This window comes from Odoribacter laneus YIT 12061, assembly GCF_000243215.1.
GTDB lineage: Bacteria > Bacteroidota > Bacteroidia > Bacteroidales > Marinifilaceae > Culturomica > Culturomica lanea.
Map to the genome: position 1 here is coordinate 2431734 of NZ_JH594596.1, position 230686 is coordinate 2662419.

Below are 230686 nucleotides of genomic sequence, written 5' to 3' on the forward strand. Positions count from 1 at the left end.
ATCTATGCCTAAAATAGAAGGACCCGCCAAGGGATTTGCAAAAAGAGTCTGTAACAATAAACCCGATACGGCCAGTGCAGCCCCGGCAAACAAAGCCGTAACAGCCTGTGGTAAACGGGTTTGCAATACGATAAAAGCCCAGGAGGTTTTCTCCGCCTCTTCTCCCATCAGGATACGAACGACTGCACGAAAAGGGATATCCACAGAACCGATAAAAAGACAGCTCGTGAATAAAATAGCTATTATCAATAGCGGAAGCCAGATCATCCTGCGTTTCACCATCTTATAACTGTTTAATTTTCCATGGCTTTGTAATATCTCAACTGATGTTCAGGCAATAATTCCGGATGAAAAATTGCAACCAAATCTTTCAATAAATAATCCGGATGGACCGGTACTTCTTCGTAATAGGAAACTTCAGCCGTATTACAAGTATAGATACGCCGATTTTTATAAGCTGCAAATTTTGAATAAGGTGCATATTCTTTTTTCAGATCTTCATAGCTCATATCCCGGGGACGGTTGTATTTAATCAACCAAAAATCAGCATCTCCGTATTTTTCAAAAACCGTTTCAAAAGGCCATCCCACACTGCCAACCTGCTGATCTATCTCTTTTCCGACAGTTGCGCCGGCATCTTCCAAAAAATGGGCCATATAACTTTTACCTCCCGGCAAATACCATACGGCACCGTACTTTTTTTCCGTTACGACAGAGGGACGTTCCTTCACCTGTTGCGTCAGTGCTTTGATTTCCTCATAGGCTTTTACCGTTTGCCAGAAAAGAGAATCTGCACTCTCTTCTTTACCAAAAAACAGAGCCTGAAAACGGATCCATTCCGCCCGGCCTAAAGGCGTTGGTTCCATATAATCGACACATTTTATCTGAGGAATACCCGTCTTTTCCACTCGTCCGTAAGGAGCATTACTCAAAGGAGAGGTGATCATAGCATCCGGAGCCAGCTCTATCAACCGCTCTACATCAGGCGCCCCCGCTTCCCCGATATCTACGATCTTCCCATTCGCTACTCCCTGTTTTACAAAATCCAGATCGATATAACGGGATTCACACACCCCCACCAACAGATCCCGCACCCCCAGTAATTCCAATACGCCACAATGCACAGAAGTAGCTACCACTACCCGTTGCAAGGGAGTACGAATAAGGATTCCTTCAGGCAACCGGACAGGCAAAGCTTTGTCTTTTCCGACAAGCACATACCTCTGCAAATAACGGGTCGTATCCCAAGGATCCCGGATTTTTATTTCCGTATAATCGGACGTACGGTTTACGGTATAACCGGTGGCATAATATACCTGATATTCTTGGACCGTAGTCGGCTCTTTGGACAGAGATTGGTTGTTTTGCCGGCAAGACGCCAGCAGAACAACCAGTCCCATTCCGAAATAGAGACAAGCCTTCATTAGAAGAACAATGCTTTACAGGGACTAATTCCCCCACTCCCGAACTTCTTGATCAAGGTTCCATTTCTGGAAAAACGATATATCTTACCTGTGTTGACATAATCAGAAGTCCCCACATAGAAATCCCCATTATGCGGATCTACAGCCATCATATATACACTTTCCGTTTCTAAAGTCTTCGCTTCCCCTTCCAGTTTCAAAAATGAAGTCTCGTTTAACTTTTGCTGCTTTGTATCATAAGAAAAAAAGGTATTCGTGGTAACATTAGGCTTCACATTCCAGTTTGTAACCGAATTAACCAGATAAATAATATCTTCATTTTCTACCATCTTCGTGGCAGGAGTAATGCTCTCTACAGCTCCTGTCTGTACATTTATTTTTTGCAGAGCATAGGGTATATCAGCATAATTTCCCCAAGAAAGTACATAAACATTATCCCCTGCTTCAAGTAAATCATTCGGATTGAGGGCTACGTCAAGGGTCTGAACTACTTTAAAAGTAGCAATATCAATGACAGAAACGGTTGTTCCGCTTCCCCAGCCAGAATTAGCCACGTATAATTTTCCATTCTCTTCTACAATCTGCTCCGGGTTGTTTCCCACAGAAACATAAGCTTCGATCTGTAGGGTAGCCGTATCAATACGTGCCACTTGCCCGCTATAAAGGGTTACATATAATTTTCCATCTTCAGCTTCGATATAACGGGGTTGTCCATCTGTAGAAACATCAAAAGATAAAGAAGCCCGTTCTACACCGTTTTTATCCATTTTAACCAAGCGACTGGATCCGTATACACTCACATACACTTTGTCGCCGTATACAATCATATCCTGTCCCGTATCTCCCAAATCTTTCCCATTTTGCGAACGATAAATATCCCGGGTAATTGCACCTGTCTCCGGATTATAAGCTGTAATACCGGCATTGTTTCCCTCAGAACCACCCTGATTTAAAATAAAAATCCCGGTAGTGATTTCTCCCTGTTCCGACTCATCATCACTGCAAGAAGCAAAAATAAAACCGATTCCAACCAAAAGAACAATAAATAAATTTCTGAATTTCATTTTAATAGTATTTAAATTAAACATTTTCTCTTTTAAAATCTTATTCTACCGGTAAATCGCCAAGAGCGTCCGGGCATAGGGTAATCTTTAATCACCGCATACTGTTTGTCTGTAAAATTGACACATTCTGCCTGAAGACGGAGTGCACAATTCTTCCATTCAAACTCCCGGGATACCGACAATCCGTGTTCCACATACCCCGGTATTAAATTTTGCTCAATATTTTGAGGCAGGCTGTAGCGTTCTCCGACAGCAATACAAGTATACGAAAGACTAACCCAAGGCATTTCCAGAGCAAATGCCCCATTCCCCGTATGCTGAGGAGTGTAGGGAATCTGATCTTTATAATTTTCTTTATCCGGATTGGTGACATCCACAGCTTTTTGCCAGGTATAATTCGCCGACAAACTCAACCGAATTCGGGCCGCCAGAGAAATGTCCCCGGTAAAATTAAGATCTACTCCGGTAATATCCACCTTCCCCATATTCATCATTTTCCAGACATAATTCGTCGGACGGGCTACGATTTTATCATCCACCCGATTATAATAAACATCAGCCGTAAAAGTGATAAAATCTGTAAACTGGAAAGGAGCCCCGCTCCAGGTGATACCCACATTATATTCCCGGGCTAACTCCGGACGCAAATTGGTGTTTCCCATACGTAAATAATACAAATCATTAAAAGTAGGTAAACGGAAAGTGTGTTTATATAAAAAACGGATATATAAGTTCTGAGTGTCCCAGGGGCGTAGAGATAAACCCACAGAAGGAGTACATTTGTAATGATCTGCCAACGAATTTCCTGCCTTTCCTTTATCTTTCATCCAAGTATGGAGGATAACGGCCGTTACTGTCAGAAAGCGATATTGATAACGGGCAGAAAATGCGGCAAGCGCAGAATACCGGACCGGATCAAGCGTATCCACAGTCGTCCGTAATGTGTTTACCGCCCCGTCTGTAGCCAAGGAAAATGCCCAATTTTCTATCGGCCGGAAAAGTGCAGTAGCTGAAACATAATATTCTTGTTGGCGATGCCGGTCTTCCAGCACCCCCTTATCCGGATAAGCCGGATTTATATCCCTATATTTATTCCACGAATAATTATACTTCAGGGCTGTTTTCAACGCCCATTTCCGGTCAAAATGTTTTTCATACCCTGATTGTATAAAAAAATTCTTATCCCATAAACGTTCCGCGGCATAAGGATTATATAATATAATATTCCCCGGTAATCCCCTTTTGGAATCAAAATAATAAGCTTTTGTATTCCAATGACTACTATCTTTTAGAACAGTATATAAATTTATCTCGGAATGCCAGGAAAGAATATCTGAATTATAGCGTTTCCCGTGAATCATAAAATTTCCATTTTTATGTCGGAAAGGATAAGTACCATCTGCTCGCATAAAATCTCCGTCCAGAACGATTTTTGTCCGGGGAGACAAACGTGCAAAATAGCGCATAGCAGGGTTAATCAAGCCGAAAGAGCCGCCCTTTATCTGAGCTTTTAAGCCATATAACCTATTCTCCCGGAAATCGGGAATTTCGCTCTGTATATTCAAAACGCCTGCCGAAGCAAACATCCGGGCCGATTGAAAAATATGACTTTCCTGTCCTACCGCCAGAGATACCCTGGCAACATTATCCAATGAAAAACGCCCGATATCGATTTGGCCGGCCTGACAATTGCTCACCACTATCCCATCATATACCACAGCCGTATGGTTAGCCCCCAAACTACGGACCGAAACGGTCTTTAAGCCACCGATACCACCGTAATCCTTGACAGCTACTCCGGCAAAACGCCTCACAACATCCGCCAGACTCTGGTATCCCAGCCGGGCGATCTCCTCCCCTTCCACGATTTGTACAGGCGTCAGAGACCGGACAACAGAAGGCCGCTTTTCAGCGGAAACGTCTACCTGCTGCAATTCGTAGATCTGAGTCGTATCAACCTGCTGAGCCTGCATTGGAAATGATATCCCCATTTCCCATACGACCCAAAAAAGTAAAAACCGGTAAAATTTCCGCTTTTCCAATTTTTATTAAAATAATCCGTTCGACAATCGGGCCAACTCATTCGTTTACCCCGCTTCAACGACTTCCAAACCGGTAAAATACACGATGTAACGGTGAATTCACCACACCTGATGTTTTCTACAGCTATATCCTCGAAAGCTATTGAAAAATGCATGTTTTGCAGGTCTTCTGACTACCCGGTTCAAGCGCCTTCCCATCTCCAAGAGACAGTGGCTAAAGTAATGCTTGACACATCATAGGATCACAGCAGCGGGACTGTTCAGGACTCTCACCTGATTCCCATTTAATCCATTCCGCCGAATGACAGTCTGGAACAAAACAATGCAAAGATAGGATTAAATGTGTAAATGCAAAAACGTTCAAGTATTTAAATGATTCAGACCGCAGGATAACTCTTTCTTTAGAGATTTGCCTCAGCGCTTTTGAAGGGGAATCATCGGATCGGATTCTTTTTGTAACAAAATTTTTCTAGATTTAATTTGCTTGTTTATTTTTTTCTTAGGTATTCCTCCGCCTTGTTTCGGGAAAGAGCTGGAGACTCCGTTCGCTATTTTGTATAGTCAGTCTCCCCTAAAACGCAGATGCTTCCTCCTTTTAGTCACACTTCGTGTGCCTAACGTCGGCGGACAACCCTGCGTTTTTTAACGGTACGACTTCCTGACAAAATTACGCTCTCTCCCGTCATATCTCTTTCCCGAAACAAGGCTCCGGCTTCAAACACAGGAACTTTGAGAAAACATTTAAAGAAGCGACGAGGGGAGGGTTTGGCGGGTATCGGAGGTTGTTTGTGTTTTTCAGTCATTGCGGGAAGGAGCGTCTTTCTGTTCGAAAGCGGAGTGTAAAAAACACCATTTGTCCGCCGACGTTAGGCAGGCAAAGCCTGGCTAAAAGGAGGAAGTTTTGGTGTTTTAACGGAGCTTGAGCTTACAGAAAAGCGAGTGAAGCACGACTGAAAAACGCAAACAACCGAAGAAGGAGAAGCAAATTAAATCTACTATAAAAACGGCACTCCAATCGCTTTGTCCCGCCCTTGGGGTACCGTTCTCTTTCGGGAAATATTGCAGACGTTCCCTCCTATTTTCACCTAATTCAATTCGTTATTTCCCCCTTCTCTCAGCAAGGTGCGAATACGCTGCCGGAGGTTAAGTTGGGCACTATCTACTTTCGCCTTCCGGGAAGGAATGAATAAATCCTTATATTTCGCTTTGGTAATCCGAAATTTCATCTTTTCCAACGATCCTGAAATATCCACTCCCGCCCGGAAAGGGATAGGAGATTTCAACAAAGAAACGTGATATTTGAAAGTCATGTCGATATTATGTTCCCCTCCCACCGCAACTTTATAACGATCCATTTCCAATAAAAACGGAAAGATTTCAATCACACCGTCTTTTACCAATAAATCAACCGAAATAGAATCGATCATATTTCGTTTTTTATTTTTAAACATCAGCATTTTAGAGATTTCAGCAAAAGTCTCCCCATCCATTAATACCAGATTATGTCCGTCCAAGTAAGCAGCTGCCCGCAGAGTAGGTAAATCAATCATAAATGTTGAATCCAGCCAGCTCTCTGCCGAAATATGAAAATCCACAACACCCTCAAAAGATTTCAACATAGGAAAGAGCGTATCCAGTGAAGGGATTACCCGAACCAAGCTATCAATCCGGATTTCGTGCATTTTTAAAGCAAAACCGGTGTAAGCCTGCAAAGTATCCGTCGCTTTATAAATTAAAGTAGCATCCATATTGGCAGCAGAAGAACGCAATTTCAAATCTGAAACTTCAATGCATTGGTTTTTCATTACCATTTCTCCGTGTATACTATCCATCAGCAGCTTACCGAATATCATCTGGTCGATATCGGTTCTAAACGTAAAATCAATACCCGATGGCACCACAAATACGGAGCTATTTCCCTCATACCCGACAGTATCACTAACAACAGCAAGCTTATCCATATCGTCCTCTTCTGTAGATATCGATTCCTGATATCCCCTCTCGACTTTATTCATATAAGCAGTTCCCATATCCAAGGCACGCATCAGCTGATTGCAATTAATCATTTTCGACTGAACCGTAAGTTCGGCTTTAAGCTCCTCCTTTTTAAAGAATGCTCGTGTCAAGTTTGTAATACTCCCCGTCAAGCGGATATCCGATCTCCCCAAACGCATCACAGCAGAATCCAATAAAATTTGCTTCCTGTCGAAACGGATACGGGTACCCGGCATACGGATACGCAACGGGAAATAAGGCGTATAAGCCCGTAAACCTTCAAAATCAACATATCCCGAAGGAAACCATACCCGTTCATGCCGACGGCTCCTGCTGGCAGACAACTGTAAATCGCCTTTCGTAATGTTCAACCGGTTATTAAGAGCCCTTAATCGTAAACTGTCGAATTGAAACTGCGCCTCTATCCGCGGAATATCTTTATTGCGTTTACTCGGCATCAGTTTCGCCTTCGCATCCATCTGCTTCACTCCCAACAATAAAGTATCCCGTACAATAAAAAGTGTTCGTCCAATATGTAATCCGGAATTTACGGTCGCAATAGCCGTAGTATCCCGTAAAGGAGTGGTCTTCAACGTCAAGTAAGTCGTATCCATCAACAACCTCACTTTATTCTTCACGTGAATATCCAAACCGGAATACCCCACAATGCCATTCAAGAAATCAACGCCCTGTATAACGTTCTCATTTTTCCGATTGGTAGCAAAACCGATTCCTGCGGATTTTATATTCATTACAATACTGTCCTTAGGAACAAAAACAGCGACATCCTGCATTTTACACCAACCTCCCACTTTCAACCGTCCGTAATTAGCAGCCATCATATCCGAAAGCAAGGCAGTTGCCTTTAAAGAAGTTCCGATTTTTCCCTTACAAATCACCCCATCCGTCAAAGGGAATATCCGAGTCAAGTCGTCAAAATCGACTTCAGCATCCAATTTCGCTCGAAACAGCGGGTCTCCTAAAACATTCTCCGCTACCCCCACCAAATCGATATCCGTTTTCCCACCTTTCATGCAAAAACGGTTCAATTTAACATAAGAAGGCTGCTCCTTTTGTAAATCGATATGAGCAAAGAAATCCATATCCAAATGTTCTATCTGGGAAGGCATTCCCTCGTACGCAATATAACCATCCTTAATTTTAAACTCAGAAGTCAACAGGGGAATATTTTCCTTTCCATACAAACCCTTCAAGGCACCCGTACAAAGCACGCTTCCTTTTACATCTACTTTCCTATTCTTATCCAAGACAGCGTCGGGTACCAAATCCAGCAAAGTCTTTAAAGAAGGAATATGAATTCCATATTTCACATCCACCCACACCGTCCGGTTTACGGTATCTGCCTGTAATCGTCCGCCTGCTCCAAACTTTATGCCGTTTACTGTAAATACAGCTTTTTCTAAGGTATATAAAAGAGAATCTCTATTCACATTCATGCGGGTTTCCATTCCCAAAGCCAATCGTCGGATCAATAACTGTCCTTCCTGCCACAGAAGCAGATTTTGAGTCGTAAATCCCAATTGAAGGTCAGCTGTACGACCTAAAAAATTTCCATCCACCTCTAAATTCAAGCCTTCCACCCGGGAATAAAGCTGCGTACTGCGATCATCAAACACCAACCAGCCGTTCCTTATTTTCACATTCTTTATATCCAGTAAAGTCTCCGTTTTTTCCTTTTCCTCGGGAACAACCGAATCTGCAACCACCGAACTGGATGTTTCTTCCACCATATTCCAGTTGGCCTCCCCCTCCTTATCTACAAAAGCATAGATACGCGGACTCTCCACAATAAAATCCTTTACTTTGATTTCATTTCTCCTCAGATAAGCTATTGGATTCACCGTCACCAGGCATTCTTTTATATACATCAAAGAATCGGTCTTAGCTGCCTGTACAGAAGTATCCCGCAAAACATTTGAAACAATACTGGCATCTGTTATTTTCAATCCGAAATCCGGGAAAGTAGAGAAAAATGTCAATTCGATTTCTCCGATATGCACATCTGCCTTTAAATATTGAGCAGCAGTTTTTTGGACAAAGGGGGTCAGTTTCGAAGGTGTGAATACAAAATTAATCACAATGCCTATCGCAACACCAATCAGGACAATGATTCCTAAAATTGTCAGGGAAATCCATTTCAGTATTCTTTTTCCCTTTGATTTTTTTACTTTTCCAGACATGACTCAATCGTTTTTCCACACCTTTCCTCGTCCCGCCTTATTCCTCAATAGATCAAATAACGAAGCCGCATTTTTTTGAAGTGTTCTAAATCCGTCTGCCAGGATTCCCGTATCTCTGCCTCCGTCTTCCCTGCCAATATCGCCTCCCTCAAATCAGACGTCCCCGCTAATTTATCAAAAAAAGGAATAAAAAACGAAGTTTTTCCTTTATAATTTCGATAAGCTTCCAATAACCAATCCAGGCGGAGCCTTTTTTCCTCTTTCACCACTTCATATTGATCTCTCAAATCTCTACCATAACACGTTTTTCCCAAACATTTCGGATTTTTACTCATTCCCTCTATAGCAACAGGAATATACACATAAGGCATATTCTCCAGCTCCGGATGTCCGAAAACTTGGAAAGGGATCCGAGTGCCCCTGCCTTCGTTGACCACCGTCCCTTCAAAAAAACAGACGGAAGGATACAGCATTACCGATATCCGGTCCGGCAAATTCGGAGAAGGTCTACGAGGTAACTCCACAATCATATCCCGCGACCAATTCCGACACGGAATAACAGTCAATTCACATACCACCCCTTCCCTCAACCAATGTTCGCCATTGATCATCTTTGCATATTCCCCTATAGTCATACCATATACCACCGGTACGGGATGCATACCGACGAAAGAAGTATAGCCGGATTTTAAAACCGGTCCGTCGATATAAAAAGCATTCGGATTAGGCCGGTCCATCACAATCAGCGGAAGCCGGTTTTCCGCACAAGCTTCCATAACATAATGCAAGGTGGAAAGGTAAGTATAAAAACGGACTCCTACATCCTGCATATCAAAAACAACGACCTCTATTCCCTCCAGATCCGACGGCAAAGGCTTCTTTTTCGAACCATATAAAGAAACGACAGGCAAACCGGTCTGTTGGTCCGTATAATCTCCCACCCTCTCTCCGGCATCTGCTGTCCCCCGGAAACCGTGTTCCGGACAAAAAATCTTCACCACTTCCACCCCCTTCTGTCTCAAAAAATCAACAGTATGTACGCCCTCCTCAGAACCTGCCGCAGGGACATTCTTTCCAATCCGTTCCATTTCACAAACCACAGAAGTCTGGTTGGCTACCAAAGCAACCTTTTTTCCGTTGAGTTGTTCCTGATAAAGCTCATACTGCAGAACACCCGGCCGGACCGCTTCGGCCGAAACGATTTGTCTCCCGAAAAGAAACAAACCGAGCAAACCCATAAAAAATTTCACATACATACAACCAAACAATACTCTTCCTTCTTAACGATTCCCTTCTTTATAATCCAACCCTGCCGTAAACAAGATTGCTTCTACCTGCCGGAGCATATTCCGTTTTTTATCATCCGGAGCATAAATATATCCCATCATATAAAGCACCCGGTTATTTTCTTGGTCCAATATCACATTGAGGACAAACGGGCCCCCCATATAATCGTTCACGACCATCCACAAGCCTCTTAGCAATACGGCATAATGTTTTCCTGCATAATTATACACATTTGACACAATAGGAGCTACAGTATCCAAAGTCATATAAGTTTTGGGAAGAGGACCCGGAATAAATTTTTCCAATGCTGCATTTACCGTATCCACAATGGCCTGCTCCCCAAATTGGGCCGCATCTTTATATTCTTTTTGGAAAAATATAATTCCCCGGCTATCTACGCGGGTTTCCCGGGATATCCAAACAAAATCAGTCGTATCTTTATTGATAAGATACCCGCTAGGGCAACTTAGATACAAATGATATTTATCTTTGAAAAGCCGATATATCTCCGAATCCGGTTTCTTTTTATAATTCGCCATTAACCGGTCCTGTTCTGCTTTCAGAAAAACATCCAGCATTTTTTGCTTATTCGCCTCAAATACTTTTAAAAAAGCGGCTTCACTGGGCGCATCTATTTCGAAATATTTTTGGGTCTGGGACCAGGGACTATCTTTAAAACGAATCGTCGCAGAATCAATCTCTGGAGAAATTTTAGCCATCAAAACATTGCGGTATGCTTTTACATTTTTATCGAAAAAAGCTACCGGTAGATTTATAATGTCAAATACAGGTTCCGGCTGCGGCAAGCCAATTTGTTCCTGGGTAAACCATTGTTTTACCGTATCTCCCACAGGACCTTGCCATTCTGCCTTATCCATGACAATTAAAATTTCATTCGAACTACCGGAAGGAACTGGCAATGCTTTTCCTTTCTCTTTACAGGCAGCTACTGCCATTAACAGGAACAAACTTATCGTTATTTTCATTAAAGATGCTGGTTTCATAGATTCGAGTTTTATTGGTTATATTTTCTCTAAAACAGACTCAGTATTTACTATCTGCAGGTTCCAGTATACCTTTGACGGAACCGACCAAAATTTTGGCTTCCACCATGAGTGGGATACGGTGTTCATCCTTACTTACCCATATTTTCATATTTTCGCCTCCCTTAAAGACATCCCCTTCTACCAGAAGAGGAGAAAATACATAACATTCTCTCTTTTTCCCTCCTACCCTCACTTTATCCAGTCCCTGATAACGGATATAAAGGTCATAAATCTTATTGTCAATCAATATCCGTATGGGTATAAGTTCTTTGGGACTTAACGTATCAAAATTGATTTCACGGGCCATCCAGGCAACAGACAACATATCATAAGTCAAAGGTTGCAAGGGAATGGTATCTTTTCGGAAATACTTCCCGATTTTATGTGTTTCTCCATATACTCTCATACTATCATAATCGACAGTATAATCAAATGTCTTATGGTAACTTCCTTCATGAGCTTTACGGGAAAACTCATAAGGCAAAAAATTATCCGGATTAAAATGAGACGTCAAGGTATCCCTCAACTTAAAAACCCAATCCCAGGAAGGCAAAGAAGTTCCAATAGCCTGCAATTCCACTGCTCCCGGATATTTTTCCGACGGAGACACAGTAAATTTCACTGTTCCGGCTCTCATCCAAAAGATTCCCCAATTGTAATACCCACTATACACTAATTCTTCCACAGCAGCCGGTTTTTGTTGAGCCCAGACGGACCCCACCGTGCATACCATGAGTGCTATAAAAATCAATTTTTTCATTTCCCGTTCTTTCTATTAATCTACAACCCGAGCAGATTGTGTGTTACGGCCCTTCTGTATATTTCTTTGGCCAGTATTTTCGTTCCCCGTTTGTATGGCCTTTTGGGGACCGCCGCCCGAACGGTCCTTCCGGCCTGGTTTTTTGTCTTCTTCTTTCGTTTTTCCTTCTCCTCCCCGATAAGGACTATTCAAATCAAATTCCTGTTCTACATCAAAATTTTGTTTTACATTAATTTCTATCGGCAGATATCGTATTTCTTCCGGTTGGATCCCTTTCATATAAAGTCCGGTATCCCATTCTCCATTTCCGTTCTCATCCAGAATAGCTCTCAGTTTGTATTTGCCTTCACGCAAATAGTCAAACGTGATTTTACTGTCCTTATCTACGATTTTCTGATCCAAAACGTTAAATATTTTCTGTCCTTTTTCGTCTTTCTTGCTGTCTGGTTTATACAATTGCAATATCACCTGTCCTTTTACACCTTTTAAAGTGACCATTAATTTTCCATAAGTTTCAAAAGCCCGGATTTTAAATTTCTTTTCTACCTGCTCATTAATATGACCATAAATATCCGAAATAGCTGCAGAATCAATCGTCAGTTCGTATTCTTTTTCCGGCTCCCATATCCTTTCTAAATAAAAACGCCGCATCTGTGTACTATCCTGTCTGAAAGCAAAATCTATAGGCTGATAAACCGTATCTACTTTTTCTGACAGATGAATATGTTCTTTCACCTCCTCCGTTACAGGCCGATCAAATTCCAACATAATCCCTTTGTTCAAATCATGATCCTGTTCTACGCCGACATTAATTTGTAAGAATTCAATCTTGGGTTTTTCTTCTTCTTTTTTCTTCCTTTTTCTGGAGTTCTTTTCTTTCTCTTTATCTGCATAAACCAAACGGACGGTATCCAGGTGATTCACCCACATTCCGGTACTATCCGATCTCAAATAAGATAATTTTAAATTCAACGTATCCCGCTTATAAATGGTCGAATCCTTTATCCAAAGCCGGACCGTATCGCCACCGGGAGAAACTTCCGGAAAATACCATTTATCCGTCACTACAGTATCCAGTAACTCTACCTCAAAATCATTTTTCCCCGGAATACTGAAAGTAAAATATAGCAATTCCCGTTGCTTCCTGTTATTATCTGTCATATACAATTGCGTCAGCTTCTCCTGAAACATCCTCAAAAACAAATTATTCGGTCCGAAGGCATTATAAGTCCGCATAACCAAAGAATCTCCTCCCAAGGTATCTATTCGTGTGACAGACATAATAAGCGGACGTACCAAAGTATCCAAAAAAGCAACCTGTTCCGCTTCAGGAGTGTACTTCATATCCCGGTTATCATCCATCACCGACAATACTTTATAATCCGCTTCCCTCAAATTGGTTACCCGGAAAAAACCGGAACTGTCGGTACGCGCAATATAATCAGGCAATTGTAAAAGAGGCACGGAATCCCTATGCTCCGAATAAAGAAAAACATAAGAACCGATGACAGGCTCATTCGTTTGCGCATCGACCACATTTCCGCTCAATTCCAACGAATCAAGCGTATTTCCGGTAGAAAAAACATAACGATAATAGCCCAAAGGATTCCCTTCATTATTATCCACAATCGCATCTGCAAAATCCAAACTATAGGTAGTATTCGGACGTAAGGTATCCTCAAATTCAACCATAATATATTTTGCCCTCAAACGTACCCGCGGTTTTTTGGCTTGAGGCGGAGAGATAATGAATTTTTCCTGAACATTTTTTAATTGTACAAATTCGTCAAAATATATATTAACGCTTTTCTTCTTAAAATTCGTATTAAAAGAAGCCGGGACCTCTGCAATCACTTTGGGAGGAGTAACATCTTTTGGCCCCCCCTCGGGATATCCTTTATTTGCACAAGCCTGCAACAATATACAGATAAGTACTGCACTCAAGCAAATCAAACAGATTGAACGATAACTGTTCCTATTCATATACCTTCTCCTTATTTCAGACAACTATTGAATCAACAAAGTTAAAAAAAATTGTCAGTATTAAAGGTTACGAAATTATAAAGTTATAGATTCAAAAAAACGAAGAAATAAAAAAGAAAAGAATCCCTTAAGCCCAGGTTCGCCCCAGACACCCTAAACTGAATCTTATATTTCCGGCCTGCGCCAATGTTTCTACACAAGAACGCATGGTAGCCCCTGTAGTAATGACGTCATCTACAATCAATAAATGTTTCCCCCGGACCGAATGACAATCCTGCAAATCAAAAATATTCCTTACATTCTGCTGTCGTTCCACAACACTCATCCCTGTTTGAGAAGCAGTATTCCGGGTTCGGGTAATCACTTTATCGTAAATAGGAATATTCAAAATCTCCGTAATTCCCAAAGCGATTTGCAAAGATTGATTATACCCTCTTTTTTTCTCTCTTTTCGGATGCAAGGGAATAGGGACAATTCCCTGAATACCGACTTGCCTACCGATTTTTTCCCCCAACATTTTTCCCAAATATATACCTAATTTTTTTCCAGAACGATATTTTAAAGCATATACTAATTTTCGGTAATCACTATATTTACTGTAATAAAAAAGAGAGTATAATTTTTCCGGACGACAGGCTTCTTCAAAAGTTTTCAATACAGTAGTTTCAGCTTGATACAAAGAATCGGTACAAGGGAAATCGGCCAGACAAGCCGAACAAATATAAACTTCCCCCCTCCTTAAACAACACTCACAGACCATACACAGGCGAGGGAAAAACAAATCGGCTAATGCCCTTCCAAAAGCCATTTTGATGTTCATTTTAACTCTTTCATCTTTCAGTATTTTCTTTTATAGCATTTTATCCATTCCACCTCCTCCGGAAAAGATATATCAGCAATTTGTTGTCTGTCATCCCCTCCAACTCCCAACACCAGATAAAGAGGTATAGCAGGGATATCTTTCACCACTTCCTTTACAAGGGCATCGTTTATCTTCCACACCATTCTTTCAGGAGTCCACTCCAACGAAAAAATATAATAATCTTCTGTATATTTCAATCCATTCAACAACTGCAATGTATTTTTTCTACTCCTCCCGGGAGCCACTATATTTCCCATATAAATACCATCTTTACTCCCTTTTAAAATTTCAATCCGGGGTATATCCGCTTCCCCTCTCAATCCAAAATACTGCTCAACAGAAGAATTTGTCAATTTTATTTTTGCTTCAAATTTTCCATAACATTGACGGAAAGACAAAGCCGTACTCAATTGAGTTCCACACCCCTGTCCCTCTCCCCCGATTTTTCCTTCCCTCCGACCCCATTTCAAAGGGACATTCCGGCCTTCTTCTTGAAGCAACAGCCATTTTTCCTGATCCGGTTTCCCGGCAGTAAACTTTTCTTCGAACACCAATTCCCAATGGCACATATCCAGAAAACACTCATCCGTACTCAATAAGAAATACCGGATAATATCCGGACGTTTTTTTAAAATCTCGTATTCGCACCACGACTTGTAATCTTCTGTAGTTTCATATCTATTTCTGTCTAATAGAAAACGCTTTTCCTGCCGAAACGTTTCTGATTCCACATAAGCTCTCAATTTTTCAAACTCCGTCGGCAATCCACTTTCTTTTACTTTTAAATAATAGACAAATTTTCGTTTGCCTTCCAAAGCTATCGCTTCTTTTAATGCCTCTTGTTTTTCTAATTGCTTGTACTCCGCATATTTTTCCGGGTACGCCCTCCTGTTTAACACCCCCCTTCGCACCTGGTCCCGCAACGCTGCATACCGGAGGTATAATTTAGATTCCCTGATTTTCAAATAATTCTTTAATTCCGAAGATTTTTCCATCAGATAGTAAGCTCTCAGTTGAGGCGATTTCAGCAAACTCTTATATTTTTTTTCCAGCCGATAACATTCACTTTCTCTATAGACCAAATGTTCTATCTTTTTCCGTTTCTCCCGAAAAGCTAAAGTATTGACGTATCCCTCCAGTTCGCAATAACGTTTTAAATCAGTACTCTCCTTTATCCGCGAATAAACACCATAATCATCCTGAAACACCATCCTCTGAATTTCAGCCTCCCGCGTACTACGGATTTTCTTATTATTTATACATATACTCATAATCCCGACTGCATAAACGCCACGCCTTCGGATAAACTTCATTTCCCCTACAGCCATATCACACCCTCCCCTTAGAAGCTAAACCTACGACAGCAGCTACTCTTTACTATCTGCAATTTTTATAACACACACAAAAAAGTTCGTCCAGAAAGACGTCAATCAATATAACAAAGTTAATACAATAATTTCATATGTAATATCTAAAATTTCATTATTTCTTACAAATTTAGCAAAAATTAAATGTTCTTATAAAAATATATTGTTAATTTAATACATATAAAACGATCAAATTTAGTAAAATAAATTAAATGTAAAATAATATTATATAAACTAAAAAGAATAAAGGGGAGAAATATTCTCCTCTTTAAAATTTATTTGTATGGGTTAAAACTTTCCGGCAAGTTGCTTTCCCTCTAAAACTATGGAGGAAAAGCGAAAAAACACGGGGATCAGCATTCCTGTTCCTGTCCCTCAGGGAGATGTCTCTTTTATAAAAAAGCTTTCTCCCTTATCGACTATTGCTTGACAAAATGGAAAGTAATGGTACCGACCTGTAGCAATTCAGCATCGGGCCGCGGATTAAACTTAGAACGCAAGGCAGCATCTACAGCCACCTCATACAAGCAATCATCCTGTTCCGACAAATTCCGGACTACTTCTGCCCGCTGTACTATTCCTTTGCGGTTCACTTCAATATTTACGACAACCGTTCCTCCGAATTCGCATTTAAATATTGGGATAGGCAAAAAAAGGGCGTACCGATTTTTCAAATTATAGGAGACACTACTTTTTCCCGAATAAAAAGTAGATTTTAAAGAGTCCAGCGTCTGTTCTTTTTTATCCCGCTGATGCAGGATACTGTCTTGGCGGTAATGTTCGTTTCTTTTCTTGCTATAACGACCGGAGTACTCTTCGTTTTCCAGCTCTTGTCTGATTTCATCGATGTATTCCTGAACAGGGGAAGTGTTATTTTCTTTTGGGATATTTTCATTTACAGCAATCGAGCGCAGCATCTGTTCCACCTGCTCGGTTGAAGTTTTTTTCCGTATTTCTTCCTGCCGTTGCTTTTCTTCCAGTATTTTTTTTACTTCTTCTTCCGGAGGAGAAATAAGCTCAATCTCTGTATTTTGCGGAACTTTCATCTGGGATATTCCCATGCTCAACAAGAAAATAGCCAATAGCAGGTGAAAAATGACAGTCCCCATAATACCTGTCTTATGAGCATAAAAATTATGTTTGATATAATCTTTAAATTTCATCTGCTTCTGTATGAAAATTATTTCTATTCAAAACGAATGGCCTTAATAGGTTTTATCTTTGAAATCAACATTGTCGGTACAATCAACATAAGAGTCGAGACGAATAAAACGCCTAAATTTAATAAAATCACGTATCCGATATTAAAATGAATAGGCACCGTATCCATATAATAATTGGCCGGATCCAAAGAAACGACATGCCAATATTTTTGTATGCCGGCTATCGCAAAGGCCAACCCGTTTCCCCAAAGCATTCCTTTCCCGATTAAACCAATGGATATATACAAAAACAACTTCCTTAGCTTCAAATCCCTATAACCCAATGCTTTCAGTATTCCGATCAAAGACGTTTTATCTAAAATCAGGATTAACAAACCGGAGACCATATTAAAACCAGCCACTACCACCAAAAGGATCAGAATTACCCATACATTGGTATTCAATAAATCCAGCCACTCAAACAGTTGAGGCATCATATCATAAATAGTCGTTACCTTGTAAAAAGTATCCGTATTCTCCCAAGGTATCAATTCATCTATTTTTTGCTCAGCCGACGAAAGCATATCCATATTTGTCAACTCAACGGCAATCCCGGATACCTCCCCCTCCTTCCATCCGTTTAAGCGCTGTAAATGTCGGATATCACACAACACAAACATTCCGTCGTATTCGTTAAAACCAGTATCGTATATTCCTTTCACTCTAAAAACTCTGGCCCGGGGAGGATCTTGTACAAAATGAGCCGTAACTTTATCCCCCACCTGTAAATTTAAATAATTAGCCACCAGAGAGGAAAGTAATATTTCATTCGACGGAGAAACCGTATGAAAATCCGGGAATTCCCCTTCTTTTAAATTCTCGATAAAAAAATCCCCTTTAAAAGTCGAATCCACTCCATGCAAAACAACCCCATGTATCTCCTGTTTACTTTTCAGAATTGCCGGTTTCGTTACATATACATAGAGCTCCTTTACTTCCGGCAAAGCATGGACTCCCTCCAATAAAGTATCGGAGGGCTGAATTTTATCCGATGCATAGGAATTGATATTCCCATAAGAACCTATATTCAAATGGGCAGAAAATCCTATTAATTTATTTGTAATTTCTTGCTTAAAACCCGTGATAATGAATATGGAAAACAACATAATACAAACTCCCAGAGCAACTCCTACCAAAGCGATCCGGATAATCGGAACGGATACTGCATTTTTCTCACGGCCACTCAAGAATCTCCGGGCTATATATAATTCCAAATTCACTGACTAATTTTTTTAATAATCTTCCGATGCTCAGAATCTTTTGTTTACAAATAGTACTTCTTATCGGTTTCCGTTCAATTTTTTTCACATCGTCTGTACAAAATTAAAGGAAAAACTAAGAAGTAAAAAATAAAACTTTATAAATCCCTGCGACAGGGTTTTATTTTATCCGTCCGTTTTAATTATTTAAAATTAAAATACACAAAAGACTATGTTTTTTCAAGAAATTTATCTAATATTGTTTCAAAATGTAAGTAATTACTCTTAATATCATGCAAAACAATATTATTGATCAGCAACTCTTAGAAAACAAACTGGCTGAGTCTGCTATATACGATATGCAGGAAGCTTCCATACGTGATGTAGTAAAAGTGGCCAACCTTTTGGAAAAAGCGAGTGGGTATCCGTTTATCCGAATGGAGATGGGTGTGCCGGGATTATCTCCTTCCCGTATCGGTACGGAAGCGGAAATTGAAGCATTAAAATTAGGTGTGGCACAATTTTACCCGATGCTGGAAGGTCACCCTTCTCTTTCAGAAGAAGCAGCCCGTTTTATTCAGAATTTCATGGATATCCGTATACAGCCGGCTCATATCATACCGACAGTAGGAGCGATGCAAGCTTCTTATACGGCCTTTATGGCCTTGACGGAATGTCAGGAAGGGAAAAATACGGTGCTCTTTATAGACCCTGGATTTTCTGTACAAAAAACACAACTGGAAGTGATCGGGAAACCGTATGAAACATTCGACATTTTTGAATTCCGGGGGAAAAAACTGCGTGCAAAATTAGAGGAATACCTGAAAAAAGGGAACATCTGTGCAATCGTTTACAGTAACCCCAATAATCCGGCCTGGATTTGCCTAAACGAAGAAGAATTACAAATCATCGGTGAATTAGCCAATCAATACGATATTATTATCTTAGAAGACCTGGCTTATTTTGCAATGGATTTCCGGAAAGACTTGTCTCATCCGGGTGTCCCTCCTTTTCAACCGACTGTTGCGAAATACACTGACAATTATATTCTGATGATATCGAGTTCGAAGCTTTTCAGCTATGCCGGTCAGCGATTAGGATTATTATGTGTATCCGATACTCTCTATCCTAAAAAGTATCCTCATTTAAAAGTCAGATACAAATCGGAAGAACTCGGGTATACTTTAGTATACAAATTAATATACACCCAAACTTCGGGTACTGCTCATTCTCCCCAATATGCTGTAGCAGCTATATTAAAAGCAGCCAATGACGGTCAGCTGGACATTTTAAAAGACGTCAAAGAATACGGGAGCAGAGCTCATATCATGAAAACACTTTTCCGGGAAGCCGGTTTTGAAATTGTGTACGATAAAGACGGAGAAGAGGAAATCGGAGATGGATTTTATTTTACCATCGGTTATCCGGGAATGAAAGGAGGAGAATTAGCCAAAGAATTATTATATTACGGCATTTCTTCCCTTCCGTTGAAAGGGTGTGGCAGCAAACGCGAAGGGCTCAGAGCTTGTGTATCCCAGGTGGGATTGGATAAAATGGAAGTATTAAGAGAGCGTCTGGAACGATTCAAAAAAGATCATTGAGACAGAATTTTTTTCCGCAGCGAAAAGAATTGAAATAGAAGATGAGCATTATATAAAAAGTGAAAGAAAAAATTGCACATCCCTTATTAGCTTGCGCAAATATTTATTTTTAGAATAAATAAAAGCTTTCATTTTTTGTACAATTAATTTAAAAATGTAATTTTATACCCTGTAAATAGTTACAATAACTAAGAAAAAGGGAAAAATATTATTATAATTTATAACTTTTTAAGATATGGCAAAATTCAGAGGAGCAATCGTTGTGGACAACGAAAAATGCAAAGGATGCGGCTTATGCGTCGTAGCGTGCCCGACGAAAGTAATTGATCTCAACCCCGATGTAAACGGCAAAGGCTATCACTATGCCTATATGAAAAATCCGGAAGCATGTATTGGTTGTGCCAGTTGCGGTCTGGTATGTCCCGACTCCGTCATCAGTGTATATAAAATGAATGTAGAATAAAAATAAAAACTACCGGAAATGGCAGAAGTAAAATTAATGAAAGGTAATGAAGTAATTGCCGAAGCAGCCATCAGATGTGGTTGTGACGGATATTTTGGTTACCCCATTACCCCGCAATCGGAAGTTATGGAAACACTTATGGCCCGGAAGCCATGGGAAGAGACCGGCATGGTCGTTTTACAAGCAGAAAGTGAATTAGCCGCTATAAATATGGTATATGGCGGAGCATGCTGCGGAAAAAAAGTAATGACCTCATCTTCCAGCCCTGGTATCAGCTTAAAGCAAGAAGGACTGACGTATATTGCAGGTGCCGAATTACCTTGTCTTGTCGTAGACGTGGTGAGAGGAGGCCCCGGTTTGGGGACGATACAACCTGCACAAAGTGACTATTTTCAAGCCACCAAAGGAGGAGGGCACGGAGATTATCATTTGATTGTATTGGCTCCGGCCTCTGTACAGGAAATGAATGATTTCGTGGATTTAGGTTTTGAACTCGCTTTTAAATACCGGAATCCGGCCATGATTTTAGCCGATGGCGTTATCGGGCAGATGATGGAAAAAGTACAGTTGTCTCCTTATAAACCGAGATGGACGGAAGAAGAAATCGAAAAGATTTCAGGCAGTTGGGCTTTGACCGGGAAAAAAGGCAGAGAACGGCATGTTATTACGTCTTTGGAACTCGACGCCCACCGTCAGGAAGATTTCAATAAAAAATTACAGGCTAAATACAGAAAAATCGAAGCTAATGAAGTGCGTTTCGAAAAAATATTGTGTGAGGATGCAGATTATCTGATTATCGCTTACGGATCAGCTGCCCGTATTTGCCAAAAATCCATTGAATTGGCCCGGGAAGCCGGTATAAAGATAGGATTATTACGTCCGATTACGCTTTATCCTTTCCCCACCCAGGCAATCGCCGAGATGTGCGGACAGATAAAAGGCATGTTGACAGTGGAAATGAGTGCCGGACAAATGGTAGAAGACGTCCGGCTGGCTGTAAATGGTCGCGTAAAAGTAGAACATTACGGTAGAATGGGGGGAGTCGTTCCTACCCCGGAAGAAATTGTTGAAGCGCTTAAAAACAATTTTGAATTGTAAATTACGGATTTTTAAATCTTTTCGGCAACAATTACAATTTGAAATTTAAAATCTTAATTCTATGATTGACATTCAAGACATCATAAAACCAGAGAACCTTGTCTATGAAAAGAGTTCTCTTCTTACCGACAATGTGATGCACTACTGTCCGGGATGTACACACGGAGTAGTTCATAAATTGGTCGCAGAAGTTATTGAAGAGCTGGGTATACAGGAACAGACTATCGGTGTATCCCCTGTAGGTTGTAGTGTATTTGCCTACAATTATATCGATATCGACTGGGCAGAAGCGGCTCACGGACGCGCTCCGGCTGTAGCAACCGGCATCAGCCGTTTACATCCGGAGAAATATGTTTTCACCTATCAGGGAGACGGTGACCTGGCTTCCATCGGATGCGGTGAAATTATGCACGCTTGTAACCGGGGAGAAAACATTGTAGTCATTTTCATCAACAACGCCATTTACGGTATGACGGGCGGACAGATGGCACCAACGACCTTATTGGGACAGGTTACAGCCACCACTCCTTACGGTAGGGATGCAAAACTGAACGGTTTCCCCATGAAAATCACCGAGCTTATCGCTCAACTCGATGGAACTTGCTATGTGACCCGTCAAAGTGCAGATACTCCGGGAGCTGTAAGGAAGACTAAAAATGCTCTTAAAAAAGCATTCCAGAATACCCGCTTACAGAAAGGAACTTCTTTCGTAGAAGTAGTAAGTACCTGTAACTCCGGTTGGAAAGTAACTCCCGTAGAAGCCAACAACTGGATGCGGGAAAATATGTTTAAAAAATATCCGTTAGGAGATATCAAAGATATCTGATAGTTTATAAAGGGTAAAGGCTGAAAGTAGTCAACTACTTTCTCCCTTTAACCATTTTATCAACTTCAAAAACCTCATAAATTTAAGTATATGACAGAAGAAATTATTATAGCAGGCTTCGGAGGACAAGGAGTTCTATCTATGGGAAAAATTCTTGCCTATTCCGGAATTATGCAAGATCAGGAAGTCTCCTGGATGCCTTCCTACGGACCGGAAATGCGTGGAGGTACAGCCAATGTCACCGTAATTATCAGTGACGAACGCATCAGTTCTCCTGTATTAACCCGTTTTGATACCGCTATTATCCTGAATCAACAATCTATGGATAAATTCGAATCACAAGTCAAACCGGGGGGAACATTGATCTATGATCCCAATGGTATCACTCATCATCCAACCCGCCAAGACATTAACATCTACCGGATAGAAGGTGCGCGTCTGGCAGCAGAAAGCGGTAATCCCAAAATTTTCAATATGATCATCTTGGGCGGATTTTTAAAAGTGAAACCTATCGTTAAGATCGAAAACGTAGAAAAAGGTTTGCAGAAATCATTACCGCCGCGGCATCATAATTTAATCCCTATGAACATCGAAGCCATACAAACGGGAATGAATCATATAGAAACAGCTAATCAATTATAAACTTCTCTCACCTTACCTAAAAAGACTGTACGGAGTCAATCCATACAGTCTTTTTTATTTTGAATTCTCCCTCAATTAAAACGATAAGCCGCTCTGCGCATATCCCGCTGAGATTTAAAAGGATGGGAAGGCTTCAGGTATTTTTCCAAATATTTATATATCGAATATCGAATTTCCGTCGCTTCTTTGGTATCTATCCGGTCAAAAGAATGTCCCCCGGGAGCTTCCTGAAAAATCTGATAATCAAATTTTTTTCCGTAGGCTTTCAGAGCCCGTATCATATGTTCTACTTCCACGACATTGACGTCGTCATCCGAAGTATTCGTATGGATTAATACCGGATCTTTCAGTTTCTCAGCATTCCAAACCGGAGAACGCCTTTTATATTCAGCAATATTATTCCGGGCTGTCTTTCCGATATGATCAGAAAATATTTTCCGGTAATTATCTGTTGCATATCCCATACGGGCAATGACATCACATACCGGAACGCCAGCAAAACCGCATTTGTATTCTCCCGGATAAGTACATAAATTCATCAAAGTAATCATACCGCCATGACTCCAGCCCATAATACCGATCCGGTCTTTATCCACACAACTGTAATTTTCAACCATATAATTCCGGCTGGCATATACATCCTGATTTTCCAATCCCCCATAATCAATGTTCTGATAATAACTACTTCCATAGCCGGTACTTCCTCTGTATTCTGCTGCCACCACAATATATTCCTGAGCCATTAATTCCCGGATAATATGAGCATAGTAGGTCGTAAAATCGGAATGTACTCCACTATGGGCAAATACAATTAAAGGATATTTTTTGGAAGGATCTATGCTTTTAGGAATAAATACGTAAGACCAAAATTTTAAGGGATTATCGGCACCCATTGCTGTCGGATTAGGTTTATTCGCTTTAGGAGGTCCGCATAAATATACTTTGTCGATAAAAGCCACATCCCCTACTCGTTCATACCACAGCACATCATCTACTTTTTTCATAACCTCATCAAAAGAATGTTTCACAGCCTCACCGGACTTTTGCAATTCTTTCAATTGCCCCAAGATTTCACTTTCCTGCTGAGCAGAAACCGGTAGCACACCTATACACAGGAAAAGGCAAAATCCCCAGATACACCCTACATAGTTCATATTTATAAATTTTTAATAAGACAATTTACAAATATAGAAATTAAATCTTTTTAAAGAAGTAGAATGACAAATCCTCTTTTCTATAAAAAAATTTCCGGTTCTCTGTCCCGTTATAGCTGACAGAGAACCGGAAACGAATTTCCCGTATTTACTTATTAATTTATCATCACTACCAGATACTTCGTCTGTTTCCAGAAAGAATTCTCGTCTTTTACCGTCAAACTTAACATACCGTCTTCTCCTGCTTCCAAAGCGTAAGAATCTTGCGGATGAACAGACAGAACTTTTGCTTTCTTGGAATTCAAAGGAATAGATTTTACTTCCCTGATATCAATATCTTCAAAAGGAGCCTTTTCCACTTGAGAAGAAACAATCGGCGGACAGAATAGGCCCTGACGTGTAATGACTTCCGCTTCTTTCAACAATTTCCGGGTCCCCACCAGATAATGGCCCTGATGCATAGCCATATCCTGTTCTGTAATGGTCATCTTCTGATTGGCTTTTTCCTGATTCAGATCCTCTACATTCTTATTCAAGGCTGTAATCTGTTGTTCTTTCACAGCTAATTGTTTCTGAGATTCTGCCAGTTGAGAACTGATCTCATTAATTTTCTGAGTTCTTTCTTCCAGCTCTCCCTTCAAATTTTCTATCAGTTTTTTAAATTCAGCAGACTGGCGTTTATTTTTACCCTCTAATTTTTGAATCTGAGTTTTATAATTCTCTATTGCCTCAGAAACAGCCTGTATATCACTTTTCAACTGTGCCACCTGCTTTTTGGTCTTATTATTGGTCTTTTCTCCGGATTCGATTGTCAACAATTTTTCAGCTTCCCGAATCGACTGCATACCTGCTGAAATATCATTCAAGTCTGCAAACAAACCTTCCATTTCAGTAGTCTGAGCATTATAAGCCACTTGTAAAGAATCCATTTGCGATTGTAAAGACTTATATTTCTGTGAACTTTCCACGCAACTTCCAAATAAGAATAGTGCACTGATACCACCTATCCAAAAAATACTCTTTTTCATAATTGTCAATTTTAAGTGTTAATTAAAAAATGCGAACCTGTTATTTGTTTTTAATTAATCAATTTATGTACCGAATTATATATAAATACTAATAGACTATAAATCAATTTTTTATAAAATATCACATTTTTTAAACTGGGGAAATTGGGGAATTCCGCCTCTCTTTACTGGGGAATAAATCTACAAAAAAACTGCTCCTTTTCTGCTGAGGAAATAAAATCTAACACAACCGGCAGATTTTATTTCTCCCCGAAAAAGAGCAGGAATATTTACTTCTGAACAGCTTTTATTTCCGATAATCATAAAAGCCTATACCCGTCTTCCGGCCCAATAAGTTAGCCCGTACCATCTTGCGTAAAAGAGGATGCGGACGGTATTTGGAATCGCCGAATTCATGATAGAGCACTTCCATAATCGCCAGACAAACATCCAAACCGATTAAATCAGCCAATGCCAAGGGGCCCATCGGATGATTCGCTCCTAATTTCATCGCCTCATCAATTTCTTCCTTACTAGCCACCCCATCAGCCAAAATACCGACTCCTTCGTTAATCATCGGGATTAAAATCCGGTTGACGACAAATCCCGGAGCCTCATTTACACTTACGGGAACCTTATCCAATTTCCGAGCGATTTCAACAACCTGGTCGTGTACTGCCGGCGAAGTCAATTGCCCCCGTATCACTTCTACCAATTTCATGGCAGGTACAGGATTAAAGAAATGCATTCCGATCACCCGATCCGGACGGGAAGTCACAGCAGCCACCTGAGTGACAGACAAAGAAGAAGTATTGGTTGCCAGAATAGCTTCCGGTTTGCATATCCCATCCAGCATTTTGAATATCTCGCATTTCACTTCCATATCCTCAGCAATAGCCTCTACAATCAGATCGGCATCCCGACAATCTTCATAAGACATCGTATCGGTAATCGCAGCCAAGGCTCTCTCTTTTTCAGCTGCTTCCATTTTTCCCTTCTCAACCATACGGGAAAGATTCTTTTCCATCGTTTTATGAGCCTTTGCTAAAGAAGCTTCAGAACGCCCTTTCAGCAAAACCTCAAAACCTGCCTGAGCAAAAACCTGGGCAACTCCGTTCCCCATAGTACCTGTACCAATTACACATATTTTCATAAGCTTTCGGTTTAAAAGTGGTTTACCACTAAATGTTCCAATTATCGAACTTGATTATTTTTTCTTTTCTAAAAAGGCCTGCATCTGTACCTTTTGTTCTGTTGTACCAAAACAAAGTCCAAAATACCCATTTTCAAAAGCAATTCCCGTGTCTATATCGGTTTCAATACCCCGGTTAATAGCCTCCTTAGCGTACTTTAAAGCCAAAGGCGAACGGGAAGCAATCGTCAACGCCATCGCCTTTGCCTCCTGCATCAATTGATCGGGCTCGGTCACTTTATTCACTAGCCCTATCCGGAAAGCCTCCGTTCCATCGATAGGAGTACCCGTATAAATTAATTCTTTCGCTTTTCCTACTCCTACAAGACGAGGCAAACGCTGGGTCCCCGAGAAGCCGGGAATAATACCCAAACCCACTTCCGGTTGCGCAAACTTTGCCTTTACAGAAGCAATTCTTATATCACAAGCCATTGCCAATTCACACCCGCCCCCTAAAGCATAGCCGTTTACAGCTGCGATAACAATTTTTTCAGATAATTCTATTTTACGAAATACAGCAGTCCCCAAACGCCCGAAAGCTCTCCCTGCTTCCGCATCCAAACGACTCATTTCAGCGATATCAGCCCCTGCGACAAAAGAGCGTCCCGCACCTGTAAGAATAACGACGTAGATCTCTTTGTCAGCCTCCAATTCATCAAAAACGTTCCCCAACTCTTCCAAAACGGCTGAGCTCAACGCATTCAATGTCTCCGGATGATTGAGTGTCAACAGACCGATATGATCCTGTTTTTCTCGTAAGATATACTTATAATCCATTTTAGTTTTGTTTCGGTCAACGACGTAATTTTTCTGTCAATAAGGGGATAATTTTGTTCACATCCCCTACAATTCCCAGATCAGCAGCATTAAAAATAGGAGCATACTTATCTTTGTTAACGGCAATTATGAAATCTGATTCTTCCATTCCTGCCAAATGCTGTATCGCCCCGGAAATACCCAATGCGAAATAAACGTCCGGACGTACCGTTTTACCGGTTTGTCCCACTTGTCTGTTATGAGGCATCACGCCGGCATCCACCATAGCCCGGGAAGAAGAAACTTCGGCTCCGATTACCTCGGCCAATTTTTCCAGCATCTTAAAGCCTTCTGAATTTCCCACTCCACGACCACCGGAAACAAGTATTTTAGCTTCTGTAATATCAATCAGGTTTTTCTGCTCCTTTACGGTCTCCAACAGACGTACTTTAAATTTAGAACGATCAAAAGTTACTTTGAAATTTTCCACCTTTCCGGTACGCGTATCATCCTTTTTCCCCATTCGCATCACTCCCGAACGCACAGTAGACATCTGCGGACGATGTTCTTTACAAAGAATAGTCGCCATTAAATTTCCTCCGAAAGCCGGACGGGTCATCATGAGATCCCCTTCCTCCGAAATATCCAAACCTGTACAGTCGGCCGTCAATCCGGTCTCCAACCGGGCTGATAAACGGGGTCCTAAATCCCGGCCAATGGTCGTGGCTCCAATTAATAAAATCGATGGTTTACGCTCTTCTACCACTTTGGTCACCGCTTGGGCATAGGGTTCTGTAATATAATATACCAATTCCGGAGCATCTATACACAAGACAGAATCCGCTCCATAAGCAATTAGTTCCGAAGCCTTTTCCGCAATTCCATAACCTGCTAAAATAGCCACCACGTTTTGGCTTAACTGATCGGCAAGCTCCCTCGCTTTACCCAAAAGTTCAAAAGCCACCGGTTGTATGACTCCTTCCCGTTGTTCTACAAAAACGTAGACATCTTTATATTGAGATTTATCCATATTCATTAAAAATTAAAGATCATAAACGATAGGTAGTGGAAAACATCTTATTTTTTCCAGCCGTTTCTCATTAAATAATAAACTTTTCTTTCAACTTACTTACAATAATATCCGCAGCTTCTTCCGGCTCTACCTCGTATATTTTCCCGGCAGCTTTTACTCCTTTTGTAAAAGATTTAAACACCCGGGTAGGAGAACCATTCAAACCCAGTTTCTTTTCGTCTACGCGGACATTGCTGAAATTCCAGATTTCCACTTCCTTCAAGTAAGCCTCTACAATCCCCCGGACAGACATATAACGGGCTTTGTTAGCTGTGGCTAAAACCGTTATCACGCAAGGTGCTTCCACTTCCACCATCTGGTAGCCTTCTTCTGTCGATTTTTTAATGGTAAATGTTTTTTCTCCATCGTATTTCAAATCTTCGACATAGGTGACTTGCGGCAAATCCAAATGCTCGGCAATCTGCGGTCCGACCTGAGCCGTATCTCCGTCAATGGCCTGACGACCGGTAATGATCAAATCGTAATCCAGCATACGCAATGCCCCGGCAATCGCATTAGACGTCGCCAGTGTATCTGCTCCGGCAAATTTCCGGTCGCTCAGATGAATCGCCCGGTCTACCCCCATAGCAAAAGCTTCCCGCAAAATATCGTCGGCCTGAGGTGGTCCCATTGTAATGACAGTCACTTCTGCCCCATATTTATCTTTCAATTGCAAGGCCATTTCCAAACCACCTTTATCATCCGGATTCATAATACTGGGGACACCATCCCGAATCAATGTACCCGTAACAGGATCCAGCTTAATTTCCGTTGTATCCGGTACTTGCTTGATGCAAACTACTATTTTCATTTTTATCTGTATTTTCTGTTTATTCAAAATATCTTCATTTCTCTGCTGAAAGAAGTAAATGATTTCTTTTCCTTACTTCAATAAAGCGGCTGCTATAACCATCCGTTGTACCTCAGAAGTTCCTTCGTATATTTCCGTGATCTTCGCATCCCGCATCATCCGCTCTACCGGATATTCCCGGGTATATCCATAACCACCGTGGAATTGGACGGCTTTCGTCGTCGTCTCCATAGCCGTCTCTGCAGCAAACAATTTCGCCTGAGCAGCCTCGACAGAATAGGGTTGTTTCTGGTCTTTTTTATAAGCAGCCATACGTACCAACAAACGGGAGGCCTGAATTTTCGCCTGTAAATCAGCTAACTGAAATTGCGTATTCTGAAATTGCCCGATGGCTTTCCCAAACTGTTTACGTTCTTTTACATACTTCACCGTTTCATCCATAGCTCCCTGAGCAATACCCAAAGCTTGAGAAGCAATACCGATTCGTCCTCCGTCCAACGTCTTCATGGCAATTTTGAAACCTTCTCCAATTTTTCCTAATAAATTCTGCTTAGGCACGATACAGTTCTCAAAAATCAATTCGCAGGTAGCAGAACCTCGTATTCCCATCTTTTTCTCTTTCTTTCCAATAGAAAAACCCGGGAAATCCCGTTCTACGATAAAAGCTGAAATTCCTTTTGTACCTTTCGATTTATCGGTCATCGCCATGACAATATATACATGAGCATAAGCGGCATTCGTAATAAAAATTTTAGAGCCGTTTAAGATATAATGATCCCCTTCTTCAAAAGCCATTGTCTGTTGAGCCGAAGCATCCGTTCCCGCATTCGGTTCCGTTAATCCGAAAGCTCCAATCCACTCCCCTGTACAAAGTTTCGGCAGATATTTTTTCCGCTGCTCTTCTGTACCAAATTCATAAATGGGAGCAGCACACAAAGAAGTATGAGCCGACACGATAACCCCCGTCGTAGCACACACTCTTGACAGTTCCTCCACGGCCATGGTATAAAGTATATTATTACCTCCTGCTCCCCCGTACTCTACGGGGAAAGGGATTCCCATAATCCCCAGTTTCGCCATTTTCTCTACGGTCTCTATCGGGAAACGTTCCTCTTCGTCTACTTCCGCAGCTAAAGGCTTTACTTCCTTTTCGGCAAAATCCCGAATCATCTGCCGGAATAATATTTCTGTCTTCGATAATGAAAAATCCATATTAGATTTATTTAAAAATTTAAAAATCCTGGAATCCAATAAATATATAGCTATATTTTTCTCCTTATACAGCCATTGGTTTTAAGTCGTCCGCAATAATTAAAGCAGCTTCCGTAGCCGCCTTTACTTGTTCTACAGTAAATTCGGGGTGTATTTCCTTTAACACCAAGCCCTGAGGAGTCACTTCTATTACTCCCATTTCCGTAATGATCATATCTACCTGTCCAGCAGCTGTCAAAGGCAAGGTACATTTTTTCATTATTTTCGGATTTCCTTTAGCCGTATGTTCCATCGCCAGAATCACTTTCTTCGCTCCTACCAACAAATCCATAGCCCCTCCCATGCCCGGGGTCTTTTTACCTGGAATCATCCAGTTGGCCAAATCTCCTTTTTCATCCACTTGCAAAGCTCCCAAAATACTGACATCGACATGTCCTCCGCGAATTATACCAAAAGAAGTGGCACTATCAAAACTGGAAGCTCCAGCTAATGCAGTAATATATCCCCCGCCAGCATTAGTCAATTCCGGATTTTCTTTACCTTCTTCAGGCGCCGGTCCCATACCCAACATACCATTTTCAGTCTGTAAAATAACTTCTACACCCTTTTTTAGATAATTAGGAACCAATGTCGGAATTCCAATTCCCAGATTTACCACATCCCCATCCTTCAATTCCATAGCCACTCTTTTGGCAATGACTTGTTTTATCTGATCTTTTTCCATAACTTGTATATTTTAAGTTGCTATTTTTTTAATTATTCTCTTTCTGTCCTGACTTCATGCAGGTTCATTTTTCATTCTCCTTTCCATTTCCTGAGCAATAAACGAAGCCACATCATCAGCATAAGTATTCATACCGAAACCGGCATCATACCCCAGTTCCTTAGCTAACTCATGAGAAATCCGAGGCCCTCCGCAAGTAAGGATGACTTTATCCCGCAAACCTTCAGCTTCTAACATTTCTACCAGCTCCGTCAGATTTTTAATATGAATCTCTTTTTGCGTCACAGTTTGCGACACCAATAATGCATCTGCCTTGAATTCTATAGCTTTAGCGATGAATTCTTCATTGGGCACCTGACTTCCCAAGTTTACAGCCTCGAACATGTCGTATCTTTCCAATCCGTAATGTCCTGCAAACCCCTTCATATTCATGATGGCATCAATCCCTACCGTATGTGCATCCGTCCCTGTACTAGCTCCCAGCACTCTGATTTTACGTCCGATATGGGTCCGCACAAACTCATCGGTTTCTGCCATTCCCCAACGGGTCGATTCTACTTTAGGCACATAAATATTGGTGTAATCTATCGTATGTGAACAACTGCCATAACAATTGAAAAAAGTAAATCCTTCTGTCAATTCTTTATGATATACCACCAAAGGATTCTCAAATCCCATTTTTTTCATCAGCAATTTAGCTGCTTCTATTGCTTCTTCTCCGGCAGGAACCGGTAAGGTAAAACTGATCTGGGTTTTACCGTCATTCATGGTATCCCCGTATGGTTTTATTTTTTTCAGATCCAGGGTCTGATCAAAATCATTTACTTCCGTTGAGTACAATCCTCCACTCATAATAAAGAAAATTATATATAGAAATTTGTTTTACTCGTATATTCTAAAAAAACGGTTAACAACGACGCATTAGCGAAATAAAAGGATTGTAATAATTGGCTCCTTTTGCTTTCACTCCATCCAAACCTTTCCCGCCGTTTTTCGGTCGTTTTATATCGGCAAAAATTCCTTTTTCCAAAGCAGTAAACAATCCTTCAGCCTCCATATCTTCCAATAATACTATCGCTTTTTCCAAGACTTCTGCAGCACGTCTCCGGATTATACCGCCTTTTTTATATTCCACTTCATCGCCTATATTCTTCATATTTCCGAAAATATATTTGGCATTTTCAATGGAAAGGTAACGATCTGACATAAAAGGGGTGTGAATGGCCTCCGTCGGCATTCCCAATAATTGTATCCCCTGGGAAGTCCAGATTCCAATCATATTGAATAAGGCATCTTGTATATGTCCCCGGAAAATATTTCCAGTCATAAATTTTGTGGGAGGCATGTATTTTAAAGTCGCTTTCGGAAATATCTCCCGTATCATCTGTGCCTGAGCCAGCTCAAAAAGAAATCCGTTTTCCAGTTCCGGATCCATTTCAAAAGCATGTCCTAACCCCATTTGTTCTTCCGGCAAACCAGCAAATAAAGCCAACTGTTCGTTAATCAAGTCGGAAGCCAAAACCGTATGCGCCTGCTCCACAGCATCTGCTGTCGTCAAATAATTATCTTCTCCCGTATTGATAATAACCCCGGCGAATCCGTTAATTATCCGGGACATATACTGGTCTATCAGCGTACGCTGCATATTGATATCCCGGAAGAGAATACCATACAAAGCATCATTGAGCATCACGTCTAATCCCTCCAAAGCTCCCATTGCCGCAATCTCCGGCATACACAAACCGGAACAATAATTACACAATCGAATATACCTTCCCACCTCTTCTCCGACTTCGTCCAAAGCTTTCCGCATAATCCGGAAATTTTCCTGAGTGGCAAAAGTCCCCCCAAAACCTTCCGTCGTAGCGCCATAAGGGACATAGTCCAATAAACTCTGGCCAGTGGTACGAATAACCGCAATGATATCCGCCCCCTGCCGGGCTGCCGCCTGCGCTTGCACGACATCTTCATAAATATTTCCTGTCGCTACAATGACATATAAATAAGGTTTTCTGCCTTCACCCAGCGTTTCTATATACTGTTCCCGTTTCTGCCGCCTCTTTTGTATCCGTTCTACACTCTCCCGGATATACGGCTCCAAAACTTTTTCGATCTCAGCATGTGGATGAGCGGCAAGCCGGCTAATATCCACTTCTCCTCTTGCTACTTTTTCGGCAATTTGCTGCGGACTATCCCCGAACTCCAACATCGCATTGCCTAAAAAAAATAAAATTCCCTGTCCCAATAATTCTTTTTCTTTGATCTCATTTACCAGCACATTGGGTAAGGGTACCGTATTTTCATCCACCCCATCGATACCTAACAAACGACAAAGTGTCCTTTCCACAGCAACAGTGGTGTATTGTTCCACAAAATCCTGAACTCCGGCAGCGATTCTTTTCGCTAACTCTTTAGCATATTCTACTCTACCAAAATCGAGTCCTAATTTACTTTCCTGCATATTCCATTTTTCAATTTAACTGATTCAAAACCGGTTTTTTATTTCCGCTACACACCCTTCCATCTTCCAAAAATAAAATTTCAACTTTTCGCTACCTCCCTCATGACTTATCCAGAAATTTTTTCGCATTATCTGTCAATTCCCGGCTTACACCTATAATTTCCGCAATCCGTATGGCTTCCTGCGACACTTCTCCCGACGCATCCTCGAGTAACGAATAATCGATATAATCTGTTATATTTTGTAATGTCAATTTTCCTTGTATTTTTTCTTCCCGGAATCCCCTTACCCGAAGCTTCCGACAAGGAGCAATAATTCCTCCATAATGTGTAGTCACCAAAGCTCTTATCTGATAAGCTGCCAAAAATTCAATCACTCCGTTTACAATAGCCCTTCCCTCTGTAGGATTAGTTGTACGGGCCAGTTCGTCAATCAACACCAATACTTTTTCTCCCCTCTTCACCCGAAGTAATATCTCGTTGACACATAACATCTCAGCAGCAAAAGAAGATAAACCACTCAGCTCGTCCTGCCCATCCCCCATACAAGTTAAAATATCCGAAACCGGAACGATTTCCGCCCGCTCTGCCGGTACATAAAACCCGAACTGGGCCAACCCCTGAGCTAAAGCTATGCTCTTCAATAATACACTTTTTCCTGCCATATTAGCTCCGGTGAGTAAAGTCACCCCCCTTTCCAACCCCACATCCACCGGCTGAAATTTTCGGCCTTCCTGCAACAGTATCTCCCTTAACTGAGGATGAAATAATTTTTGAAAACTCAGCCGCTCATTCTTCTTTCCGTCCTTCACTTCCGGCAGGACCAAACCCATATTTTCTACCTGTATCGCCTTGGCCAACAATATATCCAAATACGCCACGGCCCGAAGAGTTTCTGCAATTTCTTCCCGCAACATCCGGATCTGAAGCGTCAATTCCGCCCGAACCCGATCCTCTTCCTCTAAACTTTGGAAGTATAGATTTTCAATCTCCCTTTCCTCCCTCCCTTCTCTCTTCTTCTGCTTAATCTCAGCCCTCAAAGCAGACAGTTTTTCAGAATAACTGTCGTATATATAAAAATGAGGGATACGATTCTGCTCCGGATCCAGCAAATCCACTAAATTCCCTAAACAAGGAATATCCACCACCGGATAATCCTTTATAATCTCCCGTATATCTTCTGCAACAAAAGCCAGATTCTTCAACTCAAAAAGTTCCAGATCGTCCAGGACAACAGGCTCTTTCAATCGTTTAACCGTCCCCCGGATATCTTTCACTTGGCTCAGTTTTACTTTCAAACGCTCCAATACTAACTGATTACGGCTATCCCGCACGACCCGAACCATTTTCTCTACCCGCTCCAGTTCCGCCTTGATTTGTTTGGCATCTTCCAGCCAAACCCTATCCAACAGAGAACTCCTTCCCAAGCCGGAATGAATTTCCAAATGATCGATCATATACCGAAAACCGGCAATTTTTGCTATTGCTTCTCTTAGATACATATCTTCTAATTACCCATCCGTCGTACATCGTACACCGGAATCCTCAAACTCTCTTCCAATGCCGCTTTCAATTGATCGGAATGCAGACAATAGCCCGCAGGAGACTGCGGATTAATACATACCGCCAACAAACGGCTCTGCTTTAACACATTTATTTTACCTCCCCTTTTTAAGAAGGCATAAAATGTCTCCGGCAGAGCAAAAATTTTAGTAAAATCCTGCACCACTAATTCCGTCACTTCTTTCTGCATTCGCAAAAAATTGAGCAGTTTATCACTCACCGCTCCGGAAACATACAACGTATGTCCGTATTTAAAAATATCTCCTTCGTACTTCTCCAGCATAAAAACGGATGGAAGCTGCAAATCATGAATTTCACCCTCCGCATCTATGGCCCATATACCTTTCTTTATCCCCTGTAACAAATCCTGCCGACCAGGGCCGACTTCTTTCAAACCGATCAGATCGTATACATATTTCGTCTTCCTTACCAATTCCCTGACATTCCCTGACAATGCCGCCCCTGTCGTCAAAACCAACGCATCCGATACCGTAGGCGAACCATGGCTCAAACGCGACAACGCTCCATCCACAAGCGTTAAATCCACCCCTCTCTTTTCCAACTGAACGATCAATTCTTTCATGCCCACAGTATCTGGAGGACCTGATAACAATACCTTACCCGACCACAAAGCCTTAGCTGTCACCAAACGCCCCAATGCCGTCTGCCGCTCACTGATATCCAAAATCTCCGCCAGAAACCGTTTCTCCCGATAATACCGTTCAGAAGTGACAAACAACATGTCTTCAAAGACCTCTATCTCCGGCTTGGCAGTCTGACATACCTGATCCCGCTTTTCCCCGTCCGTACCGATAGAGGTGAGTGCAATCGTCTTTCCCGAATCTTTTACTTGTCTTAAGATGTAATTCAGGCATTCCGTCTTCCCCGTATTCTTTTCCAGACCTACGATAGACAAACTTTTACACTTCAGTATTTCTTCTATAAAAAACAAAACTGCTTTCAATAAATTTCCAGTCTACGACCTTTACCGAACTTCCGGGAAATTTCTGTCTTTTCGACGAATGAGTTTCCCTATTCCTTCGTCAAATGGTCCGTTGATTAATAAACCTTCCGCCCGAACAAATAAAATTTTACCCGGAACTTCCGTTCTGTTAATCAACGAAACATTCACTCGCTCTTTCAAAAGCGGACGTTAAAATTCACCCTTCCTCTTTACCTTTTAGACAGTAGGTTCCGGTTTTTACGATCCAGGTCATTCGGCTCTATGGATAATTTCCGTCCATTTAATAACTCGGCTACACCTTCCGTTTTACGGGCTTTTTCGCATTCCTCACAATAACACTCATCTCTATAATCCGAAGGCTCCGTATAAGTTGTTACAACCCCTTCAAAGTTACGCAATACAACCCGGTTCGGACTCTGAGAAATCATATAAGTCGGCATTACCGGAATTTTTCCACCTCCGCCCGGAGCGTCCACGACAAAAGTCGGAACAGCATAACCGGAAGTATGTCCCCGCAGATTTTCTATAATTTCAATTCCTTTTGCAACCGGCGTACGGAAATGCCCGATACCCATAGACAGATCACAGATATAAATATAATAAGGTCTTACCCGGATCCGCACCAACTGTTGCACCAGTTTTTTCATCACATGGGTACAATCATTGATGCCCCTTAATAATACCGACTGATTTCCCAAAGGAATTCCGGCATCGGCCAAACGGGCACATGCAGCAGAAGATTCCAGAGTAATCTCATTCGGATGATTAAAGTGAGTATTCAACCAAATCGGATGGTATTTTTTCAGCATATTCACCAGATTTTCCGTAATACGCTGCGGCAATACGACAGGAGTACGGCTTCCGATACGAATGATTTCCACATGCGGAATAGCCCTCAACCGACGAATAATATCTTCCAGTTTCTCATCACTTACTAAAAGAGCATCTCCTCCGGACAACAAAACATCCCTTACTTCCGGATGGGCGGCGATATATTCAATCCCTTTATCAATCCGTTCGGAAGGAGCACTACAGTCATTTTGACCTGCAAAACGACGACGGGTACAATGCCTGCAATACATGGCACATTGATCGGTAATCAAAAACAATACCCGGTCCGGATAACGGTGTGTCAAACCCGGTACAGGCGAATCTCCGTCTTCGTGCAAGGGATCCACTAAATCTGCCGGAGACTTATGCAATTCTTCTATCGTAGGAATCGACTGCTTCCGGATGGGACAATGCGGATTGTCCGGGTCTATCAAACTCAGATAATAAGGAGTAATCGCCATTCTCAAGGTCTTTAAAGACTCCCTTACCCCCTCTTCTTCCTCTTTTGTCAGGCATATATACTTCTTTAACTGTTCCAGCGTCTCAATACGGTTTTTTACCTGCCAATGCCAATCGTTCCATTGTTCATCAGTAACTTCAGGAAAAAACTCTTTTCGTCTGCTTGCCATAAATTTTGTTTTAATTAAAAAGTCTAAACGATCCAGACAGGTCCTCCAATGTCTTTATTTGCAGTCAAGAGTTTTTAGGGAACCTCTTTTCTAGCCTTTTAGACTTTTCCATTCTACTATTAAGCGTACAATTCCGTAAATATTTTACGTAGTTCTTCGCTTTCGCGCAGTTCTTGTAACGTAATTTCAGCATGTCCCCGGGTGTATCCGTTTCCGATCAACATCGTTACATCACTTCCAACTCCCTCTGCCCCCAAAGCAGCTTTAGTAAAACTGGTAGCCATAGAGAAGAAATATACCAAACCTGTATCTTTCGTACACAAAATACTGGTCATTTCAGTATCCGTAATATTCACATTATTAATAGTAATATCACACATTTCGCCATTTGTCAATTCTGCAATTTTCTCCATAACCGGCACAGGTTGAGTGGCATCTGCCGAGAATACATAATCGCAAAAACCTAGTTTTTGTAATCTCTCCGTACTCTTCTGACTGTGGCACAAACCGATTACTTTACCGGTGACACCTGCCCGTTTTTTAGCCTCATAGCAACACAACATACCGGATTTACCGCCTGCACCAATAATCAACACCGTATCTCCCGGTTTTACTAATTTTGCCGTCTGTGCTGGAGCACCTGCTACATCTAAAGCGGACAATGCCAATTTCTCGGGCAGATCGGCCGGAATTTTTGCATAGATACCGCTTTCAAACAAAATCGCTTTTCCGTCTATGTCCACCTGGTCTACATCGGCCCGTATCTCTTTGATTTTATCTATTCTCAACGGAGTCAAAGAAAGAGATACCAATGTCGCAATCTTATCCCCTACCTTCAAATCTGTTTTTCCAATCAAAGCATCCCCAATTTTTTCTACGGTTCCCAATAACATTCCTCCAGAACCCGTTACCGGATTCCGGTGCTTTCCCTGTTTAGCTACAATATCCAGCATAATTTCGGCAATTTTTGCCTCATCTCCCTTAGCTTGCTCATGGATCTGTGTGAAACTGGCTGAGTCAATATTCAATGTTTGTACATCGATTAAAATCTCATTGTCATATATTTCATCCATATTGTTATCCAGTTTGTTGGCTGGCTGAGGTAATACGCCTTTGGGTTCAATTACTCTGTGAGTTCCGTATTTATTTCCTTTTTTCATGATATTATAATTTTATTTCGTTTTATGTTTGTGTTTGTTTCAAAACTACTTTTCCCTATTTCAACCCTAAAATTCTCCGGGCTTCTTCGGGAGTAGCAATTTCCCTACCCAATTCTTTTGCCAGACGGACTACTTTTTCCACTAACTCCCCATTGGATTTTGCCAACACCCCTTTAGAGAGATAAACGTTATCTTCAAATCCCACTCTGACATGACCGCCGTCTACAATCGCACAAGCAGCCAGAGGAAATTCGTAACGTCCTATCCCGGCTACCGTATAAGTTGCATCAGCAGGTATGCTATGACGCAAAAAGACAAAATCCCGCATATCGCCGCCAATTCCTCCGTTTACTCCCATAACAAAATCAAAATGCATCGGAGCTTTGATAAAACCCTTTTTGTACATTCTCAAAGCCATATCGATCATACTCTTGTCGAATACCTCCAATTCGGGTTTAATACCCAGTTCGATCATCCGTTGTCCAAAATATTTAATCGTATTCTCCGTATTCGTAAACACCTCATCCCCCCCGAAATTCAAGGTTCCACAATCCAGAGTAGCCATCTCCGGATGTAATTCCGTAGGCTGTAAACGCTCATCATCGGTCATTCCCACAGCACCTCCCGTAGAGGGCTGAATGATAACGTCGGGACAAGCAGCTTTTATAGCATCTATGATCACCTTAAAACGGGCTTTGTCTTGCGTAGGCGTCCCATCGTCATATCTCACATGTAAGTGAATAATACTGGCCCCTGCTTCGTATGCAGAACGAGCCTCTCTCACACATTCCTCTACCGTATACGGTACGGCCGGATTGTGTTCTTTCAATACTTCCGCACCGCAAATCGCTGCTGTTATAATCAGTTTTTCCATAATACAGACTTCTAAAATTCAAAAACTTATCCTTTTCTCTGACATTTTTTCGGAACGACACAGGTTCCACTGGCCCGGCAAACAACAATCGGCTCTTCTAAAAAGTCAGCAGCCGATTCCGAAATATCCGTCCGGGGACGAATCACTTTCTTCGCTTCAAATACCATCTTCCGGGAAGAATTTCCAACTTTCACAATTTCTCCGGTAGCCTCAATATAATCTCCGGCAAAAACAGGTGCCAAGAATTCGATATTATCATATCCCGCAAATAAACCTTCATCTCCATCATGCTGGATAAGCAATTCTGTCGCGACATCCCCAAACAATTGCAACATTCTGGCTCCATCGACTAAATTACCTCCGTAATGAGCATCATGAGCACTCATTCTCAATCTTATCATTGACTTTTCCATACCAGTATTATCTTAAATTACGTTACACCTTTTACTTTTCTACGATATAATCTACAAATATGGCCGGAGTCCTCACAGCTTCCGGAGCCAATTCTCCCACTTCAACCAATTCTGAAATTTCAGCAATAACCAAATCCGCAGCACTTGCCATCAAAGGGTTGAAATTTTGAGAAGTCCCTTTGTAAATTAAATTTCCACTCTTATCCCCTACACTGGCTCCCACTAAAGCGATATCAGCCCGCAAAGGTTTTTCCAACAGATATTCTTTCCCCTCTACACAAACAACCGGTTTTCCCTCCGCCACGATGGTCCCCATCCCGGTTGTTGTCAGAAAACCTCCCAATCCCGCACCCCCTGAACGAATACGTTCTGCCAATGTGCCCTGAGGCACAAACTCAATATCTAATTCTCCACTGTTCATCTGCTCACTGGTACAAGGATTCGTACCAATATGAGAAACAATTAATTTTTTTACTTGTTTATTTGCAATCAACTGGCCTACTCCCTTATCCGGATAAGCAGTATCATTACAAATAAGCGTCAAATTTTTTACCCCGCTTTGGGCCAGAGCGTCAACGATTGCGTTAGGAGTTCCATTTGCTAAAAAACCTCCTACCATCACCGTCATCCCCTCTTTTACTTGTGACACAGCCTTTTCGATTGATATAAATTTGTTCATGGCTATTTTATATAAGGTTTGTTGTTAAATATTACACAGATTAAAAGATTTTTGTCAAATTTACGAATTGCAATATTAAATATGAATTATTTTGAACATTTTTTTACTATTTAAAATGATTCCAATTTACGTTATTCTGATCGTTAAAACACCTAAGCGTCCGGATGTTCCCGAGAAATAAATGCACAAAAATCCAAAAGTAAGAAAGTAGTCCCTCCTTCTGTATATAGCCGATTCTTGAAACACCTGAACAATTATCCATCCGAACCCTAAAGTAAAAAAATCATTAGAAACTATAATTAACGTATTCGGTTCAACATTTTATCGAACTTATCGTACCAAATGAAAATAAATTTAAAGAATATGAAACCGTTTGTCACTATTTTAAAAGTTTACCCTCTTTGTTTTGTGTTGAATTTACGGACGTTTTTTCTTTTATCACTTATTTCAGTGGGACTAGAAACGGGGTTTGCCCAACCAGGACAAAATCCGTACTGGGAGAGAAAAGGGCTCACAGCGATTAATTTATCTCAAGCCAGTTTAAGCAGCTGGTCGGCAGGAGGTGAATCCGCTTTGGGCTTGGATGCCTTATTAACGTATACGGCCGATTTTAAAAAAGACCGGCATCTTTTGAACAATCGTTTGGAACTGGCTTACGGACTCAATAAAACGGATGGGAACGGCACCCGGAAAACAAACGACAAGATTTACCTTTCTTCCACTTATGGTTATCAACTGAGAAAAAATTTTTACCTGAGTGCACTGCTCACTTTTCAGACTCAATTTGCCAAAGGGTATAATTACGATGTATCCCAGGATATTTTCATTTCTAAATTTATGGCACCCGGTTATCTCATCCTTGGGGCAGGCGTCACCTGGACCCCTAAAGCTTATTTTACATTAACCTTTACTCCGGCAGCCTGGAGAGGAACGTTTGTCACCAATAAACGCCTTTCGGATGCAGGAGATTTTGGCGTCAAAAAAGGGAAACACCTGTTTTCCGAATTCGGTGCAGATCTGAAAGCAGAAGTAAAATACGAATTTCTGAAAAATATGACGATTTATTCCCGTCTGGAATTTTATACCAATTACCTGGAACAGCCGCAAAACATTGATATCCGCTGGGATGTTCTCCTCAATATGAAAATCAATAATTGGTTTTCTACCAATTTAACGACCAACTTAATATACGACAACGACGTTAAAATCGTACAGAAAGACGGAACTGCCGGTCCCCGCGTTCAATTTAAAGAAATCTTAGGAGTAGGACTACAATTCAATTTTTAAATACCCTCCTTTTTACAGAAAAAAGAGAGAAACTCCTCCTACACTGACAATAGCCCCAATGACTTCGGCCCAGGTTATTTTTTGTTTTAACCAAAATGCAGCCGGTAAAAGAATAATGACCGGAGTCAGGGCCATTAAAGTAGAAGCGATTCCGCTCTCTGTATATTGTACAGCCATCAAAGAAAACGAAACGCCTAGAAAAGGCCCGAACACGGTACCCCAGAAGAGTGCTTTCATGGCCCTTCCGTCCTTTACCGCCGGAAGTAAGAGACCCAAACGCCTGCTTACCCCTAAAATAAGTACAAAACCCACTATTCCTGTAATAATCCGGATCTGAGAAGCCGCAAAAGGAATCATATGGACGACATCAACCGACTGATTGGCAGCATTCCGCCCATAGTATTCCATTCCCAACTTACTAAATACTAATCCGACACCCTGGCCCACACCCCCACCTATCCCCATCCACAACCCCTTCAGGGGTAATTTGATGTGCATTCTTTCCCCACTCTTTTCTCCCCGGCTAATCACGGAAATCGCAATCCCACACAATGTGACAACCATCCCTACGATAGCCAAGAGGTGCAAAGATTCGTGCAAAATCAACGCTCCGCAAATGGCCGCAGTAGGAGGAGCCAATGTCATCAATAACTGGCCAAAACGAGAACCGATTAATACATAAGAATAAAAAAGACAAAAATCTCCGAAGACAAAACCGACAAGTCCCGACACAGACAACCATACCCATGTTTTTCCATCCGCTCCGACAGGCCAAAAGCTACCGGTAAAAACGTACAATAAAGCTCCCAACAGTAGAAAAGCCAATATCAAACGCAAAAGATTTAATGCCAAAGCCCCTACCCGCTTGCTTGCATACTCAAAGCAAAGCGCTGTAATGGCCCAAGAAAAGGCGACACCTAATGAAATAAATTCCCCTAAATAAGCCATGCCGTTCTTCAATCCGTCCATTTTCCCTTCAGCCTCTCGTTGATCAGGTCCCTGTATTCCCAATACACCTCTTCTAATAATATCATTTTCTGAGTGAAAAAAGCATATATCTTTTCCCAATCTTCCTGCCGATATATGTTTACTCCTTCCAACTCAAAATAAATAGCACTGACGACACAATCCTCTATTCCCCGGTAATCTTCTTCCCATTTCAAATCCACGCCACAGCTCTCTGTTATCAATTTCCGATAGCTTAAAAATATCTCGTAAATTTCGTAACGACGTAAATCATTTTTATGATCAATCTGAAACAAAGCCAAGGCTTTCCGGGTATCTGCATAAAATTTCAATTGTACAGATTTTATTTTTACTCCCGTCAATACCCATTTCCGATAAATCCGATGCTTCGCACAATACCGCTTTAAGCCCTTCCAAAAATTCACACGGATTTCTTTAGCTTCTTCCTTACCCAACATAATAATAAGATAATTGAATATAAAAATTGAAAAAGATTACCTTTGCAAAGGTATAAAAAGAAAGAAAAGGCTATGTTAAAATTAAAATATAAAGAATGTATCTGGGAAGCAGGTTGTGATGAAGCCGGACGCGGATGTCTGGCGGGACCGGTATTTGCGGCTGCAGTTATTTTACCCGATAATTTTCACAATGAATTATTAAACGATTCAAAGCAGCTCACGGAAAAACAACGGGATTATTTACGGCCGATCATCGAACAACAAGCGCTAGCCTGGGCCGTAGCCAGTATGGATAATCAGGAAATCGATCAGATAAATATTCTGAATGCTTCCATAGCAGCCATGCACAAGGCTTTGGACGGGCTCAGCCTTCTCCCGCAACATATTATCATTGATGGGAACCGCTTCAAAGCGTATAAAAATATTCCTCATCTTTGCATTGTCAAAGGGGATGCCAAATATATGTCCATTGCCGCCGCCTCCGTCCTGGCCAAAACCCATCGGGACGAATATATGGAAACTTTAGACAAGCTTTTTCCCGTTTATAATTGGAAACAAAACAAAGGGTATCCGACTCAGGAGCATCGTGATAAAATTAAACAATACGGAATAACCGATTTTCACCGAAAAAGTTTTAACTTAGCAGACGCTCAATTAAAATTAAATTTTGAGGAATAAGCAAATTCCTTTTTCATTTTTTATTTTATATGGCTTTCATTAATTCGATCATTAGCATTTTTACTCAAAAACGTTTGGGGCAAATCGATAATTTCAAAGCGAATCCTATCGAAACCCAAAGGGATACCCTGAAAGAATTATTACGTACAGCGCAAAATACCGAATACGGACAACAATACGATTTTCACTCCCTTACGACACCGGAACAATACAGAGAAAGGTTACCGATTGTCCACTACGAAGATATCAACGAACTGATCCGGCAAACCATGAACGGCAAACAAAATATCCTCTGGCCGGAAGAAATCAAATGGTTTGCCAAATCGTCCGGAACGACGGATGCCAAGAGCAAGTTTATTCCGGTTTCTCCCTCTTCTCTCGAAAATTGTCATTTCCGGGGAGGTAAAGACGTTGTTTCTATCTTCAATCGCCTTTATCCGGAAGCTCAGGTATTCAGTGGCAAGACCTTGGCCTTGGGAGGAAGCAGCGAAGTCAATAAGATAAATACCAATTGCCAATACGGAGATCTCTCGGCTATCCTCATATCGAATACCCCCTTCTGGGCTAATTTTATGAAAACGCCCGATTCTTCCATTATGCTTATGAGTAATTGGGAAGAAAAACTGGAAAAAATTTGCGAAATCACCATCAAAGAGGATGTACGTTGTCTGGCGGGAGTTCCTTCCTGGTTTTTGACCCTTATTCATAAGATACTGGAAAAAACCGGAAAAAGTAATCTCTATGAGGTATGGCCGAATCTCGAATTATTCATTCACGGCGGTATCAGTTTTGTCCCTTATCGCCAGCAATACCAAGAGCTATTGCCCGATGCAAAGATGAAATATATGGAAACGTATAATGCCTCGGAAGGTTTCTTCGGAATTCAGGACGACCCCAGCGATTCTTCGATGTTACTGATGTTGGATTACGGCGTGTATTACGAATTTATGCCGATGAGTGAGACCGGGAAAACCAATCCCCGCACCCTTCTTTTATCCGAGGTGGAAACCGGTGTAAATTATGCTTTGATTATTTCAACAAACGGAGGACTATGGCGCTATATGATCGGAGATACGATTCTCTTTACTTCTTTGAATCCTTATAAATTTAAAATTACCGGACGCACGAAATTGTTTATCAACGCCTTTGGGGAAGAGCTGATTATCGATAATGCAACCGAAGCCTTACGCATCGCCTGTGCTAAAACCCATAGTACTCTATTTGAATACACCGCAGCCCCTATCTTTATGCAGGAAGGCCAAAAAGGAGCACACGAATGGCTGATTGAATTTGAAGTTCCTCCGGCCGACCTTGAAACTTTTGCCGAAATTCTGGATAAGGAATTACAAAAGCTCAATTCCGACTATGAAGCAAAACGCCTTTTATCTTTGGAAAGATTAAAAATTCATCAAGCCCGCCCCCATTTGTTTACCGACTGGCTAAAAGAAAAAGGGAAATTGGGAGGGCAAAATAAAGTGCCCCGGTTATGGAATGACCGGACCCACATCGACCAATTACTCGAAATGAATGTTAAATAACCGACTCCCCCATTTTCTATGAATATAAAATTGATAAGTCCAACCCAGTGGAAAGATTACGAACTAATCGACAGTGGTCATTTTGAAAAATTAGAACGTTTCGGTCCCTACCTTATTGCCCGTCCCGAACCGCAAGCGCTATGGAACAAATCACTTTCTGAAGCGGAATGGACAAAACGGGCCGATGCCTATTTCCGAAAAGACAAACGAAATGAAGAAAAAGGGGAATGGCAATGTAAACCACTTATGCCCCAGCAATGGTTCGTCACCTATCAATATCAGGAGATGCACCTCCGTATGCGCCTCGGCTTAACCTCTTTTAAGCATGTCGGTCTGTTTCCAGAACAAGCCGAAAATTGGAATTTTATCTATTCCCAAATCAAGAGTATGCCGGTTGGAGCGAAAGTACTCAACCTTTTTGCCTATACGGGAGGAGCCACCCTTGCAGCCCGGAGTGCCGGTGCCGAGGTAACTCATGTCGATTCCGTCAAACCGGTCGTCAGCTGGTCCCGTGAAAACATGGAAGCCTCCGGCCTCAACGACGTCCGCTGGATTGTGGACGATGCCCTCAAATTTGTCCGCCGGGAAGTAAAACGAGGAAAAAAATACAACGGCATTCTTTTAGACCCTCCCGCTTACGGACGCGGTCCCGATGGTGAAAAATGGATTTTAGAAGAAAACCTCAATGAACTTCTCTCGTTATGTAAACAACTTTTAACCCCCGAACAAAGTTTTCTGGTTTTAAACCTTTATTCCATGGGTTTATCCGCCCTTCTGGCCCGTACGACGGTACAACAACTGATCGGAGAGGGTAAGGGGGAGCAATTCGGGGAACTTTATTTCACGGATTCCTTCGGTAAATCCCTGCCTTTAGGAGTTTATTACCGATTTTGGAGATAAAAAGATGGAAGGAATAGAACTATAAATTTGTCCGTTCGCTTAAAAGCATACAAGTAAAACATTCTACCGCTCCACAGTACTCCCTGTCGGATGAAGGAATTTTCGGTTCAGACTTAAAACCCTAGTCCGAAACATTTGTGTCCTTGCTTGGGGAAGCGTCAAGCTGAGCTTTTGAACCTTTTTACTTCCCAACAGACAAACGGGTCTATCTGGAAAACAACAACTCCCTGTATTTAGGCAGCGGCCAGATTTCATCATCGACAAGCAATTCCAGTTTATCGATATGGTAACGGATTTTTTCCAGATACGGCCTTACGGTGACAGAATAAGCCTCCGCCCTTTCTACTTCATTCGGGAAATTGTTATTCGCTACTTTACGGGCTTCCGTCATTTCATTCACCATGGTTTTGATCTCTTTGATGTGACGGGAAATCTCCTTAATAGATTCCAATTGTACATTCCCCACTTCTGCATACACATCCGGCAAAATCTCCTTCAAGCCTTTTACATTTTCAATTAAGGTATTCTGATAAGAGATGGCAGTAGGAATAATATGATTCAAGGCCAAATCCCCCAATACCCGGGATTCAATCTGTAATTTTTTCAAATACGTCTCGTTTTTAATCTCAAAACGGGCCTCCAGCTCCCGTTCGGTAAAAACACCGTTCTCTACAAACAATTTTTTCGCTTTCGGCGCCAGATAGGCTTTTAATGCTGTAATACAGTCATTATCGACAGATAAACCCCTCTTTTGCGCTTCCTCCTGCCATTCCTTGCTATATCCGTTTCCTTCAAAACGGATTTTCTTACAAGCAATAATGTATTTTCTCAAAACCTGAAAAATAGCTTCATCTTTTTTCACACCTTTGTCTATCAGTGCATCGGTTTCTTTTTTGAAAGCTATTAATTGTTGGGCTACAGCAGCATTTAATACGATCATTGCAGCCCCGCAATTGGCAGAAGCTCCTACTGCCCGGAATTCAAAACGATTCCCGGTAAATGCAAAAGGTGAAGTCCGGTTCCGATCCGTATTGTCCCGCATAATTTCCGGAATTCTTCCCACATTTAATTTTAATTCGGTTTTCTCGTCCGGGCTCATTTTCTTACTGCTTACTTTCTGTTCTATTTCATCCAGAATAGCAGCCAATTGCCGGCCTAAGAAAACAGACATAATAACGGGAGGGGCTTCATCTCCCCCCAAACGATGTTCATTTCCCAACGAAACAATACAAGCCTTAAATAAAGCTTCCTGTTCCAATACAGCCCGAGTCGTAGCCGTCAGAAAAATCAAGAACTGCATATTGGACTTCGGATTTTTTCCGGGCGATAAAAGGTTTACTCCCGTATCTGTAAGTAACGACCAATTATTATGCTTTCCGGAACCGTTGATCCCCTTAAAAGGTTTTTCATGCAACAAAACCCTGAAACGATGATGCCGGGCCACCCGTTTCATCGTAGACATCAGCAATTGATTATGATCCACAGCCAAATTCGCTTCCTCAAAAATAGGGGCCAACTCAAACTGATTGGGGGCACATTCATTATGCCGGGTCTTTGCCGGAATCCCCAGCCGGTAGCATTCGTTTTCCAATTCGTTCATAAAAGCATTTACCCGTTCAGGGATAGCCCCAAAATAGTGATCTTCCAATTGCTGATCCTTAGCAGCCGAATGCCCCATCAATGTTCTTCCGCATAATTTCAAATCCGGCCGGGCATTGTACAAAGCTTCGTCTATTAAAAAATATTCCTGTTCCCACCCTAAAGTCGCCGTTACCTTCCGTACATCTTTATCAAAATACTGACAAATATCCACCGCTGCTTTGTCGATTAAAGCCAACGCCTTTAACATCGGAGTTTTGTAATCCAATGCTTCTCCCGTATAAGCGACAAATACCGTAGGTATACACAGGGTATTATTATTAATAAAAGCCGGAGAACCCGGATCCCAAGCCGTATATCCCCTTGCTTCAAACGTATTTCGTATGCCTCCGTTCGGAAAACTCGAAGCATCCGGTTCTTGTTGTACCAATAATTTCCCGTCAAAAGACTCGATAATGTTCCCGTCTTTTAATACATCTATAAAACTATCGTGCTTCTCAGCCGTAGCTCCGTTTAAAGGATGAAACCAATGCGTGTAATGAGTGGCTCCCTTTTCTACCGCCCAGGCCTTCATCGCAGCAGCCACTTGGTCGGCCAATGTCCGGTCGATTGTCCCGCCTTGAAACATTATCTTTTCCAATTTTTTAAATGCCTCCACAGACAGATAATGCCTCATCTTTTCCAAAGTCAATACATCCGCTCCATAGATATCGGACACTCTTTGTTTCTTTCCTCTTTCAACAGCCGTTCTCCCGGACATTTGCTCCAATGCTGAAAACCTGATTCTTGCCATAAATATTATTTTTCGATATATACCCACCTTTATATCGGGTACAAAAGTATAAAATATTATTCTTTTAACGACATACCCCTACTTTTAAACAGGAAAATTCCCCAAAAAGCAAAATTAAAATATTCCGGTTCGTCTGTAAGGAACCCCTTCCGTCCACACTTTATTTTCGGTTATTTCTTATATCTTTGTCACAAAGCTCTACATATGAAAAAAATTGCCGCCATACACGATCTGTCCGGCTACGGAAGAGCTTCCCTTACCGTAGCGATTCCCGTTCTCTCTCATATGGGTTATCAGGTGTGTCCCCTGCCGACAGCCATCCTCTCTGCCCATAGTGAATACAAGGATTTCCGAAGCCTGGACCTGACTTTTTACATGCAGGACATCATCGATCACTGGAAAGAATTGAATTTAAAATTTGATGCCATCTATTCCGGCTATCTGGCTTCTGCCCGCCAAATGGATATTGTCGCCGACTTTTTTGAAACTTTCGGGCGAAAAGATAACTTTATTTTAGTCGATCCCGTATTGGGAGATCACAACCAATTGTATCCCGGTATGACAACGGAAATGGTAGAAGGAATGCGAAAGTTATGCTCAAAAGCAAAGGTCATCACCCCCAATCTTACAGAAGCCTGCTTTTTATTGGCAGAAAAAGAAATACATCGTGTCGGCCTGGAAGAAACTATAAAATGGTGTAAGCAATTGAGCTCTCTGGGACCCGAATATGTCATCATTACTTCAGCTCCTTCCGGAAATCACCAAAATATTGCCACCATCGCTTATAACAAAACCGATCAACGGACCTGGCGTGTTATTTCCGATTATATTCCGGCCTCTTATCCCGGCACAGGAGATGCCTTTGCCAGCGTAATTACCGGTTGCTTGCTGAACGGGGACAGTCTTCCGGAAGCAATCGACCGAGCCGTATATTTTATCAATATGGGAATAAAAGCAACTTTCGGTTATGATCAGAATCCCCTCGACGGCATGAATCAAGAAAAAGTACTCCATTACTTGAATGGACCTTTACCCTACTACCGTTATGAATTAATCGGTTAAAATCTATTTTTTGTATGCATTTCTTTTAATACAGTTATGAAAGCGATTATCACGGATTTGGACGGTACTATATTACCTTCCGGCGGAACGATCAGCCCGCAAACACTTCATGCACTTCAAACGGTAGGAAATCGTTCAATCGTCCGGATCGTAGCTACCGGCAGGACCCTATTCGCTGCCCGCAAATTCTTAACCGATGACTTTCCCATCGATTATCTGGTTTTTTCCTCCGGAGCCGGGATTATGGAATGGAAAAACAAAAAAATTTTACAAGCTCATCACCTCAGTAAGGAAGAAACCCAAGAACTGGCTACCTATTTATGGGAATACAACATCAATTTTATCGTACAACAGGAAATTCCGGATAATCACTATTTTTACTATACCGATATTTATCCCGCTCACAGGGATTATCTCCGGCGCCTCGAAAAGTTCCGGGATTATGGTACCCTTATCTCGAATCCCGAAGAAATACGAACTCCAGCAACCCAGCTGATTATGATTCTCAATGACCGGCAATTAGCTCTGGTCGAAAAAATAAAACAGGATCTTCCCCGCTATTCCGTCATTCGCTCTACCTCTCCTTTAGATAATCAAGCAGTATGGCTGGAAATTTATCCGTCTTGCGTGAACAAAGGTTATAGCTGTCAGTATTTACTGAATTTTTTAAAGATTGCAACGACCGACTGTGCCGGTATCGGAAACGATTATAACGATACCGACTTTCTGGATATTTGCGGAAAAGCATACCTTGTAAAAAACGCCCCTTCCCCCTTGCTTCCTCATTATCGTACTGTCGCATCCGACATCCAGGAAGGCTTTAGCGAATTTATTGCCCAGATTTTGTAAAGTTTCCGTTTTACTTATCAACCCCTGAAGACTGCCGACCAAAAGTTTGACCGCCTGCGTCCGTCACGTTTGCAATGCCGCTATCAGAATCGATGGGGTGCTTAAAATATTATAAGATTCCTTTTTCTTTTAAAAGAATTTCCATTTCTCCCTGTAACTTACGGGCTTCTTCTCCGGCCCGTACAGCAAATTGCTCGGTTTTATCGGCAAATATAATTCCTCGCGAAGAATTGACAATCAATCCGCAATGTGAATTCATACCGTATTTAGCCACCTCTTGCAGGCTCCCCCCCTGCGCACCGACACCGGGGACTAATAAGAAATGATCCGGAACAATGTCCCGTATACCCCCCAGCATTTCCGCTTTAGTTGCCCCCACGACATACATCATATTCTGTTTATCTCCCCATTCCTGAGATTTACGCAAAACGGCTTCATACAATTTTACACCCTTATCTTCCCGGAACTGAAAATCGAAAGCTCCTTTGTTGGAGGTCAATGCCAGCAGGATGACCCATTTTTCCGGATACTGCAAAAAGGGTGTAACGGAATCTTCTCCCATATAAGGAGCCACTGTAATGGCATCGAAATTTAAAGTCTCCAAAAAAGCTTTGGCATACATCTGCGACGTATTCCCGATATCTCCTCGCTTTGCATCTGCTATGAGAAAAATTTCCGGATATTGCTGCCGTATATAAGTTACTGTTTTCTCTAAACTCTGCCAGCCTTCCACGCCCCTGCTTTCATAAAAAGCGATATTCGGTTTATAAGCGATGGTCACTCCTGCTGTCGCATCGATGACAGCCTTGTTAAATTCAAATACCGGATCCGCTACTTGCTGCAAATGAGCCGGAATTTTCGCTATATCGGAATCTAGACCTACACAAAGAAATGATTTCTTCTTTTTAATTTGCTCAAATAAAGCTGTATAATTCATAACTGTATCTCTTTTTATTCATTTACATCTTCCCCTCATTTATAGTCCCGTTTCTTTCAGTCTCTCTGTATTCTCTTCAATCTGCAATTTCTCGATGATCTCGTCAATTTCTCCGTCCATAACAGCAGCAAGATTATACAGGGTAAAATTGATCCGATGATCTGTCACCCGTCCTTGCGGATAATTATAAGTCCGTATTTTTGCAGAACGGTCGCCCGTCGATACCATCGTCCTTCGTTTTGCAGCAATCTCATCCATATGCTTTTGGTATTCCACTGCATAAATGCGGGAACGCAATTCATTCATTGCTTTAGCGAGATTTTTAATCTGAGATTTCTCATCCTGACAGGTTACCACAATACCTGTCGGAAGGTGTGTCAACCGAATAGCCGAATAGGTGGTATTTACGGATTGACCTCCGGGACCGGATGAACAATAAGTATCCTTACGGATATCTCCCGGATTCAGCTGTACGTCAACTTCTTCCGCTTCCGGCAACACAGCTACCGTAGCAGCAGAAGTATGAATACGTCCCTGAGTCTCGGTAGCCGGAACCCGCTGTACACGATGAACCCCCGACTCATATTTCAATATTCCATACACCCCATTGCCGGAAACATTGGCTACGATTTCCTTGTATCCTCCTGCCGTTCCCTCATTGGCATTCGTCACCTCCATTTTCCAACCTTTTCTTTCACAAAATTTTGTATACATCCGAAACAAGTCCCCAGCAAACAAACAAGCTTCATCTCCCCCGGTCCCTCCCCGGATTTCCAGAATTACATTTTTGGAATCTTCCGGATCTGCCGGCACCAACAATAATTTGATATGCTGTTCCATTTCCGGTAACTTTTCCGACAACTCCTCCAATTCCAATTGAGCCATTTCTTTCAGTTCTGCATCCTCTTCGGAATCTAAAATAGATTGAGATTCTTCCCCGGTCGCTAAGGCTTTTTTGTACTGATCCGCCGCCGATGTAATAGCCTCTAATTCCTTATACTCCTTGGTTAATTTCACATAACGCTCCATATCCCCGATCACCTCGGGATCTGTAATTAACTGTCCAATCTCTTTAAACCGGATATAATAAGTTTCTAATTTTTCTAGCAGCGGATTCTCCATGTATTCTCCTTTTTCTATTTCCGACACAAAAATAATATTTTTACCACAGAGGGAGGCCTCTTTCAGGCAATATTTTAGCAGAAGTCCCTGCCTCCTGCCCGAAAAGGTCAACTCTTATACCGGGAGATGTGCCGAACCGTCTCCTCCAAAGAACAAAAAGAAAAATCGGGATAGCGGGCTAAAAACTTCGCTGAAGAATAATAAGATTTATGATGAGAAGAACGCGCAGTCTCCTTCGTAAATGCAGGCTGTCTCCCCGTAATTTTTCCCCAAACGGCTAAAGAACGCCATGCCAGCGAAGTCATCCAGGGTTTCATCTCTAGAAAAGGAGGCCTGTGTCCACTCACCCGGGCAATACTGGTAAACAATTCTTTATAACTATAATTTCCTCCATTGATAACAAAACGTTCTCCCTCTATATGTTTATCCTCGGCTAAGATTATCATTGCTTTACAAACATCCCGGACATCTACATATCCACATACACCATCCGTATAAAAAGGCATTCCTTTAGAAACAGTCAAAAACAACTGAGAACTGCTCCTTCCCCAATGCCCTGCCCCCAATATAATGGAAGGATTTACAATAACAACCTCCAAACCTTTCCTTACCTGTTGCCATACAATATTTTCTGCAGCAATTTTACTTTGTGAATACACCGAACGAATCGTCTCCAGGATAATGGGAGTGTCTTCATTTACAATTTCCTTTTCATGCCGGGCATCCCCTAAAGCGGCTATCGAACTGACATAACACAAACGAACTTTATATTTACGGCATAATTGCGCCACATTTTCCGTCCCTTTTAAGTTGATATCCAATAATCCGTTTTTATCCTGTCCGGCAAAAGAGACAACTGCAGCACAATGATATACACACTCCACCCGCTGCACAACCGATGCCAGCGTTTCTTTTTCCAGTACATTCCCTGTCACCCAGTTTACTTTTTTCCAAGCCTGCTCGCCCTCCGGATATTGTAAAAATACATGATGTGCGCCGTCCAAACGACTAGTCTCCCGTCTTAAAGCACACACCTGCTGCCCGCCTTCTACCAAATGATACAATAAATGGCTACCTAATAAACCTGTAGCACCTGTGACAAATACCATATATAATTCGTTTTTAGCCAAACCGAGTTTTCCGATGACCCGTAAAATAGAGGCAGGCGAGTATACGCCCTATTTTTTATCTCTACCAAAACATTTATTCCGGGAGAACTTCTCTTCCCTTTTTATTTTAATTAAAACGATTTTTCCCAAAAATAGTTTCGTAACTTTAAATATGAAAATGCAACGGACGTTTTATTTTTTCCAGATAAACTCAACATGCTGGATCACTTTCTCACTCAAACTCCGATGAACAGCACAAGCCCGAGCCGCTCTTTCCATAGCGATCTTATGTTTATCCGAATACTCCCGATCCGGCATAAGAAAGACCAAATCGATAGCACCGATACGACGCAAAGGGTCCGCTTCCATTTTCTTGACCACCTCTATTTCCGTACCGGAAATATCTTCCCCTATGGTCTTTGCCAATAATCCCATTGCGGTCATCATACAAGCCGCTAAAGAAGTTACACATAAATCAGTAGGAGAAAAAGATTCCCCTTTTCCCTGATTATCGGTAGGTGCATCCGTGTACAGCTTCGTTCCGCTTTGCACATGTTCACACTCCACCCGTAAATCTCCCCGGTATTTTATTTTTACAGTCGCCATCATTTCGCTTTTTCTCCGAATACGCAAGTGAATAAAAAAAGTTCTGTCTTTCATAAAAAAACCGTGTAAAATATACCTGATCACCTATATTTTACACGGCAAAAACACTGTCAGCAATCTACCACTCAAAAATAATGGTTTGCTTTACATTTTCTCCCAGACTGTAATGCACCGGACAGGTATGAGCAGCCCGTTCGAGAGATTTTTTGTCTTTTTCTGTATAAGCCCGGGCAGGCATACGAAAAATAACAATAACTTCTCCTATACGCCTCGGGTCTGCAGCCATTACTTTCGTAATCTCTATTTCCGTTCCCGTCACATCAATACCGGCATTCTGGGCATATAATCCCATAATCGTCATCATACAGGCAGCCAAAGAAGAAGCACACAAGTCTGTCGGAGAAAAAGATTCCCCTTTTCCGTGGTTATCGGTGGGGGCATCTGTAATCATTTTCGTTCCACTCTGCAGATGTTCGCACTCCACCCGCAAATTCCCTAAATACTTAGCTTTTACTGTTGTCATAACTTCAATTTTTATACGTTATTTATCCTTTCCTTTCAATCGAATATTTGTATGGCTTCCTGGAAATGCTGTATCTCCAGATCAGGCCCACTTACCACTATCAAATCAAAACGAATTTCTTTTTCTAATTTTTTACATCGTATGTAAGCTGCCCCTGCATTCAACAAATTCTTTCTCTTGTGATAATCCATTAACTCCGAAGGATATTCAATCGCTTTTTGACGGGTCTTTACTTCTACGACGACGACGACCTTTCCATCCGTACAAATTACGTCAATCTCCCAATGCCGATAACGCCAATTCCGCTCCAGTACGACATAGCCCAGAGCCCGTAAATAAGCAACAACCTTATCTTCTCCTTTATGCCCTAAACAGACGGATTCAGTCACGACGAAAGTTTTAATCAAATGTAGAGAAAAATTTGAAAAATAAAAAAAATAGATATAGGTTTGCTTGTTTAATTGCAGTTTTCCAAACTTTAACTTTTTGATATCTAAACTTTATTGTATATCTTTGTATGGTTTTTTGGGAGAATGCAATTATGGCGAAGAAAAGAGTTTTATTTATATCCTCGGAAATTATGCCTTACCTGCCCGAGTCGGAAATGTCGCATATCGGCAGATATTTACCTCAGGGAATACAGGAAAAGGGAAAAGAAATCAGAACATTCATGCCTCGGTTCGGTTGTATCAATGAACGCCGTAACCAACTTCACGAAGTGATCCGATTATCCGGTATGAATCTGATAATCAACGACACGGATCATCCCCTGATTATAAAAGTCGCTTCCATACAGTCTGCTCGTATGCAAGTGTATTTTATAGATAACGAAGATTATTTCCAGAGGAAACATATTATTACTGACGAAAAAGGTCAGTTTTTCGAAGATAACGACGAAAGAGCAATCTTCTTTGCAAGAGGAGTTTTTGAAACGGTAAAAAAACTCAGATGGGCACCGGATCTGATTTATTGTCAAGGCTGGTTCACTTCACTCGTTCCCCTTTATCTGAAAAAAGAATATGCGGACGATCCTATTTTCGCCCATTCTAAAGTTGTTTTTTCCACCTCTAACGACGTCTTTGAAGGGAATTTGCAAAAAGATTTTCATAAAAAAATCCTTACTGAAAATATCAGTACGAAAGATGTAAGTCTGGTAAAGGAACCGACCCATACCAATGTCAATAAATTGGCTTTCCATTATTCGGATGGTATTATCTTTAACAATAAAGATATAGAACAGGAGCTAAAAGAATATGCAAAGAAATTAGAGAAACCTATTTTGGAATATACCAATAAAGAAGAGTATATCGATAATTACTCGGAATTTTTTGATCAGATCATGGAAACAAAAAAATAAGCAGAAGGCTGTATAAGATAAAAACTTATACAGCTTTTTTTTATTATAGAACTTACTTCAACATTTTTTTTATTTACTAACAACTAACTTTTATGTGTGGAATTGTAGCTTATATTGGGGAAAGAGAAGCTTGCCCTATTCTTTTATCCGGACTAAAACGCTTGGAATACAGAGGATATGATTCAGCCGGCATCGCCTTGATCAACAATCACCAGATTCATGTATACAAAACAAAAGGAAGAGTACAAGATCTGGAAAAAAAACTCCAGGAAATAAATACCCATGCCCATAGCGGCATGGGACATACGCGCTGGGCAACCCACGGAGAACCCAATGATGTAAACGCCCATCCTCATACCTCTATGAATGGAAAATTCTGTTTAATACACAACGGAATTATTGAAAATTACATGGTATTAAAAGAAAAATTGACCCGAAGAGGGTATTCTTTTAAAAGTGAAACAGATTCGGAAGTATTGGTCAATTTGATCGAATATATTTACTTAAAAGGAGGAATAGATGCAGAAACCGCTGTACGTTTGGCTTTAACAAAAGTAGTAGGAGCCTATGGACTGGTCATTATGTGCAGTGATGAGCAGGATAAATTAATTACAACCCGTAAAGGAAGTCCTTTGGTGATAGGAGTCGGGAACAGAGAATATTTTGCGGCCTCGGATGCCACTCCGATTATCGAATATACAAAAAACGTCATTTATCTGAACGATGATGACATGGCTGTACTGAGAAAAGACGGTCTCACGTTGAAAACCCGCAATAATGATATGCTGGCTCCCGACATTCAGCAGGTCGACCTGGATATCGAAAAGATCGAAAAGGGCGGTTTCCCCCATTTTATGCTGAAAGAAATATTCGAACAGGTATACTCCATTCGGGATACAATACGAGGACGGGTAAATCTGGAAGCTTCAGAAATATTTCTGGGAGGAATCAGTGAAATGCTCCCCAAGCTTCTTCAAGCCGACAGAATTATAATTGTAGGATGCGGCACTTCCTGGCATGCCGGTCTGGTAGGAGAATACCTGTTAGAAGAACTAGCCGGAATCCCGGTAGAAGTGGAATATGCCTCCGAATTTCGTTACCGGAATCCCATTATACGGGAAAAAGACATCGTACTTGCTATTTCGCAAAGCGGAGAAACGGCCGATACATTAGCTGCTGTCCGCTTAGCTAAAGAAAAAGGCGCTACCGTCTTAGGGATCTGCAATGTCGTCGGTTCCGGTATCGCCCGGGAAACAGACGCAGGCGTATATACCCATGCGGGACCAGAAATCGGCGTTGCCTCTACAAAAGCATTTACAGCACAAATTGCCGTCCTCACCATGTTAGCTCTTTCAATCGGGCATAAAAAAGGTTTGCTTTCCGATGAAAAATACCGGAACTATATTCAGGAGCTCTATCACTTGCCAAACAAAATTAATGAGATATTGAAAAAAGACGAAGAGATTCAGCAATTGACACTCCTCCTCAAAGATTGTCCGAATGCCATTTATCTCGGCCGGGGATGTCAGTATCCCGTAGCCCTGGAAGGAGCCCTAAAGCTGAAAGAAATTTCTTATATACATGCCGAAGGATATCCCGCCGCAGAGATGAAACACGGCCCCATCGCTCTGATAGATGAAAAAATGCCGGTATTTGTGATTGCCACCCGGGACACCTATTACGAAAAAATCGTCTCCAATATCAAAGAAGTCGAATCCCGCAAGGGAAACGTAATCGCTCTGATCAACCCCGGAGACGAAATTGTAAAAGATATCGCCCAACAGACGATTGAAATTCCCGATACACTGGAATCCCTATCTCCTTTACTCACCGTTATCCCTTTGCAACTCATTTCATACCATATTGCGGTATTACGCGGCTGCAACGTAGACATGCCCCGTAATCTGGCAAAATCAGTAACGGTGGAATAATACTTATAAAAATGGGAAAGCCAACTCATTTGTGATAAATGAGTTGGCTCCCATTCTTCTATTAAATTTACGTTGTCTTTCCGAACGTTTTCATTTTAAAATAACAAACTATTTTCTATCCAATTTTTCCTGCCATCTCCATGTATTGGTCAGGGTTTCAACTAAAGGTATCTGCGCTTTCCAACCCAATTCCTGATTCGCTAAGGAAGTATCTGCCCAAACTTTTTCAATATCTCCAGCACGACGGCCTGTAATTTTATAATTCACTTTCTTTCCTGTGGCTTTTTCAAAAGTATGGATTAACTCCAATACGGAAACTCCCTTTCCGGTACCAATGTTAAAATATTCGTAATTCGCTTTGTTTTTACCTTCAATCAGTCGCCGTATAGCAATCACATGAGCTTTCGCTAAATCCACTACGTCAATATAATCCCTCACCGGAGTACCATCCGGAGTATTGTAGTCATCTCCGAAAACACTGAGCTGTTCCCGTATACCGGCTACCGTCTGAGTCAGATAAGGAATTAAATTATTGGGCACTCCATTGGGCAACTCCCCTATATTAGCAGAAGGATGAGCTCCTATCGGATTAAAATAACGCAAAGCGATCAGGTTCATTTCCTTTTCTACCTTTGCCAAATCCCGCATAATATCTTCACACATCGCTTTGGTATTCCCATAAGGAGATTCCGCTTGCTTCCGCGGCGTCTGTTCCGTCACCGGCAATACATCTGCTTGTCCGTATACAGTACAAGAGGAAGAAAAAACCAGATTTTTCACTCCGAATTCTCGCATAGATGCCAAAACATTCATCATAGAATTCAGGTTATTTCTATAATATTCCAACGGTTTTTCTACCGATTCTCCCACAGCCTTTAAAGCTGCAAAATGGATAACTGCACGGATATCCTTGTGACGGGCAAAAAAATCCCGGGTAGCCTCCGCATCCGTCAAATCAAATTGTTCAAATTCGGGGCGAATACCTGTAATTTTTTCGATTCCATCCAAAACCTGAATATTGGAATTACAAAGATTATCTACAATTACCACTTCAAAACCGCTTTGTTGGAGCTCAACCACGGTGTGAGATCCGATATAACCGGTACCTCCTGTAACAAATATTTTCATCGTACAAAAATTTATAAGATTAACATTCTCACTGTAAATCACTGCAAAGTAAATAATAAAATATGAAAATCTCTAAAAACCCCACCGATAAGTATGGACATTCTACTTCTTTTTCCTACTTTTGCAATATGCATAGATATATAGAATACATATCGGATTTGCTCTTTTTGCACGATTGCGTAATCATCCCCGATTTCGGCGGATTTATCTGTAATTACCAAAGTGCCTATGTAGATGAAAAGAACGGATTGATTTATCCGCCTTCCAAGACGATATTGTTCAATCGCAACCTTACCCTCAACGACGGCTTACTCGCAAATTGGATTGTTTGCAAGGAAAATATTCCTTACGATAAAGCCATTAAACAAATCGAATTTTTCTGTGAAGACTTAAAAATTCGTTTAAATCAGCGAGAAAAAGTCGATTTTGGAGATATCGGCAGCTTTTATACAGACCGACGCTTCCATATTTTATTTGAACCGGCCGGAAAAAACTTTTTAGCGGCCGCCTTAGGTATGGAAAAAATAGAAGCCCTCCGTTTTCCTGCCCGTACAAAGAAAATTCGTCAAGTCGAACTTTCTCCCGTACCGGTTTCTACTACTTATATCAATGCAAACTCCGGCAACTGGTTGCAACGTTCCCTGAAATATGGTGCCGCCGCCGCAGTTCTTGCCGGTGTCGTCGTAACGACTCAAATAGGATGGGTTCAATTCAAAAAAGTAAAAGACAGCACATTTATTACCAGCACTTCTACACTACAACCTTTACCCGCTTCTTCCGAATCGGAAACCTCCTTTATGCAGGCTCAAAGCATCAAAATCTCTCCCGACTACGATTACGTCTCCTACGATCCGCTAATTGACGCCGATATTTGATTCTTTTACAAAAACACCAGACGGCCCCAATAACTTTTAAGTCGTTCCCCGACCTTATCTGTCCATCCATCTTTTAAATGCCGTTACCCGTTCACGACTCACTACGATCTCCTCTCTTCCTTCCCAGTTATATAAAATAATCTTCAGCCTCTTTGATGAATAAGCAATGACATCCTGAATAGCATAAAAATAAACAATAAAATTCCGGTTTACCCGAAAAAATAAATGGGAATCTATCATTTGCTCAATTTTATCAAGAGAATAATCAAGAGGATAATTTTTTCCCGTATCCGTAAAAATAAATACATTTCTTTCTAAAATATAAAAAGCACATATTGCAGTGGTCGCGACAGACTTGTAATGTTCTCCGATCTTAATCAGGAACCGTTCTTTTACTATCGGCTGAAATTGTCTGATGATTGTTTTCAGCCCAGCATAATCTATTTTTTGAGCATGAAAGAGATAAAACTTATCCATTGCTTTTCTCAATTCCTCCCCCGAAACCGGTTTTAAAAGATAATCTACACTGTTCACCTTAAAAGCTTTCAAAGTATATTCGTCATAAGCCGTCGTGAAAATTACAGGAATTTGAATTTCACAATTTTCAAAAATTTCAAAACTTATCCCATCTTCAAGTTGAATATCCATAAATATTAAATCCGGGTTGGGATTCCGGTGAAACCAAACCGTCGTCTCTTCTACCGACGCCAAAACAGCTATAACCTGAATATGCGGATCCACTTCCTTCAGTAAGCGGATCAGTTTTTGAGCGGCAGATCGTTCGTCTTCTACAATTAGTACCTTCATGAGCAAGTCCGAATAATAGGTAATTGAATTAAAAACTGATTATTGGCCTGATCGATAAACAAATTTTCTCCCATAATCAGTTTGACCCTTTCTTTTAAATTAGCCAACCCTGTTCCTCGGGCATCTTTTAATATATTCTTTTTCTGTATTCTGTTAGAAACAATTATATATTTACCCTCAACCGTACAAATTTTTATTTTCAACGGATTTTCCTCTGAGGCAACATTGTGTTTTAATGCATTTTCTACAAGAATTTGTAAAGATATAGGGATTACTTTAAATTTATCTGCATTTTCACACGCTATTTCCAATTCTATTTTATTGCCAAGTCTTTCCTGTTGCAAACTAAAATATTGCTTCACGAAATCAATCTCTTCGCTCAAAGAAATCAAATCAGTCTCCTCATTATCCAAAATATACCGGTATATCCCTGCCAATTTTTGAATATAATGGTCCGCTTTTTTCACATCTTCGTAGATGACTTCCGACAATGTATTTAAACTATTGAACAGGAAATGCGGGTTGACCTGAGTTTTAAGGGTTCTGTATTTATATTTTAACTTCTCTTCCTGTAAGCGTTGTTCTCTTTCTATAGCCTGCCGCCAGGTCGTATAAAAAAATACGATAGAAGCAAAAAATAAACCGATGGCTAAAGGGACATAAGTATTCGGAATATCACGTTGAAACAAGATTTTCAAATAGTTATCTATCCTCCACCCCTCTGTCAAATACAGGATATAGACCCCTAAACTATAGAGTAGCAAAGATAAAAAGACAGTGACGACTAAAAAGAAAACAAACGAAGGAAGCATTTGTTTTTTTAACTGCCGCACAGATTTATGTGCATTATCCACCAAGATTTTATGAAAGAGAATAACAACACACAGGACCGTCAGAAAATTCGTTGCCGTAAAAATCCAGACAGAAGTACTCAGAAGAGCTCCCCCCTGTCCCATCCGGATAGAAAGAGTAAATGCAAGGCTGAAAAGGAAGGCCCCACCAAAAACTTTTAGTTTTTTACGATTTTTCATTGATATAAATTTACGACAAAAAATTTCATGTATTTACACTTGTAGCATATTTTTGAAACCCATAATCCCCATAGTAATAATCAATATAACCCCCATAACGGAAATCCAGGCCATATATTTCTTTTCCCACCTATACCAAAATGCCAATATTCCCGTAAACAAAAAGATATATAAAAGTGTTTCCGGCATACCTAATAAGTGATAGTAGACAGGTAAAACTGTATAAATAAACCCATCAAAAGAACCCGGAGTAGGACCGATTGTAGAAACAGAACAAAAACCAAATATAAGCCACATCAGCTTTATATATCCGTACTTTGTAAAAATAAAACTCCGGATCGGTAACAACACCAAAGCAATGATTACTCCTCTGAAAATTTGCAATGCAGGTCCTATACCCACCCAAGGGGAACTAAGAGGACGCATGAATAACGAAAGCGCCTCAGAAGAATAATGAACTTTGTAATTCATAAAAACGAGAGCAAACACACCTGCAATAAAGTAAGCAATCACATGGGCCGAACTGACTCTCCATATAAAAGTCCCTCTTCCTTTGTCTTTTTGATTCATAGTTTTTTAATTTAAATGAATAACACCCAAAGGAACAGAATAAAAATAACTCTTCTAAATCAGAATTGCAGAACCGTACTTTTACACGACTGAAAGGGTCTTCTCAACAGACAAACGGTAATTTTCTCTTCCCTCCCTTTTTCTTTTCTGACTGTTTTCTCACCCCTTCTTTGCCGGCAAATTTATCTTTTTACCACATTGATCAAAGCATTTACGACACAGAAAAGGATATAAAGAGGAATAATAAAGAGAATGACAGATAAGCCGCCGATCAGAGCGATTCCAATTAAAGTCAGGAAATAAAGATACTGGATTTTGTTTTCTTTCCATCCCCAACCGGAAATCTTCAATGAAAACATCGGTAATTCACTAATTAATAATAAGGACAAAATAATTATACAAGCGACGAGTACCCATGCGTTTCCGAAAAATGCAGCATAAATTTCCGGTAAATAACGGGCTGCAAAAATCAACGCTACCCAAAACAAAGCATGGGCCGGAACAGGCATTCCAATAAAAGAATGGCTCTGCCGGACATCTAAATTAAACTTAGCTAAACGAAAGGCAGAAAAAAAAGGAATAAGTACAGGAGAAAAAAGCAGGAACTGCTGTCCTATCCCGACATCTAAAATATTTCCTTCCCCACCCATAAAGACAATATCTCGTAAAAGCAAATGCGCTAAAAAAGCAGGAGCTACTCCAAAGCTGATAATATCCGCTAAAGAATCCAATTCTTTACCCATTTCCGATTTCACATGCAACAAACGAGCTGTCAGCCCATCAAAAAAATCAAAAAACATTCCTAACAAAATAAAAACAGCAGCTAGTTCAGCATAGCCGTACATTGCTATAAACAGGGCTACGCTACCGGATAGAGCATTCAAACCGGTAATCAGATTGGGAATATGTTTTTTCATTTTCTTTGCATCTAGTATTTTTCTGTTCTAATTCTTCACTCCTATGCTACGACTCCGCCCGGGCGGCAAGTAAATCAATCTTCTTTTGTTTTCTACGTAAAAACTATTTCTAACACTTATAGAAAGTAACTTTTTTTACTCATTTTCCGGCATATTTTTATTCCTCCTGTTTCAGGTCCCCCTGCTCATTCTTCTGCATCTTACTTTTCAAACGTGATTTTCTCTTCTTCAAGGTATCGGGCGTAATAAATAAAACTTTAGCAATCGCTTTATTACTCACACCCGATTTCATTAAAATCAATAACAAAATTTCTTGGGTAGAAATATCCGAACGATTATTCAATAAGTTATCAATATACTCTTTTTTATCTTTCCGCAGAACATCCAATAAATTTTGGAAGTAAGCTTCTCTATTTTTCTTGTTTAATTCCTGATAATTCTGATAAAAAACAGGCATTCGGTTGGCTACATCCGATTCTTTTATCAAAGTATCCAACTGCTCCATATATGCTGCATTGGCCAGTTTTATCAAATCTTCTGCCGTCAAACGTAAAAAAGGTACAAAACTTTCAACGGCAACGGTTTTTTCCGGTACCGAAGGCGCATGTACTCTCCGATATAACCACCACCCAACGATTAAAGCAGTCAGAACAATTACCCCTATAATAATAAACTGAAATAACATAACCGCTTTCCTGTGATACAATTAATATTTTCTTATTGCTTTGATGTTGTTTGTTATTTCAATTCTACACAATACAATGTATATCTCCCTATTTGACAACCTTACAAATATATAAAATTAGTTTCAATTCTATACAGTTAATCAATATCTGTAAAAGCATAGAGCTAAATTTTCCTATCGAAATATTTCCCTCCCACCGGATACAATGCCTATCCATTTAACCAGAGGGACGGACCTTTTTTGCTATTTTATAGATTCATTCATCCCACTCCTGAATTAAAAGTTTCGGGATCAAACCGCCAATAAAATAAGAACTAAATACCTTATGAAATAAACCGCCCGGTCTTTATTTAAATCCAAGTTTATTTTGCTTTTCTCTTTTTTCTTAGGTATTCCTCTGCCTTATTTCGGGAAAGTGTGTTGGAGTGGCAACGAGCGAAGGGAAGAAGAGGATTTAGCGGGCATCGGAGGCCGTTGGTGTTTTTCAATCATAGCAGGAACGTACGTCTCTCTGTGCGAAGACGAAGTGTGAAAAAATACCCTTTGTCTACCGACCTTAGCCAAGCTTTGCCCGGCTAAAAGGAAAAAGTTTTGGTATTTTAACAAAGCCTGAGCTGACAGAAAAGCGAGAGGAACGTCCGACTGAAAAACACAAACGACCGGAGAAAAGAGAATAAATTAAACCTATTGCTTTAGAAACAATACTTTCCGCCATCCCCAAGTGTTACTATTTTATTCTTACGGCTTCTAAGGTGATTATAAATTCCGTACCTACGTCCAGACTTTTGAATTCAATCGTCCCCTCCATACTTTCCATAATTCGCCGGGAAATCGCCAATCCCAATCCCATTCCACTGGTTTTTGTCGTAAAGTTCGGTTCAAAGATCTTATTTTTTAATTCGGCCGGGATACCGCAACCATTGTCTTTTACACGGATGATCACCTTGCTTTCTACCCGGGAAACACTTACTTCAACTTTCCCCTCTCTCTCTTCCGGAATACTCTGCACAGCATTTTTCAATACATTAATGACTACCCGATAGACTTGTTCTTTATCCGCCCATACTTTTATATCGGGTTCTATAGTATAGATTAAGCGGTCTACATTTTTTTCAAACAACACTACTGCATTACTTACCATTTCACTGATATCAAACACCTCCTTCTGAGATACAGGCATTTTTGCAAAATCCGAAAAGGCAGATGCAATCGAAGCCATATTATCGATCTGCTCTATCAATACAGTCGAAATATCTTTAAATCGTTGTTTAAACTCCTGCGGATCCTCCACTTGTAAAGAACGTTGCATAAACTGAATATTCAACTTCATCGGAGTGAGAGGATTTTTAATTTCGTGGGCAATCTGCCGGGCCATCTCACGCCAGGCACTCTCTCTTTCAGACCTCGCTAACTGATTTATATTTTCTTCCAGCTTTTCTACCATATTGTTGTATTCTCTTACAAGCCTTCCGACCTCATCCTGTTGGTCGTAATCAATCTTTTCATTTTTCCCTCCGACACGCATTTGTTTCAGCTTATCGTTTACCAACTGCAAAGGTTTCGTCACTCTCTCCGCAACAATTCCCGAAAGAATAAAAGCCAATACCATCACAACAATGGCTATATTGATGGCAATGATTACCATAATCACAATATCCGTATTTAACTCATCATTTTGAGTAAAATAAGGTACATTGATAATATACGACTTCCCGTTCTCTAAAACCAACGGCATATAAGCAGACATATAATCCAACTCTCCTATATGTCCTTTATTCACATAACTCATGGCTCCCTGTCCCGCAATTCGTTCCAAAGCTTTGGCATTCACCAGATAGCCATTAAAACCAGTGCTGAAAATTTCAGGACGGGAAGTAGCCACTAACATCCCCTGCTGAGAATATATGTTTATATCAATCTTGAGTACTTCTGACAATTCCACCAATACATTCAAAATGTCCGGACACTCCAGGTATTCAACACAATCCAAACGCTCCAGCTCTTTATTGATGAATTTCAAAAATTCCATGGCCTTAGCATTGTGTCGTTTTTCAAAACTTTTTGTATTCAAAGTAATCGATAAAGCCGTCAAAATCACGAACAAACTGAATATTAAAGATACGATGCTATTTTTGATTTTAGCTTTTAATGTGCCCCGTCTGAAATTTATCGTGTAATTCCGACTGAAAAACAAACCATAGGAAGAAAGAAGGATACAAATAAAAAAAGCGTATAATACATTGACATAATACAACGAAAATATACTATCAGAAAGACTCATTACTAATGTAGAATCTTCATCTACAGGGATAAGCATATGAGAATAATCGTCTTTTTCAATAATATCGATGTTTCCATTGTATTTCCCGAAAAAGTCTAAAGATTTATAATAATTAAAGTCCCCCGAAGAATAAATCAATTGGCCGTTTCTATATTTAGCATAAGAATAAGGATAAATTATATTTTCGCCTTCAATCGATTTGCGGGATAAAATCTGGGGATAACCTGCTCCCTCACTATCTTTTGTTGAATCAAACCGCAAATATAAAACTACATCCCCAAATTCAAAACGACCGATATAAGATACAAAACCGTCAAATTCCGTGATAGCATAAAAATCCGAATGCTCGATTTGAATGCAATGGTTTCCAATCAACTCATTGAAATACTCCTGACAACCGTATAAGACATTATCCGGTTCTACCCATAAACTATCGTTCCCCCGGCATAAAGTAATTTCTGAAACATAATTATAACCTTTTAGGTCCAATAAATCGTCAGTCAAGCACATTTTTAAAAATTCCTCATTATAATTGGCAACAAAATCTGCAATTATTTCTGAATCATTTATTTGCGCACTAATCTCAATTAATTTGTTTTCAAAATTATAATCCCTTTCTTCAATCAATTCCGTCGCATAACCCGCTCTTTGTGTCAACTCTCTATATTGCTCATATTTTTTAGCTACTAATACCAGATAGATAGACAGCAAGGCCATAATCAACATATAAACACTCCGCTGCACATCCCGTTTCACCCAATACCGATTCAATATAAGCAAAATGTATAAAAACAACACAAACACACAGCCCCACCCATTCATGTCAGCATCTAAGACAAAACAACACAAAGCTAAGAATCCCAAAATAAACACGCTTATATACAAAACAACTCTTATCGGGAGCAGAACTTTTACAATACCGACAGCCCCGTCGACAATAATAATCAGCCCCAAGCCCCCCATAATAATAGACACAAAAGCCAATATAGAAGTAAGTCCTACATTCACCACCCGGGCAATATTCATATGTACATCTGTCGACTCTATCAAAGAACCAATAGAATAGTTCAAAAAAGAAACATATAAAAAAGTAAAAAGCAAAAAGCCACATAGAATTACATAGCGGAAACGCTTTAATTTTGCACTCTGATAATTGATTTTTAAATTGGCAAAAGTGATATATAAAACCTGAACAATAGAAAAAGCTGACAGCATCAAATCTCCAATAGAAAAAACCAATCCTCCCTGCACAATACTTTTATCAAAAATAGGTAACCGATAAATAGAAGCCGGGACCTCATTCATCAGCATAACGTACCGTAATCCCCACAAAAAAAGAACAAAACCTACAATATACAGCAATTGAATCCGCAAAGAAGCGGCAGCAGATAATAGCTGGTCATAAATATAAAAAAGACTCAAAAAAACCAAAAAATAGCAGAATACAAAAACATAATTTACAGAACGGTCTTTAAAATCTTCATTATGTTCGATATAAAAAAGTTTTTCTCCTTCTTTATTGACAATGACCGGTTCATCGTCAGCAGCAAAACGCTTTACACTAATATTATCAGCATTCTCCCGACCTACTCCTAAAAACTGACCAAATTGGTTTTTTACATATTTATTTTTATAAGGATAACTATCTTTAATATGCAAAAGTGCAAAATACTCCGTATCCTCATAAGCCTTTTTTCTTACCTCATAAAAAGCATTGTTGATTTTTAAAAATTTTTCATTCGTAGTCAACTCCTCATACAAACCGTCCATCCCTACAATCTCATTTGTCCAGAAAAAAATTTTCTTATTTTTGAATCCTACAAATATTAAATCTTCATCCCAGTCGTACCCGTTAATATCTACTGTATCTTTAAACTGCAAAAGCATTTCATCCGCTTCTATCTCTTTTTGGTGCAAGCGTTTCTCAAAATGTCCCGCCCAACTATCCAGCTGCTGACGATCAAAGATATATTCCCACGAGACCACTCCCAGCAGAAGAAAAATCCCGGCAGTAAAAACGAATAATGCTCTTTTCATTTATTTTTTACTTACAATTTTGCTCTTCTTCAAAGATGATGATAGGGTTCGCCTTTCCAGATGGTCATTGCCCGATACAATTGTTCTATAAATATCATTCTTACCATCTGATGTGAAAATGTCATTTTAGACAAAGAGATTTTATCATTTCCCCTTTCGTAGACCTTTCCCGTAAATCCATAAGGTCCTCCTATAATAAAAACCATCCGTTTTATCCCCAACTGCATTTTCTGTGCCACATAAGTGGAAAATTCTACTGAATTCAATTGTTTTCCTTTTTCATCCAATAAGACAACAAAATCCCCCGTCTGCAATTGCTCCAACAATAATTCCCCCTCTTTTTCTTTCTGTACCTCCTCGCTCATATGTTTGCTGTTTTTCACATCCGACAGCACTTTCATTTCATAATTTACATACTTTCCCATCCGTTTCTCATATTCCTCTATGCCCGCTCTTATATAAGCCGCATCCGTCTTACCGATTACCAATAAACAAATCTTCATTCTTATTCCGTTAATCCCTATTCAACATTCCTCCTGCCTGAAACCTATTCATTTTCTATTCATTGCGAACGAAAGTAACATTTTTTTCTTACATCCTTTGCAAAAAACCGGATTTTATCCCTATATTTGCACCCGTTAAAGAGTGAAATCCTTAACACACGCGAGTGTAGGTCCCATAGCTCAGTTGGTTAGAGCACCTGACTCATAATCAGGGCGTCCTTGGTTCAAGCCCAAGTGGGACCACGATTCCAAAACCCAACTATCTGTAAATAAGATAGTTGGGTTTTATAGTTTAACAAATTGCAAAACATTTGCAAAACGTAAAGTAAAAAATAAGCGGCTCTAACCAGCCGCTTATACACACAATCAAGGTAAATGATTAGTTTTCGGAGAGCTGCTTTGTGGATTTTTTGTTTCCCTCCTCTTCTAACCTTTTTTTGCGCTTTTGGATGTGAGAGATTCCCAGCGTCAGGATGGTCAGAATGATGTCCCACAATGTCGTTTTCCAATTGGTTGCCATTGTTGCCTCCTTTCTTTATAAAAATTCAGTTATTTAATTTGTCAGTTTCCTGCTACTTCTCCGCTGAGTCCGGAAATAGAAGTGACAAAAAGCTGACGGTTGGATGCGTGACCGCTCCGGGTATTGATTGCATATACCTGAACTTGTATTTTGTCTCCCTGGGAAGGGGTGCCCATTTGAAAGTCTCCAGTTTATCTAAGAGGATAAGGATTACACAATCGTAAAAATCCACATGTCCTACATCGGGGACAACATACAATTCTTTCGGTTCGGCAGCAAACCAGTAGGCATCTTCCCTGAATTCGTACGAATGAGCATCTTCACCTGTAATAAAAAGCCTCAAACGTGATGTGATCGTTTCAATATCAGCAAACGGATAGAAGTCCATAAACTTTATACTTCTACTAAATGTAGGATACGTAGTATTTATCGGGTCCACACCTTTGGGCCTGACTCCTCCCCCAATCATACCTGTTCCTCTGAATCTAATGCCGGGGCATTTTGTAGTATAAGAAGAAAGCGGAAAGAAAAATATTTTCGATTCCCCTTTTATCGCTAAAAAGGGGAATTGGATACTCATATATCTGATAAGCTTCTCATTTATTTACGCAAAATAAGTAAGTTTAATTAGCAAGCACTCAACCTGTTCCTTACCGGATACGTTAAAATAATAGAGGAGAATAACACCCGTACAGCGATCGACAAATATGTCCAACAGTCAGGAATATGAAAATTCATTATTTAGATGACGATGAAATTGCCTTATTGAAGCAAGCAGGCAAAAAGTTAGCCGAGTATCAGCTGACTGTAGGGACAGCGGAAAGTTGTACCGGAGGACGTATTGCCAATATGCTTGCTTCAGAGCCTGAGAGTTCGGAACATTTTATCGGAGGGATCATCTCTTATTCCGAGGAAGTTAAAAAGAAGATATTGGGAGTCGAAAGCCAGGATTTGGAAAAATATGGAGTAGTCAGCCAACCTATCGCAGAGCAAATGGTCTATGGAGCCTGTCAAGTATTGAAGTGCCCCTGTTCCATTGCCACTACCGGGTATGCAGGTCCGGAGGGAGGTTCGGACGAGAATCCCGTTGGTACAATATGGATTGCCGTTAAGATGAAAGGGGAAATACATGCCAAACGTTTTCTGTTTAGCGGAGACCGTCAGGAAATAATACGGCAAGCCTCTAATCGGGCATTACAGATGTTTTTGAAAATATTAGATTAATTAATTCATTAAAAAGAGAAAACGATGGAAACAAAAAGTAAAAACCAAAAAGAAACTGCTCCCCAGATGGAGAATCGTAAATTCAGAGAATTCTTCGTAGACCAATTGAAGGATATCTATTGGGCAGAACAAGCTTTATACAAAGCATTACCTAAAATGATGAAAGCCGCAACAAGTAAAAAACTGGCAAGTGCTTTCGAAAAGCATACAAAGGAAACGGAAGGCCAAATCCGGATGCTGGAACAAGTATTTGAACTGATGGGAGAGAAAGCCAAAGCCAAAAAATGTGAAGCGATGGACGGTCTGATAAAAGAAGCAGAAGCGATAATCGAAGATACGGACAAAGACTCTTATACCCGTGATGCAGGTCTGGTGTTGGCAGGACAAAAAACCGAACACTATGAAATAGCTTCCTATGGAACTCTGGTAGAATTCGCCAAGCAGATGGGTGAGACAAAGGTTGCGGAATTGCTGCAGAAGATTCTGGACCAAGAGAAAAATACAGATATATCGCTTACAATGGTGGCAGAAGACCAGGTAAACGAGGAAGCAGTTAAGGAATAAAATCTACAGATGGATAGCAAGATCGTGATATATCAGTCGGTAAAGAAAGCCATCCTCATAACTTTCCTGAGCCCGATACTTGCTATTGCCGGCTGGTTATTCCTGCAATATACGGATAATACAACTGCAGGGTGGAGTTTTATTATCTTAGCAGGTTTGTGCCTGATATTCGGTATCGGTACTTGGTTTGACCGGAAACCTTATCTCATTCTAACAGAAAATGGGATCACAGAATTGTCCGTTATCCGGGAAGAAATAGAATGGAAAGCTATTCGTCAGGTTAGCGATTTCTATTACAGAGGACAATTCTTTGTTTGCCTTTTGATTGACAGAGATTATAAACCCACCTTGATTTATCCTACTTGGTTTCACCGCTTTGATAGGTGGTACGAATTACAAAATGTAAAAGCCATATACATACGAACCGGGATCCTGGAAATCAATTCTGCTCAATTGATCCGGATGATAAATAGCTTGAGAAAAGCTGATTTTATTACCAGGACAAAATTATTACAAACACCGTTTAAGGATTGGTAGAAACCCACAAGCTAAAGTTTATTCAGCATAGCTTCTCATCGAATTTTTTAAATCACGAGGGTAGGTGGCAGGCTTACGGACAAAAAGCAAGAAAAAAACGACAAATCATCAGAAATTTGACAATAAAATCTGCCCTTGTTGATTCTATTCTACTGTTTCTATCCAAAATGTTTATTTTTCAAACTGGACAATGAGATTAGGCCCGTTACAGGGAAGACGAAGGCTGAAGGTGTTTGTATAAATTTCAGGTAACTACTCTCTTTTCCTCTGTCGCTTGTTCCCACTTTTGCCATACAATGGCATCTTTCCCACCATCCTTTCTAACTTTTCTCTTGCCATTTTTCTAATCTACCCCCCAATAGGGAGAAACAACCGTTAAACAAAAATGAAAATTTCAAATTATTCCGTACCTATTACCGATTTATAGCTTCCTACCAAAAAGTCAATGAAAAAATAGAGTATTTTATTCCGAATCAAAAGATCGGATTCCCAAGGTCTCCGAAACTTATCTGAAAAATTTATTCATCCTTCTCTCAGCCGGATCTTTCCAGAGAATATGTTCCCCAATTATAACGCAAAACAAAAAGTCGTATATTTGTATGATAAACGGATCAGACTCCGGCACAAAAGCAAAATAAGAGCAGTGTCTATTGGGATACAAGGGACATATTTTTATCAATTAAAATCGGATATTATTATGAAACAAAAGCTACAATCTCCAGCTAAATGCCAACTCACCCCCGATGAAGAAAGGATAAAAAATACGGAAGAAAACATTATCCGTTATAAACAAAAGATCACTAAAAGACCCAATACTTATCTGCCGAAATTAGCAGAATCCTACTATTATTTGGCTTCCCTCTACTGGGAAAAAAGTGAAGAATACGATAAAATAGAAAAATTGCTTTTAAAAGCACTAGAATATTACGAAAACTACAGCGGCCGTAAACAAAATATACCGCTCGACAAAATCAGCGTACTGGGAAAATTATTGGAGCTTTATAATCGCACCAATCGCTTAGAGTGTTCCGAACAAATGTTATTCCGAATGTTGGAAATATACAAAATGCTAGCCCAAACGAATTGGCTGATTTTCAGTGAAGATGTATCCGTTATGGAGTGGAGACTGGGTAATTTGTACTTCGATATGAAACGCCCCGTCCAAGCAGAACAAATGTATTTGGCAGCACTTAAGACAAGAGCAGAATTCGACCGAGAGGACATCTATAGATATCGTTCCGGAACAGCCCAATTTCAAAGAAACCTGGGAGAACTTTACGAATCGCATTTACACGATTACTCTAAAGCTGAAAAGTGTTATCTGAAATCAGTCGAGATTTTACAAGAGTTGTGCGAAAATATATACGAACGGTGTAATTATATTCGTCCGTTGATATATTCATTTTATCTTTTAGCAGATTTATATAAAAACAAAGGCGAACAGGCCAAGGCAGACCAGTGCAACGCTAAAGCAGAAATACTAAAAAAAGAATTAGAATAATCGTTCAAAATATAAAAGGAGATAGAGCGAAATTTCTACTTTTCGCCCGGTCTCCTATCTCTTCTAAAGCACAAAAAGGGAGGGACTTTTTTTGTCTTTTTTAATTGTCACTCACATAAACCTCTACCATCCGAAGTTCAGTTTCCTTTTAGTTTAATCCCCTGTTCTTTAACAAAGGCTCTACTCCCGGTTCTGCTCCACGAAAATTGGTATACATTACCATGGCATCCTCTATCCCTCCCGGCGTAAGTACATATTTCCGGAATTTAGCTGCAGTTTCAGAGTCAAAAATATTCCCTGTTTCGATAAAAGCCTGATAAGCATCAGCATCGAGTACTTCTGCCCACATATAACTATAGTACCCTGCCGTATATCCTCCTCCCATTGTATGATTAAAATAGGTCGTCCGGTAACGGGGTGGGATCTGACTTAAAGCACCCAAACGTTTTATAACAGATTCCTCAAATTTTATGATATCAAAATCAGCCGGAATTTCTTTTATTACATGATAAGCCATATCCAACATAGAGGCCTGTATGCGCTCGGCCGTAGCAAATCCTTGTCCGTATTTCCCACTTTCTCTTAATTTCCCTATCAACTCTTTTGGCATTGTGTCTCCCGTTTGATAATGTTTCGCATATACATTCAAAACTTCCGGTTCAAATACCCAATGCTCCATAAGTTGAGAAGGTAATTCCACAAAATCGCGGGGCACTCCGGAAACGCCGGAATATCGGACGTCTTTAAACAGATTGTGCAGAGCATGTCCAAATTCGTGAAACAAAGTGGAAGCTTCATCAGGACTTAACAAAGCCGGCACATCTCCGGAAGGTTTGGTAAAATTACAAACAATCGTCACCACCGGGGCCACCCGGACAGAACCTTTATAAGTCTGGGAACGATAAGTACTACACCAAGCTCCTCCCCGCTTACCGGCACGCGGGAAATAATCCATATACAACACCCCCAAATGCGTTCCGTCGACCTCTTTACATTCAAAGGCAATCGCTTCTTCATGAGGTTTGGGGATATCTTTCAATTCAGTAAATGTAATACCGTAAAGCCGGTTTGCGACATAAAACATGCCTTCCCGAACATTCTCCAGCTTAAAATAAGGACGAAGCTGATTTTCATCAATATCGAATTTTGCCTTCATTACCTTTTCGTTGTAATAACGCCAATCCCAACTTTGCAACTTCCCTTTGATACCATCCTTTTTCATCGCAGCTTGTAAATCAGTCGCCTCTTCTTTTGCTTTACGCAACGCAGGCTTCCATATCTGATCCAACAATTGATAAACATTTGCCTCATTCCGAGCCATACGATCTTCCAAAACAAAAGCAGCATAATTATTATATCCCATTAATTGCGCTTTCTGCAAACGTAAAGCGACCAGCTTTTTCACCACTTCTTTGTTATCGGCTTCATTTTCATTATTCCCCCGGTTAAGATAAGCCTCAAGCATTTTCTCCCTCAGATCACGACGCTCGGAAAACTGCAGAAAAGGCATAATGCTCGGATTGTGTAAGGTAAACATCCATTTCCCTTCCTTTCCCGCCGCCTTTGCCGATTCTGCTGCTGTAGTAATCAATGATACCGGTAAACCTGCCAAATCCGCTTGCTTTTCCAGCACCAACTGAAAGGCATTGGTTTCTTTCAGCATATTTTGTCCGAAGGTAAGCTGCAACAAAGCAATCTCACTGTTTATAGCTCTTAATTTTTCTTGTTTTCCTGGAGCAAGATCCGCTCCACCCCGTACAAACTCCTTATAAGTTTCTTCCAATAAAGCCGTTTGCTCCTTATCTAAACGAAATTCTTTCTGTCGATTATATATTTCTTTAACTCTTGCAAACAAACGCGGATTCAACTTGATATCATCTCGGTGTTTGGATAATAAAGGAGCTAATTCTTTACTCAAAGCTTGCATCTCCTCTGAAGTATGAGCACTATTTAATCCATAAAACACAGAACTGACTTTTTTCAATAACTGACCACTCCGATCTAAGGCCACAATTGTATTTTCAAAATCAGGCATTGAACGCTGGTTCAAAATTGTTTCAATTTCTTGTTTCTGTTCTTCCATTCCTTTCAAAAAAGCCGGCTTATAATGCTCTATTTTGATTTTGTCAAAAGGAGGTACTCCAAAAGGTGTAGAATACTCTGTAAAAAAAGGATTTTCTGAAGAAGTTGCATCTTTTTCTGAACCATTACAAGCGTTTAACACTGCAATAAGTCCTGCCATAATAAATATTCTTTTCATATATTATAAAATTAAACCAATATTCACCGGGCTTAAAGATAATAAATCAAACCATATCAGATCCTAATCATTTGTTTTTTTAATTGGCTTTTTGTTATTTTGTTCCCCCAGAGGGACGGACCTTTTTGGGGCTTCTATGCATATCGGAATAATCTTTGTCCCCTCAGGAAGAGAAAAGTAAAATTATCATCAATTATTTATAGACATTAAGCTAATATGGGTATTTTCAAATCTCTTTTCGGTCAGACATCAGAACAGGCAGAAGAGAATAAAGACAAAGAAAAACAACGGAATTTCGATATTTTCAAGTATGATGGCTTGAAAGCGATGAAAATCGGTAAAATTGGTTATGCTGTTCGTTGTTTTAACGAAGCCCTCGCAATTGAAGAAGAATTTGAGACCCTGAATTATCTGGCCTTAGCCTATATACAGCAAGGCGATGTTTCTGAAGCGATCGAAGCATATAGCCGTATGACTCTTTTGGACTCTGAAGAGACAGACACATTTTTAAACCGAGCACAGTTATACTTACAGGAAAATCAAGCAGAAGCAGCAATTGCAGATTGTGAATATATACTCACTAAAAAGAGCACCGATTATAGAGCTCATTTCTTAATCGGACAGGCATATAAGATGCTAAATCGACCGGAAGCAGCTATCGATTCTCTCAGCAAAGCAATAGAAATTAAAAACGATATGGCAGATATATTTCTGTTACGTTCCGGACTTTTAACCGAGCTGAAACAATACGATCAAGCCTTGCAAGATGTAAATACAGCTATTCGCCTAGCGCCTGAAGAAGAAAATGCTTATATGCAAAGGGGAGCAATTTACGAAGCTTTGAAGGATACCCCATCCGCCCGACAAGATTATACGACAGTTGTAGAATTAAATCCTTTTCACGAGCAGGCCTATTTAGAAACAGGGCGTCTTTTATTGGAACAGCATTTGATAGAAGAAGCTATTCGTCACTTCGACGAAGCCATTGAAAATAAACCCGATTTCGGACGTGCTTACACCGCCAGAGGAAAGGCGAAAGAATTGAAAGGAGACACAATCGGTGCACTGGATGACTTAAAAAGGGGAGCAGAACTGACAGAAGAAATCGACGAAACTTCCAAACAGCCGGTCAACTTCAATGAGATGTATGCCAATCGCCCTTTATAAAATAGCATCTAAAGATAAAGCAAAACCTTACAAAAGGCCTAAAAATGTCCATAAAGTAAAGAAGAAAGGGATAAATAAATTTCTAAAATATATATTACCAGATCTTAACTCAGCAATATCAGGTTCATTTTAAGGGACGTTTAGCCAAAAAGGTCCGTCCCGGTGGGGCGTAATTCAGGAGCGTTTTTTGAAAGGGTCTATTCGGTCCAAATGGAATTCCAGCGCTTTGACGGAAATTAATAATTCTCTGATAGATAGTCCTAAAGAGATGACCAATAAAAATAGAGCTATACCAAAAATATATATGGCAGTTAGTTGCCATCCCAAATATATAAACAGCGTACAGATCACACAAAGGAGAAGGCTACTGACCCCAAATATTTGCATGGAACGAGTGATATACAACCGCTTTCGCAAATTCTCTATTTGTTTACGCGTAATCGGAGTAGGATTGGTCTCGTGTTCGACAGTTAAGTTACGGATTACGGTAGCATAAGCCAGGAATCGATTCGTATAGGCCAGCATAATTAAAGAAATCGCCGAAAATAATATCGAAGGGGTCGTTAAATCTAGTTCTTCCATTTTCTCTCTTTTTTCTTTCATACGTGTGTGCTAAAAAGCTGTTTTAATTTTTTCGATCTTAATTTATATACAACGTAGAAATCCCTGGCTTTTCTGTATCATACAGAAATCTGGAGGAGACGTCTACGTTGTACAACAATTAAATCACTCGGCTGTTATTTCATTATTTGCCGAAATCAGAATAAATCATTCTTTTACACATCTTACAGCCCGCCCGGTTGAAGTATTACACTCATTGTCGGGATGAATGTACCAATTAGCAAATCCGAAACACACGACGTAAGGGCTGATTTCATCAAAAGGACCACTCATCCAATAATGCCCGTATTCACCGGCATCGGAAAGTCCTCCCGCACTACTCCTGCAACCTTGTGCCGGATAAAAAGTCGTATTCGTTCCGTCATAAATAACCGTATAACCGCCAGTAAAACTCCCTTTTACGCTCCACTGCTCAGGAACAGGAGTAAAATGACCGTCATAGGTTACGAACGACCAGGCAAAATTACCGGGAACCCGGTAGCCGACAGGACAAGGATCGTAAATTGTCTTTAGCGTTTCCGACAGCTCTCTGTATACATATCCTTCGGGATTCCCCCATAAATAGAAATTACGGTTCACTCTACCTGCACCACCTCCGTAATACCAGTCAGCGGAAGTTTCCTGATCCTTGGCCAGCAAAAAATGAGTAGGGTTAGCCAATGTATACGCTATAGTTCCTTTGTCAGAGGAAGTCCAAAGTTCGGCAAACCGATCTGTCAAAACTTTACCCTCTATATCATATAAAATCGGCTGGACAACCTCAGTGGCACTTGCCGAATTAAGGAATGGATCTTTACGGCCCCATTGGTACAACAATCCCAACGATCCGGCATCCCCTATCGTTTTGTTTACTGCTCCCAAATTCCGATCCATAAAAGTGAATTTATGTCCTTCCAGATTGATATGAGTCTCCAAGGCGGGTTTATCAGTCATCCAAATATGCCAACTCCAAAGTATTTCACCCGTTCCATCACTACCCGCATAAGCAGCGATAAGTGCGTTACCCGGCGTGAATGTTTCAGCAGTAGAAAAAATAATTTTTCCGTTGCTGAAAGCGACTTTCTTTATCAATCCCGGTTTATCCTGCCATACCAAAGCCGCCGATTTCGGTGTAATAGAAGCCGTAGAGGTATGAAACTTTCCATTAGCCATAATTCCTCCCGGACCATTACCGATAACGGTAGCATCAAAAGTATAATTACCGGCCTCGCTTATCAAATAGCTATTAGCATACACTGGATCTGTTGCCCCTATTCCATAGAATACCGGATCATTGAGATTTGTATATTCGGATATATCGCTTATCGTCCTAGCATATTCCCCTTCTCCCGGTTCCCCCGAGACTAACGTAAAGCGGTTCACATCGAGAATTACTGGCACCATCTTCCCGGATAAAAACGCCTCAGCCGGTTTATGACAAAAAGTAAAAACTCCGTTTGTCGTGGTAATGATATACTTTACCTGCCGAACCTCACTCAAATCGCAGGGAAGCGTAAGTATATAGGCCGTCACTTGTTTGCCTGCCGAAGGAGTAGAGGTTAAATTGACCTTTATCCTGTCCGTCCCGTTAGTCATTTGCAGGGAAGCTGCCGGATTAGCAGATGAAATCGGGAATGTTCCCGACAAAAACCGATCCGGTACAACGACCTCTATTGAATTTATACTTTCCATCGCATCGTCCGTTCCCAAAATGATATCCAGTTTTAAAGCACATAAAAGACTGGACATCTGAATATTCACTTCATCGGACACAAGCTGAGCGGAACCGAAACGTATATCGTAGGCATTTATATCGGTTTCAGCCGCATAGTTTTGTTCATTTTGCAAGGTAAGGAAACCTTCATTTCCTGTCACTTTCGGATAAATGGCAGTGACCTCCTGCCCTAGCCCGAAAGATAATTCGCCGGCAAAAGTACCTACAGAAGTACCTGCTCCGGCCGAAAGCGTCAGTTGGCAAGCAGGTAATCCAGCCCTGAGGACAGTCATTACATCCCCTTGGTTCCAATATGCCCTTAACGACATATCATCACCTGTAAACGGTTGGACAGTAGCGGTAATCTGATCGGCAACGATCCCTTTCATTTCTTCGTCATCCTTCGAGCAGGCTGTAATTATTACAGCAAACAGCACGATACTTAATAATTTTTTCATTTGTGTTCGGGTTTAAATGAGTAGATTAATAATAGGGTTTTGTAAAAATATCCTGAATCTTGATTATTCTTTCTTACCGCCATAATGACGATAAATAATCAACACAAAAGAGATAAAAAACAAACATCCCTTCCTTCTTTAAATGATTACTCTATGTAAAACAAACCTTCAGCACCACCATTCGGATAAGATATAACTATTTCCTATCCACTTTTGGACTTCCCTCTTTCGCTCTATCTACAGGACAGTTTTTTTAACATTTTGGGTGACGTCTATTTTTTATAATTTCAATTTTTAACATTTTTTATTAAATCTGCTTGTTCGGAATAAAGACTTAAAAAGACCCTTCTCTTTCCTGTTTTTCTTAAAGTTAAGCGTTATAAAGATTCTTCACTCCTTCATTTTATCTCTTAACAATTTATTTACCAGCATGCAACAGAAATGTCATATAATAAAAGCTATTTTGTTAGGAGAAAAAGAATAAATTATGAAAAATAGATTACAAGTTTCTACCGTTATTATTTCTGATGTACATCTGGGTTCCGAACACTCCAAAGTGGAAGAACTGACAGCTTTCTTAAAAAGTATAGATTGCCAGAAATTAATATTGAACGGGGACATTATTGATGGCTGGAAATTACAGAGAAATCCGTTCGGGCGTTGGAAAAAAAGTTATACCGATCTGGTAAAAGTCATTATGAAAATGATGGAAAATCATTCCACTCAAGTAATCTATGTCCGTGGAAATCATGACGATTTCCTGGACAAACTGATTCCGTTCAAATTACCGAACATGTTTATTGTCAATGATTACGTACACCTGTCTCACGGTAAACGCTATTATGTGGCACACGGAGACATTTTTGATACTATCACTTCTCATATGATCTGGCTGGCAAAGCTTGGAGATTACGGTTATAGTTTTCTCTTGTGGCTGAATAAAATTCTGAACAATTACCGCCGCCGGAAAGGCATGCCTTATTATTCTTTTTCTCAAAACATAAAGCATAAAGTCAAATCGGCCGTATCCTATATCTCGGATTTTGAAAGAGAATTATCAAAAATTGCAGCTACCCGTCATTTTGATGGGATTATTTGCGGACACATTCATCAACCGGCGAATACCTGGTATGGGAACATTCACTACCTGAATTCCGGGGACTGGGTGGAATCCTTGACCGCGCTCATCGAATATCCCGATGGCGGATGGGAAATATACCATCATCATCAAGATGAAAAGATAGATACAAAAGAATTAAAATTAGCTGTATAATGCGATTTTTGTTTATTATTCAGGGAGAAGGACGAGGACATTTCACACAAGCTTTAGCCTTACAACAAATTCTGCAACAGAAAGGAGATACCCTCTGTGCCGTCCTCGTAGGAAAAAGTTCACACCGGCAATTGCCAGCCTTCTTTACCACCAAAATAGACGCTCCAGTCTACACTTTTGAAAGCCCGAATTTTCTTCCCACTCCGCAGAATAAGCGTCCGCCTTTACTTAAAAGTCTGTTTTTTAATTTAGGAAAACTGCCGGAATTTCAAAAAAGCATAAAATTTATACATCGAAAGATCTGTGATCTTCAACCGGACCTGGTCATTAATTTTTACGAATTGCTTACCGGTCTGACCTATTTATTCAAAAGTCCTCCTTATCCTCTTATTTGTATCGGTCATCAATACCTGTTTTTACACAAGGACTTTCAATTCCCTCCGGCATCCCGTTTAGAATTATTTTTTCTTCGCTTTTTTTCCAGGATAACAGCAATAGGTGCCGTTCAGAAATTTGCTTTATCCTTCTATGATTTCCCACAGGATCCCCGGCACCAAATTACAGTGATTCCCCCTTTACTACGAAAAGAAATCTTTGATTTCGCTCCCGTCTCTCGGGATTTTTTACTGGGCTATTTACTCAATAGCGGATATGTTTCAGAAATTACACAATGGCAAGCCCAACATCCGGTAACTCCCTTACATTTTTTCTGGGATCAAAAAGAAGCTCCGCGACAATTAGAAATAAATTCCCATTTTCATCTTCATAAAATCGACGATACTTTATTTCTTCAATACATGGTCAATTGCAAAGCGTATGCAACCACAGCCGGCTTCGAATCAGTATGTGAAGCTCTTTATTTACAAAAGCCGGTATTAATGGTACCTGTCCATATCGAACAAAAATGTAATGCCTGGGATGCGCAAAATGTCGGAGCCGGAATATCCGCAAGCCGTTTCGATTTAGACAGCCTTTTGAATTTTATCCCTCTTTATCGTCCCAACCCGGTTTTTAAAAGATGGGCACAATCCGCTCCTTCACGGATCTATCCCCTTCTTGAAGCCAATCGGCTCAAACCGAAATCCTCTCCTATAAAGTTTGCTTCTGTTTTAGCAAAATTCAGCGCTTATTCTCTAAAATGATTCTCCCTCATTTTCATATAAAGAGGAAAGACCAACTTCTATTCGTTTAAAAATTCCAAGGATAAATGACTATTCGTATCCCTTCCCTGCACTTCCCGTTTCAATCTATCTTCTAATCTACCCCTATTTTTCCTTCGTCTCTAAACTTTATCAGAGGTTTTACGTTAAAATACCATAAACGTAAGGCATATGATTATTTTTTATCCCATTACCCCAGCTGATAAATCTCTTATCACGTCCTATACTCTTCTTGGAGAATACAGGGACAACAACTTATCTATCTGTAACCTCTGTAGTTGGCATTTTTTAAGCGAAAGCAGTTATGCCATTTTAAATCATCAATTATTAATACGTTTCCGGGACCGGGAAGGGAATCCGATTTATACCCTACCTTTCGGCGAAGGGGATACAACGTTGACATTGGACTTACTTCATCAAGACGCTGTTGCGAATAACCAGCCTTTGTTATTCTTCGGACCGACTCCCTTCCTACGGGAAGAATTGGAGAAATATTTCCAAGGTCGTTTTGAATACACTTGTCCAAGAGATCATTTTGACTATCTTTATTTAAGAGAAGCATTAGCAGAGTTAAAAGGGAAAGACTATCAGCCGAAACGAAATCATGCCAACCGTTTCCGTAAAAAATATTCATATACCTATACGCCTTTATCTCCGGAAATCCTTCCGCATTGTCTGGAATTAGCACAAAAATGGTGTGAGAGACACAACTGTGAGGAAGACCGGAATTTACAATTAGAACAACAGGCCATGCAATTTGCAATGGAACATTTTGAAACACTCGGGCTTTCAGGAGGAGCTTTATGGGTAGATCATGAAATAGTCGCTTTCACCTATGGTGCTCCCATCAATTATGATACATTTTGTGTACACATTGAAAAAGCAAATACAGATTTTGACGGTGCTTACACTGTCATCAATCAGGAATTTGCTTCACGCATTCCGCACTCTTTTACCTATATTAACCGGGAGGAAGATTTAGGAATTCCCGGTTTAAGAAAAGCCAAACTCTCTTATTCTCCTGCCCTCCTACTGGAAAAATGCCGGGCTTTTTTTTCTGGAAGAATAATATTTACATGATTTTTCAAAAAAACGAATGACTCGTCTTCCCGATTTCAAAATCTTTTATCCTTATCCTGCATAGATACTCTTAAAATCATATTAAGGCAGGAGTAAATCTTGGTATTCTTTATGCCGGATCAGGTAAGTTTCTACAAAAGCACAAGAAGGAACAACATTTAAGTGATTCTCCCGTGCATACTCCAAGGCTTGCTTTACTAATGCAGTTCCTATCCCTTTTCCTTCCAATTCCGGAGGTACAATCGTATGGAGAATATCCATTACGCCTTCTGCAATCACATATTCTAAAAAAGCAGTTTTTCCGCTGCATTCCACTTCAAAACGGCTCTCTTTTTGACTATGTCCTACCGAATATTTCATAACTGACTATTTAATAATTAACGTATCCTCTTTTACTGTATTTTACAACAAAATGGTAGCGAAATATAGACAATAAATGTGAAAAATAAAATGAATCCCTATAATTTAAGTATAGGACTGAAAATAAAACCGATTTCCGTTGAATATTCTCCTCTTCTCTAAACTCCTGTTAAAATAAAAAGGACAGCCACCTCTCTTAACCCTGTCTTTCAAAAATTATATTTCTATCGAATCCTGGTTTTATCATTCCCCTTCCAAATAATAAAGATTTTAGCAGTTATATATACCTATTCCTTGATCCTGAATTTATAGCAAAGCGGAAAAGCTTAATAAGGAATATTTTAAATATCAAACATTTAGACATAGAATTTCTTTTGTATAAACTTTATTTAATTTATAAAGTAAAGAATAAAAAGGAATACTTATTATTGTATTCCAAAATAAAGCAGATCAAAGGCTGTTTTTCATCATAACGATTCTGAATTAAACAATGAAATTATTCCTATGTATTGCTTATTGCATTCTATTAGGAGGATGCGGTAAAAATGTAGACACAGAGCGATCAAGTACGGATTTATTCAATGACGGCTGGCTGTTTGTACGTTCTGACAGTCAGCCGGCAGCCATCCGGCCGGATAAAATGGAAAAAGTAATCCTACCTCACACTCCTCGCCTAGAGCCGTTGACGGTAAACAATCAATGGCAGGGAATCTGTTATTACGCAAAAAAATTCATGCTGCCTGAAGCATTAAAAGGGAAGTTACTTTTTATCCGTTTCGACGGAGCCATGAATGTAGCAGATGTATGGTTGAACGGGAAACATCTGTTGACACATACAGGCGGATATTTACCCTTTACTGTTCCGCTTAACAGCGCCTTAGAAACTGAAGCCGAAAATACCCTCCTCGTCCGTCTTGACAACCGGGACAATAAAATCACGGGACCAAAGCCTCTTCGTTTACTTGATTTTTGTACTTACGGGGGACTTTATCGCAACGTCTGGCTGATAAGTAAAGATTCCCTCTATATTACAGATCCGGTTTCCCGGAAGGAAGGCGGAATTTTCGTACATGCCTCTGCTCTATCCGAAGAGAAAGCAGACCTTCATATCCGCACAAATATCGCCAATTTTTTCACGGGAAACAAAAGGGCAGATATTGAATATGAAATCCACGACCCTTCCGGCCGAATCGTATCCAGCTACAGGGAAATGCTATCAATCCGAAGTAAGGAGGATACAACTCTGAATGTTGTGTGTCAGCTAAAACGCCCGGTTTTATGGAGCCCGGAATCACCTTCTCTCTACACGCTAAATATAAACGTCCGCCAAAGAAACCGACTGATGGACTCCGAAAAAGTACGTTTTGGAATCCGGGATTTGAAAATCACCCCCGAAGGGTTGTGGCTAAACGGGAAAAAGCGATTTTTACGAGGTGTAAACCGTCACCAGGAATACCCTTATATCGGTTACGCACTTTCAGACGAAGCTCAATACCGGGACGCCCGGAAAATAAAAGAAGCCGGATTCGACTATGTGCGCCTGAGCCATTATCCGCAATCACCGGCATTTTTAGAAGCATGTGACGAAATGGGTGTTCTGGTGCTCGATGCTATTCTCGGATGGCAATATTTCGGTGATTCCCTCTTCATTGAACATGCCCTTCATTCTGCCCGCGAATTGATCCGGCGCGACCGCAATCATCCTTCCCTCTTAGCCTGGGAACTTTCAATCAATGAAACGCCTATGCCATCCACTTTCACAAAAGCAGTAAATCAAATTGCCCGGGAAGAATTTCCTTATCCGGACTGTTATACTGCCGGCTGGATACGCAATGCCTATTCTATCTATATAGAAGCACGGCAACACCGCCATGATTTATATCCTTCACAACCCCTGCTCGTATCGGAATACGGGGATTGGGAATATTATGCCCAAAATGCCGGATTTCACCAAAACAACTGGAAGGATTTATTACCGGAAGAACGCAGCTCCCGCCAACCCCGTTTTTCTGGAGAAAAACGACTGCTTCAGCAAGCCCGCAATATACAAGAAGCCCATAACGATAATTTGAAAACTCCTGCTTTCGCCGATGGCTACTGGGCTATGTTTGATTATAATCGGGGTTATGCAGATGATATTGAATATTCCGGTATTATGGATATTACCCGTATTCCGAAATTTTCCTATTATTTTTTCCGGAGTCAACGCACTACTCCCGATGTACTGTTTATTGCCTCCTATTGGCAACCGGGAGAGAGTCAGCAAGTAAGGGTATTTGGAAATTGCGAAGAAGTAGAACTTTATGTAGACGACCTGCTCGTGGAACGGCGAAAACCAGATACCGATATTTTCTCCTCTCAATTGACCCATCCTCCTTTTACATTTAATGTAAGTTGTAAAAAACCGGGAACAGTAAAAGCTGTAGGCTTCCGTAAAGGAAAAGTTGTATCAGAACATAAAGTTACAACAGCAGGCAAGCCCACTCACCTAAAACTAGTAGTAGATGAAAGTGGCATAGCCCCGGCACGGAATGATGTGGTATTTGTCTATGCTTTGATTTGCGATAAGCAAGGCAGCCTGGTCCACTCTGCTTCCGACAGTATTATTTTTCATATAGAGGGAGCGCAGCTTTGTAGTCCCGCTTTCCTCCAAGCAGAAGCCGGCATCGCAACAGCTCTTATCCGGACGGGCAATATGCCGGGACATATCAGAATTTCCGCAGAAGCCAAAGGTATGCCACAAGCAGATAAAGAAATTATTATCGAATAAAAGCTACTCCTTTACCACCAAACAAAAAGAGCTTGTCCGAAAATATTATCCCGAATCCGGAAATGACAACAGGCATTTCCAAATTCAGGATAAAAAATTTAATCGGTATTAAAAAATCATTTGGTCCATCCTTGTGTCCAATCAGCACCTTTTTTTACAGCCCCTCTATAAGTAGCCTTTGTAAAGAAAGAATCGGCAGAAAGATCGGCTCCTCCCTCTACAGTTCCAACGTAAACATTTTCAAAAGAAAGGGTTTGGTTGATCTCATTATGATTTTCTGCTGTCCTAAATAACTCGCTGGAGTAAATGCCTTCATTACATTTAATATCGGAAGATAATGTCATATATTTCAATACAGAAGCGTCAGAAGCCGAGGACACCAAAGCGTTTTCTGTTTGTTCGGTCTCTGTCGTTAAACATTCAGGTTTTCCGGTTACCAGAGCATTGTATATTTTTACTTTGGTTCCCGCCCGTAAACGAATTCCCCTCTTTCCTTCTGTAGAATTATTGCCAATTAAAGTCAAATTAGATAATGTAGGAAAAGCGACCGGAGTAGCTGTAGCATCATCTCCGTTATTATCAGCTTCTATCAGGCAATCTCCCATATCCTTTGCGCCACTGGTACCCAACTGGGTAGCAACTAAAAACTGGGCCTTTCCGTTCCAACCTTCTGTCCAGTCGAAAGAATCATCCTCATTATCTGTAGCAAGCAAATATTTCACATTTACCGAACCACCGAAAAATTCAAAACCATCGTCAGCTCCCTTATAGGATTGCAGATATTCAACAGTAGTCCCATTCCCGACCCCATAGAAAGATACTCCGTTTGATTCGTGTTCATCATCGAAAGAAAAACCTGTATATTCCAAGCGAATGTATCTCAGTATACCAGAATTATCATCCTCTTTATTTCCACCGTAAGGAGCATTCCCAATCTCGGATTTAGTACCTGCACCCTTATTTGTATGTGCATATCCGCAGATATGGATCCCGCCCCAACCGCCGGGAGTCTGGTCCTCTGCAGTCATTATAATCGGATCGTCGGCCGTTCCCTGTGCATCGATATACCCTCCTTGTTCCACTAAAATATAATCGGCAATATCATCTTTAACTGCTGTAAGAATAACACCCTTTTCAATTTTCAGTTTAGCTCCATTTTTAACAGCATATCCTCCGGACAGTTTAAACCGATAGCCCGACGAAAGTATCACGGTTTTACCAGAAGCAATTTCTCCCGACAAAGTCGTACCATTTTCCATTACAATCTCATCTTCATTGCCATCACCGCTACCCCCATTATCGTCATCATCGCTACAGGAAGTAAACGTAAAACTACCGATCAAAGCAATTACAGCCCATGACCTTAACTTTAAAAAATTCCTTTTCATACATTTCCCATTTTAAAATTAAAACTTATTGATTAAAACTAAAACTTATAGGTAAATCCAATTTCGGCATTCGTACCTGGCCGAAAGGCCTCTACTTCCAATTTATCGTTAATTTGCGGTACATCCTGCCGAAAACGTACCTTACTGTTGAGCAAATCTTTAACCGTCAATTTGAAACTCCAATGACGGCCTAAACTATAACTTCCCACCCAATCGAGCGTATGTAAGGTAAGTTGTTTGTTATCACCTAAGCCGAATATTCCAACCGAATGAATACGAGGCCCTTGCACATTGTATACCAAAGCCAGAATCATACGGTCGTCCCCCCCACGTAAATAAGGAGCATAACTTATATCGGCATTGATCAGATAAGGCGAAGCTCCCTGAAGAGCCCGTTGATTGTCTGTATATATCCCGCCATCTTTCGGCAATTTGACATCGGTATACATATACGAACCATTGAGGCCCAATCGAAAGTTTTTAAAAACTTCCTTACGCATTTCCACTTCTACCCCCATAGCAATTCCATTTTTTGAATTCCGGAAAGTATGTACAGCCGATCCCCCTTCTGCTTCCTGTACCCGCTCAATCGGATCGTTCAATTGCTTGAAATACAAAGTAGCCGAAAACATATCGTTATTTTTTTTCGAAAAAAGATCATAACGCAAATCCACATTAATGTTATAGCCGTTCTGAATAGCAGCATTTCCCCGGATAGCAGCACTTCCATACGACTCACGGTACAAAAAAGGAGCCATCTCCACAAAAGCCGGACGGGTCACAGTACGCGATACAGCAAAGCGAAGACTGTTTCGTTCCCCTATCGTATATTTTATATTTAAAGCCGGAAAAATATCCCCGTTTTTTAGTTCAGATTTTCGTTTTATACTCCCGTCATCAAAATAATCCACACTCTGATTGACTTGCTCATAACGCACACCTATATTTATCAACAATGTGGGGAAAGGGAAAAAATCTACCTCTGCAAAAGCAGCATACGCCTTACTCTCTGCCTTATACCGATTCCGCGGTTGATAACTCCTTTTGATCAGAATATTTCCATTCGCCACATTTTCAAAATTCAGGTAACTATCTGTATCGTAAATATTAAATATCTCAGGAGAAGGTAAATTATCCAGATTGTAATAGAAACTGGCACACCGGAAATCACGCGTCTTCCGCTTATATGTAGCTCCAAAATGTAAACGATTCTTTTCCCCAAACCGATAAGCAACTTTTACATCTCCCACCATTTCATTTTCGTCCAATTCTCCGAAATAACGCATTGTCTCCTGTTGATTCAGCAAGAAAAGACTCAATTTACCTGTCTCTTCATTTTTACGAAACATTACCTGCCGCCGATCTGGTTCATCACTCCCAGTCATTCCATAAGAACCAGCCCAATTTAATTCCCATCTCTCTCCCCATTCATGATGCCCGCTTAGCTGATTATTTAATAAACTGTATGCATGATAAACGCTATTGCTTCCCCTCAAGGTGACCCCTTCGGAATCAAAACCGTCCCGTTCCATAAATTCATCAATAGCATTGCGGGCATAAAATAATGAATAATTGAGATAGTCTGAATGACGAAAAGTATAGCTTAAGCCGGCTAAAGCCGCTATTTTGAATTTTGTTATATAACTGTTATAACGGAACATATTCAGTACACGTCCCTGAGCGGTAAATTGCTTGACAAAAGCATCTTTGAGGATTTGTTTTTCGTTACCCGCTCCCATCGATAAAAGTACATTGAGTTTTCCAAAACTCTTCCCCCAACCTACATTACCGCTGAAATCAGGCAAAGCCGTCTTCTTCTCTATAACAAAAGAAGTTCCGAAAATATCCTTTTCCTTTACCTTCTCTTCAAAAGAAGAATAAGGCATATCCAGATATTTGGAATCAATATTTCCAGTTTTTAACAGAGACCCTTCCCGGTCACTATAATAAAAATCTTTACCCAGAGTATTAAATACCCCACCGACATTCATGCCGACAGAAAAGAAATCCTCTCCTGTATGCACTTTCGTTCCAATATCTATATGTGCACCCGAATAGTCTGCAAAAGATTGTACGGCATATACTTTACTTACTGTAATATTTTTCACCGTAGCCGATGGAAATAAATCCAAAGGTATTAATTTATTATCCGGATTGGGAGAAGCAATCGGCAATCCATTTAAAGTCGTCGTACTGTAACGGTCCCCTAAGCCCCGAACAATCAACTGTCCGGCATTTGCCACAGAAATTCCAGTGATCTTTTTTACTCCTTCCTCTACATTGGAAATTCCCTTCAAACTCATTTCTTTTGCTCCCATATTTTCTATCGCTATGGTCGCATTCTGTCTTTCAACCTGTAATACCCGTTCGTTTTCTAAATTTTTACGGGCTGTCACTTTTACCTCATCCAACGTTTCGGTATCCGGTTCAAGCTCAAAATGAATTTCCTGGTTTTCCGCTACCTTTACCCCTTCCCGTATTAAATCTTGATAGCCCACAAATTTCACTATCAATGTATAAGTACCCGTGTCTACGTTTAAGGTATATCTCCCCTCCCTATCAGCAACTGTTCCGAATGCCGTACCCGCTACTTGAATAGTCGCCCCGAACAAAGGCTCTCTAGTTTTCTTGTCAACAATAGTTCCTTTGATAACTCCGCAAAATGCCTGAAAAGACAAAAGAGAGAAAAAGAAAAGAAAAAGAAAATGTCTGAGAAAATTCTGTTGTTTATACATCTTTACTTGTTTTACAGCGCAAAGATTAGCTATAAACATTACATTATGATCTCATTTTTATTTCCATTTCATTACATTTTATCACACAAAAGTCCTCTACCTCTTTCAAAACAAAGATAAAATATCGGATTTTAATATAAAGTCAGAAATTTAGCTCCTTTTCTTTTGTCCCCATTTATTATCGTTACAGCCACGCTATCAGTTATTTCTCTGATCCTGAATTTCTTTCATGTGAACGACACCTCTATATACAATAATATAATTGAGAAGTAACAATAAAATTAAGCCAGCCAAAAAGTAAGGCCAACCTCCCGTATCAAGCAAAATACCGGTAGCCCAACCCAATAAACTGGATCCCAGATAATACACCAACAAATAAATGGATATTGTAACGGAACGTTTTGCCGGATTATATTCACTGACAATCCGGTTACAGAGGACATGCACAACAAAAAAATTAAACGTAAAAACAGCTAATCCTAAGGTAACAAGCCAGAAATTGGCAATATAAAGCAATACTATACTGACAGCAGAAATTAATAATATTTTCTTCAATACCTGAAAAGAAGTATGCCGGCGGGTTAAACGCACAGTAGCTACTGATCCAAAAATTCCAAAAATATACATCAAATAAATGTAATGAATTGAATACTCGGGGAAAGAAAAAGGCTCCTCCACTAAATAAAAACCCATATAATTATACAAGCTGACAAATACGCCTAAAATCAAGCCTCCGGTAAGATAAAAGGGGATCAAAGCCTTGGAAGTAATCAGATGAAGATTCGTAACCACCAGTGAATGTAAACTTTCCCTACAAGGAATAAAATGTGTGGAACGAGGACTGAAAATCAAAAATAAAAGAGCAAAAAAAGCACAAATCAGCCCAATACTTACGGAAGCAATCCTCCACGACCAAATTGCCCCGATCCAGGAAGAAATAAAACGTCCACTCATCCCTCCCAATGCATTCCCAGCAATATAAAGAGCCATAATTTTTCCTTTATTACGCTCCGACACCTCTTCGGCAATATAAGCCATAGATACAGAAGTAGCCCCGGAAAGCAAATAGCCCTTAGCTGCACTCAATAAGATCAATAAACCAAAAAACGGAGCAAAAGAAGCTGCAACAGAAAATACAGAAGAAGCCAAAAGTCCTACGCTGATTAACTGTTTTCGCGATATGCGATCGGCAATAAACATCGTCGTTATTAAACCAAACACCATACCCAAGGTCGAGAATGACACCGCCAGACTGCTGTCACTGGCTGTCAAATGAAAATCCCGGGCTAAATCGGGCAAAAGCGGCTGAAAATAATACAACTGCGCAAAACAAGAAAAACCCGATAAGAATACACATACGGAAATAATCGTATCCCTCCGGCTGACTTTTTTTTCTAATTCAGAAGCATCCATCTCTTTAGGCAAAATCATGCGAAGGTAATGACTATCCCCTAAATTTCCTAACAGGAAAAGCAGCAGATTAACAAAAAATGAATTTCTGTTACCAGATATAAAAAAGACTACCGATTGATTTCGATAGTCTCTTTTTATAAACGTATGAAGGATTTACAATTTTTTTAATCCTTTTATTTCTTCCGGATTTGTCACTTCTATGACACTAATGGCGTATCCACCTCCAGGAGCCGCTGCTAATGTCAATTTAGATTTATTGGTTAAGATCCCCTTCCGGATGGTATAAGCTTGGGGATTATGTTCATAATGAGCATCTTTAGCATCCGCATACACGGTTGCAATGTATTTTTTCCCCGGCTCTAAATATTCAAAAGTCAAATTTGAACGATGCCCATTCTCATCGGCAGTACATCCGATAAACCAATTGTTCGTTCCCTTTGCTTTCCGGGCTACCGTGATATAGTCCCCCGGTTCTGCTTCCAGATAACGGCTATCCTCCCAATCCACAGCTACATCTTTGATAAACTGGAAAGCATCCATATAAGGTTCGTAATTCTCTATCATATCAGCAGCCATTTGTAAAGGACTGTACATCGTCACATACAAAGCCAACTGACGGGCCAATGTAGAATGCACAAACGAATGATTATCCGGATTGGCTTTACTTACCCGCATCTCAAAAATACCGGGCGTATAATCCATCGGACCTCCCATCAAACGGGTAAAAGGTAATATAGTCGTATGATCCGGATTACTTCCCCCGAAAGCTTCGTATTCCGTTCCCCGAGCCGATTCATTTCCAATCAGATTAGGATAAGTACGGCACAATCCGGTCGGTCGTACTGCCTCATGCGCATTTACCATAATCTTGTAATCAGCGGCTTTTTTCACTGCATATAAGTAATGGTTTACCAGCCATTGCCCGTAATGGTATTCCCCTCTTGGAATAATATTTCCCACATATCCGCTCTTCACAGCATTATAGCCATTCTCTACCATAAATTTGTAAGCTGTATCCAAATGACGTTCGTAATTGCGAACCGAAGCCGATGTCTCATGATGCATCATCAGTTTTACTCCTTTAGAAGCAGCATACTGATTTAATTCCTGTACATCGAAATCCGGATAAGGAGTTACAAAATCAAATACATAATCTTTGGTTTTACCAAACCAATCCTCCCAGCCGATATTCCATCCTTCCACCAACACTTGGTCAAAACCATGCTCCGCCGCAAAATCAATATATTTTTTCACATGTTCCGTATGGGCAGCATGCTTTCCGTTAGGCTTTACCTGAGTATAATCAGTTTCTCCCAACTTTACGGCAGGCAGATCCGTATAGGCCCAACTACTTTTTCCGGTAATCATTTCCCACCATACCCCGATGTATTTTACCGGTTTGATCCAACTGACATCTTCATAAACACAAGGATCATTCAAATTGAGGATCAATTTAGAAGCCAATATTTCACGGGCATCATCACTCACCATCACCGTCCGCCAGGGAGAATGACAGGGAGCCTGCATATATCCTTTATCCCCTATAGCATCCGGAGTCAACCACGATTCAAATACCATATTCTTGTCATCCAGATTCAGATGCATACAGGCATAATCGACCAAAGCTGCTTCGTGAATATTGATATATAAACCGTCGTCACTTTTCATCATCAGCGACGTCTGTACCCCAGTCGGTGAAAATGGCGTCTGGGAAGAATTAGGAGTAATAGCAGCTTCCATTTTACCGCGTATCTCCGATAATTTAGAAGTTACCGTACTGTATTCCTGGGTATCATAGTCCCCCGGAATCCAAAAAGCCTTATGATCTCCGGCCATTGCAAACTGAGTATGCTCTTCTTTGATTACAAAATAATTCAAATTCGGTTGCTGCGGGAATTCATAACGGAAACCAACTCCATCATCGTATAAACGGAAACGGATGATCATCGTTCGCCCGGTTTCTTCCTGTTCTAATGTTAATGCCAACTCATTATAGTGATTACGGATATCCTTTACTTCTCCCCACACCGGTTGCCAGGTCTCGTCGAAAGCAGACGTATGTACCTCTGCAATCCTAAAGTCACTCCTCAAATCTTTCTCATTCTTTACTTCCAACCCCAACCGACTTTCTTTGATTACCGGACGATTCTTATAGTCTAAACGGTACACCGGACACCCGTCTTTTACATCCGCCTGCAACACCAGGTTTCCATTGGGAGATTTCAGCTCCGCCGCCTTCAGACCAGCAGCAGCAAGTAAACAGACTAATAAAATTTGTAATCTTCTCATATTCTATGGATTTAGTTCATTTTTATAACGTTTGCAATTTAAATCTAGCCACATTTGTACTGCCATACAAAAATATACCGAAAAAGACCTTAATCCAGAGAAGGGAGAAAAAAAGGAGTAAATAGGAAGAACCGTTAAATGTTAATTTACTGACAACAAGGACATTATCCAATAGATAGATTGTTAAAAAAGGAGTGAAACTTCAGTTTATAAGCAAGAGGATCTTTTAGATCTATCGGGAAATAAATAAAGTAAGGACATTATAATATATAATTTTACATTAAAACGTTACCTTTGTCTGTAATTCTTATCAAATCGTATGGAAAACATGAAAAAACTGAATGATCTGGTTACTTGGAAAATAGGAGATTATGCATTACAATTATCCGTAGTTATTTTGGGAGTCTTGATTACTTTCGGCGGAGGGAATATGTTAAACAAACGGGCGAAGGCGAAAGAGATCACCAATGCGATGGAGTTAATCAAAATTGAATTAGAGACGAACAGAAAAAGCATTCAGGAAATCGGTAAAACTTTAGCCATTGAGCAAAAAGCAAGCCGATATGCACTTCGCTTTGAAAATAACCTCAGCAAAGCTTCGAATGATTCGTTAGAAATATATCTCTCCTATCCTTTTCTGATAAATAATTTCAGAGCTAAAACAGATGCTTTGGAAATGTTCAAAATGTCTTCTTTAGCCCCACAAGTACACGATAAAAAACTTATTCTCCAAATCATAAAAACCTATAATGAAATTATCATCGTTGAAGACATTGTCAAATGGTACTACGATTTAAAAACTCAATATATGAATGATATGAAAACGGAACGGGATTTTCTTTATAAAGAAGACAAACTTCTTCGGGAAGGTGTCAAAAAAAATATTCAGCAAATCTGGCAATTCCGATTAACCAGTTTTCCCGTCCATAATGTCCTTACCTTCATATCAGGTGCGCGGGATTTTAAAAAAGGCTTTCCTGAAGTCGAAACCTTACTCAACGAAACCATCCAAATGATCGAAGAAAGACAGGGTCCCAGAGGAAATTAAAGAAAAATCTTCTTTTCCCCCAGAGGGACGGACCTTTTGGGGCATTTTTGCCCAAAATACTCTTTTTCCCATTTTTCATTTAAACGAATAAAACCGGAAAATATTCACTCAACAAACTGAAAGAAAGATACTTAATAACAGGAGTTTTCTCCTCTAGGATATTAAAAATTTCTACAAAATACTTTTAACAAAGAAGTTTATTGCTAAAAATCCCCCAAAAGGTCCGTCCCCGTTTATTAAAAAGTACCGATACGCATCACTTCCTGTTCAAAATCCTCCCGAGCTCCCCGGGCTTTATTGCGCATTTTTGTACGATAGTTGTAAATGGTTTTCAAAGAATAACGCAGGAATTGGGCAATTTTGTTGCTATCCGTAATGCCCAAACGGATGAGGGCAAAAATCCGCAATTCCGTATTCAGTAGTTCTCCCGGCTTCAATATAATCTCCTCTCCTTCTGCCAGCAAAGCATTGAATTCTTTTACAAAATCAGGAAACAACTGTAAAAAAGCAGTGTCGAAATTAGTATAAAATTCCTCCAGTTCCTCCTCTACAAATTGAGTCGATTTTAAATCCCGGAACAATTCCTCTGTCTGCCCGTTCATCGCCTTTTTATTCAAGGAACGCCGATAAGTATCTAATTTTCCGATATAGGTTGAACAAAGATCCAAGAAACGACCAATATAAGCTTCTTTAATATAATTTACTTCTGCCAAACTTTTATTTGTAAGTTGCAAACGGGTGTTAGAATCCGATAAGCGAACATTCAGAAGTTGTAATTCTCCATTCAACAATTTCAATTGTTCATTCGCTTTTCCCACCTCTTTTTTAGCCAATGCCAGTTTTTTCATTTGCCGTCTCAAATAAAGAGCCAGAAGGATTAAAAATAAAGCCAATACACTTATGCACAAGAGATAAATAAACATTTGCCGCTGCTGACGCTCTCTTTGCAAACGATAAGCTTCATTGATAATCGGCAAAACCTGTGACACCTCTATCGTACGCAAACGGGCATTGCAAAAAGCAGCGTCTTCCATCGCCCGTTTCATATAAGCATACGCCCTTGCGATATCTCCTTCCTCATACAATAAAGCCGCCAATTCCCTAAGCGAAATATATTCTTTAACCCCACATTTTAAATCCGATAAAGCCGATATAATCAAATATTCTTTCTCCTTTTCCTGTTCCCCCATCTGCCGATAGACATTAGCAACAGCATAAGCCGTATACCCCATTTCCCGGCTATCCGGATTTAAGGTCTCATAATAAGGCAACAATAGGTTCAATGCTTTCCGATACTCCCCTTGATGTACCCACTGATTCGCTTTTATCATTACACGACCATCGCTTTTTCTGGAGGCTAAGCTCAACAAAGAATCCTGATATAAAGCTACTTTCTGTTCATATTCCTGCTGCAGTTCCTCTCCGATAGCATAATCCCGCATTGCCCCGTATAAGGTCTGATACAAATGATAATAAGATTCCAACATTTCTTCCGACAATTCCCTTTGATCTATATTTGCTAATAAATCCAAAGATTCCCAGTACATCCCGGTAATAATTCTCACTTCAGCCAATAACATACGGCTTTTCTCTATAATTTCCCTCTTCCCTGATTTTTCTGCCAATTGTAATTGTTCCCGTGCATAATACAAAGCCGAATCAGCAGTATATATTTTGTACTCGTTAGCCAAATACGCATCTGCTTCCATCCGCTGTTCATCTGTCTGCGCCTGTTGGCGTTTTAATTTTCCCTCTGCAATCCGTTGCTCCTTCCGCTGTATATATTCTTCAGGATATTTTACAATCTTATCCAATTCCTTTAATCCGTTCTCTTTTCCTCCGGATTTTCCAAATAATAATAACGGCAACAACAAACTGACCCAAAGATATAATTTCATCCTTTTACTTTTTTCCAATAACCTTTTACAAAGATAACTACAACTCTTCTAATTCCTTATCTTCCTTTTACTTTTTTCCCTCAAAACGTTCAATCTCCTAAAACGAACGAAGCCACTCTTCGAAAATTATATAGCTTGAGATTTTTTATAAAGACATTAATAAATCTCAAAATTCCGGGAAGGAAGGTATTTTCTTTTTCTCCACAGTTTTTTTCAAACGGAAAGGGACCTAATTTTGTCCAAAAAATTTGCAGCATGAAAGGTTTAAATTCCCTATCCATTCCTCTCCAGGGGAACGAACGCCTGGATGATATTTCAAAGCCGGATCTCAATCTTTGTTTTCAAGATCCGGATCCGAACGTGTTGAGTCCCTATCACAGGCAATATTTTGGTTACTCCTAATAAAAGAGTGTCCTCGCTTTTACCCATATCAATAATATCCGGGATCACGATCTGGACGGACACAACAAGCCGAACCGATACTGTTGCGAAGTAGACAAAAATATAAAGAGATTCAAGCCGCAATTTAATATTCCTTTACGAACGGCTTTGTATATTATCAAAGACGTCGATGAGAATATCAAAACAGATCTTCTGGTAAAAAGCAATATAAATTCCCCCCCTTTCTTTTATAAGAAAATTATCTTCAAGCCCTTGACCAATCTTCTGGTGAAGGAGGCTGTATCTCCTTTCAATTTTCTAATTAATTTTCTGGGACAGGCTCTCACAATCCGAAAGATATCCCTTTTGACATCTACCGGACAGATTTCACACTGAAACAATTTTTGTTGATCCATCCATTGACCACTGTTAGGAAAGCAAAACTGGAAATGACTCTTAAATTGCAACCACCTTACACTCCTATATCAACTAAAAAATGAAATAAGCAAACGAAAATACTTACTGATTCCCGTAATCAAAAATCGAAAGACCATTTATTCCCTCAAGTTCTTAAAGAAAAAAGTACGAATAAATATTTACGCCAACCGATTCGTCGGTAACTTATAAAGATAAAAGCTGCTATTCATTCCGACTTTCCCTCAAAGACGAAAAACCTTTATCCGAATAGAAAAAGTAATAAAAAGAATGAAAGAAAGAGTTTGCCATACAGCAAAACTTTCTCAACTAAGTTTAAAAAGCCACTTATTTATCCTAAAAGAACTTTTTAAACCTCTCCACAAATCTTAAAAGCTACATCTCTTTCACTTATTTAAATTTACCTCACCACTTATTAAGGGGAATTAAAAACTATATTATACTAATTTACTGATTATTAAAAAACATATCCCTTTTAAATTCGTTTGAATAGTAGAGTAATCATAAAAATTAGAAACGATGAATAACGAAAACACAAACTCAAAAAGCAGTGGCAGCCACACACAAGGTGGTAGCCATGAACAACATGTTGAAGCAGGACGTAAAGGCGGTGAAGCTTCTCATGGAGGTGGACGCAGTTCTCAAAGCAGTAACAGAGAAAACAGTAATTCCGGTACCCAAGGCGGAAGCCGCGAGCAACATGCTGAAGCAGGACGTAAAGGCGGCGAAGCTTCTCACGGAGGTGGACGCAGCTCTCAGAGCAGCAGTCGTGAAAGCAGCAATTCCGGCAAACAAGGCGGAAGTCGCGAACAACACGCTGAAGCAGGACGTAAAGGTGGCGAATCCTCCCACAGAGGTGATTGTCAATAAAACACTTTACAAAATAGGACAATTTTCCTATTGAAATTTTTAATCCAAAGAGTATACCAGACTGTCCACGGACAAAACAATCACTGGTATACTCTTTTTAGGTAACGACCAAGGTTTGTGTCAATGAGAAAGCAAGACTCAGATAACAGTACTTCTAGCTGGAATCTGTTTCTAAATACAATCATAAATGGATTCCTGATCCCTCTCGATCCTCAAACAGATATCGTTCCTTCCTTTTGATTTCCGTCAAAGCGAGATAAACAATCTTTTGACAACCTCTTCCGATAGAAAGTTTATATCCGTGTCCTTTCCGATTTTTCCATTCCCCTCTTCAATGAGATGGGAAAAAGTAAGGAAAGATTCCGAAACAGTACCCCCCTTCCAGGAAAAACGATGCTTACCCGATACCCTTTTTTACCCTGTTGATTTAAAACAGTATACTTCCTTCTACTAGTAGACTTTAAGCAAAGGGGACTTGCAGAAAATTTTATCCTTGCGAATACTTTCGATGTACTTACTACAAACGTCATCTGCTTATAATAAAACACGGAGCTTAAAAAGGGAAAGCTCCGTGTCGCAATGCGATATACTCACCGAAAGTAAGTGAAATAAAAGTAGAAATTTATTAGTAATAACCATCCTTTAAATTACTCATATACTGTTTTATTTTTTATTGCTTTTTATTTGTAAGTATCTTATAGCGTTCTTTCTAAGCAAAATTGATAATAGTCAATGTCTGTCCTATCACGATAAATGCATTCCGTCTACTGATTGTATAAAAATAAAGAATTTAATCCTTATAGCAAGTATTAATGGATTTAGAAGAGTATTGAAATAATCGACAAAACTAAATATATAATCAGAAAATTGTTTTTTATGTTCGATACAGAAACATAAAATTATACAGTTTTATACTTCTCAATTTTACCCTTCCCTTTAAGTGATGTCTATATTCATTTGATTTATAATCTATTTTGTCATCTTTTTATTTTACTATACATGATTCTTTGAAATAATTTTATAAAAATTATGTTTCGTAATTCATTTAAGCCAGTTTTAGGAGATTATAAAAACTTCTAAAATTTTAGGTTATGAATAAAGAAATTATGAAAAGTTATTATCCTTACGATTTAAGAGTAATTAATCCATCTACCTCTAGTACAATTTATCGAATTAAAATGTTTGACACTGAAACTTACTTTCTCGAAGATTCTTGGCATAGAGAAATTGAAATTTCTTATAAAGACACGAATTACAAACCTGTTCTTTATTCTTTGAATCAACTGGATTCCTATATAAAAGTAAAAGGAGGTATATCTATAAATTTCTTAGATATTATCAGTAAATTGTTGACAGATTATTTTTCTCTTATACAAGTCGATCCAGGAAATAAATGGATAAAAGAAATTCTATTCAACTACTTTCAAAATAAAAGTACCGTTCCCTTTACCCACAAAATTATGAAGGCGATATACAATCTCCTTTATCGTTTCCATTTCGACCTTGATCATCTTATCGAATCCGGTGAAGCCATAGATGCTATTACCCTTAGAGTGAATCCTTATGATTTTTATCCGATAAATTGGTAAGTTAAAAAGTACAGGGTATTAGAAATACCTTGTACTTTTCCCATTTTCTGAAAAAATATCCATTTCATTTCAGAGATGGATATAATTTACTAAAAATATTTAACAGATTCAATAAATATCAATTAAATGAGAATAGTATTAAAGTATTCTATTTTAAACATTTAACAGTTCAAAGAGCGTTTATTAATTGAACTAAGTTAAATGAATAAATTATTTTCCTACTTCTAGAAAGATCTCATCAAAGGCTGCTGAGCCTTTATCAGAGAAACACTCACCAACAAAATTATTCCTGGCAATAATTTTATCTCAAAAGATTTATATAAATAATTTTTTATCTTAAAACTTTTCAACTCGATAGTGAAGAAGGCAACAAACGAAAATCCATAAAAAAGATATATATTTTTCTTCTTTTCCTAAATATTAATTGCTCTTGGCTATAATTCAAAAAAATATACTTCATTTATTATTTTAAAATTATCTCCCTGCTTTTCACTAGAAATTTTTATTTTACAATAGTACAATTAATGTTGTTCGGAGATAGAGTAATAGGGATTAAAAAACATGGAAAAATTTTAATGCATGCATGAATAGATGGCACATAAGAGAAGTATAGAGTTCCATACATCGCAAATTTGTAAGAAATATGAAATTGAATAAATAATATATTTACGTAATATATTATGAAAAAGCTGAATAATAAAAATTATTATTCAGCTCGTTCATCATTAATTAATCGCCATTTGTTCCACACCATTCTCCGCAATCATCTTCGCATTCACATTTAGGAGCAAAAGATGCCATTAAATCATCTCTCACAAATAATAATTCCCCAACAAAAAAAGTTTGTTCATCATAATTTGACTTGTCCATAATTAACCTCCTTTTTTAATAGTTTATTCTCTAAAAAAGATATTAGCATAGATTTGATAAATCGACAATAAAACATCTGTTGTTCTGATGACAATGTTTTTCGAATAGATATACATCCTCCAGCACAATGCCATTTTGCAAAACAAGTCTCACAATCATTAAATCTATTTTGTCTAACAGTTATTGCATTATGAAAACTTGTTTGATTGATGCAAACAGAACCATCTTCTACCCGTCCATACTGAAAAGATGAAAATGCTATATCCTTTTCAGTTGAGTGCCTATGACAAGAAACAATATCCCCCGTTGGTGTTACACAAAATTCACCAACACAGAACTGTTTTCTAATACGAAAAAATGAGTTTAAAATAGAATTATATACAAATATATTATTTTCTCTGGCAACATTATAAGCTTCGATAAATTTTTTTACAAATTTTTCATAATACAAATTGCTATTTTCTATTGTGTCTGAAACAGGTTCGAAATGAAGTTGATTAATATTAGGATAATTTTTAACTGTAAATTGTACCATATCTACCATTAATTCAACATTCTTATTCGTAATTGTAGAACGTAATCTAAAAGGGATCTCATGTTTCAATAATAGGTGAATATTCTTATCTACAACATCAAATGAATTCAATGTACTCATGGAAAAATTACGTTGCGAATTTTGAATTTCTGGAAGGATGTCATAAGAGACACAGAGCTTAACATTCATTTTTTTTAACCATAAGATTCGCTCTTCGTTCAACAATGTTGCATTTGTAGTAATCCCGATACTCTTTTTTATTTTCTTCTTATTAGTTTCTTCTGTTATATAGTTGATAGCCCATACGAGCAGACCCCACGTAAGCATCGGTTCACCTCCCCCTATAAAAGAAAATGTCTTAGAGTGATCTTCATTAGAGGATAATATATAATCAACAACAGCTTTTATCTTTTCTTTACTGAGCACTTCTTTTGATCGAGACTCTTGAGCATAGCAATAACTACAAGCAAGATTACACATTTGAGAAAGAATAAACATTACTTTATCTGAAGTATCAATAACACATTTTGTATCAGATTCTTTAATTTCTATTCTTTCTAATTGTTGAAAACGTCTGAATAGTGTTGTATTTTTAACTTCATATGGAAAAAGACCATTCTCCAAATAACTATTAATTGCTGTAATAGTCTTATTATTTGCATAAAAAGCTACACCTCTTAAAGGTAAATATACTATATATTTATTTCCTGAAGGAATAATAAAAATATCTTTCTTTATATCATTCATGCTCAAATTTGTTAAAAATAAAAAAACAATAATTTTATCTTACTATATATATACATTACACAATACGCGAAACAAACTCCGGTTCGGGCATTCGTTCAAGGGTTGAAATTTCAAACATAACCCTTGACTTCCGGTCGCCAATTTCTATCCGCCGATTCCGGAATAAACCGATTACAAAAGCATCGATTGCTTCAATGGGATAAAACGATACGATTAACCGGATAGCATGTGCCAGAATCCGCAACCGATCCCCCTCAATTTGAAAACGAGGTATGTATAAATTAGAAAAGGTAAAAAGTTTAAACGTCTTTTTCCCTTTGCAAAAACCACTGTCGTGCAACCAGGAAGTAAATTCCGGATTTCCTTCGTTCAGAATTTTATATAAACAACTGGACAACTCGTACATATAATTACAAGGCAGAGTGGTCCCTTCTACTAATTTTAATTCTAATTTCAGACGCATATAAAATCATTATGTTCTAAAAATAAGAAAATATAATGACAACTCCATCTTGATTCTAAAGAAATATTTACATTTATAAAGAATTATGTTTCTATTTGTTATCATTGATTTCTTAAATTGATATGGTGTTATTCCCTTCCCCCCTAGTGATTTTTGGAACAATCAGAAAAAATTCGTATTTATCTGTCAGGAAAGAGCGTTTATATATTTTCAGAAAAGAGAAACAGCTAGTAATTTTGTAAAAACAGGCGCAACCCCGACAAACAGGAATACTACTGAAGATTTTACAAAAGACAGGGCAACAGCTACGGGACGGAAAAATTCCCTTTCTTCCTTGCTAAATTGTTGCTTGCCCATCGACAATACAAACTCCTATCGGCTCAGAATAAGTAAGAAGCAGCACTGGGTAGGGATAATAATTCCGCTCTACGATTTTTCCTATAGACGAAAGTCAGCTTATATTTGAATTATTCCTATGTTTCTGAAGGGTTCCCGGCATTTTTTATACCTTTGTACCATCCATGGCAACGGATAATATTTTCACAAAACAATATGTATTGGGTGCTTTTTCTCACATTTGTCAAGATCGGTATGTTCACTATCGGAGGAGGTTATGCAATGATTCCCCTGATTGAACGGGAAGTGGTAAACCGGGGATGGCTGAATAAACAGGATTTTATCGATTTATTTGCGGTAACCCAATCTTTACCCGGTATTTTTGCCGTGAATATTTCCATTTTTGTGGGATATAAATTGAAAAAAATAACAGGCAGTATTATTTGTGCTTTAGGAACGATATTACCTTCCTTTTTTATTATCTTAGCTATCGCCTTATTTTTTAATCATTTTCAGGATAATGTATGGGTAGTAAAGGTCTTTAACGGTATACGCCCCGCCGTAGTAGCTCTTATCTTAGTCCCCTGTCTTTCCGCTGCGCAAGCGCTGAAATTAAAACGCATGGAATTGATCTTTCCCTTGATCGGGGCTGTTTTAATCTGGAAAGCCGGTATTTCCCCCGCTTATATCGTATTGGCTGGAATTGTGGGCGGCCTCGTATATACGTTTTGGATAAAAGATAAAATAAAGAAAAAAGGAATATAAATTAAGACAAGTAAACCATGATCTATTGGCAGTTGTGGTGGGTATATTTGAAAATCGGGATTTTCGGTTTTGGTGGAGGATATGCGATGCTTTCCCTGATTCAATACGAAGTAGTGGACAAACATCAATGGCTTTCTTTGCAAGAATTCACTGATGTCGTGGCTATCTCCCAAATGACTCCCGGACCTATCGGGATTAATAGTGCTACTTATATCGGTTATACCGTCACTGGAAATGTCTGGGGCTCTATCATTGCAACCATTGCCGTCTGTTTGCCCTCTTTTTTGTTGGTCTTACTTATTTCTTATTTTTTTGCCAAATTCAAAAACAACAAATATGTAGCCGCAGCCTTTACCGGTCTGCGTCCGATGACTGTCGGACTGATTGCTGCGGCCGCGTTATTGCTTATGAACAATGAAAATTTTATCGATTATAAAAGTGTTTTGATTTTTCTGGGAGCCTTTTTCCTGACCTGGAAATATAAAATTCATCCGATACTGATGATCTGTTTGTCCGGAATACTAGGATTAGTTCTCTACTGGTAATTTATACCTTTCCTTATATTAATTTACCGCTTATTAAATAACCTTCTCTCCCGGATTACGTTCCTAAAAAAGGAAATAAAAAAGTAAGATGAGAAGTAATTTCGATTATTCAGAAAATATCCGGGAGGTGAACGATGAAACACCGGATAATTTTACCCGGATGGGAAACGGGCATAAAGAAAAACTGGAACCCAAATACACAGACGGAGAACCGCCCGACGAAGATGAAACGGAAGTAATAGATGCAGAAAAAGAAGATACGTCCGATTAAATATCCGGGAAGTTTTTATTGACGGCAACTCCTTTCCAATAATTACGCTGCTGAAGAGATCCGCGCTTTGATATATAAAGATCATTCAAAAATGCTGGTTTCTTTTTTAGCAGAGTGTCCATTCATTCCTGACGGGAAGGTATTTATCCCTTGTTTTAAAAATAAATTTTCCGGATGCTTATCCCTGCTCCCCATCCGAACAACTTATTCGCTCGTTTTATTTTTGAATAGTAATTTCTGCAAAGACCGGATTATGATCGGACAAAAAGCCTGTATTCGGGATATCGGTAATATTTCGGAATTTATTTACCTGTATGTCCGGTGAAATAAAAATATAATCAATCCACGTTCTCTCTGTCTGAGGAAGTCTTCCGAAATCATGGAAAGTCCATTCCGGCCCATACACCAAGGCTGCTTCCAACTTGGCATTTTTTACTTTTCCTCCCTCTGTCAACAACATTATAATATCCGAATCCGGGATCGTATTAAAGTCCCCAGTCATAACAAACGGACGACCTTCTGCCAAAGCCGTTATTTGTTTTACTAATAAACGGGCACTTTCCTGACGAGCCACTTCTCCTTTATGATCCAAGTGAGTGTTTAAAGCCATAAATTCTACACCACTCTCCTTATCCTTAAAAATAGCCCAAGTTGCTATACGCTTACAAACCGCATCCCAGCCTTTTATTCCCACTTTCTCAGGAGTTTCACTCAAACTGAAATTCCCACTCTTCAAAACTTCAAAACGACCGGTTTTGAAAAATAAAGGATTGTATTCCCCTCCTTCCTTACCATCTTCCCGGCCTACACCTATAGCTGTATATTGTGGCAAACGGGACTTCATATCCTCCAACTGATTATGCAGCACTTCCTGCATCCCCACTATATCCGGAGCATAATAATTCAGCATTTTTCCTGCTTCCTCTTTCCGGTATTGCCAATTATTCATACTGTCCCGGGGTGTATCATAACGAACATTAAAACTCATAATTTTTAAGTCGGTTTGATGCGTTTTATGGCAACAAGCTCCTAACAAGAAAAATAAACCGAAAATAAATAAAGTATTTTTCATATTCTTTCCATTGAAATAATACGTATAGAATGCCTCAAAAACTATTTATTCAATTGAGGAATTCAAATGTAAACACTTTTTCCGGGAAAAGAGAAAGAAAAAGTTAGTAATTTTCAGCTGCTCCTAACCGTTCATTTTTAGGTTCCGTTCCTTCTCTGTATTTTTGGGGACTAATTCCGACATACCGCTTAAAATATTTTCCGAAAAATGAAGTATTGCGAAATCCTAATGAATAGGCGATTTCTTGTATCGAAAATTCAGTAGACCGAAGTTGTGCCTTAGCATCGGTAATGACTATTCCGGCAAGGATATCAGAAAAAGTATAACCGGATACCCGCCGGACAGTAGCTCCCAAATGTTGGGGAGAAATACTCAACAGATTGGCATAAAAAATTACGGAATGCTCCTTACAATAGTGCTGTCTTACGGCCCTGAGTACATCTCTGTATATCTCTTCTCCCCGGCTCAATATTTGCTTACTCCACGAATGACTTGTATATAAAAAATCTACTCCACACAAAAGAGATTGTAATATATTTTTTACAATTTCCAGAGGTAAATTGTCCTTTACCAAACCGTTTGCCCGGGCAAGTAAATGAAAATAATCCTTAAACCAAGTTGCTGTTTTTTCTTCTAAACTTAAAACCGGATTTTCCTGCATCACAGATACAAAATCTATTGTCAATTGCTGAAAATTCATGCTTTCCATAACAGAAGAAGAAAAAGCGACAAAACAAATTCGCAAATCGGCAGACTGCTGATAATACTGAATAACACTTCCCGGCATTATCCCAATAAAATCATTTTTCCGAATTTCCCATAAATTTCCATGAATTGCCGCTTTTAATTCCCCTTGCAAACAAAGGACAAATATCCCAGCTTTTAAACGACAAGGATTTTTATACATTTCTAAAAGACTCCCCTTTATTTCGGGCCCTACGATAAAATTCCGTTTTAAATCGGCATAAGGCATACGCCGCCTCTGAAAATTTTCCTCTATAATGAAAGTTTGCCATAAATCCTCGGAAAGGAACAATTCATTCATAAATACCTGTTTATAGTCAATCCACCCTACTATCGGAATCGATAAAGAAATGATAACAAAAACTTTGCCACCTTACCCGAGACAGGAAAGAGAATAAAAGATAAAGAAATAATAACAAAAGAGAGGTACAGAAAATACCTCAATGGAAAGGAAAGTTTTCCTTAAAAACGGAAACTTCCCTGACAAAAAAAGAAACTTCTAACAATTACAAACTTATTTTTTCTTTTCCAATTTCACAATTTCTCCTAAAGCCGGCAAGGTGATAGGAATATTCCTCCTTCGGGCTTCTTCAGCAAACACTTTGGGAGGATCACTCAAAGGTTCATCGGAAAGGTCAAAAGTTCCATAATGCATGGGAATTGTAATAGAAGCCTGCATTTCTGTAGAAGCTGTCAACGAATCGTAAGGAGAAATATGATTAGGTTGCATAAACCAACGGGGTTTATAAGCTCCTATACCCAACAATGCATAGTCCGGCGCCCCAAAAAGTTCAGGTATTTCCATAAAATGCTTGGAATAACCCGTATCGCCACTATAATAGAGAGAAAGTCCATTTCCCTGTAACATAAAAGCTCCCCACAACCGCTGACCGCTGTCGTGTACCGATCGTTTACTCCAATGCTGGGCAGGCAAAAAAGTAATCTTCAAGCCATTATCTTCTATTTGCTGATACCATCCCGCCTCTATCACCGCCAAATCCGGAAACCATCCTTTTAGCAGTTCTTCCATTCCCAGTCCGCAAAAAACCTTCATATGAGGATTATTCTTATACAGACAAGCTATACTCTTTTTATCCAAATGGTCAAAATGATCATGACTTAATAAGAGATAATCTATATTTTTAAATATAGCAGGATCTACAGGTAATTTACTCCGTCGCTTTACAAAAGGAATATTACCAAAAACCGGGTCAAACATCAGCCGTTTCCCGGCAATCTGCATAAAAAAGGAATTATGCCCGAGCCATACCAGAGAATCCCCCGGAAGATTCTCCAAAGAATGTAAATATTTTAATGAAGGTTCCCACTTTTCACGTTTTTTTTCTTTCCGCTGCGGATTAGGAGAAAAACGCCATTTTAAAATATTTCCGATACCATGAGTCGTATGAGGCTGGCGGTTTACAAATCGTCCCTTCACCACTGGATTCCCTTTCCAATACGGTTTTACTGTAATCAAACCCTCATTTCTCCGAAAAGAAATATGTTCTCCCATGCTTCTATTCAATACATTTATACGCAATTATTCTGCATACAAAAATACACTTTCCTATTCTGAAGAGGTGGAGAATTATCATAAAAATAATTAACGCCCCCACGGGGACGGACCTTTTGGGGCATTTCAAGAATTAAAATTCAATATATCCAAAATCTATCATCTATGTAAAACACTGGAAAAGAGGGAGGAAGAATAATTTATTTTATTCCTTTTTTATATTCTACACCTCAAAATGCTCCAAAAGGTCCGTCCCCGTGGGGGAAAGGAAAAGAAAAAACGTTTCTCGAAGGGGAAATTTACTCTTGGGGTTCCCAGCCGCCACCCAGTACCTTATAAAGGTTTACAATCGCGATTAATTCATCTCTCACGGCATTGTTCAAACCGATTTGAGCATCAAAGTAACCCCGCTGAGCATCCAATACATCGATATAACCAATTACCCCGTTGATATACTGCAAATTTGCCAATTCCAGATAAGAACGAGCCGCCTCTTCTAAACTATCCCTGGATTCCCGGATAGCCTCAATTTTCCGCGAAGAGACCAAGGCATCGTTTACTTCTTTAAATGCTGTCAGAACAACTTTTTCATAAGCATATCCTTCCCGTTCAGCTACAGCCCGCGCCGCCTTTAGTTGAGCCCGGTTCTTTCCCATATTGAACAAAGGAGCCAATATCTGTCCTCCCAAGAAAAAGAAAGGTGACTGAAAAAATCCTTCCCACTGGTTATTTTCCAAACCATACTGAGCCGACAACGGAATCTTAGGAAATAAACTGGTATATTGTAAACCTGCTTTTGCATGAGCAGCCCTCAATTTAAACTCCGCTTCCCGAATATCCGGCCGGCGTTCCAATAAAGTAGATGGCAAACCCGTAGGGAGAGTACGGGGCAAATTTTGTTTCAAAATGCCTTCTCCCCTGCCGATCTGTCCCGGATATTGCCCCGTCAACAAGGAAATATCATTTTCTTTTAAATGAATTTTTCTCTCTAAATCCGGCACTAAAGTAGCTGTTCTGGCCAATTCTACCTGAGCCTGCCGCAGAGATGTTTCGGAAGTCATTCCCCCCTCATACCGCAATTTTGCCAAATGAACGCCTTCTTTACGAGCTTCCAACGTCTGACGTACGATTTTCAATTCTTCATCCAGAGCACTCAATTCAAAATAAGCTTGAGCGACCTGAGCAACAATCGTCATTTGTAAAGCCCGTTGTCCTTCTACAGACTGCAAATACTCCGCTATAGCCGCCTGATTTCCCCAACGTAATTTTCCCCAAAGATCAATTTCCCAAGACAATAAACCTTTGGCCTCAAATATATTTTCAGGCGTATAATCATAATCCCGTTGCCCACTCACTTTAATGTCTACTTTCGGAAATAAATCCGCCTTCGCAATCCGTTTAGACGCTTCCGTTTCTTTAATACGGGCAACAGCCATTTGCATATCTTTATTATATAACAAAGCTTTACGAATTAACCCTTGTAAAACAGTATCCGTATATAAATCCCACCATTTTAACTCGCTTACCGAAACCGAATCTATCGTTTGTCCTTTTTCAAAGTCTGCAGGCAGATTTAATTCCGGCCGGACATACTCTTTCCCCAATTTACAGGAAGAAAGAAGTATTCCGAGTAAAATACAACTAATTCCGATTAGATATATTTGTTTCATATCGTTACAATTTTCCTTTAAGCCATCCCATAAAACCCTTATCTTTTCCCGAAGATTATATGGAAAAGTTTTACAGATTTATCTTGTTTTATTTTTTATGTCCTTCATCCATTCTATCATTCGGGCTCCACACTTTTCCTTTAAGTGTAATGCCTGCAATTTATGTTTCATCTTGCTTTTCGTCCGGTTAATCATCACAAAGAAGAAGGGAACCATCACAATTCCTACCGTAATAGCAGCCAACATACCGAAGAATACTCCCGTACCGATAGAATGCCGGCTAGCGGACCCCGGACCGGAGGCCATAACCAAAGGTAACATACCTAAGACAAAAGCTAAAGAAGTCATCAAAATCGGCCGGAAACGCAAACTGGCAGCTGTAAGAGCAGCCTTTAACGCATCTACTCCCCTCTCCATTTCTACCTGTGCAAATTCGACGATTAAGATTGCATTCTTTGCAGCCAACCCGACTAAAGTCACCAACCCGATCTGAAAATACACATCGTTCTCCAAGCCAAACACCCATATTCCCAAATAAGCGCCTAACGCAGCCACCGGCAAAGACAATAAAACAGCTATCGGAACCAACCAACTTTCATATAAAGCCGCCAAGAAAAGGAATACAAACACAAATACCAGCAACATAATAATTCCCATCTGACCTTCAGCCTTTTTTTCCTGATAAGAAAGTCCACTCCATTCCACCCCGATATTATCGGATAAATGTTCCTCTGCAATATTTTCCACCACTCTCATTGCTTCCCCCGAACTATAACCGGAAGCAGCCGCTCCTCGGATGACAGCGGTACTAAACATATTAAACCGACGAATATTTCCGGGCCCTGTCGTATACTCAGCATCCCCCAAAGCCGTCAAAGGCACCATTTCTCCGGACGAAGCCCTTACAAAAAACAAATTGATGTCATCTTTATGCATACGATAAGGTGCTTCTGCCTGAATATATACCCGATATACCCGGTTGAACATATTGAAATCATTTACATATACAGAGCCCGTATAAGCTTTCATGGTAGAAAAAATGTCGGCCATGGGAATTCCTAAAAATTTAGCTTTATCCCTATCTACGTCAAAATACAATTGTGGTATCTCAGGTTGCAAAGAAGAAGAAAGTCCGGTCAATGCCTTTTCTTTTACCGCATATTTCATAAAAGTATCTACTGCACTGACTAAATTTTCAAAAGAGGCTCCGTTCCTTGCTTCTATCTGTAGTTCAAATCCGCCTGAAGTTCCTAAGCCCGGAATTACAGGAGGTTTCGACAAATATACTTTGGCTTCCGGATAATGATAAAATTCTTCCCGTACATCCGCCATTACCTCTTCTACCGACATCTTATTTCCTTTCCTTTTCTCCCAAGACTGAAGGATAACCGTCAATTCTGTACGAGCCTGATTCGTTCCTACTCTAGGACTACTGCCGGTTACATTCTGTACATAAGCTACTGCCGGATGATTTTTGATATAATCCACAGCCCGGTTGGTTACCTCCCGCGTTCTCTCCAAAGTTGCCCCTTCCGGCAATTCCAATTCCACCTTAAAATACCCCTGATCTTCTTCAGGAATAAAACTTCCCGGTACAATCCGGTTCAAAACAAATATAGCAATCAGCACCATTCCAAAACCGGCTAAAATACGTCTGGAATTCCGACTCGCTTTTTCGACCAAACCCGTATATTTGTGATTTCCCGTAGCCAGCCATCGGTTGATTTTTTGAAATACTCTATTCTTTTGTCCCGAAGAAGGACGCAATAGAAGAGCACACATCGCCGGACTTAAAGTCAAAGCGACGACTAAGGAAATCAAAACAGATACAACAATTGTCACCGCAAACTGACGATAAAGCATTCCCGTTATTCCTCCCAAGAAACTTACCGGTACGAAAACAGCGGCCAAAACTAAAGAAGTGGCGACCAAAGCTCCTGTTAATCCATGCATTGCTTTTTTAGTAGCCTCATAAGGGGATAACCCCTCTTTTTCCATATAACTCTCTACAGCCTCTACCACTACGATAGCATCATCCACAACAATCCCGATGGCCAATACCAATCCCAAGAGAGTAAGCATATTTAAAGAGAAACCCAAGATCAACATCACCCCGAAAGTTCCCACTAAAGAGATAGGAACGGCAACCAAAGGAACAAGCGAGGCCCGCCAGTTCTGCAAAGACAGGAACACCACTAAAATAACCAATACGAGAGCTTCAAATAAGGTTTTATATACTTCATGTATAGATTCTGAAATATAAGTAGTGATATCAAAAGGTATATCATAACTTAATCCTTCGGGAAAATCACGGCTAATTTCCTTCATTGCCGCTTTTACATCTTCGGCAACCTGCATAGCATTGGCCCCCGGGAGCATATAAATTCCCAGCACTGCTGCATTTTCCCCATTAATACCACTTTCAGTAGCATAGGAAGAAGCTTCCAAAGAAACTCTTGCCACATCCCGAAGACGAATCAGTGAGCCGTCGGCATTGGCACGAACTACAATTTCCTCAAATTCCTGGACTGTAGACAAACGCCCCTGAGTTGTAATCGGAATAGTGATATCGGCACCTTCCATAGGCTGCATTCCCAACACTCCCGCTGCAGATTCCCGGTTCTGATCTTTCAAGGCATTTTGCAAATCCTGGACAGTGAGTCCGAAATTCGCCAAACGATCGGGCATTACCCAAATACACATTCCGTAATAACGGCTTCCGATATTCGATACCCGCCCTACTCCGGGAATACGTCTCAAAATATCTAAAACGTTGATTGTAGCAAAATTACTGAGGTAAATCTCATCAAAACGGGAATCAGAAGAACGCAAACAAATCGTCATCAACTGACTGGCAGATTGTTTTTCTACTTTAATACCATTTTGCACGACCTCCGCCGGCAAACGGGATTCTGCCAATTTCACCCGATTTTGTACCTCTACCGCGGACAATTCCGGATTGGCAGAAATATCAAAGGTAATATCAATGGTCAATCCGCCCGAGTTGCTGCTGCTCGATTCCATATATAACATACCGGGTGTTCCATTCAATTCCTGTTCGATCGGCGTAGCTACAGCCTGAGAAACAGTTATGGCACTGGCTCCCGGATAAGAAGCAGAAACTTTTACAACTGGAGGGGTAATTTGCGGATACTGATCCACAGGCAACATAAATAAGCCGATAAACCCTACAATCACAATTAAGATAGACAATACAGCCGAAAATATCGGCCGATCAATAAAGAACGTCGGTTTCATGCTTCCCCTCCTTCTCTTCTTCTCAACATACCAACGATTGAATCTTTTCCGGTTTCTGTTGCCGGCTCCGGTTCCTGAATAACCAGCACCCCAGGAGTAATTTTATGATATCCTTCTGTCACAACCGTCTCCCCCCGTCCTAAACCTCTTTCCACTACAACCTGGTTACCGACTTCAGGTCCTATTTCTATAAAGCGCTTTTCGGCTGTACTGTCCCTACGGACGACGTAGACATAAGCCCCTCCTTTTTCAATAACTACTGCTTTCGCCGGAACGACCACAGCATTCTCCCGGACATCCAATAATAACTTCACTTTTGTAAACTGTCCGGGTAACAATTTCCGCTCCGGATTCGCTAATTCAGCCCGTACACTGAAAGTACCGGTTTTCGGATCTACCTGAGGCTCGGCAAAATCTACCAATCCCCGGATAGGGTATATTGAATTATCTGCCAACGTCACAGTAATGTTAGGCTGCCAGGAACGACTGGTATCTTTTTCTCCCAATTTAACATTTCGCTGTAAACTCCGGAGATAATCCTGAGCCGTAAGACTGAAATCGACCAAAACGACATCACTTTCCACAACTGTCGCCAATAAAGATTTTGCCCCCGGACCCACTAAAGTCCCTATATCTACATAACGTTCACTTATATATCCGGAGATCGGCGACCGCACCGTAGTATAACCTAATTCCAGGTTCGCCTGCGCCAAATCCGCCCGGCTCATAGCAACACTCGCCCGGGCACTTTCATAAGCTGCTATGGCATTATCCAAATCCAACTGACTGGCTGCTTTCTGTACATAAAGCGGACGTAAACGCTGTACATCTCGCTCCGCCTTAGCTTCCTGTGCCAAATCCTTTTTCAACTGAGCATCAGCTTTATCTGCTCTCGCCTTATACTGAGCCCGGTTTATTATAAATAAAGGCTGATTCCGTTCTACCCGTTTTCCTTCTTCAAAAAGCATGTTTTCCAAATATCCCTCCACTCTCGCCCGCACTTCTACAAACTGTCTAGCCCGGATTCGACCGACATACTCCCCGTATATCTCCACATTGTCCGTCCCCGCCTTTTCCATTTTCACCACAACCTTCTCCGGTTCCTTTTCTTTTTTACATCCACCTATTAAAGCAGCCATGAATACTGCTCCCAAAATTACATAATTTCTCCTCATAATCCTGTTTTATTATTATCCTGCTAAATTCAGTATTGAAAATAATATGCCACATTGAACAAAAAGGAATAATACACTAAAAATCAACATATTATCCATTTAAAAATCTTACTTCATCCCAATAAACTGTAGAAAAATTCTACGAAAGTGTAGAAAATTCCCCTTCTCGCTCAAAAAAGTAACAAAAATAGCTTTTTTACCGCTTAAAGTTTTTTGAGGAACAAAAATCATCTCCTTGTTCGACAGTATAACAAAAATTTTATTATCTCTATAAATAGTAAAATACAAAACGTCAGGAAAACCGGAAAGAAAGCCAAAATGCAATACCATTACAATCCGATCGTTTTTTTCTCCTTTTGCCTTTTCGCCAGCAGTTTGTATAAATTCCGCCTTATTTTTCAGTTTTTTCCCTATCTTTGCCCCCTCGTAAAAGGAAAGGAGAGAAGATTATTCAAAATTTCCCATACAGATAAACCTTCGGACAGTTTAAATCATGATTTCAGTAGACGGATTAACAGTAGACTTTGGCGACCGCATTCTTTTTAAAGATGTGTCGTTTCAAATTAACGAAAAAGACAGAATTGCCCTTATGGGAAAAAATGGAGCCGGTAAATCGACCTTACTTAAAATACTGGCAGGAGCAAAAAAGCCTACCCGAGGTAGTGTCACGATTCCCAAGGATATAACAGTTGCTTATCTTCCCCAACATTTGATGACAGCCGACGGGAGAACAGTATTCGAGGAAGCTTCCCAAGCTTTTGCCCATCTGTTTGACATGGAAAAAAGAATCGAAAATTTGAACCGCCAACTCACAGAACGTACAGACTACGATTCCCCGGAATACTATAAATTAATCGAAGAAGTCGCTGCTCTAAGTGAAAAATTTTACAGCATAGACCTCACCCATTTCGAAGCCGATGTAGAAAAGACGTTAAAGGGATTAGGGTTTCAACGTACAGATTTCAACCGGCCTACCAGTGATTTCAGCGGAGGATGGCGCATGCGGATTGAACTGGCCAAAATGTTACTGAAAAATCCGGATGTATTACTTCTAGATGAACCGACCAACCATCTGGACATCGATTCGATACAATGGTTAGAGGATTTTCTGATTACAAACGGAAAAGCTGTCATCCTCATTTCTCACGACCGTACTTTTGTAGACAATATCACCACCCGTACCATAGAAGTTACCATGGGCCGGATTTACGATTACAAAGTGAATTACTCCCAATACCTGATTTTACGGCAGGAAAGGCGTGCCCAGCAACAAAAAGCTTACGACGAACAGCAGAAAATGATTGCCGAGACCAAAGAATTCATAGAAAGATTCAAAGGAACCTATTCCAAAACACTGCAGGTGCAATCCCGGGTAAGAATGCTTGAAAAACTGGACCTGGTAGAAGTAGATGAAGAAGATACTTCTGCTTTGCGATTAAAATTCCCTCCTTCTCCCCGTTCCGGAAGTTATCCGGTAATTGCCCAGGAAGTTTCTAAACATTACGGAACACATGAGGTATTTAATAAGGCTACTTTTACCATCGAAAGAGGAGAAAAAGTTGCTTTTGTAGGCCGTAATGGGGAAGGAAAATCCACTCTTGTCAAGTGCATCATGGGTGAAATCACGGATTATTCCGGTACACTCACGTTAGGACATAACATACAGATTGGCTATTTCGCCCAGAATCAAGCTTCTCTACTGGACGAAGAATTAACAGTATTTCAAACGGTTGACGACGTAACACCCCTGGAATTGAAAAGCAATACAAAAAATCTGTTGGGGGCTTTTATGTTCAGCGGAGACGATATCGATAAAAAAGTAAAAGTATTATCAGGGGGAGAACGTACCCGTTTAGCCATGATAAAACTTTTATTACAACCTGTAAACCTCCTGATTTTAGATGAACCGACCAATCACCTGGATCTCAAAACCAAAGATATACTTAAAAATGCCCTTCTGGACTTTGACGGTACTTTAATTGTCGTGTCCCACGACCGGGATTTTCTGAATGGTTTAGTAAAAAAAGTATATGAATTCGGGAACAAGAAAGTAACAGAGCATCTGGAAGATATAAACGGTTTTCTTCGAAAAAAGAAAATGGAAAATTTAAAAGAAATCGAAAGTAAAAAAGGCAAAAATGAAAAATGAAAAGAAGGAGAGGTATAAAAAAACGATATTAAAGTTAAACTTACTCTTCCTTTTTCTTTCTTTTTAAACTTTCTTTCACTTTCTCCCGTATAGTTGTCTGTATAAATTTAATATTTAGCACATGACAACCGTCTTTGTATTACGCCTATTCAGGATTTTTTTTCTTTGTTTATCCTGTTGTTATGTCTCCGAAATTGCTGCTCAGACGGATACAACAGCCCGATTGGTGAATTTACAGCAACAATTACCCAGTAACGATACCTGGTGGCAATTGTTTGGCGACAAGATGTTGGATTCACTTATTCCACAAGCCATAAACAACAATTACAATTTACTCAATGCCATTAAAAACATTGAATTAGCAAAAGCCCGGATGCGTATTCAACAAAGTGCCTGGTATCCGGAGCTTAGTTTTTCGAGTTCTTATACTCCCGAAAAAAATAGTTTAGGGATTGAACACATCAACGAACGAAATTACATCGGTCAGGCTGCTTTAAACATGAGTTGGGAGATCGATGTCTTCGGAAGCATACGCAAAAATGTCAAATCGCAAAGAGAATATTACTATGCTTCCCAAGAAGATTACCGGGGTGTCATGGTCTCTTTAATTGCTCAGTTAGCCTCTACGTATATCAATTTACGCACCTATCAAACCCAGTTGGAAGTAGCCCGGCAGAATCTGGCTTCTCAAAAACAAATAGTAGACCTCACCACTACCCGGTTCAATACCGGTTTAGCTTCCCGCTTAGACGTTTCTCAAGCTCAAAGTTTATATTTACAAACCCAAGCCGCTATCCCCGGAATAGAAGCTGCCATTTACAGTCAAATCAATAGCCTTTGCGTACTGACAGGGGAATATTCCGACAGCTTGAAGCGGCAATTGTTCCGAATACGCCCTTTACCTACGAATGCGAATATAAGAGTCGCCGGCATTCCGGCAGAACTCATCCGCCGCCGGCCCGATATTCGTTCGGCAGAAAGAACCATGGACGCTTTGGCTGCCGCTGTCGGAGCCTCCCGTTCCGACTGGTATCCTAAATTTTACCTTACAGGATCATTCGGCTTCGGGTCCGACAAATTTGAACATTTCTTTCGCAAAGAAAATATGGACTGGCAGATCAGCCCGGCCATCAAATGGACATTTTTTAGCGGCAGACGACTTGTAGAGACAACACGTACAGCACAGTTACAACTGGAAGAAGGAATAAACGACTACAACAATACCGTCCTTTCTGCCTTACAGGAAATAGACGACGCCCTGATGTCCTATAATAAATCCCAACAGCAATTGCAAGCAGACCGGGAGGCTTACCAACAAGCCCAGGAGACACTTTCTCTCGCCGTAGAACTTTACCGGCAAGGACTTTCCGATTATCAAAATGTCCTGAATTCCCAAAGAGATGTTTTCAATTACCAAAATGCACTTGTCACTGCAGAAAGCAATACTTTACTCTATCTGATACAATTATACAAAGCCCTGGGAGGAGGATGGGAAGAGAACAATTAAAAAAGAACATATGAAAAAAAGCATTTATACGAAAAAAGGAATATATTTATTTCTTCTCCTGGCATTTCTGGCAGGAGGATGTCGGAAAGAACAGGGGAAGAAAGAACAAGCTCAAAAAGCGGCCCCTGTTCCTGAAATTCTGGTAAATACGCCGGAAGAAGAAAATGTGACCTATACTTATGAGTATCCGGCCTACCTGGAAGCAGAACAAACCGTTAACTTAGTAGCCCGGGTTTCCGGCTTTTTGGAAAAAATCCTCTATACGCCCGGACAATTGGTCAAAGCCGGCCAATTATTATTTGTCATTGAACCCAAACCTTATATCGATCAGGTAAAAGCGGCGGAATCTCAGGTAAAAAGTGCAGAAGCCCAATTAGCTTATGCAAAAGCTTCCTACGAAAGGATGAAAGAAGCCGTACAAACAAAAGCAATCAGTGAAATCGATTATCTGCAGGCCCAGTCCACCTATAATTCGGCACTGGCCAGCCTGGATAATGCCAGGGCCCAGTTGAATACGGCCCGTATCAATTTAAATTATTGTTATATTAAAGCTCCTTTTGACGGACGCGTCAGCCGCAATTTGGTCGATCAGGCAAATTTTGTTGCAGGATCCGTACAACCGACCACATTGGCCACAACCTATAAAGACAAACGCATGTATGTTTACTTCAATATGGCCTATGCTGAATACCAGAACTTGCCTCCGGTAAAGGCAAATTTATCCCCCAACGACCCGCTTCGTTTTCTGACGGTCACAGATGCCGCTGACCCGCATCGGCAATGGAAAGGCGAACTCGATTACACTTCGCCCAATGTGGATTTACAAACGGGAACTGTCAATATAAGAGCAATTATCGAAAATCCACACGAAGAACTACTCAGCGGCATGTACGTCACCATTTCCGTTCCTTACCGAAATGTCAAAGATGCTCTCTTAATTCCGGAATCCTCCATCGGGACGAATCAAACCGGACGTTTTGTTTACATTATAGACCGGGATAACCGCGTTGAACTAAAACCGGTGACAGTCGGGGTACTCGAATCCGATGGAATGCGGCAAATCATCAGTGGCATACGCCGGGACGACCGCTATGTAGTAGAAGCCCTCATGAGCGTCCGCCCCGGTATGTCTGTCAAACCCGTTACCCGGAAATAAATTACTCCATATAAATTTTTCCGTCTGTACGGATTAATTTGCCGTCAGCGGTAACCCCCTCTATCACTACAGAGTAAGTGGAATAACCATCCGCCGTATAAAAATCGATGTCGGCCCGTCCTTTATCCGAAAGTTTTACGTCCGGCTTCCAGAATAAAGTCGTACGCAAATCCGGTTTTCCATTTTCTTTTTCTTTCGCCAATTCATATTTGGGGGAGTAAAATTCCACAGGTTTTTGATACCCTAAAGGGGTAATCTGTTTTACATTATATTGTACTTTATCATCTACCATTTCATCTATTTTTTTCCGTGTAATTACAATCATCCCTGATTTCCCCAAACGATAAGCTCCCTTTCCCCCGCCTACTTTGATAACTTCGATCCGGGCGATATCCTGCATATTCACACTCTCAAACGGATTATAATAAGGATCCGCATAGCTTTGATCATCTATTTCCATTCCATCGATAACCACCAGCGGAGGTATATAACTATCGTAAATGGAAGTAGGAGTACGAATATAGATTTTCCCATCCACGCCGACCCGAACTCCTGGTACCCGCATTAATACCTCTTCTACCCGCGTAGCTCCCATTTCTTCTATGTCTTTCGCATTAAAAGTAGAGGTAGCCAAAATTTCGTTGATCTGAATTTCCTGCTTTTCCTTGTATACACCCCTCACCGTTACCTCATCCAGATAAATCATCCGCATTCCATTCTCATAAGTATACTTTCGATCTGCTTTTTCTACAGCTCCCGGCATTACTTCTTCTTTCATTTCGGTATAGGTCGGAACAGGCATTACCACAGCTGGAAAAGAATCGGGGTATACGATCAATTCGACCCCAGGTTTCCCTTTTGTCGTCAGAGCCTGAAGGATTATCTCAGTGCTATCCGGAAATTCAAATCCATTGATCTGAAATTTTCCATTTTCATCGGTCTCCACCAGATTCAAATAATTTGCTTGCATGGACATAGCCGATACTTTCCCTTTTTTCATAGGTTTACTCTTAAACAAACCGATTGTACGAACTTCTCCTGTAATCTCCTGACCTATTTCCAAAGAAGAAGAAGGCAGTTGGAATTTTCCCCGAATCACTTCCGGGATCCGGTAACGTCTCCATCCCTGCGTCAACATCAACACGTCGAGGGCAGCTCTGGCCTTTCGGTTATCTTTTTGCAGATAAAAAGCCGGATCCTCTATATTTCCCTTCAACTCAGAAGTAAGTAAGAGGTTACTCAATAGGGTGTAATTCGTATCTACAATTACATCCCTGTCATCCGTAACTGCTATTGAAAAATTACCCGTTAAAGGACGTTTTTCCGAATCTGTTGCCCGAATATGAGCTTTTACATGTTCCCGGCTTCCATAAGAAGGGGAATCCGTTTTATAGGTAACCACCGCCTGATCATCATTCAAACAAAAAATCAAGCGTTCGCTCAAAGGATTCATTTCAGTATCCAATAAGACAAATTGCACAATTCCGGAAGGAAAACTCTTTTCATCGAATGAGATAAAATCATCCGAAAAATCCCAAGGCTTTGCATATTTTACCTCTCCTCTCGAATGGGCAAGCAAAAAAAGGGATTTCGTATCCTTTATATCTGCCGATTTTAAAACAGAAACCAAGAATTTTCCTTTTTTCCAACGGTTTATTCTGAGAGAATACATCTCCTTTCGGGCTTGCGGAAGCTCAAATCGTTTGGATTGGCCCCGCTTGTCTTTACAAACCGCATAATAGCTTTTCCCCGATTCCGGAGAAAACAAAAACGATCCCATGCCTTTGTGAAATGTATGAGCGGAAACGACTAAATTATCGTCCTGATCGAAAACATCCACCGAAACTTCTTCTGATATTCCCTCATTATTCAAAGCTTTAAATCCAACCTGGCAGGCAGTCCCTTCCAGCAAATATCCCCCTTCCGGAAAAAAAGACACGTCAAAATCCTGTTGTCCGCGGGGAATAACGATAAACTGATGATAATTCCCGGCCTCAATATAGAAGTGATTACTCTTTTCTTCCCCGGGCAATCTGAAATTAATTTTAGCCACACTATCCCGAGCAACCCAAGTATAATCCAATTTTTCCCGATTCAGCCATATAGAGAGCTGGGTGGGAGACAATTTACATTTTTTCCGCAAATCCACAAGTGAAATCCGGGCTTCCCGCTTCCCTTTAGCGTCCGGAGGTAAAAATTCCGCATTCGCCCGCATTTGTAACTCCAAAGGATTACTGATATAAATATTCTTTCTAAAAAAATATTCCTCTCCCAAACTACACATATAATTCGTATAAGCCCGGACGACATAATTTCCTCCTGCTAAATTTTCCGGCAAACTCATACTCCCATAATATAAACTATCCACCGGCCGGATTTTGATCCGGGAAACCACTGAATCCACAGGATTAATGAGTTCTACATACACATAACGACTGGCTGTCTCCGGCAAATGAGAAAAAGCATCTACCAAATAAATACGGAACCAAATTTTCTCCCCGGATACATAATGGGATTTATCCATATGAAGATGGATTTTTTCCTGAGGGTATGTCATACGTTGCCGATAAAAATTACCGGCAATGGAATCTACCGAAAGAAACGGCTTCCCTTGTGCGAAAACTGCCATTCCGCTTAATAAGCACATCCCTATAATGCCTATTCTGATTAATTTTTGAAAATTCCTGGTCATATTTCTACGTTTTAATGCGAATATATTATGCTTCCGACCACGTTCCCTCTTATTTTTAATTCATCAAAAAAGATGCCATGATCTGGAAAAACTTTTAAATTTAAAACATTATAAAGGATATAAACGTGAAATTCAAGAGTGAAACCCGACAGCACAGGTCTACGTATAGGTATTGAATTAACGTGGGGAGCGTTAATGCTGAATTGTTAACCTCTAATCATTCACCATGATCAGTACCTTCTTTATCAACCGTCCGATATTTGCCACCGTTTTATCTATCTTAATTGTTATTGCCGGCTTTGTATCCCTGCAAAACCTGCCTGTAGAAGAATATCCGACCATCACTCCGCCTACCGTAGTTGTTCGGGCCAGTTATCCGGGAGCAAACGCTACGACCATTGCCGACATGATTGCCACTCCTATTGAGCAGCAAGTCAACGGTGTGGAAGGAATGCTCTATATGTCGTCTACCTCTTCCAGTACAGGGACTTATCAACTCACCATTACTTTTGAAGTCGGCACCGATCTGGATATGGCCACCGTTTTAGTCGAAAACCGGGTGAATGCAGCTCTCCCGACTCTTCCGCAGGAAGTGACGAAAATAGGGGTTACCACTACGAAAGAATCGACCAATGTAGTCATGTTTCTCTCTTTAACGTCCGATTCTCCGGACTACGATGCCCTTTATCTTTCCAACTATGCCTCTTTGAATATTACTAACGAACTGAGCCGGGTAAAAGGGGTCGGAAATGTAGGTTTGTTCGGTATGGGCGACTACAGTATGCGTATTTGGCTCGAACCGGACATATTGACGATACGGGGCATCACCCCAGCAGACGTCATCTCAGCAATCGAAAGTCAGAACATACAAGTAGCGGCAGGAAGCGTGGGAGCAGAACCGCTCGCCCGCAAAGAAGCCTATCAATATACCTTGGAAACACAAGGGTTACTGGTCAACGAAAAAGAATTCGGGAATATCATTATTAAAGCCCTTCCGGATGGAAAATACCTTCGCATCCGGGACGTCGCAAAAGTCGAAATCGGACGGGAAAGTTACAGTACGACCGCTACCTTAAAAGGAGGACCTGTCGCCGCCATAGCCGTCTATCAATTACCGGGTGCAAATGCCCTGGACGTTTCCCAACGGATAAAAAAAGAAATGAACAAGCTGGCCTCTTATTTTCCCCAAGGAGTCCATTATAATATAACACTGGATACGACAGAATTTATACGGGCGTCTATCTCCGGTATTTACAGTACTCTGATCACTGCTTTTATACTGGTATTACTAGTCATCCTTATTTTCTTACAAAACTGGAGAGCGATGCTTATTCCACTGGTCACGATTCCGGTATCCTTAATTGGAACTTTCACTTTTATGGACTTACTTGGTTTTTCTATCAATACGCTGACCTTATTTGGCCTAGTACTTGCTATCGGATTGGTCGTGGACGATGCAATTGTCATCGTAGAAAATAGTTACCGACTTATCGAAACCGGCAAATACAAAACCGTAAAAGAAGCTGTTATACAAGCAATGAATGAAGTTTCCGGTGCCATTATCGGAATTGTGTTGGTTTTATTAGCTGTGTTTATCCCGACCGCGTTTATCGGAGGAATTACCGGACAATTATACAAGCAATTCGCCCTCACCATAGCCGTTGCTACAGTTATCAGTGGTTTTAATGCCCTCACCCTCAGTCCTGCGCTTTGTGCTCTCTTTTTAAAACCCAAACAACCGACCCGGTTCTTTTTATTCAAAGCATTCAATCGATTTTTCGACAAAACGACAAAGGGATATACCTGGGTAATTACTGGTTTTATGCGTAAATCCATACTTACCCTCCTCGTATTTGTTGCAATTTCTTTTTTCGCTTTTTGGGGATTTCTGAAATGGCCCCGGACGTTCCTGCCGCAGGAAGACCAAGGTTATTTTATGGCATTTATGCAATTGACGAATGGAGCTTCTTCTTCCCAAACTGAAACGGCCATTCAAAAAGCCACAGCTATTTTAAATCATATCGAAGGGATAGAAACTTATATTACGATCAATGGTTTCTCTGTCATGAGCGGAGCCAATACCTCTAATGCCGCCACATTATTCGTGATGCTAAAAAACTGGGACGAACGCAAAGCTCCCGGTCTCAGTGCACAAGCTATCGTCGACAAATTCAACGAAATGGCGTATTTTGAAATCCCGGAAGCCCAGGCTTTTGCCGTCCTTCCCCCAGCCATTCCCGGTTTGGGCGAAAGCAGCGGTTTCGAAGTAATGTTGGAAGACATTAATAATTACGGTCCTCAAGAACTGGAAAAGATGACCGACGAATTAATGATGGCGGGAAATCAAACCCCCGGACTTTCCACTGTTCAATCGATGTTCAGTGCAAGCGTACCTCAATATTTTCTCAATATCGACCGGAATAAAGTAGAAATGATGCAAGTGTCATTGGGAGAAGTTTTCAACACACTGACCGTTTTTCTAGGTTCTTCTTATGTCAATAACTTTGTTAAATTCGGTCGTACCTATCAGGTCAATGTAGAAGGCGACCCCAACAGCCGAGCCGTCATCGAAGATGTAAGCCGGCTGAATGTTCGGAATGCGAAGGGAGATATGATCCCTTTTTCAGCTTTTACAACTATCGAAAGCCAGTTGGGACCAGAAAACCTTACCAAATACAACACTTACCTTTCAGCTCTTATTTCTGGATCGGCAGCTCCCGGTTACAGCTCCGGACAAGCCTTGGAAATTATGGGTAAATTAATTAAAGAAAAAACGGGCCGTTCTTTTGGTTACGAGTGGACTTCCATGGCTTATCAGGAAGAAAACTCTTCTTCTGCGACCTCTTTGGTTTTTATTTTAGCCATCCTTGTCGCTTATCTTATCTTAGCCGCTCAATATGAAAGCTGGACCAATCCGGTTGCTGTGATCATGGGATTACCTATCGCTTTATTAGGAGTAGTCATCGGAGTTATGGTTATGAATTTGCCTGTCAGCGTTTACACTCAAATCGGAATTGTTCTCTTAATAGCCCTGGCAGCTAAAAATGCCATTCTAATTGTAGAATTTGCCCGGGATTATCATGCTTCCGGCAAATCCATTACAGAAGCTGCTCTCGAAGGGGGACGGGTACGTTTACGTCCTATTTTGATGACCTCTTTTGCTTTTATCTTGGGAACATTACCGCTGGTCATCTCCACCGGAGCAGGAGCCGCCAGCAGAATTTCCCTGGGAATCGCTGTTTTCGCAGGAATGTTGATGAGTTCTTTAGTAGGCACACTTTTCATTCCTAATTTCTACAAACTCATGCAAGAAATTCAAGAAAAATTTAGCCGGAAAAAGAAAGATACAACAGAAAACTTACCGGTTATCTACGAAGAAAATCTACCTGCTGAGATCAAATAATTTTCCCGTCAATGGCGGATCCGGACTTTCCCAAATCCTGTTTCGTTTCGCAAGGAGAGGAGTATATTTTGCGGAAAAACAATCTTCCCTCTCCTCCCCTTACATTATCCTTGTTTTTTTCTCTAAATTTCGGTAAGCGCGCCCTGAAGAAACCGGAAAACAAAAAACTTCGGAAAACCAGCTTGAAAACAAAAAGTAAATTTTTAAAGTAAACCAATGTTTTTTTATTTTTGGTGTAATAAAATTCCTCTTCATTCGTCTTTAAAGAAACGAACATTCACAACAGATCCGAAATTGGTAATTCTACAGGCTGAAAAGAATGACTGAACACGAGTTTAACGAATCTATTCTGCCGCTGGCCCAGCATATTTACGACTTTGCGGCAAACCTGACGGGTAACCGTACAGATGCGGCAGATATCACTCAAGATGTCCTGTTCAAATTATGGAATAGCCGGAATGAGCTATCCAAAATTAAAAATCTTCGGGCCTGGGCATTGAAAATTACCCGGAATTTGTATTACGACACGGTAAAAAAATACAAACCTCTCTACAATGAAGCACAAATGTTTCTGCACGAACAAGGCGCTTCCGATTTGATGACGACAATCGACAATCAGGAAACAGCAGCACTTGTCAGGCAAATTATTGAAACCTTACCGGACACGCAAAGAGAAGTTATCCTGCTCCGGGAAGTGGAAGAACTGGAATACGACGAAATCGCCCAAATCACCGGTTTAGGTTTAAACAATATCCGGACCATTCTCTCCAGAGCCCGCAGCAGAGTAAAAGAACTACTGGTCAAAAAATACAAAATTTCGAAATACGACTGATTAAAAATTTATCCAAATAGTGGAAAGATGGAGAAAACAGAAGAAATTATAAAACGCTATTACCGGGGAGAAACCAGCATTGAAGAGGAGAAATTTCTCAGAGCACAATACCGATCCGGACATTTAAAAGAAGATCCTTTTTTGTCCCTTTCGTATCCCTCCCTTCCTCTGCCTTCCGAATTAAATGAAAAAATCCGGCAGGCTATACGGCAGCAAAAGAAATGCGCCCTTCGCCGGATATACATTACCGTAGGGAGTATTGCTGCCATCGCAATCTTATTGCTTTCTCTCAAAGGAATATTTCCTGCCTACAAAGGGAAAACGTTGCAACTTTCCGATAATATGAAACGGGAACGTTTCGAAGATGCGCTCCGGGTGATCGGTAATGTATTGGAAAAGCCGGCTCCTTCTCAAGAAAAGGTCTTATACGAAGACAAAAATCTAATTATTGCCATTGAATAAAATAACAATTTCAAGTATAATTTATATAAATCAGAAGGGTTATGAATAAGTTAATTATTTTGTTGGTAACAAGTTTGCTCCTCCCATTTTGTACAAAAGCACAATTAGGGAAATTAATGGCGAAATACCATGGGAAAGAATGTGTGACAGTCACTCAGCTGGATAAAAATTTATATGGGCTTTATAAGAAGAAAAACATTTCTCCGGAGGCCGAAAATTTATTAAAACGGCTAAGAGAAGTAAATATCCTGACGTTAGATTTAAACCACTGTAATGAAAATGTAGCGGAAGAGATTGACGCCAAATTCAAATCTGTATTGGATAACCCGGACAAATACAAACTGATTAAAAGCCACAGCGAAAATTCCGGGAAACAATGGATATATGCCCATTCGGATCAGGATAAAGTCAGCGATCTGGTGGTATGGAACCAGACACCGCAACGCATGGATATCATTGAACTAAAAGGAGATATCGACACAGAAAATATAGCTCTCCTTTCAAAAGCTTTGAATATCAAGGGACTGAATTCCCTTTCATCTCTGAATTCTGAAAACGAAAATTACAATAACTACCTTCGTTCTTTTGACTACGATAATATGGCCGACATGTCCCGGCAAATGCAGGAAATGGCTCAAAGAATGCGGGAAAATTTCAGAGAAATGTTTGGAGATCAGGAAGAGGATAGGTTTTTCAGTCCTTTCAACTATTTTAGATTCGACGGGAGGGATTCTCTTTTCCGCTTCAGTGATGTCGATTCCTTATTCGGTTCTATGGGCATGAGATTCAATAGGATGAGTGACATTTTCGACCGTTTAAATCCTTTACCCAATGGAATAGACATCCGTGGAAATTCCGTACAAATTACAGAAGAGAACGGGAAAACAAAAATCAAAATCAATACCCAAAATTCAGATATGATCTACATCGTAGACGGAGTGAAATTCGAAGGGGAAGAAGTTTCCATGCCGGAAAAAATAAGAGATGTACGAATCGTAGGGGATACGAAAAATCCCCGCAAATCCTATCTGATTGTCATCTCTAACAGTCAACTGGGACAATTCGTTTCCTACAAAAACCATACCCTGACCTTTCAATACGGCGATCAGGAATACAAATACAATCTGGAAAAAGCCACTCAACCGCTTCTTGTCATCAACGGGGAAGTGACAAACGATTTTACAGACATACACCCGAATGAAATCCAGCAAATTCGTCCGTTAACGCCTATGGAAAAAGAAATCGGAGAATACGGTTCTGCCGAAGTCTTTATTCTCACCCAAGAATAGAAAACGTCCGGAAAGTACCGAAACAAGGCGGGAATAATCTGAACAGAAAAAGATTTGCAAAGATCAAAATTTTGCCTTTTAGGAAGGGGAAGTCGTTCTCTCTGTTTGAAAAACTTTGGGAACACTTCCTTTCTCTATGCCGGGAATTCAATGACCTTTTTGGGTAGTAATCAACAAAACTTCTCTTTCCTTTGCTTTCTCTCCATAGAGGGCAACTGCTTTTTCTCCTTTCAGAACAGTGATGGATTCCACCTCGTCCAGAGAGAGGGTGGCGACATTAAAATCCTCCGGCATTAGCTTTCCATCCACCACGATAATTCCTTTCCCCTGTTTTACCGGAATAGAAAAATCCAGCGGGAGCAAAAAACTCGTTTCAACCGATTTACCATTTTGTTGGGCAGGCTTCCAATCCGGCATCAGCTTTACAATCCGCAAAGCTTCCTGGTCCAATAGAGGATCAACCCCTTTGACAATCTGAGGCTGCATGACCTTGCCCTGTTCATCTACCACGAATTGAACCCATACTTTCCCCTGGATATTTTTCTCCCGGGCTTCTGCAGGATATTGGATATGTTGTGCCAAAAAATGCTTTAAAGCTTCCCTACCTCCGGGAAATTCCGGGTTCACTTCGGCCAGCTGTCGGGTAACCGACTTTTTCTCCCCAGTCAATCCGATAATTTCCACTCCTTCCATCTCCTGTGGAGAAGATTTCAAAACGACGGTGACCTGTATTTCCTTGCCCGACTTTCCTTTCACCGGAATCTCTTCTATTTCTTTTCCGATATAAGAAACACACAATACCGCTTCGGGATCCGCATTCAAAGCAAATTCTCCCTCAGCATTCGTAACAGTACCCATCGTAGAATTCTTTATGACAACAGTAGCTCCCGGAATCGGATTACTCTCTTCATCCGTCACTTTACCCTTTACCATCATCTTTTCTCCCACCTTCCCCTCAGAAACAGAAACGACCGATGCCATTCCAGCCAATGTCTGCCTATTCGCTACCAATACTAAGCCCAGGGTTACCGGCAACAACAAAGCATATTTAAAAAGTCCCACACGGGGAGTTTTCCTTTTATTCATCATGATAATCCGTTTTTTTAACTGTGATACATTAAAGTTATTTATAAATTGAGCTGCAGCCGATTGATGTGATAAACGCAATAAATGATACTGGTAATTTTTTCGGTCATAACCGGATTCAACAACTTTTCTATCAGCCAGGAATTCCAGATTCTGCCGGATATCCCGCCTCAATAACCAAACAAAAGGATTGAACCAAAATAAAATACACAATACTTCTCCCAAAAGCATATCGACAGAATGCCATTGTTCTACATGCGTTTTTTCATGCGTCAAAATTTCCTTCCTCTCTCTATCGGAATAATCTTCGGGATTCAGGAAAACCCAGTGAAAAAAAGAAAAGGGCGCCATTCCCCTCTCCAAAGAAACAACACGTACTCCTGCATCAACAAATACCTTCCCTTTCCGGATAAAACGATAGATCTGATAAGATTGAACGCCGAAGCGAATCCCTAAAATAACAACCCCTATACCATAAATAAATCCTAAAATATGGTCCCCACTTATTCCTTCTTCTATAGGAATTACAGGTACAATTCCTACTTCTTCCCAAATCGGTATATAATTTATCCAAAAAAGTTGACGCTCCTGGAATACCCAAAGGGAAAAATCAATAAAAGGATAGCTAAAAGATAAAAACAAAACCGTAAGTAAACAAACACGCTTTAATACGATAAAACTATCCCGGAGAAAAATAAAATGATAAAAAAGCCAGAATATCCCCAAAGCGATATTTACCTTTGCCACATATGTATAAAATGCTTCCATAATTCGATACCGGACTTTTCCAATTACTTTTCTTCAATTAAATCTATAATTTCTTTCAATTCGGTAGCAGAAATCTTCTGCTTCTGAGCAAAAAAAGCAACCAAATCTTTATAAGAATTAGCAAAATAATTCCGGACGAATCCCGACATAAATTATGCTTTATAATCATTTTCATCTATAAGCGGTCGGTAAACATAGGTATTTCCATAACGTTTACCCGCTATATATCCCTTTTTTTCCAAATTCTTTACCACAGAAGCAGCTGTAGTATAAGGAGGATGCGGTTCCTGCATCTGCAATAAAAAATCTTTCACTACCCCTTCTTTGAGCCGCCAAATAATAAGCATTATTTCTTCTTCCTGAAACGTCAATTTTTCCATAATCTTCCGTAATTACGATTATATCGCAAATCTACGAATTTTTCGTAATAAACACAAGGATCTGCCGATTTTTTTACAAAAAAAATGTCCAAAAGTATTTTGGACATTTTCTCTTGTTTTATTCTTCTGGTTTTACTCTACGATTGTAATCCAGCCAAATTTATCCGGTTCATCCCCATATTGGATAGCCCGTAAACGATTATACAATTTCGTACACCATTCTCCGGGTTCTCCGGGTTTACCGAAATGAATACTTTTATTATTTTCCAGGTCATCGATCTGCCCTACAGGACTGATCACTGCAGCTGTACCGCAAGCTCCAGCTTCTTCAAATGTTTCCAATTCTTCTACCGGAATATGCCGGCGTTCCACTTTCAATCCCATATCTTCCGCCAACATCATCAAACTTGCATTTGTAATAGAGGGAAGAATGGTATGAGAATAAGGAGTTACATAGGTATTATTCTTAATGCCGAAGAAATTAGCTGGTCCGCATTCGTCTATATATTTCTTTTCCTTGGAATCCAGGAATATAGCCGTAGAGTATCCTTTTTGATGGGCTACTTCTCCCGAACGCATACCTGCTGCATAATTACCACCTACTTTGATATGCCCGGTCCCATTAGGCGCTGCCCGGTCGTATTTCCGTTCCAGCATTACTTTTGTCGGTTTAAAACCGGCTTTAAAATAAGGACCTACCGGAGCGACAAATACAACAAACAAAAATTCTTTTGCCGGAGCGACTCCCATCTGAGGTCCCACGCCAATCAATAAAGGCCGGATGTACAAGCTGGCTCCCGATTCGTAGGGCGGTACATATTCTTCATTCAATTTTACCGCTTTGATTACGGCTTCCGTGAACAATTCCACAGAAGGAGCCTTCATCATAACGTAATCGGCAGAATTCTGCATCCGTTTGGCATTTTCTTCACAACGGAACAAACGGATTTTATTATCTTTCCCCCGAAAAGCCTTCATGCCTTCAAAAGCTTCTTGTCCGTAATGCAGACAAGTAGAAGCCATATGAATACTGAGCATTTCCGAATCACTTACTTCCGGAGCGCTCCATTTACCATCTTTATAATAGCAACGTACATTATAATCTGTCTTCGTATAGCCGAACGACAACTGACTCCAATCCAGATTTTTCATAACTGTATTTATTTAAATATTATATTTATAGGATTCATTCTCTCCTATTTCACTATTGTCATCTCATCAATTAAATTTTTAGCGCCTGCATATTTATCAATAATGAATAAGACATACCGCATATCCACATTAATACACCTCTGCAGGTTTTCTTCAAAATCAATATCACCGGACATGGCTTCCGAGTTTCCGTCAAAAGCTGCTCCGATCAATTCCCCGTTAGCATTGATTACCGGAGAACCGGAATTACCTCCCGTAATATCGTTGTCTGTGATAAAACAGGTTACTACATTGTCTTTTCCATATTGTCCGAAATCTTTATTCTTATAAAGTTCTTTTAAGCGTGCCGGCACTTCAAATTCTCCTCCTTTCGGACCTTCTTTTTCCATAACCCCCGTTAAGGTGGTATAATAATCATAAAATACGGCATCTCTGGGTTTGTAGCTTTTCACTTTTCCATAAGTCAGGCGTAAAGTAGAATTGGCATTCGGAGCCATTCTTTGCTGAGGATCCATTTCCATCAATCCCCGTACAAATAAACGATTATTTTTAACGATGTTCTCTTTCATCTCAGCAGAATAAGCCGCTATTTTCATCAGCATTTCATAAAATGCCTCTCCAGCTAAGTAAGCTACATCCTTGTTCAGTTTTTTACAATTCGGATGTGCTATAAATTCCTCAAAAGCCTCTTTACTCCTAAAAATAGAAGTACGGTAGAATTCATCGGCTAGCTTCTGGTAGTCTCCTTTATACTTTTTATTAACCCGATCTATAAAATCAGGGTATAAATCCGGGGAAACATTATCGCTGTACATTTTAAAAAGCACAGCAAACAGACGTGCATCCACTTCCGGATTGAAATCTTTATAGAAAGCTTCTCCCTGTTCTTTCAATGCTTTGACGAGCTTCTCTTTCGTAGCTACATCCGTCGCTTTATCACAAAGATCCTCCAGCTCTCCGGCCACTCCGTAAGCAAATAAATGCGCTTCAGGGCCTCCTAAAGCTTCTCTTAAATAATTCAAGGCAACCTCATACTCCTGAATATCCTGATAAGCCGTCTTTAAAGCAGGAAGCACTTCTGCATAGCGGGCAGCGCGGGCAGGATCAGCCTTTACCCAAGCCGTAAAACGATCTTCTATAGCCTTTTTGTTCTCAGCCGTTTTCAATTGTTTCAATGCTTTATTCTGCTCAAAGGAATATTTCCAGTAGTTCGCACAGCTTGCATATTTAGAAGCATATTGGATACGGGTTTTCGGACTCTTATCCATTTCTTCTTTCATAATCTTCAATTTTTCCGTCCGTACTCTGTAGCGGATATCATTTACAATATCCATCGTATTTTGCAAGCTAAAGCTGGTTGCAAAACGATCGGTAGAACCCGGAAAACCCATAATCATCGCAAAATCCCCATCTTCTACCCCTTTAATGGATACAGGTAAATGATGTTTGGGTTTTAAAGGAATATTATCCTTGGAATATTCGGCCGGTCGTCCATCAGGACCTGTATAAATCCGGAACATGGAGAAATCACAAGTATGACGCGGCCAAATCCAGTTATCCGTATCCCCTCCGAATTTTCCAAGACTCTGAGGCGGGGCTCCGACCAAACGTACATCTTTATAAATGGTATAGAGGAAAAGGAAATATTGATTTCCCTCAAACATCGAAATGACCTGTCCGCTTAAATCCGTATTTTCAGTAGCTTCTTTTACGATCAGGCTACTGATACTATCCAAGGCAATTTCTCTTTCCATGGTACTCATATCATCGTTCAATACGGCATTTACCCGTTCTGTCACATCTTCCATACGTTCCAAAATAGAAGCTGTAATTCCGGGATTGGTCAACTCATCTTCCATCTTATAAGCCCAGAAACCATCCGACAGGTAATCGTGTTCTACAGAAGAATGTTCCTGTATAGCACTAAAACCACAATGGTGATTAGTAATCATTAATCCCTGAGGAGATACCAGTTCCCCGGAACAAAAATGGCGAAAAGGACGTTCAGCATACCCCAATCCCACGATAGCATCTTTAATGCCTGGTTTATTGACAGAATAAATATCTTCCGCACTTAATTTAAATCCCATCTGCTGCATCTCGTCAATATTCTGTTGCTTTAATAAGGATAACAACCACATCCCTTCATCTGCCTTCAAGGTTGAAAAAGAAAGCAGGGCAAAAACAATAATCAGTAATCTTCTCATTTTTTCTTTTTTCACTTTATTTTATATCAATTTATAACTTTAACAAGATTATAAATGCAAATATATAATTAAATCGTTTGAAATCTAAGTAAGCTTCCACAATTTTAATTTAACTTTTTTACCTTCCGCTCTTTATTCAGGCAACAACTTCCACAAAGACCTTTTTTATTGGTGATTTTTCTTATTTTTGTATAGGCAAATAAATCAAAACAAGTGGAAAAGAAAAATATTCGGGAAGTCTCCCCGGAAGAAATGGCTGCCTTTCTTTCGGTAAACGGAGAAAAAGTATTCCGGGCAAAACAAATAGAAGAATGGATTTGGCAAAAAGGGGTACAGGATTTTGAAGAAATGACAAATTTACCCAAAAGTAGCCGGGAACTTTTGAAGGCAACTTACTACTTTGACAAGCTTCTACCGGATTGTATTCAAACCGCCAGTGACGGTACGACCAAAACAGCCTGGCTTTTGAATGACGGAAACCGCATAGAGAGTGTGTTGATCCCAGGAAATGAGAAATACACAGTCTGTGTATCTTCCCAAGCAGGTTGTCAATTGGGATGTCGTTTTTGCGCCACCGGAACATTAGGTTTTAAGCGAAATCTTACTGTAGGGGAAATAGTTGATCAGGTTTTTCATGCCCGAAAAGAAGCGGAATGCAGCAGCAGCAGCCTCTCCAATATCGTCTTTATGGGAATGGGAGAACCTCTTTTAAATTATGATCATGTTCTCTCAGCAATTCAACGGATTACCTCGGAAAAAGGATTAGGAATGTCCCCCTCCCGTATTACGGTTTCTACAGCAGGCATACCCGCCAAAATCCGGCAATTAGCCGATGACCGCGTCCGGTTCAACCTGGCGGTCTCTCTTCATTCTGCCAAAGAAAACGTAAGAAGTCAGCTCATGCCGGTAAACCGGGCATATCCTTTAGCAGAACTGGCAGCTAGTTTAATTTATTTTGTCGAAAAAACAGGAACGCGTCCTACTTTTGAGTATTTATTGCTGCACCATATCAACGATTCCCTGGAAGATGCCCGGGCATTGGCAGATTATTGCAAACAATTTCCCGTAAAAATAAATATTATTGAATACAATCCGGTAGAAGGTTCTGAATTCCGGCATTCCCCAGACAAACAACGGGATGCTTTTGTACAATTTCTGGAAAACCGGAATATGGTAGTTCATATTCGGAAAAGCAAAGGCAAAGATATAGATGCTGCTTGCGGACAATTGGCAAATAAACGAAAAGACTAACAAAAAAGAACAGGACTATGGATATCTGGATCATACTGGTGCTTTTGCTAAATATAATTATTCTCTTTTTATTACTAAGGAAAAAAAAGGATACAGTTTCCCTATCTTTTGAGCAGGTAAAAAACGAATTGGAGCGTTTAGAAAAAATGCTGAAAGAAGAATGTCGTTATTTAGTGGACAATCATTCAAAAGCTGCCCGGGAAAACCGCGAAGAGCTGAACAAGTCATTGGGAGAATTCCGTACCGAAAACAGCCGTAATTTGCAACACATCACAGAACAGAATCTTCAGGCCCTGGAAGCCATTCACAAAACATTGGAGAATGCTTTTAAAGAATTTCAAAAAATATTCACGGAAAATATTCGTTCTTTCAATGAAATCCAACGGGAAAAATTCGGGGAATTGGATAAAAAACAGAGTGAGTTGTTGCAATCAACAGAAAAACGCCTGGAAGAAATGCGGGCGACTGTAGATGAAAAACTTCAAAAAACACTGAACGAACGAATTGGCCAGTCTTTCGAATTAGTAAGCAAACAATTGGAACATGTGCAAAAAGGGTTGGGAGAGATGCAAAACCTGGCCCAGGATGTAGGAGGACTGAAAAAAGTGCTCAGTAATGTAAAAATGCGGGGATGTATAGGAGAAGTCCAATTGGAAATGCTTTTGGAACAGATTTTAGCTCCCGAACAATACGAAGCCAATGTGAAAACCCGTAAAGGTTCCGATGCATTAGTCGAATTTGCCATAAAATTACCGGGGAAAGACGATAGCGGAAAATGTGTTTATTTACCTCTGGATGCTAAATTTCCGAAAGATGCCTATGAGCAACTGTTGGAAGCCTATGATAAAGGGGATACCAAAGAAGTAGAAAATGCGTCCAAAAATATGGAACAGACCATCAAAAATATGGCCAAAGATATTCACGATAAGTACCTGGATCCGCCTTATACAACTGATTTTGGAATTATGTTTTTACCGTTTGAAGCTATTTACGGGGAAGTTGTGCGCCGTGCCAGCCTTTTAGAACAACTTCAGAAAGAATATAAGGTAATTGTAACCGGCCCGACTACTCTAGCTGCCATTCTCAATAGTCTGCAAATGGGGTTTCGTACACTGGCTATCCAAAAACGCAGCAGCGAAGTATGGAAAGTGTTGGGAGCCGTAAAAACCGAATTCGAAAAATTCGGCGGTATGCTTGAAAAAGCCCAAAAAAATATCCAGTCCGCCAACAATCAAATCGAAGAAGTCATGGGAAGACGGACAAGAGCCATCCAACGGCATTTAAGAAATATAGAAGTTCTGCCCCAAAGCGAATCCGAATTACTCCTACCGGAGATCGATTTTTCAGAAGAAGAAACAAACAATAATCCTAATATCAACGAATCTGTCGACAACTGATCCCTTTCCCCACCCCTTAAACTTTCGAACATTCAATACACCCAATACCCTATTACCCCTGCGATTACAATCAGGAGAATAGGGTCTATTTTTTTTAATGAAGCAATAAATACAGCTGCAAAAATAAGCCAGCTCTTATAATCAATAAAATTCCGTTCATTCATTAACAAAACAGCGGCGGCGGCGATCAGACCGATTACAACGGGCTTTAACCCTTTCAAAACGGCCGCCACATAACCGTTATTCCGGAAGGCAAAAAAGAAGCGGGCTACCAGAGTCATCAAAATAATCGACGGTAAACTGACGGCCAGCGTACACACGACAGCCCCCCATACATTTCCCGTGGCTGTATAGCCGATATAAGTAGCTGTATTGAAAGCAATCGGACCGGGAGTCGTTTGAGAAATGGCGACAATATCCGTAAAATCCGAAACACTGATCCATTGATGAGTTTCCACCACTTCGTGTTGTATCAGGGATAACATGGCATATCCTCCGCCAAATCCGAACAGGCCAATCTTAAAAAAAGAAAAGAATAAACTCAAATATAAATTCCATTCATCCATTATTTTTCCGGTTTCTCTTTAACGTATACCTATAATAAACGATTCCGACTGCAATAGTTACCATAACGACATAAACAGGAGAAACCCCCAAAAGCCAGATGACGAATAAGGCCGCTACAGAAAACCACAAAGTTTTCCAAGTCATACCTGCTTTTTTCCCCATCCCCCACAAAGGAGCTGCAATCAAGGCGACAACAGCCGGACGAATCCCTTTAAATACCCGTTCCACATCAGGATTATCCTTAAATTCCGTAAACACTAAGGCGATCAATAAAATAACAATAAAAGAAGGTAAGATAATCCCTAAACTGGTCATCAGACAACCTTTACATCCCCGCATTTTATTCCCGACAAAGACAGCCGTATTGAGAGAAATCGGTCCCGGTACCGATTGTGCAATAGCCAGCATATCCATAAATTCCTCGTCTTCCAGCCATTTCTTCCGGTTCACCACTTCTTTCTGAATCAAAGGGATCATGGCATATCCTCCTCCGAACGTAAAAGCTCCGATTTTAAAAAAAGACCAAAATAATTGGAAATAAAATCTCATAATACCCCATTGATTTCTCTTATATACGCTAATCCGCTCCGGGAGGATTCGAAGAAATATTTTACTTTGCCGAAGCCATCAATTTTCCGCACATATCCTCTCATTTTTCACCGGAACACTCTCTCATTTACGGAAAAGCCAAGCCCCGATTTCAGAAACAATAACGTTTACAAAATTAGAATATTTTTATCTCTTTCTGAGAAAAATAGTAAATTGCAACATTAAATTTTCTGTCAGATGAAAAAACGACTTTTCCTTTATTTCTTTTGCCTCTGCATTGTACTATTGGCCATATGGTACGGAATATTCCGTCCCTCCGGCCGTTATTCTATCGATATGGCTATACCTTCGGATGCAATTGTCACCATCCGGACTCCTTCTTTTCAGGAAATTTACAACAATTTAAGTCCCAATACCATTTGGAAATCTTTAAAAAAATATCCTTCTTTTAAGGAGTATCACCAAAATATCGAGCGTATAGATTCTTTGGGAAAAACGCATTCCAACTTGAGAAAACTTATTTTAGACCGTCCCTTCGCCATTTCTGTACACCTCACGCCCACTACGACTTGTGATTTATTATACGTCTGTGATCTGCAAAAATTAAATATGATTCAAAATTTTGAAGCCCTTCTTCCGGGACTGTTAAAAGACTACGGTATTCAGATCATTCCCCAAGAAAACCACATACAACATCTTCTTTACGGACAAAATATTTTTTATTACTCGTTTAAAGACAATCTGCTGATCGGTTCATTCAACGAAGCTCTTGTTCAAAAGGCACTCAAAAGCTGTGAACAACATAAAGGGGAAAAAAAGAAAAAGCATCCGGACGATATTTCAGTAAACATTAATCATAAAGAATTGGATAAATGGCTGAGTACGCTGGTTATTTTCGATTCTTCTTTCACAGGTCCTTCCTTTTTGGACAGCACTTCTTTGGATTTTCAATTGAAAAAAGAGGAAATCTCCCTCAGCGGAACCACTCACTTTTTAAAGGCCAATTCTCTTTGGCCGGAAATTCTGCAACATACCACAGGAAACGCTTCCGAAATAAAAAGAATTATCCCGGACAATACTGCTGCCTATTTTTCTTTTTGTTTCCCTTCCTTCCGGGATTTAAAAGACAGTCTGACCTATCATTCCCGGCAACATTATCCGGAAACTTATCAGCTCTACGAAACATCCTTGCAAAAATTAAATAAATATCTGAAAATAGACTTACTCGATTTATTTACTTCCTGGATCGGAAGTGAAATTACCTTGGTTAAACCTGCATACGACTCAGAGCAACAGCTGCAAACCGTTGTATTAGCCGTGCAATGCAAAGATAAAAACCTGGCTAAAGACCAACTCGACTATCTGGGAGAACAAATCCGGATCAGAACGCCGGTTAAATTCAAGACGATCAATTATAACGGATATGAAATCAATTACCTCAGTCTAAAAGGTTTTTTCCGCCTATTCGCCGGAGGCCTGTTCGACCGACTTGAAAAACCTTATTACACGATTATCGACAATTATGTGTTATTCAGTAATTCCCCGACAGCTTTAACCCAAATCATTAAAAAATACATCCTGGGACAAACACTCGAAAACAATGAGAAATATAAACAGTTGATCTCTCAACTGAACAATCATTCGAATCTATATGCTTATTTAAATGCTGCCAATGTATATCGCTATCTGTATTTGTCTTTACCGGAACAATCCAAGCCCTCTTTATTGCAAAACAAAGGAGCTGTCCTGAGTTTTGAAAACCTGGCATTGGAATTTGTCCAGGAAAACGGACATTTAAAAACGAACATCATTGCCACTCACGACGCAAACGCACCGGAAGAATTCGAAATCCAAGAATTGAACGAAGCATTCGAAAATCTAGCCGACGAAGTGGAATCCGGACGCTATCATCCGGTGCTTCCCGATAGTATTGTAGTCAGTACACTCACAGACTTTACCTATGAAACGGCAGACCTTACGATGAAAGGCCGGCTTCTGGATGGAGAACCAAACGGTTTCTGGAATTTTTATGACAAACAGGCTGCCTTTATCGGACAATTTCCCTACAAAAACGGGAAACCGGATGGAACAGCCCGTCTGTTTTATACGAATCAAAAAATAAGAGCGGAAATCACCTATGAAAACGGAGAAATCCGGACTTTTCGGGAGTTTTTCCCCGACGGAACACCCCGTACCGAACTGGAATACCGCAAAGGGAAGCGACAAGGAGAAGCAAAATTTTATTATTCCACCGGTCATCTGCTTTGCGAAGGGAAATATAAAAAAGGGAAACGTACAGGTAACTGGCAGTATTATAAAGTGACAGGAGAAATCGAAAAGAAAATTAAATTTTAAAATTACAATCTTTTCAACTGATTCATTATCGTATCTCTTAACACATTGAATTGAACCAAATTTTCCGATTTAACAGGTTCTTTAGGCTGCGATTTAATAGTAAGCGGATTGACAGGACGTCCGTTTTCAAATACCCTGAAATCCAAATGAGGACCTGTCGCTAAGCCAGTACTTCCCACATACCCGATCACTTCTTTCTGAGCGACTTTAGACCCCACTTTTATCCCTTTTTCAAAACGGGACAAATGCATATAAGTAGTCGTATAAGTACCGTTGTGCTTGATCTTTAAATAATTTCCACCCCCATTCGCCTGATATCCCTTGGCTATGACAGTACCCGCTCCGATAGCATAGACGGGAGTCCCTACCGGCGCAGCATAATCTACCCCATGATGCGCCCTGTATTTTTTCAAAACGGGATGAAAACGACTGTTGGAAAAACGGGAGGAAATCCGGAAATAATCCAACGGAGCTTTTAAAAAAGCACCTTCCAGACTTTTCCCATGCTCGTTGAAAAAGAGAACTTCCCCATTTTGCAAAAAAGGGATCGCATAATAAGCACTGTCCGCATGGCGGAAAACCGCTCCTATAATTTTAAAATTAGGCAAATCCTGTCCCTCTACACATTCCTGTTCATAAATTACACGGAATTCATCCTCCCGCTGCAAGCCGAAGAAATCGATCGACCAGCCAAATATACGGGAAAGTTCCACCGCCAAGAGAGGATCCGTATCGCAACTGACCATAGCATTCCACAAAGACGATTGCACGGCGCCCTTCACTTCCTTCCGTTTCCATGAAACCGGATATTGCCCTATGGTTACCTCATAATTTTCTTTTAAACGAAAAACTACATACGCACGGGGATCCGCTTCATAGACAAAATATTCCGGGGTCGCCAGACTATCTTTACGGGAAAAAAATGCATAAGCTTGCCCTCCCCGGATTTTCCGAACATCGAACACACCTTTTGCACGCTGCCCCAGATCGTGAATTTGGCGGCTGCTCAGACCGTGCGTACCTAAAATAGTAGAAAGACTTTGATTCCGTTTAACCACCCCATAATCGACATCATAATCATTGACCGGAATCCCATATTTATATACAATTTCCTGTACTTCCGTAGAATCCGTTACCTCTACTTCATCCAACGACTCTACCTCCCCTTCCCGCTTCGGCATAAAAATAACAATCAACAAGGCAATACCCAACAAGGAGGAAAAAATAATCTGCTTCTTTTTCGTCATCACTAATTTCTGTTATCCTTCATTTTTATCCTTCATTTTCCCGGCTTTTAGTTTCCAGCCTGCAAACCAAATAATCGCAATTAATACACAGACAAGTCCCACGCAATAAGAAATAAAATGGGATTGCCCCAAGCCTTCCGGAGCAATACAAATGTATGTAGAACAGACACTCGTCATAAACAAAGCCGGAATAAAAGTCACCCAATAATTTTTATCGGCTTTCACCAAATAAACAGTAACTGCCCATAACGTGAAAACAGCCAAAGTCTGGTTTCCCCAGGCAAAATATCGCCAGATTTTGTCAAATCCTTCGGCATCACTCAAACTATACAGCAACAAACCTACTGCAATAATAAACATTGGAATGCAAATATACAAACGGCGACGGACACTTTTTTGCTCCATCCCCATAAAATCGGCCACAATCAGACGGGCCGAACGGAATGCCGTATCCCCGGAAGTAATCGGAGCCGCCACTACGCCCAAAATTGCCAATATTCCTCCTGCAGTGCCCAGCCAATTTCGGGTGATCGCATCTACGATAACCGAGGCGTTACTTTCTGCCGTTCCATTCTCCTGATAGAAATAAGTAGCGGCAGCAGCCCAGATTAAGGCTACAATCCCTTCTGTAATCATCGCTCCATAAAACACCGGACGTCCATACTTTTCGCTGGTCATACACCGCGCCATTAACGGAGACTGAGTGGCATGAAAACCGGAAATAGCCCCGCAAGCGATACTTATAAACATGACCGGGAAAATAGGCAATACTGCCGCATTCGGATGAGTATTCCGTACCCCTTCCCACACTTCAGGCAAAGCCGGAGCATTTACATACAACATCACCAAAATCCCTACCGCCATAAATAAAAGAGCCACTGCAAAAACCGGATAGATCTTTCCGATAATCTTATCAATAGGTAATAGCGTAGCTACAATATAATAGATAAAGACAACAATAATCCAAAAAGTCACATCCAATGAATCCGGAGTCAGTTTTGCCAAAAGCCCGGCAGGTCCCGCCACAAATACTGCACCGACCAACACCATCAGAATAACCGTAAACCCACGCATTACCTGTTTTGTCGTCACCCCCAAATAACGTCCGATAATTTCAGGCAAACTCTCTCCTCCCTGCCGCAAAGAAAGCATACCGGCTAAATAATCGTGAGTAGCTCCCGCAAGAACACTCCCCAAAACGATCCATAAATAAGAAGCAGCCCCGAACTTAGCCCCCATAATAGCCCCGAAAATAGGTCCCAAGCCTGCAATATTCAAGAACTGAATCATAAATATTTTCCAAGCAGGCAAAGGGATATAATCCACACCATCGGCTTTGGTAAGGGCCGGAGTAAGACGCTTGACATCCGGTCCGAAAATCCGTTCTATATACCGCCCGTATGTAAAATATCCCCCAACGAGAATCAGTAAACAAATCGTAAACGTCAACATCTATATGAAAATTAAAGAATTACTTTAAAAATCAATTTATTTTCTTTTTCCCGAGCGTGCACTTCCTTTCCGCTTATTTCCTTTTTTGTCATTTTTCACTGTCCGGTTCAATTGTAAGGAAGATTCTTTCTCTTTACACACCAATTCGTAATCCAACTGCCGGGCTATCAGATTCGCTTTTGCCACTTTTATCCTGACCTTATCTCCCAATTGGTACTTTCGTCCGTGATGCCTTCCTACAATACAATAGTTTTTTTCATCGAATTCGTAATAATCATCCTCCAGCTGATTCACAGATACCAATCCTTCGCATTTCGATTCATCCAGCTCTACATAAAAACCCCATTGAGAAACGCCGGAAATTGTCCCCTCAAAATCCTGTCCGATTTTATCGGACATAAACTCAACCTGCTTGTACTTAATGGAAGCCCGTTCCGCATTCGCAGCCAATTGCTCCATATCGGAAGAATGTTTACACCACTCTTCATATTTTTCCTGATTTACCGAACGCCCTCCGTCCAAATAGCGCTGCAACAAACGATGTACCATAACGTCCGGATAACGCCGGATGGGGGAAGTAAAATGGGTGTAATAATCAAACGCCAACCCATAATGTCCGATATTTACTGTAGAATAAACAGCTTTAGCCATCGTACGGACAGCCAAAGTTTCTATCATATTTTGCTCCGGCCGGTTTTTCACTTCCTGCATTAACTTATTCATCGAAGTCGTCAAACTCTTGCGACTTGTCAGTTTCAAACCATATCCGAATTTAGCCACAAAATTATTAAATTCTTCCAATTTGTCATCCATCGGTTTATCGTGTATCCGGTAAACAAATGTTTTTGGTTTCTGTCCCCGCTTTATTTTTCCCACACATTCCGCCACTTTTTTATTGGCCAGCAGCATAAACTCTTCGATCAATTTATTGGCTTCCTTCGATTGTTTAAAATAAACCCCCAAAGGTTTTCCCTGTTCATCCAATTCAAATTTTACTTCCACCCGGTCAAAATCAATCGCCCCATTTTTAAACCGCTCTTCTCTTAACTTCCGGGCCAAACCATTTAATTGCAAAATTTCTTTCCGATAGTCTCCCTCAGCGCCCTCTATCATGACCTGCGCTTCTTCATAAGTAAACCGGCGATTTGACAAGATCACGGTTTTCCCAAACCATTGATCCAAGACCTGTGCGTTACCATCCAATTTGAATACAGCAGAAAAACAAAGTTTTTCCTCATTCGGACGCAAAGAACATACTCCATTCGACAACTTTTCCGGCAACATCGGCACCGTCCGGTCTACCAAATATACAGAAGTCGCCCGCAAATAAGCCTCCTTATCCAATACCGAGTCCTGGGCCACATAATAACTGACATCCGCAATGTGCACTCCTACTTCGTAACATCCCCCCTCCAGTTCCCGGATAGAAAGAGCATCGTCAAAATCTTTAGCATCTTTCGGATCGATTGTAAAAGTAACTACATCCCGAAAATCCCGCCTCCGGGCTACCTCTTCTTCCGGTAATTCCAATTTTATACGGTCAGCCGCTTTCAGTACTTTAGAGGGGAAAGCCACCGGTAATTCATATTCCGCCATAATTGCATTCATCTCCGTATCATTATTCCCGGGACGCCCCAAAACCTGAATGACAGTACCTACGGGATTTTTTTGATTTTCCGGCCATTCTGTAATTTGTACCACGACTTTATCTCCGTTTTTAGCTCCCCCTAAGTGGCTCAAAGGGATAAAGACATCATAAGGCAATTGTTTCCCACTTGGCATCAGAAAGGCGTAATTCTCCGAACGCTGGATAATCCCCACAAAAGTATTCTTTTTCCGCTCCAGGATTTCCACAACTTCCCCCTCCGGACGCCTTGATTTACTCCGGGCATACACCAACACTTTCACCTTATCCCCATTCAAAGCATGTTTTAAATTGGGAAATGCCACAAAAATATCCTCCTGGCATTCTTCCGAAAGAATATAAGCAGCCCCCTTAGCCGTCAAATCAACTATCCCCGTGACATAAGAACCTATCGCCTTACTCTTATAACGTCCTCTTGCTTCTTCTATTAATTCTCCATGTTCCGCCATCTCTTCCAACATCTCTACAATCAACCGCTTCGTCTCCATATTCTTTACTTCCAATTGCTTGGCTACTTGTTTGTAATTGTAACTCAAGCCCGGATGTTTGGCAAACAATTCACCCAAACATTTTTTCAATTCGGACTTCCCGATGATAGGTTCGCCCCTTTTCTTATTTTTAGACATAATGCAGTATAATAATGTGACCCCTAAAATTAATCACAATAAAATAAAAAAAGCGGCTTTCGCCGCTTTTTATTTAAAAACTTTGTATTCCACCTATCAACTAGGCTTTACAAATGTTTTCTATTTTACTAAACCTGCCTCAAATTTTTCTTTCACCTTCACCAACATATCCGTTGTCATATTCTGAAGATTATATTCTGCTTTCCAGCCCCATTCTTCATGTGCGCAGGAATCGTCCATACTATTCGGCCAGCTGTCTGCAATAGCTTGCTTTACCGGATCGATCTGGTAATCCATCGTGAAACCCGGAATATGTTTTCGGATTTCTGCAGCAATCTGCTCCGGTTCAAAACTCATAGCGGCAATATTAAAACTGTTCCGGTGTTTCAATTTCGTCGGATCAGCTTCCATCAATTCTACGACGGCACGTAAAGCATCGGGCATATACATCATATCCATATAAGTACCGGCTTTTACATTACAAGTAAAAGTTCCTTTACGAATAGCATCGTAATAAATTTCCACAGCATAATCTGTCGTTCCGCCTCCAGGTAAAGTTACATAAGAAATAAGACCCGGGAAACGCACACTACGGGTATCCACCCCGAAGCGATTGAAATAGTAATCGCTCAATAATTCTCCGGTCACTTTGCAAACTCCGTAAATAGTCGTATTAGAGCGCTGTAACGTATCCTGAGGAGTTTTATCCTTAGGCGTATCTTTGCCAAAAGCTCCGATAGAACTCGGTGTAAATACGGCACAATTGTTGTCCTTTGCGATATTCAGCGAATTGGTCAATGCCCCGATATTGATATTCCAAGCAAGTTCCGGATTCTTTTCTCCAGTGGCCGACAAAAGGGCAACCAAATTAAAGATGCTATCGATTCCGTATTTTCTGACAATACTGATATACTTATCCTTATCCAGCACGTTCAGTTCTTCGAAAGGTCCATCTTCTGCCAGATGTTTGCATTTTTCAACACTGATATCAGCAGCAACAACATTGTTGTTTCCGTAAAGAGACCTCAGATGCGGCACTAATTCCGATCCGATTTGTCCACCTGCACCGACGATTAATATCTTTTTCATTATGATTGGGAGTTTAAAAATTCGACACAAAAATACATATTTAAATATTTCACAAAGCTAAAAATTGAAATATTTTTTCCCCATTAAGTAAAAATTTTTAATTACGCCCCTCTAAAAAGCATCAAACTGGTAATCAATCCCTTTCTATCTCTATTTTCATTCAGCTTTGCTGCGTATATAGCTCTCTTTTAAAACCTGGTTATAAAAATCAAAACCGCATTGTCCATTGTATAGAAGGGATGACAGGCATTATACTCAATTGTTTCCACTTATTTTCGTCATAAAATAATAAATAAGGATTCTTACGATTAAATATATTATACACTCCTATTATCAACTCCCGATAGTGATGCTTTCCCTGTTTTTGAAAAGTATAACTGTGTCAAATAATCATAGTCCATTTCAATTCCCCACCCTCGTTTAAAATTAATCAATGAACTAACATGAACATCAGTATTAAAAAAATTCCGGTCATCTCCTAAAAAAAGTGCTTCCCTTATACCCAACTTAAGTTGTAATATCTTATACGTTACCGTATCATTTTCCATTACATAAGGCTTTAGACCGTACCTCCAAAATAAAATCTGCAGCATATTGCAATTCCAGACAGGCTTCTATCTCCTTTATTCCTACTTCTACACTCTAAGTTTTGTTTAATTTGAAAACGAAGAGCCAGATTTACTGATTCTTCAAAATTTTATTCATGACAATTCTCAAAAGTGACCGGCAGAACAATTAACAAATATACTCTTTTTTATATTTTTTATTTTAATTATAATTATTTTTACTGTACTAAAATTCCTTCTAAAAAAGAATCCAATTCCTTAAGTATTTTAAAAACTTATTCGAAATTCCTCTAAATTATTATTTATCAAATTTCAATTCGGATAAAAATATGACATTATATTAATTAATTCACTATAAAACAAATATTTAAAATATATAAATATGACATTTTTCTGACTTTTTTTACATTACTACTATACATTCATTTCTTTACATAAAAATGAATATATTATTTTATAATTTATATAATTTGAATATTTTTACGTCAGCATATAAAAAATTATAATATAAAAATTCAAGAAATATGAAACTATTATTTAAATCAAGAAATAATCATAAAAACAAAATGGAAAATGAAGAACGAACTTCGGAGATAAAAAATAGTTTTCCGGAGAAAAGTCATAAACATTCTACACCGGAAAATACATTAAAAAAATATAACTCTTTACAAGAAGAAAAAAACATTCTGTTAAAAGAGAACGAAAAATTAATATCAGAAAATAGAAGGAAAGAAGGAATCGCAGAAATAGCTCAATTTTTATTCGAATATCATATATATACCTTAAATACCCTGCAATCAAATTTTGCTGAAGAACAGGGAAAAAACATTTCTAAACAATTAAAAAAAGATTTACAATCCAAAATATTGAAGATTCTTTTAAAACTTGATCACAATTTTACGGAACAAATCCGCAAACAATACCCTACTCTTTCTCAAAATAACTTGGTCTTGGCTTTACTTTTAAAATTAAATTGTAAGATCGACCATATTGCTTTTATTTATTCAGCGACTCCGGCCACCATCCGGAAGAGAAAATCCCGCTTAGCAAAGTTATTTTGTCCTCAAAATCCTAAAAATTTATATGAATTTTTGACCTCATTCTAATTCACTTTACTCTCTATTTTCATGCTCATAATAAAAATCCACTTGTAAGTGCTGACTTTTATAAGCCTGGACAGCCAACTGATCGCAACGTTCGTTCTCGGGAATTTCTGCATGCCCTTTCACCCAAATAAAACGAATATGATGTTTACGATATACCGCTAAAAAACGCTGCCATAAGTCCGGATTCTTTTTCCCCTTAAATCCTTTTTTTTCCCAACCAAATACCCAGCCTTTTTCAACAGCATCTACCACATAACGGGAATCCGAATAAACAGTCACTTCCTCTCCTGCATTTTTCAATGCTTCTAAACCGATAATGACAGCCAATAATTCCATTCGGTTGTTCGTCGTCAACCGGAATCCGGCCATTAATTCCTTACGGTAAGGACCCGCCAATAAAACAACACCCAGTCCTCCCGGACCGGGATTTCCGCTTGCCGCACCATCTGTATATATCGTAATCTGATTTCCCATATTTTTTTATGAATCCTCTTCTTCAAAATAATTTTTCAAAGATAAAGATAAAAATCAAAAAACATTCGGGGATGAGGAAAAGTGCGATTTATGAGCAAAGCTACACCTTTCTGCGTTTGTTTTTAAAGAATTAAAATCGTATCGTCCATTGTATCGAAGGAACAATAGGCATTATACTCAACTGTTTCCATTTATTATCATCATAAAATAAAAGGTAGGGATTGCGACGATTGAAAATATTATACAATCCAATAGTCAATTCCCGAAAATGATGTTTTCCCTGCTTTTGAAAACTATAGCCAATATCCATACGAAAATAATCGGTCATTTGATAGGCATTTACATCTCCCATCAACTCCCGGGAGTAAGCCAGATCCTGCATTTTCTGGGGGACCCATCCTACTAAACCCTGCTCCCAATAAGGAGGTAATACCCCTTTATACATACCTTGAGGAACGGTAAGATAATGTCCGGAAGCATACGCCAAACCCAGATTTAAATATTGTTGCTTCTTTTCTTTCGTTTTTATCAATATCCGGCCAGTCAAATTCAACACATGACGACGGTCAAACCGAAACGGAAACTTCCTTCCTCCATTTATCTCATCGAACTGCCGATCGGTTTTTGACAAAGTATAGGATAAAGCAGCATTCCAATAGGCCCCTCTTTTTTCAGCCCGAGCTTCCATGCCATAACTTTCGCCTTCTCCTTCACACACTTCATCTTCCCAACTGGAATTCTTTACGCCGAATACATTCGATGCATTTTTATAACTAGCCAGATGCTTCATCTTTTTATAATACCCTCCTGCAGAGACATAAAAAAATCCATGATGATAAAAACTTCCCAAATAAATCTGATGCGCTTTTTCAGGAGGCAAAAGCCGATTGGCCGGGACAATCATATCCAACGACCAGCCGACAGGCAACCCCTCCATGATATGCTGGTGTTGAGATAAACAGTCGTAATCCAATTCCAAACCCCATCCTCTTATAAAGTTGACTATCGAACTAAAATGCAAATCCGTAGTAAAAAACTTTTGGCCATCTGTCAGAAAAACCGCTTCCCGTACTCCTAATTTAAGTTGCAGTAATTTATAATTGTATTTTGCCTCCCCAAATAAAGCAAATGTCCCCGCATTCGGCTTATCCCCTATTTTCATTTCCCCCCTTTCTATAGTAGTTTGCACACTTTTTACAGCCGGTTCAAAATACTGATATTTCCCTTCTATACCGGCTTCAATGGCCCATCTTTTTTTAGCATATTGCACCTTTTTTTGAAAAGCAATTTCATATATAGTTGTCCTGATTCGGTCATTTTTCATCAGAAGGTCTTCAGGAAGATCAATATCTCTTTGAGAAGTCCATTTCTGTTCAGCATAAAAATGATTACCATAAATCATCGTTTTCACCCAACAATAATCAGAAACCTGATGCTCCCATCCCAGACGTATCACCTCATTTCCCCAGGAAAGTCGGATAGAATTGGTGATCCATTCACCCTTGGGCCATCGATATTTGAAATAATCATTACTGACATACCCGCTGAGGGTAAAGCTTTTTCTTTCATGCGGATGGTAATACAATTTGAAATACCAATCTGTTACCCAAGGTTTTACATCCCCTTTAAAATCCAAATCAGAATCTAAATTTTCATTCAATATCTTATGCAATGTTTTATGCAATATTTTATATTCTGCTGCCAATAGAGAAACCCGTCCGGCAAACTGAAAAGAAAGCTTTTTATTTATCGGGCCTTCTACACTCGTGCTTAACATATAAGGAGAAAGAGCAAAACTACCTTGATATTTTTGTGTATCCGGTTGTATAGTCGTTATTAGAGATAAGGCCGACAACAAATTTCCGGAAGAAGCAGATAGTCCCCCACTTCTGAACTCCACGTCCCGAACAATATCCGGATGAAAAGAAGAAAAAAGACCGAATAAATGTGTCGCTCCATAGACGGGAACTCCGTCCAACTCTAATCGATTGTTGCCATTATTTCCGCCCCGTATAAAAAAGCCCATTGTGCCCTCTATTCCTTGGGTTACTCCGGGTAAAGTTCCCACATACCGCATCACATCCGGCTCTCCCAATACAGTCACTAAAGAACGAACCTGTACAGGTGTATACTGATACAAACTATTTCTACGAGTCAGATCCCTCCCATATACATTTACATTCTCCAACTGAATCTGTTGTATAGAATCTCTCTCTGTATTATTCTGGGCCATACAGGATTCCGCTTTTAGCAGTAATATGCAGAAAAATAAAAATTTACCTAAATAGAGGCAGCCATTCATTGCGAGTAAAATATTTGTCTGAATAAGCAGCAAATATGCCTATTCCGTTTTCTATATTTGAAAAAATTCTCATCTCATCAAACCAAGTGGTAAAATCATCCTCTTTGTTAAATTGCATCTTTTCAAAACTACTTTTCATATATTTATCATATTCCTCAGAGGCTGTGCGAAAAACAACAATTGAAAGCTCCCCATACAAAGCTTCAATACGAAAATAAACTCCTCCTTTCGGCACCTCCGGTTGGGCAGGAATCCGTAAATAATAATCGTATTTAGGCGTTGCTAAAGGAGCTGAAGGATATTCCGTAAAACTTCCGTTTTGATTAAACTGATCTACCCAAGGATGATCCGTTCCAATAGCTCTTTCCAAAATCGCCTCTTCCGAAGGAGGAGCACCCGGTTGTAGAACTTTATCAACACCTGATTCTGTAAGCACACTTATCCATAAAGGATATTGGGCCGTATATTGCGTAAAATATTTGATGTAATGCTTTAATTCTTTGCTGTCTCGGAAAATATAAGTATTGGCCGGCATTGTAGTCCTAGCCGTCAAGGTGGGTTCGCTGGGAATTTCTACCACTAAGCGATAAGAGGCCCCAGGAGAAGGGGTATATTTAAGCTGACGCAGATCATAAGCCACCCGTTTAAAAGTATCTATTTTATAGCCGTTTACATATAAAGTCGCCCGGGCATTCTCAATCTCCTCATAAATATACTTATCTTTCAAACCGATACTCCTGGTAATGCTCAGTGTTTGCACCGTATCATTTTTCAATATACAATTTACAACAGGGATTCCCCGAACATCCAAATCCATGTTCAGATTTTCCACACAAGCATTCAATAAAAATGCAACACTCAGCAATAATAACTTAAATCTCATATTCCTTATTTAACGAACAATATGAATTACCTCAGAAGTATCCCTTAAAACTTTTTTATTCGTTTCCATCGTAACGACAAAACGTGTAGAAACAGGCAATTCCGGAGGCGTAGAACTAAAACGCAGAAAAATTCCCGGAGAAGCCAAGGGGGAATAATACAACCATTCCCGTATCGTTTTCGGTTTATCTTCAAAACGGTCGAATACCAATCCCTGTGTCAAAGAAGAAGCGATAAAATCCGGCTGATACATGTCTATTTCAAAATAATCATTCAAAGGAGTGCCTGCCGGACAACCGAAAAGTGTTGCATCCAAAGAAGAAATAGTCAGATTACGTACCGCATCCGTACGATATTCCATTAGGATCACCCCTAATGAAGACGGCAGATCTATGCTTCTTGTCTTTTCAGGAGGAAGAATCGTTTTTCCAAAACTTTCTGTAAGCTGATTTTCCAATATAGGCAAATGAGGAGCGGTAAAATCATTCTCCTTATCCTCTGAAAATACCATAAAAATGCTATACAACACCGCATTAAACAACGAATCCCGACTCCGATCTGTAGTATAAACAAGGAGCAAAACCCGGTCGGCCGAATAGACAGAGTCCTTTTGGATATCTGCTCTATAGCCGTCATTATAAATATTTGCTTCATCGTAAGCCTGAACTTGCTCCTTGGTCAGAGTACAACCCAATAAACTATATACATAATTGCATTCCCGGGGATGAAATTCCACAAAATTTCCACTCCTCATCTCATCTTCCGTTTCCTCGCAAGAAAAAAGAAACAGCGCGCAAAACAAAATCAATAAAAATTTTTTTCCCATAGATTTACAATTTTATTTCAGAAACATAAGAACACTATCAACCCTAATCAAATTTATACATAATAAAACGATACTTATTCAAATCAATTCTTTTTAGAAAAACCGATAATCATTGTCTCTCCACTTTCAAAAACATAATCACTTGTCCATTTCTCTAGAAGTGCATAACGTTCATCTTTATATCTTCCATCCCATCCCCAATTCATAATCAAAAAATTTTTATAAGTTGTTGTTTCCCAAGTCTTTCTAGTAGTTGAACTACCCATAAGTATAGGTAAAACTCCACTTACATTAAGAGCACTATCCCGTGTATAACCACCTTCTCCAAACCCTCCATCATCTTTTACGGAATCTTTCTCTACTTGTCCCTGATCAGGTTCCATATATTCATCCAAAAAATTACCTCTTTCATCAGCCAATCCATAGGTATAAATCACCTTATAACGTTTTACCTCATAACCATCTATAATCCAACTATGCCTCTTGGGAGGTTTGGCAGAAGTAGCAACAGCCGTTACGATAACCGGCATTTCATTATTCAGACTATTTATCACCTGATCACTATTATAGTCTTCATAACGACAAGATATATTATTGTCATTCATATACTTAACCAAATTCGAATTCAGTGCTGAAGAACCCTCGGGTGTATAAATTGTTTTTATGGAATGTCCGACATGAGCCATTAAAATATTAACTAAATTGACATTTTGGGTAAAAGGATACCCTTTCTCTAAAGGCATCCAATCCCATGATTTTTCATCCGGATTACTGAATTGGAAGGTATAGGACTGGTCCTGTTCGGAAGAAGCCCAACCTTTACAAGAACCTTGCTTATAAGTGTATTGGGGCACCCCAATTTTATAATGCAAATAGTATAACATCTGCGATCCGGCAACAGCCAAACAACCGGCTGGACACTTAAGGCTCAAGGTCGGAGAATTATCAGGGAGCATACGATTCCAAGGATCATATTGTCCCCAACGGGTGCATGTAAACGGTCCATGTAAAGTAGACCCGATCTCTACTTCTGAAATACTCATTAATTCCCAATGATATTCTCCCGTACGGGTAGAAAAAGCTTCCTCAGCCTTTTTTTGCTTAGCCATCGTTCCTTCTACGTAAGCAGCCACATGTTGCCACAATTCCCCATCTCCTCCAGCCGTTTCGATTTGAGGAATATTTTTCAAAGCAATGATGCGTTTCCCTATACTCTCCAACCAGACGACAATTCCCGGATGCAAAGTATTCACATCTAACTGCCCATCCGCAGCACTGGCCAATACTGCAGTTGTCCGCTTATCCCCTGAAATAATTTTCCAACCTTTATCTTCTTTATAATTCACAATATACATAACAGTATCATTCTCTATTATATAAGGCGTAATCGATTCTACCTCTAAAGTAGAATCAGCAGCATGCAGCAATTCCATATAAGCGTTTACCTCCTGGATTCCCACTTCCACTCCTGATTTTTGTTTGATTTCAAAACCGGAAGTTGTTACAGGATTTACCGCTTCGTCAAAATTCTGCTCATAACAACTCCAAAAAGTAATCAACAACATGATTAACAAATATACTCTTTTTTTCATAGTTTTTTTGTTTTTTACAATTAATTTAAAAATTAAATTTTTTTCTTACAAAATGAAGTAGTTTAATTATTTTATTCTAATTTAAAAATATTTTTTATATTTATCAAATTTTGACTCTGACAATAAAAAGACATTAAATTTATTAATTTACTATAAATAAGGTAATTAAAATATATTAATATGACTTTTTAAAAACTATCTTTCTCTATTATTATCCTATACCAATTTACTTACATAAAAATGAACGTGCTATTTTACATTTGATATAATATCAATACTTTTACTAAAAAGTTAAAAATATTTGAAAATAGTCGTTAGAAATCTATAATATAAAAATTCAGGAATTATGAAATTATCATTCCATATTAAAAATATACCTAAAATCAAAATGGAAAATAAAAAACGGTCTCTTGAAGAAAAGTCTAAAAGTTCCACCTAGGAAAACATCCGGAGACGGGGAAAGGCGTCATTCACATAAAAATGAAGCCAAATAGGGAATCCTTCTTGCAACATTCTCAGAAACAAACGGAATACTTTGTTAACACCTTCCTCCTCTTCTTCAAGCGCTAAAAAATAGAATACAGAACTACAATTAGCTAAAAAGTAGTCCCGTATTCTTCGTCACTTTTATAAAAAAACTATGTCACTTCTATTCCTTCTTTATAAAAGAGGAATAATCGAAGTAAAAACACCGGCAATAATAGCTGAAGTAATAACCCCCGAGATATTAGCACCTAATGCTTCACTTAAAATAAAAGAATCTGCATTTTCTTTGCTTACGATTTTCTGTGCCACTTTTGCAGTAGTAGGCACACAACTGACAGCGGCAATACCGATAACGGGATTATAATTCCCCTTTTTAATAAAATACATAATGTATCCTCCAATAATACCGCCGACACCTGACAACAATAATGCGATAATACTCAAAATCAAGAGTTTTAAAATTTTAGCATCTAATAACAAATGCGCATCGCACAAAACGCCTAATAACAAACCCAGCATAAAAGTAGAACCATACAGTAAAGGCCCACTTATAAAATCATACACATGTTTCATGCTGTCTTTTGATTCCCTGACAGCCACTCCAATAAACAAAGAAAAAAACAAGGGGGATGCTACCGGAAATAAAAAACACAATAAAGCACATAAAATAACGGCAAAAGCCAACTTTACTTTAGAGTCGTAATTTTTAGGAGCCTTTTTAGCCGTCATTTTTATTGCCCGCAAACGCTTAGGTACCAACATTTTTACTAAATAAGGATAACCTCCATAGGTCAACCCTAAATAGAGATAGGCTACCACGGTTATCGGCACAAATAAATGCTTTGCCAACACTAAGGAAGTAAATAAAACCATCGGCCCGTCAGCTCCTCCGACCATAGCAACAGAAGCACTTTCTTCCAAAGTCAACCCCATAGAAGAAGCAATGGGCAATGTCAAAAAAGTACCTAGCTCTGCACATAAAGCTAAAAAAATACTCACAAAAGGACGTTGAAGCAAATATCCGACATCCAATAAAGTTCCTATTCCCATAAAGACGAAACAAGCAATCAACCCATTACTAAAAGTAAGCGTATATACAGGTTGTAAAAAATCAATCTGCATGACATTCATTAATTCGTCCGTATCCGTGATCATAGGATCTAAAAAAAGATTTCCCATTCCTCCCCCAGGCATTATCAAGGTACCACAGTTAATTGCAATCATCCCCAACCCCATCGGTATCATAATCATCGGTTCTAATACCCCTTTTCTGCCCAAATAGATTAAAAGAAATCCAAGCATGATCAACACTACACGGACAGTAGCCAAAAACCAACCGCTGGCTACCATAGTTCCAACCCCCTGAAACAGACTATAAAAATCAATATTTTCCATATTTTATTCTATTAATAAGTCCGAAGCAAAACAGCATTCCCCCTGTAAACTCTTTTAAACACAGGGAATTCGCTTCTCATCAAGCAGTAATTCTTCTACGAGGTTTTAGACTATGGAAAGTTTCGTTTAAAAAGTGGCTTACTTTTCGATGCTTTTCTTTATATATATCATTTTTCGGCATCGCTACAAATCCCGGCACGGTTTTCTCCAATGGCCGAGAGGTTTTCTTCAAACTCAAAATTTCCAGCTGATGCAATTTATAGAAAGCGAACAAATCCGCCCAGTTTGCAATAGCTTTAATAATACCTGCAACAAAAAAACCGATGGCAAACGTCAAGCCCATCATCCCCAATGTAGATAATAATAAATTTAACATGATTATTTTTTTTTAATACAACAATATGATTATATATTCTTCACTTATTTACAAATCCTTTATTCAAAGACGATATACTTATTGTAGTAGGAATAGAAAAAACAGAATATTCCGATCCATTCTGGCTTTCGAGCTACAATAATCAATAGAAAGGAACTCAGTATAAAAATCCGGAGGATACCTATTTTGCCCAATGAATAAGACACAAACAAATATCTCACAGATAATAAATTATTAACTGCACCTTTTTTAAAAAGAAAAGAAAATTTAAATCAGAAGCCGCCTTAGCGTATAGATAAAATATTGATTAGAAGATTTTATAAAACAATATTGAAAATACAAATTCTTTGCATCCCTTGCGACCAAAGGAGTGTCCATTGCAGAAAGGCGCTGAATTACAGCAACAGATTTCAAATTTTTAGGGAAATTAATGCTCCTGGGAGAAGAAGAAATTAGAAGAGGAACATCAGAACTTTTAAAACAGAAAAAATCAAATGAAAAGGAATGAGTCGTAGCCAATGCCTGCTCCTTTTCCAGAGAATTGACAGTACTCTGTTCTATTTCAGAACTTTGTAGCAAAGATTCCTGAAAAAACATCCCCTTTATTCCACTAATACTGAATAAAAAAGCTGTATAAATCAATATGTTGACAATATACCTTTTCATTTTCGCCGCAAAGGTACAACATTATTCACAAATTTGATAGCAAAAAATCACTTTTATATTTTCTAAAAAATTTATGTGTCCTTTGTTTTGAAAACATCCGGGGACGGGGGAAAGCGTCATTTACATAAGAATAAAGCGAAATAGGAAAATATTTCTCATACTATTCTCATAGACAAACGGAATATGTTGTTAACACCATCCCCGAGCCCGGATACTCACTGCTGATCGGCACTCCATTGGATTTGATTAACAGTCCCTTTGTTCCTAATAAAAATTTAATCGTGAACATCAACAGTACATATTATCCATACCGAACACCAATTAACCAAAAGCTCATTAAGAGAGGAAGGGAACGCTTATCATTTTATGGTAAAGTCAGAAAAATCTACCAATAATTTCGTAACAGCAGCCGTATTTAAAGCCCACTGCATTGTATATACTTCATCAGCTCTTGCATCATCTGTCAATTGCATATTTTGAGCTTTTGCTTTTAATGACAACAAACGACCTATGGTTATTTTACTGTTCAGTTTGTCTAACAAAGCCTTCAGAACTGCTGCATCCATATTGCAAATCTGTTGGCCTCCAAAAGGCATTTCAAGCCAAATGATTTCTCTGGATGGTACATCGATCACTCCAAACACAAGCCCTTTGGTTAAGCTCTGTGATACTCGGACCTGATGCTGTACGCATGAAGGATCGTAAGCCACTCCCGTCTTTTCGGAAATCTCCATGGGATATGCCGAATTCATCCAACCCACTACCAGTTCAGGCGAAAGAGTTCCGTTGCTATACGCATTACAAGTGCAAGCCACATATTTTGCACCAGCTTTTGTTAGTTCAGACATATCCAATTCAATGTATTCAGCAGTACCAATCTTGTCGGGAATACTACGAATATCCCCACTATGTTTGGCTCCTGTAGCCACTAAACTATAATACGCACATATTTCTATCCGTTGTTCAAAAGCAATACAGCAGCTTAAATCCATATCCAACGGTTGTGCCGGCAGACCTTTTCCCCATTGCATAAATAACCGGATGGTATTACCTTCAAGCGGGAAACGTGTACCCATTAATGCACAGGAGGTATCCTGAATGGTTTCGTTCCGGTCTCCGATCGACAAAGGAACATTGAACAACATCGGATCAATATACATCGTTTTGCTTTCAGTAGGTATATGGGCAAATCGGTCGGAAATCACTTTCAGGCAAAATTCTTCCACTTTACCAACCATCTCTTTCAATTGCTCATCCGTATATAAAGCCAGCATTTTATTGGCATCAATGGCTCTGACAACGCCACCAAGCGGCTTAACATTCCTTCTTTGATTACGGTCGAAATAGTTCAAAGCATACATATTCAACGTTAACACCAACCGGACTGGCAATTGGTCGGCTACTTCGGAAAATGTAGCCAGCGTTTGATCAGCTCCGAACCAAAGCATATTAGCAAACAAAGAGCGAGCAAATAATCCGGGGCGTTGTTTCAGTAGGCTAAATGTCTTCTCAGCGTCCATCTTCAATTTATTCCGATCCACTTTCCCCTGCCATACTTCGTAAGTCTGGTTATGGAATACATCTATCAATTCTTTCAGGTATTCGAATCCTTTTTTATCAGCATATTCAACCAAACGTAATGCTCGGATAAAACGCACCCACATTGCCCGTTTGGGATGCATCACTTCGCAAGCCTTTGCCGGATCCATATTCAAATGATTGAGCCATCCGGCAACCATTCGACATTGTGAACGATTATACTTCAATTTTAAGGTATTTTTCTGCTTTACACTTGCTTTCAAAGAATAATCCAAAAACTGATTGATATGGGTATTATTTTTCGCAACACGTCTAATGATTGTTTTAGGCTCTATAATTTGTAAGAAACCGGTTTTCTTATACCACAAATAACGTAATATGTCGTTGGGCGTTGAAAAAAGGGATCTGGCCTTCTCCGGCTTTCCCTTTTCTACCAAAACGTCCAAGACCAACATCATCGTCTCCTTCATCGTTATCACAACTTCCGGCAAAGGCAAAGCCTCTATCAATATTTTCAAACTATCCACCTGAGTTGCATCCAAAGCCGTACGCGATTCCAACAAATCTTTAAAAAACCGGTTCAAATCATCCTCAGTCCACAATTCCAATATTTTTAGCTTACTACCTTGTCTGCAATCTCCTATTTTTCCAAACAGGAAAGGGACTCCACAAAAAGGACAACCATTGTATCTTTCTAAAGGAAAGGTGTTTTCCGGAATCCAATGACCACAGGGCAGAAAGATACCCACATTTACATTCCATGCATTGATATAAAAAGTAACGGCATGATCCTCTCGAGATTCACCGGTCGGAATATCCCATCCTTTTACCAATGGAGTCCAGTTTAATTTCATGCCGGTAACTTCATTCAAGAAATCATAAATTTGCAACTTATCACTCGGCGTCACCAAATCTAATACATGGAGTAATTCTTCCGAAACCGTATAACCCAATTTCTTTATATTCATCAAAAAACCGAGCGTATGTTCCGATATGCTTTTATTTGTACATACAATTCGTTCCTTAGGGATATAAACCGCCCTCTGTCGAAGAGACACTTTCAATAAATCAAGGTTCATGACTAAGTTTTTAAAGATTTATTTAATAGGGTAATGAAGAGACTGGCGTTGTATAAATATTGTTGAAGTAAGTCTCTTTTGACCCTTATTTTGCGGAGTAGATTGGATTCGAACCAATAACCTCATCATCATAATATCGTTAGAAGTAAGCCTTTATTGACCTTCAGCAGATAATTTAAAAGCTACTTATAATGCGCTCTATCCTTTGAGCTACTACTCCCCCAATTTCGTCGGGCAGGTCGGAATTGACACGGCGACACAGGAATGAAAAATCCCCGAAGCAAATCCTATTGACCGAATAACCAGTAATTTCGGAATTAACTTTGCTCCGCTAACTGAACAACTGCCCTTCTGTAAGAAGCAGGTAATTACGAAAGCTGTCCCATTAAAAGACAGAAGTAATCTTTACGTCACCTGTTTCTATTTATCTATCAAAGAACATTTCTTGATGCAAAGAAAAGTTAAGGATACGCAATCTTTTTGCGTAATGAAAAACATTATGCTTTTGCTTTAATATTTAATATTGGTTTTACAGTATCCTGTATCAATGCTGTATCCCCAATGGCATTTATAATTATATCCTTATCTTTATAAGCCATCGGCGACTCGTCAAGAGTTGACGGGCAAACAGAAGTAGAATAAATACCTTTCATCTCCTTTTCAAATTCTTCCATTTTCAACGTCTTAAAGGCCTGGCTCCGTGCCAGAATTCTTCCAGCTCCATGCGGAGCCGAACAATTCCAGCCGACATTGCTTTTTCCTTCACAGATCAACAACCCATCCCGCATATTAAAAGGGATCACCATTTTCTCTCCTCTATAGGCCCGGATTGCTCCTTTCCGGATAATCCAATCGCGGGTATCGATAAAATTGTGCATGGAATGAATACTTTCAATAACCTCCACATCACGCAATTCGACAAAAATGTCATGAGCCATTACCCGATGATTAAATTGTGCATACGTCTGAGCAATCACCATATCTACCAAATACTCATACATATCCTCCCCTTGCAAAAAATACTCTTTTTTATTCTCTTCATAACGTGCGTTCAATTCAGCAAGTTTAGCTGGAATATCACTTCTGGGAGTCGTATTTTTGGTGATACACTCAAACTCATCTTGATATTCCTGCGGAAAAAAATTCCGGACTTTCATTTTATTTGCGTGATAATTGCACACTTTCAATCCAAAATTCCGTGAACCGGAATGCAAGGTCAGGTAATGCGCCCCTTCTTGAAGGGATTCTCCGACTTCTATAAAATGATTTCCTCCTCCAAGTGTACCGACCGAATTGTAGAAAACACTCTCTTTAATATCCACTTTTTCACACAATTCAGATATATATCCCCGATCAATACAGATGTCTTCTTTCTGATCTCCGAAACGTTTATTCCATTCACTTTGAAAATGATTCACATTTTGAGTCGCCGATGCCAGATAATCTTCCACCCACCAATGATCGAAATGAGAATCTTTATGTATATCACACCCCATTGGAACGACTTTTCGGATCAGACAATCCACCCGCGGAAGATCCGACGGCCCAAAATGTTTATTCAATTTATAGCTGGTTACCGAACAACCAATATCCACTCCTATATAATTAGGATTTACCGATCTAGTCAGCGGCATCGTAAAACCAATCACAATTCCTTTTCCGGCATGGGTGTCGGGCATAATGCGCACAGGAACTCCCGCGGATATTTCATTATCCAATATTCCGCAAACCAAAGTTATGACTTCTGCTTCTACCTCATTTACAAATATTTTACAATCTGTATTGTATTTTCCACTTAATTCTATCATATTTCTTCTTTTTTGACAATGCAAAGTAAAATAAGGATTACGTAATGTTTCTGCGCAATAAAAATATTTTTTATACCTTTGAAAAAATAATCAGATTTATCTCTATGCCTGTCAACCGTAATGCCTTAATACGTTATAAGACAATCGACAGCTGTTTGCGGAATAAATACCGTAAATGGACCCTCGAAGATTTGATCGATGCCTGTTCGGAAGCCCTTTACGAATACGAAGGAATAGATAAAGGTATCAGCAAACGAACTGTACAAATAGACATCCAAATGATGCGTAGTGAAAAATTGGGTTACAATGCTCCCATTGTCGTTTACGACAACAAATATTACAAATACGAAGATGAAAATTATAGCATTACTAACACTCCTTTATCAAAACAGGATCTGAAAACGATGTCTGAAGCTGTAGAAGTATTGCGCCAATTTAAAGAATTCTCTTATTTTTCAGGGTTGGGTGAAATTGTCAACCGCTTAGAAGACCATATCACTTCAACACGACAAAAAACACTACCAGTCATTGATTTTGAGAAAAATGAAAGCTTGAAAGGATTAGATCATTTGGACACTATTTACAAGGGCATTGTAAACAAACAGGTATTGGAAATAAAATATCGTTCATTTAAAGCCTGTTCAGCAAAAACCTTTCTGTTCCATCCCTATCTTTTAAAAGAATATCGCAATCGTTGGTTTGTATTCGGGAAGAAAAAAAACAATCTGGCCAACCTGGCATTAGACCGGATACACGAAATAGTAATTGCCCCTAAAGAAAAATTCAGTGAGAACAACTTATTCGATCCCGAGATCTTTTTCAATAATCTGATAGGAGTGACCAAAAATATCGGGGAACAAGCTGAAACAATCCGTTTTTGGGTTAATGCACAAAATGTTCCTTATGTAGAAACCAAACCTTTTCACAAAAGCCAGCAAATAATAGAAGAACGTGAAGATGGTTCCAAAATCTTTGAAATCCAAGTAGTCATCAATCCAGAATTACAACAAGAATTTTTGGGCTATGCCGATGCTCTCAAAGTACTTTCACCCCCATCTCTGATTGATTTCATGAGACAGAAATTTAGTTCAGCCAAGGAATTATATTACAGAGAAGAGGTATCTGTGCACACAAGCATCCCGTCCCCGGAACTCTCTCCTGAACAATAATATCAGGATTACTATAACTAAAATCTTCCGTTCAATAGGGAGAAGTTAAAAGTTACAGAATTACGATCTAAACCATTGGAACCAGCTATAAGAACAGGCTTATGAAAAAGAATCACTCCTTGCTAAAGTTCATCTTATATTCCTTACCCTATTTGTCCCCCTGTTTATAAATACAATTTCTGAGGTCTTCAAAAAACGTCCTATGCATCTTCTCTGATCTTTACTTAGCTCCATCTGTAACTTTTACCATTCGTATTTTCAAGCAGTACCTCCCGATTGATTACACAATAAGAATTCATTTCTCATTCAGACACTGCATAAAACTAAAAAACAAAGATTAATATAAAAATCAAGGTATTTTGGGAAAAATACACCGATCTCTAATAATCAAATATTCACAGCAAAATGACCTAATAATACTCAAAAAAGAAGAATTCCGAAATTGTTATCTTTCAAAGACCTATAATATTTGGTAACAGAATCTCTACAATTGTATTATAATCCGGCTCTCGTTTAACACTTTTCTCAAATATAGAAACGGCATAAAAATAAATATATCTTGTATTGGAATTTCCGAATTAATTAACTAAAGAATAAGATATTTTACAATATATTTGTACAAGAAATTTATGTGTCTTATAAAAAAACATATTAACTTGAAAAGAATCGGGCAGACCAAGGTATTACTTCGTCTGTTATTTTTTATACTATCTTCTTTTTGGGTGATATATCCGACAAAGGCAGCTCCCCGTTACAAAATAGCGATTATACATTCTTACGAGAAAAATTACCACGATGCCAAACGATATCGGTCGCTTCTGGAAAAAGAACTGGCAACCCAAGGGTTGAAATTTGAAATCAAAGAATTCTTTTTAAATTGCGACGAATTAAGATATGACGCTGAAATGGCCCGTTCTTCCTTTTTCATTGATGAAATCACAAAATGGGGAGGCGACGCAATCGCCATCTTCAACAATCAGGCCACCTTCTCTCTTTTGAAATGTAACAATCCCAAATTACGTGATATTCCCGTCGTTTTCAGCGGTGTATACCACCCTGATGTGGATTTGATCCGTAGTTACCCCAACGTTACCGGTTATGTTGATATTCCCGATTATGCTGCAACAGTCCGTATGATAGAACGCATCATGAGCAAATCACGCATCATCGTCATGAGTGGCACCGGCATGATTGATAATCAAATGTGGCTGAATTTGGAACAACAATGTCGAAAAGAAGGTATCAAAACATTCGAGGGGGATGTGTTCAAAGATATTTTATTCCACCGTATTATCAAGAATCCTTACGAAGAAGGCAAAACAGAAACCATCAACGAGAAAATTGATACAACTGTCGTAATGCGTTTATTGAGCGAAGAAATGCCTCTTCGTACGATTCAACAGACAGCGAGGGGATCTGAGACTTATCTGATGCTGACATCACGTACTTACAATTCTATGGATGCTCAGGAATTTTTTATCAATCCTTCCTTTGCTACAATTAACGAAGGATTTGGAGCAAACGATAAAATGCTGGGAGGTTATTTTACTCCTCTTGAAACACAATTAAAAGAAATGGCCGAAGGCATAGCGCTGCGTCTTAGAAAAGAAATGCCGAAACAACAAATCACTCCATCTTCCAAACAATATGTTTTAAACTGGAAAGTTCTACAAGCTAATAACATCTCAACCAAAGATTTGCCCGAGGAATACCAGATCATGTATATCCCCTTTTCCGTAAGCCATCGGTATTACTTGCTCGCAGGTTACATATCAGGAGGAGTTTTGTTATTTACCATATTTGCTTTATTGATATACAAAGTTATAGATGAACGCAAACGAAAATTGGAAGCCCTTCGTAATTTACTTTATGAGCATGAAACCTTAAAACTTGCCATCGAAGGGGGGACTACCTATGCTTGGCGCCAGACAGAAGATAAACTCAGTTTTGACTCCCACTTCTATAAATTGATCGCTCATACGGGCCCATTCATTACCCTGGAACAAATTCTTCCTTTTATTTATCCTGATGATCAAGAACCTTTCTCTGTAAACTTTTTGCAAAATAGTCCCACAAAACGTTACAAAGGAGAATACCGTTGTAAATTCAACGGGAAATATCAATGGTGGGAATTTCGCTATAATGTTATTTGCCATGACGAAAAATTACCTGTAGTGACCGGTTTATTGCAAAATATACAGGAATTTAAAGATCGGGAAGAGGAATTAATACAGGCTCGTGAAATTGCAGAGAAGGCTGAGTTAAAACAGTCGTTCCTCAATAATATGAGCCATGAAATACGGACTCCACTGAACGCCATTGCCGGCTTTGCAAACTTACTGACCAATACTCCAGAATTGGAAGAAGAAGATAAACAGAATTATGTCGATATAATCAATACTAACACCGAATTATTGCTAAGATTAATAAACGACATATTGGAATTATCGCGTCTTGATTCGGGTTCTGCAAATTTCAACCTACGGAGAGAAGATGTGCGGACTTTACTCAGTTCTTATTACCAGACCTTCGGGGTACAAGTGAAGCCGGACCTCAAATTCTTGCAGGATTTTCCAAACGAAGATTGTACTGTCTATGTCGATGCCTCACGGCTGCAACAGGTAATCACCAATTTCCTGACAAATGCTAACAAATTTACCCAGACGGGTTATATTAAGCTCGGTTATCGCTACTCAGCCAAGGAACATGCAGTAGGCATTTTTGTGGAAGACACCGGAAAAGGAATTCCTCACAACGAATTAAAAATAATTTTCTCCCGTTTTTACAAACACGATGAATTTGCCCAAGGTACAGGCCTGGGGCTAGCTATTTGCAATAGTATTGCAGAGCAACTACAGGGATACATTGAAGTCGAATCTGAAGAAGGCAAAGGCAGTCGGTTCACAATTGTACTTCCTGTCGCCTAACTATTAAATATTTTCTTAATAGATCTGAAGGGCCTGAAATAAAAAATATTCAAACCACCATCCACGACCATCTTTCTTCACTCACTTTCCAGTATCCGTTATAGCACCATCTCAAACGTGGACGGGCAATATACAATTCAAAGAATGCGTATAGGGAACTCTATAAAATTACCATTTCGCACCTCGGCATGCCCCCTTCTGAAGCGAATGGAATCTTGCTGCAACTGGACGAATCCGTAAACATTTCAAGTGAATAATAATCACCTAAAAAGTAAAGGAATTCCTTTTTTAGAATATTCTGACCGCGTCAGACTATAAAACAATGACGCTACCTCCTCTTTATTCGCTTAGTATCTGAAGCCTCGTAACGAGTATCTCCACAATTTTCTGATGTAGTAAATCAGGATTGATGGGCTTGGCAATATATCCATCAAATCCCGAACTCAGAATTTTTTGTTCGTCTGAAGCAAAAGCGTATGCTGTTACGGCAATTATCGGCACATGAGGGGAGTATTGACGGATACCGTCCTTTGCCCCATATCCATCTAAAATTGGCATATTGATATCCATTAGAATGAGATGTGGGGTATGCACTTTGTAGAGCTCTATAGCTTCTTGTCCATCCCAAGCGTGCAAAATATTGTATTTCTTTTTCAGGATGGCTTCCATAAACTTGAAATTACTGGGATTGTCCTCTGCGACAAGAATTGTGACATCGCTTTTATGCACACGAGTGCGATCGAGCTCGGAAGTCATTTTACAGATTTTCTCCATCTGCCGATATGGAACCGTAAACCAAAAGGTCGATCCTTTACCCACCTCAGATTCTACACCCATCTTACCGCCCATCCGTTGCACAATCGTCTGACAAATAGGTAGCCCCAATCCTGTTCCCTGTACGAAACGGTTGAGCTTGACAAAACGGTTGAAAATGTCTTTCTGTAGTTTTTCAGGAATACCGCAACCGGTATCGAAAACGTAAAACCTGAGCATATTATCAGACTGCAATCTATAGCCGATCGTAATTGAGCCCCCGTCGGTAAATTTGAGCGCGTTAGTCATTAGGTTGGTAATCACCTGATGCAGGCGATTACGGTCAGTGAGAATATTGCATTCAGGCAAACAGTCTTCAAACTGCACCGCTAATCCCTTGGCTTCAGCCCGTAATGACATAGCACGGACAATTTCATCCATCATTTCGTTGACATCCACCGGTGCCTCTACGAATTCCATCGTCCCGGTCTCAATCTTTGACAGATCGAGAATATCGCTGATCAATTGGAGAAGCAAATCGTTATTGTTTTCAATGATTTGAATGTATTCCTCTTTCTCACTTTCCTCATCTACTGTTGCAAGCAGTTTTGAAAAACCCACAATAGCGTTCAGTGGAGTACGGATCTCATGGCTCATATTAGCCAGAAACACGGACTTGAGACGGTTAGATTCCTCAGCCTGTTCCTTCGTGTCAATTAATTCCTGTTCCATCTGCTTGCGTTTGGTAATAATATGCAGGGAACCGACCAAAGTCGACGGAACTCCATTTTCGTCCCGACCTTCCACAGTAGCTTGTACTTCCACCCAGTTGATCTGGGGATCTGAAACATCCAGGCCCACAACCCGGTATTCTTCGTGAATTTTCTGGATATTACCGTTTAGAAGATCATCGACCCTCTGTTGTATCCGCTTCAAATCTTCTTTATGTATTCTTTCGAAACATTCCTTCAAAGGTATCGCAACCCTTACTTTCTCTGGAGTCGTTATCGTACCGCTCAGGTTCACCGGAGGAGCGGCATCCCAATAAACCATTTCTTCACGCATATTCATATGCCAAGGAATAATATTGGCTACACCGAGAACCAATTCTAGCTTACGGCTGGTTTCGACTTGCTGTTGCTGAGCTTTATTGAGTGCTTTAAGAGAACGGATATATTTACGTACAAAGAAAGTGATCAATAATGCCGCCACGGCTATCCCGCCGAACAGTAGCAAGTATTTATTCTGCTGCCAGAAATTCTGCGGACGGCCCAAAAACGTACTACCGACAGGGCAGTCACCTACCGAGAAATTACGTTGCAACAATGACGGGTAGTTGAACGTAGGAATCGATTTTTCGGGAATGTAAAAAGGAATATCGCGCGGCTGTATACCCATGCGAATCTGGTCGAAAGTTTGTTGTAACCGGGCCAGCAATTCTGGCTCATCGTAGATGCAACCTCCGACCATACCGCTATTCTCCATGACGGCTTGCTTGAAAGCGAAGATCGGAATAGGAATATTGGCAATCACGCGGAATGAATAGGTCTCCAGTACAGTCGCACCGCCCACATTCGAGACACAGGACCAGGAAGAAAAAAGAACACCTGTAGTTTTTGTATCGATAGTGTTGAGCCTTGCGAGCAACTCTTCTGTAGTAATGTCAGCTGCCGAGATAAATTCATATTCCAGACCGGGATATTGTTTCGCCATCATGTGCTTCATGTCGTAATGAAGTTGCTGGTTTACGTAACAACCGTCACCGAGCAACAGCACTTTTTTAAGTCCCGGAACCATGCGCTTCAACAATTCGACATTGTCCTGCGGAAACAATCTGCTTTGAAGAAAGGTGAGGTTATATTTGTCAGCCAGCTTCGATATAGGAACGCGTTGCTCTTCAGGAATCGCCGTAGTCTGAAGGCTTGTCGTATCAGGAGACACGAAATCCATTTCAGCAGTTGCGACAATTGGTACGTCACCCCAATGAGCCCGGATATCGTCTTTGAGAATCAATACGGGGTTACCGATCAGCAATACAGCCTTGGGGATTCGCGCCGCATACTTGGCAAAGATATCCCGCTTAACCTTTTGGAATTCTTCCTGATTATCAATCAGTAACGTATTGAGGTGCTCCACATAGACGGCAATTGTATTGTCTGTTGTCAATCGGTTCTGAACCGAATTGATGATGGCATTACTACAAGGAGCATTGGACGAATAAGTATTGATAATTAACAGATAATCGTTTTTAAAACCGGGAGAACTCTCTTGCTGAGCACAAACTATAGTGCCGGATAATAGCCCGGAAAGTAGTATAATACAATTTCTCCAATATATAAAAAAGGCGTGTACACAATACTGTTTCGTCATAAAATTACGGTCCAATGTTGGTGCGTAAAGTTAGATATTTTTAAATGAGTTCGAATAAAAAAGATAAAATTTAACGGATCATAAATGATATTACAGAACTCAACATGGAGGAAGATTCTCTCTTCTGCAAATTTGCAGATAAAGTTCCGAAAACTGTACTATTTATAGGAACATAAAAACTTTAGGGCATCAACCGTCCATTCCCATGAAGCAGTATCAAATTTAGATTACAACTAAATTCTCAATAAATTCTGTTTTCTTCCTTATAAAGATCACAGTAAATGAACATACACACATTTTCCAATTGATCCCCAAAATAGTCATGCAAAAAATAGCTTTTTTAATAAAATAAAAATAGCAATCATTTGGAAATCAAATAATTGCTATTTTGAAATGGAGGTCGGTAGCAGATTTGAACTGCTGTACGCGGTTTTGCAGACCGCTGCCTAACCGCTCGGCCAACCGACCTTGTTGCGATTTTGCGTTGCAAAGATAGGACGTTTTTGTTAAATACCAAAAAAAATGTTTGTGTTATTTCAGAGAAGTAAAAAAAGAATTCCTCAATATATTAGGTATCAAGAATATTACAAAAAAAGCCCTTCTCTATTATTTTTCCAAAGTCACACTTGTACAGCCGATTTTTCCTCCTAAAGGAGGATTCATTTTAGAAATCTTGATACAAGCATAATTTAACTGAGGAAAAGTTTTATAAAAAGCCTCTAAAATACGTTGAGCTACATGCTCCAACAGATGAGAACGCTTCTTCATTTCACAGGCAATAATTTCATAAGCCGCCTGATAACTCAGTGCATCCCGGATATCATCCGTCTGAGCAGCCTGCTCCGCATCATAATGTAAACAAGCATACACAGTAAATTTATTGCCAACAATCTGCTCTGCTTCAAAACAACCGTGATAAGCAAAAAACTCCATTCCCTCTATTTCTATAATACTTTTCATCCCTTTTCTTTTAATAATGCCCGTAATTGCTGTTAAAAATACAGTATTCGAACGAATTCACAAAACATTTATCAGGCTATAAATGAAAAAGGGCCGGAAACCGACCCTTTAACATTTACTAACTACTAACCTAAACCATACAAACTTATGAAAAACAATCTTTTTAAAAGACAGGGCAAAATTAAAGGTTCATTTTTTATTTACAATATGATTACAGTTAAATAAAGTTAATTATATAAATGGAATTCGTCAAATTTTTATTCGGGAACATACAACTTCATAATATTTTTTAATTTCAAACTTATAAAAGCTAAAAAAAGAGATCTTTTATAAAAGATCTCTTTTCGTGGGCGCTGAGGGATTCGAACCCCCGACCCTCTGGGTGTAAACCAGATGCTCTGAACCAACTGAGCTAAGCGCCCGAGCTATCGCTTGATTGCGGTTACAAATGTAATGCTTTTTTATTACCCGCCAAAATATTGAGGAAAAACTTTTAAAAAGGAGAGAGAAGATACCTTTTATTACTTCTCCGCCGTTTTCCCCCTTCTCTATAAAGTCTATCCGAATGAATAGTTTCCCTTTAAACGTCAACAGCATCTAAAAACTAATTTATTGCCTATAAATTAACGATAAATATTTATTCTTGTACTTATTATATTACATTTTAAATATATTTTTCAATTCATTTACAATAAATATTATATTTGTATTTATTTATAGTCTTGAATATTTACTTGAAATTTATTGTTATGAAAAATTTAAAATTAAAAAAAGAAATTATCACTGTTTTAAACAGAAATTCAATGCGTAAACTTTTAGGAGGTCTAGATGATACAGTACAAGAAGACTTAAGGGACACATTAGAAAAATGTGAAACACAACAATGGTGTGAATCCGGTGATTGTATTGCAACCGGAGTTTGTGACGACACACAGAATTGTCCGGAAGACACTTTGGAAGACTGTAATGATACAGATTTTTAATCCGCCTAAAAAGTAATTTTTAGAAATACCATTAACGAATACAAATTTGATATGAAAAAACTCGAACTCAAAAAAGAAGTTATTACAACGCTAAATAGAAAGGCAATGACACAACTATGGGGCGGAAAAGGGGACGAAGGGGATCCAGGGCTTCCTCCCAGCGAAGAGAATTGTTTGTCGATTGATTTTTGCGACATATCTTCAGCTTGTGTATCCATTCTTTGCGGAGATACAGCGATTTGTTCCTCCAATACAGATTGTAATCCCTATTCTTCTGAATGTACTGACGAAGATTAAATTATTGACAATTTCAGTTATACGGATCCCCCATAGAAAATGAAAAGATCTTCTAGGGGGGATTTTTAATTAAAATGGTAACAAAAGAACGATCTCCTTATCACCAGGGTTGAATTTTTTGGAAAATATCAAAACCGGACTGAAAGAAATCGGTTACTGTTTTTTCAGGGTCGGGATAAGAAAAGACATCTTCTAAAGCCAAGAAAAATTCTTTTTTATCCGGTTTAAAAATAGCTTTATCGGGTTGTAACAAGGTCGCATTTTCTTTCAGGTCTTCTATAAACGGGTAAGGCATGGCATAAAAAGCGGCTTGAGGGGAACTGATATCTCCCGGCCAAAATCCACAAGCATACATCTCTTCATCCAAAGCTTTTCTCATTACTTCATTTTTGAGAGTCGTCGGGATTAATTTTCCATTAAACACCATACAACTCAAGTCCATTTTTCCAAAATAATACGCCGGATAATGTACTTTTCCATGGAAAGGAGCTAAATAAAGAGACATCACTTTATAAGCAAATAACAGACTCTGAAGCCATTTCCGTATCGCTATTTTATCATAAGTATGATGTTTTTCATCTCTATCCAAATCAACAGGTTCATAAAAATACTGGGCTTTGACGCCAATAGATGTAGGTGACCCCATTTGTTCTAAAGCATTATTAAATTGTTTATAAAAATCCGCAACACTTAAACCGTCTTCTAAAGGAATATCTACCCTCTTTCCTTCTCCGTTCCGAAATTCCACCTGATGTTGCCGGAAATCGAAAAATATGGAAAAGGCAGAATTATCGCCGGGAATCAAACCCGTTGTAAGTCCATCCGGTAACAGATAAAGTAACACATGCGCCCATTCCGGACGGGTTGTACATCTTTTTACCTTCACTTTCCCTGCCAGTTGTAAGAATAAATGTATCGTATCTGCTGTATCCTGCCAATCCGGATAATTTAAAAATGTATTTTCCATGCCTTTTCCTTTAACTATTCATTTTATATCCTTTTTGTAGCTCCCTGAACGTCTTTACGCTCTATTCATTAAACTCCCCTGAGGCAAAATTGTTCCTTTCCTTAACTTTATTTAATGCAGACTGCTACTTGTCCGAATAGGTTTATAAGGAATGCTCTTTCTACCTCTTTCAAGCAGGCCAGAGCATTGATCGATATAAATTCAGACTTCTGATTAAAATCAACCTTCCCTACTCAAAGCAGAAAAACAAACCGTACTTTTCTTTTTTCAAATTATCTAAATAATTCGTTATGTTTGTATATCGAACCTTATCGTAAAAGTCGTATGGAAAAATCAAAAGTCTATTTCACAAACTTGCGGACAAGTCCGAGCAGTAATTTACTCGATAAAATGGAAAAGCTAGTCAAAAAAGCAGGCATTTCCACGATTCCTTTTGAAAATCAATTTGTAGCTTTGAAAATTCACTTTGGAGAACCGGGAAATTTGGCTTATCTCCGTCCCAATTATGCTGCCCGTATGACTCGTTTACTACGTAGTCTGGGTGCAAAACCTTTTCTAACAGACTGTAATACGCTTTATTCGGGACATCGGGCCAATGCCGTAGACCATTTAGAAAGCGCTATGGAAAACGGTTATAACCCTATCTCCGCACAATGCCAAGTCATCATAGCGGACGGGTTAAAAGGTATCGATTACCAGGAAATTGAAATCAAGGGGGAGTACTGTAAAGCGCCTAAAATCGGAGCAGCTATCGCCGAGGCTGATATCATTATTTCCCTTAATCACTTTAAAGGCCACGAACAGGCCGGTTTCGGAGGAGCCTTGAAAAATCTGGGTATGGGCTGCGCCAGTGTAGGGGGAAAACTGGAATTGCATTCCGCTTCTCAACCGACAATTACCGAAGAAAACTGTAAAGGCTGTGGCATTTGCATCAAACATTGCGCTCATCAGGCGATACATTTTAAAGAAAACCATATTGCTCAAATCGACTATAGTCAATGCGTAGGCTGCGGTCAATGTATCGCACTTTGTCAATATGATGCTGCCACAATAGGAAGCCCGGATACTGCCGAACGCCTTAATTACAAAATTGCAGAATACACAAAAGCCGTATTAAAAGACAAACCTCACTTCCACGTCAGTTTTATCATGAACGTTTCTCCAGAATGCGATTGCTGGAACCATAACGATGCCGCGATTATTCCGGATTTAGGCATATTGGCTTCCTTCGATCCGGTAGCCTTGGATAAAGCTTGTGCCGATCTGGTCATTCAAGCGCCCGTACTTCAAGGAAATAAATTAGCCGAAGCCCACCCGCACGAACAGCTGGAAGGGGTAGACAAATTCCATCTCATTCATCCCGATACCAATTGGCTGGCCGGTCTACAACATGCCGAAAAAATCGGAATCGGAACAATGAACTATGAATTGATTCACGTCTAATGGTAAAAAAGAAAGATGAATGAAAACCGCCCAAGGGGACGGACCTTTTTGGCGGTTTTCCTGATATATAAATGTAAAAAAATAACGATACATCGTATCTGGCCAAGGTTTTCCTTGCAATTCACTGTTAAATCAATATTCCCCAAGCTTTCTCCAAAAGTCAGAATCAGAAAGGTTTGTTCTGTCAAATCGCTTCCGAAAAAGTACCTACTTCCTTAACTATCTATACATTACGAACTGCTTTTACTAAAAATTGAAAAACCACACAAAAGGTCCGTCCCCTTGGTGTGGTTTTAAATAGAATTAGAAAGGATCACCACCAAGGATCGTAAACTGTAATTTTAGTATTCCGATATACTTCCATTCGTTTATATTTTTCTGGTGCATTTAGCGGAATAATATAGAAAGCACTATTAAACGTCGTAGAACTTTCCGTATCCCAATCGATGACAAAGGGACCTTCTGTCAAATAATTCATGCTACGTTCCAGATCTTCCGTCTGCCCGTTTTTAGCAGCACTGTTTATAATATTGGAAGCATTGTTATTTCCTGTATTAATAGCGTGGTGGGAAACGGTATACTGATAATTGGCATTCACAGCCAGTTCCGACCGCCAAATAGCGCTATAAGCTTTCCCCGAAGAATTTTCATATTCCAGGGAAGTATATATATAAGAAAGATCCTTAGAAGAATTTGTACCCAAACTAATCCGGTAAGCTTTCAATATACGGCTACCGTAAGATGTCAAAATGGGAACCAATTTATTATAAGCCTCTATCTGGTCGGCAGAAGCTTGCTTATCCAGGAAATCGGCTGTTAAATTCAAGGCATTAAACAGCGGATTATCTTCTTTACTCGCTTCTGCCTTAAAATAATCAGCCACCGGTTGGCGGGTCTTAAAGTTCTCTTCCTCTCCGTATGTCGTACCATATTCATTGGTGACATAAGCTCTTACATAATAAGTAGTATTCGGGTTCAAAGGAAAGAGCTGAAGGGGTTCGAATTTCAGATGTTCTCCGTCCACCCCTTCTGCCATCACTTTATTTCCTGCGATAGTCGGATTATGCGCAGTGCCCCAGCAAATACCTGCTTCAATAATAGGAGCATTCAACAATCCGGTACTCGTCACTTCTCCCCCAGCATAAGCCCGGTGAGCCGTAATATGAGCAGAAAGTTGAGTAGAAATAATCGCTTTATAACTCAACGTCGTCACACTTTGAATTTCCCCATAAACCACGCCGTTTTTATTCCTTGCATAGGGACGTACCTGATAAGTAATACCTTGTTCCAATCCTTCCAGCTTATAGCTCTTTTCTCCGTCTCCTTCACCCAGAACAACTTTTGTATCTTCTAAAGTAGGTACAGCTACCTCCCCATATACGAAACCATATTCCAGTATAGGCAAGGGGGTTCCTGAAACAGCTTTTACGCTCACCTGAAAAGATTCTCCCCGGATATCGTCAATACTTGTAATTTCCACTGCCGGCTCAGGAAACATTTCAGTCATAAAATACAAAGATTGCGCATAGACCGTCCCTCCGGTGTAAGAAACATAAGCACGGCAAACGTATTCCGAATGATCAATCAATTCTTCCAACATACATTTTAAGGTCCCCACTTTCCCGTCTACTTTTACTTTTCCTGCATTCTCCAAGGTCAATTCTCCTTCCACGGCTGAGCTTAAAGCATAAACAAATCCCCGTTCTGTAATTTCCGTCCCTCCGTCTGTAAACACCTCCGCTTTCACGATTGCAGAAGATGTCTTTACGTCCGTAACGGACACCATAGCAAGGGTCGGGCGTCCTTTTGCCAAAGTAACACACCATTTTTCATCCCCGTATTGTACACCTTCGTTCGTATAGGCATAAGCCCTTACATAATAAAGAGTACCTTCCTGCAAACCGTTCATTTCACTCAAAAATTCTCCTCTGCCCTTGCCATCCGACGTATGGGCGTCTGTTACAGTAGGATGTTCTGCCGTACTCCAACACACTCCCCGTTCCCCAATTTCTGCTCCTCCGGAAATTTCCCCTCCGCATAGCGCAGAAGTATACATTACATTTTTCAACAAACCGGTCTGGATAACCAAGGCTCCCTGAATCTCCTCGTCTTCCGAACAAGAAGATAAAATTCCTAAAAAACCGACTACTAACAGTAGACCTAAAATTTTTATATGTTTCATACCTCTATCCTTTTATACAAATTACTGTTTCAACTGACCTGCAATAAACAGTTCTTCCCGTTCTACCCGGAAAAGTCCTCCGATATTTCCGCTCAATCCCGGGGTTTTATTTTCCGCCCAATCTACTTTAAACGTATGAGGGATGATTTTCGACTTCACGACCTGACTCCAGTTATCGGCATCCCCGTAATTAGAATATTCCAGACCACAGAATAAATCAGGCAGTTCATATATATATTCCTCATAAATAAATTCATTGGTAGATCCCGTTTGTTCCCGATCGGTAAAAGTAAGGGTACCATCTTCGTTTACGTCGTACGGATAATGCCATTTTGCCGTAAAAGTCTTTCCATTGCTTTTATTTTCATACGTCACACCGAATTCCATAACCGGTTTTCCGCTTAAAGCGTCCATAACAAACTTGCAATACATTTCCTGAATATAACGGCTTCTTTCCCCCAGACGATTATAAGCAGGGGTATAGAGTTCATTCATAAAAGAATCGGACAATGTGCCCTGCATCGTATTCGCATTTACATACAATTGGCTAAATGTCTGATTATATCCGAAATGCAACGGATACGGAGGAACTTTGTTGTCAAATATCTCATAAGTTTTACCCTCAATTTCTACCTGATAAGCTTCTCCATTCCATTTCAATCCCTTAAAAGTCATTCCATCAAGCTCAACAGGTTCAAAAAAATGGACATCGCTGGCAAAAGCCTCTTGTGTCAGACTGTTAAAATCCAGATAGGAACCAACTGTTTTTTCCACCAGATTATTCTCCTTGTCTATATAAGCAAAATCGGTTTTACGGGTATTGGGTTTGACCAGATACTTTGTCTCTCCCACCTCAATGGTCGGAAAGCGGACAGCTTCCAGGTAATCGGCATGTTTTTCAAGAACCGTCTTCAGTCCTCCTTCGGAAGCTTTCACTGCTTGCTCTGGAGTAGCCGGATCCATACGGGCCAGGCAATTATTAAAATTCCCTTTCAGATTCAAGCCTCCGTTATCTTCACTTACAATCCGGAATTCAAAATCAGATCCCAAACCTTCTCCTTTTGTTCCTCCGATGATATTATTATCCGGATCTGCTAAAAGATGCAAATAACTATATGTTTCAAAAATTAAAGAAGGGGCCAATAAAGCTTTTAATTGCCAGGTCGATCCAGAAGGGACAAGAGAAGTTTCCCCTATACCGCTATAAGTAGCGTCCATATCAGCCAACATGGCCACTTTTCCTTCTTCTGTAAAAGACATCCAAAAACGATAAGCACCCTCTTTCTTTGTATTTATAGCTAAAAACCAACCATTCGGGGCAGCCAATATCGTCTGCCGATATTCTTCTTCTGTTTTTTGTAAACGATCGTCGGGATTCTCCGAAAATACATTGTCTTCCATCTTATCACATCCCAGTAATAAAACAGATAATATAATAAATATATACTTTTTCATACCTAATTCCGAAATTACGATTCATATTCTTCGTTCAACACCCGGTCCAAAGCTTCCTGTACCATAGTTACCAATCCTTTTTCCCCATCGTGGTCATAAAATTCAATTCCCCAGATATTTTTCAAATAATTGATAACAATTGTCTCTTTTTGTCTCATCGCCTCTGCCGGATCGTAAGCATATTGTCCGGGAGAAGCAGCATTCACATACATTTCATGGGCTTTGGCGATTCTTTGTTCCCACCAATCCCGGCCATATACGGCGATGCGAGAGATCATTTCGGCAAAATCTTCGTCGGCCTCGCTACAGGCATAACGGCTGACAAATCCCAAAACCAAAGCCTCTTCTTCATCCACATTATTCCAGGAAGAAGTATACCCGGCAGGGGTAATCTGTTTAAATTCTTCCGGGTACATAATGGTCTGATGCAATGTATGTGCAAACTCATGGTGTACGGTTTTCATAATTTCCTGAATCAATTCCTTATCAGTCGGTGTAAACCGATTTAAGCGGAAAAGAGTGATCTTGCGTCCCCCTTCAGCCTGTCCGACAACAATCGTTCCATCGGAATTATACATAGGACTTCCTACCAATACATACTTTTTAGGAGAATATAAACGGATAAAATCTTCTCCGGCTAAAACTTCGTAAGGCTCTATCCACACATGCTTTACAATCTGCATCACAGGAATTACGACGTCCTCTTTTACAGGAACCAAAGTTTTATTTAAATCCAATTCCGACTGGTCCCATCTGTACTTCACTTCCATATTGTAAGGAATCGTAAAATTCTTCAGTATCCATTCGTCTATTTCATTCGGCGTATAATCCTCTCCTCCCAATCCATGTAAATACTGATCGGGGGTAAACTTTTCCTCGGAACATCCCCAAACTGTCCATAGCAGGGCGAGGCATATCAAATATTTTAATTTTTTCATAATTCCGATATTAAATTGAATGATCTTACCATTTTTTGCTCAGTAAATTTTCCCGGGGATTTAAAGCGACTCCTGACAGTACAGCCGTTTCAGGAATTTCCAATACCCAGCGATCATCTCCCGGATAAAGCGTATTTTCATCGCCAGTGTTTGTCCGGTGGGTTACCGGTATTTTATACCTTATCAAGTCCCAATACCGGAGTCCTTCCCACATAAACTCATTCCGACGGAAATCGAGAATACAGAGGATCAAAGATTTCTTTAAATCGGACCAAGCAGCAGAACCATAAGCGTTGTATTTTTTCATAAAATGTTCTTCATTTTGAAGAGCTGTGGCATAAAATTTAAGCAAAGAAGCCTCCGTAATCACATGCGCATCTTCCTTATAATCTAAAATCCGCTGCCGGCAAAATACATTTAAATCTGCAATCGCTGCTTCGTAATCATCCAGCATAGCATAAGCTTCTGCCCGGTTTAACAATACTTCTTCGTTCCGGAAAGTCGGAAAAATCGTATAAATCTTTCCCGAACTCGCATTGATATCTGTCTTGATAAATAATTCATAAAATTTCGGGACATAATAATTTTCGTCATTATGATAGGTGCGGTAAGCCCAGCTACCTCCTGTTACATTAGCAGCTTTTTTGTCCAATGTGACCGCCAAATCGTCCGCAGTGGTACCATATCTCCAGCTATTGGCATAGCGGGACATCCGGCATACCATTTCTGTCAATAAAAGATTAGACATATTACTGGAAGCCCCATAAGCGATTTTAATTTCCGAGGAACCGGAAGCATTGGCATAGGTTGTTAACCAGGGTTGAAAATTATTCTTAGCATATATGGTAGCCTGATCGGTTACCGCCACATTTTTTGCTCCTTCTTCTCCCACAAATTCTGTCGGTCTCGGGAATACTTTATTGGCATGGACGATCACATTATTCCAATCCCCTTTATATAAATAAAAACGACTGGCAAAAGCATGAGCTGCAGCCTGTGTAAAATGATAGCGGGGGACAGAATAAGTCGCATCCGGTCCGATCTTATCTATCGACTCGACAATATCCTGTTCGATTTTCTCATACGTTTGGGCTACCGTTTCCCGATCGTACTGGGCTATTGCTTCAGTTTCCGGTTCCGTTACATAGGGAATCCCCGGGGAATCGTTTGCCCCCTTCCATTCATAAAATTTAGCATATAAAGAAACCAGAATAAAATGTGAAAAAGCCCGTATTATTTTTGCCTCGGCAACATAAGGTTTTTGTTCCTTCGGCATTCCCATCTCTTCCGCTGCTTTTAAAGCATGATTTACTTCTGCGATGCTAAAATAAAACTTCTGCCACAAATATGTGGGTGTGTCTTGCTGATCATCCGTAACATCCCGCCAGAAGAAAGGATCCGTATTCGAAGCATATTCTTTGTTTCCGGCACCTTTATCCGTTACAAAATCGACTCTGGAATTTAACGTTGCTGCATAAGAAGCTTTTGGATAAGCATCTGCGATCAATTTAGCCAATTTAGACGTAGAGTCGATTTCAGTTCTGTCATCCGGCACTTCGTCCAAAAAGTTATTACAACCGGTTAATAAAATAAGTCCACCGGCAAGGATATTTCTGATATATTTATTCATAACTGTATTTTTTAAATACACTTTCATTCGATTCTTCTTTATGATAAGCCGTTTTCTTAAAATCCGATATTCAAAGCCACGGTAAATTGACGGGCTAGCGGTTGGGCAACACCACCGGTATTATAAAACTCGGGATCCTGTCCGTTGAATTTTTTATCGGCATAAATCAACCATAGATTTGACCCGGCAACCGTTAACGTCATATCACTTAATATTCTAGTCTTTTCTAAAATATATTTAGGTAATCTGTAAGTTAAAGAAATCGTCTTTAACCGGACAAAATCCCCTTTTGCTACCCGCAGGCCAGTATAATTATAAGCACTATAGGCATATTTACTAGACAATCTGGAAACTGTCATGGCGTCCGGAATAGAGGGGACATTGGTATATTTTTCGTCACCCGGATGCATCCATCTGTCTTTAAACACTTTTGACATGGCATCCAATTCCGTATACCTTTTCTTAAATTGTCCGTCTAAGCGCACTTTGTTACCAGCCTGAAAAGTCAGAAACACATTTACAGACAAATCTTTCCAGCGGAAAGTATTGGACCAGCCTCCGGTATAGGTAGGATCCACCGGACCTTCGTATTTCAAATATTGCAAATTTGTACTCTGAAAATCTATCGTTTCAGCAACTTCTCCGTTTTGATCTAAAATTAAAGGTACGCCTGTATCCGGAGTCAATCCACAAAACTGAATGGAAAATAAACTTCCTACAGGATAACCCTCCAGATTTCCTCCCGTAGAGCGTATCATATTGTTGATAGAAGGTAAATTTTTAGAATTCGTAATTTTAGTTTTCGTATAGCCTAGAGTAAAATTAGATTTCCAACCCCAGTCTTTCGTCCGGATGGGAGTAATGCCGATAGCGATATCAAAGCCCGAGGATTCCATATCGGCATAATTCGCCTTTTTACTTATCTTTCCTCCGATGCCTGACGTTTTCATCGTAGCGATCAGGTCAAAACTATTTCTTTTCCAATAATCAAAAATAACATCCAATCTACGATTGAAGAGTCCCAGATCAATTCCCAGATTCAATACATGGCCTTTTTCCCAAGTTAAATCCTTATTTTCCAAAGCATCCATCGTAATGACAGACTCGTGATCTCCGGCCGTGGGACGGTTGGTCGTCCCGTCCACAAACTTAGCAGAAGCAGAAGCGGAACTGTTCATAGAGGCCGTCAGACCGTAAGAAGCCCGTAAAGACAATTGATCCACCCATTTTACCGGCTCCATAAAATGTTCATTACTGATATTCCATTTAGCACTGACGTTCCAGGTGGGTAACCAACGAGCCGTCCGGCTTTTTCCCAAAGCATTGGTTCCGTCATACCGGACCGTACCGGAAAAAATATAACGGGCATCATACCCATAATCTGCATTGTAATAAAAAGCGACAAAACGATCGCGGGTCGTCCCCATGCCATAATAAGGGAAATTACTCTCGATCATCATTTTCATAATACGGTAATCTACCGATACATTTCCCCCTTCCTCGTACTGATATCCATACCCGGTGTTATTAAACGCCTGACGATCGGCATACTTCACTTGTATACCTCCAATCATATTCAATTCATGAAGACCGAATTTTTTATTAAACTTCAAAGAATTCCTGACGTCATAACTGGTCAACTGATCTTCGGTCCGATTGTAAAATCCTCCGTAAGGCAATACGGAAACGGGTTCTGCTTCGGGATGATCCGGATCCTTATACAGAAAATTATTGTTTTTCCGAATAGTGGAGTTATAATCGGCCCGATAAGCCTCCGCCATATTGGATTTCTCTTTGATCATATGTTCCCGGTCGGATTTCACATAACGGACAGCTCCTGTGAATTCATACCGAAGTCCCTTTACAATTTCCCAGCCTAAATCTACCTGAGCCTTTACATCCACCATCTTCAAATGAATTGAATTATTTCTCAATTCGTGGATAATATTAAAAGGGGCATAATTGCGGGTAAAAAATTCCAGATTTCCGTCCTCATCGTAACAAGTCATTGCCCGGCTGGTATTCAAAGCATAACTGAAGGGATTGATATCGAAATCCCGGTCGTACGTTCCTTCCACCGTATTGCTCCGGCGGGACAAAGCTCCGGGAGCTTTCTGGTCGCGAACAGAGCCGATCACCTGCAGCCCCAGATTCAAATTATCCGCCAACTTCAGATCGTTACGTATATTGGCCGTATAACGGCGTACTTTGGTTCCGATACTCCAACCTTCATCGTTCAGAAAACTCAAAGAACCGTAAGTACGGCTTTTCTGATTACCTGCAGAAATACTGATAGAATGTTCCTGTTGCAAAGAATTCCGGAATAAAACTTTAAACCAATCCGTATTAGCATTGGCATAACGGCGTAAAAACTGACGGCGGGCTTCTACCGTATTCAGTAATCCGAATTCTCCGGTTTCCGGATCATACGTATTGATCAACTTATACATTTTCCCGTAAACGCCGGAATTAGCATCATTTACCAAGTCAGAATTCAGAAATCCCTTCCTTTCTAATTCGGCATAAATAGACATCTGATCCCCCGAGTTCAAAATATCGTAATCAGCATAAGTCGGCCGGAACTGGACGGTGAAATTTCCGGAATATCTTAAAATCGGACGACCTTCCACTCCTTTCTTCGTCGTCACCACTACTACGCCATTCATAGCCCGAGCTCCATAGAGAGCGGTAGCTGCCGCATCTTTCAAAATGTCAATACTCTCAATATCGTTTGCATTCAGGCCGGCTACAGCTGAGCCCAAAAGAGTAGTAGGGTCCCCACTGGTCAATTCGTCATTGCTCACACTGACGATATCTTCATGCACAACGCCATCAATTACCCACAAAGGTTTATTCTCTCCCGACAAAGAAGTGGCGCCACGCACCCTTACTTTAGGAGCTGCACCAAAAGTACCGGATACGTTCTGAATACTTACCCCCGCCACTTGTCCTTCCAACATACGACTCACATCCACAACTCCTTTTTGAGCGATATCTTCCTGCTGAAGCTTAGTAGAAGAACCGGTAAATGTCGTTTTACTGATACTCCGATAACCGGTCACCACCACATCTTCCAATACCTGAGCATCGTCTTCCAGCACTATGCTCAAAGGTTTATCCGGAGTTGCTGTCACTTCTTTACTCTTCATGCCCACAAACGAGAATACCAGAATCATTGGCTTATCAGAAGGACAATCGATTGTAAATTTACCATCTAAATCCGTGGCTGTCCCCGTCGTCGTCCCTTTTACAACGACGCTTACACCGGGTATAGATTCCCCCTTGCTATCCCTTACCACTCCTGTAAATCGCTTTTTTTCCACCCCAGCCTTCAGTTGGGCCGCGATCTTCGCTTTCGTGATAATGATCAGATTATTGGAAATCTCATACTGATAACCGTCCCCTATAATTTTCTGAAGGGCCTTCTCTAATTCTTCTTCCTGAATCGAAAGAGTTACCCTCTGATCCGTATTTACGTTTTTATCATTAAAGAAGAAATAATAATCGGTTTGATTTTCCAGATCTTTAAAGACCTTACTGAGCAACTCGTTCTGACAATGGACAGAAACTCGCACTACTTGTGAAAAACCTAACGCATTCACATCGAATATGAATGCTAACATCAAAATCAGCGTTAATCTCATAATACGCAATGTCTTTTTCAGTAATTGCCCCCTGGGGATAGCAATTAATTGCTTTTTTTTCATAAATTTGTAATTAAGATCCAACATTACCTGTTGTCCTTCGTCCAAAAAGCAACAGGCGGTTATCTACCGGTGATTGCTCGCACCAATCACCGGTTTCATTTATTATTATTTAATATTCATTCTACGATTACAGTCTTCCCGTTCAGCCTAAAACGTACATCCACCGTTTTTTCTATTGTCCGGAACGTTTCTTCCGGCGATAAATTCCGGTCGATCATTCCTGTAAAAGTATACGCTTGGGCTTCCCGATTCCGGAAAAATACCGATAACCCATACCAACGTTCCATCTGAATCATGATATTTTCCAGAGACATCTTTCTAAAAACGAATTTTCCATTTTTCCAACCGATAAAATCCCGGTAATTCACTTCTTTCACACTGATTTTTTGCTCAGAACAACAGGCTTGTTGGCCCGGTAAAAGTCCTACTTTTTGATTTCCATCTTCTACATTCACTTTCCCTTTCACCAAAGTCGTCTCCACGCCCTTTTTTTCCGGATAAGCATTGATATTAAAACGGGTACCTACCGCTTCGACCTCTACATTTCCCACAACGACCCGAAAAGGATGATTTTTATCACTTTTCACCTCAAAATATCCTTCCCCTTCCAGAAATACACGACGTTCGTTTCCTACAAAAGCGACCGGATACTTCAGCTTACTACACGAATTCAGATACACCACACTCCCATCGGAAAGAGTCAGTTGATAACTACCCCCCACAGGCATTTCCAAAGTATTGTATTCCAATTGAGCAGAAACAGGTCCTTTTACTTCATACGACAAGGCAGAGTTAGATTTATGCCGGATAGCAACATCTTCGTGCACCACCAAATTCACAACCGAATCCTTATGGACCCGAATTACCTTTCCATCCGCAAGAGTTAAACGCACAGCAGAGGCATCTTCTATCTCCTTTTCCACTTTTGCAACCTTGGGCTGTGAGGTATATTTAGAATGATAAAAATAAACAGCCGAAGAAAGAATAAGTACCGGCAGTAACACCGCCGCCACTCCTTGAAAAAACTTAATATGCCGTTCTCTTTTCCCGATTGTAGCCCTTCGAACCTCTTTCCACATTTGCTTATAATCCGGTTCCCGCACCTGAGTCACCCGAGCCATACGTTTTAGCACGTCGCGGACTTCCGGAGAATCAGCTTTATTCCGATTTTCCCCTTGTAAAAGTTGCCATATTTGTTGAAATAATTCTTTCATCTTTCCTGATTTGGAATTTCATTACTCCTTCCGTTTCGGAACGGAATCCTATATAATGAACTCCAATCGATAAAAAGGGTGAAAAAATTATAAAAAAAATTTTAGAATTATGACGATGAGAATGGGAACTAACTCATCCAGAGAACATTCCTGAAAAGAAGTTTTTAACTTACGATAAGCAATTTTCACTTGAGTCTTTACCGTATTTATGGAAACATCCAGAGCAGTAGCTGTATCTGCATAACTCATGCCTTCCAGAACAGACATTATAAAAATTTTACGACATTCCTCGGGTAAAGAAAAAATTACTTTTTTGATCCGTTCAATTTGTTCAGAACAATCTTCCGGTGCATACTCTCCCCAAAATTGCTGCTCCCGGTTTAAATCCTCCGCATGTTTTTTCTCTATATTTTGATGACGAAAATAATTAAAAATATAATTTCGGACAGATTGTTTCAAATAATACTGAATATCATAAGCCGGATCAATTTGCTTCCGATGATTCCATAAATACACAAAACTTTCCTGCACGGCATCTTCCGCTATATCCCGGTCATTGACCAATCCCATAGCAATAAAAAACATCGCACGGGAATAATAACGAAAAATCCGCTCAAAGGCCTTAGCATCTCCTTCTATCAAGCAAAGTATATCTTCCTTCGTATCCATTCTTGATTTTAATTCACAAAGCCCCCTTTGTATAAATTTATAAATCTAAGATTATTTTTTCCCACTTATTTTTTAATAGACTGACCAGGCAAAGTTCGTTTATTTTAATCATAAAAATACAATATTTCTAAATAAATCTGACTTCCCTCCTTTATTTTATTCTTTTTTAAAGTTTGACAGTATCGATTCTGAGGGAAGGTTTAGAAATCTTTCTTAACCCTTTCTTTCGGATTTGCGTATATTTCTAAAACAATATAAAATGAAAAAGAAAACTCAAAAAATATGGACGATCATCGCTGCTGTCCTTTTATCTATTTTACTGTTATGGTGGCTTCTAGCTGCTACAATTATCGATGAAGACGAAAATATCGAAAATCCTGTCATCATCCAACAAATTGATTAATTTATAAAAATAATGCAAAATATATAATTTTAATTAATATCTTTATTGCATCTAATTTTCAATTTCTAAATGATGATGCGAAAAGATATTTTTATCCTTGTGGCTTTATTACTGTCAGGGAATGTGTATAGCCAAAAAACATCCTGTTCCAAAGATTATTCGGTAAACTTTGCTATACAGGCAGGTATCAGTACAGGTTTTATGTCTTCCGGAACAATCGACGGAATGAAATACGATGGAATTTATGGACTAAAAATGGATTTCCCTTTCCAAAAAAAATGGAGTATTGGGGCCGAAATTAATTATACGCAGTTAAGAACGGAAAATAAACACGATATACAGACACTCATTATTCCTTCTTTAGCAGAACACCCTTACAAACTTATTTTTAAGGATCAGGCTCTTATAAAAATAAATCTACATGCCTTATCCGTCCCTTTTTATGTAAAATATAAATTCAATGCTCAGCGAACCGCCGTATTTTTGGGAGGTTATTTTTCCGTAAACATCAAAAGAAAAATTTCACTTCCTACAACAATCATAGGAGGGACAACTTCATGGGAACCAGAAGGAGAGACTCAGAACCCCTCGCTGACTTTCCTTCCCGATATGCCTGAAGCCGATAAATGGGATGCAGGCCTTACATTAGGAATAGAACAACAAATTGTAAAGCAGCTCTTTATTATGTTGAGAGTAAGCGGCAGCTGCAAAGACATTTTAAAGCAGGCCGATTTTTATCCCAAAAAGCTTTTCCCTTTCCAAGCAAATCTTACACTCAGCTATAATCTTCTAAAATTAGGGAAACGCTAAAGCAAAATGTAAACAGTAATCTGAAATCTTCCTGCTTTCAGCCGACAGAGGATCAGCCTCCATTTATAAATGAACCTTCAATTCTGATTAAGTTGTCATCAGAACTGAAGGTTCGTTCATCAGTCAGTATTCAGACGGGCACTTAGCGGGTATGAAATACCACCAATTCTTCTTCCCATCAGAACATTCAAAACTATTTACTTTTTCTCGTCCTTTACACACCTCAATCCGATTCCCACTGTCCAACGGGCATTTGCCACACTAGCCGTTTTCAAGACCGGGCTCAGCATCAGGCCTTTATTTTGAGAAACGGTAGCTGTACTGGCATCGGTAGATGCCCACATATAGCCGAGAACACCGGTAAATTTACCATTAAACATTCTCTGTCCACCAATAGTACATTGGAATCCATCCGCCTCCAAATCTTCTAAGTAAACTTTATCATCTTCCCTTTTATAGGATTCCAAAAGTACATTTAATTCTTCCTGAGAAGGTACGTGATACCCCGGAGGACAAATTCCTTTCACTTTTTCAGCTGCACTTTCCCCTCCCAAAACAGTCGACCAGTTGTACAAATACCCATACGCTTTCACAGAATCCGCATCACTTTCCATCTTTGCATACCAGATACCGGTATCCTCCGCTGGATCGTCAGAAACAGTCATTCCAGCCGGAACATACCTCAAGTTCTCCGCCATCCAGCAACGGCCATCTTTCATCTTGACATTTTTATATATTTCCCCTTCGTAGGTAAATTCTGCCTTACAGGAATTTTCTTCCTGAGTGACGATCAACTCAACCGACGCCCCTCCAGCCCGAAATGTCAATGTGCCTGTATGGACATCTCCCACATTGGAATTTACCGTAACCACTACGATGGAATCTTCCCGGCTTCCCTCCGTCCGGCTCAAGCTTATCCAGCCTTCATCGGCAGAAGCCAAATCCAAGCTCCAATCTTTATTCGTATAGACTTTCACCTCAAATTCCTCTCCATTTTCGTCAATATTTTTTTCTCCCCAAGGACTGATCGCAATTTCTGCCGGTACTCCTTTTTGAGAAACCACAAAATATTTCCTCACTTTTTCTATACCGGTAATCACTTCATAATAAACAGAATCTTTTCGGTCGTTCTCTTCATTGGCAGCAATACTAAAAGTCAACTTAGCATCTCCGTCACCACTTCCGGGAACAGCACTGATCCACAAGGATTTATTTACCAATTCCCATTTCGTATTCGACATCAGATCCACTTCGAACACATTCTTCTGGAAGTCTATTTCCTTAGAAGACTCCGAAAGATTCAATACCGGAGACGCCGTTTCATCTTCTTCATCACAGCCATAAAAGAAAACTGAAAAAGCCGCCAGTATGATTCCGTAGTAAATGGTTCTTTTCATAGTAAAGTTATTTAATTTAATAGATTATTCCTTAATATTCATCTCTTCGATCAATCGCCCAGCCCCAGCGTATTTATCAATTACCCACAAAACAAAACGAATGTCGACACAGACGCATTTGTTGTATTCCGGATGAAAGTATAGATCTCCGGCCATGGACTCCCAGTTCCCATCATAAGCCAAGCCTACTAATTCTCCCTTAGCATTCATCACCGGACTCCCGGAATTTCCTCCTGTAATATCCTGATTGGTTACAAATCCCGTATATAGTTTTCCGGCCGTGTCTGCATATCTTCCCCATTCCCCTTTTTCCACCAAATCCAGAAAGCCTTCCGGCAAATCAAATTCAGGATCTCCCTTTACATATTTTTCGGGATAACCGGCAATCGTAGAATGAGAAGCATAGGTAACGGCATCCTTAGAAGAATAGCCCCCCACGTTTCCATAAGTAATCCGCATCGTAGAATTCGCATCCGGATAAATCGCCTTTCCTTGATTCATCTCCAACAAAGCCGCTGTATATTTTGTTCTCAATTCTGCTATTTTCTGACGGTTTTTCTCCAGATAATCCCGTAATTTATAATTTTTATCCTGAGCAGAACGGACGATAATATAAGCCGGATCTTTCACAATATCCTCCAAACGAAGGTCTTTGTTTAATTTGGCAAACAGTTTTTCTCGGCTTGCCAAAAAAGAATGCTCATAGACATATTCCGTCAATTTTTCATAATTAGAATCAAATTTTTTTACCAACTGTACGATCTCCGGGGCAATAAAATCAGGATGCATATTTTCTATATACAAACGCAATGCAGCAGCAAAAACTTTCCGGTCGACCTGTTCATTATAATCTTTAAAATAGTTTTCACATACCTTCCGGAGCATTTGACATTGGCTGCAATCCTTTTCCATTTTACAGCATTTGTCTTTCTTCATTCTCCCTTCCACGGCTTTAAACCGTAAGCCCAAACGCAATATATCCGAGCCGTTGATCATCGTCTCTTTGTGGTAAATATCCGCAGCAATATAAGGAGCCTGAAAAGCATAACATTCGCGCAATTCCGCTATTAAATCACCGTATTTTGACAAACGCCGGGAATCCGCTTTTATCCATTCTGTCAATTTTTGTTCCTCGGCCGTTTTCAAACCTACGACATCGTATTGACGGGTGTATTTCATCTCCCCTATGGCATATTTCCAATAATTACTGTTACCAAAATATTTAGATGCATACTGTAATTTCACTTCCGGATCCGCCTGCATTGCCTCCCGTAAAATAGCCAGTTTCACATCCCTCACTTTCACCATCGCCGGATCGCTCACTTCTATTTTTTCTGCCACACCAAAGGAAGGGGTGTAACGGGCCGTGGAACCCGGATAACCCAACAACATGGCATAATCTCCCTCCTTTAAACCGGCTACCGATACCGGCAATACATATTGGGGTTGTAAAGGCACATTGTCCTTGGAATACTTAGCAGGATTTCCGTCTTTATCCGCATATACCCGGTAGAGGGAAAAATCACATTTGTGTTGCGGCCAGGACCAATTGTCCGTATCCCCGCCAAAAGCGCCCAACATGGCCGAAGGTGCGCCTACTAACCGTACATCGGAATATACTTTATAGTAAAAAAGATAATACCGGTCCCCCCTCAACATCGGAACACAAGACAATTCATACCCCTTTTCTTTGTATTTTTTTTCCAACTCACTCCCTGCTCTCCGGGAAAAATAAGGTTGGTATTCACCCGGTTTATTATATTTAGCCAGTACTTTCCGGTATTCTTCCGTGACATCTTTCACTTTCTGCAAAAACATAACAGTTTTTCCTGGAATTACAATTTCCTCTTCGGCTCTTTTTGCCCAAAAACCATTTTTTAAATAATCGTGTTCCATCGAACTGATTTTCTGAATATCATCGTAAGCACAATGGTGATTGGTAATCATCAACCCGCTTTGGGAAATCATACTTCCCGTACAACTTCCGTAATCCAGAGCAACAATGGCATCTTTCAAAGAAGGTTGGGTCTCGCTGTAAATCTCTTCCGCAGAAAGCTGAACGCCTTTTGCCTGCATTGTCTCATAATTGATCCGTTCCATCAGGTTTATCAACCACATCCCCTCATCTGCCCATACCCTTACAGGACAACTTAACAAAAACAGAACAGTTATATATTTCAATACTCTTTTCATTTTTCTCAATTTAACCGAATTTTTACTCTATTGTTTTTCCCGGCGTTTTAAAAGGCAATTGCGCTTCTTTTTCCTCCACCCGTCCGTCCGTATAATGGATGGTCCATTTCGGAGCTTGCAACATCTCCCATATTTTTTCATCGTTTAACACTTCCTTTACATAAGTAATCCGGATGACAGGCGTATCCCCGTTCAAGGCTGTCTCATAACCCAGTATTCCATCGTAATTGGAGATAAAGCTGCCAAAATAAGGCAATCTTCTTTGAATCAGAGGTTTATCCAGACCCACATAAGGCAATTCATATACGGCTGTCGCCACATCCGATCCATATTTTGCCACATTTCCTTTAAAGGTCATTTTTGTCTGAGGAAACATCAGATTCAAAAAATCAGCCCGGCTAATCGTATCTATCTTCGCATCCATAGATACAAATTCGTAATCACAGGTTACTTTTTTCTTAACCCCTCCGTGCAGCAGGATTTCGAACTCTCGGGTTTCAACAATTTCTCTCAATTCTTTTTTATCAATCGGTTTATTGGCATCTATAAACAGTTTTATCTGAACGGGACAAGCATACTGGGAAATGATCCCGTAATACCCTTCCTTCTGCCGGAAAATATTGGATAAGAAAGTAACGTCCATCTTATCGAACAATTTTTCCACTCCGATGGTAATCACTTGCAATTTTTCCACTTCGGGAGAAGGAACTTTCAATTTCATTTTTGTCGGAGTAAACATCGCCTTCTCCACCTTTTCCTGAGTAGTCTCTTCCGGATTATAATATACCTGAACAGCAAAACGGTTGACGTAAGTCGTTACGCCATATACCCCGGGCACTCTTTTCATTTTAGCAGCAAAAGCTTTAGAGCTTCCATAACATTTTACTGTTTTCATACCATCCCGTTCAAACATTTCCAATTTTGACCATTTCGCTTCGTCTCCCCATTTTTCAGAAATAGTAGGCAATTCCCAATGAGAACCCATCCATACGGCAAAAAAGAATAATACAACAGTCAACACCACTGGTAACCAACGGAATCTGGGATTCCGGTTGATCTGAATGGCCTGACTATGACAAGCACCTACACATTCCCCACACAGCATACAATCGACATGTTTGACTGTTTTCAACTGAGCCACATCAATATTCATCGGGCAACGCTTTGAACAAAGTCCGCAATTATTACATTTTTCTTCCTTCCGGGTAATCCGCAGCAAAGGGAATGTATTGCTCTTATAATAAATGATCTCGTACAGATAACAAATAACGGCAGCAGCTCCCAATATCCAAATCCAATTCATCGGTAGTCCGGCATACCCGGCTATTATCCCCAATACCACCAAAACAATAAAGGTCAGCGTAAATTTAAAGATATTACTCAATGCTCCCAAGGGACAGACATATTTACACCAGAACATCCCGATAAACAAATTCCCGGCAAAAAGGACCAAAATAGAAATAATAGCCATCCAAGCAGTTAATTCCCCTTTAAAACCGGTGGCAAAAGCATAATAAGGATCGAAGTTTTTACAAAATAATTCACTGGAACGAATCGTCATGTAAAAAATGACAAACAATAAAATATATTTAATAGCTCTCAACAATTTATCCCCAACCGAGCCCGTTTTTACCATAAATCCTATTTTCATCTTTTTGCGCAGTTCATTCATCCATTCCGTCAGCGTTCCCAGCGGACAAACATAACCGCAAAATAACTTACTGAACAGCATCACCGCCAAAGCCAGTACAATTCCCATCGTAATCTGTACTACCGACATGCTGCAAGCCAGGGTATCAGAACTGATAAACGTAGCTAAGGACTGTAAACCTCCGAAGGGACAATAAGCTTCTACATCGGCCGGAGCCCCACCTAAAAATACTTTCAGGATAAAACCGGCAATGACTGCAATCACACCCAATTGCAATACATGACGCCACACATTATTTTTAATTTTTTTCATTAGGATAATTGATTTAGTATGATTTTGATTTTCTTTTATTTAGCATATCACAATTTAGAAAGCCAAGCCTATGACAGCCTGTATGCCTGTCCGTTCTTTATTTTTATATATTCCGCTGACAGCTTTTAAGTAGTTTACACGAGCATCTGCATACAAGCTCATTCCTTTTTCTCTATTCAAAAAGTAAGAATACCTCAAGCGGACATGTACCGAAAACTTATCACAAGTTAAAAACTCATATTCCTGCAACAACAAATCTTTCCGTTGTTTGTATAAATCGATATCGGGCCGCTCTTCCGGAGCTACGCTGTTCCGGTCCAATAATGTTCCACTGCCTTCTGCATAGCTTCCCCCGACACCACAATCTAACATACCTTTTTTGAACAGGAAATTTTTATTAAAGTCAATATACCCCTCCAGACTCTTTACTTCGTGTTTAAATTCGACAGGGAACATCCGGTATTTAACTTCCCGTATATATCCCCTTCCCCCCACAGTCATGTACCAGGAACTGTTATAATCCGTACGATTCCGGTAAAGCGTATAGTGGATATCCGCTTTTACAGCATCGATATCCGACTTATTTTTCCGTCCGAATTGTACAATCTGACTCGATTGATCGATAATAATAGAACGTTGAAGATTTTCAAAAAGAAGGCTCTTTGTAAAGTCTGCCGCTCCTTGTAAATGATGATCATATTTTTCTCCTGTTATTTGAAAAGCTCCGTCGTAATCGTAAACAAGGGTCTCGACTTCCCCGCCCCTGTTATCCCCGGCCTTGTTTCGGAAAATTTCTTCCTTTCCTTTTGTGATAGACAACTGATTAAAAAATTTCCACCGTTTTCCGTAGAATTCCATTTGAGCAGCTCCTCCATAAATATTATCACGGTATTCCCGTTCTATCGTTCCGGATTCTTTAATCACATCAGAAGTATAAAACCATAACCCGTCGAATTCAAATATCTCATGGTTTTGTCCGGTCCCATAAATCCGGATATCTACTTTTTCTGTTTTTCTGCCATAGATAAAATTTAATCCCAGATTCATCCATTTACTACGGTACATTATGCCCGGAGCAATGTGTAAGGACATATAGACATTTTTATTCCGGGCATCTCTCTTTTTAGCATTATTAGCCACTTCAAAATCCATTCGTCCTCCAATTGCAAAATGTCTACTCAACTCATATCCCACACCTCCGTTTACCCGGTAAAGTTCCAAAGTCTGTCTGCCGGGTGTAGAATCTGCCAGGAAAATAGGTGTCCGATAAGGATCCAACACACTAGCCCACGCTTTATTCTGCCGATGAGAATAATCAAAATCGAAATTTCCATAGAAATATACCTTCTTTATCTTTCGAAAAGACTCCGTATTCAACTTAAAGCAACCTTCCGAGGTGGATTCAAAAACATTCCGGTAATTTCCGTCCTGATAATCATAACCTAAACGAACCAACGAAAAATCTTCATTCCGGTTAAAAATCAAACCGGCCGAATTATACGAAACATTCCAAGGATTTGCCGTCCGGATACGCTCCATGCGATAAGCATATTTCTCCGATTCTCTCGTCTGTGCCTTCACCCCAGCGAATCCGGTAAATACCAGACTTAAAACAAGGATATATATTTTATTAACTTTCATAACACATTCATTTTATGAGTTGCTGACCTTTGTTTATTTCTTCAAGCTGGCTGGTTTTACTTCAAAATCTTCACTTGAATTATTTGTATCCCTATAAACGATTCTTCCTCCTTCTACACTTTCTATCTTCCGGACGACGGCTAAACCTTCATTCTGGTTCTCCATAAAAATAAACCCTGCATCTACATTTGTCGTCAACCGTTTATTGGCCTGAGCACGGCTAATTACGCATTCCACTCCGTCAATTACCCAATCCGATGGAATCATCAGATAACGGGTATTTACATTGGGTTTGGCAGGATCTTTCATGAGATTTCCCGGATCCCCCGCATATTCAGTAGCACTCGTGCCTTTTATCTTAAACAAAATCATAGCCGGTCCGGTCTGAGAAACACTAAAAGCAGTCGAGGTTCCTTCTTTCCAAAACTTTAAAAGAGGCACAACTCCCGGCGCCGGCACCTCTTCTTTTGTCAAATCTGCATCCCAGAAGGCATAATCAGCTACTGCCAGATTAACAGAATGACTAGCCCTCTGCTCATGATTGACAGCATTAATCGCCATAATGACTTCCTCTCCCGGTTTCAATACTTTAGCCGATCCGGCAGGAACTTGCCAAGCCAGATAAGCCAGCGGCAATTTATCCATTAGAGAACCATCCTCTTTTATAAAAGTGCTTCCATTGGCACTCGTCAAGGGGTTGACACAAGCAATACACAAACTATCCAGACTCGCCTCTTCCGAAGAATTATTATAAATGGAGATATAAGTATCTTTATTGTAATTATTTCCCATATCATCCAAACATCCGGCATAATATATTTCTTTGATAACCAACTGCGGTAAAACAGCAGAAATCAAATCCATGGAGTACAATTCTTTATTGTCTCCATTTTCCGGTGTCAGAATCATGTTTTCGATCCGGCCATTTACAATCCGGACTTCACTACCTGTATGATACTTTTTTTGAGCAATTGCCTCGTAAAACCCATATTCTACATTCGCAACAGCTATACCGGAAGCATCCGTCACCATATTATAAGTCAAACCGGTAGTTGTATTAAACAATTTTACATTTACCCCCGATTTATCGACTTGTTGTAATTCTTCCGGAAAAACCATTTGGATCCGTACGGGTAAACTTTCTTTTTCATCTTTCAAACAACCGATACAACACAGCATTAGAAAAAGAGTTATTATATAATATGTCTTCATCATCTTATCGTTTAAAAGTATTAAAATTTCAATTGCAATTCAGCTCCAAATGACATCTCTGTATTTAAACGCTGATAATAAGCACCGGAACGGAAAAATCTTCTGGGACGGGAATTCGTAAAATTATTTGCATAAAAGGATAAAGAAGCAATCCTACCGATCTCTTTGGTCAACCGCATATTCAACATAAAATAAGGATCCTGGGAATCCGTCGTAAAATATTCCGGGCGAGAAGTCCGGATATAGCGGTCAAAATCCGGATTCAGTCTTTCTGCTTCTGTAAAAGGATGAATCCTGCCCTCCAAATCCATATAAGCAACCGGATTTACACAAATCGCAGCGATTGCATCCGGATTACTTCCATCCACTATATTTTTATCCTGATCTCTGTAATACAAAAGACTCTTCCCCTGATATTCCGCTAAACGCTGGGTTTTATCTATCCAGACACATTGTCCCGTCAGCGTGAAAATCAAACGTAGTTTAGGCAAATGTGTCACCAGACGAACATTTGTATTCAAACGTTGGCTCTTTGTACCGTTACTTCCCGAATTTGTATTACCCCCGGCATAAATACCCACAAAAGGATAGTCCTTTATACCTCCCCCGAAATTAGAAGTCTCATATTGCATTTGCAGGTTATTTTCCAGCTGTTTATTGTAAAAATAAGCTCCATCCACAATAACGGAAGTAGAAATAGCCTTAATTTTACCGAAATCCAAACTGTATTCGATTCCCCATTTATCATTACTTACACCGTTGGCAGCACGATTATAGGTAGCAAAAGTTTCTCGTATTGAATAATCCACAGGTTTTCCGTCCACTTCCACCATCCCGTTTACAAATTGAGGACGCTTTCCGCTTTCGTTGACCAAATTATATTCCCGGTAAAAGAAAGGCCGTGCCGCTCCGGCAAAACTGAATCCTTTTCTCAGTTTTTCATTGAAATAAGCCAAATTAGCTGTAATTCCCCAAAATTTTAAATCAACGCCAAACTCAAAATTCGTACTCTTAGGTAACTCCAAATCCCGGTTAGCAGTCTCCGTCACCATCGTCGTCATTACTCCCAGGGAATAATTATTTTCTTCATCGTTATAAGAAAAACTGGATCTATCCACATAAGAGGGATCAGGATAAAGATAGGCAAGACCCGGCATCTTATGTAAGATTCCCCAACCAGCACGTATACTCAAATGCTGAAAACCCTTTCTATTCCATTTATTATCCAGAAATACAAAGCGGGCATTGAAACGGGGGTCAAATACGACACCGTAATCATAATCTCTTGTCTCAATAGTAGTGAAACGCAAGCCGGCAGAAAGTTCCAACGACTTTTTATTCATGGTAAAGGTTACTTTATCTTCGATAAATCCGGTATACTCCTGGATAAAAGGAATATCTTTAAAAGAACGGGGGCGCAAATTCTGGGAAGGCGTCCGATTGGCATCAAATGTTTTTCCCTCTCCCTTATTCCCTTTTGTCGACCATTCTGCTCCTAACAAAAACTTATTATAAACGGAACCGTATTTACCAGCCACATTTGCAGTCACTTTAGCCGTCACATAAATCGGCTTCCCTTTAATCTTCAGATCACTGAAATATTCATACGGTAATAAAATCCCCTCCTGTTCTCCCGTTATTGTCTCCGAAGTACTTGGGACACGCCCAGGCGTTCTCCAGATTTTCTCCCGGTTATACTGATTTCCGTAAGAACCGAAAAGATTGTAATTTATATTTGTCAGCCAAGGTTTCTGTATCATCCAGTTCCCGTATAGGTTTAAACTCACTTGCTGCTCCTGAGCTTTATAAACTTCATCTTTTACCTGATCCGGATCCCTTTCGTATTTATCTTTTATAAAAATCCCTTTTAATTTTGCATTGAAACTCACAGCACGTTTTTCCGGGTTAAAAATGTTAGAATACCCGAATTGAGCTGTCACCCGGTCAAAGGATTTAGAAGGAGTACGGACATCTTTAAAGGCACGGGCATATTCGGCATCTACATTAAAAAAACCTTTGTTTTCTCCTAAAGACAAGCCCTTCCCGGCGGACACTTGTTTAATATTAGGATCTGTTTTAAAACGCACCTGGAAAGGAGTCTTCCCCGCCTTTGTCTTGACGACAACCGCTCCCGAAGTCATATCTCCGTATTCCGCAGAAGCTACCCCCCGGATAATCTCGACCGATTCTACATTATCGACAGAGACCTGACGGGCATCCACCCCCGTCCCTTTCGTGGTTTCAAAAGCACTGATATCGTTCCGGGATTGTAAATTAGCATCATTCGACAATCTGGCTCCATCGACAATGACGGCCGTTCCCAAGGCATTGGTAGCATCATCGCCTGATATATCCCGGATCGAAATCTTATTGATTTTCGTCAAATCCGGATTCGTCGTCACCGATCCCGGTAACAACTGCATCACATCCGTTAAACTAGCTCCCTGAAGGTGATCGATAGCTGTCTTATTAATCGTAGAAGAGCTATTCAACTTCCCCCCTTCCTTAGCCGTTACCACTACCTCCTCCAATGCCAAGGATTGCGCATTCAATTTCAACTTATAATTTTCCACGGCTTTAGACAGGGCAATTTTTATCGAATAATCCTCATAACCCAAACAGGAAGCCGTCAAAGTATAAGTTCCCGGAGTTACATTTTTGAAATGAAAATTACCGTCAATGTCGGAAGTCGCCCATAAATTCAACTCCTTGATATTCACTACCACAGCCGGCATGGTTTCTCCATTTTTTGCGTCCGATACTGTACCGGACAAGGTTACCTTCGCCGATTGTCCCCATACGGGAATTTGCCCCGTCAGCCAGATAGCAACACTTAATATAAACAACACCTTAAATTTCATAATAAATCAATTTGTATGATTAGCTGTTCAATTATCCCGCTCTTTTCACAGGATTGTATAATCCTCCTGCAAGTCTTCTACCACTGAAAACCTGTTTTTTTCTTATCCCTATTCTTCAAAAGTTTAATCCGGCCCTTCTTTTATACACCACGCTATCCCCTTCTTTATTGTAATTATTTACGCACTTTCTCCGGCTACAAAAAATAGTAATCCGATTGCTCTATTTCAATATCATTCATATAATGATTATCCATCCATTCTTTCAATACGGCAGACCGGTCGTGTTCAAAACGATATTTCTGAATTCCATTGATCAGTAAACCAAGAAGAATCCCGGCAGCCAAGCTCATCCATAAATGCCTGCGGACAAAAATGCGGTTTATCTTCTTCATTTCCGTACGCTCTTTTACCCGGGTCTGAATTTCTTCATAAAAACCGGCACTTACCTTTCGAATTCGATCTTCGTTGATTAACTGTTCCAGATTCATTCTACAAGCTTTTCTTATTAGACAAATCTATTTTTCAATTCTTGCGCTTCTATTGCATTATTTTACTTCTTTTCCGGAAAGAGCAAAATTTTCCAGCGTATCTTTAATTTCTTGTTGGTAAGGACAAAACTTAGGTGATTTTTTACATTTTTCCTCCTGACTACATTTTTTCTCACATGCCGTACAATGTGCATCTATTTCCAGCAATTCCCTGAAAATCTGTTCTAATTTCTGAGATTGTTCCGGATTGCAAATCTTCTTAATATTTAATAAATGACGAGAAGTCTGTGTTTTTAAAGCCGCATGTAAAAAACCGACAGACCGGGCTAATTTGTTCAATCGTTCCACAGAAGGCTGCGGCTTAGCCAATTCACTCATCAACATATAGCGATTCCGGCACAATAGTTTCAATACCCTTTCGTATCTTTCCTGTACTATACTATCCATATCGCACAATAAAGTATACTGTTCATCAGAAAGCTTCAATTCTTTCTTCAAAAACACATTGGAAATAATTTTCCGTTCATCGGCTTTCCGTTGTCCGTTATCTAAAAAAGTAAAGACAAAAAACGCAGTATTTGCTACCAGAAAAACAATATTGAGCCAGTAGATCCAATACCTTTTTTTTACATTTTCCATAACTTAAATATTATATAAGTAAACGTTCAAAATTGATGACACATTGTAATATTTTAATTATTTGCAGACAAGGAGTCTACGAAAATATTAATAAGCCAACGGACTTATTTAAAAGTTTATATTCCACCTAACAACTAGGCTTTACAAACGTTTTTTATTTTAAAAGTTTGCCTCTTCTCTTTCATACTGGATTTCCTGACATTTTCTATTTTACTTCTGAGATATCATCTTATTCCGACCGATAATCGGTTTCAGTTTTTTTTCCAAATTCGTTTTTGCCCTGAAAATCAAAGATTCTACAGCACCCAAACTGATATTCATAATATCAGCGACTTCCTTATAAGACAAATCTTCGTACTTGTTCAGAATAATAGCCTTTCGCTGATTTTCCGGCAAACTATCTATCGCCCGATGCAAAAGTTCCCTCCTTTCCTGGGCCTCCATCTTTTCCTGTACCGGCAATTCTTCAGAAGGGAAATCAAAATGCTGTTCCGCTTCGTCCAATTTCAATTTTATCCGACGTTTATGAAAAGATTTACAACTGTTAATCGCCCGATTAACAGCCATCCGATAAAGCCAACTGGAAAGTTTACAGTCAAAACGAAAAGATTTCAGGGATTCAAAAGCCTGAATAAATACATCTTGAGCGATATCCTCCGCTTCTTCCCGATTATGGAGGAAGGCATAGCAAGTATTGACAACCATCACTTTATGAATGTCAACAAATAGTCGAAAGGCTTTTTCATCCCCTTCCAATATCCTTTTTACTAATTCTTGTTCCCCCATACCACCGGACTTACTTCAATAGGACAAGACAAAATTCAAAAACTTTCGAAAATACGAAATAAATATTTTGAGCTTCAAAGAATTAAACTAAAAAACGTTAGAAAAATCTAATGAAAAGCTAAGCTTTAAAAATAGAAAACGTTTGTAAAGCCTAGTTGTTAGGTGGAATATAAACTTTCAAAATAAACAGATAGCAGAATTACACATTTGGGCAAAGCCTAACGTATTAACTGAAAAAGCGTTCGTTAGGTTTTGTTTTTCTTTTGGCGGGAAGATTGCGAACTTCCGGCACTATCCCTAAAGAAGTTTGCTTCCCAAATAGAATTGCAATCTGTCCATATAAGGACCAAAGAGAAAGAGGATAGTTCCATTCATTATAAACTGGAACTTCTTTTTCAAGATACAGACGATACATTCGCCGGTCACTTCCTGCATGCCCACATGGAAGATCATAAGGTGAAAGAGATAACGTTGATGGGATAAAAGTTCCAAATCAAGCATCAGGGCTGGATGACCGTAGCGGATGCGGCATCGATATGAACAGGAGCTATCCGCTTGTTCGCCGTATTACATACATCACTCTGCAATATCCGATCCAATGCTTTCAATCCGTAAAGAAGGGCTTCCTGCGTAGCCCCTCTGATGGAGAGTTTATTTGCTGATATATCGAGTATATAATGTTCTTTCCCCTCCATTTCAGAGTCTGTCCAGAGTTCGATAACTGACTTCCCTTTTGCCCGGAAACCTCCTATAATGGCACTTTGCCCGAATCTCTCTCTTAATATGCGTTGCAACTCAAACAAGCTGGGTGCCTGTTTTGGCAAATTTGTTTTTACTATGGTTTGTGGAGTAAAAATAAATTTTTTTACATCTTTCTCCTGCTTGATTTGATTGGATATAGGCAATATTTCAGCTTTATTGTTTATGCCTAAAGAAAGCGTCGTCACTAACAGTAACGATAGCATAATATTGAATTTCTTGGCATTAAAAATCATAAATCTTTTCATTTCATATACACTATTAAGGTATCACATTGTTCCATGTATTGTTGCAGTGTTTCTGCCATTTGCGGCATTTTAGGAAGCAGTTCACCACATATCCGTTTGACGTCGGACATTTCCATCAATTCCGGAAAGCCTTTTCGCATCCATTCTCTCTTAGACGGATAACCGTCCGGAAGATTGGTGTATAACATCTGGTAGTAGCTGATGGATAATGCAATCTGTTGTAACTGTTTTGTTTCTCCTTCGGGGTATTGCTCCAGTTTGGCGATAGCCTCCGTAAACAGGGATTGCTGCATTTCGATGGCAGCCGGATAATCACTCAATAATACAAGCGTTTGTAACAGATAAACACGGCAAGTAGCAAGTTCCTGCTCAGGTAATGGCAGTCCGCTCAGGTATTCAAACCCCTCTTTGACTTCAAGAAGGGAGAGTAGGCGTTCCGGTGGCAACCTATCCGGCTCCTGCGTCTTTAACCATTGATGGCAGGCAAAACTGACCACGCAACGCTGGAGCAGGCGTGACGGATCATTTTCATCTCCCATGAGGGAGGCATAACGGTCAGCTTCGGCAAAATCATGCTTCTTGATAAACTCATATACCAGTCGTTTGCAAAATTCCGGGAATAGAGATTCTTGTTTCTCTTTCCATTGGTGGTACGGAGTCTCCCAACCGGCAAGGAAAGACATTTCCTCTTCTTCAAAATCGAAATCCATCTCTTTCCCATAGGCTCCTGCCACTTCAAACGCTTCGGGAATTGCCAACAGCCGGAGCAACTCTTGGATTCTTTCCGGTTCGGGGGTATTGTTATCGTCCATACCTTCCACCACGCAAAACAGCGGGAAGAAAGCATACCAATGCCCCAACGTATCTGCCCCTCTTTTATCCCCTTCGGCAAGTGCCTTGGAAGCCAAGGGTACAATCTGTTCCGCCAATTCCAACGGATTAAGCAGGCGAAGTTCCACCTTTACCGATGCAGGAAGAATACCCACCCCAAGCAGTTTCTCCCATAATGCAGATCCTGCAGTGATACAACATTTCCCGGAACAGCCGTCCACATAAGTGCCATCCTCCAAGAAACCGCCCTCTTCAGCTAACCGCATCGCCTCACCACGCTCTGGTTCCGGCAATTGTTCCGGCGGCAAAAGAAAGAGATAACCGAGCTGTTCCAGTTCATCCCGAACCCGCAAGACCGTATACCCGCAATCCAACTGATCCTGAAGACGATAAAGATTATAACAAATACTCTGTGCCAAAGAGGGAACAGGCGAGCTTGTCGCTACTGTTATGACAGAATATTCTACCAAACTTTCTATTGCATGCATTGACATAATCGCCGTAATTTATAAGGATTATATATCTAAATGAACTTATAATATCAAAGAAAGTTCTCTTTTATCAAATGAAAATGACAACTTCCCATGAAGTATTGCAAAAATATCCAAAAGCCGGTAACTATGCACTGAAAATAGGAAAAGAGTTAATCTCCTTACTATATATTCCAGCACTTTACGTGTCTATAAGACAAAATAAAAGCGATATCTAAACCATAGAACCCCCAAACAAGCTACTCGCAATTCGTTACTGTTATTTATCGAATTCTTCAATAAAAGTTTATTCCTCACCCCTTATGTTAAACAGATGAAAATCTAAAATAAGAATGTCCAAAAAGTTCTTTATAAATATATGGCCTTTCAAAGCTGATGGGTAAGATCCGGCAGATTTTTGATTGTCCCCACCTAGGTTGTGATAAATAGACACTCCGCAAGGATCTCCGTTCCGCCAATCTGCTTCCGAAGAAACGCTTATCTTTAAAAGATTAAAATTTTGACTTTTTGAACATTCTTATCCATTGTCATTTTTCAACAGCTTGTACTAATAACCTGCTGCCTCGGCAATTTTCTTAGGAATATCTGTATTGTCTAATTTCCCTGAAAAAAGCTGGGAACCAGCACCTATGGCATACACCGGCACTACCCCGGCTGAATGTCCTCCACTGGTCCATCCCACCATAGCAACCGCATCCAATATCCGGATTGCCTCCGAAGCCAACTGACTATTTTCAGCGTAGAGATTTTTTTCCATTTTTGCATTTTTAGAGCTAAAAGTGGAAGCATAAGCCTTTTTCAATCGAGCTTCCTGTTCCTCACTCAACTGTACCTCTTTCCAAAAACCGAGTTTTTCACTGAGCAGATTTTTCACGTCTTCCCAGGATATTTTATTGCCTTTTGCTTTTCCTAAATCCTGAATGGCCTTCGTCAACTCCTCTTTAGATAATTTCTGATACTGTAAAGCCTGTAAATTTAAAGCATATTTGCCCGTACCCAATACAATTCCTCCGGTTTCATGATCCGCAGTGATCACAATCAACGTTTCATCCGGATGCTGATTATAAAAATCCAATGCCTTTTGTACAGCTTCAGACATGTCCACCACTTCTGTAAAAACTGTCGCAGCATCATTACCGTGACAAGCCCAATCGATTTTTCCGCCTTCTACCATGAGGAAAAAACCGTTATCATTGTTCCGGGTTAAAAATTGAATGGCATTCTCCGTAATCTGAGCCAATGTCAAATCTCCTTCCTTTCGGTCGATTGCATACGGAAGACTCCCTTGATCGCTCCCTTCCTGCTGAATAAAGATGATCTTAGCAGCCTCTCCCGACTGATTGGCATACTCTTCCATACCTCTTATAAGGGTGTATCCTTCCCGATCATACAATTCGAATAAATTCATCGCGGTAGAATCTTTTTTATTATCCGGCCGTAAAAAGCCCGCTCCCGCATAAAAATCAAAACCAGCTTTCGGTAAGTCGGTTCCAATTTCATAATACATACTCCGGTTCGGCTGGTGAGCATAGAAAGCGGCAGGAGTAGCATGATCCACACTGACACTAGTTGTAATCCCGACTTTCTTACCGGCATTTTTCGCTTTTACGGCCACACTATAAAGCGGCGCTTTATGCAAACTATCCATGCCGATTGTACCATTCTTCGTTTTACTACCTGTAGCCAATGCCGTACCGGCAGCGGCCGAACAAGTGACGGAATTATACCGGGAATAGGTCGTGGCAACATTTACAACAGGGAATTGAGTAAAGTTTAAAGGTTTAAGTCCAATTCTTCCCTCTTTCTCGGCTAAATACATTTCCGTACCATTTACCTGGTTCACCCCCATCCCATCACCGATAAAATAAAAAACGTATTTAGCTTTTTTCTCCTGAGGAGCATTCTGGCATTGTGGCAAAATCAATACAACTACCCATGCAAATAATAATAAATAAAATGTTTTTTTCATATCTCGCACTTTTAATAGATAAATTTCCAACCAATACTACCTTCGTAACCGTCTTTCAAAACTAAACAAAAAAAGATAAGCCACAAAGACAAAAAGATGAAGAAATGATGAAATGACGAAATAAACAAAGAAAGGCTGCCTACTCCTGTAGACAGCCCTTCTTTTCATACGACTAGTTTCCTTTGGAAACAATGCCCGTTATTTGGTTGCTGTAAGTACAACCGGGATACGGCATTGTACTTCAGAAAGATTAGCGAATGTAACCTTAGCAATAACGGTCAGGTTATAATCTCTCTTTAACCTTGCACCTTCGTTCTTCCAGGTGAACACACCGCTTGAAGCGTCCACCTCTAAGATAGAACCTTGAGACATATTGTTAACTAATTCTTTATAATCAGCCTCTGTATCATCGAATGCATAAGTTACTGTCGGCACAGCAACTTTGTAATCGTCAGTAGCCTTATCGCTAAGCGCTAAACTACCGGCATTCACATCATAGCTGTAGACAATATCGTTATCATTGTCCATAACAAGTACCTGCGGCATCGTTTCACCAATATTTTCGCCTATACCATTACCGTATACACTTATAGTTTTTCCAGTACCAGCCTTGAACGGATTGACAAATACGATATTATAATTGAAATTACATTCCTCACCGTTCACCAATACAGTTTTATAAGTCATATTCTTCACCTCAGTACCCTTTGTCATTGCCTGCCTCAAAGCAACGGTAAAGTCTGCCTTCTGTACCTGGTCTGCTCCCGGAGTTACACCGGTAACACCTGACTTCCATTGGAATTCCAATGATTTCACATTGTTAACCGTATTGTAATACTGGAAGACGCTCTTGCCATTAATTTTTTCAAAATGTTCACTGACTACAGAAGACATTTCCCATGATGTGTTCAATTGTCCTTTTACGACAATGCAATTTGACGCACCTGCGAAATTATCGTAATAATACAACGGATTATAAGTGAAGTTTTTACAATCTTCTCTTACATAGAATTCCTGTACTAACCTAAAATCACCGTAAACTTTCTTATTGTCAGACGGAATAACGATCTCAACAACATATTTAGCACCCTTGCCATTTACATCCTTATACGTATTCTCGGTCTTAATAAGATTATTTATACCCAAGTTGATATTCGAAGTCGTCTGTTCTCCTTTATTCAGCATTATTCCAAAAATTACTCCAGGAATGCCATTATTATTCGTTACCCAGTTTTGATCGGCTTGTATTTGTTGATATAAGAGGCTTATTTCTCTATTTGTCTTGTCAATAGTGGAAATTTGTACAGCATAAGTATCGCTACTACCGCCATAGTAATCCCAGAAGTTTTTAGCGTTCAGACCTGTCAATCCGTAAAGTTTATTATTGATGTCTGTCCACGGCATTTCAACCACAAGAGTTCCAGAACCGGATAATGTATGATATTCGTATTCTTTTGCACTACTCATATTGACATTATAATCCGGTTTATCCACTCCCGGTTGAGGAGTCGTACGTTCAATCGACAATTTGATATAAGAAGAAGCCACCAGATATTTATTGGCACCACCATTAGCTGTCAAATAAGCATCCACACGAACAACAGGTGTACGCCCAATAGCCGGAGTCAATCCATTTACCAAATTCTTTGCATTTGCTTTTACTACTCCATCAGTCATTTCCACAAACCACTGTTGATTGGTTTTCTGCTCATCCGTAGCGTTGTATTCTTTAGGAAGACTAAATTCATAACTCATGCCGACAAAACCCAACTTAGCCAAATAATTTTCTTTTATATTGGAATAAAGACCTACTTTTTCTTTTAAGTCAATTGATTCATCGTATTTGAATGCAAAATTAGCCTCAGCATCCAAACTTACATATTGTTTTATAAAAGCATCATTTTCTGGGGTCCCTTTTATACTTTTGGTACGGGAATAAAATTCTTTTACATTACTTCCCACAATCGTATTTATACTATCGACCAAAATGACGTCGATTGGTGAAGAGGTAATGTGAACGTAATCAGAAGTCACAGCATTCTGTCCAACCCATACCTGTAAAGCTACAATATCGTTTTTACTATCCGTGCTCAATGCAGAAGGATCAACCGTCGCGTTAATGGAAGCAATACCGTTTTCAAACTTGTTATTCTCTACTGAAAGTAAATTAAATTTATCATTTGCAGCAGCCCTGGTAGAAACACTACGATTCAGGAAAGTTGCAATCGTCAGAGTGTCTACATAAGCATCTTCCGGATTTAAACGATAAAGCATATTTACAATGTTCGACTTTTTCCAGTTCGATTGAGGAGTAAAAACCTTCGTTGCAGCATTGTATTTATTCTCATCCAAATAGGTAGCCAAATGATAAAATTCGTCCGTAGTAGTGGGATAAGAAACAACAGAGCTCATTACTTCCGGTACAAATGCAACCGAACCCAATTGTTTACCAATATAAATAATTACGGTATCGGTTTCTCCTTTTACGCCTGATAATGTCAAGGTATTACCGTTAAGCACAGCAGTGATCCCGGCCTTACCTTCATCTTCCGTGCCTCTCCACTTAATATCCGTCGAGGACACTAATTTACCATCCTGGTAAATATCAAAACAACCGGTTTCCTGATTCGGAACATAATACTTGCCATCTTTACCGTTCTGGCCATCCTGACCATCTTTACCATCTTCTCCGTCTTTACCGTCCTCTCCATCTTTGCCATTCTTACCGTCCACACCGATAGCTTTGTACTGAGTTTTCACACCATCTTGATACCAATAGCCGTCCTGACCAATTGTCCAAACGACACTCTTACCATCCTGGCCGTTCGTCAAGGTATAAGTTTTGCCATTGCTCATTAAAATGGAAATACCATTATCCGTGTTAGTAATTGATTTGATAAAATAGCCCGCATCAATCAATTCTTGTAATTCTTTAATTGTCACATTGATTTCATCAATCTGCCTCTGCAGATTATTAATATCGTCGTCGTAATCTTTACAAGCGACGAAAGTAGGACTTGCAATCCCTAAAAATAAAGCACTTGCCAGTGCAATACTTATAAATTTCCGTTTTTTGTTCATAATAATAAATTTATATTAAATAATCAAATTCAAAGTCACATTTCTCATAACTCCTGAACTTTGCATACCTTTATTACTTAAATTTTTCATCTACCCCGATTCCGGCGGTATAAGAATTAGTAAAAATTTGTTTTTCATTCTTGTAATTGTTAAATTATCGATCCTTACTCATAAAAAACATATTCTACATTTTTAAGACGTTTTATGAAGGCATAAATCTCCTTTAAAAACGAACCTTTAAAAAGTCATTTAAATTACTATTAATCAGATTATTAAATAAAACGTAAATTAAGTATATATAAAGCAGAAACAAAATCATCCAAAATATAAGTTACTCATAATAAATAAATTAATCTCATATTAAAATATTGGAAGGGAATAATCCTGCTTTGTTTTCTTTTAAAAACAAAAAGAAAAGGGATCAAAATGCAAAGTGTAATTTTTTATTAATATTTATTAAAGGAGCAGAAAAATACTTCTATCAACGACTTAAAGGAGATTTCAAAAAGAAAAAAAGAAAAGAATAGAATAATAAATACCTGAAAATAAGAAAGATAAAAATACTAAAGTCCTTTAATCCGAATGACAATCGTTGGATTTGATTTTTTTTAAACCGGATAAATACTGATAAAAAAATAGCTGAATGCTTTTTTTTATAAATAATATCCGTATATTTGCACAAAATAAATGTTCGTTTTTTTTAATTATTGTTCAATTCTTTTTTTATCCAATCTAAGAATTTCCCATCCAAGATTAATTCACTAAGATTTTCTTAAATTCCTTAATAATTAAAAATCTTTAATCCGTTTTTTTATAAAGCTGAAAAATAGGAATAACCCATTTTTAAATATTGAATTGTAAGAACCGAATGAAAAACAGACAAGCAATACCTCCGGAACTCCCTTTACCAATTATTATTTAGGGAACAAGCGCTTTCTGTTTTCCTGAATCGTAAAGTACAGAAATATTTTCTTTGTCGATCAATATACCTCGTCCTCTCCCCTTTTTCCGATTTTTCGCATTGTCCACATTTACGGCAATGACCCTTTTATTATAAAAAGTAGTGACATCATCAAAGATAGTATGCCCCACAATAACTCTTTTTACGTTATACTTTTTCAGTATCCGTTTCAGAGATTTCTCAGACAACGGAAGATAGCGATCCTCGCTTTTCACCATTCCTCTGTACCAGAAAGGACCATAACTCCCGAAAATAAAAGCCGACAAATCCGAATTGTTTTTTCGTTGTTCCCGGCTCAAGAAAAGATTATCCCCCGCCGTTTCATTCAGAACTTCTAAAGATTCTTTCCTTTTTAAAAAATCAGTACTTAAACCTGCATGTACAAAAAAATTCTCCCCGATAATCTGCACCAGATTCCGGCTTTTTAACCATTTTCCCAATTCAGAATTCTGCTGCCAAAGTTCTTGATAAGAAATGCCTAATTCCGAAGCCAGCTCTTTATATTTGTCTTTTGTATATCTGCAATCCCCCCTTAATACCATTTCTTCATGATTACCCAACATAAAACTGACCCGGCCACCGGCCTCTGCAGCCTCTTGCTCTAATTTATAAATCAACCAGAAAATCGGTAATACATCCTTTCCCCGGTCAAAAACATCCCCGATAATAACCAATTGATTTTTTCCGAATTTCCAGGTATATTGTTCATCGATTACTCCTCCCCCCTGCAAAATAGATACAAAACACTCCAAATTACCATGAGGATCAGAAATCACCATCAATTTTTCCGGCTGAGGCATTTTATAAGGCTGACGCTCAAAAGAATGTAACTTTACTTCGAACCGATGTTTTCCATCTTCAGATACTACGGGGAATGAAAAATCAGCCGGTATAGTTTTGTACACCGTATCTTTGATTTCCCCCGTCTCATTTACCCGAATCAGACGAATACCTGAATTTTGCTCATGCAGAATGTAAGGACCGTCGGGAGATAATTCTTTTTTCTCCGGAATGCCTGCTAAAGTGATTTGAAAAATTACAATTAAAAACGCCAAAAGAAATCCATATTTTTTCATCCCTGAATCTTTATAAATATAATTTTAAAAGCAGAAAATATCAGAAAAACAGTCCACTAAAGGGGTTCCTATTTTTCAAAATAGATGTATACTAAAGTAAGGGTTTTGGAGAGAAATACGCTTTGTCTTTCTTTTTTTAAGAATAGTTTAAGATTTCAACCGAAAATTAAACGGACAGGAAAGCAGAAAAAAGGAATTGCCCTTTTACCGGACAAACAGGACAGAAAGATGCGAAAAAAGTTTTTATACCTCTCTATGGCTTTTCAGCAGATTGACAAAATGTTTCAGTTTTCTGGTTGGCGAACCTGCAGTTCGTGTAAAAATACCGATCAAGGCCTTTTATCCCACTGAACCACAGGAACGTCAACCTGTTTCTAAAAGAAAAACTCCTTTTCCAAAAGACAAAATTTTGTCTTTCAGAACCTTTAGCCTTCCCTTTTTCTCCGGCAGCACTAAGCTACCTTTATCTGTTGGAAAGCAGATTCCAGCAAAGAAGCCGTCAGAGATAAACCGACGCGTCCCAAGGAAATGGTATAACCAGCTTTGGTTTTTCCACAATATCCCGGCACTACAGCTATCCCTTTCAAATTTCCAAACTCCTGCCGGGCAGCCTGACAGCTCTCTTCCCACCATATTTCAGGAGCTCCAAAATTACTGTTTGTCCTAATAAAATCCCGGGAATCCTTCCAAAGCGCATTTTCAAACAATTTACTAAAAAGCAAAGAAGCTAAAATATCTCCTTTGGCTAAAATATAGTCCTTCATGGCTAAGGACGACTCTTTTACCGGAGCAACATTATGCAAAATCTCATACAATTCCGTCAAATGCAACTCCATTTCTTCCTGATACTCTCTCAACGAATTTCCGGAAAGTAAAGACATGGCCAAATCAACATGCAACTTTCGAAGTCCGGCAAATTCTTCTTCAAAACCAGCTCCTTTTTTTAAACTCTGAGCATATAAAGCGCGTAAACGGGGCATAACCCCTTTTAAAGCAGAAACCACTATAATACAGGGAACATTTTCCCGGATCCTATTTTTTATGGCCACTAATCCTTCCGGATCTTGTAAAACGGCACCTTTAAATTTATAGACAATCATCTTGTGATAAATATATAGAAATGATACATTTTATAAATTCGATTATAAAAGAGTGAATATACATCCTCCACCGCAGTAAAGTCCACCTTCTATAAACTTTCGGATTTACAACTTATTGATAATGAAATTTACGGACACCAACTCCCGACTCCTGGGTCGAAATAATATAATATTGGTAATATGACAAATTACACCCCCAAAGGGGTTGTAGTAAAAGTAGTGGTCGTGAGGATAGAATAAAATCCCATAGCAATCCCATATTGTTCCTCAACAAACAATACATTCATAATTCTATGTGCTTTCCTACACTTCACGATATTCAAAATTAGAATAAACCTTTTGAAGATGCAAGAGGTATACCATAATTTTCTTTCAACCGAGGAAATTTAACGTTTTTCCCTTCTCTACAAGCGATGTGGCGAAGCAGTCGAAATGAATTTATACTTTATCTGCTGAAAATTTTCTAAAGCCGAATCGCTTTCTCCATCTCTCTCTTATATGCAGAATAAATTTTTGCAAAGAATCTTTTTCAAAGTACCTCCCTTATAAAGACAAAAGCTGTTCGATCAGGACGCAACAGAAAAACGTCAACCATTTTTCTCTTTCATGCCCTCCTTTATAGGGTTGTATGAAAACCCCTTTTCCCCTGTACTTCTGCATTTTTTCGTTCAAACCCTCCAGATTTATTCCATAAGGGAAAACCAGTTCTTCATCTCCAAAAGCAACGTAAAGTCCGGCTTGATTATTGTATTGAAAATCCTCTGTCGTAGTGCTTAAAGGTGATAAACAAATATAACGGTTAAACATCGGTTCTTTTTGACTGTAAAGGATGAGTCCAAAATCCCCTCCGTTTGAACAACCGTAAAATATAAAGGGCAGCTGTGTTTTAAGAGTGTATTTAGTCACAACCTCTTCCATTAATTCTTTTGTAAAAAACTGATAATGATTATTGAAATAAGTTTGTGCCTTCTGATTACTCTTATCGGGTTTTAAATATTCCAGATTTCTGACGGTTACACCTTCCGCAGGTGTTTCATCAGAATACGCTCCAATCAAAAGGAAAGGTTTTATCCGCTTATTCAGGATAAGAGAATCCAGAACGCGAGCGTAATTTCCTTCTTCCAGGAGCTGTCCGTCCGTTGCCACAATTATCGGATATTCTTTCTGAGAATTAAATTGTGGTGGGAAATAGAGACAGAATTTCCGTGTATTTTTTAAATACTGACTTTGAAGAGAATCGATAATCAGATGCGAGGCTGATTTCTGAGCCGATACAACTAAACCCAAGCAAGAAAACAAGATAACTATCATTTGTTTCATGGAGAAAAGATTTTAATTTTACTTTGATAAAAAATCCCGTTTGACAGGGGGCATTAGACAAACCCGCTACCGTTTGGCTCCTGGCGAAAAGGATAAGACATTCCACGGCCTATCATGAAATTGTACACACCCATAAAAAAACCTTCGAATTGATATTCTTCCTCTTATGCTGATGAAGGGTCTTCTATTTCTTTTCTTCCAGCGCTATTTCCGTATAGAATTCTTTTCCTACTGTTTTACTGGCTTGTAAAAGTATAAAATTAATCAGAAAATAAAGTTCCCGCCCAATTTTATTTCATTATAACAGAAACAAGCATTTTCAGAAAATAAAAGACATTTTCTCACCCTTACGGAATTTTTAATAAAATCATTTCTCTATTCGTATATATTCTTTGCACACGTTTGCATAATTTTATCTCAATTCATTTATTTTTTTATATCAAACAAACCTGTATCTTTGCCAAAGTTGTAGGTATGAATGTGATGTGTAACAATATATTAATCAATAAAAACAATAGTATGATTTATTCACAGGAAGTACAACACATGTGTGTTGTAAAAAAGGGACCGAATCATGGTCCGGCTCCGATTCCCGAAGAAGGAAAATGGGTGCGCTCCAAAGAAATCAAAGACATTTCAGGTTTAACCCACGGTATCGGGTGGTGTGCTCCCCAGCAAGGAGCGTGTAAACTGACGTTGAACATCAAAGAAGGTATCATTGAAGAAGCTTTAGTGGAAACCATCGGATGTTCTGGTATGACTCATTCTGCAGCCATGGCTTCAGAAATTCTTCCGGGGAAAACGTTATTGGAAGCGTTGAATACGGATTTGGTGTGTGATGCCATCAACACAGCCATGCGTGAATTATTCCTGCAAATTGTTTACGGACGGACGCAAAGTGCTTTCTCTGAAGGGGGACTGCCGATAGGTGCCAGTCTGGAAGATTTGGGTAAAGGTTTGCGGAGTCAAGTGGGCACAATGTTCGGGACCAAAGCCAAAGGAACCCGCTATCTGGAAATGGCAGAAGGTTATGTAACCCGTATGGGGCTTGACGAAGACGGAGAAGTAATCGGATATGAATTTATCCATTTAGGAAAGTTCACTGATTTTCTGAAAAAAGGACTTTCTCCACAAGAAGCTCTCGACAAAGCGAAAGGAACTTACGGCCGTTTTGCAGAAGCCGCCCAATATATCGACCCTCGTCACGAATAAAAAGAAATTGTAAATTCTGAATTTTAGATTATAAATCGCCCGTTTTCAGGAAAGAAATCCGATTTAAAATTTAAAATCTAAAATCTAAAAAATATGGCATTATTTGAAAGTTACGACCGTCGGATTAATCAGATTAACGCGGTTTTAAATAGCTACGGCATCAAAGACATCGAAGAAGCAAAAGCAATCTGCGATGCAAAAGGAATCAATCCTTATGATATATGTGAAAAAACCCAGCCCATCTGTTTCGAAAATGCGAAATGGGCTTATGTAATAGGTGCGGCAATTGCGATAAAAAAAGGATGTGTAAAAGCCGCTGATGCCGCCGAAGCGATTGGTGAAGGCCTACAGGCATTCTGTATCCCGGGCTCTGTAGCAGCCGACCGTAAGGTAGGGTTAGGACACGGGAATCTTGCCGCTATGTTATTACGGGAAGAAACCAAATGCTTTGCTTTTTTGGCCGGACATGAATCTTTTGCCGCAGCAGAAGGAGCTATCGGAATTGCAAAATCAGCCAATAAGGTACGGCAACAACCTTTACAGGTCATCCTGAACGGATTGGGAAAAGACGCTGCTATGATTATCTCCCGTATTAACGGCTTTACTTATGTGCAAACTCAATTCGACTACTATTCAGGAGAATTGAAAATAGTACATGAAAAAGCATATTCTACAGGAGAACGGGCAAAAGTTCGTTGCTATGGCGCAGACGATGTACGGGAAGGAGTAGCTATTATGCGCCATGAAGGAGTAGATGTATCCATTACCGGTAACTCCACTAACCCTACCCGTTTTCAGCACCCGGTAGCCGGTACTTACAAAAAAGAATGTATGGAAACCGGAAAGAAATATTTCTCTGTAGCTTCAGGAGGCGGAACAGGCCGTACCTTGCACCCGGATAATATGGCTGCCGGTCCAGCTTCTTACGGTTTTACCGACACCCTGGGTCGTATGCACGGAGATGCCCAGTTCGCCGGCTCTTCTTCCGTACCTGCCCACGTAGAAATGATGGGATTCCTAGGAATGGGAAACAACCCTATGGTAGGTGCAACCGTTGCTGTCGCCGTTGCTGTGGAAGAAGCAAGCAAATAATAAAATACAATTTATAGCTTAAAATTATTTAAAAATGAAATGCCCCTAAAAGTCAGACCAAAAACTTTTAGGGGACATTTTTTAGAAATGCCCTCTCTTTTCAAATTATCTCCCTTATTTACATACTGTGTCAATTTCCTAAAACCTCTCTACAATTATAGATATGCAATTCTTCATCCGAGAGATCCGAATGTATCTATACTTGAAGTCCTTATACTGGGCCTTTTCCGCGGCTCCCCTGAAATCAGTTTCCCCTTTATAAAACTGAAAAATTTGTAATAAAAAATATAAAATAATTTTCATTTTAATTTTATTTAAATATTTTTGCATAAAATAAATATTTATTATAGCATCAAAAACAAGAGATATATGAGAAGTTTTATAGGTGTTTGTTTATTTATTCTTTTTATACTTCCTTTTTCTACAAAAGCGCAAGACACCACTTACGTACATAGGTCGGACACTTTACGACAGGCAACAGATCCGGAATATTATAACTGGAGAGAGAGCTCTAACGACACTATTATTCCTTCTATACAAAAACAAAATTATTTAAAGAGACCTGTTTTCCGGCTCGCTATCAGTGGAGGTACCGGATACCGTTTAGGAAGAACGCCTGAAGGCAGCGAAGAACTGACAGATTTTATCAATAATATGCGTCTAGGAGGACAATTTGGCATTGATTTACATTTTTTCCTAAAAAGAAAAATTGCGTTAGGTATAGAATATGATTATTATAATGCCAAACATTCAGGAACAATTGAGAATCACTATTTAAAAGATAACACTAAAATTCAGTTTATCGGACCTTCTTTTGCGGGGCGTATACCGATATCTTACCGACGGGATGCTTTTGTATATACTTTGGCAATTGGTTATGGACATTTTAAAGAAATAACCAAGGAAGCAGATGAAGAAGAATCGTTCACAGGAGGATGCCTGGCAGGTAAAGGATCGATCGGTTATGACTTTGCTTTGTCAGATAAAGTCGCTTTGGGCATTAAATTATCTTTACTTTTCGGCAATATCAAAAATTTTACATATAAAAATAGTGCTGGAGAAACGACGAAATTTACTCTTAATCCGCAAGATGGTGAAAATATCTCTATGGCCAATATTTCTGTAGGAATTCGTTTTGTACGTTAATTGTCAAAATGTCAAAGCAGTATCACTATTTTGTCTGAGTTTCGGGACTTTCCTTTGAATCGTTCTCATTAATTTTTTAATCAGAACAGAATAAAGAGGAATCAGCGTTTCAGGAACGAGCAGAAATCAGACACAAAATGCTGTTAATGCTTTGGCCAGCTTAGAAATCCTTTGTCCAAATTGTAAACCCGAAATCCTTTTTCTGCTAATTTCCGGGCAGCTTTCCGGCTTCTCACACCGCTTCTGCAATATACCGCAACCGGCCGGGACGGATCAAGTGTTTTTATATTTTTTTCAAAATTCACCTCTTTCACATCTATATTCAAGGCATGAGGTATATGTCCCGCTTCAAATTCTGCAGGAGTCCGGACATCTATTAATTGTACAGTCGTATCTGCCAGAAGCTTTTGAAAGTCGGAAACAGACAAATTTTGAAAAGATACGGAATCCGGAGAGGTTACCCAATCCATCCGAGAAGCATAACTTTTACCAAAACAAACTGTAAGTAAACTGAAAAGTAGAATTAGTTTTTTCATAGAACATTCGATTAGGGAACAAAAATACATATCTTTTGACTAAATTCTATGCCTTTTCTTCTCCATTCTACCCTCAAAAATATCGGGATTCGATGAGAATACCCAGAAAAATTTTTACTGCTTCGAAATTTTTCCTCTTCAACGGATAAAGACATTCAAACTTCTGGCCGACAGACCTAAAATTTTGATAAATACGAATCAGGCACTTTAGTTCCCCTATTCTTTTTCAAAAAAGTAAAACTTCGTTTTTTGGACATTCTCATCTCTTCCCCTGATATGTGACTCACTTTCGGTGGGAAGGACTCACTAAAGAGACGAACCAAAGTAAAACGATAGCTCCTACGACAGAAATAATCAAACTGCCAATTATACCGCCGGTAGATTCTATACCTACCAAACTGAACAACCAGCCTCCCAATACTCCTCCAATAATCCCAACGATCATGTTTACAAATAAACCGTAACCGCTACCTTTCATTATCTTACCAGCTATCCAACCAGCAATAATCCCAATGATAATGTACCAAATAAACATCATATCACTTCTGTATTAAATTATTAAATCCATTTTCTCTGTATATTTAAACTCATATTTTGCAAAAATGGTTTGGGTAATCCCGCTTTTTTATGACTCTGTTTCTTTTTTTTACGGATACTTTCGATATATAGAATATTTTATTCTATTTTCTTTTAAAAAATTTTAATTTGTATTTTTGTCTTCCGGATCATTCTTTTTCGATTCTCCTATTTAAAACGAAAAAGAACTCATTATCAGTGACAACTAATGATACGATTATGAAAATAAAAAACGGATCTGTCTGGGGATTGTTTTTGTACATATGCTGTTGTTTTTCCTGTCAACAAGAGAAAACGTTCAGAGTACTTCAATTCAATATCTGGCAGGAGGGTGCAGTCGTGGAAAAAGGATTTGAAGCCGTTGCGGATGAGATTGCCCGAAGTAAAGCCGATTTTGTAACCTTGAGTGAAGTACGTAATTACCACCATACTCGTTTTTGCGATCGGATAGTAGAAGCTTTAAAACAAAGAGGGGAAATTTATTATTCTTTTTATTCCGAAGATTCCGGTTTATTAAGTCGTTACCCGATTGCAGATAGTTTAACCATCTATCCACTAAAAGACGACCGGGGAAGTATTTATAAAGCCATTACCCGGATAGGAGACACAGAGGTCGCTCTTTATACAGCCCACCTGGATTACCGGAACTGTGCTTATTATGATGCAAGGGGTTACGATGGAAATACATGGGAAAAAAGGGAACCGGTAACTCATATCGACTCAATCCTCTATTTGAACCGTCTTTCTGTACGGGATGACGCCATTGCTTGTTTTCTGGAAGCAGCAGCGAAAGATCGGGTTGCGGGACGCATTGTCATCTTGGGAGGAGATTTCAACGAACCTTCCCATCTCGACTGGACAAAGGCAACAAAAAATATTCGCGACCATCAAGGTCTCGTTGTCCCTTGGGATGTATCTGTTATGCTGGAAAAAGCCGGTTATAAAGACGCCTACCGCGAAATTTATCCGGATCCACTGACTCATCCCGGATTTACATGTCCTGCCGATTGTAAGGATATCGCTTTGAAAAAATTAGTCTGGTCACCACAAGCAGACGATAGAGATCGTATTGATTTTATCATGTACGCTCCTTTTAAAGGATTATCCCTGACGGAGGTGACCCTAGTGGGGCCCCGAGGAGATATTCTCCGGGGAGAACGAATGACTGAAGAAACGTCTGACCCTATTTTAGCTCCCCTGGGTATATGGCCCACCGATCATAAAGCCGTCTTAGCAACTTTCCGCCTGAAATAAAGCGGATCAAAATTCTCTGACCGAAACAAAGGAATATTATTTCGTATACAAACGGTCCTGATTATACACCTTTATTCGAATCAAGAGTCCGTTAATCAGCAAATGACCAAACAGATGCTTGCCAGATATAGAATAGCACTCCTTATCCAAACAGATGCTTATCCGGATGCGGGAAGGTTTGAATAAATCCCATTCCGTCTCTTAACCGACAATTCGTTTATTCACTACGGTCGCACCAATCTCCGTTTTCCCGGATCAATTGTTCAAGCGCAGCAATGGCCTGCTGCTCGGGCACAGCGGCCCTCACCATTTTTCTTCCTTTATAAAGGTTGACTTTGCCGTTGCCCGCCCCAACATATCCATAATCAGCATCCCCCATCTCTCCCGGCCCGTTTACAATACACCCCATAATCGCAATCTTCAGTTTACTTAAATGAGAAAAAGCTCCCTTCACTTTAGCAACAGCCTCCTCCAGATTATAAAGAGTACGTCCGCAACCCGGACAACTTACAAACTCTGTTTTATAACGTCTCAATCCGGCAGATTGCAAAATATTACGACTCAGATTTAAAGTAAAAGCAATATTTTCTTCCTGAGAAGCCGTAATCCACAACCCATAAGGTATACGATCTATAAATAACCCACCCGTATGAGCTGCAATCTGAAGAGCAGCTCGTTCTTTATCAGCCGTCTTTACTTTCGTTTTAAGAATAATTTCATGCGTTATACCGGCTTGTTGTAAAAGCCTATACATCTCATGCCATAGATGATAATCCGGTTGCGAAAGAGTTAAAACAATGAAAACACGTTCTGTTTTTCGCAATTGTTCTATAAATTTCAAATCAATTTCTTCTTTTTTTACAATCTCGACAAAAACGGTACCTCCCTGCTCCGGCAATTTTTTTTGCATAAATTCGTTCCGGCTCACCAACGGACAGGCTCCCCGATGGTATACATGCGCCATATCCAGATTCCGGGAAGGGACAATAATCCGTAAAGCAGAAGGTAATTTCGTCAATTCCGGTCCTAAAGCTTCCGTATATATCATTTCCGGGGATTTAGCCCCTGCCTCTAAACGTACTCCTAAAGCAGGATCTATTTCCTTATTTTCATAAAAATCCAATTGCCGGATCGCCTTTTCGTCTACTACCTCAGAAGCCGAAATATCAGCAACAATAACGGGTTTTGTAGACCTACCCATAGCATATAACCGACCGGGCTGATACATCGGACGACAAAGGCCGATTAAGGTTCGGGCAACCGGAATCTCCTGTTCCGGAGCTTCTGTCAACGACACCCGTATCGTATCGCCTATTCCTTCGTTCAACAAACAGCCAATTCCGACAGCCGAACGAATACGCCCGTCTTCTCCCTCTCCCGCTTCAGTCACCCCTAGATGCAGGGGATATTTCATGCCGGCTTTCTCCATTTCCTTGACTAACAAACGGACAGCTTCTACCATGATCCGGCAATCACTGGACTTTAAAGATATGACCACCTGATCAAAACCGATTTCCTGACAAATCCTCAAATATTCCATAGTGGCCTCCACCATTCCGGCAGGCGTATTTCCATACCGGCTCATAATCCGATCGGATAAAGAACCGTGATTTGTCCCGATACGTACAGCCGTATGGTGACGACGGCATTCATCCAGAAATTCCGTGAATTTGCACTTTAGCTGCTGCAGTTCTGCCGCATATTCCTCTTCTGTGTATACCAGATTCTGAAAAGTAGCCCGTTTATCGACAAAATTTCCGGGATTAATCCTTACTTTTTCTACATAACGGGCCGCTACTAAAGCAGCGGCAGGACTAAAATGAATGTCTGCAGAAAGAGGAACCGTATAAGATCGTTCTCGTAAAATATCCCGAATATTTTTCAGATTTTCAGCCTCTTTTACTCCCGGAGCAGTGATGCGCACCAACTGCCCACCAGCTTCTATGATACGGATAGACTGTTCTACACAAGCTTCTGTATCTAAAGTGGAAGTATTTAACATGGACTGTACCAATACGGGCTGCTCTGACGAAAGTACAACCTCCCCGATCTGCACTGCTATAGTTTCACGACGCATATTTTTTTCTTTAAAATGACAAATAGATCTGATTTACAAAATCTCTTTCTGTTTTTTGATTTACAAAACGTTTTTCCGGAACACTTTTCTTTTCAACTCTCCATATATCTCCGAATATTTTGGGTGTTTTTCACGTTAAAAATATCCTTTCCCTCTACTGTATAAGCCTGTTCTAATTCAGTCTGATACAATTCGGTAATCCGTCGGCGTACGACTTTGGAAGTCGAGTTAATCGTTCCATTTTTATCACTTAACGGCTCAGGTAAAATAGCAACAACTGCCGGTAGCCATCTTTCCGGAAAAAGTCCGGCAAACTTCCCCCCATAACGGAACTCCATTAATTCCTCATGCAGTTTTTCCAACATTAACTTATATCCCTCTATCGATCCCCATTCCACATGCTTTTGCTGAATATATTCTTTTAAGACAACCTTATTCGGAGCAATCAAGCCTACGGTATAAAGGGATTGATCATTATACAGTATACAATAATCAATAAATTTCGACTTTTCTACAATCGCTTCCTCTATTCCTTCCGGACTGTATTTTTCTCCGTCATTAGCAATCAATAAAGATTTAAAACGTCCCAATACCATCAAAAAACCATCCGAATCCACATAACCCAAATCTCCTGTATAGAGCCAACCTTCCCGGATAACTTCTTTCGTAGACGATTCATTTTTCCAATATCCCCGCATGACATTTCCTCCCTTTATTACAATCTCTCCCGTTTCTCCTGCAGCTAAAGCTTTTCCCCCCTCGTCACATATTTTCAACTCCATCGGTCGCACCGGCATTCCCGAGGATCCCAATCGGTATCTTTCAGGAGTATTAGAACTAATTACAGGAGAAGCTTCCGACAAACCATATCCTTGGTACATCGGAATACCAAGTGCACAATAATACTGCTGCAACTCGATGTCCAATAAAGCCCCACCTCCGATAAAAAAACGCAGTTCCCCGCCGAAAGACTGACGTATCTTAAAAAATAAAAGACAATCGAATAGATACCAAATTGGATAGGCAAGGCTTTTCACTCCTCTCCTGGCAAAGCTTTCCCTCCCTTGAAACCAATAAGCAAATTTTAAGCCCCAGGTATAAAGTATTTCTATAAAACGACCCTGCCGACGAATCTTTGCTTCAATATTTTTTCTAAAATTCTTAGCAATAGCCGGTACGCTAAGTAAAACATGAGGCTTAATTTCCTTCATATTTACCGGTATGTTGCGAAGAAACTCCAAAGGAGAATTTCCGAAATCCACAGCTGCCAAAGAAGCTCCATTGTACATAAAAGAATAAATCCCGACAGTATGAGCAAAACTATGATCCCAAGGCAAAAAGAGTAAAATTTTGTAATAGGCCGGAATCCGAATGAGAGAATCAGCCTGTAAGACATTACTCACGTAATTTGCATGAGTAAGCAGTATTCCTTTTGGCTCGGCAGTCGTCCCCGAAGTATAAGAAATATTCGCAATATCTTCTCCCCGGATAGTTTTCCCGACTGTCTCCAGACATCCCGGGAAAATATGTAAATGCCGTTTCCCTTTTTCCACAAGATCGGTAAAAGAAACATACTTATCCGTTATTTCTCCCTTATAATCGAATACAAAAATCCGCTCTACCGAATTCAATTGCCCTTCAATATTCCTAAGACGCTTTAAATAATAAGAAGAAACAAATACAAAACGGGCTTCCGAATGATTTAAACGAAACACTAATTCCTGTTCCGTCAAGCGAATACTCAAAGGTACATTTATTCCTCCTGCATACAAAATACCCAATTCAGCACATACCCAATCCCTGCGCCCTTCACTCAATAAAGCAACCCTCTCTCCTTTCTTTATCCCTATAGCCATTAATCCGGCAGCAATATCTCTCACCCGAGAATTTGTTTGGGAATAAGTCATAGCTTCATATTTCCCCTGCCTTTTTTCCCATAAATAAGGATTATCCGGGAATTTCACACAACTTCGCTCAAATAAATCAATAATCGTATCCATCCTTCCATAATAATTCCCACAAAGTTACAAAGTTTTCCGGAAGCAAAAAACAAGCTATATCTTCGAAAACCTCCGCTTTCTTTAAAACCCTTCTCATTTTTTCCACTGTTTTCATAACCTTATCCTGTTTTTCTTCGTATACGAACATCCACATATTAAATTTTGAGGCGATGAGATTAGTAATAACGGGCATTCTGGCGATTGTCATCATTATCCTGATGGCCTTGCTCAGATGGGAAAATAAACCTAAACAACAGTTTTCGGCTGTACATTATAATTATGAATTCCTAACAGGAAAAAATATCTTACCGGAAGATATAAGAGGATTTTTCTTTCCCCTATCTTCTATCAAAACGGAACCCTATGTTTCCCCTCATCCTAAAGGGGAATAGGTATTTAAAAGTTTATTTCCTATCTTTCCTATAGAATTTACAGGCATTTTCTATCCAATTACTCAAAATTCTAACTGTCTAAGAGCTTTTATTTCGATCTATAAAAGGAGGCTTTTGAGGAAAGTTAGTGGCAAAACGATATTTCTGCTGGATTTTTTTAAACTTAACATCTACCCTTCCTTGAGCCGCTGAATAAATTTCAATCCAGAGTTCCACCCTCATGTACCCTTATGGGTTTTTCTGCAACTCAATTCATTTAAATTCAGAATCCACCCTTCTTTCCCTTCTTTCAAATATTCAAAATAAATGAATTTTTATGCACACGATTGTAATTGTATAATTCTATACAAAATGCTCATAGAATGTAAATAATTGAAGAATTATTTGGTTTTTCAAAAATTTAATTCATACATTTGTCTGCATAAAAATTTAAAATATGACAAATTTATCTCTACACCTCATTAATATTCTGATGCTCGTGGTCCTCTGCCACGACGTGAGAAAGGTGTATTTAATGGAATGATGATCTAAAATATATAACGTATTAAAAAGGCCTTTCTCACAAATGGGAAAGGCCTTTTTGTTTTGAGGAACACACTGCACAATTTATATAAAAATGAGAAACAAACTAAGAAGCGAAATGACCATGACAGGCCGGAGAATGGCAGGAGCTAGAAGTCTCTGGCGTGCAAACGGGATGAAAAAAGAACAATTTGGGATGCCGGTAATTGGCATCGCTAATTCGTTCACCCAGTTTGTACCGGGGCATGGCCATTTACACGAAATCGGGCAATATGTAAAAGCTTTGATTGAACAAAGAGGCTGTTTTGCTGCTGAATTTAACACTATTGCCATAGACGATGGTATCGCAATGGGACACGAAGGTATGCTTTATTCTTTACCTTCCCGGGAAATCATAGCCGACAGTATTGAATATATGGCCAATGCTCATAAAATCGACGCTTTGGTTTGCATCAGTAATTGTGATAAGGTTACTCCCGGCATGTTAATGGCGGCCATGCGACTAAACATTCCCACTTTATTCGTATCAGGCGGACCTATGGAAGCCGGATCTTACAAAGGAAAAGCCGTGGACTTGATCGACGCTATGGTTATGGGGGCAGACGAACGGTATAGTGAAGAAGAGGTAGAAGAAATAGAAAAATGCGCTTGTCCGGGTTGCGGTTCTTGTTCAGGTATGTTTACTGCAAATTCTATGAATTGCCTGACAGAAGCATTGGGATTGGCCATACCCGGAAACGGCACTATACCGGCTACCCATAAAAACCGGAAACGCTTGTTTGAAAAAGCAGCTTCCCTGATTGTACAAAAAGCGGGATCGTATTATTTTGAAGGAGATCATTCCGTTTTACCCCGTTCTATTGCAACGAAAGCCGCTTTTGAAAATGCAATGGCTTTGGATATCGCTATGGGAGGTTCTACGAATACAGTACTCCATTTATTGGCGATCGCCCATGAAGCCGAAGTTGATTTTACCATGCAAGACATCGATCGCCTATCGAAAAAAATCCCGGTACTCTGCAAAGTAGCTCCCAATTCTCATTATCATATGCAGGACGTAAACCGGGCCGGAGGAGTAATGAGCATTATGGGAGAATTAGCCGCCACCGGTTTAATCGACACCACGGTAAAAAGAATCGGATACGACAGTTTGGAAAGTTGCCTGGCCAAATATAACCTCAGCAGTAAACGACTGAGTCAAAAAGCCCGGAAGTTCTATCTGAGTGCACCGGGAAATAAGTTTTGCAGGGAACTGGGAGCACAGGGCAATTACCATAATAGTTTTGACGACGACCGGACTCAGGGTTGTATCCGGGATGTAGCGCATGCTTACTTTACAGACGGCGGTTTAGCTGTACTTACCGGCAATATTGCCCGGAACGGATGTATTGTAAAAACAGCTGGAGTCGACGAATCCCTTTTGAAATTCCGGGGAAAAGCAAGAGTTTTCGAATCCCAGGGACAAGCCATGAATGGGATTTTAAACGATGAAGTCAAAGCCGGAGAGGTGGTGGTTATCCGTTACGAAGGACCGAAAGGCGGACCGGGGATGCAAGAAATGCTTTACCCCACTTCTTATCTGAAATCCAAACAATTGGATAAGGTCTGTGCCCTCATCACGGACGGGCGGTTTTCCGGAGGAACATCCGGACTTTCTGTCGGTCACATTTCTCCGGAAGCCGCGGCAGGAGGAGAAATAGCAGTCGTACAAAACGGGGATACGATCGAAATAAATATCCCGGAACGCCGTATCAATCTGCTTCTCTCTCCTGAGGAACTTTCAGCCCGGCTCAAAGCCTGCAAGGTTTTCAAGCCGGTTGCCCGCGACCGTCGTATATCGAAATCATTACAAGCTTATGCCATGCTGGTCAGTTCCGCTGACAAAGGAGCCATCAGAGATATTTATTAAAAACGACACACAACACACTCACAATGAATAGGACTACACTTTCTCTGCAAAGAGAAAAGCCATGTATACCCTCCACAGGAATATCGGGAGCCCAAGCCGTTATCGAATCCTTACTGGAAGAAGGCATCGACACCATCTTTGGCTACCCGGGAGGGACGATTATGCCGGTTTATGATGCCTTATACGACTACCGGGATCGTATCCGTCATATTCTGGTACGCCACGAACAGGGAGCTATACATGCCGCCCAAGGGTATGCCCGGGTAAGCGGGAAAGTCGGCGTTTGTTTCGTAACCTCCGGACCGGGAGCTACCAATACGGTAACGGGGCTGGCAGATGCCTTAATGGACTCCACTCCTATCGTCGTGATTAGCGGACAGGTCAGTTCCCGACTTTTAGGTACAGATGCTTTTCAAGAAACCAATTTTATCGGGATTACCCAAGCTGTGACCAAATGGAACTGCCAGGTAAAACAGGCAGCTGATATTCCGGCAGCGATAGCCAAAGCATTTTACATCGCCCGGTCCGGCCGACCGGGTCCGGTAGTAGTGGACATTACCAAAGATGCCCAGCAGGAAATCACAGCCTTTCACTACCCGAAAATCAGCGGCATCCGAAGTTACATGCCTTATCCACAACCGGATGAAGCACAAATCGCAGCGGCGGCGCGGCTTATCAATTTTGCCCGGAAGCCCTTGGCGCTCGTCGGACAGGGCGTATTGCTCGGACATGCAGAAAGAGAACTACTAGATTTTTTACAAAAAAGCGGCATTCCGGCAGCCTCTACGCTGTTGGGACTTTCCGCCATCCCCACGAAGCATCCTCAATATGTCGGTATGTTAGGAATGCACGGGAATTATGCCCCCAATATTAAAAACAAAGAATGCGATCTACTCCTTGCCATCGGCATGCGGTTTGACGACCGGGTAACCGGTGACCCGGAAAAATTCGGTATAAATGCCAAGATCATTCATATGGAAATCGATCCGGCCGAAATCAACAAGATTATCTATGCAGATATACCTGTTATCGGAAATGTAAAAGAAACTCTTCCGATGCTGACCAACCGCATTATTAAAAAGAATCATCCCAAATGGCTAGCAGAATTTCAGGCGTGTTATCACATCGAATATCAGGAAATCATTGAAAAAGAACTATTTCCGGAAGCCCCCTTCCTGCGTATGGGAGAAGTGGTACACCTGGTATCCAAAGCTTATCAGGACAATGCCATTTTAGTGACGGACGTCGGACAACAACAAATGATAGCTTCCCGTTATTTCCATTTCACGCAAAGCCGCAGCCTGGTAACCTCCGGAGGATTGGGTACCATGGGCTTCGGACTTCCTGCCGCCATAGGAGCCAAAATCGGAATGCCCGAACGAGAGGTATGCCTTTTCGTAGGAGACGGAGGATTTCAAATGAACTTACAGGAATTGGGAACTATTTTTCAATCCCGCATTCCGATAAAAATTATACTGTTGAACAATAACTATCTCGGCATGGTAAGGCAATGGCAGGAGTTATTTTTCAACAAACGCTACTCCTTTACTGAAATGATTAATCCAGATTTCGGACTAATTGCCCGCGGGAATGACATGGGATACGAATGTGTCGAAAACCGGACGCAATTACCCGCTGCTATCGCAAGGATGAAAAAAAGCACAAAGGCTTATCTTTTAGAAGTAAAAGTAAAAAAAGAAGAAAATGTTTTTCCTATGATACCGGCAGGTGCTTCTGTTTCGGAAATACGATTGGAATAAACCTCCCTGACCGACCCCTTAAAAATTAAAGTCGTGGAAAAAGAATATATCATCACCATCTTTTCAGAAAACAAAGTAGGACTACTCAATCAAATCACTATTGTTTTCACCTACCGGGATGTAAATATCGAAAGCCTCACCGCTTCGGAATCTTCCATACCGGGGATATATAAATATACGGTTGTTGTCCATACCGATCCGGAAAAAGTAGAAAAATTAGCCAAACAAATCGAGAAAAAAATCGACGTATTGAAAGTATTTGTCTTTACTCCGGATGAATTAGTCCTACAAGAAATCGCACTTTACAAAGTAGCTCGGAATAAAAATATAGAAAATCTGGTCAGGGACCAACACGTACGCATTTTGGAAGTCGACAACGATTACATTGTATTAGAAAAAACCGGACACAAAAAGGAAACCCAAGCTCTGTTCGAATTATTGAAACCTTATGGAGTATATCAATTTGTACGTTCCGGTCTGGTCGCTGTCATCAAATCGAAACGGGAATTGATGACAGAATTTTTAAAAAGCAATCCAGATTCTATGTCGATCTAAAATCGTACCAGAGCAAAGTTTTAAAAAGAAATCAAATTTACAACAAACACATAAACCATTAAAATTTACTATTATGGCAAAAATTAATTTCGGAGGAACAGAAGAAAACGTAGTCACCCGTGAAGAGTTCCCGCTTTCCAAAGCATTGGAAACTTTAAAGAATGACACAATTGCAGTGATTGGTTACGGAGTACAGGGTCCCGGACAATCTCTTAACCTGAAGGACAATGGCTTTCACGTCATTGTCGGACAACGGAAAAACAGCAAATCCTGGGATAAAGCTGTAGCCGATGGCTGGATACCGGGAGAGACTTTATTTGAAATGGAAGAAGCCGCAGAAAAAGGGACAATTATTCAGTATTTGCTCTCCGATGCAGGACAAATCTCAGCCTGGCCTTTGATAAAAAAACACCTGACTCCCGGAAAAGCACTTTACTTTTCCCATGGCTTCGGTATCACGTATAAAGAACGGACAGGCATTATCCCTCCTGCCGATGTCGACGTTATCCTGATCGCTCCCAAAGGCTCCGGAACGAGTCTGAGAAGAATGTTCCTGCAAGGCAGAGGGGTGAATTCCAGTTATGCTATTTTTCAGGATGCTACCGGAAAAGCTATGGAAAGGGTTATCGCTCTGGGAATTGGTGTGGGATCAGGCTATCTGTTCGAAACGACCTTTCAAAAAGAAGTATACTCCGACCTGACGGGAGAAAGAGGTACCCTAATGGGAGCTATCCAAGGACTTTTTGCTGCACAGTATGATACCCTAAGGGCTCATGGACACACACCTTCCGAAGCGTTCAATGAAACGGTAGAAGAACTGACCCAAAGCCTTATGCCCCTGATCGCCGAAAACGGAATGGATTGGATGTATGCCAACTGTTCTACAACGGCTCAAAGGGGAGCACTGGACTGGTGGGAAAAATTCAGAGATGCGGCCAAACCCGTATTTGAAGAATTATACCAGGAAGTTGCCTGCGGAAATGAAGCCCAACGATCTATTAATGCCAATAGCCGGCCCGACTACCGGGAAAAGTTAGATTCCGAACTGAAAGCCATGCGGGATTCAGAAATGTGGCAAGCCGGAAGCATAGTCCGCAAATTGAGACCGGAAAACAACTGACCCCTTCGGAGGACAAAGGTTTAAAAACCGACTATTTTAAACGAGCCGCTACGTTATTCGCCCTCCTCGGTTTATTTACTTAAAGGCCGATTTTGCGATTCCGGCCAGAAAGGGACAGCTGAAATTTTAAGCCTTTGTCGCTCTTTTTACATTTAAACCAAAAGACATGACAGAAAAAATATACATCTTCGACACGACTTTACGGGATGCGGAACAGGTACCCGGTTGCCAACTGAATACAATCGAAAAAATTGAAGTGGCCCGCCAATTGGAAAAACTAGGTGTCGATATCATTGAAGCCGGATTTCCGGTCTCAAGTCCGGGAGATTTCAATTCGGTCGTAGAAATTTCTAAAGCCGTTACGAATCCGACGATCTGTGCCTTAACCCGGGCAGTGAAAAAAGACATCGAAGTAGCCGCAGAAGCGTTGAAATTTGCCCAAAGAGGACGTATTCACACAGGGATCGGGACCTCAGATTATCATATCTATGAAAAATTAAACTCCACTCCTGAAGAGATCATCCGGCAGGCGGTAGAAGCAGTAAAATATGCCCGCCGATTTGTAGAGGATGTGGAATTTTATGCGGAGGACGCAGGGCGTACCGCTGAAGAATACCTGGCCCGGGTGATAGAAGCCGTTATACAGGCAGGCGCAACAGTGGTAAATATACCTGATACGACGGGCTATTGCCTGCCCAATGAATACGGTGCAAAAATCGCCTACCTGAAAAACCACGTTCCCAATATCGACAAAGCCATTATTTCTACTCATTGTCACAATGACCTGGGCATGGCAACAGCAAATACCATTGCCGCTATCCAAAACGGCGCCCGCCAAGTAGAAGTAACAATCAATGGCTTGGGAGAACGAGCCGGGAATACCGCTTTAGAAGAAGTAGTAATGGCCATTTCCTGCCACAAAAACCTGAATTTCGATTTAGGCATCAACACCCGGCAAATAATAGCGAGCAGTCAATTAGTATCCAGTCTGATGCGCGTGCCTGTCCAGCCCAACAAAGCGATTGTAGGTAGAAACGCCTTCGCACACTCTTCCGGCATTCACCAGGACGGAGTACTGAAAAGCAGAGAAACCTATGAAATTATCGCTCCGGAAGAAGTAGGCGTCGATCAGTCCAGTATTATCCTCACAGCCCGTAGCGGACGTGCAGCCTTAAAACATCATTTAAAAGAAATAGGTTATACCCCGGAAGGCGAAGAGCTGGACATCCTCTACCAGAAATTCCTGGAACTGGCGGATAAGAAAAAAGATATCACCACCCGGGATCTGGAAGTATTAGCAGGTATGGAAAAATCCAGAAAGAATCGTTCTCTGAAACTGGAAGCTCTGCAAGTCGTATGCGGTTCCACCACCCTTCCTACAGCCACAGTACAAGTAAGCTTCGGAGGAGATATATTTACAGAGACAGCTAGTGGAAACGGTCCTGTGGATGCCGCCTTTAATGCCATAAAAAGCATAACCAAACGCCGGGTTCATGTGGAAGAATATCTGGTACAAGCCATTACGAGAGGGAGTGACGACTTGGGGAAAGTACATGTGCAAATATCCCATAAAGGGAAAATGTATCACGGATTTGCAGCAAATACAGATATTATCTCCGCTTCGGTAGAATCTTTTTTAGATGCAATCTCGAAAATTTCATAATTTTTCAACAATCGTCGGAAAATACAGATGGAAAAATGGCAGCCCATCACCTTAGCCATTTACTTTTAAACAGACAATAACCAACAGGAATCAAACGCTAACTGATAAACGTTTTAATTAAAATTCATGAAGACATTATTCGATAAGATTTGGGAAGCCCACGTAGTAGATGCTATCGCCGGAGGAGCATGTGTATTGTATATTGACCGGCAATATATACACGAAGTCACCAGTCCACAAGCTTTTGAAGGCCTTCGTAAACGGGGAATAAAAGTGTTCCGTCCCGATCAAACGACAGCCAGTCCCGATCACAATATACCGACCATACACCAACATCTACCGGCACAGGATCCCCTTTCCCGGGAACAACTGTCGACGCTGGAAAAAAATTGCGCCGAACAGGGAATCCGGATTTTTAAAGTAGGAAGTTCCCGGAACGGTATTGTCCACGTCGTCGGTCCTGAAACCGGTTTGACGCAACCGGGTATGACGATTGTCTGTGGAGACAGCCACACGTCTACCCACGGAGCTCTAGGATGTATTGCTTTCGGAATCGGTACCAGTGAAGTGGAAATGGTATTGGCTTCCCAATGCGTTTTGCAAATCCGTCCCAAAACCATGCGCATCAATATTGAAGGAGAATTAAAAGAAAACGTATGTGCCAAAGACATCATCCTTTACATTATTTCCCGGCTCGGAACTGATGGCGGAACGGGTCATTTCATCGAATTCGCCGGCTCAGCTATCCGTTCGCTTTCCATGGAAGCCCGGATGACCATTTGTAATATGAGCATCGAAATGGGAGCCAGAGGCGGTATGATTGCTCCGGACGAAAAGACATTCGCCTATTTAAAAGGCCGGGAATACGCCCCTCAAGGGATCGCTTGGAAAAAAGCACTGGAAAAATGGAAGCAACTTTATAGTGATCCCGATGCCGTTTTCGATAAAGAAGTAAATTTCCGGGCCGAAGACATCGAACCGATGATCACTTACGGCACAAATCCCGGAATGGGTATAAAAATTAACGGTACCATCCCCCGTCCGGAAGAAATAGCTCCCTCTTCCCGTCTTTCTTTTTGGAAAGCGTTAAAATACATGAATTTCCAAGCTGGAGACCGGATGGAAGGCAAAAAAATAGACTATGTATTTGTAGGTAGTTGTACCAACGGACGCATCGAAGACCTAAGGGCTTTTGCGAACTATGTAAAAGGAAAAAAGAAAGCGCCTCACATAACGGCCTGGATTGTTCCAGGAAGCAAGCAAGTGGAAAAACAAGCGATTGAAGAAGGTATCCGGGATACCCTGGAAGCAGCCGGATTTGAATTACGCCAACCCGGATGCTCGGCTTGCCTGGCTATGAATGAGGATAAAATTCCCGAAGGGAAATACTGTGTGGCCACTTCCAACCGGAACTTTGAAGGACGACAAGGCCCGGGAGCGCGAACTCTCTTAGCCGGTCCTTTGGCTGCCGCCGCTACAGCCATACACGGAGTGATCACCTATCCCGATTTATCCCCCGCCCCCTCCGAATTCTAAAACAACCGAACATTTGAACCTTTAAACATTTTCACATTTAAACCTCAATCCCATGATCGACAAATTCGACATACTGACCAGCACAGCCGTTCCCTTAAATATCGAAAATATAGATACGGATCAGATCATTCCCGCCCGTTTTCTCAAAACAACTCACAAAGAAGGTTTGGGGTCCAACCTTTTTTACGACTGGCGATACGACTGGGAAGGACATCCGCAATCCGGATTCGTCCTAAATGACGGTAAATACAAGGGATCCATCCTGATTGCAGGTAAAAATTTCGGATGCGGATCCAGTCGCGAACATGCGGCCTGGGCCATCCGGGATGCCGGTTTTAAAGCGGTCGTATCCAGCCATTTTGCAGATATATTCCGCAACAATGCCCTCAATAATGGCTTATTACCTGTACAAATTTCAGAACCGTTTTTAGCCGGACTGTTTAAGCAAACAGAAGCTTTTCCAGAGACCCTTCTCACTATCAACCTGGAAAAACAAACGATCTGTTATGAGAATGAAACCGAAACATTCGATCTCAATCCTTATAAAAAAGAATGCCTTCTAAAAGGTTTCGACGATATCGATTACGTATTGAGCATTCGGGAAAAAATACAGGCATTCGAAGAACAAAGATAAAGTAGGTTTTCGGACTTCCCCAGAAAACGATAAGTGTTCCTTTCGCCCCCGTATATGTTCTCGTCGATTGATGCAGATCCGTTGCTGATAGGTGAACTTTCGGTTCAGAAAAATTTGTTGTTGTTCAATATGAAAGTTTTA

At 40.0% G+C, this 230686-nt stretch carries 179 protein-coding genes, 4 tRNA genes, 2 pseudogenes and 1 riboswitch (1 of these 186 running past the window's edge); of the genes and pseudogenes, 62 read left to right on the forward strand and 123 right to left on the reverse strand.

What is annotated here, in order from left to right; all coding sequences use genetic code 11:
- From HMPREF9449_RS10160 to HMPREF9449_RS10225, 13 genes are all read right to left on the reverse strand, one after another.
- Positions 1-282: the 5' portion of an iron ABC transporter permease gene (locus HMPREF9449_RS10160; RefSeq protein WP_009137168.1), read on the reverse strand. 750 nt of this gene lie to the left of the window's left edge; the window shows 282 of its 1032 coding nt (coding positions 1-282); its start codon is at positions 280-282; the stop codon falls past the left edge of the window.
- Positions 283-293: 11 nt separating this feature from the next.
- On the reverse strand, positions 294-1424 hold the full coding sequence (locus tag HMPREF9449_RS10165) for an ABC transporter substrate-binding protein (protein WP_009137169.1): 1131 nt from the start codon (positions 1422-1424) through the stop codon (positions 294-296).
- Complete coding sequence (locus tag HMPREF9449_RS10170; RefSeq protein ID WP_009137170.1) at positions 1424-2488, reverse strand: YncE family protein; 1065 nt, start codon at positions 2486-2488, stop codon at positions 1424-1426. The genes HMPREF9449_RS10165 and HMPREF9449_RS10170 overlap by 1 nt, the downstream gene beginning before the upstream one ends.
- A 32-nt stretch (positions 2489-2520) precedes the next feature.
- The gene (locus HMPREF9449_RS10175) at positions 2521-4530 is read right to left on the reverse strand and encodes a TonB-dependent receptor plug domain-containing protein (protein ID WP_147640059.1); all 2010 of its coding nucleotides are present in this window, start codon (positions 4528-4530) and stop codon (positions 2521-2523) included.
- Between the two features lie 143 nt (positions 4531-4673).
- Positions 4674-4865: riboswitch (cobalamin riboswitch) on the reverse strand.
- A 750-nt stretch (positions 4866-5615) separates the two neighbouring features.
- Positions 5616-8726, reverse strand: coding sequence for an AsmA family protein (locus HMPREF9449_RS10185; protein ID WP_009137172.1), 3111 nt, complete (start codon positions 8724-8726; stop codon positions 5616-5618).
- A gap of 44 nt (positions 8727-8770) precedes the next feature.
- Positions 8771-9982, reverse strand: coding sequence for an exo-beta-N-acetylmuramidase NamZ family protein (locus HMPREF9449_RS10190; protein WP_232211413.1), 1212 nt, complete (start codon positions 9980-9982; stop codon positions 8771-8773).
- Positions 9983-10006: 24 nt separating this feature from the next.
- Positions 10007-11017: a DUF4837 family protein gene (locus tag HMPREF9449_RS10195; protein ID WP_009137174.1), complete on the reverse strand. Its 1011-nt coding sequence runs from the start codon at positions 11015-11017 to the stop codon at positions 10007-10009.
- 40 nt (positions 11018-11057) lie between these two features.
- The gene (locus tag HMPREF9449_RS10200) at positions 11058-11819 is read right to left on the reverse strand and encodes a DUF3108 domain-containing protein (protein WP_009137175.1); all 762 of its coding nucleotides are present in this window, start codon (positions 11817-11819) and stop codon (positions 11058-11060) included.
- 15 nt (positions 11820-11834) lie between these two features.
- Positions 11835-13802, reverse strand: a complete 1968-nt coding sequence (locus tag HMPREF9449_RS10205; RefSeq protein WP_009137176.1) for an Ig-like domain-containing protein — start codon at positions 13800-13802, stop codon at positions 11835-11837.
- Between the two features lie 127 nt (positions 13803-13929).
- Positions 13930-14610 (reverse strand): ComF family protein, encoded by a 681-nt coding sequence (locus tag HMPREF9449_RS10210; protein ID WP_009137177.1) that lies wholly within the window; start codon positions 14608-14610, stop codon positions 13930-13932.
- A 29-nt stretch (positions 14611-14639) separates the two neighbouring features.
- Entirely contained in the window at positions 14640-15992 is a 1353-nt protein-coding gene (locus tag HMPREF9449_RS10215) for a glycoside hydrolase family 16 protein (protein WP_009137178.1), read from the reverse strand.
- Between the two features lie 458 nt (positions 15993-16450).
- A complete protein-coding gene (locus HMPREF9449_RS10220) occupies positions 16451-17194 on the reverse strand; it encodes an energy transducer TonB family protein (RefSeq protein ID WP_009137179.1) in 744 nt (247 codons plus the stop codon).
- Between the two features lie 23 nt (positions 17195-17217).
- Positions 17218-18453 carry an ABC transporter permease gene (locus tag HMPREF9449_RS10225; protein ID WP_009137180.1) on the reverse strand — a complete coding sequence of 412 codons (1236 nt, stop codon included), beginning with the start codon at positions 18451-18453 and terminating at the stop codon, positions 17218-17220.
- Positions 18454-18725: 272 nt separating this feature from the next.
- On the opposite strand from HMPREF9449_RS10225, the gene HMPREF9449_RS10230 reads away from it, so the two are divergent.
- The 5 genes from HMPREF9449_RS10230 (at position 18726) to HMPREF9449_RS10250 (ending at position 23062) form a co-directional block, all read left to right on the forward strand.
- Positions 18726-20033, forward strand: coding sequence for an aminotransferase class I/II-fold pyridoxal phosphate-dependent enzyme (locus HMPREF9449_RS10230; RefSeq protein ID WP_009137181.1), 1308 nt, complete (start codon positions 18726-18728; stop codon positions 20031-20033).
- 235 nt (positions 20034-20268) lie between these two features.
- On the forward strand, positions 20269-20496 hold the full coding sequence (locus tag HMPREF9449_RS10235; RefSeq protein ID WP_009137182.1) for a 4Fe-4S dicluster domain-containing protein: 228 nt from the start codon (positions 20269-20271) through the stop codon (positions 20494-20496).
- Positions 20497-20514: 18 nt separating this feature from the next.
- A complete protein-coding gene (locus tag HMPREF9449_RS10240) occupies positions 20515-21594 on the forward strand; it encodes a 3-methyl-2-oxobutanoate dehydrogenase subunit VorB (protein ID WP_009137183.1) in 1080 nt (359 codons plus the stop codon).
- Positions 21595-21655: 61 nt separating this feature from the next.
- The gene (locus tag HMPREF9449_RS10245; protein WP_009137184.1) at positions 21656-22420 is read left to right on the forward strand and encodes a thiamine pyrophosphate-dependent enzyme; all 765 of its coding nucleotides are present in this window, start codon (positions 21656-21658) and stop codon (positions 22418-22420) included.
- A gap of 90 nt (positions 22421-22510) precedes the next feature.
- Positions 22511-23062, forward strand: a complete 552-nt coding sequence (locus HMPREF9449_RS10250) for a 2-oxoacid:acceptor oxidoreductase family protein (protein ID WP_009137185.1) — start codon at positions 22511-22513, stop codon at positions 23060-23062.
- A gap of 71 nt (positions 23063-23133) precedes the next feature.
- On the opposite strand, the gene HMPREF9449_RS10255 is transcribed toward HMPREF9449_RS10250, so the two are convergent.
- The 17 genes from HMPREF9449_RS10255 to HMPREF9449_RS10335 all read right to left on the reverse strand — a co-directional run bounded on the left by HMPREF9449_RS10255 (position 23134) and on the right by HMPREF9449_RS10335 (position 40563).
- Entirely contained in the window at positions 23134-24066 is a 933-nt protein-coding gene (locus HMPREF9449_RS10255) for an alpha/beta hydrolase family protein (RefSeq protein ID WP_315969416.1), read from the reverse strand.
- 305 nt (positions 24067-24371) lie between these two features.
- A complete protein-coding gene (locus HMPREF9449_RS10260) occupies positions 24372-25244 on the reverse strand; it encodes a Cbp1 family collagen-binding glycoprotein adhesin (protein WP_009137187.1) in 873 nt (290 codons plus the stop codon).
- A gap of 286 nt (positions 25245-25530) precedes the next feature.
- A complete protein-coding gene (locus HMPREF9449_RS10265; protein WP_009137188.1) occupies positions 25531-26376 on the reverse strand; it encodes a 3-hydroxybutyryl-CoA dehydrogenase in 846 nt (281 codons plus the stop codon).
- A gap of 54 nt (positions 26377-26430) precedes the next feature.
- Positions 26431-27192, reverse strand: coding sequence for an enoyl-CoA hydratase-related protein (locus HMPREF9449_RS10270; protein WP_009137189.1), 762 nt, complete (start codon positions 27190-27192; stop codon positions 26431-26433).
- A 16-nt stretch (positions 27193-27208) separates the two neighbouring features.
- Positions 27209-28201: an electron transfer flavoprotein subunit alpha/FixB family protein gene (locus HMPREF9449_RS10275; protein ID WP_009137190.1), complete on the reverse strand. Its 993-nt coding sequence runs from the start codon at positions 28199-28201 to the stop codon at positions 27209-27211.
- Between the two features lie 70 nt (positions 28202-28271).
- Positions 28272-29054, reverse strand: coding sequence for an electron transfer flavoprotein subunit beta/FixA family protein (locus tag HMPREF9449_RS10280; protein WP_009137191.1), 783 nt, complete (start codon positions 29052-29054; stop codon positions 28272-28274).
- Between the two features lie 72 nt (positions 29055-29126).
- Positions 29127-30266 carry an acyl-CoA dehydrogenase gene (locus HMPREF9449_RS10285; RefSeq protein ID WP_009137192.1) on the reverse strand — a complete coding sequence of 380 codons (1140 nt, stop codon included), beginning with the start codon at positions 30264-30266 and terminating at the stop codon, positions 29127-29129.
- Between the two features lie 64 nt (positions 30267-30330).
- On the reverse strand, positions 30331-30990 hold the full coding sequence (locus tag HMPREF9449_RS10290; protein ID WP_009137193.1) for a 3-oxoacid CoA-transferase subunit B: 660 nt from the start codon (positions 30988-30990) through the stop codon (positions 30331-30333).
- Between the two features lie 54 nt (positions 30991-31044).
- Complete coding sequence (gene kamE / locus HMPREF9449_RS10295; RefSeq protein WP_009137194.1) at positions 31045-31842, reverse strand: lysine 5,6-aminomutase subunit beta; 798 nt, start codon at positions 31840-31842, stop codon at positions 31045-31047.
- Positions 31843-31897: 55 nt separating this feature from the next.
- Positions 31898-33451 (reverse strand): lysine 5,6-aminomutase subunit alpha, encoded by a 1554-nt coding sequence (kamD, locus tag HMPREF9449_RS10300; RefSeq protein ID WP_009137195.1) that lies wholly within the window; start codon positions 33449-33451, stop codon positions 31898-31900.
- A gap of 100 nt (positions 33452-33551) precedes the next feature.
- Positions 33552-34952, reverse strand: coding sequence for a lysine 5,6-aminomutase reactivase ATPase KamC (gene kamC, locus HMPREF9449_RS10305; protein ID WP_009137196.1), 1401 nt, complete (start codon positions 34950-34952; stop codon positions 33552-33554).
- A 5-nt stretch (positions 34953-34957) separates the two neighbouring features.
- Positions 34958-35929 (reverse strand): lysine 5,6-aminomutase reactivase subunit KamB, encoded by a 972-nt coding sequence (kamB, locus tag HMPREF9449_RS10310; RefSeq protein ID WP_009137197.1) that lies wholly within the window; start codon positions 35927-35929, stop codon positions 34958-34960.
- A gap of 257 nt (positions 35930-36186) precedes the next feature.
- Positions 36187-37437, reverse strand: a complete 1251-nt coding sequence (kamA, locus tag HMPREF9449_RS10315) for a lysine 2,3-aminomutase (protein WP_009137198.1) — start codon at positions 37435-37437, stop codon at positions 36187-36189.
- Between the two features lie 119 nt (positions 37438-37556).
- Positions 37557-38600 carry an L-erythro-3,5-diaminohexanoate dehydrogenase gene (gene kdd, locus HMPREF9449_RS10320; protein ID WP_276802617.1) on the reverse strand — a complete coding sequence of 348 codons (1044 nt, stop codon included), beginning with the start codon at positions 38598-38600 and terminating at the stop codon, positions 37557-37559.
- A gap of 52 nt (positions 38601-38652) precedes the next feature.
- Positions 38653-39471: a 3-keto-5-aminohexanoate cleavage enzyme gene (gene kce / locus HMPREF9449_RS10325; RefSeq protein WP_009137200.1), complete on the reverse strand. Its 819-nt coding sequence runs from the start codon at positions 39469-39471 to the stop codon at positions 38653-38655.
- A gap of 26 nt (positions 39472-39497) precedes the next feature.
- On the reverse strand, positions 39498-39884 hold the full coding sequence (gene kal / locus HMPREF9449_RS10330) for a 3-aminobutyryl-CoA ammonia lyase (RefSeq protein ID WP_009137201.1): 387 nt from the start codon (positions 39882-39884) through the stop codon (positions 39498-39500).
- 31 nt (positions 39885-39915) lie between these two features.
- Positions 39916-40563 (reverse strand): CoA transferase subunit A, encoded by a 648-nt coding sequence (locus HMPREF9449_RS10335; protein WP_009137202.1) that lies wholly within the window; start codon positions 40561-40563, stop codon positions 39916-39918.
- 363 nt (positions 40564-40926) lie between these two features.
- Here HMPREF9449_RS10335 and HMPREF9449_RS10340 point away from each other — a divergent pair, with 363 nt between their 5' ends.
- On the forward strand, positions 40927-41850 hold the full coding sequence (locus HMPREF9449_RS10340; protein ID WP_009137203.1) for a DUF3078 domain-containing protein: 924 nt from the start codon (positions 40927-40929) through the stop codon (positions 41848-41850).
- Positions 41851-41862: 12 nt separating this feature from the next.
- Here HMPREF9449_RS10340 and HMPREF9449_RS10345 read toward each other — a convergent pair whose 3' ends face one another.
- Both HMPREF9449_RS10345 and HMPREF9449_RS10350 read right to left on the reverse strand, forming a co-directional pair.
- Positions 41863-42819, reverse strand: a complete 957-nt coding sequence (locus tag HMPREF9449_RS10345; protein ID WP_232211414.1) for a DMT family transporter — start codon at positions 42817-42819, stop codon at positions 41863-41865.
- Positions 42807-43274, reverse strand: a complete 468-nt coding sequence (locus HMPREF9449_RS10350) for a DUF4268 domain-containing protein (protein WP_009137205.1) — start codon at positions 43272-43274, stop codon at positions 42807-42809. The genes HMPREF9449_RS10345 and HMPREF9449_RS10350 overlap by 13 nt, the downstream gene beginning before the upstream one ends.
- A gap of 72 nt (positions 43275-43346) precedes the next feature.
- Between HMPREF9449_RS10350 and HMPREF9449_RS10355 the strand changes: the two genes are divergently transcribed.
- The 3 genes from HMPREF9449_RS10355 to HMPREF9449_RS10365 are packed head-to-tail and all read left to right on the forward strand — an operon-like array spanning position 43347 to position 46390.
- Entirely contained in the window at positions 43347-43952 is a 606-nt protein-coding gene (locus HMPREF9449_RS10355) for a ribonuclease HII (RefSeq protein ID WP_009137206.1), read from the forward strand.
- A 29-nt stretch (positions 43953-43981) separates the two neighbouring features.
- The gene (locus HMPREF9449_RS10360) at positions 43982-45490 is read left to right on the forward strand and encodes a GH3 auxin-responsive promoter family protein (RefSeq protein WP_009137207.1); all 1509 of its coding nucleotides are present in this window, start codon (positions 43982-43984) and stop codon (positions 45488-45490) included.
- Between the two features lie 18 nt (positions 45491-45508).
- Positions 45509-46390, forward strand: a complete 882-nt coding sequence (locus tag HMPREF9449_RS10365) for a class I SAM-dependent methyltransferase (protein WP_009137208.1) — start codon at positions 45509-45511, stop codon at positions 46388-46390.
- A 205-nt stretch (positions 46391-46595) separates the two neighbouring features.
- Here HMPREF9449_RS10365 and HMPREF9449_RS10370 read toward each other — a convergent pair whose 3' ends face one another.
- Positions 46596-48782, reverse strand: a complete 2187-nt coding sequence (locus HMPREF9449_RS10370; RefSeq protein ID WP_009137209.1) for a glutamine synthetase III family protein — start codon at positions 48780-48782, stop codon at positions 46596-46598.
- Between the two features lie 204 nt (positions 48783-48986).
- On the opposite strand from HMPREF9449_RS10370, the gene HMPREF9449_RS10375 reads away from it, so the two are divergent.
- Both HMPREF9449_RS10375 and HMPREF9449_RS10380 read left to right on the forward strand, forming a co-directional pair.
- Positions 48987-49844, forward strand: coding sequence for a pyridoxamine kinase (locus HMPREF9449_RS10375; protein WP_009137210.1), 858 nt, complete (start codon positions 48987-48989; stop codon positions 49842-49844).
- Positions 49845-49880: 36 nt separating this feature from the next.
- Positions 49881-50693, forward strand: a complete 813-nt coding sequence (locus HMPREF9449_RS10380; protein WP_009137211.1) for an HAD-IIB family hydrolase — start codon at positions 49881-49883, stop codon at positions 50691-50693.
- A 109-nt stretch (positions 50694-50802) separates the two neighbouring features.
- Here the strand turns inward: HMPREF9449_RS10380 and pyrF are convergent, their stop codons facing one another.
- The 6 genes from pyrF to HMPREF9449_RS10410 form a co-directional block, all read right to left on the reverse strand.
- Positions 50803-51630 carry an orotidine-5'-phosphate decarboxylase gene (pyrF, locus tag HMPREF9449_RS10385; protein WP_009137212.1) on the reverse strand — a complete coding sequence of 276 codons (828 nt, stop codon included), beginning with the start codon at positions 51628-51630 and terminating at the stop codon, positions 50803-50805.
- Between the two features lie 39 nt (positions 51631-51669).
- Entirely contained in the window at positions 51670-52752 is a 1083-nt protein-coding gene (gene prfA / locus HMPREF9449_RS10390; protein ID WP_009137213.1) for a peptide chain release factor 1, read from the reverse strand.
- 107 nt (positions 52753-52859) lie between these two features.
- On the reverse strand, positions 52860-53861 hold the full coding sequence (locus HMPREF9449_RS10395) for an SDR family oxidoreductase (RefSeq protein ID WP_009137214.1): 1002 nt from the start codon (positions 53859-53861) through the stop codon (positions 52860-52862).
- Between the two features lie 192 nt (positions 53862-54053).
- Positions 54054-54521: an OsmC family protein gene (locus HMPREF9449_RS10400; protein ID WP_229031353.1), complete on the reverse strand. Its 468-nt coding sequence runs from the start codon at positions 54519-54521 to the stop codon at positions 54054-54056.
- Positions 54522-54585: 64 nt separating this feature from the next.
- A complete protein-coding gene (locus tag HMPREF9449_RS10405; RefSeq protein ID WP_009137216.1) occupies positions 54586-54990 on the reverse strand; it encodes an OsmC family protein in 405 nt (134 codons plus the stop codon).
- Positions 54991-55025: 35 nt separating this feature from the next.
- Complete coding sequence (locus tag HMPREF9449_RS10410; protein WP_009137217.1) at positions 55026-55379, reverse strand: YraN family protein; 354 nt, start codon at positions 55377-55379, stop codon at positions 55026-55028.
- Between the two features lie 152 nt (positions 55380-55531).
- Between HMPREF9449_RS10410 and HMPREF9449_RS10415 the strand changes: the two genes are divergently transcribed.
- Together HMPREF9449_RS10415 and glmS are read left to right on the forward strand one after the other, a co-directional pair.
- Positions 55532-56347, forward strand: a complete 816-nt coding sequence (locus tag HMPREF9449_RS10415; RefSeq protein WP_040611802.1) for a glycogen/starch synthase — start codon at positions 55532-55534, stop codon at positions 56345-56347.
- Between the two features lie 92 nt (positions 56348-56439).
- On the forward strand, positions 56440-58278 hold the full coding sequence (gene glmS, locus HMPREF9449_RS10420) for a glutamine--fructose-6-phosphate transaminase (isomerizing) (protein WP_009137219.1): 1839 nt from the start codon (positions 56440-56442) through the stop codon (positions 58276-58278).
- A 108-nt stretch (positions 58279-58386) separates the two neighbouring features.
- Here the strand turns inward: glmS and galE are convergent, their stop codons facing one another.
- Entirely contained in the window at positions 58387-59406 is a 1020-nt protein-coding gene (gene galE / locus HMPREF9449_RS10425; protein WP_009137220.1) for a UDP-glucose 4-epimerase GalE, read from the reverse strand.
- 62 nt (positions 59407-59468) lie between these two features.
- On the opposite strand from galE, the gene HMPREF9449_RS10430 reads away from it, so the two are divergent.
- Positions 59469-60281, forward strand: coding sequence for an HU domain-containing protein (locus tag HMPREF9449_RS10430; protein ID WP_009137221.1), 813 nt, complete (start codon positions 59469-59471; stop codon positions 60279-60281).
- Positions 60282-60335: 54 nt separating this feature from the next.
- Here HMPREF9449_RS10430 and HMPREF9449_RS10435 read toward each other — a convergent pair whose 3' ends face one another.
- From HMPREF9449_RS10435 to rlmH, 8 genes are all read right to left on the reverse strand, one after another.
- Positions 60336-61088, reverse strand: a complete 753-nt coding sequence (locus HMPREF9449_RS10435) for a LytR/AlgR family response regulator transcription factor (RefSeq protein WP_009137222.1) — start codon at positions 61086-61088, stop codon at positions 60336-60338.
- Positions 61085-62119 carry a sensor histidine kinase gene (locus HMPREF9449_RS15935; RefSeq protein ID WP_009137223.1) on the reverse strand — a complete coding sequence of 345 codons (1035 nt, stop codon included), beginning with the start codon at positions 62117-62119 and terminating at the stop codon, positions 61085-61087. Before HMPREF9449_RS15935 ends, HMPREF9449_RS10435 begins: the two co-directional genes overlap by 4 nt.
- Positions 62120-62152: 33 nt before the next feature.
- Positions 62153-62689 (reverse strand): hypothetical protein, encoded by a 537-nt coding sequence (locus HMPREF9449_RS10445; RefSeq protein ID WP_009137224.1) that lies wholly within the window; start codon positions 62687-62689, stop codon positions 62153-62155.
- A 182-nt stretch (positions 62690-62871) separates the two neighbouring features.
- Entirely contained in the window at positions 62872-63606 is a 735-nt protein-coding gene (locus tag HMPREF9449_RS10450; RefSeq protein WP_009137225.1) for a CDP-alcohol phosphatidyltransferase family protein, read from the reverse strand.
- Positions 63607-63763: 157 nt separating this feature from the next.
- Entirely contained in the window at positions 63764-64291 is a 528-nt protein-coding gene (locus tag HMPREF9449_RS10455) for a LuxR C-terminal-related transcriptional regulator (protein WP_009137226.1), read from the reverse strand.
- A 556-nt stretch (positions 64292-64847) separates the two neighbouring features.
- Positions 64848-65006, reverse strand: a complete 159-nt coding sequence (locus HMPREF9449_RS16860; protein WP_222704617.1) for a hypothetical protein — start codon at positions 65004-65006, stop codon at positions 64848-64850.
- 12 nt (positions 65007-65018) lie between these two features.
- On the reverse strand, positions 65019-68609 hold the full coding sequence (locus HMPREF9449_RS10460) for a sensor histidine kinase (RefSeq protein WP_009137227.1): 3591 nt from the start codon (positions 68607-68609) through the stop codon (positions 65019-65021).
- A gap of 29 nt (positions 68610-68638) precedes the next feature.
- Positions 68639-69112 (reverse strand): 23S rRNA (pseudouridine(1915)-N(3))-methyltransferase RlmH, encoded by a 474-nt coding sequence (gene rlmH, locus HMPREF9449_RS10465; RefSeq protein WP_009137228.1) that lies wholly within the window; start codon positions 69110-69112, stop codon positions 68639-68641.
- Positions 69113-69281: 169 nt separating this feature from the next.
- On the opposite strand from rlmH, the gene HMPREF9449_RS10470 reads away from it, so the two are divergent.
- Positions 69282-69355: transfer RNA gene (locus HMPREF9449_RS10470), tRNA-Ile, on the forward strand.
- A 455-nt stretch (positions 69356-69810) separates the two neighbouring features.
- Here HMPREF9449_RS10470 and HMPREF9449_RS16865 read toward each other — a convergent pair.
- Positions 69811-70092 (reverse strand): annotated as a pseudogene (locus tag HMPREF9449_RS16865) (hypothetical protein); the annotation flags it as partial.
- Positions 70093-70358: 266 nt separating this feature from the next.
- On the opposite strand from HMPREF9449_RS16865, the gene HMPREF9449_RS10480 reads away from it, so the two are divergent.
- The 4 genes from HMPREF9449_RS10480 to HMPREF9449_RS10495 all read left to right on the forward strand — a co-directional run bounded on the left by HMPREF9449_RS10480 (position 70359) and on the right by HMPREF9449_RS10495 (position 73458).
- Positions 70359-70856 carry a CinA family protein gene (locus tag HMPREF9449_RS10480; RefSeq protein WP_009137231.1) on the forward strand — a complete coding sequence of 166 codons (498 nt, stop codon included), beginning with the start codon at positions 70359-70361 and terminating at the stop codon, positions 70854-70856.
- A 24-nt stretch (positions 70857-70880) separates the two neighbouring features.
- Positions 70881-71420 (forward strand): YciE/YciF ferroxidase family protein, encoded by a 540-nt coding sequence (locus HMPREF9449_RS10485; RefSeq protein WP_009137232.1) that lies wholly within the window; start codon positions 70881-70883, stop codon positions 71418-71420.
- Between the two features lie 9 nt (positions 71421-71429).
- Positions 71430-71957, forward strand: a complete 528-nt coding sequence (locus tag HMPREF9449_RS10490) for an STM3941 family protein (protein WP_009137233.1) — start codon at positions 71430-71432, stop codon at positions 71955-71957.
- 697 nt (positions 71958-72654) lie between these two features.
- Positions 72655-73458: a tetratricopeptide repeat protein gene (locus tag HMPREF9449_RS10495; RefSeq protein WP_009137234.1), complete on the forward strand. Its 804-nt coding sequence runs from the start codon at positions 72655-72657 to the stop codon at positions 73456-73458.
- Positions 73459-73606: 148 nt separating this feature from the next.
- On the opposite strand, the gene HMPREF9449_RS10500 is transcribed toward HMPREF9449_RS10495, so the two are convergent.
- Positions 73607-75718, reverse strand: a complete 2112-nt coding sequence (locus tag HMPREF9449_RS10500) for a M3 family metallopeptidase (protein ID WP_009137235.1) — start codon at positions 75716-75718, stop codon at positions 73607-73609.
- Between the two features lie 216 nt (positions 75719-75934).
- Here HMPREF9449_RS10500 and HMPREF9449_RS10505 point away from each other — a divergent pair, with 216 nt between their 5' ends.
- A complete protein-coding gene (locus HMPREF9449_RS10505) occupies positions 75935-76885 on the forward strand; it encodes a tetratricopeptide repeat protein (RefSeq protein ID WP_009137236.1) in 951 nt (316 codons plus the stop codon).
- A gap of 174 nt (positions 76886-77059) precedes the next feature.
- Here HMPREF9449_RS10505 and HMPREF9449_RS10510 read toward each other — a convergent pair whose 3' ends face one another.
- Together HMPREF9449_RS10510 and HMPREF9449_RS10515 are read right to left on the reverse strand one after the other, a co-directional pair.
- A complete protein-coding gene (locus HMPREF9449_RS10510) occupies positions 77060-77467 on the reverse strand; it encodes a DUF2721 domain-containing protein (protein ID WP_009137237.1) in 408 nt (135 codons plus the stop codon).
- A gap of 186 nt (positions 77468-77653) precedes the next feature.
- Positions 77654-79657 (reverse strand): fibrobacter succinogenes major paralogous domain-containing protein, encoded by a 2004-nt coding sequence (locus HMPREF9449_RS10515; RefSeq protein ID WP_009137238.1) that lies wholly within the window; start codon positions 79655-79657, stop codon positions 77654-77656.
- Positions 79658-80144: 487 nt separating this feature from the next.
- On the opposite strand from HMPREF9449_RS10515, the gene HMPREF9449_RS10520 reads away from it, so the two are divergent.
- From HMPREF9449_RS10520 to HMPREF9449_RS10530, 3 genes are all read left to right on the forward strand, one after another.
- Positions 80145-80930, forward strand: a complete 786-nt coding sequence (locus HMPREF9449_RS10520; protein WP_009137239.1) for a UDP-2,3-diacylglucosamine diphosphatase — start codon at positions 80145-80147, stop codon at positions 80928-80930.
- A complete protein-coding gene (locus HMPREF9449_RS10525) occupies positions 80930-82072 on the forward strand; it encodes a glycosyltransferase family protein (RefSeq protein WP_009137240.1) in 1143 nt (380 codons plus the stop codon). The genes HMPREF9449_RS10520 and HMPREF9449_RS10525 overlap by 1 nt, the downstream gene beginning before the upstream one ends.
- 189 nt (positions 82073-82261) lie before the next feature.
- Entirely contained in the window at positions 82262-83170 is a 909-nt protein-coding gene (locus HMPREF9449_RS10530) for a DUF2156 domain-containing protein (protein ID WP_009137241.1), read from the forward strand.
- 81 nt (positions 83171-83251) lie between these two features.
- Here HMPREF9449_RS10530 and HMPREF9449_RS10535 read toward each other — a convergent pair whose 3' ends face one another.
- The gene (locus HMPREF9449_RS10535) at positions 83252-83530 is read right to left on the reverse strand and encodes a GNAT family N-acetyltransferase (protein ID WP_009137242.1); all 279 of its coding nucleotides are present in this window, start codon (positions 83528-83530) and stop codon (positions 83252-83254) included.
- A 490-nt stretch (positions 83531-84020) separates the two neighbouring features.
- Here HMPREF9449_RS10535 and HMPREF9449_RS10540 point away from each other — a divergent pair, with 490 nt between their 5' ends.
- Positions 84021-86300 (forward strand): glycoside hydrolase family 2 TIM barrel-domain containing protein, encoded by a 2280-nt coding sequence (locus tag HMPREF9449_RS10540; protein ID WP_009137243.1) that lies wholly within the window; start codon positions 84021-84023, stop codon positions 86298-86300.
- 116 nt (positions 86301-86416) lie between these two features.
- Here HMPREF9449_RS10540 and HMPREF9449_RS10545 read toward each other — a convergent pair whose 3' ends face one another.
- The 4 genes from HMPREF9449_RS10545 to HMPREF9449_RS10560 form a co-directional block, all read right to left on the reverse strand.
- Positions 86417-87688: a hypothetical protein gene (locus tag HMPREF9449_RS10545; RefSeq protein ID WP_009137244.1), complete on the reverse strand. Its 1272-nt coding sequence runs from the start codon at positions 87686-87688 to the stop codon at positions 86417-86419.
- A gap of 38 nt (positions 87689-87726) precedes the next feature.
- Positions 87727-90423: a TonB-dependent receptor gene (locus HMPREF9449_RS10550; protein WP_040611350.1), complete on the reverse strand. Its 2697-nt coding sequence runs from the start codon at positions 90421-90423 to the stop codon at positions 87727-87729.
- Positions 90424-90621: 198 nt separating this feature from the next.
- Positions 90622-91854 (reverse strand): MFS transporter, encoded by a 1233-nt coding sequence (locus HMPREF9449_RS10555; protein WP_232211415.1) that lies wholly within the window; start codon positions 91852-91854, stop codon positions 90622-90624.
- Positions 91855-91989: 135 nt separating this feature from the next.
- A complete protein-coding gene (locus HMPREF9449_RS10560) occupies positions 91990-94125 on the reverse strand; it encodes a glycoside hydrolase family 97 protein (RefSeq protein WP_009137247.1) in 2136 nt (711 codons plus the stop codon).
- Positions 94126-94453: 328 nt separating this feature from the next.
- On the opposite strand from HMPREF9449_RS10560, the gene HMPREF9449_RS10565 reads away from it, so the two are divergent.
- Positions 94454-95173, forward strand: coding sequence for a hypothetical protein (locus HMPREF9449_RS10565; protein WP_147640063.1), 720 nt, complete (start codon positions 94454-94456; stop codon positions 95171-95173).
- A 236-nt stretch (positions 95174-95409) separates the two neighbouring features.
- On the opposite strand, the gene HMPREF9449_RS10570 is transcribed toward HMPREF9449_RS10565, so the two are convergent.
- Positions 95410-97071, reverse strand: a complete 1662-nt coding sequence (locus HMPREF9449_RS10570) for a DUF6377 domain-containing protein (RefSeq protein ID WP_040611353.1) — start codon at positions 97069-97071, stop codon at positions 95410-95412.
- 255 nt (positions 97072-97326) lie between these two features.
- Here HMPREF9449_RS10570 and HMPREF9449_RS16585 point away from each other — a divergent pair, with 255 nt between their 5' ends.
- From HMPREF9449_RS16585 to HMPREF9449_RS10585, 3 genes are all read left to right on the forward strand, one after another.
- Positions 97327-97473: a hypothetical protein gene (locus HMPREF9449_RS16585; RefSeq protein WP_156793296.1), complete on the forward strand. Its 147-nt coding sequence runs from the start codon at positions 97327-97329 to the stop codon at positions 97471-97473.
- 964 nt (positions 97474-98437) lie between these two features.
- Positions 98438-98791, forward strand: coding sequence for a hypothetical protein (locus tag HMPREF9449_RS10580; RefSeq protein WP_156793297.1), 354 nt, complete (start codon positions 98438-98440; stop codon positions 98789-98791).
- Between the two features lie 1057 nt (positions 98792-99848).
- Positions 99849-100346, forward strand: coding sequence for a hypothetical protein (locus tag HMPREF9449_RS10585; RefSeq protein WP_009137252.1), 498 nt, complete (start codon positions 99849-99851; stop codon positions 100344-100346).
- Positions 100347-101075: 729 nt separating this feature from the next.
- Here HMPREF9449_RS10585 and HMPREF9449_RS16590 read toward each other — a convergent pair.
- The 3 genes from HMPREF9449_RS16590 to HMPREF9449_RS10595 are packed head-to-tail and all read right to left on the reverse strand — an operon-like array spanning position 101076 to position 102961.
- Positions 101076-101216: a hypothetical protein gene (locus tag HMPREF9449_RS16590; protein ID WP_009137253.1), complete on the reverse strand. Its 141-nt coding sequence runs from the start codon at positions 101214-101216 to the stop codon at positions 101076-101078.
- On the reverse strand, positions 101197-102498 hold the full coding sequence (locus HMPREF9449_RS10590; RefSeq protein WP_009137254.1) for a radical SAM/SPASM domain-containing protein: 1302 nt from the start codon (positions 102496-102498) through the stop codon (positions 101197-101199). The genes HMPREF9449_RS16590 and HMPREF9449_RS10590 overlap by 20 nt, the downstream gene beginning before the upstream one ends.
- 55 nt (positions 102499-102553) lie before the next feature.
- A complete protein-coding gene (locus HMPREF9449_RS10595) occupies positions 102554-102961 on the reverse strand; it encodes a hypothetical protein (protein WP_009137255.1) in 408 nt (135 codons plus the stop codon).
- A gap of 552 nt (positions 102962-103513) precedes the next feature.
- On the opposite strand from HMPREF9449_RS10595, the gene HMPREF9449_RS10600 reads away from it, so the two are divergent.
- The 3 genes from HMPREF9449_RS10600 (at position 103514) to HMPREF9449_RS10610 (ending at position 104878) form a co-directional block, all read left to right on the forward strand.
- Positions 103514-104062 carry a chromate transporter gene (locus HMPREF9449_RS10600; RefSeq protein WP_009137256.1) on the forward strand — a complete coding sequence of 183 codons (549 nt, stop codon included), beginning with the start codon at positions 103514-103516 and terminating at the stop codon, positions 104060-104062.
- 17 nt (positions 104063-104079) lie between these two features.
- Positions 104080-104607: a chromate transporter gene (locus HMPREF9449_RS10605; RefSeq protein ID WP_009137257.1), complete on the forward strand. Its 528-nt coding sequence runs from the start codon at positions 104080-104082 to the stop codon at positions 104605-104607.
- Between the two features lie 88 nt (positions 104608-104695).
- A complete protein-coding gene (locus HMPREF9449_RS10610; protein ID WP_009137258.1) occupies positions 104696-104878 on the forward strand; it encodes a hypothetical protein in 183 nt (60 codons plus the stop codon).
- 217 nt (positions 104879-105095) lie between these two features.
- Here HMPREF9449_RS10610 and HMPREF9449_RS10615 read toward each other — a convergent pair whose 3' ends face one another.
- From HMPREF9449_RS10615 to HMPREF9449_RS10640, 6 genes are all read right to left on the reverse strand, one after another.
- Entirely contained in the window at positions 105096-105950 is an 855-nt protein-coding gene (locus HMPREF9449_RS10615; protein WP_009137260.1) for an endonuclease/exonuclease/phosphatase family protein, read from the reverse strand.
- Positions 105951-106053: 103 nt separating this feature from the next.
- On the reverse strand, positions 106054-106995 hold the full coding sequence (locus tag HMPREF9449_RS10620) for a helix-turn-helix domain-containing protein (protein WP_009137261.1): 942 nt from the start codon (positions 106993-106995) through the stop codon (positions 106054-106056).
- A gap of 213 nt (positions 106996-107208) precedes the next feature.
- Positions 107209-108207: an MBL fold metallo-hydrolase gene (locus tag HMPREF9449_RS10625; RefSeq protein WP_009137262.1), complete on the reverse strand. Its 999-nt coding sequence runs from the start codon at positions 108205-108207 to the stop codon at positions 107209-107211.
- Between the two features lie 299 nt (positions 108208-108506).
- Positions 108507-109877 carry an efflux transporter outer membrane subunit gene (locus HMPREF9449_RS10630; RefSeq protein WP_009137263.1) on the reverse strand — a complete coding sequence of 457 codons (1371 nt, stop codon included), beginning with the start codon at positions 109875-109877 and terminating at the stop codon, positions 108507-108509.
- Between the two features lie 78 nt (positions 109878-109955).
- Positions 109956-113135: an efflux RND transporter permease subunit gene (locus HMPREF9449_RS10635; RefSeq protein WP_009137264.1), complete on the reverse strand. Its 3180-nt coding sequence runs from the start codon at positions 113133-113135 to the stop codon at positions 109956-109958.
- Positions 113132-114310, reverse strand: a complete 1179-nt coding sequence (locus tag HMPREF9449_RS10640) for an efflux RND transporter periplasmic adaptor subunit (protein ID WP_009137265.1) — start codon at positions 114308-114310, stop codon at positions 113132-113134. The genes HMPREF9449_RS10635 and HMPREF9449_RS10640 overlap by 4 nt, the downstream gene beginning before the upstream one ends.
- A gap of 493 nt (positions 114311-114803) precedes the next feature.
- On the opposite strand from HMPREF9449_RS10640, the gene HMPREF9449_RS10650 reads away from it, so the two are divergent.
- The 3 genes from HMPREF9449_RS10650 (at position 114804) to HMPREF9449_RS10660 (ending at position 119122) form a co-directional block, all read left to right on the forward strand.
- Positions 114804-116459: an ABC-F family ATP-binding cassette domain-containing protein gene (locus HMPREF9449_RS10650; RefSeq protein WP_009137266.1), complete on the forward strand. Its 1656-nt coding sequence runs from the start codon at positions 114804-114806 to the stop codon at positions 116457-116459.
- A gap of 121 nt (positions 116460-116580) precedes the next feature.
- Positions 116581-117966 (forward strand): efflux transporter outer membrane subunit, encoded by a 1386-nt coding sequence (locus HMPREF9449_RS10655; protein WP_009137267.1) that lies wholly within the window; start codon positions 116581-116583, stop codon positions 117964-117966.
- A gap of 10 nt (positions 117967-117976) precedes the next feature.
- A complete protein-coding gene (locus tag HMPREF9449_RS10660; RefSeq protein ID WP_009137268.1) occupies positions 117977-119122 on the forward strand; it encodes an efflux RND transporter periplasmic adaptor subunit in 1146 nt (381 codons plus the stop codon).
- A 1-nt stretch (position 119123) separates the two neighbouring features.
- Here the strand turns inward: HMPREF9449_RS10660 and HMPREF9449_RS10665 are convergent, their stop codons facing one another.
- A complete protein-coding gene (locus HMPREF9449_RS10665) occupies positions 119124-121814 on the reverse strand; it encodes a TonB-dependent receptor (protein ID WP_009137269.1) in 2691 nt (896 codons plus the stop codon).
- 226 nt (positions 121815-122040) lie between these two features.
- Between HMPREF9449_RS10665 and HMPREF9449_RS10670 the strand changes: the two genes are divergently transcribed.
- The 4 genes from HMPREF9449_RS10670 (at position 122041) to HMPREF9449_RS10690 (ending at position 127800) form a co-directional block, all read left to right on the forward strand.
- Positions 122041-125217, forward strand: coding sequence for an efflux RND transporter permease subunit (locus HMPREF9449_RS10670; RefSeq protein WP_009137270.1), 3177 nt, complete (start codon positions 122041-122043; stop codon positions 125215-125217).
- A 319-nt stretch (positions 125218-125536) separates the two neighbouring features.
- Positions 125537-126049, forward strand: a complete 513-nt coding sequence (locus HMPREF9449_RS10680; protein WP_009137272.1) for an RNA polymerase sigma factor — start codon at positions 125537-125539, stop codon at positions 126047-126049.
- Positions 126050-126076: 27 nt separating this feature from the next.
- Positions 126077-126511: a hypothetical protein gene (locus tag HMPREF9449_RS10685; protein ID WP_009137273.1), complete on the forward strand. Its 435-nt coding sequence runs from the start codon at positions 126077-126079 to the stop codon at positions 126509-126511.
- Positions 126512-126552: 41 nt separating this feature from the next.
- Entirely contained in the window at positions 126553-127800 is a 1248-nt protein-coding gene (locus tag HMPREF9449_RS10690; RefSeq protein ID WP_009137274.1) for a DUF4252 domain-containing protein, read from the forward strand.
- 147 nt (positions 127801-127947) lie between these two features.
- Here HMPREF9449_RS10690 and HMPREF9449_RS10695 read toward each other — a convergent pair whose 3' ends face one another.
- The 4 genes and pseudogenes from HMPREF9449_RS10695 to HMPREF9449_RS10710 form a co-directional block, all read right to left on the reverse strand.
- A complete protein-coding gene (locus HMPREF9449_RS10695; RefSeq protein WP_009137275.1) occupies positions 127948-129654 on the reverse strand; it encodes a M56 family metallopeptidase in 1707 nt (568 codons plus the stop codon).
- A 23-nt stretch (positions 129655-129677) separates the two neighbouring features.
- Positions 129678-130034, reverse strand: a pseudogene (locus tag HMPREF9449_RS10700) (BlaI/MecI/CopY family transcriptional regulator).
- 132 nt (positions 130035-130166) lie between these two features.
- On the reverse strand, positions 130167-131186 hold the full coding sequence (locus HMPREF9449_RS10705; protein ID WP_009137279.1) for a branched-chain amino acid aminotransferase: 1020 nt from the start codon (positions 131184-131186) through the stop codon (positions 130167-130169).
- A gap of 44 nt (positions 131187-131230) precedes the next feature.
- The gene (locus tag HMPREF9449_RS10710) at positions 131231-133393 is read right to left on the reverse strand and encodes a S46 family peptidase (RefSeq protein WP_009137280.1); all 2163 of its coding nucleotides are present in this window, start codon (positions 133391-133393) and stop codon (positions 131231-131233) included.
- Positions 133394-133606: 213 nt separating this feature from the next.
- On the opposite strand from HMPREF9449_RS10710, the gene rlmN reads away from it, so the two are divergent.
- Both rlmN and rmuC read left to right on the forward strand, forming a co-directional pair.
- Entirely contained in the window at positions 133607-134644 is a 1038-nt protein-coding gene (rlmN, locus tag HMPREF9449_RS10715) for a 23S rRNA (adenine(2503)-C(2))-methyltransferase RlmN (protein ID WP_009137281.1), read from the forward strand.
- Between the two features lie 17 nt (positions 134645-134661).
- Positions 134662-136041, forward strand: coding sequence for a DNA recombination protein RmuC (gene rmuC / locus HMPREF9449_RS10720; RefSeq protein WP_009137282.1), 1380 nt, complete (start codon positions 134662-134664; stop codon positions 136039-136041).
- Positions 136042-136073: 32 nt separating this feature from the next.
- On the opposite strand, the gene HMPREF9449_RS10725 is transcribed toward rmuC, so the two are convergent.
- Positions 136074-136607, reverse strand: a complete 534-nt coding sequence (locus HMPREF9449_RS10725) for a chromate transporter (RefSeq protein WP_009137283.1) — start codon at positions 136605-136607, stop codon at positions 136074-136076.
- On the reverse strand, positions 136600-137157 hold the full coding sequence (locus HMPREF9449_RS10730; RefSeq protein ID WP_009137284.1) for a chromate transporter: 558 nt from the start codon (positions 137155-137157) through the stop codon (positions 136600-136602). The genes HMPREF9449_RS10725 and HMPREF9449_RS10730 overlap by 8 nt, the downstream gene beginning before the upstream one ends.
- Positions 137158-137394: 237 nt before the next feature.
- Between HMPREF9449_RS10730 and HMPREF9449_RS10735 the strand changes: the two genes are divergently transcribed.
- On the forward strand, positions 137395-139512 hold the full coding sequence (locus HMPREF9449_RS10735; protein WP_009137285.1) for a DUF3352 domain-containing protein: 2118 nt from the start codon (positions 137395-137397) through the stop codon (positions 139510-139512).
- A gap of 2 nt (positions 139513-139514) precedes the next feature.
- Here the strand turns inward: HMPREF9449_RS10735 and HMPREF9449_RS10740 are convergent, their stop codons facing one another.
- The 5 genes from HMPREF9449_RS10740 to HMPREF9449_RS10760 form a co-directional block, all read right to left on the reverse strand.
- The gene (locus tag HMPREF9449_RS10740; protein ID WP_009137286.1) at positions 139515-140759 is read right to left on the reverse strand and encodes a peptidoglycan DD-metalloendopeptidase family protein; all 1245 of its coding nucleotides are present in this window, start codon (positions 140757-140759) and stop codon (positions 139515-139517) included.
- Positions 140760-140771: 12 nt separating this feature from the next.
- Entirely contained in the window at positions 140772-142211 is a 1440-nt protein-coding gene (locus HMPREF9449_RS10745; protein WP_009137287.1) for a carbon starvation CstA family protein, read from the reverse strand.
- A 36-nt stretch (positions 142212-142247) separates the two neighbouring features.
- Complete coding sequence (gene rnr / locus HMPREF9449_RS10750) at positions 142248-144482, reverse strand: ribonuclease R (protein WP_009137288.1); 2235 nt, start codon at positions 144480-144482, stop codon at positions 142248-142250.
- Positions 144483-144602: 120 nt separating this feature from the next.
- Positions 144603-145571, reverse strand: coding sequence for an NAD-dependent epimerase/dehydratase family protein (locus HMPREF9449_RS10755; RefSeq protein WP_009137289.1), 969 nt, complete (start codon positions 145569-145571; stop codon positions 144603-144605).
- 317 nt (positions 145572-145888) lie between these two features.
- Positions 145889-146119, reverse strand: a complete 231-nt coding sequence (locus HMPREF9449_RS10760; protein WP_009137290.1) for a hypothetical protein — start codon at positions 146117-146119, stop codon at positions 145889-145891.
- Between the two features lie 542 nt (positions 146120-146661).
- Here HMPREF9449_RS10760 and HMPREF9449_RS10765 point away from each other — a divergent pair.
- Positions 146662-147243, forward strand: a complete 582-nt coding sequence (locus HMPREF9449_RS10765) for a hypothetical protein (protein ID WP_009137291.1) — start codon at positions 146662-146664, stop codon at positions 147241-147243.
- Positions 147244-147249: 6 nt separating this feature from the next.
- Here HMPREF9449_RS10765 and rnhA read toward each other — a convergent pair whose 3' ends face one another.
- From rnhA to HMPREF9449_RS10815, 11 genes are all read right to left on the reverse strand, one after another.
- Positions 147250-147717, reverse strand: coding sequence for a ribonuclease HI (gene rnhA / locus HMPREF9449_RS10770; protein ID WP_009137292.1), 468 nt, complete (start codon positions 147715-147717; stop codon positions 147250-147252).
- Between the two features lie 130 nt (positions 147718-147847).
- Positions 147848-149950: a TonB-dependent receptor plug domain-containing protein gene (locus HMPREF9449_RS10775; protein ID WP_009137293.1), complete on the reverse strand. Its 2103-nt coding sequence runs from the start codon at positions 149948-149950 to the stop codon at positions 147848-147850.
- Positions 149951-149993: 43 nt separating this feature from the next.
- Positions 149994-150902, reverse strand: a complete 909-nt coding sequence (locus tag HMPREF9449_RS10780; RefSeq protein ID WP_009137294.1) for a DUF4249 family protein — start codon at positions 150900-150902, stop codon at positions 149994-149996.
- Between the two features lie 9 nt (positions 150903-150911).
- Positions 150912-151727, reverse strand: a complete 816-nt coding sequence (locus HMPREF9449_RS10785; protein WP_009137295.1) for a hypothetical protein — start codon at positions 151725-151727, stop codon at positions 150912-150914.
- 83 nt (positions 151728-151810) lie between these two features.
- On the reverse strand, positions 151811-153319 hold the full coding sequence (locus tag HMPREF9449_RS10790; RefSeq protein ID WP_009137296.1) for a C10 family peptidase: 1509 nt from the start codon (positions 153317-153319) through the stop codon (positions 151811-151813).
- A 660-nt stretch (positions 153320-153979) separates the two neighbouring features.
- Positions 153980-155200 carry a sodium ion-translocating decarboxylase subunit beta gene (locus tag HMPREF9449_RS10795; protein WP_009137298.1) on the reverse strand — a complete coding sequence of 407 codons (1221 nt, stop codon included), beginning with the start codon at positions 155198-155200 and terminating at the stop codon, positions 153980-153982.
- A gap of 79 nt (positions 155201-155279) precedes the next feature.
- Positions 155280-155576: a hypothetical protein gene (locus HMPREF9449_RS17030; protein ID WP_009137299.1), complete on the reverse strand. Its 297-nt coding sequence runs from the start codon at positions 155574-155576 to the stop codon at positions 155280-155282.
- A gap of 267 nt (positions 155577-155843) precedes the next feature.
- Positions 155844-156242: a hypothetical protein gene (locus HMPREF9449_RS10805; protein WP_009137300.1), complete on the reverse strand. Its 399-nt coding sequence runs from the start codon at positions 156240-156242 to the stop codon at positions 155844-155846.
- Positions 156243-156601: 359 nt separating this feature from the next.
- Positions 156602-158860, reverse strand: a complete 2259-nt coding sequence (locus tag HMPREF9449_RS10810) for a hypothetical protein (protein WP_009137301.1) — start codon at positions 158858-158860, stop codon at positions 156602-156604.
- 93 nt (positions 158861-158953) lie between these two features.
- A tRNA-OTHER gene (locus HMPREF9449_RS16600) sits at positions 158954-159080 on the reverse strand.
- A gap of 277 nt (positions 159081-159357) precedes the next feature.
- Complete coding sequence (locus tag HMPREF9449_RS10815) at positions 159358-160668, reverse strand: RNA-splicing ligase RtcB (protein WP_009137302.1); 1311 nt, start codon at positions 160666-160668, stop codon at positions 159358-159360.
- 104 nt (positions 160669-160772) lie between these two features.
- On the opposite strand from HMPREF9449_RS10815, the gene HMPREF9449_RS10820 reads away from it, so the two are divergent.
- Both HMPREF9449_RS10820 and HMPREF9449_RS10825 read left to right on the forward strand, forming a co-directional pair.
- Positions 160773-161837: a helix-turn-helix transcriptional regulator gene (locus tag HMPREF9449_RS10820; protein WP_050810438.1), complete on the forward strand. Its 1065-nt coding sequence runs from the start codon at positions 160773-160775 to the stop codon at positions 161835-161837.
- A gap of 656 nt (positions 161838-162493) precedes the next feature.
- Positions 162494-164764 (forward strand): sensor histidine kinase, encoded by a 2271-nt coding sequence (locus HMPREF9449_RS10825; RefSeq protein ID WP_232211416.1) that lies wholly within the window; start codon positions 162494-162496, stop codon positions 164762-164764.
- A gap of 339 nt (positions 164765-165103) precedes the next feature.
- On the opposite strand, the gene HMPREF9449_RS10830 is transcribed toward HMPREF9449_RS10825, so the two are convergent.
- The 4 genes from HMPREF9449_RS10830 to HMPREF9449_RS10845 all read right to left on the reverse strand — a co-directional run bounded on the left by HMPREF9449_RS10830 (position 165104) and on the right by HMPREF9449_RS10845 (position 169269).
- Entirely contained in the window at positions 165104-167887 is a 2784-nt protein-coding gene (locus tag HMPREF9449_RS10830; RefSeq protein WP_009137305.1) for an ATP-binding protein, read from the reverse strand.
- Positions 167888-168281: 394 nt separating this feature from the next.
- Positions 168282-168355: transfer RNA gene (locus HMPREF9449_RS10835), tRNA-Cys, on the reverse strand.
- A 138-nt stretch (positions 168356-168493) separates the two neighbouring features.
- On the reverse strand, positions 168494-168847 hold the full coding sequence (gene folB / locus HMPREF9449_RS10840) for a dihydroneopterin aldolase (protein ID WP_009137306.1): 354 nt from the start codon (positions 168845-168847) through the stop codon (positions 168494-168496).
- Positions 168848-169194: 347 nt separating this feature from the next.
- A tRNA-Val gene (locus HMPREF9449_RS10845) sits at positions 169195-169269 on the reverse strand.
- A 327-nt stretch (positions 169270-169596) separates the two neighbouring features.
- On the opposite strand from HMPREF9449_RS10845, the gene HMPREF9449_RS10850 reads away from it, so the two are divergent.
- Both HMPREF9449_RS10850 and HMPREF9449_RS10855 read left to right on the forward strand, forming a co-directional pair.
- Positions 169597-169830: a hypothetical protein gene (locus HMPREF9449_RS10850; RefSeq protein WP_040611368.1), complete on the forward strand. Its 234-nt coding sequence runs from the start codon at positions 169597-169599 to the stop codon at positions 169828-169830.
- Positions 169831-169935: 105 nt separating this feature from the next.
- On the forward strand, positions 169936-170127 hold the full coding sequence (locus HMPREF9449_RS10855) for a hypothetical protein (protein WP_147640065.1): 192 nt from the start codon (positions 169936-169938) through the stop codon (positions 170125-170127).
- A gap of 100 nt (positions 170128-170227) precedes the next feature.
- Here HMPREF9449_RS10855 and HMPREF9449_RS10860 read toward each other — a convergent pair whose 3' ends face one another.
- Positions 170228-171094 (reverse strand): DUF5996 family protein, encoded by an 867-nt coding sequence (locus HMPREF9449_RS10860; RefSeq protein ID WP_009137309.1) that lies wholly within the window; start codon positions 171092-171094, stop codon positions 170228-170230.
- A gap of 324 nt (positions 171095-171418) precedes the next feature.
- Between HMPREF9449_RS10860 and HMPREF9449_RS10865 the strand changes: the two genes are divergently transcribed.
- Complete coding sequence (locus HMPREF9449_RS10865; protein ID WP_009137310.1) at positions 171419-172537, forward strand: DUF362 domain-containing protein; 1119 nt, start codon at positions 171419-171421, stop codon at positions 172535-172537.
- Positions 172538-172850: 313 nt separating this feature from the next.
- Here HMPREF9449_RS10865 and HMPREF9449_RS10870 read toward each other — a convergent pair whose 3' ends face one another.
- The 7 genes from HMPREF9449_RS10870 to HMPREF9449_RS10900 form a co-directional block, all read right to left on the reverse strand.
- On the reverse strand, positions 172851-174719 hold the full coding sequence (locus HMPREF9449_RS10870; RefSeq protein ID WP_009137311.1) for a fibronectin type III domain-containing protein: 1869 nt from the start codon (positions 174717-174719) through the stop codon (positions 172851-172853).
- A 21-nt stretch (positions 174720-174740) separates the two neighbouring features.
- On the reverse strand, positions 174741-176174 hold the full coding sequence (locus HMPREF9449_RS10875; protein WP_009137312.1) for a DUF4302 domain-containing protein: 1434 nt from the start codon (positions 176172-176174) through the stop codon (positions 174741-174743).
- Positions 176175-176188: 14 nt separating this feature from the next.
- Positions 176189-177112 carry a putative zinc-binding metallopeptidase gene (locus HMPREF9449_RS10880; protein WP_009137313.1) on the reverse strand — a complete coding sequence of 308 codons (924 nt, stop codon included), beginning with the start codon at positions 177110-177112 and terminating at the stop codon, positions 176189-176191.
- Positions 177113-177137: 25 nt separating this feature from the next.
- Positions 177138-178742: a RagB/SusD family nutrient uptake outer membrane protein gene (locus tag HMPREF9449_RS10885; protein WP_040611823.1), complete on the reverse strand. Its 1605-nt coding sequence runs from the start codon at positions 178740-178742 to the stop codon at positions 177138-177140.
- Between the two features lie 56 nt (positions 178743-178798).
- Positions 178799-182449 carry a SusC/RagA family TonB-linked outer membrane protein gene (locus tag HMPREF9449_RS10890; RefSeq protein WP_232211417.1) on the reverse strand — a complete coding sequence of 1217 codons (3651 nt, stop codon included), beginning with the start codon at positions 182447-182449 and terminating at the stop codon, positions 178799-178801.
- 116 nt (positions 182450-182565) lie between these two features.
- Complete coding sequence (locus HMPREF9449_RS10895; RefSeq protein WP_009137316.1) at positions 182566-183663, reverse strand: FecR family protein; 1098 nt, start codon at positions 183661-183663, stop codon at positions 182566-182568.
- Positions 183664-183750: 87 nt separating this feature from the next.
- Positions 183751-184332 carry an RNA polymerase sigma-70 factor gene (locus tag HMPREF9449_RS10900; protein ID WP_009137317.1) on the reverse strand — a complete coding sequence of 194 codons (582 nt, stop codon included), beginning with the start codon at positions 184330-184332 and terminating at the stop codon, positions 183751-183753.
- A 259-nt stretch (positions 184333-184591) separates the two neighbouring features.
- Here HMPREF9449_RS10900 and HMPREF9449_RS16715 point away from each other — a divergent pair, with 259 nt between their 5' ends.
- Together HMPREF9449_RS16715 and HMPREF9449_RS10905 are read left to right on the forward strand one after the other, a co-directional pair.
- Positions 184592-184735: a hypothetical protein gene (locus HMPREF9449_RS16715; RefSeq protein ID WP_009137318.1), complete on the forward strand. Its 144-nt coding sequence runs from the start codon at positions 184592-184594 to the stop codon at positions 184733-184735.
- A 72-nt stretch (positions 184736-184807) separates the two neighbouring features.
- Entirely contained in the window at positions 184808-185545 is a 738-nt protein-coding gene (locus tag HMPREF9449_RS10905; protein WP_222704618.1) for an outer membrane beta-barrel protein, read from the forward strand.
- Positions 185546-185742: 197 nt separating this feature from the next.
- On the opposite strand, the gene HMPREF9449_RS10910 is transcribed toward HMPREF9449_RS10905, so the two are convergent.
- The 9 genes from HMPREF9449_RS10910 to HMPREF9449_RS10950 form a co-directional block, all read right to left on the reverse strand.
- Complete coding sequence (locus tag HMPREF9449_RS10910; RefSeq protein WP_009137320.1) at positions 185743-186942, reverse strand: FISUMP domain-containing protein; 1200 nt, start codon at positions 186940-186942, stop codon at positions 185743-185745.
- A 24-nt stretch (positions 186943-186966) separates the two neighbouring features.
- Positions 186967-189135, reverse strand: a complete 2169-nt coding sequence (locus tag HMPREF9449_RS10915; RefSeq protein ID WP_009137321.1) for a S46 family peptidase — start codon at positions 189133-189135, stop codon at positions 186967-186969.
- 22 nt (positions 189136-189157) lie between these two features.
- The gene (locus tag HMPREF9449_RS10920; protein ID WP_009137322.1) at positions 189158-191098 is read right to left on the reverse strand and encodes a 4Fe-4S binding protein; all 1941 of its coding nucleotides are present in this window, start codon (positions 191096-191098) and stop codon (positions 189158-189160) included.
- Between the two features lie 54 nt (positions 191099-191152).
- Entirely contained in the window at positions 191153-192739 is a 1587-nt protein-coding gene (locus tag HMPREF9449_RS10925) for a DUF6850 family outer membrane beta-barrel protein (RefSeq protein WP_009137323.1), read from the reverse strand.
- A gap of 33 nt (positions 192740-192772) precedes the next feature.
- Positions 192773-193951, reverse strand: coding sequence for a DUF4876 domain-containing protein (locus HMPREF9449_RS10930; protein ID WP_222704619.1), 1179 nt, complete (start codon positions 193949-193951; stop codon positions 192773-192775).
- A 20-nt stretch (positions 193952-193971) separates the two neighbouring features.
- A complete protein-coding gene (locus tag HMPREF9449_RS10935) occupies positions 193972-196812 on the reverse strand; it encodes a TonB-dependent receptor (protein WP_009137325.1) in 2841 nt (946 codons plus the stop codon).
- Positions 196813-197006: 194 nt separating this feature from the next.
- Positions 197007-197300, reverse strand: coding sequence for a hypothetical protein (locus HMPREF9449_RS10940; RefSeq protein WP_009137326.1), 294 nt, complete (start codon positions 197298-197300; stop codon positions 197007-197009).
- Positions 197301-197357: 57 nt separating this feature from the next.
- Positions 197358-197939: a hypothetical protein gene (locus HMPREF9449_RS10945; protein ID WP_009137327.1), complete on the reverse strand. Its 582-nt coding sequence runs from the start codon at positions 197937-197939 to the stop codon at positions 197358-197360.
- A gap of 210 nt (positions 197940-198149) precedes the next feature.
- Positions 198150-198725 carry an RNA polymerase sigma factor gene (locus HMPREF9449_RS10950; RefSeq protein ID WP_009137328.1) on the reverse strand — a complete coding sequence of 192 codons (576 nt, stop codon included), beginning with the start codon at positions 198723-198725 and terminating at the stop codon, positions 198150-198152.
- 252 nt (positions 198726-198977) lie between these two features.
- Here HMPREF9449_RS10950 and HMPREF9449_RS10955 point away from each other — a divergent pair, with 252 nt between their 5' ends.
- Positions 198978-199208: a hypothetical protein gene (locus HMPREF9449_RS10955; protein WP_040611372.1), complete on the forward strand. Its 231-nt coding sequence runs from the start codon at positions 198978-198980 to the stop codon at positions 199206-199208.
- A 17-nt stretch (positions 199209-199225) separates the two neighbouring features.
- Here HMPREF9449_RS10955 and HMPREF9449_RS10960 read toward each other — a convergent pair whose 3' ends face one another.
- From HMPREF9449_RS10960 to HMPREF9449_RS10995, 7 genes are all read right to left on the reverse strand, one after another.
- A complete protein-coding gene (locus HMPREF9449_RS10960; RefSeq protein ID WP_009137330.1) occupies positions 199226-199732 on the reverse strand; it encodes a glycoside hydrolase family 20 zincin-like fold domain-containing protein in 507 nt (168 codons plus the stop codon).
- Entirely contained in the window at positions 199729-201057 is a 1329-nt protein-coding gene (locus HMPREF9449_RS10965) for a hypothetical protein (RefSeq protein ID WP_009137331.1), read from the reverse strand. Before HMPREF9449_RS10965 ends, HMPREF9449_RS10960 begins: the two co-directional genes overlap by 4 nt.
- A 544-nt stretch (positions 201058-201601) precedes the next feature.
- Complete coding sequence (locus HMPREF9449_RS10970; RefSeq protein ID WP_009137332.1) at positions 201602-203023, reverse strand: alkaline phosphatase; 1422 nt, start codon at positions 203021-203023, stop codon at positions 201602-201604.
- 198 nt (positions 203024-203221) lie between these two features.
- On the reverse strand, positions 203222-206104 hold the full coding sequence (locus HMPREF9449_RS10975; protein ID WP_009137333.1) for a PL29 family lyase N-terminal domain-containing protein: 2883 nt from the start codon (positions 206102-206104) through the stop codon (positions 203222-203224).
- Between the two features lie 918 nt (positions 206105-207022).
- Entirely contained in the window at positions 207023-208141 is a 1119-nt protein-coding gene (locus HMPREF9449_RS10980) for a metallophosphoesterase (RefSeq protein WP_009137335.1), read from the reverse strand.
- Positions 208142-208593: 452 nt separating this feature from the next.
- Complete coding sequence (locus HMPREF9449_RS10990; RefSeq protein WP_009137336.1) at positions 208594-209241, reverse strand: amino acid kinase family protein; 648 nt, start codon at positions 209239-209241, stop codon at positions 208594-208596.
- 543 nt (positions 209242-209784) lie between these two features.
- Entirely contained in the window at positions 209785-210561 is a 777-nt protein-coding gene (locus HMPREF9449_RS10995; RefSeq protein ID WP_009137337.1) for an alpha/beta hydrolase-fold protein, read from the reverse strand.
- Between the two features lie 519 nt (positions 210562-211080).
- On the opposite strand from HMPREF9449_RS10995, the gene HMPREF9449_RS11000 reads away from it, so the two are divergent.
- The 3 genes from HMPREF9449_RS11000 to HMPREF9449_RS11015 all read left to right on the forward strand — a co-directional run bounded on the left by HMPREF9449_RS11000 (position 211081) and on the right by HMPREF9449_RS11015 (position 214011).
- Positions 211081-211773 carry an iron-sulfur cluster assembly scaffold protein gene (locus tag HMPREF9449_RS11000; protein ID WP_009137338.1) on the forward strand — a complete coding sequence of 231 codons (693 nt, stop codon included), beginning with the start codon at positions 211081-211083 and terminating at the stop codon, positions 211771-211773.
- 93 nt (positions 211774-211866) lie between these two features.
- Positions 211867-212865 (forward strand): GGGtGRT protein, encoded by a 999-nt coding sequence (locus tag HMPREF9449_RS11005; RefSeq protein WP_009137339.1) that lies wholly within the window; start codon positions 211867-211869, stop codon positions 212863-212865.
- A 369-nt stretch (positions 212866-213234) separates the two neighbouring features.
- A complete protein-coding gene (locus tag HMPREF9449_RS11015; protein WP_009137341.1) occupies positions 213235-214011 on the forward strand; it encodes an autotransporter outer membrane beta-barrel domain-containing protein in 777 nt (258 codons plus the stop codon).
- Positions 214012-214154: 143 nt separating this feature from the next.
- On the opposite strand, the gene HMPREF9449_RS11020 is transcribed toward HMPREF9449_RS11015, so the two are convergent.
- A complete protein-coding gene (locus HMPREF9449_RS11020) occupies positions 214155-214547 on the reverse strand; it encodes a rhodanese-like domain-containing protein (protein ID WP_009137342.1) in 393 nt (130 codons plus the stop codon).
- A 283-nt stretch (positions 214548-214830) separates the two neighbouring features.
- Positions 214831-215085 (reverse strand): GlsB/YeaQ/YmgE family stress response membrane protein, encoded by a 255-nt coding sequence (locus HMPREF9449_RS11025; RefSeq protein WP_009137343.1) that lies wholly within the window; start codon positions 215083-215085, stop codon positions 214831-214833.
- A 257-nt stretch (positions 215086-215342) separates the two neighbouring features.
- On the opposite strand from HMPREF9449_RS11025, the gene HMPREF9449_RS11030 reads away from it, so the two are divergent.
- On the forward strand, positions 215343-216377 hold the full coding sequence (locus HMPREF9449_RS11030; RefSeq protein WP_040611376.1) for an endonuclease/exonuclease/phosphatase family protein: 1035 nt from the start codon (positions 215343-215345) through the stop codon (positions 216375-216377).
- A 217-nt stretch (positions 216378-216594) separates the two neighbouring features.
- Here the strand turns inward: HMPREF9449_RS11030 and ispG are convergent, their stop codons facing one another.
- The 3 genes from ispG to HMPREF9449_RS16925 form a co-directional block, all read right to left on the reverse strand.
- A complete protein-coding gene (ispG, locus tag HMPREF9449_RS11035; RefSeq protein WP_009137345.1) occupies positions 216595-218454 on the reverse strand; it encodes a (E)-4-hydroxy-3-methylbut-2-enyl-diphosphate synthase in 1860 nt (619 codons plus the stop codon).
- 92 nt (positions 218455-218546) lie between these two features.
- A complete protein-coding gene (locus HMPREF9449_RS11040) occupies positions 218547-220454 on the reverse strand; it encodes an AMP-dependent synthetase/ligase (RefSeq protein ID WP_009137346.1) in 1908 nt (635 codons plus the stop codon).
- Complete coding sequence (locus HMPREF9449_RS16925; RefSeq protein WP_261795502.1) at positions 220438-220569, reverse strand: hypothetical protein; 132 nt, start codon at positions 220567-220569, stop codon at positions 220438-220440. The genes HMPREF9449_RS11040 and HMPREF9449_RS16925 overlap by 17 nt, the downstream gene beginning before the upstream one ends.
- Before the next feature lie 55 nt (positions 220570-220624).
- Here HMPREF9449_RS16925 and HMPREF9449_RS11045 point away from each other — a divergent pair, with 55 nt between their 5' ends.
- The 8 genes from HMPREF9449_RS11045 (at position 220625) to leuD (ending at position 230545) form a co-directional block, all read left to right on the forward strand.
- Positions 220625-220846 (forward strand): hypothetical protein, encoded by a 222-nt coding sequence (locus HMPREF9449_RS11045; protein WP_009137348.1) that lies wholly within the window; start codon positions 220625-220627, stop codon positions 220844-220846.
- A 616-nt stretch (positions 220847-221462) separates the two neighbouring features.
- On the forward strand, positions 221463-223277 hold the full coding sequence (gene ilvD, locus HMPREF9449_RS11050; protein ID WP_040611378.1) for a dihydroxy-acid dehydratase: 1815 nt from the start codon (positions 221463-221465) through the stop codon (positions 223275-223277).
- A 23-nt stretch (positions 223278-223300) separates the two neighbouring features.
- Positions 223301-225037 carry a biosynthetic-type acetolactate synthase large subunit gene (gene ilvB, locus HMPREF9449_RS11055; RefSeq protein WP_009137351.1) on the forward strand — a complete coding sequence of 579 codons (1737 nt, stop codon included), beginning with the start codon at positions 223301-223303 and terminating at the stop codon, positions 225035-225037.
- 33 nt (positions 225038-225070) lie between these two features.
- Entirely contained in the window at positions 225071-225592 is a 522-nt protein-coding gene (gene ilvN / locus HMPREF9449_RS11060; RefSeq protein ID WP_009137352.1) for an acetolactate synthase small subunit, read from the forward strand.
- A 73-nt stretch (positions 225593-225665) separates the two neighbouring features.
- Positions 225666-226712, forward strand: coding sequence for a ketol-acid reductoisomerase (ilvC, locus tag HMPREF9449_RS11065; protein ID WP_009137353.1), 1047 nt, complete (start codon positions 225666-225668; stop codon positions 226710-226712).
- Positions 226713-226878: 166 nt separating this feature from the next.
- On the forward strand, positions 226879-228375 hold the full coding sequence (locus HMPREF9449_RS11070; protein WP_009137354.1) for a 2-isopropylmalate synthase: 1497 nt from the start codon (positions 226879-226881) through the stop codon (positions 228373-228375).
- A gap of 126 nt (positions 228376-228501) precedes the next feature.
- Positions 228502-229911 (forward strand): 3-isopropylmalate dehydratase large subunit, encoded by a 1410-nt coding sequence (leuC, locus tag HMPREF9449_RS11075; RefSeq protein ID WP_009137355.1) that lies wholly within the window; start codon positions 228502-228504, stop codon positions 229909-229911.
- A 52-nt stretch (positions 229912-229963) separates the two neighbouring features.
- Positions 229964-230545, forward strand: coding sequence for a 3-isopropylmalate dehydratase small subunit (gene leuD / locus HMPREF9449_RS11080; RefSeq protein ID WP_009137356.1), 582 nt, complete (start codon positions 229964-229966; stop codon positions 230543-230545).
- The last annotated feature ends 141 nt before the right edge of the window (positions 230546-230686 follow it).

Coding starts and splice junctions, on each gene's coding strand:
- HMPREF9449_RS10165 (WP_009137169.1), bottom strand. CDS start 1,424: ATGAAGGCTTGTCTCTATTTCGGAATGGGACTGGTTGTTCTGCTGGCG.
- HMPREF9449_RS10170 (WP_009137170.1), bottom strand. CDS start 2,488: ATGAAATTCAGAAATTTATTTATTGTTCTTTTGGTTGGAATCGGTTTT.
- HMPREF9449_RS10185 (WP_009137172.1), bottom strand. CDS start 8,726: ATGTCTGGAAAAGTAAAAAAATCAAAGGGAAAAAGAATACTGAAATGG.
- HMPREF9449_RS10190 (WP_232211413.1), bottom strand. CDS start 9,982: ATGTATGTGAAATTTTTTATGGGTTTGCTCGGTTTGTTTCTTTTCGGG.
- HMPREF9449_RS10195 (WP_009137174.1), bottom strand. CDS start 11,017: ATGAAACCAGCATCTTTAATGAAAATAACGATAAGTTTGTTCCTGTTA.
- HMPREF9449_RS10200 (WP_009137175.1), bottom strand. CDS start 11,819: ATGAAAAAATTGATTTTTATAGCACTCATGGTATGCACGGTGGGGTCC.
- HMPREF9449_RS10205 (WP_009137176.1), bottom strand. CDS start 13,802: ATGAATAGGAACAGTTATCGTTCAATCTGTTTGATTTGCTTGAGTGCA.
- HMPREF9449_RS10210 (WP_009137177.1), bottom strand. CDS start 14,610: ATGGCTTTTGGAAGGGCATTAGCCGATTTGTTTTTCCCTCGCCTGTGT.
- HMPREF9449_RS10215 (WP_009137178.1), bottom strand. CDS start 15,992: ATGGCTGTAGGGGAAATGAAGTTTATCCGAAGGCGTGGCGTTTATGCA.
- HMPREF9449_RS10220 (WP_009137179.1), bottom strand. CDS start 17,194: ATGAAATTTAAAGATTATATCAAACATAATTTTTATGCTCATAAGACA.
- HMPREF9449_RS10230 (WP_009137181.1), top strand. CDS start 18,726: ATGCAAAACAATATTATTGATCAGCAACTCTTAGAAAACAAACTGGCT.
- HMPREF9449_RS10235 (WP_009137182.1), top strand. CDS start 20,269: ATGGCAAAATTCAGAGGAGCAATCGTTGTGGACAACGAAAAATGCAAA.
- HMPREF9449_RS10240 (WP_009137183.1), top strand. CDS start 20,515: ATGGCAGAAGTAAAATTAATGAAAGGTAATGAAGTAATTGCCGAAGCA.
- HMPREF9449_RS10245 (WP_009137184.1), top strand. CDS start 21,656: ATGATTGACATTCAAGACATCATAAAACCAGAGAACCTTGTCTATGAA.
- HMPREF9449_RS10250 (WP_009137185.1), top strand. CDS start 22,511: ATGACAGAAGAAATTATTATAGCAGGCTTCGGAGGACAAGGAGTTCTA.
- HMPREF9449_RS10255 (WP_315969416.1), bottom strand. CDS start 24,066: ATGAAAAAAGTAGATGATGTGCTGTGGTATGAACGAGTAGGGGATGTG.
- HMPREF9449_RS10260 (WP_009137187.1), bottom strand. CDS start 25,244: ATGAAAAAGAGTATTTTTTGGATAGGTGGTATCAGTGCACTATTCTTA.
- HMPREF9449_RS10265 (WP_009137188.1), bottom strand. CDS start 26,376: ATGAAAATATGTGTAATTGGTACAGGTACTATGGGGAACGGAGTTGCC.
- HMPREF9449_RS10270 (WP_009137189.1), bottom strand. CDS start 27,192: ATGGATTATAAGTATATCTTACGAGAAAAACAGGATCATATCGGTCTG.
- HMPREF9449_RS10275 (WP_009137190.1), bottom strand. CDS start 28,201: ATGGATAAATCTCAATATAAAGATGTCTACGTTTTTGTAGAACAACGG.
- HMPREF9449_RS10280 (WP_009137191.1), bottom strand. CDS start 29,054: ATGAAAATAGTAGTTTGCATCAAGCAAGTACCGGATACAACGGAAATT.
- HMPREF9449_RS10285 (WP_009137192.1), bottom strand. CDS start 30,266: ATGGATTTTTCATTATCGAAGACAGAAATATTATTCCGGCAGATGATT.
- HMPREF9449_RS10290 (WP_009137193.1), bottom strand. CDS start 30,990: ATGGAAAAAGATCAGATAAAACAAGTCATTGCCAAAAGAGTGGCTATG.
- kamE (WP_009137194.1), bottom strand. CDS start 31,842: ATGAGTGGAGGATTGTACTCAACGGAAGTAAATGATTTTGATCAGACC.
- kamD (WP_009137195.1), bottom strand. CDS start 33,451: ATGCAGGAAAGTAAATTAGGACTCGATTTTGGTAGAGTAGAATATGCT.
- kamC (WP_009137196.1), bottom strand. CDS start 34,952: ATGTATCTAAGAGAAGCAATAGCAAAAATTGCCGGTTTTCGGTATATG.
- kamA (WP_009137198.1), bottom strand. CDS start 37,437: ATGGCAAGCAGACGAAAAGAGTTTTTTCCTGAAGTTACTGATGAACAA.
- kce (WP_009137200.1), bottom strand. CDS start 39,471: ATGGAAAAACTGATTATAACAGCAGCGATTTGCGGTGCGGAAGTATTG.
- kal (WP_009137201.1), bottom strand. CDS start 39,884: ATGGAAAAGTCAATGATAAGATTGAGAATGAGTGCTCATGATGCTCAT.
- HMPREF9449_RS10335 (WP_009137202.1), bottom strand. CDS start 40,563: ATGAACAAATTTATATCAATCGAAAAGGCTGTGTCACAAGTAAAAGAG.
- HMPREF9449_RS10340 (WP_009137203.1), top strand. CDS start 40,927: ATGAAACCGTTTGTCACTATTTTAAAAGTTTACCCTCTTTGTTTTGTG.
- HMPREF9449_RS10345 (WP_232211414.1), bottom strand. CDS start 42,819: ATGGACGGATTGAAGAACGGCATGGCTTATTTAGGGGAATTTATTTCA.
- HMPREF9449_RS10350 (WP_009137205.1), bottom strand. CDS start 43,274: ATGTTGGGTAAGGAAGAAGCTAAAGAAATCCGTGTGAATTTTTGGAAG.
- HMPREF9449_RS10355 (WP_009137206.1), top strand. CDS start 43,347: ATGTTAAAATTAAAATATAAAGAATGTATCTGGGAAGCAGGTTGTGAT.
- HMPREF9449_RS10360 (WP_009137207.1), top strand. CDS start 43,982: ATGGCTTTCATTAATTCGATCATTAGCATTTTTACTCAAAAACGTTTG.
- HMPREF9449_RS10365 (WP_009137208.1), top strand. CDS start 45,509: ATGAATATAAAATTGATAAGTCCAACCCAGTGGAAAGATTACGAACTA.
- HMPREF9449_RS10370 (WP_009137209.1), bottom strand. CDS start 48,782: ATGGCAAGAATCAGGTTTTCAGCATTGGAGCAAATGTCCGGGAGAACG.
- HMPREF9449_RS10375 (WP_009137210.1), top strand. CDS start 48,987: ATGAAAAAAATTGCCGCCATACACGATCTGTCCGGCTACGGAAGAGCT.
- HMPREF9449_RS10380 (WP_009137211.1), top strand. CDS start 49,881: ATGAAAGCGATTATCACGGATTTGGACGGTACTATATTACCTTCCGGC.
- pyrF (WP_009137212.1), bottom strand. CDS start 51,630: ATGAATTATACAGCTTTATTTGAGCAAATTAAAAAGAAGAAATCATTT.
- prfA (WP_009137213.1), bottom strand. CDS start 52,752: ATGGAGAATCCGCTGCTAGAAAAATTAGAAACTTATTATATCCGGTTT.
- HMPREF9449_RS10395 (WP_009137214.1), bottom strand. CDS start 53,861: ATGGTATTTGTCACAGGTGCTACAGGTTTATTAGGTAGCCATTTATTG.
- HMPREF9449_RS10400 (WP_229031353.1), bottom strand. CDS start 54,521: ATGAAAGACAGAACTTTTTTTATTCACTTGCGTATTCGGAGAAAAAGC.
- HMPREF9449_RS10405 (WP_009137216.1), bottom strand. CDS start 54,990: ATGACAACAGTAAAAGCTAAGTATTTAGGGAATTTGCGGGTGGAGTGC.
- HMPREF9449_RS10415 (WP_040611802.1), top strand. CDS start 55,532: ATGGCGAAGAAAAGAGTTTTATTTATATCCTCGGAAATTATGCCTTAC.
- glmS (WP_009137219.1), top strand. CDS start 56,440: ATGTGTGGAATTGTAGCTTATATTGGGGAAAGAGAAGCTTGCCCTATT.
- galE (WP_009137220.1), bottom strand. CDS start 59,406: ATGAAAATATTTGTTACAGGAGGTACCGGTTATATCGGATCTCACACC.
- HMPREF9449_RS10430 (WP_009137221.1), top strand. CDS start 59,469: ATGAAAATCTCTAAAAACCCCACCGATAAGTATGGACATTCTACTTCT.
- HMPREF9449_RS10435 (WP_009137222.1), bottom strand. CDS start 61,088: ATGAAGGTACTAATTGTAGAAGACGAACGATCTGCCGCTCAAAAACTG.
- HMPREF9449_RS15935 (WP_009137223.1), bottom strand. CDS start 62,119: ATGAAAAATCGTAAAAAACTAAAAGTTTTTGGTGGGGCCTTCCTTTTC.
- HMPREF9449_RS10445 (WP_009137224.1), bottom strand. CDS start 62,689: ATGAATCAAAAAGACAAAGGAAGAGGGACTTTTATATGGAGAGTCAGT.
- HMPREF9449_RS10450 (WP_009137225.1), bottom strand. CDS start 63,606: ATGAAAAAACATATTCCCAATCTGATTACCGGTTTGAATGCTCTATCC.
- HMPREF9449_RS10455 (WP_009137226.1), bottom strand. CDS start 64,291: ATGTTATTTCAGTTTATTATTATAGGGGTAATTGTTCTGACTGCTTTA.
- HMPREF9449_RS16860 (WP_222704617.1), bottom strand. CDS start 65,006: ATGGCGGAAAGTATTGTTTCTAAAGCAATAGGTTTAATTTATTCTCTT.
- HMPREF9449_RS10460 (WP_009137227.1), bottom strand. CDS start 68,609: ATGAAAAGAGCATTATTCGTTTTTACTGCCGGGATTTTTCTTCTGCTG.
- rlmH (WP_009137228.1), bottom strand. CDS start 69,112: ATGAAGATTTGTTTATTGGTAATCGGTAAGACGGATGCGGCTTATATA.
- HMPREF9449_RS10480 (WP_009137231.1), top strand. CDS start 70,359: ATGAAAATTCATTATTTAGATGACGATGAAATTGCCTTATTGAAGCAA.
- HMPREF9449_RS10485 (WP_009137232.1), top strand. CDS start 70,881: ATGGAAACAAAAAGTAAAAACCAAAAAGAAACTGCTCCCCAGATGGAG.
- HMPREF9449_RS10490 (WP_009137233.1), top strand. CDS start 71,430: ATGGATAGCAAGATCGTGATATATCAGTCGGTAAAGAAAGCCATCCTC.
- HMPREF9449_RS10495 (WP_009137234.1), top strand. CDS start 72,655: ATGAAACAAAAGCTACAATCTCCAGCTAAATGCCAACTCACCCCCGAT.
- HMPREF9449_RS10500 (WP_009137235.1), bottom strand. CDS start 75,718: ATGAAAAGAATATTTATTATGGCAGGACTTATTGCAGTGTTAAACGCT.
- HMPREF9449_RS10505 (WP_009137236.1), top strand. CDS start 75,935: ATGGGTATTTTCAAATCTCTTTTCGGTCAGACATCAGAACAGGCAGAA.
- HMPREF9449_RS10510 (WP_009137237.1), bottom strand. CDS start 77,467: ATGGAAGAACTAGATTTAACGACCCCTTCGATATTATTTTCGGCGATT.
- HMPREF9449_RS10515 (WP_009137238.1), bottom strand. CDS start 79,657: ATGAAAAAATTATTAAGTATCGTGCTGTTTGCTGTAATAATTACAGCC.
- HMPREF9449_RS10520 (WP_009137239.1), top strand. CDS start 80,145: ATGAAAAATAGATTACAAGTTTCTACCGTTATTATTTCTGATGTACAT.
- HMPREF9449_RS10525 (WP_009137240.1), top strand. CDS start 80,930: ATGCGATTTTTGTTTATTATTCAGGGAGAAGGACGAGGACATTTCACA.
- HMPREF9449_RS10530 (WP_009137241.1), top strand. CDS start 82,262: ATGATTATTTTTTATCCCATTACCCCAGCTGATAAATCTCTTATCACG.
- HMPREF9449_RS10535 (WP_009137242.1), bottom strand. CDS start 83,530: ATGAAATATTCGGTAGGACATAGTCAAAAAGAGAGCCGTTTTGAAGTG.
- HMPREF9449_RS10540 (WP_009137243.1), top strand. CDS start 84,021: ATGAAATTATTCCTATGTATTGCTTATTGCATTCTATTAGGAGGATGC.
- HMPREF9449_RS10545 (WP_009137244.1), bottom strand. CDS start 87,688: ATGAAAAGGAATTTTTTAAAGTTAAGGTCATGGGCTGTAATTGCTTTG.
- HMPREF9449_RS10550 (WP_040611350.1), bottom strand. CDS start 90,423: ATGTATAAACAACAGAATTTTCTCAGACATTTTCTTTTTCTTTTCTTT.
- HMPREF9449_RS10555 (WP_232211415.1), bottom strand. CDS start 91,854: ATGATTTTGCCTAAAGAGATGGATGCTTCTGAATTAGAAAAAAAAGTC.
- HMPREF9449_RS10560 (WP_009137247.1), bottom strand. CDS start 94,125: ATGAGAAGATTACAAATTTTATTAGTCTGTTTACTTGCTGCTGCTGGT.
- HMPREF9449_RS10565 (WP_147640063.1), top strand. CDS start 94,454: ATGAAAAAACTGAATGATCTGGTTACTTGGAAAATAGGAGATTATGCA.
- HMPREF9449_RS10570 (WP_040611353.1), bottom strand. CDS start 97,071: ATGAAATTATATCTTTGGGTCAGTTTGTTGTTGCCGTTATTATTATTT.
- HMPREF9449_RS16585 (WP_156793296.1), top strand. CDS start 97,327: ATGAAAGGTTTAAATTCCCTATCCATTCCTCTCCAGGGGAACGAACGC.
- HMPREF9449_RS10585 (WP_009137252.1), top strand. CDS start 99,849: ATGAATAAAGAAATTATGAAAAGTTATTATCCTTACGATTTAAGAGTA.
- HMPREF9449_RS16590 (WP_009137253.1), bottom strand. CDS start 101,216: ATGGACAAGTCAAATTATGATGAACAAACTTTTTTTGTTGGGGAATTA.
- HMPREF9449_RS10590 (WP_009137254.1), bottom strand. CDS start 102,498: ATGAATGATATAAAGAAAGATATTTTTATTATTCCTTCAGGAAATAAA.
- HMPREF9449_RS10595 (WP_009137255.1), bottom strand. CDS start 102,961: ATGCGTCTGAAATTAGAATTAAAATTAGTAGAAGGGACCACTCTGCCT.
- HMPREF9449_RS10600 (WP_009137256.1), top strand. CDS start 103,514: ATGTATTGGGTGCTTTTTCTCACATTTGTCAAGATCGGTATGTTCACT.
- HMPREF9449_RS10605 (WP_009137257.1), top strand. CDS start 104,080: ATGATCTATTGGCAGTTGTGGTGGGTATATTTGAAAATCGGGATTTTC.
- HMPREF9449_RS10610 (WP_009137258.1), top strand. CDS start 104,696: ATGAGAAGTAATTTCGATTATTCAGAAAATATCCGGGAGGTGAACGAT.
- HMPREF9449_RS10615 (WP_009137260.1), bottom strand. CDS start 105,950: ATGAAAAATACTTTATTTATTTTCGGTTTATTTTTCTTGTTAGGAGCT.
- HMPREF9449_RS10620 (WP_009137261.1), bottom strand. CDS start 106,995: ATGAATGAATTGTTCCTTTCCGAGGATTTATGGCAAACTTTCATTATA.
- HMPREF9449_RS10625 (WP_009137262.1), bottom strand. CDS start 108,207: ATGGGAGAACATATTTCTTTTCGGAGAAATGAGGGTTTGATTACAGTA.
- HMPREF9449_RS10630 (WP_009137263.1), bottom strand. CDS start 109,877: ATGAAACAAATATATCTAATCGGAATTAGTTGTATTTTACTCGGAATA.
- HMPREF9449_RS10635 (WP_009137264.1), bottom strand. CDS start 113,135: ATGAAACCGACGTTCTTTATTGATCGGCCGATATTTTCGGCTGTATTG.
- HMPREF9449_RS10640 (WP_009137265.1), bottom strand. CDS start 114,310: ATGAGGAGAAATTATGTAATTTTGGGAGCAGTATTCATGGCTGCTTTA.
- HMPREF9449_RS10650 (WP_009137266.1), top strand. CDS start 114,804: ATGATTTCAGTAGACGGATTAACAGTAGACTTTGGCGACCGCATTCTT.
- HMPREF9449_RS10655 (WP_009137267.1), top strand. CDS start 116,581: ATGACAACCGTCTTTGTATTACGCCTATTCAGGATTTTTTTTCTTTGT.
- HMPREF9449_RS10660 (WP_009137268.1), top strand. CDS start 117,977: ATGAAAAAAAGCATTTATACGAAAAAAGGAATATATTTATTTCTTCTC.
- HMPREF9449_RS10665 (WP_009137269.1), bottom strand. CDS start 121,814: ATGACCAGGAATTTTCAAAAATTAATCAGAATAGGCATTATAGGGATG.
- HMPREF9449_RS10670 (WP_009137270.1), top strand. CDS start 122,041: ATGATCAGTACCTTCTTTATCAACCGTCCGATATTTGCCACCGTTTTA.
- HMPREF9449_RS10680 (WP_009137272.1), top strand. CDS start 125,537: ATGACTGAACACGAGTTTAACGAATCTATTCTGCCGCTGGCCCAGCAT.
- HMPREF9449_RS10685 (WP_009137273.1), top strand. CDS start 126,077: ATGGAGAAAACAGAAGAAATTATAAAACGCTATTACCGGGGAGAAACC.
- HMPREF9449_RS10690 (WP_009137274.1), top strand. CDS start 126,553: ATGAATAAGTTAATTATTTTGTTGGTAACAAGTTTGCTCCTCCCATTT.
- HMPREF9449_RS10695 (WP_009137275.1), bottom strand. CDS start 129,654: ATGGAAGCATTTTATACATATGTGGCAAAGGTAAATATCGCTTTGGGG.
- HMPREF9449_RS10705 (WP_009137279.1), bottom strand. CDS start 131,186: ATGAAAAATCTGGATTGGAGTCAGTTGTCGTTCGGCTATACGAAGACA.
- HMPREF9449_RS10710 (WP_009137280.1), bottom strand. CDS start 133,393: ATGAGAAGATTACTGATTATTGTTTTTGCCCTGCTTTCTTTTTCAACC.
- rmuC (WP_009137282.1), top strand. CDS start 134,662: ATGGATATCTGGATCATACTGGTGCTTTTGCTAAATATAATTATTCTC.
- HMPREF9449_RS10725 (WP_009137283.1), bottom strand. CDS start 136,607: ATGGATGAATGGAATTTATATTTGAGTTTATTCTTTTCTTTTTTTAAG.
- HMPREF9449_RS10730 (WP_009137284.1), bottom strand. CDS start 137,157: ATGAGATTTTATTTCCAATTATTTTGGTCTTTTTTTAAAATCGGAGCT.
- HMPREF9449_RS10735 (WP_009137285.1), top strand. CDS start 137,395: ATGAAAAAACGACTTTTCCTTTATTTCTTTTGCCTCTGCATTGTACTA.
- HMPREF9449_RS10740 (WP_009137286.1), bottom strand. CDS start 140,759: ATGACGAAAAAGAAGCAGATTATTTTTTCCTCCTTGTTGGGTATTGCC.
- HMPREF9449_RS10745 (WP_009137287.1), bottom strand. CDS start 142,211: ATGTTGACGTTTACGATTTGTTTACTGATTCTCGTTGGGGGATATTTT.
- rnr (WP_009137288.1), bottom strand. CDS start 144,482: ATGTCTAAAAATAAGAAAAGGGGCGAACCTATCATCGGGAAGTCCGAA.
- HMPREF9449_RS10755 (WP_009137289.1), bottom strand. CDS start 145,571: ATGAAAAAGATATTAATCGTCGGTGCAGGTGGACAAATCGGATCGGAA.
- HMPREF9449_RS10760 (WP_009137290.1), bottom strand. CDS start 146,119: ATGGAAAATGATACGGTAACGTATAAGATATTACAACTTAAGTTGGGT.
- HMPREF9449_RS10765 (WP_009137291.1), top strand. CDS start 146,662: ATGAAACTATTATTTAAATCAAGAAATAATCATAAAAACAAAATGGAA.
- rnhA (WP_009137292.1), bottom strand. CDS start 147,717: ATGGGAAATCAGATTACGATATATACAGATGGTGCGGCAAGCGGAAAT.
- HMPREF9449_RS10775 (WP_009137293.1), bottom strand. CDS start 149,950: ATGGCCCAGAATAATACAGAGAGAGATTCTATACAACAGATTCAGTTG.
- HMPREF9449_RS10780 (WP_009137294.1), bottom strand. CDS start 150,902: ATGAGATTTAAGTTATTATTGCTGAGTGTTGCATTTTTATTGAATGCT.
- HMPREF9449_RS10785 (WP_009137295.1), bottom strand. CDS start 151,727: ATGGGAAAAAAATTTTTATTGATTTTGTTTTGCGCGCTGTTTCTTTTT.
- HMPREF9449_RS10790 (WP_009137296.1), bottom strand. CDS start 153,319: ATGAAAAAAAGAGTATATTTGTTAATCATGTTGTTGATTACTTTTTGG.
- HMPREF9449_RS10795 (WP_009137298.1), bottom strand. CDS start 155,200: ATGGAAAATATTGATTTTTATAGTCTGTTTCAGGGGGTTGGAACTATG.
- HMPREF9449_RS17030 (WP_009137299.1), bottom strand. CDS start 155,576: ATGTTAAATTTATTATTATCTACATTGGGGATGATGGGCTTGACGTTT.
- HMPREF9449_RS10805 (WP_009137300.1), bottom strand. CDS start 156,242: ATGAAAAGGTATATTGTCAACATATTGATTTATACAGCTTTTTTATTC.
- HMPREF9449_RS10810 (WP_009137301.1), bottom strand. CDS start 158,860: ATGAACCTTGATTTATTGAAAGTGTCTCTTCGACAGAGGGCGGTTTAT.
- HMPREF9449_RS10815 (WP_009137302.1), bottom strand. CDS start 160,668: ATGATAGAATTAAGTGGAAAATACAATACAGATTGTAAAATATTTGTA.
- HMPREF9449_RS10820 (WP_050810438.1), top strand. CDS start 160,773: ATGCCTGTCAACCGTAATGCCTTAATACGTTATAAGACAATCGACAGC.
- HMPREF9449_RS10830 (WP_009137305.1), bottom strand. CDS start 167,887: ATGACGAAACAGTATTGTGTACACGCCTTTTTTATATATTGGAGAAAT.
- folB (WP_009137306.1), bottom strand. CDS start 168,847: ATGAAAAGTATTATAGAAATAGAGGGAATGGAGTTTTTTGCTTATCAC.
- HMPREF9449_RS10850 (WP_040611368.1), top strand. CDS start 169,597: ATGAAAAATTTAAAATTAAAAAAAGAAATTATCACTGTTTTAAACAGA.
- HMPREF9449_RS10855 (WP_147640065.1), top strand. CDS start 169,936: ATGACACAACTATGGGGCGGAAAAGGGGACGAAGGGGATCCAGGGCTT.
- HMPREF9449_RS10860 (WP_009137309.1), bottom strand. CDS start 171,094: ATGGAAAATACATTTTTAAATTATCCGGATTGGCAGGATACAGCAGAT.
- HMPREF9449_RS10865 (WP_009137310.1), top strand. CDS start 171,419: ATGGAAAAATCAAAAGTCTATTTCACAAACTTGCGGACAAGTCCGAGC.
- HMPREF9449_RS10870 (WP_009137311.1), bottom strand. CDS start 174,719: ATGAAACATATAAAAATTTTAGGTCTACTGTTAGTAGTCGGTTTTTTA.
- HMPREF9449_RS10875 (WP_009137312.1), bottom strand. CDS start 176,174: ATGAAAAAGTATATATTTATTATATTATCTGTTTTATTACTGGGATGT.
- HMPREF9449_RS10880 (WP_009137313.1), bottom strand. CDS start 177,112: ATGAAAAAATTAAAATATTTGATATGCCTCGCCCTGCTATGGACAGTT.
- HMPREF9449_RS10885 (WP_040611823.1), bottom strand. CDS start 178,742: ATGAATAAATATATCAGAAATATCCTTGCCGGTGGACTTATTTTATTA.
- HMPREF9449_RS10890 (WP_232211417.1), bottom strand. CDS start 182,449: ATGAAAAAAAAGCAATTAATTGCTATCCCCAGGGGGCAATTACTGAAA.
- HMPREF9449_RS10895 (WP_009137316.1), bottom strand. CDS start 183,663: ATGAAAGAATTATTTCAACAAATATGGCAACTTTTACAAGGGGAAAAT.
- HMPREF9449_RS10900 (WP_009137317.1), bottom strand. CDS start 184,332: ATGGATACGAAGGAAGATATACTTTGCTTGATAGAAGGAGATGCTAAG.
- HMPREF9449_RS16715 (WP_009137318.1), top strand. CDS start 184,592: ATGAAAAAGAAAACTCAAAAAATATGGACGATCATCGCTGCTGTCCTT.
- HMPREF9449_RS10905 (WP_222704618.1), top strand. CDS start 184,808: ATGATGCGAAAAGATATTTTTATCCTTGTGGCTTTATTACTGTCAGGG.
- HMPREF9449_RS10910 (WP_009137320.1), bottom strand. CDS start 186,942: ATGAAAAGAACCATTTACTACGGAATCATACTGGCGGCTTTTTCAGTT.
- HMPREF9449_RS10915 (WP_009137321.1), bottom strand. CDS start 189,135: ATGAAAAGAGTATTGAAATATATAACTGTTCTGTTTTTGTTAAGTTGT.
- HMPREF9449_RS10920 (WP_009137322.1), bottom strand. CDS start 191,098: ATGAAAAAAATTAAAAATAATGTGTGGCGTCATGTATTGCAATTGGGT.
- HMPREF9449_RS10925 (WP_009137323.1), bottom strand. CDS start 192,739: ATGAAAGTTAATAAAATATATATCCTTGTTTTAAGTCTGGTATTTACC.
- HMPREF9449_RS10930 (WP_222704619.1), bottom strand. CDS start 193,951: ATGAAGACATATTATATAATAACTCTTTTTCTAATGCTGTGTTGTATC.
- HMPREF9449_RS10935 (WP_009137325.1), bottom strand. CDS start 196,812: ATGAAATTTAAGGTGTTGTTTATATTAAGTGTTGCTATCTGGCTGACG.
- HMPREF9449_RS10940 (WP_009137326.1), bottom strand. CDS start 197,300: ATGAATCTGGAACAGTTAATCAACGAAGATCGAATTCGAAAGGTAAGT.
- HMPREF9449_RS10945 (WP_009137327.1), bottom strand. CDS start 197,939: ATGGAAAATGTAAAAAAAAGGTATTGGATCTACTGGCTCAATATTGTT.
- HMPREF9449_RS10950 (WP_009137328.1), bottom strand. CDS start 198,725: ATGGGGGAACAAGAATTAGTAAAAAGGATATTGGAAGGGGATGAAAAA.
- HMPREF9449_RS10960 (WP_009137330.1), bottom strand. CDS start 199,732: ATGAAAAGATTTATGATTTTTAATGCCAAGAAATTCAATATTATGCTA.
- HMPREF9449_RS10965 (WP_009137331.1), bottom strand. CDS start 201,057: ATGTCAATGCATGCAATAGAAAGTTTGGTAGAATATTCTGTCATAACA.
- HMPREF9449_RS10970 (WP_009137332.1), bottom strand. CDS start 203,023: ATGAAAAAAACATTTTATTTATTATTATTTGCATGGGTAGTTGTATTG.
- HMPREF9449_RS10975 (WP_009137333.1), bottom strand. CDS start 206,104: ATGAACAAAAAACGGAAATTTATAAGTATTGCACTGGCAAGTGCTTTA.
- HMPREF9449_RS10980 (WP_009137335.1), bottom strand. CDS start 208,141: ATGAAAAAATATGGATTTCTTTTGGCGTTTTTAATTGTAATTTTTCAA.
- HMPREF9449_RS10990 (WP_009137336.1), bottom strand. CDS start 209,241: ATGATTGTCTATAAATTTAAAGGTGCCGTTTTACAAGATCCGGAAGGA.
- HMPREF9449_RS10995 (WP_009137337.1), bottom strand. CDS start 210,561: ATGAAACAAATGATAGTTATCTTGTTTTCTTGCTTGGGTTTAGTTGTA.
- HMPREF9449_RS11000 (WP_009137338.1), top strand. CDS start 211,081: ATGATTTATTCACAGGAAGTACAACACATGTGTGTTGTAAAAAAGGGA.
- HMPREF9449_RS11005 (WP_009137339.1), top strand. CDS start 211,867: ATGGCATTATTTGAAAGTTACGACCGTCGGATTAATCAGATTAACGCG.
- HMPREF9449_RS11015 (WP_009137341.1), top strand. CDS start 213,235: ATGAGAAGTTTTATAGGTGTTTGTTTATTTATTCTTTTTATACTTCCT.
- HMPREF9449_RS11020 (WP_009137342.1), bottom strand. CDS start 214,547: ATGAAAAAACTAATTCTACTTTTCAGTTTACTTACAGTTTGTTTTGGT.
- HMPREF9449_RS11025 (WP_009137343.1), bottom strand. CDS start 215,085: ATGATGTTTATTTGGTACATTATCATTGGGATTATTGCTGGTTGGATA.
- HMPREF9449_RS11030 (WP_040611376.1), top strand. CDS start 215,343: ATGAAAATAAAAAACGGATCTGTCTGGGGATTGTTTTTGTACATATGC.
- ispG (WP_009137345.1), bottom strand. CDS start 218,454: ATGCGTCGTGAAACTATAGCAGTGCAGATCGGGGAGGTTGTACTTTCG.
- HMPREF9449_RS11040 (WP_009137346.1), bottom strand. CDS start 220,454: ATGGATACGATTATTGATTTATTTGAGCGAAGTTGTGTGAAATTCCCG.
- HMPREF9449_RS16925 (WP_261795502.1), bottom strand. CDS start 220,569: ATGAAAACAGTGGAAAAAATGAGAAGGGTTTTAAAGAAAGCGGAGGTT.
- HMPREF9449_RS11045 (WP_009137348.1), top strand. CDS start 220,625: ATGAGATTAGTAATAACGGGCATTCTGGCGATTGTCATCATTATCCTG.
- ilvD (WP_040611378.1), top strand. CDS start 221,463: ATGAGAAACAAACTAAGAAGCGAAATGACCATGACAGGCCGGAGAATG.
- ilvB (WP_009137351.1), top strand. CDS start 223,301: ATGAATAGGACTACACTTTCTCTGCAAAGAGAAAAGCCATGTATACCC.
- ilvC (WP_009137353.1), top strand. CDS start 225,666: ATGGCAAAAATTAATTTCGGAGGAACAGAAGAAAACGTAGTCACCCGT.
- HMPREF9449_RS11070 (WP_009137354.1), top strand. CDS start 226,879: ATGACAGAAAAAATATACATCTTCGACACGACTTTACGGGATGCGGAA.
- leuC (WP_009137355.1), top strand. CDS start 228,502: ATGAAGACATTATTCGATAAGATTTGGGAAGCCCACGTAGTAGATGCT.
- leuD (WP_009137356.1), top strand. CDS start 229,964: ATGATCGACAAATTCGACATACTGACCAGCACAGCCGTTCCCTTAAAT.